Annotated in this window: 183 protein-coding genes, 12 tRNA genes, 1 other RNA gene and 5 pseudogenes (2 of these 201 only partly in view); 140 read left to right on the plus strand and 61 right to left on the minus strand. The window is 71.8% G+C overall.

Translation table 11 applies throughout. From position 1 onward, the window contains the following. Nucleotides 1-208: the 3' end of a non-canonical purine NTP pyrophosphatase gene (locus tag CEQ11_RS06380; RefSeq protein WP_088478105.1), read on the plus strand. 500 nt of this gene lie to the left of the window's left edge; the window shows 208 of its 708 coding nt (coding positions 501-708); the start codon falls outside the window, past its left edge; it ends in the stop codon at nt 206-208. Beyond that, nucleotides 205-1,341, plus strand: coding sequence for an exonuclease domain-containing protein (locus CEQ11_RS06385; RefSeq protein WP_088478106.1), 1,137 nt, complete (start codon nt 205-207; stop codon nt 1,339-1,341). The genes CEQ11_RS06380 and CEQ11_RS06385 overlap by 4 nt, the downstream gene beginning before the upstream one ends. A 90-nt stretch (nt 1,342-1,431) precedes the next feature. Here the strand turns inward: CEQ11_RS06385 and CEQ11_RS06390 are convergent, their stop codons facing one another. Next, on the minus strand, nt 1,432-2,583 hold the full coding sequence (locus CEQ11_RS06390; protein ID WP_227718769.1) for an ADP-ribosylglycohydrolase family protein: 1,152 nt from the start codon (nt 2,581-2,583) through the stop codon (nt 1,432-1,434). Nucleotides 2,584-2,659: 76 nt separating this feature from the next. Between CEQ11_RS06390 and CEQ11_RS06395 the strand changes: the two genes are divergently transcribed. Then, nucleotides 2,660-3,874, plus strand: a complete 1,215-nt coding sequence (locus CEQ11_RS06395; RefSeq protein ID WP_088478108.1) for an exonuclease SbcCD subunit D — start codon at nt 2,660-2,662, stop codon at nt 3,872-3,874. Next, nucleotides 3,871-6,954: an AAA family ATPase gene (locus CEQ11_RS13295; RefSeq protein WP_088478109.1), complete on the plus strand. Its 3,084-nt coding sequence runs from the start codon at nt 3,871-3,873 to the stop codon at nt 6,952-6,954. The genes CEQ11_RS06395 and CEQ11_RS13295 overlap by 4 nt, the downstream gene beginning before the upstream one ends. Before the next feature lie 139 nt (nt 6,955-7,093). Here the strand turns inward: CEQ11_RS13295 and CEQ11_RS06405 are convergent, their stop codons facing one another. From CEQ11_RS06405 to CEQ11_RS06435, 7 genes are all read right to left on the minus strand, one after another. After that, on the minus strand, nt 7,094-10,369 hold the full coding sequence (locus tag CEQ11_RS06405; RefSeq protein ID WP_088478110.1) for an efflux RND transporter permease subunit: 3,276 nt from the start codon (nt 10,367-10,369) through the stop codon (nt 7,094-7,096). Between the two features lie 4 nt (nt 10,370-10,373). After that, entirely contained in the window at nt 10,374-11,855 is a 1,482-nt protein-coding gene (locus CEQ11_RS06410; RefSeq protein ID WP_088478111.1) for a malate:quinone oxidoreductase, read from the minus strand. Between the two features lie 210 nt (nt 11,856-12,065). Beyond that, a complete protein-coding gene (locus tag CEQ11_RS06415; protein WP_088478112.1) occupies nt 12,066-13,751 on the minus strand; it encodes an ABC transporter substrate-binding protein in 1,686 nt (561 codons plus the stop codon). 100 nt (nt 13,752-13,851) lie between these two features. After that, nucleotides 13,852-13,933: transfer RNA gene (locus CEQ11_RS06420), tRNA-Leu, on the minus strand. 64 nt (nt 13,934-13,997) lie between these two features. Then, nucleotides 13,998-14,477 (minus strand): thioredoxin-dependent thiol peroxidase, encoded by a 480-nt coding sequence (bcp, locus tag CEQ11_RS06425; RefSeq protein WP_067188798.1) that lies wholly within the window; start codon nt 14,475-14,477, stop codon nt 13,998-14,000. A 132-nt stretch (nt 14,478-14,609) separates the two neighbouring features. Beyond that, a tRNA-Lys gene (locus tag CEQ11_RS06430) sits at nt 14,610-14,682 on the minus strand. Nucleotides 14,683-14,741: 59 nt separating this feature from the next. Then, complete coding sequence (locus tag CEQ11_RS06435; protein WP_088478113.1) at nt 14,742-15,206, minus strand: hypothetical protein; 465 nt, start codon at nt 15,204-15,206, stop codon at nt 14,742-14,744. A gap of 118 nt (nt 15,207-15,324) precedes the next feature. Between CEQ11_RS06435 and ilvD the strand changes: the two genes are divergently transcribed. From ilvD to CEQ11_RS06485, 10 genes are all read left to right on the plus strand, one after another. Then, nucleotides 15,325-17,058, plus strand: coding sequence for a dihydroxy-acid dehydratase (gene ilvD, locus CEQ11_RS06440; protein WP_088478114.1), 1,734 nt, complete (start codon nt 15,325-15,327; stop codon nt 17,056-17,058). Between the two features lie 138 nt (nt 17,059-17,196). Beyond that, nucleotides 17,197-18,390, plus strand: a complete 1,194-nt coding sequence (locus tag CEQ11_RS06445) for an N-acetylglucosamine-6-phosphate deacetylase (RefSeq protein ID WP_088478940.1) — start codon at nt 17,197-17,199, stop codon at nt 18,388-18,390. Between the two features lie 184 nt (nt 18,391-18,574). Then, nucleotides 18,575-20,443, plus strand: a complete 1,869-nt coding sequence (locus CEQ11_RS06450; RefSeq protein ID WP_087133530.1) for an acetolactate synthase large subunit — start codon at nt 18,575-18,577, stop codon at nt 20,441-20,443. A gap of 3 nt (nt 20,444-20,446) precedes the next feature. After that, on the plus strand, nt 20,447-20,977 hold the full coding sequence (gene ilvN / locus CEQ11_RS06455; RefSeq protein WP_067188791.1) for an acetolactate synthase small subunit: 531 nt from the start codon (nt 20,447-20,449) through the stop codon (nt 20,975-20,977). A gap of 137 nt (nt 20,978-21,114) precedes the next feature. Next, nucleotides 21,115-22,146, plus strand: coding sequence for a ketol-acid reductoisomerase (gene ilvC, locus CEQ11_RS06460; RefSeq protein ID WP_088478115.1), 1,032 nt, complete (start codon nt 21,115-21,117; stop codon nt 22,144-22,146). Between the two features lie 167 nt (nt 22,147-22,313). Then, nucleotides 22,314-23,912 (plus strand): phosphoglycerate dehydrogenase, encoded by a 1,599-nt coding sequence (gene serA, locus CEQ11_RS06465; RefSeq protein WP_227718770.1) that lies wholly within the window; start codon nt 22,314-22,316, stop codon nt 23,910-23,912. A 112-nt stretch (nt 23,913-24,024) separates the two neighbouring features. Next, the gene (gene metG / locus CEQ11_RS06470; RefSeq protein WP_369804917.1) at nt 24,025-25,644 is read left to right on the plus strand and encodes a methionine--tRNA ligase; all 1,620 of its coding nucleotides are present in this window, start codon (nt 24,025-24,027) and stop codon (nt 25,642-25,644) included. A 72-nt stretch (nt 25,645-25,716) separates the two neighbouring features. Then, on the plus strand, nt 25,717-26,805 hold the full coding sequence (locus CEQ11_RS06475; RefSeq protein ID WP_088478118.1) for a 3-isopropylmalate dehydrogenase: 1,089 nt from the start codon (nt 25,717-25,719) through the stop codon (nt 26,803-26,805). 216 nt (nt 26,806-27,021) lie between these two features. After that, complete coding sequence (locus tag CEQ11_RS06480) at nt 27,022-28,113, plus strand: branched-chain amino acid aminotransferase (RefSeq protein ID WP_088478119.1); 1,092 nt, start codon at nt 27,022-27,024, stop codon at nt 28,111-28,113. Nucleotides 28,114-28,311: 198 nt separating this feature from the next. Beyond that, nucleotides 28,312-29,100: a fumarylacetoacetate hydrolase family protein gene (locus CEQ11_RS06485; RefSeq protein WP_088478941.1), complete on the plus strand. Its 789-nt coding sequence runs from the start codon at nt 28,312-28,314 to the stop codon at nt 29,098-29,100. Nucleotides 29,101-29,125: 25 nt separating this feature from the next. Here CEQ11_RS06485 and CEQ11_RS06490 read toward each other — a convergent pair whose 3' ends face one another. Next, nucleotides 29,126-30,907: a polysaccharide pyruvyl transferase family protein gene (locus CEQ11_RS06490; protein WP_088478120.1), complete on the minus strand. Its 1,782-nt coding sequence runs from the start codon at nt 30,905-30,907 to the stop codon at nt 29,126-29,128. A gap of 38 nt (nt 30,908-30,945) precedes the next feature. Here CEQ11_RS06490 and gltX point away from each other — a divergent pair, with 38 nt between their 5' ends. From gltX to CEQ11_RS06515, 5 genes are all read left to right on the plus strand, one after another. After that, a complete protein-coding gene (gene gltX / locus CEQ11_RS06495) occupies nt 30,946-32,502 on the plus strand; it encodes a glutamate--tRNA ligase (RefSeq protein WP_088478121.1) in 1,557 nt (518 codons plus the stop codon). Nucleotides 32,503-32,533: 31 nt separating this feature from the next. Next, entirely contained in the window at nt 32,534-33,394 is an 861-nt protein-coding gene (locus CEQ11_RS06500; RefSeq protein WP_088478122.1) for an HAD family hydrolase, read from the plus strand. A 209-nt stretch (nt 33,395-33,603) separates the two neighbouring features. Then, nucleotides 33,604-33,675: transfer RNA gene (locus CEQ11_RS06505), tRNA-Gln, on the plus strand. Nucleotides 33,676-33,735: 60 nt separating this feature from the next. Next, a tRNA-Glu gene (locus CEQ11_RS06510) sits at nt 33,736-33,811 on the plus strand. A 237-nt stretch (nt 33,812-34,048) separates the two neighbouring features. Continuing rightward, nucleotides 34,049-34,124, plus strand: a tRNA-Glu gene (locus CEQ11_RS06515). 56 nt (nt 34,125-34,180) lie between these two features. Here CEQ11_RS06515 and CEQ11_RS06520 read toward each other — a convergent pair. Beyond that, on the minus strand, nt 34,181-36,658 hold the full coding sequence (locus CEQ11_RS06520; protein WP_088478123.1) for a glycosyltransferase: 2,478 nt from the start codon (nt 36,656-36,658) through the stop codon (nt 34,181-34,183). 122 nt (nt 36,659-36,780) lie between these two features. On the opposite strand from CEQ11_RS06520, the gene CEQ11_RS06525 reads away from it, so the two are divergent. From CEQ11_RS06525 to CEQ11_RS06535, 3 genes are read left to right on the plus strand one after another with little or no spacing between them, the layout of a single operon-like run. Next, entirely contained in the window at nt 36,781-38,649 is a 1,869-nt protein-coding gene (locus tag CEQ11_RS06525; protein ID WP_227718771.1) for a dynamin family protein, read from the plus strand. Further along, a complete protein-coding gene (locus CEQ11_RS06530) occupies nt 38,646-40,391 on the plus strand; it encodes a GTPase (protein WP_088478124.1) in 1,746 nt (581 codons plus the stop codon). The genes CEQ11_RS06525 and CEQ11_RS06530 overlap by 4 nt, the downstream gene beginning before the upstream one ends. After that, nucleotides 40,378-41,574, plus strand: coding sequence for a thiamine-monophosphate kinase (locus CEQ11_RS06535; RefSeq protein ID WP_193762999.1), 1,197 nt, complete (start codon nt 40,378-40,380; stop codon nt 41,572-41,574). The genes CEQ11_RS06530 and CEQ11_RS06535 overlap by 14 nt, the downstream gene beginning before the upstream one ends. Nucleotides 41,575-41,683: 109 nt before the next feature. On the opposite strand, the gene CEQ11_RS06540 is transcribed toward CEQ11_RS06535, so the two are convergent. After that, on the minus strand, nt 41,684-42,466 hold the full coding sequence (locus CEQ11_RS06540) for an IclR family transcriptional regulator (protein ID WP_227718772.1): 783 nt from the start codon (nt 42,464-42,466) through the stop codon (nt 41,684-41,686). 284 nt (nt 42,467-42,750) lie between these two features. On the opposite strand from CEQ11_RS06540, the gene leuC reads away from it, so the two are divergent. From leuC to CEQ11_RS06570, 6 genes are all read left to right on the plus strand, one after another. Continuing rightward, nucleotides 42,751-44,217 carry a 3-isopropylmalate dehydratase large subunit gene (gene leuC / locus CEQ11_RS06545; protein ID WP_088478126.1) on the plus strand — a complete coding sequence of 489 codons (1,467 nt, stop codon included), beginning with the start codon at nt 42,751-42,753 and terminating at the stop codon, nt 44,215-44,217. 3 nt (nt 44,218-44,220) lie between these two features. Beyond that, nucleotides 44,221-44,829 carry a 3-isopropylmalate dehydratase small subunit gene (gene leuD / locus CEQ11_RS06550; protein ID WP_088478127.1) on the plus strand — a complete coding sequence of 203 codons (609 nt, stop codon included), beginning with the start codon at nt 44,221-44,223 and terminating at the stop codon, nt 44,827-44,829. Between the two features lie 287 nt (nt 44,830-45,116). Continuing rightward, a complete protein-coding gene (gene murA, locus CEQ11_RS06555; RefSeq protein WP_088478128.1) occupies nt 45,117-46,442 on the plus strand; it encodes a UDP-N-acetylglucosamine 1-carboxyvinyltransferase in 1,326 nt (441 codons plus the stop codon). Then, nucleotides 46,442-47,185, plus strand: coding sequence for a 1-acyl-sn-glycerol-3-phosphate acyltransferase (locus CEQ11_RS06560; RefSeq protein ID WP_088478129.1), 744 nt, complete (start codon nt 46,442-46,444; stop codon nt 47,183-47,185). Before murA ends, CEQ11_RS06560 begins: the two co-directional genes overlap by 1 nt. After that, nucleotides 47,182-48,219 (plus strand): NAD(P)H-dependent glycerol-3-phosphate dehydrogenase, encoded by a 1,038-nt coding sequence (locus tag CEQ11_RS06565; protein WP_088478130.1) that lies wholly within the window; start codon nt 47,182-47,184, stop codon nt 48,217-48,219. The genes CEQ11_RS06560 and CEQ11_RS06565 overlap by 4 nt, the downstream gene beginning before the upstream one ends. Further along, nucleotides 48,216-49,340 (plus strand): D-alanine--D-alanine ligase family protein, encoded by a 1,125-nt coding sequence (locus CEQ11_RS06570; protein ID WP_088478131.1) that lies wholly within the window; start codon nt 48,216-48,218, stop codon nt 49,338-49,340. Before CEQ11_RS06565 ends, CEQ11_RS06570 begins: the two co-directional genes overlap by 4 nt. A 133-nt stretch (nt 49,341-49,473) precedes the next feature. On the opposite strand, the gene CEQ11_RS06575 is transcribed toward CEQ11_RS06570, so the two are convergent. Next, entirely contained in the window at nt 49,474-49,998 is a 525-nt protein-coding gene (locus CEQ11_RS06575) for a DUF3515 family protein (protein ID WP_088478132.1), read from the minus strand. A 71-nt stretch (nt 49,999-50,069) separates the two neighbouring features. Between CEQ11_RS06575 and CEQ11_RS06580 the strand changes: the two genes are divergently transcribed. From CEQ11_RS06580 to rsmD, 4 genes are read left to right on the plus strand one after another with little or no spacing between them, the layout of a single operon-like run. Continuing rightward, nucleotides 50,070-51,347 carry an LCP family protein gene (locus CEQ11_RS06580; RefSeq protein ID WP_227718773.1) on the plus strand — a complete coding sequence of 426 codons (1,278 nt, stop codon included), beginning with the start codon at nt 50,070-50,072 and terminating at the stop codon, nt 51,345-51,347. Then, entirely contained in the window at nt 51,344-52,345 is a 1,002-nt protein-coding gene (locus CEQ11_RS06585) for a DAK2 domain-containing protein (protein ID WP_088478133.1), read from the plus strand. Before CEQ11_RS06580 ends, CEQ11_RS06585 begins: the two co-directional genes overlap by 4 nt. Continuing rightward, nucleotides 52,332-54,545, plus strand: coding sequence for an ATP-dependent DNA helicase RecG (locus tag CEQ11_RS06590; protein WP_088478945.1), 2,214 nt, complete (start codon nt 52,332-52,334; stop codon nt 54,543-54,545). Before CEQ11_RS06585 ends, CEQ11_RS06590 begins: the two co-directional genes overlap by 14 nt. Before the next feature lie 10 nt (nt 54,546-54,555). Next, nucleotides 54,556-55,116 carry a 16S rRNA (guanine(966)-N(2))-methyltransferase RsmD gene (gene rsmD / locus CEQ11_RS06595; protein WP_088478134.1) on the plus strand — a complete coding sequence of 187 codons (561 nt, stop codon included), beginning with the start codon at nt 54,556-54,558 and terminating at the stop codon, nt 55,114-55,116. Between the two features lie 138 nt (nt 55,117-55,254). Here the strand turns inward: rsmD and CEQ11_RS06600 are convergent, their stop codons facing one another. After that, complete coding sequence (locus CEQ11_RS06600) at nt 55,255-56,499, minus strand: aminotransferase class I/II-fold pyridoxal phosphate-dependent enzyme (RefSeq protein ID WP_088478135.1); 1,245 nt, start codon at nt 56,497-56,499, stop codon at nt 55,255-55,257. A gap of 48 nt (nt 56,500-56,547) precedes the next feature. Between CEQ11_RS06600 and coaD the strand changes: the two genes are divergently transcribed. From coaD to CEQ11_RS06660, 12 genes are all read left to right on the plus strand, one after another. Continuing rightward, on the plus strand, nt 56,548-57,015 hold the full coding sequence (coaD, locus tag CEQ11_RS06605) for a pantetheine-phosphate adenylyltransferase (RefSeq protein ID WP_070639757.1): 468 nt from the start codon (nt 56,548-56,550) through the stop codon (nt 57,013-57,015). Nucleotides 57,016-57,122: 107 nt separating this feature from the next. After that, nucleotides 57,123-58,028 (plus strand): UTP--glucose-1-phosphate uridylyltransferase GalU, encoded by a 906-nt coding sequence (gene galU, locus CEQ11_RS06610; protein ID WP_088478136.1) that lies wholly within the window; start codon nt 57,123-57,125, stop codon nt 58,026-58,028. Between the two features lie 115 nt (nt 58,029-58,143). Then, complete coding sequence (locus tag CEQ11_RS06615) at nt 58,144-58,713, plus strand: DUF177 domain-containing protein (protein WP_067188745.1); 570 nt, start codon at nt 58,144-58,146, stop codon at nt 58,711-58,713. Nucleotides 58,714-58,715: 2 nt separating this feature from the next. Further along, complete coding sequence (rpmF, locus tag CEQ11_RS06620) at nt 58,716-58,919, plus strand: 50S ribosomal protein L32 (RefSeq protein WP_088478137.1); 204 nt, start codon at nt 58,716-58,718, stop codon at nt 58,917-58,919. Between the two features lie 73 nt (nt 58,920-58,992). Further along, a complete protein-coding gene (gene rnc, locus CEQ11_RS06625) occupies nt 58,993-59,655 on the plus strand; it encodes a ribonuclease III (RefSeq protein WP_227718774.1) in 663 nt (220 codons plus the stop codon). A gap of 7 nt (nt 59,656-59,662) precedes the next feature. After that, on the plus strand, nt 59,663-60,556 hold the full coding sequence (gene mutM, locus CEQ11_RS06630) for a bifunctional DNA-formamidopyrimidine glycosylase/DNA-(apurinic or apyrimidinic site) lyase (protein ID WP_088478139.1): 894 nt from the start codon (nt 59,663-59,665) through the stop codon (nt 60,554-60,556). 61 nt (nt 60,557-60,617) lie between these two features. After that, nucleotides 60,618-61,775 carry an LCP family protein gene (locus tag CEQ11_RS06635; RefSeq protein ID WP_227718775.1) on the plus strand — a complete coding sequence of 386 codons (1,158 nt, stop codon included), beginning with the start codon at nt 60,618-60,620 and terminating at the stop codon, nt 61,773-61,775. Then, a complete protein-coding gene (locus CEQ11_RS06640; RefSeq protein WP_088478140.1) occupies nt 61,768-62,982 on the plus strand; it encodes a glycosyltransferase family 4 protein in 1,215 nt (404 codons plus the stop codon). Before CEQ11_RS06635 ends, CEQ11_RS06640 begins: the two co-directional genes overlap by 8 nt. Before the next feature lie 37 nt (nt 62,983-63,019). After that, a complete protein-coding gene (locus CEQ11_RS06645; protein ID WP_193763000.1) occupies nt 63,020-64,819 on the plus strand; it encodes a glycosyltransferase family 4 protein in 1,800 nt (599 codons plus the stop codon). A gap of 76 nt (nt 64,820-64,895) precedes the next feature. Further along, nucleotides 64,896-66,137, plus strand: a complete 1,242-nt coding sequence (gene wecC / locus CEQ11_RS06650; RefSeq protein ID WP_088478141.1) for a UDP-N-acetyl-D-mannosamine dehydrogenase — start codon at nt 64,896-64,898, stop codon at nt 66,135-66,137. Between the two features lie 102 nt (nt 66,138-66,239). Beyond that, nucleotides 66,240-67,217: a UDP-glucose 4-epimerase GalE gene (gene galE / locus CEQ11_RS06655; RefSeq protein WP_088478142.1), complete on the plus strand. Its 978-nt coding sequence runs from the start codon at nt 66,240-66,242 to the stop codon at nt 67,215-67,217. A 63-nt stretch (nt 67,218-67,280) separates the two neighbouring features. After that, the gene (locus CEQ11_RS06660; RefSeq protein ID WP_088478143.1) at nt 67,281-71,729 is read left to right on the plus strand and encodes a glycosyltransferase; all 4,449 of its coding nucleotides are present in this window, start codon (nt 67,281-67,283) and stop codon (nt 71,727-71,729) included. A 122-nt stretch (nt 71,730-71,851) separates the two neighbouring features. Here the strand turns inward: CEQ11_RS06660 and CEQ11_RS06665 are convergent, their stop codons facing one another. Continuing rightward, a complete protein-coding gene (locus CEQ11_RS06665) occupies nt 71,852-72,754 on the minus strand; it encodes an ABC transporter ATP-binding protein (RefSeq protein ID WP_070639741.1) in 903 nt (300 codons plus the stop codon). Further along, on the minus strand, nt 72,738-73,658 hold the full coding sequence (locus CEQ11_RS06670; protein ID WP_088478144.1) for an ABC transporter permease: 921 nt from the start codon (nt 73,656-73,658) through the stop codon (nt 72,738-72,740). Before CEQ11_RS06670 ends, CEQ11_RS06665 begins: the two co-directional genes overlap by 17 nt. 308 nt (nt 73,659-73,966) lie before the next feature. On the opposite strand from CEQ11_RS06670, the gene wecB reads away from it, so the two are divergent. Next, nucleotides 73,967-75,133, plus strand: coding sequence for a non-hydrolyzing UDP-N-acetylglucosamine 2-epimerase (gene wecB, locus CEQ11_RS06675; RefSeq protein WP_088478145.1), 1,167 nt, complete (start codon nt 73,967-73,969; stop codon nt 75,131-75,133). A gap of 173 nt (nt 75,134-75,306) precedes the next feature. Here wecB and CEQ11_RS06680 read toward each other — a convergent pair whose 3' ends face one another. After that, nucleotides 75,307-76,611 (minus strand): MFS transporter, encoded by a 1,305-nt coding sequence (locus CEQ11_RS06680; protein WP_088478146.1) that lies wholly within the window; start codon nt 76,609-76,611, stop codon nt 75,307-75,309. A gap of 51 nt (nt 76,612-76,662) precedes the next feature. Here CEQ11_RS06680 and ftsY point away from each other — a divergent pair, with 51 nt between their 5' ends. The 18 genes from ftsY (at nt 76,663) to CEQ11_RS06770 (ending at nt 92,525) form a co-directional block, all read left to right on the plus strand. Then, nucleotides 76,663-77,877: a signal recognition particle-docking protein FtsY gene (gene ftsY / locus CEQ11_RS06685; protein ID WP_088478147.1), complete on the plus strand. Its 1,215-nt coding sequence runs from the start codon at nt 76,663-76,665 to the stop codon at nt 77,875-77,877. Between the two features lie 275 nt (nt 77,878-78,152). Next, complete coding sequence (locus tag CEQ11_RS06690; RefSeq protein WP_227718776.1) at nt 78,153-79,460, plus strand: ammonium transporter; 1,308 nt, start codon at nt 78,153-78,155, stop codon at nt 79,458-79,460. A gap of 197 nt (nt 79,461-79,657) precedes the next feature. Continuing rightward, complete coding sequence (gene ffh / locus CEQ11_RS06695) at nt 79,658-81,241, plus strand: signal recognition particle protein (protein ID WP_088478148.1); 1,584 nt, start codon at nt 79,658-79,660, stop codon at nt 81,239-81,241. A gap of 218 nt (nt 81,242-81,459) precedes the next feature. Beyond that, nucleotides 81,460-81,927 (plus strand): 30S ribosomal protein S16, encoded by a 468-nt coding sequence (rpsP, locus tag CEQ11_RS06700; protein WP_070639731.1) that lies wholly within the window; start codon nt 81,460-81,462, stop codon nt 81,925-81,927. 2 nt (nt 81,928-81,929) lie between these two features. Beyond that, entirely contained in the window at nt 81,930-82,169 is a 240-nt protein-coding gene (locus tag CEQ11_RS06705) for an RNA-binding protein (RefSeq protein ID WP_088478149.1), read from the plus strand. Between the two features lie 113 nt (nt 82,170-82,282). Continuing rightward, nucleotides 82,283-82,852 carry a ribosome maturation factor RimM gene (rimM, locus tag CEQ11_RS06710; RefSeq protein ID WP_088478150.1) on the plus strand — a complete coding sequence of 190 codons (570 nt, stop codon included), beginning with the start codon at nt 82,283-82,285 and terminating at the stop codon, nt 82,850-82,852. A 3-nt stretch (nt 82,853-82,855) separates the two neighbouring features. Continuing rightward, nucleotides 82,856-83,560: a tRNA (guanosine(37)-N1)-methyltransferase TrmD gene (gene trmD, locus CEQ11_RS06715; protein ID WP_088478151.1), complete on the plus strand. Its 705-nt coding sequence runs from the start codon at nt 82,856-82,858 to the stop codon at nt 83,558-83,560. A 205-nt stretch (nt 83,561-83,765) separates the two neighbouring features. Then, complete coding sequence (rplS, locus tag CEQ11_RS06720) at nt 83,766-84,119, plus strand: 50S ribosomal protein L19 (protein ID WP_067190281.1); 354 nt, start codon at nt 83,766-83,768, stop codon at nt 84,117-84,119. Nucleotides 84,120-84,156: 37 nt separating this feature from the next. Continuing rightward, the gene (gene lepB, locus CEQ11_RS06725; protein ID WP_088478152.1) at nt 84,157-84,891 is read left to right on the plus strand and encodes a signal peptidase I; all 735 of its coding nucleotides are present in this window, start codon (nt 84,157-84,159) and stop codon (nt 84,889-84,891) included. Continuing rightward, complete coding sequence (gene lepB, locus CEQ11_RS06730) at nt 84,888-85,565, plus strand: signal peptidase I (RefSeq protein WP_088478153.1); 678 nt, start codon at nt 84,888-84,890, stop codon at nt 85,563-85,565. Before lepB (CEQ11_RS06725) ends, lepB (CEQ11_RS06730) begins: the two co-directional genes overlap by 4 nt. Continuing rightward, nucleotides 85,562-86,338 (plus strand): ribonuclease HII, encoded by a 777-nt coding sequence (locus tag CEQ11_RS06735; protein WP_088478154.1) that lies wholly within the window; start codon nt 85,562-85,564, stop codon nt 86,336-86,338. Before lepB (CEQ11_RS06730) ends, CEQ11_RS06735 begins: the two co-directional genes overlap by 4 nt. After that, nucleotides 86,335-86,670: a DUF2469 domain-containing protein gene (locus tag CEQ11_RS06740; RefSeq protein ID WP_088478949.1), complete on the plus strand. Its 336-nt coding sequence runs from the start codon at nt 86,335-86,337 to the stop codon at nt 86,668-86,670. The genes CEQ11_RS06735 and CEQ11_RS06740 overlap by 4 nt, the downstream gene beginning before the upstream one ends. Nucleotides 86,671-86,777: 107 nt before the next feature. After that, nucleotides 86,778-87,236: a YraN family protein gene (locus CEQ11_RS06745; RefSeq protein WP_088478155.1), complete on the plus strand. Its 459-nt coding sequence runs from the start codon at nt 86,778-86,780 to the stop codon at nt 87,234-87,236. Then, nucleotides 87,233-88,828: a YifB family Mg chelatase-like AAA ATPase gene (locus tag CEQ11_RS06750; RefSeq protein WP_088478156.1), complete on the plus strand. Its 1,596-nt coding sequence runs from the start codon at nt 87,233-87,235 to the stop codon at nt 88,826-88,828. The genes CEQ11_RS06745 and CEQ11_RS06750 overlap by 4 nt, the downstream gene beginning before the upstream one ends. Then, entirely contained in the window at nt 88,825-90,192 is a 1,368-nt protein-coding gene (gene dprA / locus CEQ11_RS06755) for a DNA-processing protein DprA (RefSeq protein ID WP_088478157.1), read from the plus strand. The genes CEQ11_RS06750 and dprA overlap by 4 nt, the downstream gene beginning before the upstream one ends. Then, entirely contained in the window at nt 90,189-91,226 is a 1,038-nt protein-coding gene (locus CEQ11_RS06760; protein ID WP_088478158.1) for a tyrosine recombinase XerC, read from the plus strand. Before dprA ends, CEQ11_RS06760 begins: the two co-directional genes overlap by 4 nt. Before the next feature lie 228 nt (nt 91,227-91,454). Then, on the plus strand, nt 91,455-91,958 hold the full coding sequence (locus CEQ11_RS06765; protein WP_088478159.1) for a DUF3145 domain-containing protein: 504 nt from the start codon (nt 91,455-91,457) through the stop codon (nt 91,956-91,958). A 240-nt stretch (nt 91,959-92,198) separates the two neighbouring features. After that, nucleotides 92,199-92,525 (plus strand): RNHCP domain-containing protein, encoded by a 327-nt coding sequence (locus CEQ11_RS06770; RefSeq protein WP_088478160.1) that lies wholly within the window; start codon nt 92,199-92,201, stop codon nt 92,523-92,525. Nucleotides 92,526-92,686: 161 nt separating this feature from the next. Here the strand turns inward: CEQ11_RS06770 and CEQ11_RS06775 are convergent, their stop codons facing one another. The 6 genes from CEQ11_RS06775 to aceE form a co-directional block, all read right to left on the minus strand. Beyond that, on the minus strand, nt 92,687-93,934 hold the full coding sequence (locus CEQ11_RS06775) for a beta-ketoacyl synthase (protein ID WP_088478161.1): 1,248 nt from the start codon (nt 93,932-93,934) through the stop codon (nt 92,687-92,689). 188 nt (nt 93,935-94,122) lie between these two features. Then, nucleotides 94,123-94,368, minus strand: coding sequence for an acyl carrier protein (locus tag CEQ11_RS06780; protein ID WP_067190265.1), 246 nt, complete (start codon nt 94,366-94,368; stop codon nt 94,123-94,125). Nucleotides 94,369-94,432: 64 nt separating this feature from the next. After that, a complete protein-coding gene (locus CEQ11_RS06785; protein WP_088478162.1) occupies nt 94,433-95,485 on the minus strand; it encodes a beta-ketoacyl-ACP synthase III in 1,053 nt (350 codons plus the stop codon). A 38-nt stretch (nt 95,486-95,523) separates the two neighbouring features. Then, nucleotides 95,524-96,447, minus strand: a complete 924-nt coding sequence (locus CEQ11_RS06790; RefSeq protein WP_088478950.1) for an ACP S-malonyltransferase — start codon at nt 96,445-96,447, stop codon at nt 95,524-95,526. A gap of 104 nt (nt 96,448-96,551) precedes the next feature. Further along, on the minus strand, nt 96,552-97,778 hold the full coding sequence (locus CEQ11_RS06795; protein WP_088478163.1) for a CdaR family transcriptional regulator: 1,227 nt from the start codon (nt 97,776-97,778) through the stop codon (nt 96,552-96,554). A gap of 162 nt (nt 97,779-97,940) precedes the next feature. Next, entirely contained in the window at nt 97,941-100,691 is a 2,751-nt protein-coding gene (gene aceE / locus CEQ11_RS06800; RefSeq protein WP_088478164.1) for a pyruvate dehydrogenase (acetyl-transferring), homodimeric type, read from the minus strand. A 259-nt stretch (nt 100,692-100,950) separates the two neighbouring features. On the opposite strand from aceE, the gene CEQ11_RS06805 reads away from it, so the two are divergent. From CEQ11_RS06805 to CEQ11_RS06825, 5 genes are all read left to right on the plus strand, one after another. Further along, the gene (locus tag CEQ11_RS06805) at nt 100,951-101,382 is read left to right on the plus strand and encodes a DUF3052 domain-containing protein (RefSeq protein ID WP_067190255.1); all 432 of its coding nucleotides are present in this window, start codon (nt 100,951-100,953) and stop codon (nt 101,380-101,382) included. Then, entirely contained in the window at nt 101,375-101,905 is a 531-nt protein-coding gene (locus CEQ11_RS06810; RefSeq protein ID WP_088478165.1) for a redoxin domain-containing protein, read from the plus strand. The genes CEQ11_RS06805 and CEQ11_RS06810 overlap by 8 nt, the downstream gene beginning before the upstream one ends. Nucleotides 101,906-101,920: 15 nt before the next feature. Further along, a tRNA-Val gene (locus CEQ11_RS06815) sits at nt 101,921-101,994 on the plus strand. Nucleotides 101,995-102,167: 173 nt separating this feature from the next. Next, on the plus strand, nt 102,168-102,956 hold the full coding sequence (locus CEQ11_RS06820) for an AzlC family ABC transporter permease (protein WP_227718777.1): 789 nt from the start codon (nt 102,168-102,170) through the stop codon (nt 102,954-102,956). Further along, a complete protein-coding gene (locus tag CEQ11_RS06825; RefSeq protein ID WP_088478167.1) occupies nt 102,953-103,300 on the plus strand; it encodes a branched-chain amino acid transporter permease in 348 nt (115 codons plus the stop codon). The genes CEQ11_RS06820 and CEQ11_RS06825 overlap by 4 nt, the downstream gene beginning before the upstream one ends. 5 nt (nt 103,301-103,305) lie before the next feature. On the opposite strand, the gene CEQ11_RS06830 is transcribed toward CEQ11_RS06825, so the two are convergent. Next, entirely contained in the window at nt 103,306-103,797 is a 492-nt protein-coding gene (locus CEQ11_RS06830) for an NUDIX domain-containing protein (protein ID WP_088478168.1), read from the minus strand. A gap of 251 nt (nt 103,798-104,048) precedes the next feature. On the opposite strand from CEQ11_RS06830, the gene ppk2 reads away from it, so the two are divergent. The 3 genes from ppk2 to gndA all read left to right on the plus strand — a co-directional run bounded on the left by ppk2 (nt 104,049) and on the right by gndA (nt 107,419). After that, nucleotides 104,049-104,978, plus strand: a complete 930-nt coding sequence (ppk2, locus tag CEQ11_RS06835; protein ID WP_227718778.1) for a polyphosphate kinase 2 — start codon at nt 104,049-104,051, stop codon at nt 104,976-104,978. Further along, on the plus strand, nt 104,953-105,801 hold the full coding sequence (locus tag CEQ11_RS06840) for an SGNH/GDSL hydrolase family protein (protein ID WP_088478170.1): 849 nt from the start codon (nt 104,953-104,955) through the stop codon (nt 105,799-105,801). Before ppk2 ends, CEQ11_RS06840 begins: the two co-directional genes overlap by 26 nt. 109 nt (nt 105,802-105,910) lie before the next feature. Beyond that, a complete protein-coding gene (gene gndA / locus CEQ11_RS06845; protein ID WP_088478171.1) occupies nt 105,911-107,419 on the plus strand; it encodes an NADP-dependent phosphogluconate dehydrogenase in 1,509 nt (502 codons plus the stop codon). 157 nt (nt 107,420-107,576) lie between these two features. Here the strand turns inward: gndA and epsC are convergent, their stop codons facing one another. From epsC to msrA, 3 genes are all read right to left on the minus strand, one after another. Next, a complete protein-coding gene (gene epsC / locus CEQ11_RS06850; protein ID WP_088478172.1) occupies nt 107,577-108,164 on the minus strand; it encodes a serine O-acetyltransferase EpsC in 588 nt (195 codons plus the stop codon). A 119-nt stretch (nt 108,165-108,283) separates the two neighbouring features. After that, complete coding sequence (gene cysK / locus CEQ11_RS06855; protein ID WP_088478173.1) at nt 108,284-109,216, minus strand: cysteine synthase A; 933 nt, start codon at nt 109,214-109,216, stop codon at nt 108,284-108,286. Nucleotides 109,217-109,289: 73 nt separating this feature from the next. Next, nucleotides 109,290-109,862 (minus strand): peptide-methionine (S)-S-oxide reductase MsrA, encoded by a 573-nt coding sequence (gene msrA / locus CEQ11_RS06860; RefSeq protein WP_369804934.1) that lies wholly within the window; start codon nt 109,860-109,862, stop codon nt 109,290-109,292. 69 nt (nt 109,863-109,931) lie between these two features. Between msrA and CEQ11_RS06865 the strand changes: the two genes are divergently transcribed. The 3 genes from CEQ11_RS06865 to CEQ11_RS06875 all read left to right on the plus strand — a co-directional run bounded on the left by CEQ11_RS06865 (nt 109,932) and on the right by CEQ11_RS06875 (nt 112,613). Further along, nucleotides 109,932-110,795: a Nif3-like dinuclear metal center hexameric protein gene (locus CEQ11_RS06865; RefSeq protein WP_369804918.1), complete on the plus strand. Its 864-nt coding sequence runs from the start codon at nt 109,932-109,934 to the stop codon at nt 110,793-110,795. Next, on the plus strand, nt 110,792-111,526 hold the full coding sequence (locus tag CEQ11_RS06870) for a zinc ribbon domain-containing protein (RefSeq protein ID WP_070639704.1): 735 nt from the start codon (nt 110,792-110,794) through the stop codon (nt 111,524-111,526). The genes CEQ11_RS06865 and CEQ11_RS06870 overlap by 4 nt, the downstream gene beginning before the upstream one ends. Nucleotides 111,527-111,653: 127 nt before the next feature. Then, nucleotides 111,654-112,613 (plus strand): reverse transcriptase-like protein, encoded by a 960-nt coding sequence (locus tag CEQ11_RS06875; protein ID WP_088478175.1) that lies wholly within the window; start codon nt 111,654-111,656, stop codon nt 112,611-112,613. Nucleotides 112,614-112,616: 3 nt separating this feature from the next. Here the strand turns inward: CEQ11_RS06875 and CEQ11_RS06880 are convergent, their stop codons facing one another. Next, on the minus strand, nt 112,617-113,423 hold the full coding sequence (locus CEQ11_RS06880; RefSeq protein WP_088478951.1) for a YaaA family protein: 807 nt from the start codon (nt 113,421-113,423) through the stop codon (nt 112,617-112,619). Between the two features lie 104 nt (nt 113,424-113,527). Here CEQ11_RS06880 and CEQ11_RS06885 point away from each other — a divergent pair, with 104 nt between their 5' ends. After that, nucleotides 113,528-113,860, plus strand: coding sequence for a hypothetical protein (locus CEQ11_RS06885; RefSeq protein WP_227718780.1), 333 nt, complete (start codon nt 113,528-113,530; stop codon nt 113,858-113,860). 101 nt (nt 113,861-113,961) lie between these two features. Here CEQ11_RS06885 and rnpB read toward each other — a convergent pair. Then, nucleotides 113,962-114,348, minus strand: an RNA gene (gene rnpB / locus CEQ11_RS06890) — RNase P RNA component class A. A gap of 170 nt (nt 114,349-114,518) precedes the next feature. Here rnpB and CEQ11_RS06895 point away from each other — a divergent pair. Next, entirely contained in the window at nt 114,519-115,964 is a 1,446-nt protein-coding gene (locus CEQ11_RS06895) for a glyceraldehyde-3-phosphate dehydrogenase (RefSeq protein ID WP_070639700.1), read from the plus strand. A 146-nt stretch (nt 115,965-116,110) separates the two neighbouring features. On the opposite strand, the gene def is transcribed toward CEQ11_RS06895, so the two are convergent. Next, a complete protein-coding gene (gene def, locus CEQ11_RS06900) occupies nt 116,111-116,728 on the minus strand; it encodes a peptide deformylase (protein WP_088478176.1) in 618 nt (205 codons plus the stop codon). Nucleotides 116,729-116,818: 90 nt separating this feature from the next. Further along, complete coding sequence (locus CEQ11_RS06905) at nt 116,819-117,520, minus strand: Crp/Fnr family transcriptional regulator (RefSeq protein WP_227718781.1); 702 nt, start codon at nt 117,518-117,520, stop codon at nt 116,819-116,821. Between the two features lie 166 nt (nt 117,521-117,686). Between CEQ11_RS06905 and CEQ11_RS06910 the strand changes: the two genes are divergently transcribed. Both CEQ11_RS06910 and CEQ11_RS06915 read left to right on the plus strand, forming a co-directional pair. Next, the gene (locus CEQ11_RS06910) at nt 117,687-117,914 is read left to right on the plus strand and encodes a heavy-metal-associated domain-containing protein (RefSeq protein WP_036381311.1); all 228 of its coding nucleotides are present in this window, start codon (nt 117,687-117,689) and stop codon (nt 117,912-117,914) included. Between the two features lie 197 nt (nt 117,915-118,111). Then, nucleotides 118,112-119,830 (plus strand): annotated as a pseudogene (locus CEQ11_RS06915) (heavy metal translocating P-type ATPase); the annotation flags it as partial. A gap of 26 nt (nt 119,831-119,856) precedes the next feature. On the opposite strand, the pseudogene CEQ11_RS13480 reads toward CEQ11_RS06915, so the two are convergent. The 3 genes and pseudogenes from CEQ11_RS13480 to orn all read right to left on the minus strand — a co-directional run. Further along, nucleotides 119,857-119,952, minus strand: a pseudogene (locus CEQ11_RS13480) (antibiotic biosynthesis monooxygenase); the annotation flags it as partial. 159 nt (nt 119,953-120,111) lie between these two features. Next, a tRNA-His gene (locus CEQ11_RS06920) sits at nt 120,112-120,187 on the minus strand. A gap of 137 nt (nt 120,188-120,324) precedes the next feature. Further along, entirely contained in the window at nt 120,325-120,963 is a 639-nt protein-coding gene (gene orn, locus CEQ11_RS06925; RefSeq protein WP_102957496.1) for an oligoribonuclease, read from the minus strand. A gap of 165 nt (nt 120,964-121,128) precedes the next feature. Between orn and mptB (CEQ11_RS06930) the strand changes: the two genes are divergently transcribed. Genes mptB (CEQ11_RS06930) through CEQ11_RS06940 form a run of 3 tightly spaced genes read left to right on the plus strand, consistent with a single transcriptional unit; the run spans nt 121,129 to nt 125,956 of the window. Further along, complete coding sequence (gene mptB / locus CEQ11_RS06930; protein WP_088478177.1) at nt 121,129-122,784, plus strand: polyprenol phosphomannose-dependent alpha 1,6 mannosyltransferase MptB; 1,656 nt, start codon at nt 121,129-121,131, stop codon at nt 122,782-122,784. Then, nucleotides 122,781-124,586, plus strand: a complete 1,806-nt coding sequence (mptB, locus tag CEQ11_RS06935) for a polyprenol phosphomannose-dependent alpha 1,6 mannosyltransferase MptB (protein WP_088478178.1) — start codon at nt 122,781-122,783, stop codon at nt 124,584-124,586. Before mptB (CEQ11_RS06930) ends, mptB (CEQ11_RS06935) begins: the two co-directional genes overlap by 4 nt. Next, a complete protein-coding gene (locus CEQ11_RS06940; RefSeq protein ID WP_088478179.1) occupies nt 124,583-125,956 on the plus strand; it encodes a glycosyltransferase family 87 protein in 1,374 nt (457 codons plus the stop codon). The genes mptB (CEQ11_RS06935) and CEQ11_RS06940 overlap by 4 nt, the downstream gene beginning before the upstream one ends. Nucleotides 125,957-126,129: 173 nt before the next feature. Here the strand turns inward: CEQ11_RS06940 and CEQ11_RS06945 are convergent, their stop codons facing one another. Both CEQ11_RS06945 and CEQ11_RS06950 read right to left on the minus strand, forming a co-directional pair. Then, complete coding sequence (locus tag CEQ11_RS06945; RefSeq protein ID WP_227718782.1) at nt 126,130-127,632, minus strand: DUF2079 domain-containing protein; 1,503 nt, start codon at nt 127,630-127,632, stop codon at nt 126,130-126,132. A 33-nt stretch (nt 127,633-127,665) separates the two neighbouring features. Beyond that, nucleotides 127,666-127,739, minus strand: a tRNA-Arg gene (locus CEQ11_RS06950). Nucleotides 127,740-127,939: 200 nt separating this feature from the next. Between CEQ11_RS06950 and CEQ11_RS06955 the strand changes: the two genes are divergently transcribed. Then, nucleotides 127,940-128,545, plus strand: coding sequence for a single-stranded DNA-binding protein (locus tag CEQ11_RS06955; protein ID WP_088478180.1), 606 nt, complete (start codon nt 127,940-127,942; stop codon nt 128,543-128,545). A 69-nt stretch (nt 128,546-128,614) separates the two neighbouring features. Next, nucleotides 128,615-130,297, plus strand: coding sequence for an energy-dependent translational throttle protein EttA (gene ettA, locus CEQ11_RS06960; protein WP_087134158.1), 1,683 nt, complete (start codon nt 128,615-128,617; stop codon nt 130,295-130,297). A gap of 118 nt (nt 130,298-130,415) precedes the next feature. Here the strand turns inward: ettA and CEQ11_RS06965 are convergent, their stop codons facing one another. Further along, the gene (locus CEQ11_RS06965; RefSeq protein WP_088478181.1) at nt 130,416-131,468 is read right to left on the minus strand and encodes an acyl-CoA thioesterase II; all 1,053 of its coding nucleotides are present in this window, start codon (nt 131,466-131,468) and stop codon (nt 130,416-130,418) included. Nucleotides 131,469-131,567: 99 nt separating this feature from the next. On the opposite strand from CEQ11_RS06965, the gene CEQ11_RS06970 reads away from it, so the two are divergent. After that, entirely contained in the window at nt 131,568-132,311 is a 744-nt protein-coding gene (locus CEQ11_RS06970) for a hypothetical protein (RefSeq protein ID WP_227718783.1), read from the plus strand. 124 nt (nt 132,312-132,435) lie between these two features. On the opposite strand, the gene CEQ11_RS13135 is transcribed toward CEQ11_RS06970, so the two are convergent. From CEQ11_RS13135 to pepN, 3 genes and pseudogenes are all read right to left on the minus strand, one after another. Then, nucleotides 132,436-132,894, minus strand: coding sequence for a globin (locus CEQ11_RS13135; RefSeq protein WP_255397946.1), 459 nt, complete (start codon nt 132,892-132,894; stop codon nt 132,436-132,438). Between the two features lie 258 nt (nt 132,895-133,152). Continuing rightward, nucleotides 133,153-133,674 (minus strand): annotated as a pseudogene (locus CEQ11_RS13140) (OsmC family protein); the annotation flags it as partial. Nucleotides 133,675-133,700: 26 nt separating this feature from the next. After that, on the minus strand, nt 133,701-136,286 hold the full coding sequence (gene pepN / locus CEQ11_RS06980) for an aminopeptidase N (RefSeq protein ID WP_088478183.1): 2,586 nt from the start codon (nt 136,284-136,286) through the stop codon (nt 133,701-133,703). 265 nt (nt 136,287-136,551) lie between these two features. Here pepN and CEQ11_RS06985 point away from each other — a divergent pair, with 265 nt between their 5' ends. Beyond that, entirely contained in the window at nt 136,552-137,025 is a 474-nt protein-coding gene (locus CEQ11_RS06985) for a ribose-5-phosphate isomerase (protein ID WP_067190188.1), read from the plus strand. Beyond that, the gene (locus tag CEQ11_RS06990; protein WP_088478184.1) at nt 137,026-137,925 is read left to right on the plus strand and encodes an Fpg/Nei family DNA glycosylase; all 900 of its coding nucleotides are present in this window, start codon (nt 137,026-137,028) and stop codon (nt 137,923-137,925) included. A gap of 21 nt (nt 137,926-137,946) precedes the next feature. Here CEQ11_RS06990 and CEQ11_RS06995 read toward each other — a convergent pair whose 3' ends face one another. The 9 genes from CEQ11_RS06995 to CEQ11_RS07040 all read right to left on the minus strand — a co-directional run bounded on the left by CEQ11_RS06995 (nt 137,947) and on the right by CEQ11_RS07040 (nt 148,779). Beyond that, nucleotides 137,947-138,681: a DUF1345 domain-containing protein gene (locus CEQ11_RS06995; protein WP_227718784.1), complete on the minus strand. Its 735-nt coding sequence runs from the start codon at nt 138,679-138,681 to the stop codon at nt 137,947-137,949. A 460-nt stretch (nt 138,682-139,141) separates the two neighbouring features. Continuing rightward, entirely contained in the window at nt 139,142-140,386 is a 1,245-nt protein-coding gene (locus CEQ11_RS07000) for an IS256 family transposase (RefSeq protein ID WP_031943898.1), read from the minus strand. A 476-nt stretch (nt 140,387-140,862) separates the two neighbouring features. Then, a complete protein-coding gene (locus CEQ11_RS07005) occupies nt 140,863-142,335 on the minus strand; it encodes a tyrosine-type recombinase/integrase (RefSeq protein WP_088478186.1) in 1,473 nt (490 codons plus the stop codon). Continuing rightward, complete coding sequence (locus CEQ11_RS07010) at nt 142,332-142,868, minus strand: hypothetical protein (protein WP_088478187.1); 537 nt, start codon at nt 142,866-142,868, stop codon at nt 142,332-142,334. The genes CEQ11_RS07005 and CEQ11_RS07010 overlap by 4 nt, the downstream gene beginning before the upstream one ends. Then, on the minus strand, nt 142,865-144,475 hold the full coding sequence (locus CEQ11_RS07015) for a helix-turn-helix domain-containing protein (protein WP_102957498.1): 1,611 nt from the start codon (nt 144,473-144,475) through the stop codon (nt 142,865-142,867). The genes CEQ11_RS07010 and CEQ11_RS07015 overlap by 4 nt, the downstream gene beginning before the upstream one ends. Beyond that, nucleotides 144,472-144,918 carry a helix-turn-helix domain-containing protein gene (locus CEQ11_RS07020; RefSeq protein ID WP_088478189.1) on the minus strand — a complete coding sequence of 149 codons (447 nt, stop codon included), beginning with the start codon at nt 144,916-144,918 and terminating at the stop codon, nt 144,472-144,474. Before CEQ11_RS07020 ends, CEQ11_RS07015 begins: the two co-directional genes overlap by 4 nt. A gap of 77 nt (nt 144,919-144,995) precedes the next feature. After that, nucleotides 144,996-145,703 (minus strand): hypothetical protein, encoded by a 708-nt coding sequence (locus CEQ11_RS07025; protein WP_088478190.1) that lies wholly within the window; start codon nt 145,701-145,703, stop codon nt 144,996-144,998. A gap of 88 nt (nt 145,704-145,791) precedes the next feature. Further along, on the minus strand, nt 145,792-146,988 hold the full coding sequence (gene xerC / locus CEQ11_RS07030) for a tyrosine recombinase XerC (RefSeq protein WP_088478191.1): 1,197 nt from the start codon (nt 146,986-146,988) through the stop codon (nt 145,792-145,794). Between the two features lie 15 nt (nt 146,989-147,003). After that, nucleotides 147,004-148,779, minus strand: a complete 1,776-nt coding sequence (locus CEQ11_RS07040; RefSeq protein WP_088478192.1) for a tyrosine-type recombinase/integrase — start codon at nt 148,777-148,779, stop codon at nt 147,004-147,006. Nucleotides 148,780-149,135: 356 nt separating this feature from the next. Between CEQ11_RS07040 and CEQ11_RS07045 the strand changes: the two genes are divergently transcribed. Next, nucleotides 149,136-150,296 carry an IS481 family transposase gene (locus CEQ11_RS07045; protein ID WP_088477763.1) on the plus strand — a complete coding sequence of 387 codons (1,161 nt, stop codon included), beginning with the start codon at nt 149,136-149,138 and terminating at the stop codon, nt 150,294-150,296. 62 nt (nt 150,297-150,358) lie between these two features. Here CEQ11_RS07045 and CEQ11_RS07050 read toward each other — a convergent pair. Then, nucleotides 150,359-150,432: transfer RNA gene (locus CEQ11_RS07050), tRNA-Gly, on the minus strand. Between the two features lie 126 nt (nt 150,433-150,558). On the opposite strand from CEQ11_RS07050, the pseudogene CEQ11_RS07055 reads away from it, so the two are divergent. The 7 genes and pseudogenes from CEQ11_RS07055 (at nt 150,559) to CEQ11_RS07085 (ending at nt 156,720) form a co-directional block, all read left to right on the plus strand. Next, a pseudogene (locus CEQ11_RS07055) lies at nt 150,559-151,156 on the plus strand (SDR family NAD(P)-dependent oxidoreductase). 165 nt (nt 151,157-151,321) lie between these two features. After that, nucleotides 151,322-151,396 (plus strand) — tRNA-Pro (locus CEQ11_RS07060). Nucleotides 151,397-151,444: 48 nt separating this feature from the next. Further along, nucleotides 151,445-152,884, plus strand: a complete 1,440-nt coding sequence (tig, locus tag CEQ11_RS07065; RefSeq protein ID WP_088478193.1) for a trigger factor — start codon at nt 151,445-151,447, stop codon at nt 152,882-152,884. Nucleotides 152,885-153,164: 280 nt separating this feature from the next. After that, nucleotides 153,165-153,779 carry an ATP-dependent Clp protease proteolytic subunit gene (locus CEQ11_RS07070; protein WP_174520639.1) on the plus strand — a complete coding sequence of 205 codons (615 nt, stop codon included), beginning with the start codon at nt 153,165-153,167 and terminating at the stop codon, nt 153,777-153,779. Between the two features lie 41 nt (nt 153,780-153,820). Continuing rightward, nucleotides 153,821-154,486, plus strand: coding sequence for an ATP-dependent Clp protease proteolytic subunit (locus CEQ11_RS07075; protein WP_070638182.1), 666 nt, complete (start codon nt 153,821-153,823; stop codon nt 154,484-154,486). Between the two features lie 258 nt (nt 154,487-154,744). Then, nucleotides 154,745-156,043: an ATP-dependent Clp protease ATP-binding subunit ClpX gene (gene clpX, locus CEQ11_RS07080; RefSeq protein WP_088478194.1), complete on the plus strand. Its 1,299-nt coding sequence runs from the start codon at nt 154,745-154,747 to the stop codon at nt 156,041-156,043. Nucleotides 156,044-156,105: 62 nt separating this feature from the next. After that, nucleotides 156,106-156,720 (plus strand): DsbA family protein, encoded by a 615-nt coding sequence (locus tag CEQ11_RS07085; protein ID WP_088478195.1) that lies wholly within the window; start codon nt 156,106-156,108, stop codon nt 156,718-156,720. A gap of 99 nt (nt 156,721-156,819) precedes the next feature. Here CEQ11_RS07085 and valS read toward each other — a convergent pair whose 3' ends face one another. Continuing rightward, nucleotides 156,820-159,507 (minus strand): valine--tRNA ligase, encoded by a 2,688-nt coding sequence (valS, locus tag CEQ11_RS07090; RefSeq protein WP_088478196.1) that lies wholly within the window; start codon nt 159,505-159,507, stop codon nt 156,820-156,822. A 231-nt stretch (nt 159,508-159,738) separates the two neighbouring features. Here valS and CEQ11_RS07095 point away from each other — a divergent pair, with 231 nt between their 5' ends. Continuing rightward, nucleotides 159,739-160,443: an SDR family oxidoreductase gene (locus CEQ11_RS07095; RefSeq protein ID WP_369804936.1), complete on the plus strand. Its 705-nt coding sequence runs from the start codon at nt 159,739-159,741 to the stop codon at nt 160,441-160,443. A 240-nt stretch (nt 160,444-160,683) separates the two neighbouring features. Next, nucleotides 160,684-161,247 (plus strand): hypothetical protein, encoded by a 564-nt coding sequence (locus CEQ11_RS07100; protein ID WP_127913476.1) that lies wholly within the window; start codon nt 160,684-160,686, stop codon nt 161,245-161,247. 168 nt (nt 161,248-161,415) lie between these two features. Here the strand turns inward: CEQ11_RS07100 and CEQ11_RS07105 are convergent, their stop codons facing one another. After that, nucleotides 161,416-162,381, minus strand: coding sequence for a hypothetical protein (locus tag CEQ11_RS07105; RefSeq protein WP_153052698.1), 966 nt, complete (start codon nt 162,379-162,381; stop codon nt 161,416-161,418). Nucleotides 162,382-163,014: 633 nt separating this feature from the next. After that, nucleotides 163,015-164,301 (minus strand): IS30 family transposase, encoded by a 1,287-nt coding sequence (locus CEQ11_RS07110; protein WP_227718652.1) that lies wholly within the window; start codon nt 164,299-164,301, stop codon nt 163,015-163,017. Between the two features lie 480 nt (nt 164,302-164,781). Here CEQ11_RS07110 and ileS point away from each other — a divergent pair, with 480 nt between their 5' ends. The 4 genes from ileS to ndk are packed head-to-tail and all read left to right on the plus strand — an operon-like array spanning nt 164,782 to nt 170,678. Further along, entirely contained in the window at nt 164,782-168,150 is a 3,369-nt protein-coding gene (gene ileS / locus CEQ11_RS07115; RefSeq protein WP_088478200.1) for an isoleucine--tRNA ligase, read from the plus strand. Beyond that, nucleotides 168,147-169,694 (plus strand): folylpolyglutamate synthase/dihydrofolate synthase family protein, encoded by a 1,548-nt coding sequence (locus CEQ11_RS07120; protein ID WP_227718785.1) that lies wholly within the window; start codon nt 168,147-168,149, stop codon nt 169,692-169,694. The genes ileS and CEQ11_RS07120 overlap by 4 nt, the downstream gene beginning before the upstream one ends. 1 nt (nt 169,695) lies before the next feature. Continuing rightward, on the plus strand, nt 169,696-170,181 hold the full coding sequence (locus CEQ11_RS07125) for a DUF4233 domain-containing protein (protein ID WP_067190211.1): 486 nt from the start codon (nt 169,696-169,698) through the stop codon (nt 170,179-170,181). 47 nt (nt 170,182-170,228) lie between these two features. Continuing rightward, nucleotides 170,229-170,678, plus strand: a complete 450-nt coding sequence (gene ndk, locus CEQ11_RS07130; RefSeq protein ID WP_067190212.1) for a nucleoside-diphosphate kinase — start codon at nt 170,229-170,231, stop codon at nt 170,676-170,678. 118 nt (nt 170,679-170,796) lie between these two features. Here the strand turns inward: ndk and CEQ11_RS07135 are convergent, their stop codons facing one another. Further along, nucleotides 170,797-171,480, minus strand: coding sequence for a vitamin K epoxide reductase family protein (locus tag CEQ11_RS07135; RefSeq protein ID WP_088478202.1), 684 nt, complete (start codon nt 171,478-171,480; stop codon nt 170,797-170,799). A gap of 434 nt (nt 171,481-171,914) precedes the next feature. Between CEQ11_RS07135 and CEQ11_RS07140 the strand changes: the two genes are divergently transcribed. From CEQ11_RS07140 to CEQ11_RS07200, 13 genes are all read left to right on the plus strand, one after another. Then, on the plus strand, nt 171,915-174,893 hold the full coding sequence (locus CEQ11_RS07140; protein ID WP_088478203.1) for an Rne/Rng family ribonuclease: 2,979 nt from the start codon (nt 171,915-171,917) through the stop codon (nt 174,891-174,893). 212 nt (nt 174,894-175,105) lie between these two features. Continuing rightward, a complete protein-coding gene (gene rplU, locus CEQ11_RS07145) occupies nt 175,106-175,411 on the plus strand; it encodes a 50S ribosomal protein L21 (RefSeq protein WP_088478204.1) in 306 nt (101 codons plus the stop codon). A 58-nt stretch (nt 175,412-175,469) separates the two neighbouring features. Next, nucleotides 175,470-175,727, plus strand: coding sequence for a 50S ribosomal protein L27 (gene rpmA / locus CEQ11_RS07150; protein ID WP_067190216.1), 258 nt, complete (start codon nt 175,470-175,472; stop codon nt 175,725-175,727). A gap of 221 nt (nt 175,728-175,948) precedes the next feature. After that, nucleotides 175,949-177,502, plus strand: a complete 1,554-nt coding sequence (gene obgE / locus CEQ11_RS07155) for a GTPase ObgE (protein WP_070638996.1) — start codon at nt 175,949-175,951, stop codon at nt 177,500-177,502. A 104-nt stretch (nt 177,503-177,606) separates the two neighbouring features. Continuing rightward, entirely contained in the window at nt 177,607-178,824 is a 1,218-nt protein-coding gene (proB, locus tag CEQ11_RS07160) for a glutamate 5-kinase (RefSeq protein ID WP_088478205.1), read from the plus strand. Nucleotides 178,825-178,911: 87 nt separating this feature from the next. Beyond that, the gene (locus CEQ11_RS07165; protein WP_088478206.1) at nt 178,912-180,219 is read left to right on the plus strand and encodes a glutamate-5-semialdehyde dehydrogenase; all 1,308 of its coding nucleotides are present in this window, start codon (nt 178,912-178,914) and stop codon (nt 180,217-180,219) included. Nucleotides 180,220-180,302: 83 nt separating this feature from the next. Beyond that, nucleotides 180,303-180,542 carry a hypothetical protein gene (locus CEQ11_RS07170; protein ID WP_087134044.1) on the plus strand — a complete coding sequence of 80 codons (240 nt, stop codon included), beginning with the start codon at nt 180,303-180,305 and terminating at the stop codon, nt 180,540-180,542. A gap of 117 nt (nt 180,543-180,659) precedes the next feature. Beyond that, nucleotides 180,660-181,313: a nicotinate-nucleotide adenylyltransferase gene (nadD, locus tag CEQ11_RS07175; RefSeq protein ID WP_255397947.1), complete on the plus strand. Its 654-nt coding sequence runs from the start codon at nt 180,660-180,662 to the stop codon at nt 181,311-181,313. 121 nt (nt 181,314-181,434) lie between these two features. Then, nucleotides 181,435-181,863 carry a ribosome silencing factor gene (gene rsfS, locus CEQ11_RS07180; RefSeq protein ID WP_088478207.1) on the plus strand — a complete coding sequence of 143 codons (429 nt, stop codon included), beginning with the start codon at nt 181,435-181,437 and terminating at the stop codon, nt 181,861-181,863. A 12-nt stretch (nt 181,864-181,875) separates the two neighbouring features. After that, complete coding sequence (locus CEQ11_RS07185; protein WP_088478958.1) at nt 181,876-182,562, plus strand: histidine phosphatase family protein; 687 nt, start codon at nt 181,876-181,878, stop codon at nt 182,560-182,562. A gap of 115 nt (nt 182,563-182,677) precedes the next feature. Continuing rightward, nucleotides 182,678-182,753 (plus strand) — tRNA-Ala (locus CEQ11_RS07190). A gap of 95 nt (nt 182,754-182,848) precedes the next feature. Beyond that, nucleotides 182,849-183,763, plus strand: coding sequence for an amidohydrolase family protein (locus tag CEQ11_RS07195; protein WP_088478959.1), 915 nt, complete (start codon nt 182,849-182,851; stop codon nt 183,761-183,763). A gap of 161 nt (nt 183,764-183,924) precedes the next feature. After that, nucleotides 183,925-184,000, plus strand: a tRNA-Ala gene (locus CEQ11_RS07200). A gap of 120 nt (nt 184,001-184,120) precedes the next feature. Here the strand turns inward: CEQ11_RS07200 and CEQ11_RS07205 are convergent. After that, a complete protein-coding gene (locus CEQ11_RS07205) occupies nt 184,121-185,290 on the minus strand; it encodes an IS1249 family transposase (RefSeq protein ID WP_088477975.1) in 1,170 nt (389 codons plus the stop codon). A gap of 154 nt (nt 185,291-185,444) precedes the next feature. On the opposite strand from CEQ11_RS07205, the gene CEQ11_RS07210 reads away from it, so the two are divergent. Then, entirely contained in the window at nt 185,445-185,927 is a 483-nt protein-coding gene (locus CEQ11_RS07210; protein WP_369804937.1) for an N-acetyltransferase family protein, read from the plus strand. 288 nt (nt 185,928-186,215) lie between these two features. On the opposite strand, the pseudogene CEQ11_RS07215 reads toward CEQ11_RS07210, so the two are convergent. Next, nucleotides 186,216-187,361: pseudogene (locus tag CEQ11_RS07215) on the minus strand (aspartate aminotransferase family protein); the annotation flags it as partial. Nucleotides 187,362-187,549: 188 nt separating this feature from the next. Here CEQ11_RS07215 and CEQ11_RS07220 point away from each other — a divergent pair. Continuing rightward, nucleotides 187,550-188,935 carry an NAD-dependent succinate-semialdehyde dehydrogenase gene (locus tag CEQ11_RS07220; protein ID WP_067190121.1) on the plus strand — a complete coding sequence of 462 codons (1,386 nt, stop codon included), beginning with the start codon at nt 187,550-187,552 and terminating at the stop codon, nt 188,933-188,935. 128 nt (nt 188,936-189,063) lie between these two features. Then, entirely contained in the window at nt 189,064-190,494 is a 1,431-nt protein-coding gene (locus CEQ11_RS07225; RefSeq protein ID WP_067190123.1) for a deoxyribodipyrimidine photo-lyase, read from the plus strand. Between the two features lie 69 nt (nt 190,495-190,563). Here CEQ11_RS07225 and CEQ11_RS07230 read toward each other — a convergent pair whose 3' ends face one another. Together CEQ11_RS07230 and gabT are read right to left on the minus strand one after the other, a co-directional pair. Further along, complete coding sequence (locus CEQ11_RS07230; protein WP_067190125.1) at nt 190,564-191,727, minus strand: C40 family peptidase; 1,164 nt, start codon at nt 191,725-191,727, stop codon at nt 190,564-190,566. A gap of 275 nt (nt 191,728-192,002) precedes the next feature. Beyond that, complete coding sequence (gene gabT, locus CEQ11_RS07235) at nt 192,003-193,334, minus strand: 4-aminobutyrate--2-oxoglutarate transaminase (RefSeq protein WP_088478208.1); 1,332 nt, start codon at nt 193,332-193,334, stop codon at nt 192,003-192,005. A gap of 194 nt (nt 193,335-193,528) precedes the next feature. On the opposite strand from gabT, the gene CEQ11_RS07240 reads away from it, so the two are divergent. The 15 genes from CEQ11_RS07240 to CEQ11_RS07310 all read left to right on the plus strand — a co-directional run bounded on the left by CEQ11_RS07240 (nt 193,529) and on the right by CEQ11_RS07310 (nt 211,369). Next, nucleotides 193,529-194,437, plus strand: coding sequence for a LysR family transcriptional regulator (locus CEQ11_RS07240; protein ID WP_227718788.1), 909 nt, complete (start codon nt 193,529-193,531; stop codon nt 194,435-194,437). Between the two features lie 148 nt (nt 194,438-194,585). Continuing rightward, nucleotides 194,586-195,569, plus strand: a complete 984-nt coding sequence (locus CEQ11_RS07245; RefSeq protein WP_088478209.1) for a class F sortase — start codon at nt 194,586-194,588, stop codon at nt 195,567-195,569. 137 nt (nt 195,570-195,706) lie between these two features. Beyond that, nucleotides 195,707-196,705, plus strand: coding sequence for a DUF305 domain-containing protein (locus tag CEQ11_RS07250; protein ID WP_088478210.1), 999 nt, complete (start codon nt 195,707-195,709; stop codon nt 196,703-196,705). 117 nt (nt 196,706-196,822) lie between these two features. After that, nucleotides 196,823-198,550: an ABC transporter ATP-binding protein/permease gene (locus CEQ11_RS07255; protein ID WP_193763002.1), complete on the plus strand. Its 1,728-nt coding sequence runs from the start codon at nt 196,823-196,825 to the stop codon at nt 198,548-198,550. After that, complete coding sequence (locus CEQ11_RS07260) at nt 198,547-200,337, plus strand: amino acid ABC transporter ATP-binding/permease protein (protein ID WP_088478212.1); 1,791 nt, start codon at nt 198,547-198,549, stop codon at nt 200,335-200,337. Before CEQ11_RS07255 ends, CEQ11_RS07260 begins: the two co-directional genes overlap by 4 nt. 169 nt (nt 200,338-200,506) lie before the next feature. Further along, nucleotides 200,507-201,676 (plus strand): hypothetical protein, encoded by a 1,170-nt coding sequence (locus tag CEQ11_RS07265; RefSeq protein ID WP_088478213.1) that lies wholly within the window; start codon nt 200,507-200,509, stop codon nt 201,674-201,676. Nucleotides 201,677-202,247: 571 nt separating this feature from the next. Next, entirely contained in the window at nt 202,248-202,493 is a 246-nt protein-coding gene (gene nrdH / locus CEQ11_RS07270; RefSeq protein ID WP_067190167.1) for a glutaredoxin-like protein NrdH, read from the plus strand. Between the two features lie 17 nt (nt 202,494-202,510). Continuing rightward, nucleotides 202,511-202,975 (plus strand): class Ib ribonucleoside-diphosphate reductase assembly flavoprotein NrdI, encoded by a 465-nt coding sequence (nrdI, locus tag CEQ11_RS07275; protein ID WP_088478962.1) that lies wholly within the window; start codon nt 202,511-202,513, stop codon nt 202,973-202,975. Beyond that, nucleotides 202,975-205,143 (plus strand): class 1b ribonucleoside-diphosphate reductase subunit alpha, encoded by a 2,169-nt coding sequence (nrdE, locus tag CEQ11_RS07280; protein WP_087133465.1) that lies wholly within the window; start codon nt 202,975-202,977, stop codon nt 205,141-205,143. Before nrdI ends, nrdE begins: the two co-directional genes overlap by 1 nt. Before the next feature lie 297 nt (nt 205,144-205,440). Further along, entirely contained in the window at nt 205,441-206,409 is a 969-nt protein-coding gene (gene nrdF / locus CEQ11_RS07285) for a class 1b ribonucleoside-diphosphate reductase subunit beta (protein WP_067190140.1), read from the plus strand. 593 nt (nt 206,410-207,002) lie between these two features. Next, complete coding sequence (locus tag CEQ11_RS07290) at nt 207,003-207,911, plus strand: MetQ/NlpA family ABC transporter substrate-binding protein (protein ID WP_067190142.1); 909 nt, start codon at nt 207,003-207,005, stop codon at nt 207,909-207,911. A gap of 5 nt (nt 207,912-207,916) precedes the next feature. Continuing rightward, entirely contained in the window at nt 207,917-209,005 is a 1,089-nt protein-coding gene (locus CEQ11_RS07295) for a methionine ABC transporter ATP-binding protein (RefSeq protein WP_088478963.1), read from the plus strand. After that, nucleotides 209,002-209,679: a methionine ABC transporter permease gene (locus tag CEQ11_RS07300; protein WP_087133464.1), complete on the plus strand. Its 678-nt coding sequence runs from the start codon at nt 209,002-209,004 to the stop codon at nt 209,677-209,679. The genes CEQ11_RS07295 and CEQ11_RS07300 overlap by 4 nt, the downstream gene beginning before the upstream one ends. Nucleotides 209,680-209,765: 86 nt before the next feature. Further along, nucleotides 209,766-210,629, plus strand: a complete 864-nt coding sequence (locus CEQ11_RS07305) for a thioesterase family protein (RefSeq protein ID WP_088478214.1) — start codon at nt 209,766-209,768, stop codon at nt 210,627-210,629. Then, a complete protein-coding gene (locus tag CEQ11_RS07310) occupies nt 210,626-211,369 on the plus strand; it encodes a lipoate--protein ligase (protein WP_088478215.1) in 744 nt (247 codons plus the stop codon). The genes CEQ11_RS07305 and CEQ11_RS07310 overlap by 4 nt, the downstream gene beginning before the upstream one ends. An 80-nt stretch (nt 211,370-211,449) precedes the next feature. Here CEQ11_RS07310 and CEQ11_RS07315 read toward each other — a convergent pair whose 3' ends face one another. The 3 genes from CEQ11_RS07315 to CEQ11_RS07325 all read right to left on the minus strand — a co-directional run bounded on the left by CEQ11_RS07315 (nt 211,450) and on the right by CEQ11_RS07325 (nt 214,140). Next, nucleotides 211,450-212,226: a uridine kinase gene (locus tag CEQ11_RS07315; RefSeq protein WP_227718789.1), complete on the minus strand. Its 777-nt coding sequence runs from the start codon at nt 212,224-212,226 to the stop codon at nt 211,450-211,452. A gap of 163 nt (nt 212,227-212,389) precedes the next feature. After that, the gene (locus CEQ11_RS07320) at nt 212,390-213,046 is read right to left on the minus strand and encodes an MBL fold metallo-hydrolase (protein WP_102957503.1); all 657 of its coding nucleotides are present in this window, start codon (nt 213,044-213,046) and stop codon (nt 212,390-212,392) included. Then, nucleotides 213,046-214,140: an S-(hydroxymethyl)mycothiol dehydrogenase gene (locus tag CEQ11_RS07325; protein ID WP_067190150.1), complete on the minus strand. Its 1,095-nt coding sequence runs from the start codon at nt 214,138-214,140 to the stop codon at nt 213,046-213,048. Before CEQ11_RS07325 ends, CEQ11_RS07320 begins: the two co-directional genes overlap by 1 nt. A gap of 305 nt (nt 214,141-214,445) precedes the next feature. Here CEQ11_RS07325 and CEQ11_RS07330 point away from each other — a divergent pair, with 305 nt between their 5' ends. Together CEQ11_RS07330 and CEQ11_RS07335 are read left to right on the plus strand one after the other, a co-directional pair. Beyond that, nucleotides 214,446-215,282, plus strand: coding sequence for an SOS response-associated peptidase (locus tag CEQ11_RS07330; protein WP_088478216.1), 837 nt, complete (start codon nt 214,446-214,448; stop codon nt 215,280-215,282). Next, nucleotides 215,275-216,471, plus strand: a complete 1,197-nt coding sequence (locus tag CEQ11_RS07335; protein WP_227718790.1) for an arsenic resistance protein — start codon at nt 215,275-215,277, stop codon at nt 216,469-216,471. The genes CEQ11_RS07330 and CEQ11_RS07335 overlap by 8 nt, the downstream gene beginning before the upstream one ends. 177 nt (nt 216,472-216,648) lie before the next feature. Here CEQ11_RS07335 and CEQ11_RS07340 read toward each other — a convergent pair whose 3' ends face one another. After that, the gene (locus CEQ11_RS07340) at nt 216,649-218,625 is read right to left on the minus strand and encodes a calcineurin-like phosphoesterase family protein (RefSeq protein ID WP_227718791.1); all 1,977 of its coding nucleotides are present in this window, start codon (nt 218,623-218,625) and stop codon (nt 216,649-216,651) included. A gap of 388 nt (nt 218,626-219,013) precedes the next feature. On the opposite strand from CEQ11_RS07340, the gene CEQ11_RS07345 reads away from it, so the two are divergent. The 7 genes from CEQ11_RS07345 to CEQ11_RS07375 all read left to right on the plus strand — a co-directional run. Continuing rightward, complete coding sequence (locus CEQ11_RS07345; protein ID WP_067190157.1) at nt 219,014-219,343, plus strand: DUF6504 family protein; 330 nt, start codon at nt 219,014-219,016, stop codon at nt 219,341-219,343. Nucleotides 219,344-219,536: 193 nt separating this feature from the next. Beyond that, nucleotides 219,537-223,481: a DNA polymerase III subunit alpha gene (locus tag CEQ11_RS07350; RefSeq protein WP_102957504.1), complete on the plus strand. Its 3,945-nt coding sequence runs from the start codon at nt 219,537-219,539 to the stop codon at nt 223,479-223,481. Between the two features lie 129 nt (nt 223,482-223,610). Beyond that, a complete protein-coding gene (locus CEQ11_RS13145; protein ID WP_227718792.1) occupies nt 223,611-225,368 on the plus strand; it encodes an HNH endonuclease signature motif containing protein in 1,758 nt (585 codons plus the stop codon). A gap of 180 nt (nt 225,369-225,548) precedes the next feature. Further along, nucleotides 225,549-227,570 carry a threonine--tRNA ligase gene (gene thrS, locus CEQ11_RS07360; protein WP_070638960.1) on the plus strand — a complete coding sequence of 674 codons (2,022 nt, stop codon included), beginning with the start codon at nt 225,549-225,551 and terminating at the stop codon, nt 227,568-227,570. A 125-nt stretch (nt 227,571-227,695) separates the two neighbouring features. Further along, nucleotides 227,696-228,241, plus strand: a complete 546-nt coding sequence (locus CEQ11_RS07365) for an HIT domain-containing protein (protein ID WP_227718906.1) — start codon at nt 227,696-227,698, stop codon at nt 228,239-228,241. Beyond that, on the plus strand, nt 228,241-228,858 hold the full coding sequence (gene pgsA / locus CEQ11_RS07370) for a phosphatidylinositol phosphate synthase (RefSeq protein ID WP_088478218.1): 618 nt from the start codon (nt 228,241-228,243) through the stop codon (nt 228,856-228,858). Before CEQ11_RS07365 ends, pgsA begins: the two co-directional genes overlap by 1 nt. A gap of 489 nt (nt 228,859-229,347) precedes the next feature. Beyond that, on the plus strand, nt 229,348-230,686 hold the 5' portion of the coding sequence (locus tag CEQ11_RS07375; RefSeq protein ID WP_227718793.1) for an acyltransferase family protein. The gene runs 989 nt beyond the window's last position; the window shows 1,339 of its 2,328 coding nt (coding positions 1-1,339); its start codon is at nt 229,348-229,350; the stop codon falls past the right edge of the window.

A 230,686-nucleotide genomic window follows, 5' to 3' on the forward strand; every position in this document is an offset into this window, starting at 1 on the left:
GCACCTGCGCGGCACCCTGCTCACCGCGCCGGTGGGCGACGGCGGCTTCGGCTATGACCCGATCCTCCAGCCCGAGGGTCGGCAGGTGTCCACCGCACAGCTGTCCGCGGAGGAGAAGAACGCCATCAGCCACCGCGGCGAGGCGTTCACCGCGCTGCTGCCGGCCCTCGTCGAGGCCCTGCGCGCCCAGGAGGCGCACACCACATGAGCGCCCCGTCGTCCTCCGCGCCCGTGCCCGGGCTGGACTTCACGGCGATCGACTTCGAGACCGCCAACGGCTTCCGCGGCTCGCCCTGCTCCGTGGGAGTCGTCCGCGTGCGGGACGGGGCGATGGTGGACCGCGCCTCCTGGATGATGCGGCCGCCGCTGGGCTTCGACCGCTTCGACCCCCGCAACGTGCGGATCCATGGCATCACCGCGGAGCGGGTCGCCCGTCAGCCGCGCTTCGCCGAGGTGTTCGCGGACCTGCGGGCCTTCTGCGGCCAGGACGTCCTCGTGGCCCACAACGCGGGCTTCGACGTCGGCGTCATCGAGTCCGCCCTCGAGGTCTCGGATGCGGACGTGCCCCCGCTGGAGTACGCGTGCACGCTCATGCTGGCCCGCAAGGCCTACGACCTGCCCAGCTACGCGTTGCCCTCGGCCAGCCGCGCCGCCGGCTTCGTGCCCGGCCGCCACCATGAGGCGCTCGCGGACGCCGAGGCCTGCGCCGCGATCCTGATCGACGTCGGGCGCCGCGCCCATCACGACGCCGCCGGCCCGGTGCCGGTCGCCCACGTCCTGGGCGCCCACGGCCTCAAGGTCGGCCGCCTCGCCGGCCACCCCCACGGCCGGGGGCACGAGTCCCGTCCCACCCGTCAGGCGCGGGACATGAAGGACGTCTTCGACGCCCGGGTGCCGCTGCGCTCCGACCGCTCCATGCCGGACTTCATGCGCTGGCCGGAGGAGGGCGTGAACACGCCGGCCAACCCGGACGCGTCCCCGCAGAACCCCCTGTTCGGGCACGTCGTGGTGTTCACCGGCGGCATCGGCATGTCCCGGCAGGAGGCCAAGGACCGGGCGGCTGCGCTCGGCGCGCAGCCCTCCTCCCGCGTCAGCGCCCGCACCACCATGCTCGTCATCGGGGACGGCTTCTGCGCCGAGGATCTCGTCCTCACCGCCAGGGAGGCGGACGGCTCCGGCGCCCCGGCCCGCGGCGCGGACCGCGTCACCACCACGGCCCTGGCCCACCGCAAGACCCGCGACGCGCTGCGCCGTCGCGCGGCCGGACAGCAGATCGCCCTGGTCTCCGAGCCCGAATTCCTCCAGATGCTCGGCGGGAACTGGCCCCCGGCCGCCCGGTGATGCCGGCCGCCCCGCCACGGGCTCGACGACCATCGGCACCGGTGGCCGGCGGGAGGCGGGCGGCCTCCTGGCGGAGGACAGCCGACATCGTCAGCTGGTGGCGGCCACCCAGCGTTCGGCGGCCTCGACCACCACGTCGCGCTCGGCGATCCAGTCCGGCACCGCGTCGGCCAGCGCCGCCACCGGGACCCCGTCGGCCGACTCCACGCCGAACACCGCCATGCCGTGGGCGGCGCCGAGCAGCTGCCCGGCCAGGGAGGCGGTGGAGTCCGAGTCGCCGTCGTGGTTCGCGCCGATCCGCAGGGCCAGGGCCAGCGCGGCGGCCGGGGTGTCCGTCGTCCGCTCGGCCACGAGTGCGGCGTAGACGGCGATCGCCAGCGCCTCCTCGGCCACCCAGCCCTCGCCCAGCCCCACGGGGAGGTGCCCCGGGGCACCCAGGCGCGTGCCGTCGTCGTCCCTCTCCGCCGTGACGGCCAGCTCACGGGCGAGCTCGAGGGCGGTGAGGGACTCGGCTGCGTCCTCGCCCTGGGCGGCGAGCCAGGCACGGCCGGTCTCCACGGCCTCGGTCAGGGTGCGGCCGGCGAAGAGCGCGTCCACGATCAGGGCGAAGGCGGCCGCGGAGGTCCAGGCGGTCGGATGCCCATGGGTGAGCACGGCACCCTGGCGGGCGAAGGACGCCACATGGGTGTCCGGCAGGCCGGGGACCATGCCGTAGGGCGCCGAGCGCATGATGGTGCCGCACCCCTTGGAGTCCGGGTTCTTCGGGTCCGTGGGCACGCCCATGCCGGGCTCGGCGAGGCCGGACAGGCAGGCGTTGCCGGGGGCGCGGCGCTCGTGGAGCTCGCGGCGGGCATCCAGCCAGGTGTCCTGTGCCGGGGGAGCTCCCTGTGGCAGGGCGCCGGTCTGGGTGCGGTGCCAGCGCAGGCAGGCCAGCCAGACGCAGGCGGCGGCGTCGGCCATCTGTCCGCGGTTCTGCCATTCGATCCACTCGCGCAGGCCGTCGGACACGAAGAGGGTCATCTGCGTGTCGTCGGAGATCGGCAGGTGCTCCACGCCCAGGCGCTCGAGCAGCTCGGCCGGGGTCCCGAGGCCCACCGGGCCCCAGGCGGACACGATCGCGTCGGCGCGGTCGAACTCCACGGTGTAGCCGTAGGCGTCTCCGGCCGCCCCGGCGGCGAGGGTGGCCAGGACGCGGGCGGGATAGTCGGGCAGGCGCGGGTCAGCGAGGGGCTCGGCGGTCATGCCTCCCATGCTAGTGAGCGCCGGCTGTGCACAGCCCGCCCTTATCCTGTCCGCGGGCCTCACTAGAGTGACGACCATGATCCTGCTCCACACCTCCGACTGGCACATCGGCCGCTCCTTCCACGGCACCGGACTGCTCGAGTCGCAGCGCGCCGTGCTGGACCAGCTGGTGGCCACCGTGCGCGAGCGCGGCGTGGACGCCGTACTCCTGGCCGGGGACGTCTACGACCGTGCCCTGCCGCCGGCGGACGCCGTGCGCCTGCTGGACGAGACCCTCGCCGCGATCCGCGCCGCCGGCGCCGCCGTGGTCATGACCAGCGGCAACCACGACTCCGCCGTCCGCCTCGGCTTCGGCGGCGCCCTCATGGAGGCCTCCGGCGTGCACCTGCGCACCGACCCGGAGCGCCTGGCCGAGCCGATCCTCCTGGAGGGCCGGGACGGGGAGCGGGCCGCCGTGTACGGCATCCCCTACCTGGAACCCCGCCACCTCGGACAGGAGTGGGACGTGGACCCGCATCACACGCCGGTGATGCAGGAAGCCGTGCGCCGCATCCGCGCGGACCTCGCCGCGCGTCGGCAGGACCCCGACGGCGGCCCGCTCGCCTCGATCGTGCTCGCCCACCTCTTCGCCGCCGGCGGCCGGGGGTCCGAGGGGGAGCGGGACATCGGCGAGGGCGAGCACCTGGACTGCGGCGCCGAGGACCCCGAGGCGCTCGTCGGCACGCTCGGCCAGGTGCCCGTGAGCGTGTTCGACGGTCTGGACTACGTGGCCCTCGGCCACCTGCACGGCCGTCAGACCATGGCCGAACACGTGCGCTACTCCGGCTCCCCGCTGCCGTACTCCTTCGGCGAATGGGCGCAGGACAAGGGCGGCTGGCTCGTCCACGTCACCGGCGGTGCGGTGACCGCGGTGGAGAAGGTGGACTGGACCGGCGGGCGCCGGCTCGCCGTGCTCTCCGGACCGATCGCCGAACTGCTCGAGTCCGCCGAGTTCGACTGGGCCGAGGACCGCTGGGTTCAGGTCACCGTCACAGACGACGAGCGCCCGGAGAAGGCGCTGGAGCGCCTGCGCACGCGCTACCCGCACGTGCTCGTCTTCCGCCACGAGCCCGCCGGTGGGCGCAAGGAGCGGGAGAAGACCTACGCCCAGGCGCTGCGGGACGCCCCGTCCGACCTGGCCCTGACCACCGGCTTCGTGCACCACGTGCGCGAGCGCGCCGCCACCGAGGAGGAGACGGCCCTGCTGGACGCCGCCCTCTCCGCCGCCCGTCTGCAGGAGGCCCAGGCATGAGGATCCACCGCATCCGCCTCACCGGGATCGGCCCGTACGCCGAGACCCAGGACGTGGACTTCGAGGCGCTCAACAGCGCCGGGCTGTTCCTGCTGGACGGTCCCACCGGCGCCGGCAAGTCCACCATCCTCACCGCGCTCTGCTACGCCCTCTACGGCTCCGTGCCGGGCGGCCGCTCGCCCGATTCCCTGGTCACCACGCTCCGTCCCGCCGGTACCGTGGCCCCGGAAGTGCTCGTCGAGTTCACCGTCCAGACACGGCGCTTCGAGGTGCTCCGCTCGCCCCGCCACGCGCGTCCCAAGAAGCGGGGGAAGGGCACCACCACGACCCCGGCCTCCGTGTCCCTGCGCGAGCTGAAGGACGGCGCCTGGACGGCGCCGCTGACCCGCGCGGACGAGGTCGGCCAGCAGATCGCCTCCGTGATGCACCTGGACGCCGAGCAGTTCATGCAGGTCGTCATGCTCCCGCAGGGCCAGTTCGCGCGCTTCCTCACGGCCACATCGGACGAGCGCCGGGACCTGCTCCGCCGGCTGTTCGGCACCCAGCGGTTCGACGGCGTGGAAGAGCACCTCAAGGCCGAGGCCGACCGCCTGGACAGCCGTGCCGCCGCGGACAGGCAGATCGCGCAGAGCGCGCGCGAGCAGCTGCGTGAGGCCGCCCGCGAGGAGCTCGGCCAGGACTGGCACGACCCCGCCCCCTATCCGGAGGACGACGACGACCTCCTGACGCTGGTCGCCGAGCGGGCCGACGCCGCCCACGCCGCGGCGACGGCCCGCCAGGACGAGGCCGTGGCCGCCGAGAAGGCCGCACGCACCGCGCTCGAGCAGCTGCGCCGCACCGGCCAGGCGCTCGAGGCCGCCGCGGGTTGGGCGGTCCGGGACGAGGACCATCGCTCGAAGGCCGAGGCCACCGCCGCGGACCGGACGGCCGTGGAAGCCCACCGCCGCGCCGAGGCCGTGGTCACCGCCGCCGCCCGCGCCGAGAAGGCGGCGGGCGCCGCGGAGTCCGCCGCCGCCCAGGAAGAGGCTGCCCGCGAGCGGGCCGAAGCCGACGCCACCGCCGCCGGATGGCTGGCCGCGGCCCGCGCGGAGCAGGGGGAGGTGCAGCAGGGCGAGCAGGCAGAGGCCCGGGAGACGGTGCAGGAGGAACGTGCCCGGAAGGCCGTGCGCTCCGCCGTCCAGGCCGGCGCCTCCGCCGCCGAGGCGGTCGCCGCGGCCCTGAAGGACCGCACCCGCATCGGACGGCTGCAGGAGCAGCAGGCCGCCGCCGCGCAGCGCCGTGAGGCCATCGTGGGGGAGCGCCGGACCGCGGAGACCGAGCGCGACGCCCGGGCTGAGGAGGTCGCCGCGCTGCGGGACGAGGTCGAGGCCGGCGCCGCGAAGCTCGGCGCCCAGGACGCCGTGGACGCGGAGTTGGCCGCCGCGCGGGCCCGTCGCAAGGCGGCCGAGACGGCCGCTGCCCGCGCCGCCGAGCTCGAGACCGCCGAGGCCGCCCACACCCAGGCTCGCCAGGCCGAGGAGCAGGCCGCCCAGCGGCGCCTCGACCTGCTCCGGTCCCGCTACGAGCAGGCCGCCTCCGAGCTTGCCGCGCAGCTCGAGGACGGTCATCCCTGCCTGGTTTGCGGCTCCGTGGAGCACCCCCGGCCGGCCGACCCCGTGGACGAGGACGTCACCGAGGCCGCCGTCCAGCGGGCCGAGAAGGCCCTGGAGAAGGCGTCCGCCGCCACCGCCGCGGCCGCGGCCGACGTGACCGCCGCCCAGGCTCGCCTCCACGAGGCGCGGACCGCCGCCGGCGGACTGGGCGTGGACGAGGCCTCGGAGGCGGTCTCGGCCGCTGAGACGGCCAAGGAGGAGCTGGCCGCCGCCAAGCGTGCCCTGGCGGCGACACGCCGCCGTCTGACCACGGCTCAGACGAAGCAGGAGTCCGTCGCCGCGCTCCTGGCCGAGCTGGCCACCGAGGACGGCAAGCTCGAGGAGCAGTCCGCCCAGCGTGCCGAGCGCATCGCCGATCTCGAGGAGTCCGTCGCCGCGGCCGCCGGCGAGGGCGGGGACCTGGAGGCGCGCCGGGACGCCGTCGTCGCCGCCCGGTCGCTGCTGGAGAGCCTCGACGAGGCCCTCGGCCGCCGTGCCTCCGCCGGCGCTCTGGCCGCCCAGGCCGAGGACGCACTGCGTTCGGCGCTGGCGGAGAAGGACTTCGCGGACGTGGCTGCGGCCCGTGCCGCCCGTCTCTCGCCCGAGGACGCCGCCGTGAAGGAGGCCGCCGTGCAGGCCTACGCGCGCGAGGAGTCTGCGCTGGCAGAACTCGCCGCCACCGCCCTGGTGGCCGAGGGCCGCCGGCTCCGGGCGGAGGGGACGCAGGCGCCGGACGAGGCGCAGACCGCGGCCGCCGTCGAGCGTCTGCAGGCGGCCGAGGCCGCCTCCCGGGAGCAGGCGGCCGTCGTCGGCTCGCGGGCCGCCCTGGTGTCCGCCGTACGCCGGCAGTCCGCCGTCCTGCGCGAGGTCCTGGGCCGGGCGGCGGACCTGATCGCCGAGCACGAGCGCGTCACCGGCCTGCTCGCCCTGGTGCGCGGCTCCGGCGAGAACCGCCTGAAGATGCCGCTCACCAGCTACGTGCTGGCCGGGCGCCTCGAAGAGGTCGCCGCCGCGGCCTCCGAACGCCTGCGGAAGATGACCGACGACCGCTACTGCCTCGAGTACTCGGACGCGGTCGGCGGACGCGGCAACAAGGGCCTCGAGATCGTCGTGCGCGACCACTATGTGGACGAGGTCAGGCACCCCTCCACCCTGTCCGGAGGCGAGACCTTCACGGCCTCCCTGTCCCTCGCCCTGGGACTTGCGGACACCGTGCAGGCGGCCTCCGGCGGCATCGAGCTGGACACGCTCTTCGTGGACGAGGGGTTCGGGTCCCTGGACACGGAGACCCTGGACGAGGTGATGGGGGTCGTGGACTCCCTGCGCACCGGCGGCCGCACCGTCGGGCTCGTCAGCCACGTCGAGCGCATGAAGAACGACATCCCCACCCGCCTGGCCGTCACCAAGCACCGCCGCGGCTCCTCGCTCGCCGTCCACGACGGAGACTGAGACCGGGGGTGGGAAGGGCCTCGAGCGCGCGATCGGTGGCCCTGGTCGCGTGAGTCGGTGGCGCGGCGTCGGCAACGGCGCTCAGGCGCTGCCGCGGCCGGCAACGCTGCTCAGGCGCTGCCGACGTCGGCAGTCACGCTCAGGCGGTGCGGCGTCGCCGCGGAGTGAGTTTCCTCAGGCGCTCGCGCAGGCCGCGGCGCCGACGGCCCGGAGCGGGGGCGGGGTCCCCGGCACCGGCCTGTGCGGCCGCCGCGGCCTCGCGCAGCTGTCGTTCCTGCTCGGCCCGGGCCTGCTCGATCCGGGACTGCTCCGCCAGGCGGCGGCGCTCACCGCGGGCCTCCGCGAGCCGGTAGAGCACGGGCAGCACGACCAGCGTCAGCACCGTGGAGGACAGCAGGCCGCCCACCACCGCCACCGCCAGCGGCTGCGAGATGAAACCGCCGTGGCCGGTCACGCCCAGGGCCATCGGCATGAGCGCCAGGATGGTCGCCAGGGCCGTCATGACCACCGGGCGGACGCGGTTCAGCGCACCCAGCTCGATCGCCTCGTCCAGCCCGAGCCCCACATCCCGGCGGTACTGGTTGATCAGGTCGATCAGCACGATCGCGTTCGTCACCACCACGCCCACCAACATGAGCATGCCGATCAGGCTCGGCAGCCCCAGGGAGGTGCCCGTCACCAGCAGGGCGATGAACGCGCCGGTGGCTGCGAACGGGATGGAGACCAGCAGCACGAACGGCTGCAGCAGCGAGCGGAACGTCGCCACCATGACGACGTACACCGCCGCCACCGCCGCCAGCAGGGCCAGTCCCAGATCCCGGAACGTCTTCTCCTGCTGGGAGGCGGCGCCCCCGATCTCCGCCGCGACGCCCTCGGCGAACTCCATGCCGTCGAGGGCCTCACGGACAGCCGCGGCGGCCGCGCCGAGGTCGTCGGAGCCGGGAGTCACGGACACCATCGCGGTCCGCTCGCCGTCGGAGGAGGTCACGCTCGCCGGGACGTCCTCCTGGCGGACCTCTGCCAGCTCGGACAGGGCCACCGGCCCGGTGGGGGTCATGACCTCGACGGCCTCGAGCTCGGCGCGAGAGGTGACCGGCTCGGGATCGCCCAGGCGCACGGTGTAGTCGGTGAACCCGAAGCGCACCTGGCCAGAGGGGACCGCATCCAACGCGGCGGCCACCTGGCCGGAGACCGCCTCCTCGGTGAGCCCGGCCGCGGCCGCGGCCTGCGGGTCGACCTCGACCTGGAAGGTGGGGCGGGTGTCTGTGGCCGGCGTGGTCACCTCGCGCACACCCTCCAGGCCGCGCATCCGGTCCGCGACCTGCTCCGCTGCGGTGGACAGCTGCTCCGGGGTCGGCGCGGTGACCGTGACCTCGATGTCCGAGCCGCCGAAGCCCTCGGCGGGGGAGACCTCCACCTCGCCCACGCCCTGCAGACGGGCCAGCCTGCCGCGCACCTCGTCCTGCAGGGCGGGCTGGTCCACGGCCGGGTCGGTGACCACGGTGAAGCTGGCCTCGTCCGTGGCGCCGCCGCCGAACATCGCCATCATCCCGGCCGAGCCGACCGTGAACTGCACATCCTGCACGCCCTCGGTTCCGCGCAGCGCCTCGTCGACCTTCTCGGCCGCGGCGGTCGTGGCCTCCAGCGAGGAGCCTGGACTCTGGCGCGCGGTGACGGTGAAGGAGTTCTGGCCCGTGTCGCCCAGCAGGTTGGTGGGCAGCAGAGGGACGAGGGCCCCGGTGCCGACGAGCACGGCCAGCGCGGCGGCGATCGTGGTCTTCGGATGAGCCTGGGTGCTGCGGAGCACCGGGCGGTACGCCCGGGACAGCCAGGAGGCGTGGGCGACCGGACGAGCGGAGGGCGAGGGGTCGTCGTCGACAAGCCCTTGAGCGGCCGCCTGTCCCGCTGTCCGCCGCGACGCCGTGCCGCCGAGGAACCAGAAGGACAGCACCGGCACGATCGTCAACGCCACCAGCAGGGAGACCAGCAGGGCCAGGGACATGGTCACGGCGAACGGCCGGAACAGCTCGCCGGCCAGGCCGGAGACGAACGCGACCGGGAGGAACACCGCCACCGAGGTGAGGGTGGAGGCGGTGATCGCCAGACCGACCTCGCCGGTGCCGCGCACGATCGCCGTGCGCCGATCCTCGCCGAGGCCGAGGTGGCGGCGGATGTTCTCCACCACCACGATCGAGTCGTCCACCACACGGCCGATCGCGATGGTCAGCGCGCCCAGGGTGAGCATGTTCAGCGAGTAGCCGGACAGCCAGACGCCGATCAGCGTGGCCAGCAGCGACAGCGGGATCGAGACCGCCGTGACCAGGGTGGAGCGCAGGGAGAGCAGGAAGACGGCGATCACCAGGACCGCGAAGCCCAGGCCCAGGACGCCCTCCAGGAACAGCGTGTCGATGGACTGCTGGATGAACGGGGCCTGATCGAAGACCACCGTGAAGCGGGCGTTGTCCCCGACGACGCCCGCCAGCTCCGGCAGGATCTCCTCCACGGCCTCGGAGACGCGCACCAGATCAGCGTCCGGGGTGGCAGTGATGCTCAGGGACAGCGTGTCCACGCCGTTGGTGCGGGAGACCGATGTGGGCTCGGCCTCGGCCATCGAGACCTCCGCGACATCGCCCAGGGCCGGGGGAGCGCGGTCCGGGGAGGAGGCCTCGCCGTCCGCGGGCACCAGCACGATGTCCTTCAGATCCTCGATGTCCTCGACGGGAGACCCGGCCTGGACGGGGAGCGTCAGCGAGCCCTCCGTCACCTGGCCGATGGGGAACAGGCCGGCGTTCTCCTCGAGTGCGGTGACGATGTCCTGCGTGGACAGCCCCGCGGCGGCGAGCCCCGCCTGGTCCGGGACGATCGAGACGTACTCCTGTGTGCCGCCGGTGACCTCCGCGCCGCGCACGCCCTCCAGACGCTGGAGTCGGGGCACCGCCACGTCCTCCACCCGCTGCCGGGTGCGGTTCAGGTCCGAGTCCGAGGACACCGCGAGGAACATCACCGGGAAGTCGGAGAACGAGCCGGCGAAGGAGGTGGTCTCCGCCTCGTCCGGCAGCTGCGGGGCGAGGTTGGAGACGGCGCGGTCGACCTGACCGCGGGCACGGTTCAGATCGGTCCCGTACTCGAACTGCAGGAGCACGGCGTTGAAGCCGTTCGACGAGGTCGACCGCGTCGACTCGAGCCCCTCGACGGCTTGGAGAGCACGCTCAAGGGGTTCGCCGACGGCGTCGTCGACGACCTCGGGGCCGGCACCCGGATATACCGTGGTGACGGAGATCACCGGCAGCTCCAGCGACGGGACCAGCTCCTGCTTGAGCTGGCCCGCCGCGATCACGCCGAACACGGTGCAGAACACCGTGACCAGCGCGATCAGTGCGCGGTGTGCCAGGGAGAACCGCGCGAGAGCCCTCACGAGGTCAGTTCAGCTGCAGGGCGGAGTCGGTGGCCGAGCGCACCTCGTCCAGCAGGGCGCGGTCCTCGTTGAGCTTGCGGCCGTAGGACGGCACCAGCGCCTCGAACTGCGGCTTCCAGACGTCCATCTTGGCCGGGAAGCAGCGCTCCAGGAGGGACAGCATGATCGGCGCGGCGGTGGAGGCGCCCGGGGAGGCGCCGAGCAGGGCGCCCAGGGAACCGTCGCCGTGGGTGACGACCTCGGTGCCGAACTGCAGCACGCCGCCCTTCTTCTTGTCCTTCTTCATCACCTGGACGCGCTGGCCCGCGGTGATCAGCTCCCACTTCGAGCCGTCGGCCTCCGGGAAGAAGTCCTTGAGGGCCTCGACCTTCTTGTCCTGGGACTTCAGGACCTCGGTGACCAGGTACTTCGTCAGGTCCATGTTGTCCTTGGCCACGGCGAGCATCGGCACCAGATTGTGCGGACGGACCGACATCGGCAGGTCCAGGTAGGAGCCCGACTTCAGGAAGTTGGTGGAGAAGCCGGCGTACGGGCCGAACAGGAGTGAGCGCTTGCCGTCGACGAAGCGGGTGTCCAGGTGCGGCACGGACATCGGCGGGGCGCCGACCTGGGCCTGGCCGTAGACCTTGGCCATGTGCTGGGACACGATCGACTCGTCGGTGCAGCGCAGGAACTGGCCGGACACCGGGAAGCCGCCGAAGCCCTTGGCCTCCGGGATGCCCGAGGCCTGCAGCAGGTGCAGGGCGCCGCCGCCGGCGCCGATGAACACGAAGCGGGCGCGGTCGGTGAAGGACTCGCCGGCGGCGCGGTTCTTCACGCCGACCTCCCAGCGGCCGTCGGTGCCGCGGGTGAGGCCGGTCACCTTGTGGCCGAAGCGCACGTCCACGCCGGAGTCGGCCATGTGGGTGACGAGCTGGCGGGTCAGGGCGCCGAAGTCGACGTCGGTGCCGCCGGCCACGCGGGAGGCGGCCAGGCGCTTGCCGTCGTGGCGGCCGTTGATGAGCAGCGGGGTCCACTCGCGGATCTTCTCCGGGTCCTCGGTGTGCTCCATGGTCTCGAACAGCGGCTGCGCGGACATCGCCTCGTAGCGGGCCTGCAGGTAGTCGGCATGGTCGTCGCCCCACACGAAGGACATGTGCGGCAGCGGGTTGATGAAGGACTTCGGGTCCTTCAGAGTGCCGTCCTGCATGAGGGAGGACCAGAACTGGCGGGACACCCAGAACTGCTCGTTGATGCCGAGGGCCTTGGTCGGGTCCACGGTGCCGTCGGCCTGGCGGGGTGCGTAGTTCAGCTCGCACAGGGCGGCGTGGCCGGTGCCGGCGTTGTTCCACGGGTCCGAGGACTCCAGGCCGGCCTGGTCCAGGTTCTCGTAGAGGGCGATCGACCAGGTCGGCTCCAGCTTCTGCAGCAGGGTGCCGAGCGTGGCGGACATGATGCCGCCGCCGATGAGGACGACGTCGTGGGTGGTGGTGGTCTGCGTGGTCACGAAAAACAACTCTCCGAGGTCAAGGACGCGGATGCGGGTGCGGGTGGGACCCGGTCCCGACCACCGTGGACGGGAGGTCTGCGGGGTCCGTCCGCTCGGGCCCAAGTCTACTACCGCGGACGCCGCGCCCACGTCCTGTCACGGGCATGACGGGACTCACTCCGGCGGGCCGGGGCGGGCGGCCCCGGACGCACTGCGGGCAGGTGCCGCTCAGTCGGCGGAGAGCCGAACGGAGGAGTAGTGCTCGTCCAGCAGCGGGGAGGTCGGGTAGGCCTGGACCCGGGCGCCCACGGCGGCCGCGGAGATCGGGTAGACCAGCGGCAGCACCGGGAGGTCGAGGGCGAGGGAGGCGAGGATCTGCCCGAACACCTCGCGACGGCGATCGTCGTCCTCGGCCAGAGCCGCGCGCTGCAGCAGCCGCAGCACGTGGGGGTTCGCGTAGTTCGTCTCCGCGGCGTCCGAACGGCAGAGCGGCTCGATGAAGGCGTGGGGGTCGCGGAAGAGGCCGTCACGGCTCATCAGGTGCAGCGCTCGGCCCTCGCGCTCACGGACCGTGCGCTGGTAGTCCTCGTCCGCGGGCACGGGCACGGGCACGATGTTCAGCCCGATCTTCCCGAGGTCCTCGGCGATCCGGGCGTAGACGAGCTCCGGTGTGGGCAGGGACGGCCGGCCCGTGCCGGTCGGGTAGAGGAACTCGAGCGGCTCGCCCTCGTAGCCGGCCAGATGGAGCAGGCCGCGGGCCTCACGGGGGTTGATGTCGTAGCGCTCGGCGTCCTCGTTGGCCACGCCCAGGGTCGGCGGCACCACGTCATGGGCCATCGAGGTGCCGTCCAGGAAGAGCCTGGAGCGGGCGAGGGCCGGCCGGTCCACGCCGTGCGCCACGGCCTGCCGGACGTAGAGCGAGCCCATCACCGGGTGCGCCATGTTCATGCCCAGGTAGAGCACGGACAGCGGGTCGCGCTGCAGGACCTGGGCGCCGGACTCCACGAGCGGGCGCAGCTGCGGCGGGGAGACCACGTCGATGACGTCCGCATGGCCGCGGCGGAACTCGCGCAGGCGGGTGCCGACCCGGCCCCAGGAGGCCACGATCACCGGGGACGCCTGGGGGCGCTCGCCGCGGTAGGTGGAGCTGGCGACCAGCACGGCGCCCCGGCGCACTGCCGAGGCGGCAGAGAGGGCCGCGTGCGACTCCTGTGCCGTGGCCCAGCGATAGGGCCCCGTGCCGGCGGGGGAGAAGACGCTGCCCTCGGGGGTATGGGCGGTGCGTTCCCAGGACTGGGGCGAGGAGATGGCGAAATGCGGTGCCGTCAGGGCCATCGCCAGATGTCGCAGCGGCGTGCTGAGCGTCAGACGCAGGGTCAGCTCGTCCTCGACCTCGACGGAGTCCAGACGGCAGTCCTCCTCGCCCAGGTGGGCGCCGAAGACGGAGACGAAGGGGGAGGCGGTGACGTCCTCGCGCTCATCCTTCGCCGCCCAGCGCTCCACGTTGGCGGCCACGGCAGCCGCATCGCACGGGGTGTCGTCGGAGAACACCACCCCCTCGCGCAGGCGGAAGCGGTGGATGCGACCGTCGGCGGTCACCTCGTGACTCGCGGCCAGGGCGGGCACGGCGGTGCCGGTCTCCGGGTCCACACCCAGCAGGGTCTCGAACACCTGGCGGGAGACGCGGAAAGTCTCCGAGTCCCACTGCAGGTGAGGGTCGCGGGAGGTGAGACGCCCGGGGGAGCCGACCACCAGGGTCCGGCCGCGGGGTCCGGTCGCCGCGACTGCGCTCGAGGAGGCGCTCGGCGAGGGAGTCGGCGAAGCCGGGCGGCGCAGGTCCTCGGTGCAGCCTGCCGCGGCGAGGGCGAGCCCGGACAGGCCCAGGCCCAGGGCGGCACGGCGCGACGGCTCCATGGCAGGCCTCCCTCGGTGTCGTTCGGTCTGGGCGCCGTCCCTGCGGCGGGGCACCCTGGTGCGGTGTCCTCCGGACGGGCGCGGCCGTCGTCGTGACGAGTGCGGGCGGGGGGACTCGAACCCCCACGTCGTAGGACACTGGAACCTAAATCCAGCGCGTCTGCCAGTTCCGCCACGCCCGCGCGGACGGGCCGCGCTGGACGGCCCGGTCAGGGTGCCCAGTCTATCGGCCCGGACCGGGGCGGATCAGTCGACCCCGAGGGCCCTGCGCAGGCGCTCCACGTGGCCGGTGGCCTTCACGTTGTACTGCGCGAGGCTGACCTTGCCGGCCGGGTCCACCACGATCGTGGAGCGGATCAGGCCCTCGTAGGTCCTGCCGTAGTTCTTCTTCTCGCCCCAGGCGCCGTAGGCCTCGGCCACCGCATGGTCCTCGTCGGACAGCAGGGGGAAGGTCAGGCCCTCCTTCTGGGCGAAGCGGATGATCTTGCCGATCGGGTCCGGGGAGATGCCGAGCACCACGTAGCCGGCGGCCTTGAGGGAGGCGAGGGAGTCGCGGAAGTCGCAGGCCTGCTTGGTGCAGCCCGGAGTGGAGGCGGCCGGATAGAAGTAGACGATGACGTTCTTGCCGGCATGGTCGTGCAGGGAGACGGGGCGGCCGTCCTGGTCCTGGAGGGTGAAGTCGGGTGCGGTGTCCCCGACGGCAAGGCGGGTGTTCTCGGTGGTCATGGCTCCACTCTGACACATGCGGTCCGCGCCCGCCCCGGGAGGATGAGGCGTTTCTCACACCACCGATCGCGGTGCGGGCGCCCGGGACGACGAAGGGCCCGTCACCTCGCGGTGACGGGCCCTTCTGGTGTGTGCGCCCCCCGGGACTTGAACCCGGAACCTGCAGATTAAGAGTCTGATGCTCTGCCAATTGAGCTAGAGGCGCAGGCCATGCTACGGACCGTTCCTTTCGGACTCGCTCCGTCGCAACGAGAGAAAACTCTATCAGGGCTTCTTGCGAATGTCCACATCGGCGTAGAGACCGTCGAGCTCGTCCATGAATCCGGACATGAACTCGTGGAAGTCCGCGGCGTCGTCGGACTGGTCCAGCTCGGCCACGCCGGTCTCGGAGAGGTCACCCACGTGCACGCGGCAGCGGGGGGAGACCTCGAACCAGGTGCGGAAGCCCGTCACCGTCTCCAGCTGATAGCCGCTGCCCGTGTCCGCGACGGTGGCCACGTTCCCCAGGGAGACCGTGGAGACCTCGCTCGGGTCCGCATCGTCCTCCACCACCGGGCGTGACGGATCGACCGGGCACAGCACGAGCTCCTGCGGGGCGCGCCGGTAGCCGATCACGTACGGCGTGGCCGTGCCGGAGGTCTGGCCGTAGACGAGGTTGTAGTCGCCGTGGTTGAAGACCCGAGCGTCGAACACGCCGCGCAGCCGTCGTTGGAGGGTGAGCGAGTCCATGTCTCCAACGTACGTGAGGCCGTCGGCGGGGCAGTGCCGTGACAGGTCACGATCCGATTGCATGTCATCTGGCGGACGCGACCGTCTCACTGCCGCACGCCGTCCCTATGATGTGCGCATGGACACCACCTCGAAGGCTCAGGACAGCACTGCAGGGTCGGCGGAGGTCGACGCCAGGCCCCGCTCCCGCGACGTCACCGACGGCATGGAGCGCACCGCCGCCCGCGGCATGCTCCGTGCGGTCGGCATGGGGGACGAGGACTTCGACAAGCCGCAGATCGGCATCGCCTCGTCCTGGAACGAGATCACCCCGTGCAACCTCTCCCTGGACCGCCTCGCCCAGGCCTCGAAGGACGGTGTCCACGCCGCCGGCGGCTTCCCGCTGGAGTTCGGCACCGTGTCCGTCTCGGACGGCATCTCCATGGGCCACGAGGGCATGCACTTCTCCCTCGTCTCCCGCGAGGTGATCGCCGACTCGGTGGAGACCGTGATGATGGCCGAGCGCCTGGACGGCTCCGTCCTGCTCGCCGGCTGCGACAAGTCGCTGCCGGGCATGCTCATGGCCGCCGCCCGCCTGGACCTGGCCTCCGTGTTCGTCTACGCCGGATCGACCATGCCGGGCGTGGCCCGCCTGACCGACGGCACCGAGAAGCAGGTCACCATCATCGACGCCTTCGAGGCGGTCGGCGCCTGCGCCCGCGGCCTCATGTCCGAGGAGGACCTGCTCCGCATCGAGAAGTCCATCGTTCCGGGCGAGGGCGCCTGCGGCGGCATGTACACCGCCAACACCATGGCCTCCATCGGCGAGGCGCTCGGCATGTCCCTGCCCGGTTCCGCCGCCGCCCCGTCCGCGGACCGCCGCCGCGACGCCTTCGCGCGCCGCTCCGGAGAGGCCGTGGTGACCATGCTCCGCCAGGGCATCACGGCCCGGGACATCATGACCAAGCCCGCGTTCGAGAACGCGATCGCCGTGACCATGGCGTTCGGCGGGTCCACCAACGCCGTGCTGCACCTGCTCGCCATCGCCCGGGAGGCGGGCGTGGACCTGCAGCTGTCCGACTTCAACCGCATCGCCGACCGCACCCCGCACATCGCAGACCTCAAGCCGTTCGGCCAGTACGTCATGACGGACGTGGACCGCATCGGCGGCGTCCCGGTGGTCATGAAGGCCCTGCTGGACGAGGGCCTGCTGCACGGGGACACCCTCACCGTCACCGGCAAGACCCTCGCCGAGAACCTGGCCGCGCTCGACCCCGACCCGGTGGACGGCAAGGTCATCCGCACCATGGACGACGCGATGCACCCCAACGGCGGCATCGCGATCCTCCACGGCTCGCTCGCTCCCGAGGGCGCCGTCGTGAAGTCCGCCGGCTTCGACGCCGACGTCTTCGAGGGCACCGCCCGCGTCTTCGACCGCGAGCGCGCCGCCATGGACGCCCTCGAGGACGGCACCATCACCGCCGGCGACGTCGTGGTCATCCGCTACGAGGGGCCGAAGGGCGGCCCGGGCATGCGCGAGATGCTCGCGATCACCGGTGCGATCAAGGGCGCCGGCCTGGGCAAGGACGTCCTGCTCATCACCGACGGCCGCTTCTCCGGCGGGACCACGGGCCTGTGCATCGGCCACATCGCCCCGGAGGCCGCCGAAGGCGGTCCGATCGGCCTGGTGCAGGACGGCGACCGCATCCGCGTGGACATCGCCGGACGCTCCATGGACCTGCTCGTGGACGAGGCCGAGCTGGCCGCCCGCCGCGAGTCCTGGGAGTCGGTGCAGCCGAAGTTCACCACCGGCGTGCTCGGCAAGTACGCCAAGCTCGTCCACTCGGCCGCCGAGGGCGCCTACCTGGGCTGAGGCCCGGGTCCCCAGGTCCTCGAGGCCATGACGCCGACGCCGCCGACCGCCCCCGTGCCTGACGCCGGGGGCGGTCGGCGTGTGCCGGGCGCGGGCCCCTGCATCCTGCGCGCCGCGCACGTCCATGACGGGGACGTGATGCACGACGACGGCCGCCTCGCCCTGGACGGCGGCCGCGTCCTGGCCGTGTGGTCCGGTCCGGGTCTGCCGTCGGCACGCTCCGCGTCGACCGTCGTCGACGGCCCGGGGGAGGACTCTGCGGCCGCGGGCGAGCCGACCGCAGGCAGGGCGCTCGCCGCACGCCTGGCGGGGGCGCCGGTCCACGATCTCGGCGATGTGGTCCTCGCACCGGCGCCGGTGGACATCCACTGCCACGGCGCCGGGGGTGCGTCCTTCTCCGACGGGCCGGAGGCGGCCCGCCACGCCGCGGCGACGCTGCGGGCCCACGGCACGGCGCACGTCGTGGCCTCGCTCGTGAGCGAGCCGGTGCCCGTGGTGGAGCGCCAGGTCCGTGCCCTGGCCCCGCTCGTGGCCGAGGGGGTGCTGGCCGGGCTCCATCTCGAGGGGCCGTGGCTCGCCCCGGACCACCGCGGCGCACACGACCCCGCGGCGCTCTGCGCTCCGACACCGGCCGACGTGGACCGGCTGCTCGCCGCCGCCGACGGGGCGCCGCTGATGGTGACACTCGCGCCCGAGCTGCCCGGCGGCCTCGACGCGGTGCGGCGGCTGGCGGAGGCGGGGGCCGTCGTCGGGGTCGGACACACCGCCGCCGACTACGGGACCACGCTGGAGGCCATCGAGGCGGGGGCCACCGTGGCGACGCACCTCTACAACGGCTGCCGCCGACCGACCCACCGGGACCCCGGTCCCGTCCTCGCGCTCCTGGAGGGTGCCCGGGCCGGGCTGGTGACGATCGAGACGATCGCAGACGGCGTGCACCTGCATCCGGCCGTGCTGCGCCGCACCGCCGCCGAGGCGGGCCGGCGGTGGGCGATGGTCTCCGACGCGATGGCGGCCGCCTGCTGCGCGGACGGCGACTACCGGCTCGGGCCCCTCGCGGTGACGGTCGCCGGCGGTGTCGCCCGGATACTCGGCGAGGGCCGGGAGCCCGGGGCGATCGCCGGCTCGACGGTCACCCTGGCAGGCTCCGTCGAGCACGCCGTGGCCGCCGGGATCGGCTTGGAACAGGCGCTGCGTGCCGTCACCGCGGTGCCCGCCGACGCGCTCGGCCTCGATCTCGGCAGGCTGCGCCCGGGTGTCCCCGCACAGGTGCTCGTCACGGACCTCGTCGGCCGTGCTGTTCACGATCCGGTCATGGATCCCGCATGGTGAGACGTCCCCGCGGACACATGGCCGGGGTCGCCGCGCTGCGCGGATAGTGTGACCCAGGAGACCACCCGTCGCGTCCGTCCCCCACCACAGGGCCGGCCGCGGAGGACCCCCAGCCCCACCAGGTCGGCGGGTCCGCGGATGGACCCAGAGTTCCACCACCCTCCGTCCACCGAGGTGAGCATTCATGAGCACGCCGCAGCGCGCGGGCACGGCCACGGCACCGCCGACGCCCCGCCCGCCCCGTCCCCACCGCTCCGACAACATCGAGCCGCGCGTCCCCGGCCCGTGCCGCACGGTCGAGCCGACCCGCATGACCGGCTCCGCCGGCATCGTCCGCAGCCTCGAGGAGATCGGTGTGACCGATGTCTTCGGCCTTCCGGGCGGCGCGATCCTCCCGACCTACGACCCGCTGATGGACTCCTCGTCCATCCGTCACATCCTGGTGCGCCACGAGCAGGGCGCAGGCCACGCCGCCCAGGGCTACTACCTGGCCACCGGCCGTCCCGGAGTCGCCCTGGCCACCTCCGGGCCCGGAGCCACCAATCTCGTCACCGCCATCGCCGACGCCCACATGGACTCCCAGGCCGTCGTGTTCATCACCGGGCAGGTGAACTCCACGGCGATCGGCACGGACGCCTTCCAGGAGGCGGACATCGTCGGCGTCACCATGCCGATCGCCAAGCACTCCCGCCTCGTCACCCGGGCGGAGGACATCCCGCAGGCACTCGCCGAGGCCTTCCACATCGCCGCCACCGGCCGGCCGGGCCCGGTGCTGGTGGACATCACCAAGGACGCCCAGGTCGGCGAGTTCGAGTTCTCCTGGCCGCCGAAGCCCGAGCTGCCCGGCTACCGGCCGGTGCGCCGCGGCCACCCGCGGCAGATCCGGGCCGCCGCGCGGCTGATCCGGCAGAGCGCCCGACCGGTGCTGTACGTCGGCGGCGGCATCGCGCGCGCCGACGCCTCGGCCGAGCTGCGCGAGCTCGCCGAAGTGACCGGCATCCCCGTGGTGACCACGCTGACGGCGCGGGGCGTCTTCCCGGACTCCCATGAGCTGCATGTCGGCATGCCCGGCATGCACGGCTCCGTCTCCGCCGTGGCGGCCCTGCAGCAGTCGGACCTGCTCATCACGCTCGGTGCACGCTTCGACGACCGCGTCACCGGACTGCTCGCGAGCTTCGCCCCGGGGGCCAAGGTCATCCACGCGGACGTGGACCCCGCCGAGATCTCCAAGAACCGTCAGGCGGACATCCCGATCGTCGGCGACCTCAAGGAGATCGTCCCGGACCTCACCGAGGAACTGCGCCGCGACCCCGACGGTGTGGGCATGCCCGACCTCACCGGCTGGTGGGGCGTGCTGAACCGCCTGCGCGAGACCTACCCGCTCGGCTGGACCGAGCCGGAGGACGGCCTGCTGGCACCGCAGAAGGTCATCCAGCGCCTGTCCGAGCTCTCCGGGTCCGAGGCGACCTACGTCGCCGGCGTCGGCCAGCATCAGATGTGGGCCGCGCAGTTCGTGCAGTACGAGCGCCCGCGCCAGTGGCTGAACTCGGCCGGACTGGGAACCATGGGCTACGCCGTGCCCGCCGCCATGGGCGCCAAGGTCGGCGATCCGGACCGCGTGGTCTGGGCCATCGACGGCGACGGCTGCTTCCAGATGACCAACCAGGAGCTGGCCACCTGCGTGATCAACCGGATCCCCATCAAGGTGGCCGTCATCAACAACTCGTCCCTGGGCATGGTCCGGCAGTGGCAGACCCTGTTCTACGACTCGCGCTATTCCAACACGGACCTGAACACCGGACACGGCACCGTGCGCGTCCCGGACTTCGTGAAGCTCGCCGACGCCTACGGTGCGGTCGGCCTGCGCTGCGAGCGCGAGGAGGACCTGGACGAGACCATTCGGAAGGCCCTGGAGGTGGACGACCGCCCCGTGGTCATCGACTTCGTGGTCTCCAGGGACTCGATGGTGTGGCCGATGGTTCCGGCCGGTGTCAGCAACGACGCCATCCAGGTCGCCCGCGGCATGACGCCGGACTTCACGCAGGAGGACTGAGACATGGTCAACGAGACGGAGCCCACCCAGCGCCACACCCTGTCCGTCCTGGTCCAGGACGTGCCGGGCGTGCTGACCCGGGTGGCAGGACTGTTCGCCCGGCGCGCGTTCAACATCCACTCGCTCGCCGTGGGCGTCACCGAGGTCGAGGGCCTGTCCCGCATCACGGTGGTGGTGGACACGGACCCGCGCCTGCTCGAGCAGGTGACGAAGCAGCTCAACAAGCTGATCAACGTCATCAAGGTCATCGAGCTCGCCCCGGAGGCATCGGTGCAGCGCGACCACCTGCTCGTCAAGGTCCGCGCCGACGCCACGACCCGCGGCCAGGTCGTCCAGGCAGCGGAGCTGTTCCGCGCGCAGGTCGTGGACGTCGCCCCGGAGTCGCTGACCCTCGAGGCCACCGGCTCCAGGGACAAGCTCAACGCCCTGCTCGAGCTGCTCGCCCCCTTCGGGGTCCGCGAGCTCGTCCGCTCCGGCACCCTCGGCGTCGCCCGAGGAGGCCGGTCCATGACCGAGCGGGCCCTGGCCCGCTGACGTCCCCGGCGCCGCCCGGCCCCGGACCCCTCCGCCCCGTCGGTCCGCCTCCGAGCGGACCGGCACACCGAACCCGCCATCCGTCAGAGCCCCGGCCGCCGCACCGGTCGGGACCTGCGAACCGAAGGAGAACCGCCATGTCCGCGAAGAAGTTCTACGACGCCGACGCCGACCTCTCGATCATCCAGGGCCGCACCGTGGCCGTGATCGGCTACGGCTCCCAGGGCCACGCCCACTCCCTGTCCCTGCGTGACTCGGGCGTGGACGTCCGCGTCGGCCTCGCCGAGGGGTCCGCGTCCCGGGCCAAGGCCGAGGCCGAGGGCCTCCGCGTGGTCGACGTGGCCACCGCCGCCGCCGAGGCCGACCTGATCATGATCCTCACCCCGGATCAGGTCCAGGCGGACGTCTACAACGAGCACATCGCGCCGAACCTCCAGGACGGCGACGCCCTCTTCTTCGCCCACGGCTTCAACGTGCGCTTCGGTTACATCCAGGCCCCGGCCGGCGTGGACGTGGCCCTTGTGGCCCCGAAGGGTCCGGGGCACGTGGTGCGCCGCGAGTTCGAGGCCGGCCGCGGCGTCCCCGCCCTGATCGCCGTGGAGCAGGACGCCTCCGGCGAGGCCCACGCCCTCGCCCTGTCCTACGCGAAGGGCATCGGCGGCACCCGCGCCGGCGTCATCGAGACCACCTTCACCGAGGAGACCGAGTCCGACCTGTTCGGCGAGCAGGCCGTGCTCTGCGGCGGCGCCTCCCAGCTGATCCAGTACGGCTTCGAGACCCTCACCGAGGCCGGCTACCAGCCGGAGATCGCCTACTTCGAGGTGCTGCACGAGCTCAAGCTGATCGTGGACCTCATGGTCGAAGGCGGCCTGGCCAAGCAGCGCTGGTCCATCTCCGACACCGCCGAGTTCGGCGACTACGTCTCCGGCCCCCGCGTCATCGACGAGCGTGTCAAGGAGAACATGAAGGCCGTCCTCGCGGACATCCAGTCCGGCGCCTTCGCCCAGCGCTTCATGGACGACCAGAAGGCCGGCGCCCCAGAGTTCAAGGAGCTGCGCGCCACGGCCGAGCAGCACCCGATCGAGGAGACCGGCCGCGAGCTGCGCCAGATGTTCGCCTGGCTCAAGGACACCGACGACGACTACACCGAGGGCACCGCTGCCCGCTGACCCGGACGGTGCGCCCGCCCTCTGATCGCCCCGGCTGATCCCCGACGACGGCGCCGTCACCCCGTGAGGTGCCGGCGCCGTCGTCATATTCCATTCCTTGCATAGAAATGCGGCTAGGCTCGGCCACGACCCGCCGCATCCGATCCGCACCCCGTGAAGGAAGAACCGTGAGCGCCACGTCCGTCGTCCTGATCGCCGAGGAGCTCTCCCCGGCCACCGTCGAGGCCCTCGGCCCCGACTTCGAGATCCGTCACACCGACGGTGCCGACCGTGCCCGCCTGCTGGCGGACCTGCCCGGCGCCGACGCCGTCCTCATCCGCTCGGCCACCCAGATGGACGCCGAGGCCATCGCCGCCGCCACGAACCTCAAGGTCATCGCCCGCGCCGGCGTCGGCCTGGACAATGTGGACGTGCCCGCCGCCACCGCCGCGGGCGTCATGGTGGTCAACGCACCGACCTCCAACATCCTGTCCGCCGCCGAGCTGACCTGCGGCCACATCCTGGCCTCGGCCCGCAACATCGCACCGGCCAACGCCGCCCTCAAGCAGGGGGAGTGGAAGCGCTCCAAGTACTCCGGAGTCGAGCTGTTCGGCAAGTCCCTGGGCATCATCGGCCTCGGCCGCATCGGCGCCCTGGTGGCCGAGCGCATGAAGGCCTTCGGCATGGACATCCTGGCCTACGACCCGTACATCACCGCGGCCCGGGCGCAGCAGCTCGGCGCCGAGCTGGTCGAGCTCGACGAGCTCCTCGAGCGCGCGGACTTCGTCACCATCCACATGCCCAAGACCCCGGAGACCGTCGGCATGCTCTCGGACGACCAGTTCGAGCGCATGAAGGACTCCGCGTTCGTGGTGAACGTCGCCCGCGGCGGACTGGTGGACGAGGAGGCCCTTGACCGCGCCCTGGCCGCCGGGAAGATCGCCGGCGCCGGCATCGATGTGTTCGCCTCCGAGCCTGCCACGGACCTGCCGTTCTTCGCCCACGACCGCTCCACCGTCACCCCGCACCTGGGCGCCTCCACCGCAGAGGCGCAGGAGAAGGCCGGCGTCGCCGTCGCCCGCTCCGTGCGCCTGGCCCTGGCCGGAGAGCTGGTGCCGGACGCCGTGAACGTCGCCGGCGGCGTCATCCACGAGGACGTGCGCCCGGGCCTGCCGCTGGCCGAGAACCTCGGGCGCGTGCTCACGGCTCTGCTGGGCGAGCGCTCGCTCACCGCCGTGGAGGTGGAGGTCGCCGGAGAGATCGCCGCGCAGGACGTCTCCTCCCTGCAGCTGGCCGCCCTCAAGGGCGTCTTCACGGACGTCGTCTCGGACCAGGTCTCCTATGTCAACGCGCCGGTGCTCGCCGAGCAGCGTGGTGTGGAGACCCGCCTGACCACCACCGCCGAGTCCAGCTCCTACCGCAACGTGGTCACCGTCCGCGGCGCCACCGCGCAGGGTGACCAGGTCTCCGTCTCCGGCACCCTCGTGGGCCCGCGCCAGCGGCAGAAGCTGGTGGGCGTGGACCGCGCAGAGATCGAGGTGCCGTTGTCCGACCACCTTCTCGCCTTCCGCTACAGGGACCGGCCGGGCGTCATCGGCATCCTCGGCCAGGCGCTGGGAGAGCAGGGTGTGAACATCGCCGGCATGGACGTCTCCCGCGAGGCCGAGGGCGGCACTGCCCTGGCGGTGCTCCAGATCGACTCGGCGCTGCAGCCGGGCACCCTGGACAAGCTCGAGCAGGCCATCGAGGCAGAACGCGCCGCCGAGGTGGACCTCGCCGAGCGCTGAGCCGGTCAGCGGGCAGACCCGCCGCGGCACACCGCAGCCGCCACGGCCACGGCCCCGGCACGGAAGCGGCCCCGTCACCCGATCAGGTGACGGGGCCGTCGTCGTTAGAATCGTGCGGGTGAGCACCCAGCGCGATCCCTTCTACGTCACTTCGGCCATCCACTACCCGAACGGCGAGCCGCACATCGGCCACGCCTACGAGATGGTGGGCGCCGACGCCCTCGCCCGCTTCATGCGCCTCGACGGCCGCGAGGTCTTCTTCCTCACCGGCACGGACGAGCACGGCCAGAAGATGGCCCAGGCCGCAGAGAAGCTGGGCCTGACCCCCATGGAGCTGGCCACCCGCAACTCCGCCGCCTTCAAGGCGATGGACGACGACGTGCTGAACGTGTCCTACGACCGCTTCATCCGGACCACCGACGAGGACCACCACCGTGCGTCCCAGGAGCTGTGGCGCCGCATGGAGGCCAACGGAGACATCTACCTGGACCGCTACGCCGGCTGGTACTCCGTACGCGACGAGCGCTTCTTCACCGAAGACGAGACCGAGGTCCGCGAGGACGGACAGCGGTACGCCGTGGAGACCGGCACCGAGGTCACCTGGACCGAGGAGGAGTCCTACTTCTTCCGCCTCTCCGCCTACACGGACAGGCTGCTCGCCTTCTATGAGGCGAACCCGGACTTCGCCGGTCCCCGCTACCGCTTCAACGAGGTCATCCGCTTCGTGGAGCAGGGCCTGAACGACCTCTCCATCTCCCGGACCAGCTTCGACTGGGGCATCACCGTCCCCGCCCCGGCCGGAGGCGGGGAGCCCTCGGCCCACCACGTCATGTACGTCTGGGTGGACGCGCTGACGAACTATCTGACCGGCGTCGGCTTCCCGGACGAGTCCTCCGAGTCCTTCGCCAGGTTCTGGCCGGCCGACGTGCACGTGATCGGCAAGGACATCTCCCGCTTCCACTGCATCTTCTGGCCGGCGTTCCTCATGTCCGCCGGGATCGAGCTGCCCAGGCGCGTGATGATCCACGGCTTCCTCAACAACAACGGTGAGAAGATGTCCAAGTCCCTGGGCAACGTCGTCGCCCCGGCCGAGTGGGCGGCCCGCTACGGCCTGGACGCCGTGCGCTTCTTCCTGCTGCGCGAGTTCTCCTTCGGCGCGGACGGCTCCTACAACCACGATGCCGTGGTGGGCCGCAAGAACGCCGACCTGGCCAACAACCTGGGCAACCTCGCTCAGCGCTCGCTGTCCATGGCGTTCAAGAACTGCGAGGCCGCCGTGCCCGTTCCGGGCGAGCCCACCGACGCCGATCGCGCGATCCTCGCCCAGGTGGACGGCCTGCTCGAGCATGCCCGGGCCGCCTACGCCGTGCAGGACTTCCATGGCTCGCTCGAGGAGACCTGGCGCGTGCTCGGCGAGGTCAACGCGTACTTCGCGGACCAGGCCCCGTGGGTGCTGCGCAAGACCGACGAGGAGCGCATGCGCACCGTCCTCTACGTCACCCTGCAGGCCGTGCGCCGCGTCGCCCTACTGGTCCAGCCGGTGATGCCGGACTCGGCCACCCGCCTGCTGGACCTGCTCGGCGTCGAGCCCTCCGGCGACGCAGGCCGGACCAACGCCTCCAACGAGGGTCCGCGCTCCTTCTCCGCGTTCGCCGAGGACCTCGTGCCCGGCACCGCGTTGCCGAAGCCGGTCGGTGTGTTCCCTCGCCACGAGGAGCCCGCCGAGGCCTGAGGCGGTTCCGACATGTGAGAGCCCCTGCCCGGATCATGGAATCCCGGCGGGGGCTCTCCTAGTGTGGCGCCCATGAGCCAGATTCCCGCCGCCCCGCATGTGCCCGCCGAGGGCTCCATCGACCTCGCCGTCATCGGCGGCGACGGCATCGGTCCCGAGGTGACCGCCCAGGCGCTCGCCGTCCTCCAGGCGGCGCTGGCCGCCGAAGGCGAGGCGGAGGCCACAGTCACCGAGTACCCGCTCGGCGCCGACCACTGGAAGGCCACCGGGGAGGCCCTGAACGCAGAGACCCTCGACGCCCTGCGGCGGCACGACGCGATCCTCTTCGGTGCCGTGGGCGTCGCCCCGGGCGACACCGAGGTGCCCTCCGGCCTGCTCGAGCGCCAGGTGCTGCTCAAGCTCCGCTTCGAGCTCGACCACGCCGTGAACCTGCGCCCCACCAGGCTCTACCCGGGCGCCGTCAGTCCGCTCTCCGAGCCCGGTGAAGTGGACTTCACCGTGGTCCGCGAGGGCACCGAGGGACCCTACGCCGGCAACGGCGGACAGCTGCGCGGCGGCACGGAGCAGCAGATCGCCACCGAGGTCTCCGTGAACACCGCCTACGGCGTCGAGCGCGTGGTCCGGTACGCCTTCGCCCGCGCCCAGGCCTCGGACCGGAAGAAGCTCACCTTCGTGCACAAGCACAACGTGCTCGTCCATGCCGGCCACCTCTGGAAGCGCGTCGTGGAGCAGGTCGCCGCCGACTTCCCGGAGGTCACGCACGACTACCTGCACGTGGACGCCGCGACCATCCTCATGGTCACCGACCCGGCCCGGTTCGACGTGATCGTCACGGACAACCTCTTCGGCGACATCCTCACGGACCTGGCTGCCGCGATCGGCGGGGGCATCGGCCTGGCCGCCTCCGGCAACATCAACGTCTCCGGCACGGCGCCGTCCATGTTCGAGCCGGTCCACGGCTCGGCCCCGGACATCGCAGGCCAGGGCATCGCCGACCCGACCGCCGCGATCCTGTCCGCCGCCATGGCCCTGGAACACCTGGGCCGCGGTGCCGCCGCCGAGCGGGTGCACCGCGCCGTCTGGGCCCACCTTGCCGAGCGCACCGCGGGGGAGAAGGTCTCGACCGAGGCCGTCGCCCGGGACATCGCCGCCCGCCTCTGACGACATCGCCGCCCGCCTCTGACGACATCGCCGCCCGCCTCTGACACGGAACGGCGCCGCCGTCGCGGCCCCGGTGCGTCCGGAATGTGAGCACCGCCACCGACGGGCATATCATCGTGATAAGGGCCTGGCCTGTCGCCTGCCGCCGTCTGCGCGGCGCGGGTGTGCGCCCCGCCCGAGCCGCCGCCGAATCCGCACGTCAGGAGTGAGCACACCGTGTCCGAGACCACCTTCCGCCGCATCGAGCATCCGTCCCCGCGCACCGACGCCGAGCGCGAGCAGATCCTTGCCGCCCCGGGCTTCGGGCAGGACTTCACGGACCACATGGTCTCGATCGACTGGACCAACGACAAGCAGGGCGGCTCCTGGCACGACGCCCGCGTCGAGCCCTACGGTCCGATCCAGCTGTCTCCGGCCGCGGCGGTGCTGCACTACGCCCAGGAGATCTTCGAGGGGCTGAAGGCCTACCGGCACGCCGACGGCTCCATCTGGACGTTCCGCCCGGAGGCCAATGCCGCCCGCCTGAACCGCTCGGCCGCGCGCCTGGCCCTGCCGCAGCTGCCGGAGGAGCTCTTCCTCGAGTCCATCCGCGAGCTCGTCTCCGCCGATGCCGCCTGGGTCCCCGGCGGCGACGGCGAGGCGCTCTACCTGCGTCCCTTCATGTACGCCTCCGAGGCGTTCCTCGGCGTCCGCTCGGCCAACGAGGTGGCCTACAAGGTCATCGCCTCCCCGGCCGGCAACTACTTCGGCGGCGAGCTCAAGCCGGTGACGATCTGGGTCTCCCGCGACTACGCCCGCGCCGCCGCCGGCGGCACCGGTGCCGCCAAGTGCGGCGGCAACTACGCCGGCTCGCTGGTCGCCCAGCAGGAGGCCGCGGCCCACGGCGCGAACCAGGTCCTGTTCCTGGACCCCACCCATGAGAACTCCGTCGAGGAGCTCGGCGGCATGAACGTGTTCTTCGTGTTCGCCGACGGCCGTCTGGTCACCCCGGAGCTCACCGGCACCATCCTCGAGGGCGTGACCCGCTCCTCCATCCTGCAGCTCGGCCGGGACATGGGCCTGCAGGTCGAGGAACGCCGCATCACCGTCGACGAGTGGGCTGCCGGCGTCGCCTCCGGCGAGATCACGGAGGTCTTCGCCTGCGGCACCGCCGCGGTGGTCACCCCGATCGGTCGCCTCCTGGACGGGGACGAGGTCATCGAGTCCCCCGGCGGCACCGATGTGACCCTGAAGATCCGTGAGACCCTGCTCGGCATCCAGACCGGGACGGCCGAAGACACCCACGGGTGGATGCACCGCCTGGTCTGAACCGGGCCGGGCCCGGTCCCTCCGGGCCGGCGTCACGACGACGGCTCCGTCGCCTTCGAGGCGACGGAGCCGTTGTCATCGCCCCGCCCTCGCCGGTCGCAGGGCGAGAGGCCGCCGAGGCAGGGGAGCGGCCGCCGTCGGGAAGGGCCTGCCGGAGTGGATGCGCGGACGCGGGGGCCGGGGCATAGGGTGGGGTCCATGCGCATCGCACGTTTCGTGGACCAGGCCGAACCGCAGTACGGGCTCGTGGAGGGCCCCGCCGACGCCCCGGAGGAGGAGCTGACCGTCACGGCCCTGGCCGGCGACCCGTTCTTCCATGGGGTCCAGACCACCGGCACCACCCACCGGCTGGCCGACGTCCGCCTCGTCGCGCCGATCATCCCGCGCTCCAAGGTCATCGGCGTGGGCCGCAACTGGGCGGACCACGCCGCCGAGCTCGGCAACGAGGTGCCCGCCAGCCCTCAGTTCTTCCTCAAGCCCAACACCTCTGTGGTGGGTCCGGGCGAGCCGGTCACCCTGCCGTCCTTCTCTGACGAGGTCTCCTACGAGGCCGAGCTGGCCGTGGTCATCGGTACCATCTGCAAGGAGGTCCCGATCGAGCGGGTGAAGGACGTGGTGTTCGGCTACACGGCGGCCAACGACCTCACCGCGCGTGACGCCCAGCGCACCGACCTGCAGTGGGCCCGTGCCAAGGGCTTCGACGGTGCCTGCCCGCTGGGTCCCTGGATCGAGACGGAGCTGGACGTGGAGTCCCCCGTGCGGATCACCTCCGCCGTGGACGGAGAGCCCGCCCAGGACGGCACCACGGACGACATGGTCTTCTCCGTGGCCGAGCTCGTGGCCGCCGCCTCGGAGGCGTTCACCCTGCTGCCCGGCGACGTCATCCTCACCGGCACCCCGTCCGGCGTGGGCCTGGTGCGCGAGGGCCAGCGCGTCGAGGTGGCCGTGGAGGGCATCGGCTCGTTCAGCACGCCGTTCCGGCGCTGAGGCACACCGCGCGCCGGGGCGGCCGTCAGGGGCGTCCGCCGGGGGCGGCCGAGGTCTGCGGGGCGACCCAGAGCCCCGCGGCGTCCTCGCCGCTGAGCGTGAGGGACACCTGCGCCGCACCGTCCCACGGCGCGGCGCCCGCGGCGGGACCGTGCAGGGTGAGGCTGACGTGGACCTTCTGACCGCCCCCGGGGGTGTGCAGCAGGATCCGCCGCCGCTGCGCAGCCTCCGGCAGGGGCAGGCGGAGGGCGGCCCTGCCGCAGACCAGCTCGACCGTCGGGCCGTCGCCGTCGTGTGCCGGGACGGCGGGGAGCTCCAGGACCGCCGCGGCGCCCGTCGCGGCGGTGAGGACGCCGGAGAAACCCAGCCGACGCCCCGCCGCCAGGGTCTTCTCGGACTCGGGGAGGGCGAGCGAGAGACGGTCTGCCCGGGCTCGGGTCCGGCGGTCCACGTCCCGTGCCGTCAGCCGTCCCTTCTCGTCGGACAGGACCATCCCGGAGAACGCCGCCGGCTCCACGGCCGCCGTCTTCCCGACGGCTGCGGCCCCGAGCGCGGCAGCGGCGGCTGCGGACCCGACGGCGGGACCCCGCGGGCGGGGGCGGATGCCGGCGGCGACGATCCTCCGCGCCACGTCGTCCACGGCGGCACGGGACTGCGCCTCCAGGTCCCGGATGCGCTGCACGCACGTGCCGGGCAACGGTCCGTCCAGGGCCGCGCGCAGGGCGTGCTCCAGGGCTGCGGCGTCGGCGTCCAGCGGCAGGCAGGCGGAGGCGCGGTCGGCCTCCCGGAAGTGCCGGCCCACCTTCGGGTCGTAGTCCAGGCCGACCGTCGGCGTCCCGCAGCGGTGCGCGAGCAGACAGGCGTGCAGGCGCATCGCCACGACGGCGTCCACCTCGCGCAGCAGCGCCGTCAGTTCGGCCAGGGGCGGTGGCTCCGCCAGGTCGATGTGCTCGACGTCCTCGGGCAGCAGCGCGGTGAGCTCCGCCAGCGCCTGCGCGTCCCGGCCCGGCCCCGCCTGGAAGGGGAGCGTCACCACGGTGAGGGGCCTCGTCGTGGCGACGGCCGCCAGGGCCGCGGCCAGCCGGGTCCGCAGGCGCGCCATGTCCCCGTCGGCCCAGGAGCGCAGGTTCACCGCGACGACCGTGCGGCCCGCGGCCCTGGCCCGGGCGACGGACGCGGCAGGCGAGCGGGCCTCGTCGGACGAGGGGCCGCTGTCGGGAAGGGAGAGGGAGTACACGAGGTCCGGAGCGAGGCGGACCTCCGGCAGGTCGGCGGCGAAGGGCTCCAGGATCCGGGCGCTGTCCTCGTCCCGCACGGTCAGGGTCGCGGCCGTGCGGGCGACCGCGCGGACCGCCCGGGCGGCGTCCTCGCTGCGGATCGGCCCGGCGCCGATCCCGAGGACGTGGACCGGGACGCCCAGCATCTCGGCCAGCATCACCGGGATCCCGTAGCCGGGCATGGACACCTTCGCCGCGGTGAAGAAGCCCAGGAGCCCGCCGGCCCGTTCGAAGGAGTAGTCGTGCCACAGTCCGCCTCCGCCCAGGACGAGGGCGTCGGAGCGACGGACGTGCTCGAAGGTCGCGGCGTGGTCCAGCCGCGAGTGGGCGGACAGACCTGGCAGCGTCGCCACGTGCTGCGGATGCTCGGCGGCCACCTGGACACGGACCTGCGGGTCCGCGCGCCGCAGCCCCTCATGGATCGCAGACAGCAGGAGGTCGTCTCCCAGATTGCGGGCGCCGTAGTAGCCCACCACGGTGACCCGACGGGGCTCGGCGGCGGAGGCGGCGGTCGGCTCGGCGGAGATCACGGGTCCTCCAGGGCGTCGGGAGTAGGCTGAGGACCACTATGTCTGATGCCATCGCGACCGACCACCTTCCCGCCTCCCGTGCCGCGTCCGCCGACGTCCCCCAGGTGGATGCGGACACCCCCGTCCGCGTCCGCTTCTGCCCCTCTCCGACCGGCACCCCGCACGTGGGGCTGATCCGCACCGCCCTGTTCAACTGGGGCTGGGCACGTCACACCGGCGGCACCCTCGTGTTCCGCATCGAGGACACCGACGCCAAGCGCGACTCCGAGGAGTCCTTCCTGCAGCTCGTCGAGGCCATGACGTGGCTCGGCATCGACTGGGACGAGGGCGTCCAGGTCGGTGGCCCGCACGAGCCCTACCGTCAGTCCCAGCGCAAGGACGTCTACGCGGACGTCATCGACAAGCTCAAGGACGGCGGTTACATCTACCCGTCCTACTCCACCCCGGAGGAGACCGAAGCGCGCCACCGCGCCGCCGGCCGCGACCCCAAGCTCGGCTACGACGGCTTCGACCGCGACCTGACCGCCGAGCAGATCGCGGCCTTCGAGGCCGAGGGACGCGTCCCGGTCTGGCGTGTGCGCATGCCGGATGAGGACATCACCTTCACGGACATGGTGCGCGGCGAGATCACCTTCAAGGCCGGCTCCGTGCCGGACTTCGTGGTGGTGCGCGGTGACGGGTCCGCGCTCTACACGCTGGTGAACCCCGTGGACGACGCCCTCATGGGCATCACCCATGTGCTGCGCGGCGAGGACCTGCTCTCCTCGACCCCGCGGCAGATCGCCCTGTACCGCGCCCTCTACGCCGTGGGCGTGGCGGCGTACATGCCTGAGTTCGGCCACCTGCCCTATGTGATGGGCCAGGGCAACAAGAAGCTCTCTAAGCGCGACCCGCAGGCCAACCTGTTCCACCACCGGGACAACGGCTTCATCCGCGAGGGCCTGCTGAACTACCTCGCCCTGCTCGGATGGTCCCTGTCCGCCGACGAGGACATCTTCACCCCCGAGCAGTTCGTGGAGCACTTCGACGTGCACAAGGTGCTGGCGAACCCGGCCCGCTTCGACGAGAAGAAGGCCGTCGCCATCAACGGCACCCACATCCGCATGCTCGACGAGGACGACTTCCGTGGGCGCCTGCTGCCCTACCTGCAGGCCGCAGGCCTGATGGCCCAGGAACCGACCGACCGCGAGGAGGAGATCCTCGCCGCGGCCGCCCCGCTCGTCCAGGAGCGCGTGCAGCTGCTGGGCGAGGCCGTGGACATGCTCGCCTTCCTCTTCACCGCAGACGCGGACATCGCCACCGCCGAGGGCGCCATGAAGGGCATGCCGGCGGACCTGGGCGCCGCCGTCTCGGCGGCCCGCGAGGCCCTCGAAGCCCTGCCGGAGGACGGTTTCACCACCGAGGCGATCGAGCAGGCCCTGCGCGCCGCGCTGATCGACGGCCTCGAGCTGAAGCCGCGCCAGGCCTTCGGCCCGGTGCGCGTGGCCGTGACCGGCAAGAAGGTCTCCCCGCCGCTGTTCGAGTCCCTGGAGATCCTCGGCAAGGCGTCCGCGCTGGCCCGCCTGGACCGATTCGCCGCCGAGCAGGGCCTCTGAGCCTGGTGCCGACGCCGAGCGGAGGGACGCGATGACCGGCCACCATGACGGCCGGTCCCAGCCCGGAGCCCCGGAGGCCGACCCCTCCGGGGCTCCGGCGTGGGACGGCGTCCTGTTCGACCTCGACGACACCCTGCTGGACCTGAAGACCGCCCAGCGGGCCGCCTTCACCGCCACCGTCTGCCGACAGTGGCCCGGCGTGGACGCCCTGGGAGAGGGGCCGCTGCGGGCCGCAGCCGTCGACTTCGCCGCAGACGTGCACGGGCACTACCAGCGGTACATCGCCGGAGAGCTGACCTTCGCGGAGCAGCGTCTGGCACGGGCCGCCGACGCCCTGCAGGGGCTCGGGGCGCCTGGCGCCGAGGCGGTGCCGGATGCGCAGCTCTGGGTGACGGAGTACGAGCACCTCGTGCGCTCCCACTGGAGGTTGTTCCCCGAGGTCGCCGCGGTGCTCGAGCAGGTCCGGGCCTCGGGGCGCCCCGTCGGGATCGTCACCAACAACGTCGAGGAGTACCAGCGCGGCAAGGCCGCGGCGATCGGCCTGGGGTGGATCGACGTGGTCGTCGGATCTGACACGGCCGGTGCGCCCAAGCCGGATGCGGCCCCGTTCCTGGCCGGTTGCGCAGGGCTCCGCACCGAGACGGCGCGGACGCTCTTCGTCGGGGACAGCCTGACGCACGATGTGGCCGGCGCGAGCGGTGCCGGGCTCGTGCCGGTCTGGTCCGTGCGCGATGCCGCGGACACGGCGGACGGCTCCGGGGAGGGCGCCGGCACGGAGCCGGTGGACCGACGTGGGCATGAGATCCGTCGTGCCACGGCTGCGCCGGTGCGGGAGCCGGAGCGAGGCTGCTGGCGGATCGGCTCGCTCGAGGCGTTGCGTGCCTGGCTTTGAGGAGGACTCGGCTGGCGGCGCGCAGGCGCGAGGGGCGTGGCCGGCAGAGACGCCCTGGCGCGCTGCTGTGACGGATGGTGGAGATCACGCCGCCTCCGGTTTTGCACTCGCACGGAAGGACGTGTAGAGTTCTTACTCGTTGCCGGGGGAATCCGGGAACGCACGTTCGTGAATAACGAGCTGACGGTCAGTCAAGCATTGACCGGCAGTGGGGTATGGTGTAATTGGCAACACAACGGTTTCTGGTACCGTCATTCTAGGTTCGAGTCCTGGTACCCCAGCTCGCAGAAGCTGTGGTAGGCTTCTCGAGTTGCTCCGACGCGAGTCGGGACAACACTTTCGGCCCCATCGTATAGCGGCCTAGTACGCCGCCCTCTCACGGCGGTAACGCGGGTTCAAATCCCGCTGGGGTCACCAACCCGCGAAAGCCCCGGTCTTCGGACCGGGGCTTTCGTGCGTCCGCGGAGCCGCTGCACCGGACGCGTCGTCAGTCCAGTGGTGGCCGTCCGCCCGGACGCTCGCGGGGCCGGCAGGCGGTCCCGTTGCCGGGCACGGGCGCACCGCTGCCTCGACCTCCGATTTTGCCCGGGGTCGGGGCCCTGCTAAATTTGTGGAGTTGCCACGGACGGCGCACGTCGCCCGGAGCAACGGCTCGGCCCCATCGTATAGCGGCCTAGTACGCCGCCCTCTCACGGCGGTAACGCGGGTTCAAATCCCGCTGGGGTCACCAACCCGCGAAAGCCCCGGTCTTCGGACCGGGGTTCTCGTGCGTCTGCCGGACGCGGCTCAGCCGTCGTCGGACGGGGTCGGGGCGCCGCCGGCGGCCGGCTCAGCCGCAGGCGCCCCGGTCGGGTACAGGGCCACGATCTCGGCGAGCACGGACTCCGCCTCGGCCCGCTCCTCGGGAGACACCTGCTCGAGCAGCGGTGCGTACCAGGTGTCGAGGGAGCGCTGCAGCTGACCGGAGCAGAAAGTCTCCAGCAGGTCGTTCTCCTGCAGCCAGGCGAGACGGGCGTGCTCCACCACGAGGTGCTTGTGGAACAGACGTGCGGAGGCGTCGTTGGTGACGGAGCCGGCCCGGTCCGCCACGTAGACCAGGTGTGCACGGTCCGTGAAGACCGCGTTCTCCGCTGCGAGGAGGACCTCCCAGCCGTACAGCGTGTCCTCGCCGGAGGCCGACTCGACGAAGCGGATGCCGGCCGAGCGCAGGAACTGCGTGCGCAGCACGGCCGCCTGGGTCGACACGGTGGGGAAGTGGCGCCCGCGGAAGAACTCCCGGCGCGCGTCCGCCACCTCACGGTCCCCGAATGCGTGGCGGGCCATCACCCGGGCGTCGTCGCCGATCTTCACCTGGAAGCCCGAGACGAAGTCCGGCGTCCACTCCTCTGCTCGGCGCGCGACGTACAGGTCGAGCAGCCGGTCGTAGCCGCCGGGGCTGATCTCGTTGTCCGGGTCGAGGAAGGAGACGAGCTCCGTGCGGACGTGCTCCACGCCCCAGTTGCGCGGACGCGACGCGGAACCGGACCCGCCGTCCTCGAACAGGTGGACCGTGATCCGCGGACAGTGTTCCGCCAGCGAGCGGCACACGTCCGGGGTGCGTCCGTCCGTGGAGCCGTCGTCCACCAGCATGACGTGCATCCGGGGCCAGCACTCCTGACGGGCCAGCGAGGGCAGAGCCGTCTCCAGCAGGTGTCGTCCGTTGTTGTAGACCGGCAGGATGACGGTCAGGTCGGGACCGGAGGGATGGGCGGTGTCCTCGGCCGGAGCCGGATCTGCGAACAGCTTTCCCGGCGGGCAGTCCAGCTCGAACGGGTCCACGGCGAAGGCGCGTCCGCCGTCGGGCACGCCCCACAGCCAGGCGGAGGCCGGCGCCGCCGAGAGGGAGAGTCCGCTCGTCCAGACGTCGCCGCGGTCGTGGACGCCCACATGGCAGCCGGCCAGGATCTCGGCAAGGGGCTCTCCGTCTGCTTGGCGGCGCTCGAGGTCCGCCATCGTGATCGGCTGGACGACCCGGTCGACCTCCAGGGACAGGAAGGGCAGGACCCTGCTGTGCAGGTACCGACGTCCGTGCCGGTCGCCGGCGCGCAGCGGCACGAGCACATCGACGCCCTCGGCGCGGCAGAAGGCGTCCAGGGCCTCCGGCAGAGGGAAGTCCTCCACGGTGCGGACCAGCAGGTCTGCGCAGGCCGGCGCCTCGGGGACATCCGCCGTCGGCGCGCGGTCGTACAGCGCCAGCACCGTCAGGCGCGGTCGGGTGGGGGAGCCGGACTCCAGCCGGTCCGCGGCATCCCAGGCGGCCGCCGTCCGGGCGGCCGCCTCGTAGCGGCGCAGGGGGCGGTTCAGGCAGGCGAGGTCCTGATCCACCGGGACCGCATGGATCTGCGGGGCGGTCCGGCGCACCCACGCGCTCTGGTCCGTCACCACCGACAGGCCGTGGGCCAGGAACCCCTCCAGCCGGCGGCGAGCGGCATCGTCCCCGGCGGTCGCGATGACGTGGTGCGCGGCCGCCGCCTCGACGACGTCGTCCGAAGCGGCCGCCAGGGCCTCGCGCCGGATCCACTGTTCGCCCGAGGACTCGAGCGAACGGGCCAGCATGGCCGTGCCGCCGCCATCGTCGGTGTCCACGGGCCACAGGACGGTGCCACCTGCGGTCGGATCGAACATGCCCCAGGTGGTGGGGCCCCCTCCGGCGCGGCGCCAGGCCTCGGCCTGCGAGCGCTGGGCGAGCGGCGCGGCACGGCGCATCAGCGCGGCGACGAACGGCGCCACGCCCGCCGGTGCGTTCCAGGCGGCGCGGGAGCGGTCGGTGAAGGGAGCCACCCCGACATGCTTCAGCCGGATCCGTCCGGCGCCGCGGATCCGCAGGGCCAGACGGAACCGCTCGCAGTCTCCGCGGAGCACGTGCACCGTCGGGGTGTTGGCGGGCACGAAGGTGACCCGTGACTTCGTGCCCCGGTCGTCGAACTCCACCACCGCCACGTCGACGACGATCGCCTTCGTGCTCGGTGCCTCCGTCACGAGGTCGACCGCGAGCCCGGTCGTCTCCCCTCGAAGGGGGAGGTCCGGTCCGGGTCGGGAGAGGTCGCCCAGCGTGCCGGCGTGGACCAGGTAGTCGCTGCCTGCGCGTCGATGCTCCAGGACCTCGGGGGCGTCGTCGGCGCAGCGCAGGTACCGCACGGAGGGCCCGGTCCACGACTCGTCGGAGAGCAGGCCGCCCGACAGCGACGGAGGAGACCAGTGCTCAGGCAGGGCGATGAACGTCACACCGTCCACTATAGGGAGTGGACCGCGGCGGCACCGTCGGCGGCCGGGCACCGACGCGCGGTGCGCGGAGGGGGAGTCGGACAGGGCGCGGCCCGTGACCGCCCACGTGTCATCATGGGCGGGTGACGAACACTTCCCATCACGACGCCGTTGCGCTCGAGTCGGTCCAGGAGACCGTCCGGGCCGCGCGCTCCCACGCCGACGCCGTCGAGCTGTCCCTCGAGACCTCCGGCGTGGCCGGTCAGCGCGCCCTGCGTGAACGCACGCTGCACCAGATCGACGACTACGTCCTGCCTCGGCTGGACTCGCTCGACGCTCCTCTGCTGGCCGTCGTCGGCGGCTCCACCGGCGCCGGAAAGTCCACCCTCGTGAACGCCCTCGTGGGCCACGAGGTCTCCCGCTCCTCGGCGCTGCGCCCCACCACCCGCCAGCCCCTGCTGCTGCACCACCCGGACGACGAGCACTGGTTCTCCGGCCCACGGGTGCTGCCCGAGCTCGCCCGCGTCCGTGTGCACCGCTCCGTCTCCGCCGGCCCGGTGGAGCCGGACGGCGGTGCCATGGACACCGTGGCCCTCGTGGCGGAGCCCGCGCTGCCGGCCGGCATCGCGATGGTCGACGCCCCGGACATCGACTCCGTCTCGGACGACAACCGCGCACTGTCCCGCCAGCTGCTCGAGGCCGCAGACCTCTGGATCTTCACCACCACCGCGCACCGTTACGCGGACGCCGTGCCGTGGCAGCTGCTGGGTGAGGCCGCGGCGCGCGACATCACCGTGGCCATCGTCCTGGGACGTGTCCCGGACGGTGCCGAGCAGGACATCGTCCCGGACCTGCGCCGGATGCTCTCCGAGCGCGGACTGGCCGACTCCCCGGTCCATGTGATCCCCGAGACCCGGTTCGACGAGCGCGGCCTGCTCCCCGAGGAGCACGTCGCAGGGCTGCGCCGGTGGCTCACGGAGCTCGCCGAGGACGCCGCCACCCGCTCGGCGGTCGCCCGCCGCACGGTGGACGGCGTCCTGGCCCAGCTGGCCCAGCGCGTCGACGCCCTGGCGGACGCCGAGGCCGAGCAGCAGTCTGCGGCCGACGCCCTGGCCCGCATCGTGGCCGAGGCCACCGACCGCGCCGCCACGAAGGTCGAGGAGGCCACGTCGGACGGCACCCTGCTGCGCGGTGAGGTCCTCGCCCGCTGGCAGGACTTCGTCGGCACCGGCGAGTTCTTCCGCGGCCTGGAGTCCGGCATCGGCCGCATGCGCGACCGACTCGCGGCGTTCGTCCGCGGCCGCCCGGCCCCGCCGGAGCAGGTCGAGACCGCTCTGGAGACCGGACTGCACGCCGTGATCGTGGAGGCCGCCGCCGACGCCGCCGAGGACATCGAGCGCCGCTGGAAGGCCGAGCCGGCCGGCAGCGCCGTCCTGTCCGGCCGCAACCTCGGCGCCCTGCCGAGCGGATTCTCGGAGGAGGCGGCCGGCGTCATCCGCGCCTGGCAACAGGACGTGCTCGCCCTCATCCAGGAGGAGGGCGCCGGTCGACGCACCAAGGCTCGCCTGGCCGCGTTCGGTGTCAACGGCGCCGCGGTGGCCCTCATGGTCCTCTCCTTCGCCTCCACCGGCGGCCTCGTCGGCCTGGAGGTCGGCATCGCCGGTGGCACCGCCGTCGTCGGCCAGAAGCTGCTCGAGTCGATCTTCGGCGAGGACGCGGTGCGACGCATGGCCACGAAGGCGAACGACCTGCTGGACATGCGCGTCCGTCGACTGCTGGACGGCGCCCTGTCCGACCAGTTCCTGCCGCTGGTCGAGCGGAGGCGCACCGCCGAGGACACCGCCGCCCTGCGCCGCCTGGCCCCGTCCCTGCGCTCCGGCCTCTCCGGAACCCCGACGACCGTCGGGGCGCCCGGCACCGACACCGACGCGGCCCGATCCGGCGGGCAGCACGCCCAGGACCCGGATGACGAGGACGTGTCCGTCGTGCACCCGGAGGAGGACCACGCATGAGCCGCAGCACCGCCCCGAGCCTGCACGACCGTCTGGCCGCCCTGGGCGAGGCCGCCGAACTCGGCCGTGACCGCCTGCCGGACCCCGTGGTGGACGACGCCCACGCCGCCATGGACGCCGCCTCCATGCGGACCTCGCTCTCTGCGGACCACACGGTGGTCGGCTTCTTCGGTGCCACCGGCTCCGGCAAGTCCTCCCTGTTCAACGCCCTGACCGGCCGCGATCTGGCCCGTGTGGCGGCCACCCGTCCGACCACCTCCGAGGCGCTCGCCGCTGTCTGGGGCGTGGGCCGCGGCCAGGACCAGACGGGCGAGGGCGGCGGCGCCGCCGCGCTGCTGGACTGGCTCGGCGTGAAGCAGCGCCATCTTCTGGACGACGCCCCGCACCTGGACCAGGGCCGTCAGGGCTTGTTCGGGATCGGCCGCCGCGAGGGCGCCGACGCCACCGGCCTGATCCTGCTGGACCTGCCGGACGTGGACTCCGTGGTCCTGGAGAACCGCACGGTCACCGAACGTCTCGCCGGACACGTGGACGTGCTCGTCTTCGTGGTGGATCCGGAGAAGTATGCCGACGCCGTGCTGCACCGCGACTTCCTGGCCACCATGGGCTCCCACGCCGCTGTGACCCTGGTGGTTCTCAACCAGGTGGACCGCATCCAGGTGCGCGACCGGGACGAGGTCATCGCCTCCCTGCGTCGCATGCTCACCGGCCACGGGCTGGGAGACGTGCGGGTCATGGCCGCCTCCGCCCGCACCGGAGAGGGCCTGGACGAGGTCGGCGCGCAGATCGCCCGCATCGTCGCCGAGCGCGGCGCCGCCTCCGCACGCCTGTCCGCGGACGTCGCCGCCCACGCCGACGCCTTGGACGCCGCCTCCGGCGGGGGAGAGCCTGCCGGCGTCGGCTCCGGCAGGGCAGAGCGCCTCGGCCGTGACCTCGCCGTGGCCGGCGGCGTGCCCGCCGTGGTCCGTGCGGTCGAGGGCTCCTACCGCCTGCGCGCCACCCGCGCCACGGGCTGGCCCGTGCTGCGCTGGACCCACCGTTTCCGCACGGACCCGCTGCGTCGGCTGCACCTGCTGCCGTCCCGTCCGCTGCCGCAGCGGGACGGGGACGCCCCGGAGCACGATCCGTCGCTGCACCGCACCTCCCTGCCGGAGCGCAGCGGCACTCAGAAGGCCGCCGTGGCCGCCGCGGTCCGTTCGCTCGTCATCGATGCCTCCGCCGGCGCCCCCGAGCCGTGGGAGGCCTCGATCCGCCGGGCCGGCCGCAGCCGCCAGGAGCGGCTGCCGGACGCCGTGGACCAGGCCATCGCCGGCACCGACCTCCAGGCCGGCAAGGGTTCGTGGTGGTGGCCGGTGTTCAACGTGCTCCAGTGGCTGGCCCTGCTCACCGCAGTGGTGGGCGCCGGCTGGCTCGGTGTCTATGCGCTGGCCGCGTACCTGCAGTTCCATCTGCCCGAGGCTCCGCAGGTGGAGGGCTTCCCGCTGCCGACGCTCCTGCTGGTCGCAGGCATCGCCCTCGGCATCCTGTTGGCGCTGCTGGCGATCCCGCTCGCCCGGCTCGCGGCGCGCGGACGGGGCCGCAGGGCGCGCCGCCGCCTCGAGGAGGCCACCACCGAGGTCGGCCGCCGCGAGGTCATCCGTCCGGTGGAGGAGGAGATCGCCCGGCTTGCGGACTTCCGGGCCGCCCTCGCCCGGGCCCGGGGCGCAGAGGCCGGGCGGGGAGGCGCGCGTGCCCGCCGCTGAGCACCACGATGACGGCCTCCGCCCCTCCGCGGGCGGCGGTCGTCACCGTGCGGTCGGCGGGGAGACCGGCGCCGGGGCCGGCTCCGTCACGGCATCGCCGTGCCGGGCGGGCGGCGACGACGCCCAGACGCTCGCCGGCCTGGGCGAGGCCGGAGTGCTGCGCGTGATCGGCCGGGAGCTGGCCGTGGTCGAAGAACGCCGTCCGTGGCCGGAGGGCAGCGTGGGCATCGGAGACGACGCGGCCCTGCTGCCGGTGTCGCCCGGCGGCACCCTCGTCTCCGCGGACTCCATGGCCGAGGGCCACGACTGGCTGCCGACCTGGCCGGCCGGCGTCCGCACCCGTGGTTTCGACGTCGGCTGGAAGGCCGCGGCGCAGAACCTCTCCGACATCAACGCGATGGGCGGAGTGCCCACGGCACTCGTCATGGCTCTGACGGGACCGCGGCGCACCGAGGCGGCCTGGATCGCCGGCGTCGCCCGCGGCCTCGCCACCGCCCTGCTGCGTCTGGGCGCGGACGAGTGCCGGGTGGCCGGCGGCGACCTCGGCGGCGCCGACCGTGCGGGACTGGCCGTCACCGTGCTCGGCCGGCCTGGAGTCCACGGCGTGCTGCGCCGGACCATGGGGGAGCAGGACCTCGCGGCGGTCCGCAGCGAGGGCGGCGCCGTGGTCCACGCCGGGAGCGCGCCGGGCTGGGCGGCGGCGGGGCTCGCCCTGCTGTTCACCGACCGCGCCGAGCTTGAGGAGCGCTGGCATGGACTGGCACCTCAGGACCGTCCCGGTCCACGTGAGTTCGTCCGTGCCGTTCGCGCCCAGCTGCGCCCCCGGCCGCCGCTGGGGGCCGGGCCCGCCGGCGCCGGCGCATTCGCCTGCGGGATGGACGTCTCGGACGGGCTCGGCCGGGACGCGGACCGGCTTGCGGCGGCCAACGGCGTGCAGCTCTGGGCTGACGAGGCCTGGGTCGCCGAGGCGGCCGCACCGCTGCGCGGGCTTGGCCGGCTGCTGGACATCGCCCCGGAGGAATGGGTGCTCGGCGGGGGAGAGGACTACGGTCTGCTGGCCGTCCTGCGACCCGGTCACGGCGTCCCGCCCGGCTTCCGGGTGATCGGTGCGGTGCCGTCGTCGTCAAGCGTGCCGGCCGGCCATCGGCTGCTGGGCGAGGCCGGGTGGGACCACTTCGCCTGAACTGCATCGGCGCGCCGCGGCACCGGGGCCGGGCGGCGGCGGAGCCTGCACACCGACGCACCGGGGCCCCGACCGAGACGGTCGGGGCCCTGGCCCGCCTCTGGGGCGCTCAGGCCTCGCCCGCGCGGATGAGCTCGGTGAGCCGGGTGGCCGCGGCGACCACCGCGTCGGCGTGCACGCGGCCGGGCTGGCGGGTGAGGCGTTCGAGCGGCCCGGAGATGGACACGGCGGCGATCACGCGGCCCGAGGGCCCGCGTACCGGGGCGGACACGGAGGCGACGCCCGGTTCGCGTTCGGCCAAGGACTGTGCCCAGCCGCGACGGCGGACCGCGGCCAGGACGGTCGGCGTGAAGACGGCGCCGGCCAGCCCGTCGACGAGGCGTTCGTGGTCCTCCCAGGCCAGCAGCACCTGGGCGGCGGAGCCGGCCTTCATGGACATGCGCGTGCCGACCGGAATGGTGTCGCGCAGGCCGACGGGCCGCTCGGCGGAGGCCACGCAGACGCGGGCGTCGGCCTGGCGGCGGAAGACCTGGGAGCTCTCGCCCGTGGCGTCGCGCAGCCAGAGCAGGACGGGGCCGGAGGCGGTCGTCAGCCGGTCCTCACCTGCCGCCGAGGCCAGTTCGGTCAGACGCGAGCCCAGGACGTAACGGCCGTGGAGGTCCTTGCCCACCAGCCGGTGGTGGGTCAGGGCCGCGGCGAGACGGTGGAGGGTCGGGCGGGCGATCCCCGTGGTGGTCACGAGCTGGGCCAGGGTCGCAGGGCCGGACTCGAGGGCGTCGAGGATCGCGGAGGACTTGTCCACGACGCCCACGCCGCTGGGCTCGCGGTGGCCCAGCAGGTCCGTCTGGGCGGTCGTGGCCGGACGGGGAGGCAAGGGGGAGGCATTGCTCATGATGTGAGGGTAACCATCTCACCATGCGGAAGTCGCTGTGTGACGCGCCTCGCCCGCATCATGACGCGGAATCGGCGGCCCCGGGGCGAGGCGAGGACCTTGCTGTGGTGTCCGCATGGCGGAACCGAGGCGACCGGATGTCGACACGCCTGGGCTCGAGGATGACAGTGAAGACAGCGACGGGCCGCCACCTCCGGCCCCGCACCGGGCCGCCATCCCTGGCCTGGACGACACTCTGGGCCAGGCCTGACCGGCCCGGCCCGAAACCGACGAAGGAGCGCCGCATGACCGGCACACACGAGACCTCCCGCGGGCGCACGCTGGCGGAGAAGGTCTGGGACGAGCACGTGGTCGTCCGCGGAGAGGGCGAGGGAGCGGCCCGCGGCCGCGACCTGCTCTACATCGACCTCCACCTGCTCCACGAGGTCACGAGCCCGCAGGCCTTCGAGGGTCTGCGGCTGGCCGGACGCCCCGTGCGCAGGCCGGACCTGACGATCGCCACCGAGGACCACAACACCCCGACGCTGGACATCGACCGGCCGATCGCCGACCCGACCTCCCGCACGCAGATCGAGGCCCTGCGCTCCAACGCCGAGGAGTTCGGCATCCGCCTGCACTCCCTGGGCGACCGGGAGCAGGGCATCGTGCACGTCGTCGGACCCCAGCTGGGCCTGACACAGCCCGGTATGACGGTGGTCTGCGGCGACTCCCACACCTCCACGCACGGCGCGTTCGGCGCGCTGGCGTTCGGCATCGGCACCTCCGAGGTCGAGCACGTGCTCGCCACCCAGACGCTGCCGCTCAAGCCGTTCAAGACCATGGCGATCACCGTGGAGGGCACCCTCCGTGAGGGCGTGACCGCGAAGGACCTCATCCTCGCCGTCATCGCGAAGATCGGCACCGGCGGAGGGCAGGGGTACGTGCTCGAGTACCGCGGCGAGGCCATCCGCGCCCTGTCCATGGAGGCGCGCATGACCATCTGCAACATGTCCATCGAGGCCGGAGCCCGCGCCGGCATGGTCGCTCCGGACGACACCACGTTCGAGTACATCAAGGGCCGCCCCCACGCTCCCGAGGGCGCTGACTGGGACGCCGCCGTCGAACACTGGAGGACCCTGCGCACCGACGAGGACGCCGTCTTCGACGCCGAGGTCGTGATCGACGCGGACACGCTCGAGCCGTTCGTCACCTGGGGCACCAACCCCGGCCAGGGCGTCAGCCTGAACGACGCCGTCCCGCATCCGGAGTCCTTCTCCGACCCGGACGAGCAGGCCGCCGCCGCCAAGGCGCTGCAGTACATGGGTCTCGAGGCGGGAACCGCCATGAAGGACATCGCGGTGGACACCGTGTTCATGGGCTCGTGCACCAACTCCCGGATCGAGGATCTGCGCGCCTTCGCCTCCGTGGTGGAGGGACGGAAGAAGGCCGAGGGAGTGCGCGTGATGGTCGTGCCGGGGTCCGCGCGCGTGCGTCTGCAGGCGATGGAAGAGGGCCTCGACCGCATCTTCGAGGACTTCGGCGCCCAGTGGCGCTTCGCCGGCTGCTCCATGTGCCTCGGCATGAACCCGGACCAGCTGGAGCCGGGGGAGCGCTGCGCCTCCACCTCGAACCGCAACTTCGAGGGCCGCCAGGGCAAGGGAGGCCGCACCCACCTGGTCTCGCCGGTCGTGGCCGCGGCGACCGCCGTGCTGGGCCGTCTGGCGAGCCCGTCCGACCTGCCCGCCCTCGACCGCGTCCCCCAGGAGGCCTGAGCCATGGAGAAGTTCACCACCCACACCGGCATCGGCGTCCCGCTGCGCGCGTCCAACGTGGACACGGATCAGATCATCCCCGCCGTCTACCTGAAGCGGATCACCCGCACCGGCTTCGACGACGCCCTGTTCGCCGGCTGGCGCCAGGACCCGGAGTTCATCCTCAACACCGAGCCGTACTCCGCCGGCACCGTGCTGGTGGCCGGGCCGGACTTCGGCACCGGCTCCTCCCGCGAGCACGCCGTCTGGGCGCTCAAGGACTACGGCTTCCGCGCCGTGCTCTCGCCGCGCTTCGCGGACATCTTCCGCGGCAACGCCGCCAAGCAGGGCCTCGTGGCGGCTCAGGTGGAGGCGGTGGACATCGAGCGGATCTGGAAGGAGCTGGAGAACCAGCCCGGCGCCTCCGTCACCGTGGACCTCGTCTCCCGCACCGTGACCTGTGGCTCCTTCACCACGTCGTTCCAGCTGGACGACGAAACCCGGCACCGCCTGCTCGAGGGGCTCGACGACATCGCCGTCACCCTCGGCGAGGAGGAGGCCATCGCCGCCTACGAGTCAGGGCGACCGGACTTCAAGCCGACGACCCTGCCGGCCCGCACCGCCGCGAACTGACGTAGACCGGGTCCGAGTCGGTCCACCCGGAGGAGTCGGTCCACCCGGAGGAGCCGGTCCGGACGGACCGCCCTGCCCGGCGCGGTCCGCTGTGACGATTCGCGCACAGTGGACTGCGCGCCGGAGCGGGGCGCCACTGTGTCGGGACCGGCGGTACCGCCTATGCTGGAGGCTGATTCCCGGCCCGGGCGCCCCCGCGCGTCCCGGTCGGCCGAGACCTGGCCCGCCGCCCGTCGGTGGGCATGAACCGACGCTGCACCACCCCGCGGCGAGGGAGGACCACTGCTATGGCCAAGTTGCTCACGATCCAGGGCGGCAAGCCCCTGACCGGAGAGGTCACCGTCCGCGGCGCCAAGAACCTGGTGCCGAAGGCGATGGTCGCCGCCCTGCTGGGCAACACCCCGTCCGTGCTCCGCAGCATCCCGGAGATCAAGGACGTCGACGTCGTGAGCGCCCTGCTCGAGCTCCATGGTGTGACCGTCGACTGGGACAGCCAGGCCGGCTCCATCACCATGGACCCGGCCGGAGTCAAGCAGGCGAAGTCCGCGGAGATCGACGCGCACGCCGGCGACTCCCGCATCCCGATCCTCTTCTGCGGCCCGCTGATGCACGCGATCGGGGAGGCCTTCATCCCGGACCTCGGCGGCTGCAAGATCGGCGACCGGCCGATCGACTACCACCTCGAGGTCCTGCGCAACTTCGGCGCGGTCGTGGACAAGCGCCCCGGCGGCATCTCCATCTCCGCCCCCAAGGGCCTCCACGGCGCCAAGCTCGAGCTGCCCTACCCGTCGGTGGGCGCCACCGAGCAGGTCCTGCTCACCGCCGTGAAGGCCGAGGGCATCACCGAGCTCAAGGGCGCCGCCGTCGAGCCGGAGATCCACGACCTGATCGCCGTCCTCCAGAAGATGGGTGCGATCATCACGGTCCAGACCGACCGCACCATCCGCATCGAGGGCGTCTCCACGCTGCGCGGCTACAACCACACGGCCCTGCCGGACCGCAACGAGGCCGCCTCCTGGGCCTCGGCGTCCTTGGCCACCGGGGGAGACATCTTCGTGCGCCACGCTTCGCAGCGCGACCTCACCGCCTTCCTGAACACGTATCGCAAGATCGGCGGCGAGTTCGACGTCACCGACGAGGGCATCCGCTTCTGGCACGCCGGCGGTGAGCTGAACCCGCTCGTCCTCGAGACCGACGTGCACCCCGGCTTCATGACCGACTGGCAGCAGCCTCTCGTGGTGGCGCTCACCCAGGCGACGGGCGTGTCGATCGTGCACGAGACGGTCTACGAGAACCGCTTCGGCTTCACCGACGCCCTCGTCCGCATGGGCGCCTCCATCCAGCTGCACCGAGAGTGCCTCGGCTCCATCCCGTGCCGGTTCGGCCAGCGCAACTTCCTGCACTCCTGCGTGATCTCGGGTCCGGTCCGGCTCAAGGGCGCCACCTTCGACATCCCGGACCTGCGAGGCGGCTTCTCCCACCTCATCGCCGCCCTGGCGGCAGAGGGGACCTCGCAGGCCACCGGCCTGGAGATCATCAACCGCGGCTACGAGCACTTCATGGACAAGCTGCTCGCCCTCGGCGCGGACGTCGAGCTCTCGGACGAGTCCTGATGGCGCGCCGGGAGAAGTCCCCGCGCTCGCGGGCACCCTTCGGCGTCCGCGCAGGCTACGCCGCGGCCGCGGCCATCGTGCGCCCCGCCATGCGGCTGCTGACCCGTCAGCAGTGGCTGCACACGGAGCGGCTGCCGAAGACCGGTGCGATCGTCGTGGCCAACCACATCTCCGAGCTCGATCCGCTGGACATCGCCCACATGGTCTACAACCAGGGACTGGTGCCGACGTTCCTGGCGAAGGCCGAGTTGTGGAAGGTCGCGCCGCTGCAGCAGATCCTCACGGGTCTGCGCCAGATCCCCGTGGAGCGCGGCGGGGACGCCGCCAAGTCCCTGGACACCGCGCGGGACGTCCTCACGGAGGGCGGCGTCATCATCGTCTACCCCGAGGGCACCGTCACCCGCGACCCGGAGGGCTGGCCGATGACCGGCCGCTCCGGTGCCGTGCGCCTGGCTCTGCAGACCGGTGTTCCGCTCGTGCCCGTCGCCCAGTGGGGCACGCACGAGGTGCTGCCGTACAAGGGCAAGCGGTCGCTGTTCCCGCCCAAGCGTCTGCGCATTGCGGTCGGCGAGCCCGTCGATCTGTCCGACCTGCGTGGCCGCAGGCCCACCCAGGAGGACCTCAAGTCAGGGACCGACCGCATGATGGACGCGCTCACCGCTCTCGTGGCCGAGCTCCGCGGCGAGCATCCGCCGGCCGGCAGGTGGGACATGCGCACCGGCCGACGCGAGGGCGCCGCGTGAGCCGCCCCGGACGCGTCGCCGTCCTCGGCGCCGGCAGCTGGGGCACCGCCTTCGCCGCCGTGATCGGCTCCAGCACCTCCCCGGAAGGACGCCGTGCCGACCGGATCGTGCTCTGGTCCCGCCGCCGGGAGATCGCGGACGCCATCACCCTGGGGCATCGCAACCCGGAGTATCTGCCGGACATCGATCTGCCGGAGAACATCTCCGCGGTGACCGACATCCACGAGGCCGTGACCGACGCCGCCGTCGTGGTGGTCGCCGTGCCCGCCCAGCACGTCCGCGAGACGCTCACCACCGTCAAGGACTCCATCGCCGAGGACGCGATCGTGGTCTCCCTGGTGAAGGGCCTCGAACGCGGCACCGGCGAGCGTCCGTCCCAGGTGTGTGCCTCTGCGCTCGGCGTGCCCCCGGAGCGCTTCGCCGTCGTGTCCGGTCCGAACCTGGCCCTCGAGATCGCCCGCGGCGAGCCGACCGCCACCGTCGTCGCCTCCGAGTCCGCGGAGACCGCGGAGGCCATCGCCGCGATGACCGCGGGGCGCACCTTCCGCCCCTACACCAACACGGATGTCGTGGGCGTGGAGATCGGCGGCATCGTCAAGAACGTCATCGCCCTCGCCGTCGGCATCTGCGACGGCCAGGGCCTGGGGGACAACTCGAAGGCCTCCGTGATCACCCGCGGCCTGGCCGAGACCACGCGTCTGGCGATCGCCGTGGGCGGCCGACCGGAGACGATGGCCGGCCTGGCCGGCCTCGGCGACCTCGTCGCCACCTGCGCCTCGCCGCTGTCCCGCAACCGCAGCGCAGGACGCCTCATCGGCACCGGCATGGGCGTGGACGAGGCCGTTGCCTCGATGAAGCAGACCGCCGAGGGCATCAAGTCGGTGTCCGCCGTCGTCGACCTGGCCCGCCGCCACGACGTCGAGATGCCCATCAGCGAAGCCATCAACGCGGTCGTGTCCGGCCGTCTCGAGGTCGCGACACTGGCCGACCTGCTGCTCTCCCGCAACCTGAAGTCGGAAGGACACCGCGCATGACCACCTCCGCCGCCACCGAGCGTCCGCGCGTCCTTCTGCTGTTCGGCGGCCGCTCCAGCGAGCATCCCGTCAGCTGCGTGACCGCGGCGAACGTCCTGCGCGAGATCGACACCGAACGGTGGGAGCCGGTTCCGGTGGGTGTCGCCCGCTCGGGCCTGTGGTCCGTCGAGGACATGGACCCCACGCAGTGGAGCCTGCGCGACGGCTCCCTGCCGGAGGTCCCTGAGCCGACCCGTCCTGTCTCGCTGCGCGCGGCCTCGGACGGCACGACCGAGCTCGTGGACGCCGACGGAGCCTGTCTGGGTCGGGTGGACGTCGTCTTCCCGCTGCTGCACGGTCCCTTCGGCGAGGACGGCACCGTCCAGGGCCTGTTCGAGACGCTCAACCTGCCGGCCGTCGGCTGCGGCGTGCTCGCCTCCGCCGTCGGAATGGACAAGCACTTCATGAAGGTCGCCTTCCAGGCCGCCGGCCTGGAGGTCGGACCCTGGGAGACCATCACGGACCGCGACTGGCAGCGGGACGCCGCCTCCGCCCTGGAACGCGCGGGCTCCCTCGAATACCCGCTGTTCGTCAAGCCTGCGCGTGCCGGCTCGTCCTTCGGTATCACCCGCGTGGCCGAGCCCGCCGAGCTGCGCGCCGCCGTGGAGGAGGCGCGCCGGTTCGACCCGCGCGTCGTCGTGGAGGCCGGCATCCTCGGCCGGGAGATCGAGTGCGCCGTCCTGGACGGCCACGGCACGGACGTCCCGCGCGCGTCGTTGCCCGGCGAGATCGTGGTGGTGGAACAGACCGGCGACCACCAGTTCTACGACTTCGAGGCCAAGTACCAGGACGACGACGCCGCGCAGCTGTCCTGCCCCGCAGAACTGCCGGAGGAGGAGATCTCACGCCTGCAGGAGCTCGCCGTGCGGGCCTTCGAGGCCATCGACGGCGCCGGCCTGGCCCGCTGCGACTTCTTCTACACCCCGGACGGCCGCTGGGTGATCAACGAGATCAACACGATGCCCGGCTTCACTCCGATCAGCATGTACCCGGCGCTCTGGGAGCGCAGCGGCATCCCCTACTCGCAGCTGATCACCGAGCTCGTCGAGCTGGCCCTGGAGCGCGGCGCCGGCCTGCACTGAGGACCGGCCCGGCCGCATCCCTCCGCTGAGGGACGGGACGACGACGGCCGCGCACCTGCACCGGTCCCCGGCCGTCGGACCGGTGATCAGAGCATCAGTGCTCCGGTGCACCATGGAGCGCCTCGACGTCGGTTCAGCCGACCTCTTCGGCGTCCTGCAGGTTCACGCAGCCGCGCTCGGCCGGGATGCGGCCGACCGCCGAGGCGAGGGTGACCATGACGCTGTCGGAGCTGACCCGATCCTGGGCGAACAGCACCTCCACGGCGGGGGAGCGGCCGTAGGTGGTGATCCGCCAGTTCTCTCCCTCCTCGCTGACGACCCAGTCGACGCCCTCGGCGGAGATGCACTGATCCGTGGTGGGTGCCGGCGGCTCCACGCCGCAGCGCAGGACGACGGCGGCGGGATCGCCCCAGGCCGCGGTGGCCTGGCTGTCCGTGGGACGGAGTGAGTGGTCGCCGATCTCCTCGGGCATGGCGATCATCGCCGGGGCGCAGGCCGGGTCTGCCGCGTTCTCGGCCGCGGAGACGGAGGCGATGCGGCCGTCCGCACAGCCGGAGGCGAGCAGGACGACGCCGGCCAGGACGAGCCCGGCCCGGGCGCTGGAGGCGAGGAGGGGACGCACGACGTCCAGTCTAGTGCCGGGAACGGTCGCTAGCATGGAGCGTATTCCTGACAGGTCCGCGCCGCGGGAGCGCGGCGATGACGTCCCGAGCCCCAGGAGCGCACCACGTGAGCCATTCCAACGAGCAGACGACCGAACCGCACACCGGACGGCGTCCGCGTCGACGCCGCCGTGGCCTCATGGTGGTCGTCGGCGTGCTGCTGCTGGCGCTCATCGCGGCCGGCGCCGTGGTGGCCGTCTACGTGGGCGGGATCGCAAAGACCGTGGACAACGTCAAGAAGTTCGAGGGGAGCGTGTTCCCCGAGGAGTCCCTGCGCCCGCAGTTCGGCGGCGGTGCGGGGCAGGGTCGCGGCGACGGGGCGGAGGACGGTTCCGGCGGATCCCAGGACGGCTCCTCCGAAGGCTCCGGCGGCTCTCGGGACGGTGACGGGGCCGGCGGCGGGGAGGGCTCCGGCGGCGGCTCCTCCGAGGGCTCCGGCGGAGCCGAAGCAGGCGGGAACAACGGCTCCGTGGTGATGCCCGAGGTCACCGGCCCCGGTGATGTCCAGGGCCCGGAGGCCTCCAGCTCCGACGAGGAGATCGACGGCAAGGCCGTGAACTTCCTGCTGCTGGGCGCCGACTCCGGCGATCTCACGGACGGCGAGGACACGGACATCGCCCGCATCACCGGCATCGGCCGCTCCGACACCATGATGTGGGTCCACGTCCCCGGCGACCGGGAGAACATCCAGGTCATGTCCATCATGCGTGACACCTGGCTGCCGATCCGCGGGCACGGCGACCGCAAGCTCAACGCCGCGTACCAGCTCGGCGGCGTGCCGCTGGCGATCTCCACGATCGAGAACATGTTCCAGGCCCGCGTGGATCACGTGGTCGCCGTGGACATGGTCGGCTTCCGCGACCTGGTGAACGCCCTCGGCGGTGTCGATCTGTACAACCCGCGGGCCTTCACCAGCGGTCGCCATTCCTTCGCTGAGGGCAACATCCACCTCAGTGGCGAGGAGGCCATCGTCTATGCCCGCGAGCGCTACGCCTTCGGCGACGGCGACTACTCCCGCGTGGAGAACCAGCAGCGCCTGGTGAAGGCGATCATCACCAAGGCGATGTCCCGGACGACCCTCACGGACCCCAACTCCGTGCGGAACTCGGTCAACGCGCTCGCCCCCTACCTGACCTTCGACGAGAGCCTCGACTCGGGCAGGCTGTTCGACCTGGCCTGGTCCATGCGCAACGTCCGAAGCGACGACGTCAACGTGAGCACCGTGCCGACACTGGGCGCGGGATGGGCCGGCGATCAGGCCGTCGTGTGGCCGGACTGGGCCTCCATCCGCCGCATCGGCGAGGGCATCCGCACCGGCACTCTGGACGAGGTGCTCGATCAGTGACGCACACCCCCAGGCCCCCGCGCATCGTCCGCTGGTTGGCCTGCTCCGAACAGCTGCTCGGGCAGGCCGCCGAACGGCTGAACGCGTTCAACGTCTTCCCGGTGCCGGACGCGGACACCGGCAGCAACATGCACGCGACCATGGCTGCCGCCCACGCCGCCGTGGACTGCCAGGAGGACGGCTCCGTGGACATCGGTGCCACGCTCGCGCGCGCCGGAGCCGCGGCGCTGTCCTCCGCGCAGGGCAACTCCGGCACCCTCCTGGCCGTCATGGTGGCAGGGATGGCGGATCCGCTGCGCGGCCTGGAGGCCCTGACCGCACCGGCGCTGGCGGCGGCCCTGCACCGGGCGGACACCGCGGCGCGGACATCCCTGTCCGACCCCAGGGAAGGCACGATGCTGTCCGTCCTGGGCGTCGTTCGGGAGAGCGTCGCGCAGACCCTGCGCCGAGCGGTCGCAGAGGACCGGCCGGTCGAGACGAGGGCCGTGCTCGAGGAGACGGTGAGCGCCTGCGTGCGCGATGCCCGGGCGGCCGTGGAGGCGACCGAGTGGCAACTGGACGAGCTCAGCAGGGCCGCGGTCGTGGACGCGGGCGCCGTCGGGCTGCTCCTCGTCTTCGAGGCGCTGCGTGCTGTGATGCTGGACGAGGACCCGGACACCGAGCTCACCGAGGGCCTGCACGGCTATGCGGAGGGCACCACCGCCGAGGCCGCGGGCGCTGAGGACGGCGTCGAGGTCATGTGCACGATCGAGCTCGACCCCATGGGAGCGGCCACGCTCCGCCACCGGCTCACCGAGGTTGGAGACTCGGTCATCGTGGCGCCGACACGCCGCGGGGAGGACCCCCAGAGCCCCGTCCCTTGGCGCGTGCACGTGCATGTGCCTCAGGCGGAGGCCGTCGAGTCGCTCCTGCACGAGGCCGGCGAGCCGCAGGACCTGCTCGTCAGCGACCTGACCGGCGGCCACGACGACCACGGCCATGCCCATGGCGGGCACTGAGGCCGGCGTCGGCGCGGCCACCCACCCGTTCGACCTGCCGCTGTCCGGCGTCCTCGGCGGCAAGACGGCGGACCGGATCGCCCGAGAGCTGAAGATCACCACCGTCGGCCGGCTGCTCGACCACGTCCCGCGGCGCTGGATCGAACGCGGCGAGCTGACCCGGATCGCCCGGCTGCCGATCGACGCGGAGGTCACCGTCGTGGCCGAGGTGCGCTCCGTCACCACCCGCCGGATGCGCAGCCGCAGCGGATTCATCGTGGACGTGACCGTGGCGGACCCGGACACCCCCGCCGGCCCCGGGGCTTCCCTGTCCATGGCCTTCTTCAACGGCCACGACGCCCGACGCCGCCTCGTGCCGGGACGGCGTGCGATGTTCCAGGGCAAGACCACGGTCTACCGGGACCGGGTGACCATGAACAACCCGGACTTCACACTCCTGGCCGACGACGCCGAGGCCACCGAGGCCGACCTGCGCCCCCTCGCCCTCTACCGCGCCACCGGTAAGCTGCCCAGCTGGGTCGTCCGCACCGCGGTGATGACCGTCCTGGACGCGGTGGACTGGTCCGCCGTGCCCGAGGTCCTCACCGATGACCTGCGCGCCCGCGCCGCGGCCGAGCTGGACCTGCCCGCGCCGCTGCCGCCCATCGACCAGGCCTACCGCGACCTGCACACCCCGGCGGAGCTCGCCGACGTGGGCCCGGCCCGCCGGGCGCTGGCCCTGCGCGAGGCCTGCGTGGTCCAGGCGTCCCTGGCCGTGCGCCGCGCCGACGCCCGCACTGTTCCGGCCACCGCGCGCCCGCTGCGGACCGGCGGACTGCTCGAGGCGCTGGACGTCCGGCTGCCCTTCGCGCTCACCGAGGGCCAGGAGGAGGTCGGCGCCACGATCGCCGCGGACCTCGACTCCAGCGAACCCATGAGCCGGCTGCTCCAGGGGGATGTGGGAGCGGGCAAGACGCTCGTCGCGCTGCGCGCCATGCTGCAGGTGGTCGACGCCGGGGGACAGGCAGCCCTCGTCGCCCCCACGGAGGTCCTCGCCCAGCAGCACCACCGCAGCCTGCTGGCCCTGATGGGTGAGCTGGCCGAGGGCGGCACCCTCGCCGCCGCGGACGGACCCGCCACCGAGGTCGTGCTGCTCACCGGCTCCCAGCGCACTGCCGAGCGGCGGCAGGCCCTGCTCAAGCTGGCCTCGGGGGAGGCGGGCATCGTCGTGGGCACGCACGCCGTGCTCTCCTCCACGGTGGGCTTCTTCGACCTCGGCCTGGCCGTGGTGGACGAGCAGCACCGCTTCGGCGTGGACCAGCGCCAGTCCCTGCGCGAGGCCAATCCCGGCACCCACCTGCTCGTCATGTCCGCCACGCCGATCCCGCGGTCGGTGGCCATGACCGTCTTCGGCGACCTGGACCTCACCGTCCTGCGCGGTCTGCCGCGCGGTCGGCAGCCCGTGTCCACCCACGTGGCCCGCATGGCCCATGGTCCGCGGATCATCGCCCGCGTGTGGGAGCTGATCGCCGAGCACGTGGCCGCGGGGAACCAGGCGTTCGTGGTCTGCCCGCGCATCGACCCGGACCCAGGGGACCCCGCCCATGCCAACGTGGAGGAGATGGTCCGCCGCCTCGAGCACCTGCCGGCCCTGTCCGGCGTGCGCCTGGACATGGTCCACGGCCGCATGGACCAGGCGGAGCAGGAGGACGCCATGCGCGCGTTCGCGGAGCGACAGACCGACGTCCTCGTGGCCACCACCGTGGTGGAGGTCGGTGTGGACGTCCCCAACGCCACCGTCATGGCCGTCCTGGACGCCGAGGACTTCGGCCTCTCCACGCTCCACCAGCTCCGGGGCCGCATCGGCCGTGGCCCCGACCCCGCCGTGTGTCTGCTCGTCACCCGCCTGCCGGACGGACACCCCTCGCTCGACCGGCTCCAGGTCCTCGAGCGGACCGACGACGGCATGCTCATCGCGCAGGAGGACCTGCGCAGCCGCGGCGTCGGCGACGTGCTCGGCGCGGCCCAGTCCGGCATGCAGTCCGGCCTGGCCCACCTGGACGTCGTGGCGGACGCCGACCTCGTCTCCCTGGCCGCCGACGCGGTCTCCGCCGCGCTCACCGCGGACGCCGGCCTCGAGGGCTGGCCCGGTGCCGTCGCGGAGGCCCGGCGCTGGGAGGCGGTCCACGCCCACGCAGCCGACTACGCCGAGAAGGGATGACCGACCTGCCATGAGCCGCATCATCGCCGGCACCGCCTCCGGCATGCCCCTGGCCTCCGTCCGGGGCTCGGACACCCGTCCGACCACGGACCGGACCAAGGAGGCCCTCTTCTCCTGGCTCCAGTCCCGCGACTGGTGCGAGGACACGGTGGTGCTCGACCTCTACGCCGGCTCCGGCGCACTGGGCCTGGAGGCCCTCAGCCGCGGCGCCCGCTCCGCCACCCTCGTGGAGCGGGACCGGACGGCGCTCGAGGTCTGCCGCCGTAACACCGAGGCCGTCAACCGGGCCCTCGGCCGGCGTGCCGGCACAGCCCTCGGCCAGTCGGTGGAGCGCTTCCTCGCACGGCGGACGGAGGCCGACCTCATCCTGGCCGACCCTCCCTATCCGCTCGACGGCCCGGAACTCGACGGCGTCCTCGTTTCGGCGGCCGCCTCACTGACCCCTGGAGGGCTGCTCGTCCTCGAGCGCTCCGCACGCAGCGCGCCGCCGACCCGCCCCGAGGGTCTTGAGGAGGTCGACGTGCGCACCTACGGCGAGACCGCCCTCTACTTCTGGCAGGACGTGCGCTGAGCCGTGGCCGTCGGGAACCCCGGCCCTCCGGGCCTGCCACCACGACGACGGCCCCCGGCCCAGGCGGTCGCCGCCCGGCCACGAGACCGGGGGAGACAGAGGACCGGGCCGAGAGGCCGTCGTCGGGAAGGGGCGGGATCAGCCGCGCAGCGAGGCCGCGTGCCGGACCAGGCGCTCCATGCCCTCGCCGATGACCGAGGCGTCCTTGCAGAAGGCGAGGCGGAGCCAGGAGCGCATGGTGTCGCCGTCCGCGCGACACAGGGCCGAGACCGGGATGGAGCAGACGCCGGCCGTGCGAATCCAGTCCTCGGCGGCGGCCCGGGCATCCTCCACTCCCCACGGGGACAGGTCCACCGTGACGAAGTAGCCGGCCTGCGGCACCACCGGGTCCAGCCCGGCGGCACGGAGACCGGAGACGAGCAGGTCTCGTCCGGCGCGGTAGCGCTCACGCTGCTCGGCCAGATAGGCATCCGCGCGGGGCAGGTACTCGGCGACCGCCAGCTGGTACGCCGGCCCAGAAGAGAAGGTCAGGTACTGCTTCACGGCCCTCGCCGCGGCGACGAGGTCCGCCGGACCCGTCAGCCAGCCGACCTTCCAGCCGGTGACCGCCAGCGACTTGCCGGCCGACGACGCCGTGAGCACCACGTCCTCAGCACCCGGGACGGCGCGGCCGGTCACGTGCTCGCCGTCGAAGACCAGGTGGTCGTAGACCTCATCCGTGAGCACGAGGACGTCCCGCTCCGCGCAGAGGGCCACCAGGCGGGCGAGCAACGGCCGAGGGTAGACGGCTCCGGTGGGGTTGTGCGGCGTGTTGAGGATGAGCATGCGGGTGCGGTCCGTGAAGGCCGCAGCGACCTCGTCCGGGTCCGGGAGGAAGGACGGCGGGCCCACAGGGACGGTGACGTGGTGGCCGCCGGCCAGGGCGATCGTGGCGGCGTGGGCGTCGTAGAAGGGCTCGACCGTGACGACCTCGTCGCCCGGCGAGACGAACGCGAGGACCGCGGCGGCGATGGCCTCGGTGGCGCCGGTGGTCACGAGCACCTGCGTGTCCGGGTCCTCGTCCACACCCCAGTGGCGGCGGCGGTGCTCGGCGACGGCCTGCCGGAGGGCGGGGGAGCCGGTGCCCGGCGCGTACTGGTTGGAGCCGGTGCGGACGGCATCGGCGGCCAGGGCGAGCAGCTCGTCCGGCCCGTCCTCGTCCGGGAACCCCTGGCCCAGGTTCACGGCGTCGTGTTCGAGGGCGAGGGACGTCATGGTCTCGAAGACCGTCGGCGCGGGGACGCCGTGCCTCAGCAGGCCGGCGGCCTCCGCCGCCGCCCGCCAGCGTGGGGCAGGGGCGTCGGCGGACGGGGAGTGGACATCGTGGGACGTCTGGGGTGCCATGGGCTCGACTGTACTGAACGCTCCGGGCACGTGGGATAGGTTGGATCCATGCTCAGAGCCGTCTGTCCCGGATCCTTCGACCCGCTCCACCACGGCCACGTGGAGGTCATCGCGCGTGCCGCCAACCTCTTCGACGAGGTCGTCGTGGCCGTGTCCGTGAATCCGGCGAAGACCTACCGCTTCTCCATGGAGGAGCGCATCGAGATGGTCGAGTCCACCTTCTCGTCCCTGGCGGGCGTCGTGGTCAGACCCATGGGCGTCGGGCTGCTGGCCGAGTTCTGCCGCGAGGCCGGTGCGAACGCCATCGTCAAGGGGCTGCGCAACGGCACGGACCTGGAGTACGAGCAGCCGATGGCCACGATGAACCACCATCTGACGGGCATCGAGACGGTGTTCCTCTCCGCTGATCCCCGCTACACGCATCTGTCCTCCTCGCTCATCAAGGAGGTGCACGGCCTCGGCGGCGACGTGTCCGAGTTCGTCCCGACCGCCGTGATGCAGCGGTTCGCGGGCTGAGCCGAGTTCATCGGCCCTTCATCTTCCTCTGCCTAGACTGCCCGCGACGCAAGAGACGAACACGGATCCGTGGACCGCCACGGTCGAGGAACGAGGAAAACTGTCCCATGTCCGCACCCTCCGCTCACCGCACCTGCAAGGCCGTGATCCCCGCCGCCGGTCTGGGCACGCGGTTCCTTCCCGCGACCAAGGCCATGCCCAAGGAGATGCTCCCGGTCGTGGACCGGCCGGCCATCGAGTACGTCGTGCGCGAGGCGTTGGACGCGGGCCTGGACGACATCCTCGTCATCACGGGCCGCAACAAGCGTGCGCTGGAGGACCACTTCGACCGTCACCCGGCCCTCGAGGCGACCTTGGAGAAGAAGGGCGACACCCGTCGCGTCGAGCTGATCCGCGAGTCGGACCTCGTCGGTGACATGCACTACGTGCGCCAGGGCGAGGCCCTCGGCCTCGGCCACGCGGTCGCCTGTGCGCGCCGTCACGTCGGTCAGGAGCCCTTCGCCGTGCTGCTCGGGGACGACATCATCCACTCCGAGGACGCGCTGCTCGAGCGCATGCTCGAGGTGCAGGCCCGGTACGGTGGCTCCGTGGTGGCGCTCATGGAGGTGCCGGAGCAGTCCGTCTCCGCCTATGGGGTCGCAGCCGTCGAGGTGGTGGAGGGCGAGGAGGACGTCGTCCGCGTCTCCGGGCTGGTGGAGAAGCCGGCCCGGCAGGATGCCCCGTCCAGTCTCGCCGTCATCGGCCGCTACGTGCTGGATCCGGCGGTGTTCGATGTCCTGGACCGGACCCCTCCGGGCCGCGGCGGCGAGATCCAGCTGACCGACGCCCTGCAGACCCTCGCCGCCGGCGACGGCGAGGGCTACGGCGTGCACGCCGTGGTCTTCAGGGGCCGTCGCTACGACACCGGTGACAAGCTCGGCTACCTGCAGGCCGTCGTGGAGTTCGCCACGGCCCACCCTGAGCTCGGCGCGGACATGACCGCCTGGCTCAAGGAGTACAGTGCCGGTCTCTGAGTGCGTCGCGTTGCCGTAGGCTCGCGCGACCGGCTATGATGGACAGTCGGTTCTCCCTGGGCACCGGTATGCCCGGGGTACGGTCTGCCCCACGAGACGAGAGGAGCGTCAGCAGATGAGTGCACCGCACCGTGACGCCGCCTCCCCGTGGGTCATCTCGGTGAAGGACCTGCTGCACAGCACGGGCCTCCAGCGTGAGGTCGCTGAGCAGTGGCCCGCCCCCGAGGGGCTGTCCATCCCCGTCCTCGGCGTCCCCGCCGGGGATCCCGTGGACGTGGACATCCGCCTGGAGTCCGTGCACGAGGGCGTCCTCGTCACGGGGACGGCGGACGTCGAGCTGCGCGGCGAGTGCGCCCGTTGTCTCGACCCGCTCGAGGTCGGCTTCACCGTCGACCTGCAGGAGCTCTACCTGACCGACCCGTCCGAGACGGACGACGAGGACCAGCAGGCGGTCGTCGACGAGACGATCGACCTGGAGCCCGTGCTCCGCGATGCCGTGGTCACGGCCCTGCCGTTCCAGCCGGTCTGCCGACCGGACTGCGAAGGGTTGTGCGCCGACTGCGGCATCCGGCTCGAGGACGCGCCCGAAGGGCACGGCCACGAGCGAGTGGATCCCCGCTGGGCGGCCCTGGCCGCCCTCGCGGAGACCGAACAGACCTCCACCCCCGAGACAGAAGAGAGATAGTCGTGGCAGTCCCGAAGCGGAAGATGTCCCGTGCCAACACCCGTGCCCGCCGTTCCCAGTGGAAGGCCCAGGCCCCGTCCTTGATCAAGTCCGTCGAGAACGGTCGTGTCTCCTACCGTCTGCCGCACCAGGCCGAGCTGAAGACCGACTCCGCAGGCACCCCGCTGTTCTTCGAGTACAAGGGCCGCAAGGTCGCCGACGCCTGAGATGGCGCCCGCCTCCCCGCGGCAGGGGCGCCACGCGGCGCCTGACTCCGACCCGCTGTTCGAGCGTCTCGGCGTGACGATCACGTCCGAGACGCTCGAACTGGCGTTGACACACCGTTCCTTCGCCTACGAGCAGGGCGGCCTGCCGACCAACGAGCGCCTCGAGTTCCTCGGAGACGCCGTCCTCGGGTACGTGGTCACCGACCACCTCTTCAAGTCCTTCCCGGACCTCTCCGAAGGCGACCTGGCCCGCCGCCGGGCGTCGATCGTCTCCACCCATGCCCTCGCCCACGTGTGCCGCGGGCTCGGAGTGGGGGCCCACATCCGCCTCGGAGAGGGCGAACGCCGCACCGGCGGCGCGGACAAGGACTCCATCCTCGCGGACACCTTCGAGGCGTTGATCGGCGCCGCCTACATCGACCACGGCCCCGTCGCCGCAGCGGCCCTCGTGCACCGCCACGTGCTGCCCCTGCTGGACGACCCGCAGATCGCCCGTGCCGGCACCGACTGGAAGACGAAGGTGGCCGAGGCCGCCTCCCGACATTCCCTCGGTGACGTGCGCTACGAGATCGTCGGGCAGGGCCCGGCGCACGACCCGCGATTCCGTGCCACCCTGTGGGTCGGCGGCACCGAGTACGCCTCCGCCGTCGCCTCCTCGAAGAAGCAGGCCGAACGCGACGCCGCGGCCGAGTCCTGGGCGCGGCTCGAGGCCGACCTGCCGACCGCACAGGACTGATCAGGCGATGCCTGAGCTGCCCGAGGTGGAGGTCGTCCGCCGCGGACTCCTCCCGTTCACGGCCGGCGCGCACGCCGGCCGCCTCGATGTGCTCGACCCCCGCAGCCTCCGCCGCTCGCCCGGCGGCGAGGAGTCGCTCCGCGCGGCTCTGGACGGCCGTCTGCTGGGGGCGCCGGTGCGCCGCGGCAAGTTCCTCTGGATCCCGTTGGCCGAGGCGGGGGAGGCGGCCGTCGTCGTGCATCTGGGCATGTCCGGTCAGGTGAGGGTCGACGACGCGACACGCCCGGATCCGCCCCACCTCCGGCTGCGTCTGCCCGTCATCGCCGCCGACGGCCGGGAGGCGGAGCTGCGCTTCGTGGACCAGCGGATCTTCGGCGGCTGGTGGTTGGACCGCCTCGTCACCGACCCGGCGACCGGCGAGCGGATCCCGACGACGGCCGCCCACATCGCGCTCGACCCTCTCCACCGGCAGTTCGATCCGGACGCGGTCCACGACCGCTGGCGCCGTTCGCGCACCCGGCTCAAGCGGGCGCTGCTGGACCAGTCCCTCGTCTCCGGGATCGGCAACATCTACGCCGACGAGGCCCTCTGGGCCTCGCGTCTGCACCCCGAACGGCGCACCGCAACCCTGTCCCGGGCCCAGGGGCATGCCGTGCTCACCGCAGCCGCCACCGTCATGGAACGGGCCCTCGCCGTCGGCGGGACCAGCTTCGACGCGCTCTACGTCAACGTGGACGGCCGCTCGGGATACTTCGCCCGGTCGCTCAACGCCTACGGTCGGACAGGGGAGCCCTGCCCGCGCTGTCGGGACGAGGGGCGGGACGGGGTGATCGTCCGGGAGGCGTTCATGGGCCGGTCCTCCCATCGGTGCCGCCGCTGCCAGCCGCGTCCGCGCACCTGAGGGGCTCCTCGCCCGCCTACACTGATTCCCAGCCCCCGCCCGTACGACAGGAGAGATGCCGGTGACCTCCCGTGAGCCCGCTGAGCTCGACGAGCTCAGCGACCGGCACGCCGAGCCGGACCGCCATCGGCGGCGCCGCTGGCCCTGGGTGCTCGGGGTCCTGGCGGCCGTCGTGGTGGTCGCCCTCGTGCTGGTCGCGCTGTACGCCGGAGCCCTGGCACGCAGCTACGACGACAACCGTCGCACCGTCTCCGCGCCCAACGTCACCGACGGCGAGGGCGGAGCGGTCAACGTCCTGCTGCTCGGCTCCGACTCGCGCGGCGAGGACGGCTCGTCCGACATGGAGGGGGAGCGCTCGGACACCATGATGGTGGTCCACATCCCGGAGGACCGCAGCGGCGTCTACGTGATGTCGATCCTCCGCGACCTCTACGTCGACATCCCCGCCCATGGGAAGGGCAAGGTCAACTCGGCGCTGTCCAAGGGCGGCTATGAGCTGACCGTGGACACGGTCGAGGAGCTGCTGGACATCGAGGTCAACCACCTGGTCGAGATCGACTTCCAGGGTTTCCGCGGCGTCACCGAGGCCCTCGGCGGCGTGTCCGTCTGCAACCCCACGGCCTTCTCGTCGGGCGTCAGGAACCCCAGCTACTTCCCCCGGGGCGAGATCCTGCTCCAGGACACCGCGGCGCTGCGGTACGTGCGCGAGCGGCATGCCTTCGCCCGCGGCGACCTCACCCGGGTCGAGAACCAGCAACGCGTCGTGTTCGGCGCGCTCGACCGGTTCCTCAGCGTCGACGTGCTCGCCGACCCCCGTCGCACCATGGACGTGGTCTCCATCCTCTCCCGCCACCTGACGGTGGACGAGGGACTCGACTCGCGCCGGGTGGCCGGATACGGCTGGGACCTGCGGTCCATCGGCAGCGACGACGTCGAGATGTTCACCGTCCCCAACGCCGGCGGTGCCGTCGAGGAGTCCGGCCAGCAGGTCGTCCTCCCGGACGAGCAGCAGCTCGCCCGGCTCAAGGCCGCCTACGCGCGCGACGACCTCGGCGGCTACCTCCGTGAGGTCGAGCGCGCGGAGAAGGAGGCGGCCGAGCGCCGCAGGGCCGAGCGCCGGGCCTCCGAGTCCGCCGCGCCCTCCTCCTCGGACCGCGCGTCGAGCCCCGCGCCGTCGACCCCTGCTCCCGTGCCCGCCGTGGAGGACCCCTGTGGCTGAGCGCGAGACGGCCCCGCGGGTCCTTCTGCTGACCCATTCCTATGCCCCGGAGGCCACGCCGCCGGCCCGGCGGTGGGAGGCGATCGTGCAAGGACTCGTCGCCGAGGGCTGGTCCGTGACCGTCCTCGCCCCCGGAGTCCCGGGCCACGCCGCGCGGAGCGAACGGGGCGAACACGGCGAGACCGTCCTGCACACGCGCTCACGGCGCGCCAAGGCCGGCGGGCGCAACGCGCGGTTCGCCGACGCCGTGATCCACGCCATCCAGAGCATCCCGCTCGGGCTGGCCGCCACGCGGCCCGACGTCGTCGTGGCCACCGTGCCTGCACTGCCGACCGTCGTCGCCGGGCGGGCGCTCGCCGTGCTGCGGCGCCTGCCGCTGGTCCTGGAGATGCGCGACGCCTGGCCGGACCTCGCCCGAGACGCCGGCCTGCGCAGCGGACCGCTGGGACGGCTCATGGAGCGCATCGTCGGAGGCGCCCAGCGCCGTGCAGACCTCGTGGTGACCGTCACCGCAGGGTTCGCCGAGACCCTCCGTGCACGCGGCATCGCCTGCGTCGAGACCCTCGGCAACGGCGTGGCGCTGGACGCGATCCCCGCCCTGCCTCCCCGGGACCGCCGTCCGGGCGAGCTCCACGTCCTCTACCTGGGCAACCACGGTGAGTCGCAGGGACTGGAGCGACTGGTCGAGGCCGCCGCACGCCTGCGCTCCTGCGCACCAGGGGTGCGCGTCCGCATGGTCGGCTCGGGCACCCGACGTGAGGGACTCCTCGCGCTCAACCGCAGGCGGGGCGAACCCGTCGAGATGCTCGACGCAGTCCACGGCGAGGTCGCCCGAGAGCACTACGCCTGGGCGGACACGGTGATGGTGTGCCTGCGCCCGGACTGGGCGAGCTTCCTCCACACCGTGCCGTCGAAGACCTACGAGCTGCTCTCGATCGGCCGGCATGTCACGGCCCAGGTCCAGGGGGAGGCGGCCGCAGTCGTCGAGGCCGCCGGTGGAGGAGACGTCGTCGGTCCCACGGTGGACGACCTTGTCGCGCACCTCGAGGCGCTGTGGGCCGACCCCGCCTCGACCCGGACCACGGGCGCAGCCCGCGGCTGGGTGGCGCGCCACGCCGACCTGAGCACCATCGGCCACCGCTACGCCGAGCTGCTCTCGCGCACCGTCCTCCGGCGCCGCGCCCGGTCCTCCCGGCCGCGGATCTGAGCCTTCAGGAACCGTCTCGTCACCCCGAGGAGCCCACATGTCCCCGTCCGTGCGACGCCTCGTCTCCAACGCACTGCTGGCCGCGACGACCGCCGTGGACCATGTCCGCGACGATCCGGTCGTCCTCGCCCTGCAGATCTCGCGCCGCCTCCCGCCCGCCGTGCGGATGCGCCTGGGTGCCTGGGGATCCGGCTGCTCCGCGAGCCTGCCGGTGCCCGCCGCCGTCGCCCTCGCCGCGGGGGGTCGGACAGAAGAACTCGAAGAGCTGGCCGACCAGGTCCTGCGCAGCCCCCGGACGCACGGCGCGGACCCGGTGACCCGGGTGCGCCTGGCCGACGTCCTCCTCGCCGCCGACCGTCCCGACGGGGCCGAGCAGATCCTCGCGACGACATCCTCCACCACGCCCGGATGGGCGGCGGCCCGTGCCCGTTCGCACTGGTATCACGGCCGGATGCGGCAGGCCGTGGCCGTCCTGGGCGGTTCTGCGCGCGAGAGGGCCGTCCGCGAGCGGCTCGGCTCGGAGCTGCGGGCGATGGAGGGGTGGACCCCGACCCTGCAGACCCCGGGCGCGCCGTACCGACCGGTCGCGGACCGGGTGCTGTTCGTGCTCACCAACTCCCTGCCGCACACCGGTTCCGGCTATGCGCAGCGGTCCCACAGCCTGATGCTGGCCGTGCGTGACTGCGGGTGGGACCCCGAGGCCGTCACGAGACTCGGGTGGCCGGTCCAGACCGGCGTGCTCCAGGCGGCCGACCGGGACGAGGTCGACGGGATCCGCTACCACCGTCTGCTGGCGCCGAGGCTCCTGCCCGGCTTCGACCGACGCCTCCAGCAGAACGCTGAGGAGCTCCTGGCCCTCGTGCTGGAACGGCGTCCCGCCGTCCTGCACACCACCACCCACTGGGTCAATGCCGTCGTCGTCCGTGCCGTCGCGGAGGCCGTGGGGATCCCCTGGGTCTACGAGGTGCGCGGCCAGCTCGCCGACACCTGGGCCTCCACCCGGGGGACCGCCGCGCTGTCCTCGGAACGGTATCGGCTCTTCACCGCCCGCGAGGCCGACGCCGTCCGCTCCGCGGACGCGGTCGTGACCCTGGCGGAGACCATGCGGGCCCGGGTCGCGGCCGACGGCGTCGATCCCGACCGCATCGTGCTGAGCCCGAACGCCGTGGGCGGGGCCTTCCTCGACCCGTCCGGAGACGCCGCGCAGGCGCGACGCAGCCTGGGCCTGGACCCGGACGCGGAGTACGTGGGGACGGTCAGCTCGGTGGTCCCCTACGAGGGGCTCGACGACCTCGTGCGTGCCGTCGCCCTGCTGACCGCCTCCCGTCCCCGCCTCCGCCTGCTCGTCGCCGGAGACGGCACGGCGCTGCCGGGGCTGCGGCGCCTGGCCGATGAGCTGGGGATCGGCGACCGCGTCGACCTGCTCGGCCGCGTGGACCGCAGCCTCGCCCCGACCTGTCACCGTGCCCTGGACGTGTTCTGCGTCCCCCGAAAGGACACCACCGTGACCCGCTCGGTCACCCCGATGAAGCCTCTGGAGGCCATGGCGTCCGCGCGCGCGGTCCTCGTCTCCGACCTGCCTGCGCTCCGGGAGATCGTGCGGGACGGGGAGACCGGCGTCCTCGTCCCCGCCGAGGACCCCGAGGCCTGGGCGGAGGCCCTCGACGCGGTTCTCACGGACGGTGCCCGGCGGCGCGCACTGGGCGCAGACGCGCGCGAGTGGGTGCTGGCGGAGCGGACCTGGGCCGCGAACGCCCGCCGCTACGTCCAGATGTACGCGGAGATCACATCCGGGCGTGCCGCCGGGGACAGGGCCGAACCGTATACTGGCCGGTGACCCCTGACACGTCGTGCGCCCAGGCGCAGCGATCGGGGTCGCGTGACTCCCATAGACAGGAAGAGGAACACCACGGATGTCTGAGATCCAGAGCGTTGCCGTCATCGGGCTCGGCTACATCGGCCTGCCGACCGCCGCCATCCTCGCCGAGAACGGCGTGAAGGTGCACGGCGTCGACGTCAGCGACCGCACCGTCGACGCCGTCAACGAGGGTCGGGTGCCCTTCGTCGAGCCGGACCTGGCCGACTTCGTCAAGCGCGCCGTGGACAAGGACATGCTCTCCGCCTCCAAGGAGACTCCCAAGGCCGATGCCTACATCGTCGCCGTGCCGACCCCCTTCAAGGGCGACCACGTCCCGGACCTGAGCTACATCGAGGCCGCCGCCCGCGGTCTGGCCCCGCAGCTGACCGGGGACGAGCTGGTCATCCTCGAGTCCACCTCGCCCCCCGGCGCCACCGAGCACATGGCCGAGGTCATCTACACCGAGCGTCCGGACCTCCGTGAGGCCGGCCTCGACTTCGCCCACTGCCCGGAGCGTGTGCTCCCGGGCCGCGTGATGGTCGAGCTCGTCGCCAACGACCGCATCGTCGGCGGCTCCACCCCGGAGGCCGCGCAGCGCACCGAGGCGCTCTACCGGACCTTCTGCAAGGGTGAGATCCTGCTCACCGACTGCCGGACCGCGGAGATGGCCAAGCTCGTGGAGAACTCCTTCCGCGACGTGAACATCGCCTTCGCCAACGAGCTGTCCGTGATCTGCTCCGAGCAGGGCATCGATGTCTGGGAGCTCATCGAGCTCGCCAACCACCACCCGCGCGTGAACATCCTGCAGCCCGGCCCGGGCGTGGGCGGCCACTGCATCGCCGTGGACCCGTGGTTCATCGTGGACGCCGCTCCCCAGAGCGCTCGCATCATCCGCGCGGCCCGCGAGATCAACGACGCCAAGCCGCAGTGGGTGATCGACCAGGTCAAGGCCGCGGCCTTCGACGTGCAGCAGGAGACCGGCCGCGCTCCGGTCGTGGCCGCCCTGGGCCTGGCCTTCAAGCCGAACATCGACGACCTCCGCGAGTCCCCCGCGCTGAACATCGCCCACGACCTGGCGGACCAGTTCTCCGGGTCCGAGGTCCTCGTGGTCGAGCCGCACGTCGAGGAGCTGCCGGCCAAGCTCGAGGGCAAGCCCAACATCCGCTTCGTCTCCGCCGAGGAGGCCGTGGAGAAGGCCGACATCGTCCTGCTCCTGGTGGACCACGACGCCTTCGCCGGCCTCGGCCCCGAGGTCGAGGGCAAGCACGTCATCGACACCCGAGGCCAGTGGCGCTGACCGCTGCATGACATCGGGCGACGGGGTCCCCCGGAAGGGGCGGCCCCGTCGCCGCGCCCGTCCCGTGGACCGGGACGGGAAGACGCGAACGAGGAGGACGGCATGCGGCTGTTGGTGACCGGCGGAGCCGGATACATCGGATCCCACTTCGTCTCCGCGGCCCGTCGGCGGGGCCTGGAGGACATCACCGTCGTCGACGACATGTCGACAGGTCTGCGACGCCGGGTCCCGGCGGAGGTCCCGCTGCACGAGATCGACCTGTCCCGAGACAGCTCCGTCCCCGAGCTCACGGCGCTGCTGCGGGACCGGGGGATCGACGTCGTCGTCCACTTCGCCGCGAAGAAGGTCGTCGGTGACTCGGTGGTGCAGCCGGAGGAGTACTTCCGTGCGAACATCGGCTCCACGGTGAACCTGCTCACAGCCATGCGCGCCGCGGACGTGGACTCCATGGTGTTCTCCTCCTCCGCGGCCGTGTACGGCGAGCCGGAGGCCACCGTCGTGTACGAGGACACGCCGACGGCGCCCATCAACCCGTACGGCCAGTCCAAGCTCGTCAGCGAGCTGGCCCTCGAGAACGCCGCGCGGGCCTGGGGGCTCCGGGCCGTCGCGCTGCGGTACTTCAACGTGGCGGGCGCGGAGAGCGCGCAGCTGGCCGACACCACCACCACGAACCTCATGCCGGCGATCCGAGACGTGATCACCCGGGGCGACCGGCTCTCGGTCTTCGGCTCGGACTACGACACGGTCGACGGCACCTGCGTGCGCGACTACGTGCATGTGGTCGACCTGGCCGAGGCGCACCTCGCCGCCCTGCCGGCCGTCACCCGGGACGCCCCGGCCCGGACCCTCGCCTACAACGTCGGCACCGGACAGGGCAGCAGCGTGCTCGAGATCGTCGAGGCGTTCCGCTCCTATCCCGGCATCACGCTGGACTACGACCTGTGTCCGCGCCGCCCCGGGGACCCCGGGGCTCTCACGGCCGATGTTACGCGCATCGCGGAAGACCTCGGCTGGACCTCGCGCCACTCACGGGAGGACATCGTCGCCTCCGTGGTGGACTTCGCTCCGCCGGCCGACTGACCGCCACCCACCACCGGGCAGCACACCGACCCCCTGAACCCTGACTACCGAGGACTCGCATCAATGATCCAGCTGTTCCTTCGATTCTCACGACGACAGCAGCTCGTGATGGGGCTGTTCGTGCTTCTCGCGCTGGTCGGGACCGTCCTGGCCTTCATCGTGGACCACACCGTCCTGATCATCGGCCTGTTCTGGATGCTGTGCGCCGCGGTCTTCGTCATGATCATGTACCACCGCCGGCTGAACGCGAAGATCACGCGCTTCGCCCGCGCCCGCGGCGCCGCCGTGCCGGGGCCGCGCGCGCGCAAGCCCGCGTCCAAGGGCGCGGCGGCGCGGCTGTCCTCCCAGGAGTCGCTCGAGACCCTCCGGGCCGCGTTCGAGCGGCGGGGCACCGTGGCCGCGGGCCTGCCGCTCGCCCGCAAGCTGATCCAGGAGAAGGGCGACATCAGCGGTGCCCGTGAGGTGCTGGACCAGATCCGGGACAAGAGCGGTCTGAAGGAGGCGGAAGTCGGCTACATCCGGCGCGTCGACTCGCTGCACCGCTTCCTCTCCGAGGACGTGGAGCTGCCGCGGCGACACCGCAGCTACAACTACGTCCCCGTGCGGAACAAGGTCATGTACGCCGTGGGCATGTCCCCGGTGTCCGTCACCAACGGCTACACCTCGCGCACCAAGGGCGTCGTGGAGGGGCTGACCGGTCAGGGCCTCGACGTGTTCGTGGCCCCGATGCCGGGCAAGCCGTGGGACAAGAAGACCGTCCAAGGGGGCCGGCGCGTCCCGGCAGAGCAGCGCCGGTACGTCGAGGAGATCGACGACGTCCGCTACGTCCACAACCCGGGCATCCCCGCCTGGGAGGGCGACATCGACATCTTCTTCCAGGTGGCCGCCGACGCCTACGTGCGCGAGGCCATGATCGAGAAGCCGGAGTACATCCTGGCGGCCTCCAACTACCTGTCCGCGCTGCCGGCGCTGATCGCCGCCCGTCGCCTGGGCATTCCGTTCGTCTATGAGATGCGCGGCTTCTGGGAGGTCTCTGCCGCCTCCGTCCGCGAGGGCTGGGCCGACTCCGACCAGTACCGCCTCGATCGTCGCATGGAGGACCTCGTCGCAGGCTCCGCCGACCGCGTCGTCGTCATCACCGAGGAGATGCGCCAGGACCTGATCGCCCGCGGTGTCGACGGCGACCTCGTCTCCGTGGCGCCCAACTGCGTGGACGCGGACACGTTCGCGCCCCTGGGCAAGGACACAGCCCTGCTGCGCAGCCTCGGCTTCTCCGAGCCGGACCTGCCGGTCGTCGGCTTCGCCGGCAGCGTGACCGACTACGAGGGCCTCGACCTCGTCGCCGAGGCGCTGGCCACCCTGAAGGGCCGAGGAACCCGGTTCAATTTCCTCGTGATGGGCGGCGGCGCCTACCTGGACCGCCTCAAGGCCCTCGTCTCCGAGCTCGGCCTCGACGCGGAGACCCGCTTCGTCAGCGGTGTCCCGAACGCCAAGATGCCCGCCTACCTCTCCAGCATCGACGTCTTCCCGCTGGCCCGGAAGTCCCTGCCGGTGACCGAGCTCGTCTCCCCGCTCAAGCCGCTCGAGGCGATGGCGGTCGGCGGTGCCGTCGTCCTCTCGGACGTCTCGCCGCACACGGTGTTCTGCGGGCCGGACCAGGCGACCGCACTGAGCTTCGCCAAGGACGACGTGGCGAGCCTGGTCGACCGTCTCGCCGAGGTCCTCGAGGATCGCGAGGCAGCCCGGGCCATGGGCGTGCGCGCCCGCCGTTGGGTGAAGGAGAACCGCAGCTGGTCCGTCACGGGCGCCCGCATCGCCGAGGCACTGGGGTCGCTGTCGCGCGACGGCCGCACCGCGGGGGCCGATGCGGAAGCCGAGCGACCGCTGAAGGACTTCACGGTCGCGTTCATCGGCGATGTGTTCACCTCGGATACCTTCGTTCCGGAGCTGACCGCCCTGCGCGTGCGTCCGGACGACTGGAACGAGCAGTTCCAGACGCACAGCGTCGACGCCCTGTTCATCGAGTCCGCCTGGCAGGGCAATGACGGCGCCTGGACGGGCATCATCGGCTACTACGACGACGAGACCCATGCTCCGATCGCAGAGCTCATCGCGCACTGTCGTCAGCACGGCATCCCGGTGATGTTCTGGAACAAGGAGGACCCGGTCCACTACAACCGCTTCAAGCGGACCGCCTCCCTCTGCGACTACGTGTTCACCACGGACGCGCGGACGATCGTGGACTACAAGTCCCTGCCGGACAACCAGATCAAGACCGTGGCCTCCGCCCCGTTCGCCGCGCAGCCGCTGCTGCACAACCCTCTGCCGAGCACGCGAGAGCAGGACGAGAGCATCGCCTACGGCGGCACCTACTACGGCGACAAGTATGCGACCCGCAAGCAGGGGCTCGACTTCCTGTTCTACGAGTCCGCACCGTTCGGCCTCGCCATCTACGAGCGGGTGCACAACGACCCGAACTCGCCGTACCGCCTCCCGGACCGGTTCCGCCGGTACGCCCGGCAGAGCCTCAGCTACCCGGACATGTGCCAGGCCTACAAGGCCCACCCGATCCACCTCAACGGCAACTCCGTGGTGGACTCCCCGAGCATGTTCTCCCGCCGCGTCGTGGAGATCACCGCGTCCGGCTCGACCGTGCTCAGCTCGGCCGGCCGCGGCGTGGACGAGACCCTCGCCGGGACCGTGCCGACCGTGACCACGGCGGATCAGGCGAACGGCCACCTCGAGGCATGGAAGGACTCCGAGGCGCTGCGCCACGAGGGCCTGTGGAAGGCGTTCCGCCACGTGTACGAGGCGCACACCTGCGCCCACCGTCTGGTGTACATGATGCGCGTGGCCGGCTTCCGGGTGCAGAGCCCGGCGACGGCCCCCGTGGCGGTCGAGTGCTCGCGCGCGGACGTGCCGCTCTTCGAGGCTCAGACCGTCCGTCCGGCCCTGTACCTGCTCACCGACTCGACCGACGGTGTCCAGGCCTCCTGCCCGGTGGTCCACGCCGAGGGTGAGGCACGCGTGGCTGCGCTGCGCGAGGCCGGCATCGGCCACGTCGTGGTGCACCGCGCCGGTGCCCCCGCTCCGGAGGCCCACCTGCTCGAGGACATGTCCCTGGCCCTGCGCTTCGGCGACTGGAAGGCGGTCGGCACCCGCACGGTCGCCTGGGGCAAGGGCGAACCGCACGTGCGCATCGCTGCGCTGACCTCGGACATCGAGCCGGGCACGGTCCTGCTCGCCGAGGACGTCTACGAGGCGTGGCTGCAGGGCTCCCCGCCGGCGCTCGACGACGAACAGGTCTTCGCCTGGCAGCGTGTGGTGGACCGTGACGGCTCCGCCCAGGCCTCCGGTGGAACGGCGGCGGAGGTCGTCTCCGGCACCCCGTCGAGCCCCGTCGGTGCCGGCGCCGCAGCGGCCGGTGCATCGGGTGTGCCGGCCTCTGCCGGCCTGCCCGACGGGTCGCAGGACGTCGCCGGCGCCGTCATGGTGGGCGAGGAGACCACGCAGCCCCTGACGGTGCTGGTGGCCGGTCACGACCTGAAGTTCTTCCCGCAGATCACCGCCGTGCTGGAACGAGCCGGCCACCGCGTCATCGTCGACCAGTGGGGCGGCCACGACATCCACGATGAGCAGCAGAGCCGCCGTCTCCTCGCCGAGGCCGACGTGGTGTTCTGCGAGTGGGCGCTGGGCAACGTGAAGTGGTACAGCCGGAACAAGCGTGAGGGACAGCGCCTGATCGTCCGCCTTCACGCCCAGGAGCTGCGCACCCGCTTCCTCCGGGAGGCGGATCTGAAAGCCGTGGACACCTTCGTCTTCGTCTCGCCGGTCGGCATGCGCCGCGCGCAGATCACGTTCGGTGTCCCGGCCGAGCGCTCGGTGGTCATCGGCAACACCTTCGACGTCGACGCCTTCGCGGCGCCTCGCACGGACCCGGACCCGCACGTGCTGGGCATGGTGGGCTCGGTGCCGCAGTCCAAGCGACTGGACCTGGCGCTCGATGTGATGGAGCGTCTCACGGCCGAGGACCCGGACTACCGCCTCGTGGTCAAGGGCAAGGAGTACATGGAGTACCCGTGGCTGATGAACCGTGAGCCCGAGCGCGAGTACTTCGAGGCGCAGTATGCCCGCCTGACGGACTCTCCGGCGCTCCAGGGCGCCGTGGAGTTCGGCGGGCACAGCGCCGACATCGCCGAGTGGTACCGCACCGAGCCCGGATTCATCCTCTCCACGAGCGACCACGAGGGCACCCACCAGGCCATCGCCGAGGGCGGCGCCGCCGGCTGTGTGCCGATCATCTGGCCCTGGGCGGGTGCCGAGTTCGTGTACGGAGAGCGGTGGCTCGTGGAGGACGCCGCCGAAGCCGTGGACCGGGTCCGTCGCCTGACGGCGGACCGGGACCGGTTCCTGCAGGAGTCCGCCGAGGTGCGCGAGTTCATGCGCAGCCACTTCGCCCCGGCGACGATCGGCGCCCAGATCCTCGAGGTGGTCGAGGGACGCCGCCGCTGAAGGGTGATCGCGCACCGCGCGGATCCGAAGGACGAGGGGCCCGCCCCGCAGCCGTGCTGCGGGGCGGGCCCCGTCTCCGTCGTGACGGCCCCGTCGTGACGGCGCGGGCCGCGCGGTCAGGTTCAGGTGTCCACGGTGCCGCGGCGGATGTCCTCGATCCGCTCCTCGAAGGTCGAGGCGTAGCGCGCCTTGACCTCGAGGGCCTTCTTCTCCCCGTGCTTGCGGAGGGCGTTCATGAACATGCTGTAGTCCTTCATGACGCGCATGGTCTCCCCGTCCTCGACGATCTCGCCCTTGTCCATCCAGACCACGCGAGTGCAGAGCTCCCGGATCACGGGGGCGGAGTGGTTCACCAGGAATCCCGTGCCGGACCGTGCGATGAGGTCCTTCATGGCCTGGTTCGACCGCTCTCGGAAGGCATCGTCGCCGGTGGAGAGCGCCTCGTCGATCATGATGATGTCCGGCTTGGCGGCCACCGAGATGGAGAAGCGCAGTCGGGCCCGCATGCCGGAGGAGTAGGTGCGCATGGGCATGCGGATGGAGTCACCGATGTCCGCGAGCTCGGCAACCTGCGCGATCCGGGCCTGGACCTCGTCCGGGGTGAGCCCCATGGCGAGCAGGCCGATGCGGATGTTGTCGAGGCCCGTCAGATGCGGCATGAGGGCCGCTCCCACGCCCATGAGCTGGGGCTTCGAGGCAGCGAAGACCTCGCCTGTGGTCGGGGCCTCGACGCCGGCGAGGACGCGCAGCAGTGCGCTCTTGCCGGAGCCGTTGCGGCCCACGAGGCCGATGAACTCGCCCTGGCGCGCAGCCAGGCAGACGCCGCGGACGGCGTGCACCACGCCGCGCTCACCGGCGGACGAGAAGAGCCCGCGCGTCTTCTCCTCGCGGGCGATGCGCACCGGGTAGTCGAGCGTGATGTCGGTGGCCAGGAGGGTGAGGTCTCCGAACTGCCGTGCGTCGTCCGACGCGTCGGTGTCTGCGCGGCCGGACTCGCCGGCGTTCCTGTCATCGGTACTGGTCACGGCCGTAGGACTCCTCTCCGAGCCAGAAGACGAAGAAGCCCACCACGGACAGACCGACGGCGCACGCGCCGAGGGTGGTCCAGTGGGCGGCGGACGGCATGACGCCGTCGATGATCAGGTCGCGGTACATCGTGAGGACGACGAACACGGGATTCATCTCAATGATGTCGTGGAGCACCGGGTACCGGTCGGTGAAGCGGGTGATCGGGAAGATCACGCCGGAGCCGTACATCAGGATGCGGGTCACGAACTGCATGAGGCGGCTGACGTCCGGGAACAGGGTGCTCGCCCGCGCCAGCAGGAGCATGATGCCGAAGTTCATGAGGATGTGCAGGGCGAGCACGACCGGGACCAACAGCCAGGTCCACTCCGGCGTCTCGTGCGGGGGGATGACCATGACGAGCACGAACATCACGCCCACGGCGAGCATGCGCTGCAGAACGTCGAAGAGCAGATCCGCGATCGGCAGGGCCATGCGGGGGAACTGGAAGGCCCGTGTCAGGGACATGTTCGAGGAGATCGTCCGGGTGCCGCCGGTGAGTGCGGCACCGGTGAACTGGAACATGAACACGCCGATGATGACGAAGGCGACGTAGTTCGACATGCCGCGGTCGAACTGGAGGAGCACGCCGAAGACCAGCCAGTAGAACGTGGCATCGAGCAGCGGGCGGAGGATGAGCCAGAAGGCACCGAGCCTGCTGTCGTCGTTGCTGGTCACCACACGGCTGCGGGACTGCCACCAGATGAAGTGGCGACGCTGCCAGAGCTGACGGATGTAGCTGCCGAGCCCGGGACGTCCGGTGACCGAGGTCAGGTGGGACGCGTCGCCGTAGGCGTCGTGGACGGCGCTGCGGAACTCGTCGGTCCGGGACGCGGGTCGCCCGTCGTGGCGCTGTGTCGACATGGGTGTGTGCGCCTGCCTTTCTCACCGTGTGTCCCATGGACGTCGGGTGGCGGCCAGGGGGTCGTGTCACGGTCGCGCGCCGCCGGCAGAGCCGTGCGGGGCACGGCACGACGACGCCGTCGCCGCCGGAAGGCGGCGTCGACCGCTGTACCAGTGTAGGAGACCGCGCGGTGCCGGCGGCGATCCTGCGTGCCGACCGGTGCCGGACGGGGCCGTGGACTATGGTGGGGGCAACTCGAGGGCGGGCGACGTGTGCCCGGTGAACCAGTGGCCTCGAGACCGCCGACTCCCACACAGCGAGGAACACTGTGAAGAAGATCATGCCGATCTACGGCACCCGTCCGGAGGCCATCAAGGTCGCTCCGATCGTGAAGGCGCTGGAGGCGTCGGACCAGTTCGACTGCGTCGTGGCCGTCACCGGCCAGCACCGCGAGATGCTGGACCAGGTCAACGAGCTGTTCGGCATCGTCCCGGCCCACGACCTGAACATCATCCAGCCGCGCCAGACCCTGAACTCGATCTTCGCGAAGATCCTCGAGGGCGCGGACCGCATCCTGGTGGAGGAGAAGCCGGACGCGGTCGTCGTCCAGGGCGACACCACCACCTCCACCGCCGCGGCGATCGCCGCGTTCAACCTGCAGATCCCGGTGGTGCATGCCGAGGCCGGCCTGCGCAGCTTCGACATCATGTCCCCGTTCCCGGAGGAGGCGAACCGCAAGCTCACCTCCCAGCTCGCGTCCCTGCACCTGGCGCCGACCCGTGTGTCCAAGGCGAACCTGCTGCGCGAGGCCGTGGACGAGGCCGATGTGTACATCACCGGCAACACCGTGATCGACGCCCTCCTGGAGGTCGTGGACAAGAAGATCCCGTTCACCGACCCGCAGCTGGCGGAGGTCGAGCAGAAGGTGGCGCAGGGCACCAAGGTCGTGTTGGTCACCACCCACCGCCGCGAGAATCAGGGCGAGGCCATGCGCGGCGTCGGTCGTGCCCTGGCCCGCCTGGCGAAGCAGAACCCGGAGGTCCTGTTCGTCCTTCCGGCCCACAAGAACCCGGTGGTCCGCGAAGCCGTCCTGCCGTTCCTCGAGGGCCTGGAGAACATCGTGGTCACCGAGCCGCTGGCCTACGGCGAGTTCACCCACATGCTGTCCCTGGCGAACGTCGTGCTCACCGACTCCGGCGGCGTCCAGGAGGAGGCCCCGGGCCTCGGCAAGCCGGTGCTGGTGATGAGGGAGAACACCGAGCGCCCGGAGGCGGTGGAGGCCGGCACCGTCCGCCTCATCGGCACCGCCGAGGACGTCGTGTTCGAGCAGGTGCAGACCCTGCTGCACGACGAGGCCGCCTACAAGGGCATGGCCAACGCGGTGAACCCCTACGGCGACGGCAGGGCCGCCGGCCGCACCGTCTCCGCCATCGCTCAGATGCTGGGTGTCGGCGAACGGGACTCCGAGTTCGACGACGGCCTCGGGGAGCGCTGAGCCACCAGCCTCCGCCGGCAGGCCCACGACGACGGAGCCCGCCTTCTGCAGGGAAGGCGGGCTCCGTCGTGTCCGGGATCCCGGCACTGACGTGCCGGCGGTGCAGGCGAGGCGGACGACGGGGTGGGGGCCGTCGTCGGGAAGCAGGTCCGGCAGCGGTGCCGGCGTGCCGCTCAGCTCTCCTCGGGCGAGGTGCGTGGCTTCTCCGGCGGGACGATGACCGGCAGGGTGCCCGTGCGGGGCCCGCCGGGGCGGACCGGCAGGTTGGTCTCCGGGGCGCGGGCCCAGGCGATCGCACCGATGGCCAACACGGCGCCGGTGGCGAAGAAGGCCCAGTCCCAGCCCCACATGTCCGCCATGGCACCGGCGAGCAGCGGACCGATGATCGCGCCCATGTCTGCGGACATCTGGGCCGTGGACATGACGTGGCCGGCCTTGCGCTCCTGGCCGACCATGTCTGCGATCGCCGCCTGCTGCGGGGAGTTGAGGGTGCCGGTGCCCGCGCCGGCCAGCAGACAGGCGACGAGGAACAGCGCGGGGGAGGAGGCGAGGCCGATCAGGCCCGTCATGACCGCGGTGGTGGTCAGGCCGATCAGGATCAGGGGCTTGCGTCCGTGGACGTCGGACAGGCGTGAGCTGAACGTCACGGCGGTGACGTTCCCCGCGGCGAACAGGGACAGGGCGAGGCCGGACATCAGAGCGCCGTCCACCGCGTACCCGAACAGGGCTGCGCCGGCGAACGCGGTGGAGGCGTAGAGCGGCATCACGGAGTTGCGGACGCCGAAGGTGGCCCAGCCGTTGGAGAAGAAGGAGACGAGCGCGGCCCGGTAGGAGGGCAGTGCGAGGGCCTCCTTCAGCGGCATCGGCGGTCGGGAGTCCTGCACGCGGCGGTCGGCGCGGCGGGTGTCCTTGAGCTGGAAGAACACCAGCGCCGCGGCGCAGACCAGAGCGGTGCCGTAGATGAGGAACGGGATGCGGAAGCCGAACACGGACAGCGCCGAGCCGACGATCGGGCCGACGATGTTCCCGACGAGGAAGGCGGAGGCATAGGCGCCGGAGACGCGGCCGCGGATGGTGGGCGGGGACTTGCGGGCCAGGAACGCCATCGCGGAGACGGTGAAGAGGGTGGAGCCGATCCCGCCGAGGGCACGGAAGACGATGAGCTGGGTGAAGTCCTGGGCGAAGGCCGTGAGGAACATGGACAGGGCCACGATCAGCACGCCGGTCATGTACACGGGCGTCTCGCCGAGCCCGTTCGTCAGCCGTCCGGACACCGGGGCGAAGAGCAGACGCGTCACGCCGAACGCGGACACGACGGATGCCACGGCCATCGCAGAGGCGTTGAAGGAGTGGGCGTAGGCCGGCAGCAGGGGAGCGATGAGGCCGAAGCCGATGGCGATCGTGAATGCGGCGGCCACCATGACCTTGATCTCACGGGGGAGGGGGATGCGGGTCGCGTCAGATCGTCGGGTGGCCATAGGGCGGATTGTCTCACGGAAGGGCAACGGGGTCTGTGACAGACTGGAAGCGTGGAGTTCACTCTGATCATCGCTGTTGTCATCGCCCTCGCCGTGGGCGTGGTCCTGGTCGGCTTCCTCGACCGCCGCCCCGCGCCGCCGAAGGGCACCTACAAGGAGGTCCGGGACCCCGACGACCCGGGCCGTGGCGGCACCGCCGTCCTCGAGCGCGAGCCGGAGGTCGTCGAGCCCGAGGCCGAGCCGGAGCCGGAGGTCGTCGAACCCGAGCCAGAGGTCGTCGAGCCCGAGCCGGAGGTCGTCGAGCCCGAGGCCGAGCCGGAGCCGGAGGTCGAGCGGCCGGAGGCCGCGGGCTCGCGCCTGCAGCGCCTGCGCGCCCGGCTGCTGAAGTCCAACAACGTCTTCGGCAAGAGCCTGCTGGCCCTGCTCTCCCGTGACCGGATCGACGAGGACGTCTGGGACGAGGTGGAGGAGACCCTCCTCATGGCGGACCTCGGCACGGAGCCGACCATGGAGCTCGTGGACCGCCTCCGCGACCGGGTGAAGGTCGAGGGCACCCAGGACCCGGAGCAGGTCCGCTCGCTGCTGCGCGAGGAGCTGCTGGCCATGGTGGACCCGTCCATGGACCGCCGCCTCGAGGCCTCCCGCAAGGGCGACCGCCCGGCCATCACGATGGTCGTGGGCGTCAACGGCGTCGGCAAGACGACCACCGTGGGCAAGCTGGCACGTGTGCTCGTGGCCGAGGACCGCAAGGTCGTCCTCGGCGCCGCGGACACCTTCCGCGCCGCCGCCGCCGAGCAGCTCGCCACCTGGGGTGCCCGCGTGGGCGTGGACACCGTCCGCTCGGACAAGGACGGCGCGGACCCGGCATCGGTGGCCTATGAGGCCGTCGCCGAGGGGATCCGGCAGGAGGCGGACGTCGTGCTGGTGGACACCGCCGGACGCCTGCAGAACAAGGCCAACCTCATGGACGAGCTGGGCAAGATCAAGCGCGTCATCGAGAAGCAGGGCGAGGTGGACGAGGTCCTGCTGGTCCTGGACGCCACCACCGGCCAGAACGGGCTGACCCAGGCCAAGGTGTTCGCCGAGGTCGTGGACGTCACCGGCATCGTGCTCACCAAGCTCGACGGCACCGCCAAGGGCGGGATCGTCGTCGCCATCCAGCGCCAGCTGGGCGTTCCCGTGAAGCTCGTCGGCCTGGGCGAAGGCGCCGACGACCTGGCGCCGTTCAGCGCCGAGGGCTTCGTCGACGCGCTGCTCGCCGACTGACCCCGCCGGTCCCGCGGACAAGGGGACCCACGATGACGGCTCCGTCGCCTTGCGAGGCGACGGAGCCGTCGTCGTTCCCGCACCGGGACGACGGGGTCGGATCCGGCCGGCTGTCGGCTGTGTCACACGATGGAAACAATCCCTTACCTCCCCGCAACACGGGGGCGCGCAACGGGCAACACGGGACGGGGAGCCTGGTCACAGGTCGCGGCCCGGTCCATCCCCGCCGGCGCCGCGGCGGCCCCCCACACGACGCACGGAGAGGACGACGAGAGATGGACGTCGAGCTGACCCCCCTGAGTGCCGAGGCGGTGTGGACCATGGTCTGCGCCGGGCTCGTGCTGCTGATGACCCCCGGACTGGCCTTCTTCTACGGCGGCATGACGCGCGCCAAGGCCTCCCTGAACATGATGATGATGTCCTTCATCTCCATGGGCCTGATCGGCGTCGTGTGGGTGCTGTGGGGCTACAGCATGACCGGCGGCGACGGCTTCGCCGGGATCGTCGGCAACCCGTTCGCCGACGTCGGCCTCTACGGTGCGGTGAACACCGAGGACCTCGTGGGCATCGGCTTCGGCGCCACCTTCGCGATCATCACCGTCGCCCTGATCTCCGGGGCGGTCGCCGACCGTGCCAAGTTCAGCACCTGGTGCGTGTTCGTCCCCGTCTGGGTGACCCTCGTCTACTGCCCGATGGCCTTCATGGTCTGGGGCGGCGGCCTGCTCTCCGCCGACGGCGCCATCGGCTCCGTGGTCGGCGAGGCCGTCGACTTCGCCGGCGGCCTCGTGGTGCACACCGCGGCCGGCGTGGCCGCCCTCGTGCTGGCCCTGATGCTGGGCAAGCGCGCCGGCTTCGGCGTGGACCCGGGCCACCGCCCGCACAACATCCCCTTCGTGATGCTCGGCGCCACCCTGCTGTGGTTCGGCTGGTTCGGCTTCAACGGCGGCGCCGCCACGGACGTCCAGACCGCCGGCCTGATCTGGGTCAACACCCTGGCCGCCCCGGCCGCCGCCATGGTCGGCTGGATGATCGTCGAGGTCGTCCGCCACGGCCGCCCGACCTCCCTGGGCACCGCCTCCGGCATCGTGGCCGGCCTGGTCGCCATCACCCCGGCCTGCGCCTACGTGGACCCGGTGGGCGCCGTGGTCATCGGTGCGGTCGCCGGCGCCGCCGCCGCCCTCGCCGTGAACCTGAAGTACAAGCTCGGCTTCGACGACTCGCTCGACGTGGTGGGCGTGCACCTGGTCGCCGGCATCATCGGCACCGTGATGATCGGCCTGTTCGGCCGCCCGGAGCTGGTGTCCGAGGTGGGCATGGCCGGCCTGTTCTACGGCGGCGGGCTCCGCCTGCTGCTCGCCCAGGTGGTGGCCGTGCTGTTCACCATCGTGTTCACCGGCGTGATGACCGCGATCATCGCCTTCGTCCTCAAGGCCGCCATGGGCCTGCGCGTCTCCGCCGAGGAGGAGGAGCGCGGCGTCGACCTCGCCCTGCACGCCGAGTCCGCCTACGACTACGGCCTGGGCACCGCCTACAGGGAGGACGGCGCCGAGGCGCAGGCCGCCGAGCCCACGCCCGCGCGCTGAGCCCGACGGCGACGGCCGCCTCCCGCCGCCGCCCGAGGACACCGAGGGCCCGGACCGCCGCACGGCGGTCGGGGCCCTCGCCGCATCGTCCGCCCTTGCTTCGGTTGCTACCCTGGTGGGGCGCCGACGGCGCCATCCGACGCCGGGCCCCTCGCGCCCGTGCCGATCCCGCCCCCTTCCGAAGGACCACCACCGCCGTGTTCAACTCCCTGTCTGATCGTCTGGCCAACACCTTCCGCAACCTGAAGGGCAAGGGCCGGCTCACCGAGGCGGACATCGACGCCACCGCGCGCGAGATCCGCCGTGCGCTGCTGGACGCCGACGTGGCCGTGCCGGTGGTGCGTCAGTTCATCGCGCAGATCAAGGAGCGCGCGCTCGGGGCGGAGGTCTCCCAGGCGCTGAACCCGGGCCAGCAGGTCGTGAAGATCGTCAACGAGGAGCTCGTGGAGATCCTCGGCGGCGAGACCCGCCGCATCCAGCACGCCAAGACCGGCACCACCGTGCTGATGCTCGTGGGCCTGCAGGGCGCCGGCAAGACCACTCTCGCCGGAAAGCTGGCCCACCAGCTGAAGTCCGACGGGCACACCCCGCTGCTCGTGGCCTGTGACCTCCAGCGACCGAACGCCGTGAAGCAGCTGCAGGTGGGCGGCGAGCGTGCCGGTGTGCCGGTGTTCGCTCCGCACCCGGGCGTCTCCTCCGAGTTCGAGGTTCCCACCGGGGACCCGGTCCAGGTGGCCCTGGACGGCATCGCGGAGGCGAACTCCAAGTACCACGACGTGGTCATCATCGACACCGCCGGCCGCCTCGGCGTGGACCAGGAGCTGATGCAGCAGGCCAAGGACATCCGCGCCGCCGTGAACCCGAACGAGGTCCTCTTCGTCATCGACTCGATGATCGGCCAGGACGCCGTGGCCACCGCCCAGGCGTTCAACGAGGGCGTCGGCTTCACCGGCGTGGTGCTCACCAAGCTCGACGGCGACGCCCGCGGCGGCGCCGCCCTGTCCGTGCGGCACGTGACCGGCAAGCCGATCATGTTCGCCTCCACCGGCGAGGGCCTGAAGGACTTCGAGGTCTTCCACCCGGACCGCATGGCGTCCCGCATCCTGGACATGGGCGACGTGATGTCCCTCATCGAGCAGGCGGAGAAGAACTGGGACCGCTCCGAGGCCGAGAAGATGGCCAAGAAGTTCGCGGACCAGGAGGACTTCACCCTCGACGACTTCATGAGCCAGATGCAGCAGCTCAAGAAGATGGGCTCGATGAAGAAGATGCTCATGATGATGCCGGGTGCCCAGAGCATGCGGCAGCAGCTCGAGCAGTTCGACGAGAGCTCCATCGATCGCGTCGAGGCCATCATCAAGTCGATGACCCCGCACGAGCGCGTGGCGCCCAAGATCATCAACGGCTCCCGTCGCGCCCGCATCGCCAAGGGCTCCGGCGTCTCCGTCTCCGAGGTCAACGCCCTGCTCGAGCGCTTCGGCCAGGCCCAGAAGATGATGAAGAAGATGGCCTCCGGCGGCGGCATGCCCGGCATGCCCGGCATGGGCCCCGGCCCCGGCAGGGGCGGCACCCGGAAGAAGGGCAAGGGCAAGGGCAGGCAGAAGGTCCGCTCCGGCAATCCGGCGAAGGCCGCGGCCGAGCGTCAGGCCCTTGAGGAGCGTCGCGCCCGCAGCGCCCAGAAGCCGGGCTCCATGTTCGGCCAGGACTTCGACCCGTCCAGCTTCAACGCCCAGGACCTGAACCTCCCGGCGGGCTTCGACAAGTACCTCAAGGACCGCTGAGCCCGGCCCCCGCGCCCCTCGGGCGCGGCGCGACGGACAGGGTGGCGCGCCCGACGTGTGTTCCGGGCCGATCTCTGGCAGAATGGCAGGGCACTGAGCGCGCGGACGACCCTCTCTCCTCCGCCTGCGCTCCGTCCCGCGGTCCGGCCGACGAGGATGCGCCCCACGTCCCCGGCCGAGCACCGCACCTTAGACCAGAAACAGGAGAAACCACAAACGTGGCTGTCAAGATTCGACTGAAGCGCATGGGCAAGATCCGTGCTCCGTACTACCGCGTGGTCGTCATGGATTCCCGTACCCGCCGCGACGGCCGTGCGATCGAGGAGATCGGCAAGTACCACCCGACCGAGGAGCCGTCGTTCATCCAGATCGACTCCGAGCGCGCGCAGTACTGGCTGTCCGTCGGCGCCCAGCCGACCGAGCAGGTCGCCGCACTGCTGAAGGTCACCGGCGACTGGCAGAAGTTCAAGGGTGAGGCCGGCGCCGAGGGCACGCTGAAGACCAAGGCCGAGAAGGAGGCCTTCGTCGCCGGCGACAAGGAGTCCGTGATCCTGCCGGAGGCCCCGAAGGAGGAGGCCCCCGCAGAGGAGGCCGAGTCCGCCGAGGGCGAGGCTGAGGCCGCCGCTGAGGAGTCCGACTCCGTCGAGGGCGAGACCGCCGAGGCTGAGGCCGAGAAGGCCGAGTGACCATGCTCACCGAGGCTCTCGAGCACCTGGTGCGCGGCATCGTGGACAACTCGGACGCCGTCCGCGTGGACGCGCGGCGGCAGCGCCGGGGCGAGATGCTGGAGGTCCGTGTCGACCCGGCCGACCTCGGGCGGGTGATCGGCCGTCAGGGCCGCACCGCCTCGGCACTGCGCACCGTGCTGGACGGGCTCGCCGGCCACCCCGTCCGCGTGGACGTGGTGGACACCGACCGCCGCCGCTGAGCACGTCGGGCACACGCCTGTGACCACGGCCCGCCGCCACCGGTAGAACGGTGGCGGCGGGCCGTCGTCGTCCCCGCATCCAGAACGTCCGTCCCACCCGAGGAGACACCCGCATGAGCACCCGCACCGAGGGCCTGGTTCGCCTGGCCCGCATCGGCAAGCCCCACGGCATCCGTGGCGAGGTGACGGTCCAGCTGTTCACCGACGACCCCGAGACCCGCTTCGCCCCGGGCTCCGTGCTCACGGCCGAGGGGCCTGCCGGCACCCCGGCCGAGCTGACGGTCACCCGGGCGCGGTGGAACAAGCAGATCCTCGTCCTCGGCTTCGAGCAGTCCCCGGACCGCAACGCGGCCGAGGCGCTGCGCGGCACCCAGCTGTTCGCCTCCCCGGAGGACCGGGTCGAGGACGACGAGTGGTACGAGGACGACCTGCTGGACCTCGCCGTCGAGACCGACGGGCGCCGCATCGGCACCGTGGTCGGTCTGATCACCGGCACCGCCCAGGACCTGCTGGAGATCGCCGTGGAGGGCCGCGACGAGCCGGTCCTCGTGCCCTTCGTGGAGGAGATCGTGCCGGAGGTGGACGAGGAGCGCGGCGTCGTGCTGGTGACCCCGCCGCCCGGCCTGCTCGACCTGAACGAGCCGGGCGCCGACCAGACCCCCGAAGTGGAGCCGGAGGCCTGAGCTGTGCGCATCGACGTCGTCTCGATCTTCCCGGACTACCTGTCCGCGCTGGACATCTCCCTGATCGGCCGTGCACGTCAGGACGGTCTGCTGGACGTGCGCGTCCACGACCTGCGCGAGCACACCCACGACCGCCACCGCACGGTGGACGACACCCCGTACGGCGGCGGCGCCGGCATGGTCATGAAGCCGGAGCCGTGGGCCGAGGCGCTCGAGGCCGTGGCCGCGGACTCGCCGGTGGAGCGGCCCACCCTGCTCGTCCCGACCCCGTCCGGCACCGTCTTCTCCCAGCCGCTGGCCCGTGAGCTCGCCGAGCACGAGCACCTCGTGTTCGCCTGCGGCCGCTACGAGGGCATCGACGAGCGCGTGTTCCAGTGGGCGGCCGAGCGGTTCGACCTGCGCCTGGTCAGCCTCGGCGACTACGTGCTCAACGGGGGAGAGGTGGCCGTGCTCGCGATGGTCGAGGCGGTGGGGCGCCTGATCCCGGGCGTGATCGGCAACCCGGAGTCGCTCGTGGAGGAGTCCCATGAGGACGGGCTGCTGGAGTACCCGGTGTACACGAAGCCCTCCCGCTGGCGCGGCCACGACGTGCCGCCGGTGCTGCTCTCCGGCGACCACGGGAAGATCGCCGCATGGCGTCGCGCCCAGCAGCTGGAGCGCACCCGGCAGCGCCGTCCCGACCTGCTTGCCCAGGAGCCGTCGGCCTGAGCCCGATGTGTGGCATAATGGTGCCTTGCGTCTGCTGGGCGTCGCACCTGCCACAGGGGGTCGGCGTCGACAGCGAGACCACCGGGGCGCGGCCATCGCCGGACCCGGTCACACCGCTTCCGGTCCCCGTCCTGTCCCGCTGCGGACACGGGGCCGGCCTGTCCAGCGCGGGGGACCTGTGGCGTCCGCGTGAGGAGTATGCGACATGCACATCCTTGACTCTTTCGACAACGCCTCGCTGCGCACCGACATCCCGGAGTTCGCCCCCGGCGACACCGTGAAGGTGCACGTGAACATCGTCGAGGGCAAGACCGCCCGCGTCCAGGTGTTCCAGGGCTACGTCATGGGCCGTTCCGGCCATGGCGTGCGTGAGACCTTCCGCGTCCGCAAGGTGTCCTTCGGTGTGGGCGTGGAGCGCGTCTTCCCGGTCCACTCCCCGGTCATCGAGAAGATCGAGCTCGTCACCAAGGGCGACGTGCGCCGCGCGAAGCTGTACTACATGCGCGATCGTCACGGCAAGGCCGCCCGCATCCGCGAGAAGCGCGCCGACGCCAAGTGATCGTCCTCGGACACGGCCTGCCGTGTCCGGTCATGCGATGACGCAGCTGGAGCCCCGAGACCCCCGTCGGTCCCGGGGCTCCGCTGTGTCCGCCGAGGGAGGCGAGCCCGACCGGGGCATCCGCTGGCTGCGGAACATCGGTCTGACGGTGGCCGTGGCCGTGGTGCTGGCCGCGGTTCTGCGAGCCCTGGTGGGGCCGGTCTACCTCATCCCGTCCGGGTCGATGGAGCCTACCCTGATGCCCGGCGACCGCGTGCGCGTGAACACCTCCCACGAGCAGGGGCAGGGGCTGGACCGCGGGGACGTGGTGGTCTTCGACGGTGCCGGCAGCCTCGCCCCCTACCGCTCCCGGACGAGCCTGGACCGCGCGCTGGAGGACCTCGTCGTCTGGTGGGGCCTGGGCGCCAGATCGGACGTCTACGTCAAGCGCGTCGTCGCCCTTCCGGGAGACACCGTGCGCTGCTGCGGAGACGACGGCCGCCTCGAGGTCGACGGGGTGCCTGTCGACGAGCCCTACCTCGGCCGTGCCGTGGACGCCGGCCACCCGGCCAGCAGCACGCAGTTCGAGTTCTCGGTCCCGGAGGGCCGCATGGTGGTCCTCGGGGACAACCGCTCGGACTCGCTGGACTCGCGTGCCCTGCTCGGCGCCCCGGGCGGCGGGCTGATCGGCCTGGACACCGTGGTCGGGACCGCGGAGGACGTCGTCTGGCCCCTGGGCCGGCGGGGCGCCCTGGACGGACCCGCCGCCTCGGCCGGGGAGGGGGCGCGATGAGCGGCTCCACCACGTGCAAGCGCGTGGGGCCCACCCTCCGCCAGGTCCTCGTGATCGTTGCGGTCGTCCTGCTGCTCACCGGCCTGATGCGCCTGTTCCTGGTCCGCATCTACCACATTCCCTCCGAGTCGATGGAGGACACCCTGCAGGTCGGGGACCGTGTGGCGGTGTCCCTGCTCGTCCCGCAGGTGCTGGACCTGCGCCGTGGCGACGTCGTGGTGTTCCGGGACACCAAGGGCTGGCTGCCGGCGGTGCCCGACGACGGCCCCCTCACCTCCGTCCTGCGCATCGCCGGGCTCGTCCCCGAGCCGGCCGACGAGAACGTCGTCAAGCGAGTGGTGGGGCTTCCCGGCGACCACGTCTGCTGGGAGCCCGGCGACGCCGGCCTGACGGTGAACGGCGTCGAGGTCACCGAACCGTACCTGTTCGCGGGCGACGCCCCCTCCGTGGAACCGTTCGACGTCGTCGTCCCTGCAGGACGCCTGTGGGTCCTCGGCGACCATCGCAGCCGCTCTGCGGACTCCCGCGCCCACCAGGACGGCCCGGGCGCCGGCTTCGTCTCCGTGGACGACCTCGTCGGACGTGCCGAGGCCCGGGTTTGGCCGGTGTCCCGGTGGGGGAGCGCCGGCTCGGATCCGGACACCTTCGCCGGCGTGCCGGAGGCGTCACGATGAGCCCGCGGCGCCCGGTGATCACCGCCGGACTGCACCTGGAGTCCGCCTTGGCCCAGACCCGGGGCGCCACGGCGCAGACTCCCCTGCTCGTGGCCGGCATGGACGAGGTGGGCCGCGGCGCGATGGCCGGTCCGGCCGTCGTCGGAGCCGTGGCCGTCCGGGTGCCGACAGACGAGGCGCCGCCGCCCGTCCGGGACTCCAAGGCCCTCACGGACCGCCGCCGGAGGAGCCTCGTGCCAGAGGTCCTCGACTGGGCGGCCGCCGTCGGCATCGGGGAGGCCAGTCCCGCGGAGATCGACGAGCACGGGCTCTCGACGGCCCTGGCCCTGGCCGGGCGTCGGGCCTGGTCCGTGCTGTACCGCAACGCCGGCGCCGAACCGGTCGCCCTGATCCTGGACGGCCGTGACGACTGGCTGACCCGCGGCACAGGCCGCGAGGTCGTGGTCGAGGTGCCGGGGCCGGTGCCGCCGGTCCCGCAGATGGTGGTGAAGGCCGAGGACCAGGCCGCCACGGTCGCCGGCGCCTCCATCACCGCGAAGGTGTACCGTGACGATCTGATGATCGCGCTGCACGAGGAGTTCCCCGCCTACGGATGGGCGGGCAACAAGGGCTACGGCTCGGCCGAGCACCGCGCCGCGATCGAGCAGGACGGCGCCGTCGTCCACCACCGCCGCTCCTGGGCGCTGCCGGTGCGGCGGGTCGAGGAGCCCGCGCTGTTCGCGTGGGGTGAGGACACCGGGCCCGACGACGGGCGGGAAGGAGCATGGCCGTGAGCGCCGACGACCTGGAGGACTTCGAGTCCGAGGCCGAGCTGCTGCTGTACCGCGAGTACCGGGACGTGGTCGGCCTGTTCCGCTACGTGGTGGAGACCGAGCGCCGCTTCTACCTGGCCAACGAGGTGTCCCTGACCCCGCACCGCTCCGGTGGCGACGTGTTCTTCGAGCTCACCCTCGAGGACGCCTGGGTCTGGGACGTCTATCGTCACGCCCGGTTCATCAAGCGCGTGCGCGTCCTGACCTTCAAGGACGTGAACATCGAGGAGCTCCCGGCGAACCCGGACCTCTCCCTGCCGCCGGACGGCCCCGGCGGATCCTTCGGCCGCTGACGGGTCCGCGGTCCTGTCCTGCACAGGCCGCTGCGTCCTCCACATTCGGGGTGTGGGCCTGCACGGCCGTCTCCGGGACGCCCATCGTGGTGGCAGGAGGTGGTCCCATGCAGACCCCGAAGACGTCCACGGCACCCGACCCCGCCGTCCACTCGGCCTCGGAGCCGCCCACCGGCTCGCGCCTGGACCGGCCCCGCTCGAGCACCGCCCGCACCGCTCTCGGTCGCTTCGGCGAGGACGCTGCCGCAGCCTGGCTGGCCGGCCACGGCTACAGCGTCGTGGAGCGGAACTGGCGCGGCGCCGGCGGTGAGCTGGACCTGGTCGCCCTGCACGACGGCTGGTGGGTCGCCGTCGAGGTGAAGACCCGCTCGGGCCTGGGCTTCGGCGACCCGTTCGAGGCGATCGGCCCGCGCAAGCTCGCCCGCCTGCACCGGCTCATGCGGCAGTGGCACGCCCAGTCCGGGATCGCCCGGCGCGAGGAGCCGTGGCGGGTGGACGCCGTCGCGGTGCTCGTGGTGCCGGGGGAGGCGCCCCGCTTCGACCTGCTGACGGACGTGCGCCCATGAGCCGCATCGGACGCACCCGCTCGATCACGCTCGCCGGTCTGCGCGGCACGGTGGTGGAGGTCGAGGCGGACATCGCCCAGTCCCTGCCCGGCTTCACTCTGCTCGGTCTTCCGGACCAGTCGCTGCAGGAGAGCCGCGACCGCATCCGCTCCGCCGCCCGCAACGCCGGGCTGCCGCTCACCCGGCGTCATCTCACGGTGAACCTGCTGCCGGCCGGTGTGCAGAAGCGGGGTGCGGGACACGATCTGGCGATCGTCCTTGCGGCGTACGCCGCGGAGGGGAAGGTCTCCGGCGTCCATGGCCCGGTGTTCCTCGCCGAGCTCGGCCTGGACGGCTCCCTGCACGGGCCGTCGGACATGGTCGCCATGGCGATGGCCGCGGTGGACGCCGGGCTGCCGGACATGGTCGTCGCCGCCGACGCCGTGGACCAGGCGGCACTGGTCCCCGGCGCCCGGGTGCGCGGCTTCGCACACCTGCACCACGTGGTCCATGCGTTCGGCGGCAAGCCGGACCCGGTGCCGGGGGTGCGCCCCGAGGCCCTCATGGTCCGCCCCGGGGAGGCGGCAGGAACCTCCTGCCGTCCCGACGGCGGCCGCCGCACCTCCGGCGCTCCCCTCGCCGCGCCCGAGGGCGTCCCCGACCTGTCGGAGGTCGTCGGACAGTGGGAGGCCCGCTACGCGCTCGAGGTCGCCGCCGCCGGCGGCCACCACCTGCTGCTGTCCGGCCGACCGGGTGCGGGGAAGACGATGCTCGCCGAGCGCCTGCCCGGCATCCTGCCAGAGCTGGACGACCGCACCGCGCTCGAGGCCGCGGCCCTGGCATCGCTGCGCTCGGACGGCCCCGCGCCCACCAGGCTGGACACCCGGCCGTCCTTCCAGGCACCGCACCACTCGGCCTCCATGCCCGCGCTCGTGGGAGGCGGCAGCGGGCTTGCGCGTCCCGGAGCAGCATCGCTGGCCCACGGCGGAGTGCTCTTCCTGGACGAAGCACCCGAGTTCGACCGGCGCAGCCTGGAGGCGCTGCGTCAGCCGCTGGAGTCCGGCGAGGTTGTCCTCCACCGCGCCCACGGCACCGTCCGCTACCCGGCGCGCTTCCAGCTGGTCCTGGCCGCGAACCCCTGCCCGTGCGGCTACGGCGAGGGATCCGGGGCGCAGTGTCGGTGCACCGTGCTGCAACGACGGCGCTATGCCGACAGACTCTCCGGTCCGCTGCTGGACCGAGTGGACGTGCAGGTCACCGTCGCCCCGGTCACAGGGGCGGAGCTGGGATCCCCGGCCGGGGCGGAGGCCTCCGCCGCGGTCGCGGCCAGGGTGCGAGCAGCGGTCGGCGCCCAGCGCGAACGATGGGGAGAGGCCAACGGGCGAATCTCCGGGGCGCTGCTGCGTCGGGGTCGATTCGCCGTCCCGCCCGCGGCCAGGGCCGCCGCCGACGCCGCGGTCGACGCCGGCTGGCTCAGCGCCCGCGGCCACGCCCGTGTGCTGAGGCTGGCCTGGACCGTCGCAGACCTCCGCGGGGCCACCGTGCCGGCCGCCGACGACGTGGACGTCGCCCTGCACCTGCGCCGCCGTCACGACGAGGAGGCCGCCGCATGACTCCGAACCCCACCACCCGCCCCTTCGCGGGGCTCGACGCCCCCACGGCTGCGACCGGTCAGCCACGGCACCGGGACTCCGTGCGCCTGGCGCGCGCCGCACTGACGCGACTCATCGAGCCCGGCGACGAGACCGCACTGACTGTGATCGATGTCCTCGGCGCCGAGCACGCGCTGGTCGTCCTCACCGGCCGGTGCCGACCGACCGGCGAGGAGGAGGACGCGCTCGCCGAGGCCTGTGGAGCAGGCGGCGACTCCTGGCGGCGACGGTTCGCGGCGGGGCTGCGCCGTTGGGGCACCCGCGCCACCACACTCGCACCGGAGCGGGACCTGGTGGCCATGCACCGGCTCGGCGGCGGACTGCTGGTCCCGGAGGACGCCGCCTGGCCCTCCTGCCTGGACGACCTGGGCCACCGCAGACCCATCGCCCTCTGGACGCGGGGAACAGGTGTCCTTCCGGACCAGGCGCGCACCCTGGCCGTGGTCGGCAGCCGTGAGGCCACCTCCTACGGACGGGCGGTCACCGGGCAGGTGGTGGCACCGCTCGCCGCCGAGGGCGTCACCGTCCTGTCCGGGGGCGCGTACGGCATCGACGGGCACGCCCACCGCGTCGCCCTCGAGGCCGGACACGGGCGGCCTCCCACCGTCGCCGTGCTCGCCGGGGGACTGGACCGCTTCTACCCGGCCGGGCACGAGGACCTGCTGCGCGCCGTCATGGGCCAGGGCCTGCTGCTCTCCGAGATGCCGCCCGGGGCCAGCCCGACGCGCCACCGCTTCCTGCACCGCAACAGGCTGATCGCAGGGCTGGCCGCCGGGGTGCTCGTCGTCGAGGCGCGGTGGCGGTCCGGGGCCCAGAACACCGCGTCCCACGCCCTGGGCCTCGGCCGGGAGCTCGGTGTGGTCCCGGGACCGATCACCTCACCCAGCTCTGCCGGCTGCCACCGCCTCCTCAGGGACACCCCCGCCCGGCTCGTCACCGACGTGGACGGGGTCCGCGAGCTGCTCGGTGCGGGCGGGTCCTGCGGGTCGCTGCCCGCCGCCCACGGCCCTGCGGCCACGCCGTCGAGACCCTCGGCGCATGCCGCCGCGCCCGTCGGCGGACGGCAGGCCAGGCCCGAGGACGCGCTGTCCGAACAGGAGCTGCTCGTCTTCGACGCCCTCCCGGTGCGCGCCCACGCGACCCTCGACCGCCTCGCCGTGGCAGCGGGGATGCCGGTGCCGATGCTGGTGCCTGTCCTCCAGCGCCTCGCCCGGGCCGGGCTGGCCGAGGAGAGGGATCGTCGCTGGCGGCGCGGACCGCGGGCCGCGGCTCGGCGGGCAGGCTCCGTCGGCACCGGCACCGAGGAGAGCACAATGAAGGGATGACCCCGTACCAGGACCGTCGCGCCGAGGCATCCCGCCGGGGCTCCGGTGCAGAGATCTGCGACCACTGCTCCACCGCCGACCTCGCGCGGCTCGAGGCGTTCGCGGATCACCAACGCCACGAGCTGCACCGCAGTGAGAACACCGTCCGCGCCTATGAGACCGACCTGCGGGACCTGCTCGGGCATCTGCGCATCGAGCATCCGGAGACCACGGGGCCGGCGGCCCCGACCGGGGTGAGCGCCCTGGACGCCGTCGACCTCACCGACCTGCGGCGCTGGCTGGCCGGGATGGCCCGCGGCGGGCTGGCCCGCGCCACGCTCGCCCGTCGTGTCAGCAGCGTGCGGACCTACATGGCCTGGGCGGTGCGCGAGGGCCTGCGCGAGGACGACCCCACCGTCCGTCTGGCCTCTCCCACGGCCGACTCCACGCTGCCGCCGGTGCTCCAACGGCAGCAGGTGGGCCGTCTCCTGTCCGGTCTGTCCGAGGCGGTCGCCGCCGCGGATGAAGCCGAGGATCCCCTTGCGGCCGGCGTGGCGCGCCGCGACCTCGCCGTGCTGGAGCTGCTCTACGCCACCGGCATCCGTGTGGCCGAGCTTGCGGGACTGGACGTGGACGACCTGGACCGGGCTCGGCGCACGCTCACCGTGGTCGGCAAGGGGGACCGTCAGCGCACGGTCCCCTACGGAGGTCCCGCCGCGCAGGCACTCGAGGACTGGCTGGAGCACGGACGCCCCCGGCTGGCCCGCGCCGGCTCCGGACCGGCGCTGTTCCTCGGCACGCGTGGAGGGCGGATCGGCGTCCGCCAGGTGCGTGCCGTCGTCGACCGAGCCTTGGAGGGGCTGGGCGACACCTCGGCCCGCGGGCCGCACGCCCTCCGACACACCGCCGCCACGCACCTGTTGGACGGCGGCGCGGACCTGCGCAGCGTCCAGGAGGTCCTCGGACACTCCTCCCTCCAGACCACCCAGGTCTACACACACGTGTCGATCGACCGCCTGCGCGAGGGATACCGGCAGGCGCACCCGCGCGCCTGAGCCGGTCACGACACGGCGACGGAATCGGCCGCCGTCGTTGCCCGCACCCGTCGGAGGGTGCACAATGGACCCGACGTGTCAGCGTCGTCGTCGCCGTCCCAGGACGGAGGCGGCAGGGGTGACACGTCCTCACAACCGAACAGCGTGGAACACCGCCGGGCCCTCACCCAGGGCGTCAGAGCAGCGTGGTCGTAGGGGAAGACGTACCGCACTGCATCCGGAGGAACCATGTCCCACGTCGAGACCCGCGGAGTGGTCCACATCCACTCCGCCCCTGCAGCGCTCTGCCCGCATGTCGAGTGGGCACTGGGCTCTGCTCTGGGCACCCACGTCAGCGTCGACTGGTCGGCGCAGCCGGCCGCGCCCGGACACTACCGCGCCGAACTGCACTGGACCGCCGCGCAGGGCACCGGCGCGGTGTTGGCCTCTGCCCTCCGCGGCTGGGCCCATCTGCGCTACGAGGTCACCGAGGAGGCCTCCGCCGGCTGCGACGGCTCGCGCTGGTCCCATACCCCCGAGCTGGGCATCTTCCACGCCACCACCGACGTCACCGGCAACATCATGGTGTCCGAGGACCGCATCCGCTACGCCTACGAGCAGGGCGCCGGAGACCCCACCGCGGTGTTCCACGAGCTCTCCCTCGCTCTCGGCGAGGCCTGGGACGAGGAGCTCGAGCCGTTCCGCCAGGCCGTGGAGGGCGCGCCCGTCCGCTGGCTCCGCGAGGTCGGCTGACCGCCTGAGCCGTCCGCATTGCGCTCCCGCGCGTCCCCGACACTGTGCGGCGGGCAGCGGGCGGAGGCGGCCACACTCCCACGGTCCCCGGCCGGCACAGACCGACGGCCCCCGCACCGGATGGCGGGGGCCGTCGTCGTGTCTCGGCTTCAGACCCGGCCGCTCCCCGCGCAGGCCCGTGTTGCCCAGCCGTCCCGGCTACGCTGTCAGCAGTCCCCACGCCGAAGGAGCCCCTCACCCATGTCCCGGTCCACCGAGAACACGGAGTTCGACTGTGCCGCCTGCGGGAAGCACGTGCTGCCGCTGAACAACGGCTCCTACCGGAACCACTGCCCGTTCTGCCTGGCCTCCGTCCACGTGGACGTCATGCCGGGGGACCGGTCCTCCGACTGCCGGGGCGTCATGACGGCCGAGCAGATCGACTACCACCCGAAGAAGGGCTTCCAGATCGTCCACGTGTGCTCCCGCTGCGGGCACCGGCAGCGGAACAAGGTGGCCGAGAACTGCCGCCAGCCGGACGACCGCGAGGCGATCATGAGGATCCAGTCCCGCAACACCCCGTGGTGAGCCGCCCGGCAGGACATCCGCAGGCAGGCAGGACATCCCCGAGCAGCGCGAGGGCGGCCGCATCGCATCGTCGCCGGGACGTCAGGAAGGGCCGGATCCGGAGAGTAACCTCCGGGCCCGGCCCTTCTGGCGTCCAGCCGCCGCTCGTCGGCGCGGCCGGCTCAGTACGAGGTGAACACGGCGACGGCGTTGTGTCCGCCGAAGCCGAAGGAGTTCTTCACCACGGCGCGGTCGCCCTCAGGCAGCTCGGCCGGGGTGCCGGTGACCACGTTGAGCGGGATCTGGGGGTCCTGGTTGTCCAGGTTGATGGTGACCGGGGCCTTGCCGTGGTGGACGGCCAGCACCGAGAGCACCGACTCGATCGCGCCGGAGGCGCCGAGCAGGTGGCCCGTCTGGGACTTGGTGGCGGAGACCTTCACCTGCTCGACGTGGTCGCCGAAGACGGCACGCATGGCCAGGTACTCCGGCTTGTCGCCGACCGGGGTGGAGGTGGCGTGGGCGTTCACGTGGCACACCTGCTCCGGGGAGAGGCCGGCGTCCTCCAGGGCGGCGCGCATGGCGCGGGTGGCGCCCAGGCCCTCCGGCTCCGGCGCTGTGATGTGGTGGGAGTCGGAGGTGACGCCGGTGCCGGCCAGGCGGGCGTAGACGCGGGCGCCGCGTGCCTTGGCGTGCTCCTCGGACTCGATGATCATCGCGCCTGCGCCCTCGCCGAGCACGAAGCCGTCACGGTCCACGTCGTAGGGGCGGGAGGCGGCCTGGGGGTCGTCGTTGCGCTTGGACAGCGCCTGCATCGCGGCGAACGCGGCCATCGGCAGCGGATGGATGGCGGCCTCGGTGGACCCGGTCATGACGATGTCCGCCTTGCCGGAGCGGATGAGCTGCAGGGCGAGGTCGAGGGACTCGGTGCCGGAGGCGCAGGCGGAGACCACGGTGCGGGCGCCGCCGCGGGCGCCGAACTCGAGGGACAGCGCACCGGCGGCGCCGTTCGGCATGAGCATCGGCACGGTCATGGGCATCACGCGGCGCGGGCCGCGCTCGCGCAGGGTGTCCCAGCCCTCCAGGAGGGTCCACACGCCGCCGATGCCGGTGCCGAAGGCGATCGCGAAGCGGTCGTGGTCGATGTCCGCGTCCTCACCGAAGCCCGCGTCCGCCCAGGCTTCACGGGCGGCCACGGTGGCCATCTGCATGGACGGGTCCTGGCGCTTCAGCTCGACCTTCTTCAGCACCTCGGAGGTCGGGACGGCGAGCTCCGCAGCGAAAGTCACGGGAAGGTCGTGCTTGTCCACCCACTCGTGCTCGAGAGTGCGGGCACCCGGGGTGCCGGCCAGCGCGTTCGCCCAGAAGGTGGGCACGTCGCCGCCGATCGGCGTGGTGGCGCCCAGGCCGGTGATGACTGCGGTGCGGGTCATGGTGTCTGCTGTCCCCTCGATTCGGCCGTCCTCGGACGGATTCATAAGTGTCTGTGGTGCCGGCGGATGCGGCGCCGATGCTGCGCGGGCCTGCCGTGGGCCCCAGCGGCTGAGGGGCCGGGGACGCGGAGTGCGTCCCCGGCCGATGCCGACGGTGTCGCCGCGCTGGCAGGCGTCGGGCGTCAGGCTCAGGCCTGGGCGCCCTCGATGTAGTCCACGGCGTCCTGGACGGTCTTGAGGTTCTTGACCTCCTCGTCCGGGATCTTCACGTCGAACTTCTCCTCGGCGTTGACCACGATGGTCATCATCGAAATCGAGTCGATGTCCAGGTCATCGGTGAAGGACTTCTCCGGCTGGACCTCCTCGGTCTCCAGACCGGTCTCCTCGTTCACGATCTCGGCCAGGCCGGCGAGGATCTCTTCCTTGGAAGCCATGGTGGCGTCTCCTTTGTTGGTTGCGGAATGGGTACGTTGGTCAGTGAATCATGTGTCTGGCGTCTCAGGGGAGACGCACGACCTGGGCGCCGTAGACCAGCCCGGCGCCGAAGCCGATCTGCAGGGCGAGGCCGCCGCTGAGCTGCGGCTGCTCCTGCAGGAGTCTGTGCATGGCCAGGGGGATGGACGCGGCCGACGTGTTGCCGGCATCTGCGATGTCCCGGGCGACCACCACGGAGTCCGGCAGCTTCAGCTGCTTGGCGAACTCGTCGATGATGCGCATGTTGGCCTGGTGGGGGATGAACGCGGCCAGGTCCTCCGGCTGCACGCCCGCGGCGTCGACGGCCTGTTGGGCGACCTTCGCCATGGACCACACTGCCCAGCGGAAGACGGACGGGCCGTCCTGGCGCAGGGTCGGCCAGGCCGTGTGCTCTCCGCCCGTGAGGCAGGAGGCGTCAGCGGCCTCGATGGCCTGATCCACGGTCTGCTTCATGTCCAGCAGGGAGTGGGTCATGCGAATCGTCTCCCAGCGGGCGCCCTCGGAGCCCCACACGGAGCGGGAGATGCCCGGCTCGTCTGTGGCAGAGACGACCACGGCGCCGGCACCGTCGCCGAGCAGGAAGGAGATGGAGCGGTCGGTGGGGTCCACGAGGTCGGACAGGCGTTCGACGCCGACCACCAGCACGTGCTCGGCCATGCCGGAGCGCACCAGGGCATCGGCCTGGGCCACGCCGTAGCAGTAGCCGGCGCACGCGGCGGAGACGTCGAAGGCCGGTGCCGGGGTGGCGCCCAGGGCCTCGGCGAGCATCGCGGCGGCGGACGGGGTCTGGTAGGGGAAGGAGACGGTGGCGACGATGACGGCACCCAGGTCCGCCCCGGTCAGCCCCGCGGCGTCGAGGGCCTCCCGTGCGGCACCCTCGGCCATCATGGGCACGGTCTCCTCCGGGGTGGCGCGCTGGCGGGTCACGATGCCCGTGCGTTGACGGATCCACTCGTCAGAGGAGTCGATCGGTCCGACGAGCTCCTCGTTCGGGACGAGGTTCTTCGGGCGGTATGCGCCGACCGCGCTGATGCGGCTGCCGGCGACGGGGGTGGTCTGATTCAGGGTGACGGTCACGAGGTGCTTCCCTCCGTAGGTCGAGCGGTCCGGCCGTGTCAGGCGGTGTGCTCGGCGATGAACTCGGCGGCCGTGGAGAGGTCGTCGGGGGTCTTGAGCGCGCACACCCGGGTGCCGCGCAGGCCTCGCTTGGCGAGGCCGGTCAGGGTGCCGCCGGGCAGCACCTCGAGGATGCCGGTGACGCCGCGGGCGGCCATCGCCTCCATGCAGAGGTCCCAGCGCACCGGGCGGGTCACCTGTCCGACGATCCGGTCGAGGGCGTCGGCGCCGGAGGCGACGGCCTCGCCGTCCCGGTTGGACAGCAGCTCTACCCGCGGATCCTCGGGGGAGAGGCCTGCGACGTGCTCGCTGAGCGCAGGCACCGCCGAGGCCATGTACTCGGTGTGGAAGGCTCCGGCGACCTTCAGCGGGATGACGCGGGCCTTGGCGGGGGCGTCCCCGCCGAGAGCCGCGAGTTTCTCGACGGCGCCGGCGGCGACGGTCTGGCCGGCTCCGTTCACGTTGGCGGGGGTGAGGCCGTGGTCGGCGATCGCGGCGAGGACCTCGTCCTGGTCGCCGCCCACGACGGCCGCCATGCCGGTCGGGGCCGAGGCCGCGGCCTCGGCCATGCCGTCCGCGCGGACCCTCACCAGGGCGGCGGCCTCCTCGGCGGTCAGCACGCCGGCCAGGGCCGCCGCGGTGATCTCGCCGACCGAGTGCCCGGCCAGGAGGACCTTCTCGCCGCCGACGGCGTCCAGGTCCAGTGCGTGTGCCGAGACGAGACCCGCGGCGACGATCAGGCGCTGGGCCACCGCTGTGTCCTTGATGGTCTCCTCATCCGAGACCGTGCCGTGCTCCGCCAGGTCCATGCCGGACGTCTCGGAGAGCCGACCGAGCAGCTCGGCGGCGCCGTCGAGCTCGAGCCAGGGGGCGAGGAAGACGGGCGTCTGGGATCCCTGTCCGGGGCACACGATCGCAAGCATGGCCTCCACTCTTCCAGGTGGACGCCCTCAGCGGGCGGCACGGCGGTCACCAACCCTTCCGAACAGCTTTGGAGGATTCCTACAAACAGTCTCAGATGGCGGACTCAGCGATCGCGTTCGCCGTGGGGTCGCTCGCCGCCGAGGGGCGCGTCGTGCTCGGCGAGTCGACCGACCGTGATCGCCGTGTGCAGGACGTAGGCGTCGCGCGGCACCAGAGGGTCCCATCCGGTCAGCTCGCTGACCCGGCGCAGGCGGTAGCGGACGGTGTTCGTGTGGATGTAGAGCTCGCGGGCGGTCGCCTCGAGCGAGTGTCCCAGCAGGCCGTAGGTGTCCACCGTCTCCAACAGGGACGGGCCGGCCTGCAGCAGGGGCCGGTACACGCCGTGGATCAGCGCCTCCCGCGCGGTCGGGTCGCCCATCAGCACACGTTCGGGCAGCAGCTCGTGCGTCGGTGTCGGCCGCGGTGCCCGCGGGTGGGCCCCCGCCGCGGACAGCGAGGCGAACACATGCCGAGCGGACACGTGGGCCTCGGTCAGCGAGTCCACGGTCGGCCCCACGATCACCGGTCCTTCCGCGAACCACGGGGCCAGGGCGGCGGCCACCACCGTGGAGTCCTCCACGGACCCCACCACCACCACGAGGCGCTCGGACTGCACGCCGATCAGCACGTCGCACTTGTGCCGGGCCGCAGCCCGGCGCAGCTCACCGACGTAGGCGGGCTTGTCCGGCCCCGGAGCGCCGCCGGCCATGACCAGCACCTGGCGTTCACCGCGCCAGCCGATCGCGGTGGCACGGTGGCGGATCTCATCCGCGTCCTGACCGCGCAGCACCGCATCTAGCAGGACGGCCTCGAGGCGGGAGTCCATGGCCCCCCGGGTCTCGGCGGCGCGGGCGTAGACATCGGCCAGGGCGAAGGCGACCTCGCGGGAGTACCGCAGCATCGACTCGCGCACCGCGGCCTGGTCACGATCCTGCAGGATCTCCGGGACCACGGCCTCGACGGCCTCGACGATGGTGCGGATCAGCTGGAGCGCCCGCTGCAGCGAGATCGAGCGGGTCAGGTCGGTGGGCGCCTCGCCGAACACGTCCGCCAGCACATGCCCACTGGTCACCCCGGGCTTCTGGAACCACTGCACGAAGCCGTTGAGGCCGCGCTGTGCCACCAGCCCCAGGTGGCTGCGCTCGTCCGGCGTCAGCCGGCGGTACCAGGGGAGGGCCGCGTCCACGCGCTGCAGGATGGCGGTGTTCAGCTCGCCCAGGTGCGAACGGAGCCGCGCGAGCGATTCCGCCGAGATCGGCCGTGTGCCGGCAGGGGGACGCGAATCGGGCATGGGGTGATCCTAGCGGGGGTCTTTGTACGTTCCCTACAGGCCGCGCATCCCACCGCGGACACCGGGGAACCCCACGGGACGCGACGACGGCCCCTCGCCTTTCGGTGGAAAAGGCGAGGGGCCGTCGTCGGGAAGCGGGGCGTCAGCCCGGTGCGGAACGGATCAGGCGTCGCCGCCGGCGTTGCCGGTGGTGCCGGCGTTCACGTCGTCGAGCCGATACTTCTCATGCGCCTTCTTGGCGGTGCCGGCCTCCACGGAGCCGTCCTTCTCCAGCATCTGGAGGGCACGGACGACCATGGAGTGGGCGTCGATGAGGAAGTAGCGGCGGGCGGCCGAGCGGGTGTCCGCGAAGCCGAACTCGTCGGCGCCGAGCACCGCCATGTCCTGCTTGACGAACGGGCGCACCTGGTTCGGCAGGGAGGTCGTGTAGTCCGTGGACGCCACGATCGGGCCCTGCACGTCGGCCAGCTTCTGCGTGATGTACGGGATCCGCTCCTGCCCGTCCGCGTCGCGAAGGGCCTCCTTCTCGGCGGCGGCCGCGTCGCGGTACAGCTCGCTCCAGCTGGTCACGGACCACACGTCCGCGGACACGCCCCAGTCCTCGGCGAGGAGCCGCTGCGCCTCCACGGCCCACGGCACGGACACGCCCGAGCCCATGAGCTGGACCTTCGGGCCGTCGGCCTCGCCCGCGGAGAGCAGGTACATGCCCTTCAGCAGGCCCTCGACGTCCAGGTCCTCCGGCTCGGCCGGATGCACGATCGGCTCGTTGTAGACCGTCAGGTAGTAGATGACGTTGCGGACGTCCTCGCCACGGTCGTGGTCGCCGTACATGTCCTCCAGGCCCTGGCGGACGATGTGGGCGATCTCGTAGCCGTAGGCCGGGTCGTAGGTCTTCACGGCCGGGTTGGTGCCGGCGAGCACCGGGGAGTGGCCGTCCATGTGCTGGGTGCCCTCGCCGGTGAGCGTGGTGCGTCCGGCGGTGGCGCCGATCATGAAGCCGCGCGCCAGCTGGTCGGCGCCGGCCCAGATGTTGTCCGCGGTCCGCTGGAAGCCGAACATCGAGTAGAAGATGTACACCGGCACCATGGGCTCGCCGTGGGTGGAGTAGGAGGTGCCGATCGCGTTGAACGCGGCGGTGGCGCCGTCCTCGTTGATGCCCACGTGGAAGAGCTTGCCCTGCTGAGACTCCTTGTAGGACAGGAACAGGTCGCGGTCCACGGCGAGGTAGTTCTGGCCCTTGGTGTTGTAGATCTTCGCCGTCGGGAAGAACGAGTCCATGCCGAAGGTGCGGGCCTCGTCCGGGATGATCGGCACCAGGCGCGAGCCCAGGTTCTTGTCCCGCATGAGGTCCTTGAGCAGGCGGACGAACGCCATGGTGGTGGCCGCCTCCTGCTTGCCGGAGCCCTTGCGCGCCTGCTTGTAGGCGGCCTCGCCGGGGACCGGGATGGCGGGGTACGTGCTGCGGCGCTCCGGGACGGCACCGCCGAGGGCCTTGCGGCGCTCGAGCATGTACTGGATCTCCGGGGCGTCCTCGCCCGGGTGGTAGTACGGGATGTTGTACGGGTCGCCCTCGATGACCTCGTCTGAGACCGGGATGCGGTGGCGGTCGCGGAAGGTCTTGAAGTCGTCCACGGTCAGCTTCTTCATCTGGTGCGTGGCGTTGCGTCCCTCGAAGGACTTGCCGAGGCCGTAGCCCTTGATGGTGTGCGCCAGGATGACGGTCGGCTGGCCCTTGTGCTCCATCGCGGCCTTGTAGGCGGCGTACACCTTGCGGTAGTCGTGGCCGCCGCGCTTGAGGCCCCAGATCTCGTCGTCGGACATGTCCGCGACGAGCTCCTTGGTGACGGAGGACCGGCCGAAGAAGTGCTCGCGCACGAAGGCACCGTCCTCGGCCTTGTAGGTCTGGTAGTCGCCGTCGACGGTCTCGTTCATGACACGAACGAGCTCGCCGGTGTCGTCCTTCTCGAGCAGCGGGTCCCACTCGCGGCCCCACAGGACCTTGATGACGTTCCAGCCGGCGCCGCGGAAGTAGGACTCCAGCTCCTGCACGATCTTGCCGTTGCCGCGGACGGGCCCGTCGAGGCGCTGCAGGTTGCAGTTCACCACGAAGGTCAGGTTGTCCAGGTTGTTGTTCGCGGCGATGTGCAGCTGGCCGCGCGACTCCGGCTCGTCCATCTCGCCGTCGCCGAGGAAGGCCCAGACGTGCTGGTCCGAGGTGTCCTTGATGCCGTGGTCCTGCAGGTAGCGGTTGTACTGCGCCTGGAAGATCGCGTTCATCGGGCCCAGGCCCATGGAGACAGTCGGGAACTGCCAGAAGTCCGGCATCATGCGCGGGTGGGGGTAGGAGGACAGCGCGTGGCCCTTCTTCGACTTCTCCTGACGGAAGCCGTCGAGGTCCTCCTCGGTCAGCCGGCCCTCGAGGAAGGCGCGCGCGTAGTTGCCGGGCGAGGAGTGGCCCTGGAAGAAGACCTGGTCGCCGCCGCCCGGGTGGTCCTGGCCGCGGAAGAAGTGGTTGTAGCCCACCTCGTAGAGGGTCGCCTGACCGGCGTAGGAGGAGATGTGGCCGCCCACGCCGATGCCCTCGCGCTGGGCACGCTGCACCATGACGGCGGCGTTCCAGCGCAGGTAGTTGCGGTAGCGGCGCTCGAGCTCCTCGTCACCGGGGAACTCGGGCTCCTGGTCGGCGGGGATGGTGTTGACGTAGTCGGTGGTGGTCACCATCGGCACGCCCACGGACTTCATGCCGGCCCGCTGCAGCAGGGAGCGCATGATGTACTGCGCGCGCTCCGTGCCGCGCTCCTCCACGAGGCCGTCGAAGGACTCGATCCACTCCGCGGTCTCCTGGGGATCCTTGTCCGGGAAGTTGTTCGTCAGTCCGCTCAGGATGCGGGAGCTCTCTTCGGCTGCGCTCAAGCTGCCTCCTCTGGCTGGGCGGAGGGGTGTCTCCGCGGGGTCTGTGGTGGGGGAGCGGGCCGCGGCGCGGCGGCATCCTCGGCCGGCGGTGTGCGCGGCCGCCCCCGTCGTTGAGGTGGTCTGCACGACAGCCTACCCGGGCCCGCCCCGCACCCGGTAAGGCCCAGGGGTGCCATTGCGCGTATGGTGGGGAGAGTCACCCGATCGGGCGGTGGCCGGGACACCGGCGCCGCCGTCAACCGAGGAGGTCTGTACGACTATGGACGCCGGGTCCGCCGCGACCGACGCACCCCGTGCCCTGCTGGACGAACTGAGCCTGACCGCCGGACAGTACGTCCACGAGTTCGGCTATGACGAGGACGTCGACCACGGTCTGCGCGAGCGGCTCGAGGGCGCGCTCGGCACCGAGCTGCAGCCCGAGGAGGACCAGGAGCCGGTGGACGCCGTGCTCGTGTGGTGGCGTGCCGAGGACGGCGACGCCACCGACCTCGCGGACACGCTCGTCGACGCGCAGTTGTCGCTCGAGGAAGGGCCCGTGTGGGTGCTGACGCCGCGCAAGGGCCGCGAGGGGCACGTGGATCCCGCCGACGTGCAGGAGGCCGCCACGACCGCCGGCCTGCACGCGACGACCGGCGCCGGCGCCTCCGAGGACTGGGCGGCCGTCAAGCTCGTGCAGAAGCGCGGTGGCTGACAGTCCCGCGCTCCGGGACTGCCACGGGCAGTCCTGGCCCTTCCCGCCCGTGACGGATCCGGGCAGGTCGTCCACCGCCGGTCCCGACGACGGCGCACGCCCCCGCGGGGTGTGGCTCGCCTTCCTGCCGGGGGCCTTCACCCCGGTGTGCACCGGTGAGCTGGCCTGGCTGGGCGAGCTCGCCGAGCGGTGGGCCGCGCAGGGGGTGGCCGTGAGGGTGGTCTCCTGCGACTCGGCTCCCGTCCTGCGCCGCGCGGCCGAGGACCTCGGACTTCCCGAGGAACTGACGCTGCTGTCCGACTTCTGGCCCCACGGGGCCGGCGCCCGCCGCTTCGGTGCCTTCGACGCGGACACGGGCAGGCCCCGGCGGATCTCGGTGCTGCTGGACGCACAGGGCATGGAGCTCGGCCGGGTGGAGGCCGAGCCGGGGCGGGCGCGCAGCCCCGTCGAGCATGAGGAGCTCACGGATCGGCTGCTGGGCGGCGCGAGCGCGGCGCCACCCGTGACGACGGCCGGCCGGTAGGATGAGGCCGTCCCAGGACCCATAGCTCAGTTGGTCAGAGCACCACGTTTACACCGTGGGTGTCGGCGGTTCGAGTCCGTCTGGGTCCACCGCCGTTGGCCGGCAGCACGACCATGAACACGGCCGCCACGGCCGCGTCGCCGCATCGAGGAGCGCGCCCCGCACCCTCCCACAGGCACCGGTCGCCGTGGCGCCCGCCATGTGCCCTTTTCCGGCGTCGTCTGCCTGTGCCGCCTGCCGCCTGTGGCACCCTGGTCCGGTCATGAACACGGATCCCGCTCTCACCGCTGCCACGGCGTCGACCTCTGCGGAGGTCCGCCGGGGCCTGCGGCTGTCCTCGGCGGCCGGGCTGGGTCTGGTCCCGCTCGGCGTCGCCTTCGGACTGCTCGTGGCGCAGGCACCGTTGCCGTGGTGGACCGCCCCGCTGCTGTCCACCGTGGTCTTCGCCGGCTCGGTCGAACTGCTGCTGGTGTCCCTCATCGTGGCGGGCACCCCTCTGGTCTCGGTGGCGGTCACGGTGTTCCTGCTGAACTTCCGGCACGTCTTCTACGCCTTCAGCTTCCCGCTCCGGGTCGTCCGCTCGCGTCCGGCGAGGCTCTACTCCATGGGCGCGCTGATCGACGAGGCCTATGCCATCGCCACCACGCACCGCACCGGCTGGACCGGGCCGCGTCTGCTGGCCATGCAGGCCGCGCTGCAGGTGTACTGGGTGCTCGGCGGCGTGGTGGGCGTCGCGGCAGGATCCCTGCTGCCCGCGCCGATCGAAGGCCTCGAGTTCGCCCTGACGGCGCTGTTCATCGTGCTCGCTCTGGACGCGGCGCGGACCCGCCGCCAGGTGCCGCTGGTCGTCATGGCCGCGGCCGCCGTGGTCGTGGGCATCGCCCTCGCCCCGGGAGAGCTCCTCGTGACGGCGTTCGCCGTCTACGTGCTGTTCCTCATCGTCGCGCACCTCGTGGCCCGCCGTGGCCGGGACCTGGGGTTGCCGGCGGAGGACCCGTTGGAGGCGGCCGCCGTCCCGGTGACGGACGACCCCGAGGAGGGGAGGCGATGACCGCGTCCGCCGGATACATCGTCGCCGTCGCGTTCGTCGCCGGAGCGGTGACCTTCGGCCTGCGTGCGCTGCCGTTCGCGCTGCTGCGTCCGCTTCGCGAGTCCCTGCTGGTCCGCCGCCTGGCCGTCTGGATGCCCGCCGGGATCCTCACGGTCCTGGCGCTCGTGATGCTCCTGGACTCCGCGGCCCTGGCTCCCGGAGAGCCGGTGGACGTCCGCCGCCTGTCGTACGCGCTCCTCGCGGCCGCCGTGACGGTCGTGGTCCACCTGGCCGCAGGTCGGCGCACCGTGCTGTCCATCGCCGCCGGCACCGCCTGCTACGTCGTCCTGGTCAACCTGCTCTGAGGTCCTCAGGACCCGCGCACCTGACCGTCGGCCACGAACCGCCCGCCCCCGCCGGCCCGAGCCCACTCGATCGCCCGCCTGTGCAGCGGCGGCAGCTCCGGGGTGTCTGCGATCGGGAACCAGCCGACGTCGAGGTTCTCGTCGTCGTTGACCCGCGCCTCGCCGCCGACGGCGTCCAGGACCATGACCACGTCCAGGTACTGCGCCCGGTCGCCGTTGGGGTAGACGGCCTCAGCCGTGGTCCCCACACCGGCGAGACGTCGCGGCACGGCCTGCACGGCCGTCTCCTCGTGCACTTCGCGCACGGCGGTGTCCGCGGGCTCCTCGCCGGGATCGGGGATGCCGGCCGGCACGGTCCACCGGCCGTTGTCGGCCCGTCGCACCAGCAGCACCTCGGAGTCCTCGGCGCGCAGGACCACCGCCTTGACGCCGGGCAGCCACAGCGGGTCGTGGCCGATCTTCTCTCGCAGGGACAGGATGAATTCTGGAGTGGACATTGCTCCACCCCATCACATCCGCCGCGGGACCGCGCTGCGGCCGGAGCCGGCGGGCCGTCATCCGGGTCCTGCTGGCGACCGGCGAGGCGAACCACACTCGTTCACCTTCTGTTCACGTCACCACGCGCCCTGGGCCGGGCCGTGGCGGGGGTCTCGGACCATAATGGGAAACACGATCCGCCTTTCGGGCCCGTTGCGTCCCGCCTCCTGTGGGCCGCCGGGCACCGGAGGGCGTGCCGCGCGAGAAGGAAATGAGGACGATGCACGTGCAGCTGCTCACCCCCGACGCCCCCCGCGAGAACCTCCGTTCGTTCATCGACAAGCTCCGCGAGGGCGGCTACACCGTCACCGACGGCCACACCAACGACCCGGACCTCATCGATCCGCAGGGCAAGGCCGTGGAGACGTGGAAGGAGGACTACCCGTACGAGGAGCGGATGTCCCGTGAGCACTACGAGCTGGAGAAGTACCGCCTTCAGATCGAGCTGCTGAAGCTGCAGTACTGGGGCGAGGACACCGGCCAGCGCTTCATCGTGGTGTTCGAGGGCCGCGACGCCGCCGGCAAGGGCGGCACCATCAAGCGCTTCACCGAGCACCTGAACCCGCGCACCGCCCGCGTCGTCGCACTGAACAAGCCCTCGGACCGTGAGCAGGGCCAGTGGTACTTCCAGCGCTACATCCAGCACTTCCCGACCGAGGGCGAGATCGTGCTGTTCGACCGCTCGTGGTACAACCGGGCCGGCGTGGAGCGCGTCATGGGCTTCTCCACGGACGAGCAGTACGAGACGTTCATGCGCCAGACTCCGACGTTCGAGAAGATGCTCGTCGACGACGGCATCCACCTGACCAAGTTCTGGTTCTCCGTGACGCAGACCGAGCAGCGCACCCGCTTCGCGATCCGACAGATCGACCCGGTCCGCCAGTGGAAGCTGTCCCCGATGGACCTGGAATCCCTGGACCGCTGGGAGGCGTACACGGCCGCGAAGGAGGCCATGTTCCTCCACACGGACACGGACCACGCCCCGTGGATCTCCATCCGCTCCAATGACAAGAAGCGCGCCCGCCTGAACGCCATGCGCTACTTCCTCTCCCAGTACGAGTACGAGGGCAAGGACCACGCCGTGGTCGGCGAGCCGGACCCGAACATCGTCCGCCGTGGCCGCGACGCCGTGGGGGACTGACCTGCACGGGGCCGTCCTCCGCGCCGCCGGCGGCCGCGCACCCCACCGTGGGGTCGCGGCCGTCGCCGCGCTCGCCCTCCTGCTGGCCGGCTGTTCCCTGTCCGACGACGGCCCCGGCACCTCTGCCGGCAACGGCCCCTCCGCGGACGCAACCAGTGCCCCCGGCGCCGGTCCGGGAGGGCCAGCAGGCCAGGACCGCTCGCCGCTGTTCGACGCACCGGCCGACTCCGCGGCCGTCTACGAGGTCTACGGAGACTCCCTCACCGTGGCCGACTCCCCGGACTTCGCGGGCGGTCGTCTCGGCCCGGAGTCCTGGCTCGCGCACATGGATCCGGAGCGCTTCGCGGTGACCGCGGCCGGCGGCCGGTGGGGCGCCACCGTGTCGGACGTGCTCGCCGGACACCTGGCCGACGGCCCCATGGAGGCTGACGCGCTGCTGGTCTTCCTCGGCACCAACGACCTGTTCCGCGCCGCCGGCGACACCGCGTCCGACCACGCGGCCTTCGTCGGCGAGATCGAGGACCTGGCGGGCCGACGAGGCAGAGGTGAGGCGGCCGTCGTCGTGGTGGCGGTGGGCCCGTCCGGGACGGAGCCGGCCCGCGGCGTCCCCGGCCCCGTGGCGGACTGGAACGACCGCACCCGTGCCGCGGCCGCCGAACGCGGCTGGACGTTCGTGGACCCGTGGGGGCCGGTCCGAGACGAGGCGTCCAACACGTTCGCGGATCCGCAGGACACCACGGACGGGCTGCACCTGTCCGTGTCCGGTGCGCAGAAGCTCGCCGAGGGCATGGAGCGGGCGCTCGCCGACGGGTCCGACGCGTAGGCTGGAGACAGCACGTCGCCGCCCGGCCGGACGGCGACACGTCCCCGCAGGGACATCCGACCAGACCCACCCACCGCAGAGGGCGTCAGACGCCCGGGAGAGGCAGAGCATGAGCGAGGCGACCACCAGCATCCCCACCGGCACCGCGGACATCGGCGTGACCGGCCTGGCCGTCATGGGCGCCAACCTGGCCCGCAACTTCGCCCGCAACGGCTACACCGTGGCCCTGCACAACCGCTCCCGCGCCCGCACCGACGCGCTGGTGGCCGAGCACGGCCACGAAGGCGAGTTCGTGGCCACCGAGACCCTCGAGGAGCTCGTGCAGTCGCTGGCCGCCCCGCGCCGCGTGCTCATCATGGTCAAGGCCGGCAAGCCGGTGGACGACGTGATCGAGCAGCTCGTGCCGCTGCTGGAGACCGGGGACATCGTGATCGACGCCGGCAACTCCCACTACGAGGACACCCGGCGCCGCGAGGCCGCGCTGGCCGAGAAGGGCCTGCACTTCGTGGGCGTCGGCGTCTCCGGCGGCGAGGAGGGCGCCCTCAACGGCCCGGCGATCATGCCCGGAGGACCGAAGGAGTCCTACACGGCCCTCGGCCCGATGCTCGAGAAGATCGCCGCGGACTTCGACGGAGAGCCCTGCTGCGCCTGGGTCGGCACCGACGGCGCCGGCCACTACGTGAAGATGGTCCACAACGGCATCGAGTACGCGGACATGCAGGTCATCGGCGAGGCCTACGACCTGCTTCGCCAGGTCGCCGGTATGGAGCCGGAGGAGCAGGCCCAGGTGTTCACCGCCTGGAACCAGACCGATCTGGCCTCCTACCTGATCGAGATCACCGCCGAGGTGCTCTCCCAGGTCGACGCCGAGACCGGGCGGCCGCTCGTGGACGTGACCGTGGACGAGGCGGGCCAGAAGGGCACCGGCCGCTGGACCGCGATCTCCGGCCTGGACGTGGGTTCCCCGGTGGCCGCCATCGCCGAGTCCGTGTTCGCCCGATCCCTGTCCTCCCAGCCGCAGGTGCGCGCCCAGGCCCGCGAGCTGCTCGCCGCCGGCACCGAAGGGTCCGGCACCCCGGCCCCGTCCGACCGGGAGGCCTTCGTGGAGGACGTGCGTCAGGCGCTGTTCGCCTCCAAGCTCGTCGTCTACGCGCAGGGTCTGGACATGCTCTCGGCCGCCGCCGCGGAGTACGGCTGGTCCCTGGACCTGGGCACCATCGCCTCCCTGTGGCGCGACGGCTGCATCATCCGCGCCGACCTGCTCGACGTGATCATGCGGGCCTTCGGCGGCCGGGACACCGACCGCCACCCTGAGCCGGGCACCCGCGCCGAGGGCCAGCCGGCGAACCTGCTGTTCGCCCCGGAGTTCACCCAGGCGATCGCCGAGGCCCTGCCGTCCTGGCGCCGGGTGGTGGCCACCGCCGTGGCCGCCGGCGTCCCGGTGCCGGTGTTCTCCTCGGCCCTGGCCTACTACGACGGCCTGCGCGCCGAGCGCCTGCCCGCCGCCCTCATCCAGGGCCAGCGCGACTTCTTCGGCGCCCACACCTACCGCCGCACGGACAGGGACGGCTCCTTCCACACCCAGTGGTCCGGCGACCGCACCGAGGTGCAGTCCTGAGCCGGGCACCCCGGCGTGCGGTCCTGAGCCGGACACCTCGGCCCCGCGAGGACGGCCGGGTCCTGGGAGAGTGAGGGCACGACACGGTGCCGAGACGCGATCTCATCACCGTGTCGAGCCCTCACTCTGCGGGCCGGCCGCCGTCGTCGGCTCCGGATCAGATCCACATGGCCGGGTCCACGTACTCCGCGGGGTCCACGGCCGGGGCCTTTTCGGTCCTCTCGTCTCGGTGGCGGACCCGGGCCGGGATGCCGGTCGCGATGGAGTCGGCCGGGGTGTCCTTGACCACCACGGCGTTGGCGCCCACCGCACTGCCGGCGCCGATCTCCACCGGCCCGAGGATCTTCGCTCCGGCGCCCACGACGACGCCGTCGCCGAGGGTGGGGTGGCGCTTGACCTTCTCCAGGGAGCGGCCGCCGAGGGTGACACCGTGGTAGATCATCACGTCATCGCCGATCTCCGCGGTCTCGCCGATCACCACGCCCATGCCGTGGTCGATGACGAGGCGACGGCCGATCGTCGCGCCCGGATGGATCTCGACACCGGTGAGGGAACGCGCCACCTGGGAGAGCACGCGGGCAGGCGTCTTGAGCCGCTCGTGCTGCCACATCCGGTGGGCGACCCGGTGTGCCCACACCGCATGCAGGCCTGAATACACCACGGCGATCTCCAGGTCCCCGCGCGCGGCCGGGTCATGGCTTCGGACGGCCGCGATGTCCTCCTTGAGACGGGAGAGAAGTCCCACGGTGCTCGCCTTTCGCGTCGTGCGGCCGGCTCGGTGCGGGGCACGGCCGGAGTCAAGGGAGACGACGTCGGCACCCGCCGCGGGTGCCGACGTCGTCCTCTGGAAGGAGCGGCTGCGGGTCAGCCGCGGATGTCCTCGAACAGGACGGTGGAGATGTAGCGCTCACCGAAGTCGGCCACCACGGCCACGATCAGCTTGCCCTCGTTCTCCGGCTTCGCGGCCTCCTTCAGGGCGGCCGAGACGATCGCGCCGGAGGAGATGCCGCCGAGGATGCCCTCCTTGGTGCCCAGGTCTCGGGCGGTGGCCACGGACTCCTCGAGGGTGGCGGCGTAGACCTCGTCGTAGAGGTCCTGGTCCAGCACGTCCGGCACGAAGTTCGCGCCGAGGCCCTGGATCTTGTGCGGTCCGGGCTGGCCGCCGGAGAGGATCGGGGAGTCGGACGGCTCCACGGCCACCAGGCGCACATCCTTCTTCTGCTCGCGCAGGTACCGGCCGGCGCCGGTGATGGTGCCGCCGGTGCCCACGCCGGCCACGAACACGTCGATCTCTCCCTCGGTGGCCTCCCAGACCTCCGGGCCGGTGGTGGTGTAGTGCGCCTGGACATTGGCCGGGTTGGCGAACTGGCGGGCCCAGATGGAGTTCTCCGTCTCCGCCACGATCTGCTGGGCGCGCTCGACGGCGCCGCGCATGCCCTCGGAGCCCGGGGTCAGCACGATCTCCGCGCCGTAGGCGCGCAGCATGACGCGACGCTCGGTGGACATGGTCTCCGGCATGGTCAGGATGACGCGGTAGCCGCGGGCCGCGCCGACCATGGCCAGGGCGATGCCGGTGTTGCCGGAGGTGCCCTCGACGATGGTGCCGCCGGGCTTCAGCTCGCCGGAGGCCTCGGCGGCGTCCACGATGGCGCGGCCGATGCGGTCCTTCACCGAGTTGGCCGGGTTGTAGAACTCGAGCTTGACGGCCACGGTGCCGGGCAGGCCCTCGGACAGGCGGTTCAGGCGGACCAGCGGGGTGCCGCCGACGGCCTCGGTGATGTTGTTCAGGATGGTCACGGTGTGCTCCTCCGTGGAAGTGGGGGGTCGGGGGATGTCTGTGGGCCAGGCTAGTCAGCGCGGTCGTGACACGTCAGCGCTCGAGCCACACGGCGTAGTGTTCGCGGGCCTTCGCGATCTTCGGGTCGATCACCACTCGGCAGTAACCGTTGAACGGCCGCGCGTCGTAGAAGCCCTGGTGGACGTCCTCGGCGTCGAACCACGCGGCGGCCGGCTCGAGGGTGGTGACGATGGGCCGGCGGTAGAGGCGCTGCGCATCCGCGATCGCGGAGGCGAACAGCTGCCTCTCGGCCTCGTCCCGGTAGAACATCGCAGAGCGGTACTGCGTGCCGACGTCGTGTCCCTGGCGGTTCAGCGAGGTCGGGTCGTGGGAGGTGAAGAACATCTGCAGGATCACGTCCGTGGGCACCACGGAGGCGTCATAGCGCACACGCACGGCCTCGGCATGGCCGGTGGCTCCGGAGCAGACGGCCTCGTAATCCGGGTCCGGGTGCGCCCCGCCGGTGTAGCCGGAGACCACGTCCAGCACACCGCGCACGCGGCGGTAGACGGCGTCCAGACACCAGAAGCAGCCGCCTGCGAGCGTCAGCTCGCGCACGTCCGGCTCCTGGCGCTCACGGCCGGGGGTCTGCGGGGTCTGATTCACAGTCACATCCGGCACAGCACCGCGCGGCACGGATTCATTCCGGACGTGCTCTTCGGCACAATGGCCTCCATGAGCGAGACCAGCCGCCCCACCGTCGCAGACGTCCTCCGTCTCATGGAGGAACTCTGGCCGAGCGCGCTCGCCGAGTCCTGGGACGCGTGCGGACTGGTCGTCGGCCGGCCGGATGCGACCGTCTCCCGCATCCACTGGGCCGTGGACCCCGTCTCGGCAGTGGTGGCCGAGGCCGTGGAACACGAGGCGGACATGCTGGTCACCCACCACCCGCTCCTGCTCCGCGGCGTCACCTCCGTGGCCGGCACCGGCTTCAAGGGCGATGTGGTCCACACCCTGATCGAGAACGGCTGTGCGCTGGTGGCCGCCCACACGAACGCCGACTCGGCCGTGGGCGGCGTCTCCGACGTCATCGCCGAGGTCCTGGGCCTGACCCGCCTCCGCCTGCTCGCGCCGTCGGACGGCGGCACCGAGGAGGAGGGCATCGGCCGTGTCGGCGAGCTCGAGACGCCCATCACCCTGCAGGCCTTCGCCGAGCGTGTGCACCTGAACCTGCCGTCCGTGGCCTCCGGCGTCCGCGTGGCAGGCGACCGGCAGGCGATCGTCCGCACCGTGGCCGTCTGCGGAGGAGCGGGCGACAGCCTCTTCGACGCTGTCCGCGCCTCCGACGCGGACGTGTACGTCACCGCAGACCTGCGGCACCACCCGGCCTCGGAGGCCCGTGAGGCCGCCCTCCTCGACGACGGCCGCCCCTACCTGGTGGACGTGTCCCACTTCGCCAGCGAGTGGCTGTGGCTGCCCGCCGGCGCCCAGGCCCTGGAACGCCGTCTCGCCGAGGACGGCCACGAGGTGGAGATGGCCGTCTCCTCGATCGTCACGGACCCCTGGGACTTCATCCTCGTCGGAAGGAATCCGTCATGAGCACGCTGACCGCCACCGCCGCCCAGCGCCAGGCGCTGCTGGACCTGCAGGATCTGGACACGGAGATCGACCGCGCCAAGGCCGCCCTCAACCGGCTCCGCACGGACGAGGAGTTCGCGCAGGCCAAGAAGGACGCCGCCGACCTCGCCGAGCAGCTCGCGGCGGCCGAGGGGGCCCGCCGCGAGGCGGACCGGGATGCCGCCGAGGCCTCCGAGAAGGCCGCGGCCACCCGCGCCCACCGCGACCGCACCCGCAACCGACTCCACGCCGGTGGCGGATCCCACAAGGAGCTCGAGGCGATGATGCACGAGGCACAGACCCTCGAGGGTCTGCTCGCCGAGCACGACCAGGCCGCCCTCGAGGCCATGCAGGCCGCCGACGCCGCGGCCGGGAAGGTCACCGCCGTCCAGGAGCGGAAGGCCGCCGTCGAGGCCTCTGGCCGCGCGCGTGCGGCCCACCTCAAGCAGGAGGGCCAGCGCATCACCGAGCACGGTCGCTCCCTCGCCGCGCGGCGTGCCGAGGCCGCCGCCGGGCTGCCGGCCGAGATCGTGGCACGCTATGAGAAGGTGCGGTCCCGGAACGGCGGGATCGGTGCCGGGCGCCTCGAGGGCAACCGCTCCAGCGCCTCCGGCACCCCGCTCAGCCCCGCCGAGCTCGAACGCCTCCGGGCCCTGCCGGAGGACGCGCTCGCCGAGTGCCCCGAGACCGGCGCCCTGCTGGTCCGCGTCTGAGCATCCGCGCCTGGCGTCCGGCCGGCGCCCTGCGCCCGTTACCTTGTGAGCACCCCCTGACACAGCGTCCCCGCTGAGCCGGCGGCCCCACCGCCGGCCCCGCCGATCCTCAAGGAGGAACCACCCCGTGTCCGAACGCGTCCTGCAGGTCGAAGCCGACGGCGGCTCCCGCGGCAACCCCGGCATCGCCGGCTACGGAGCCCTGGTCAGGGACCCCGTCACGGGCGATGTCCTGATGACCGAGGCCGGGCCGCTGGGCCGGGCGTCCAACAACGTGGCCGAGTACTCCGGCCTGATCGCCGGACTGAAGATGGCGCGCCTGGTGGACCCCTCGGCGCGGGTGCACGTGCTGATGGACTCGAAGCTCGTGGTCGAGCAGATGTCCGGCCGCTGGAGGATCAAGCACGAGGACATGCGCCGTCTCGCCGCCGAGGCCCGGAGTCTCTACCCGGCCGGACGCGTGGACTACGAGTGGATCCCGCGTGCCGAGAACAAGGATGCCGACCGGCTGTCCAACGAGGCCATGGACGCCGGGGCGAAGGGCGTGGACTGGGATGCCGGCGCGTCGGAGGTCACGGTCGCGGCCCTGGACGCCTCAGGACCGGAGCCGACCGACGCCCGGGCCGTTGTGGCCGACGACGAAGAGCCTGCGGCCCCGGCCGCGTCGGGCGCCGCGGAAACCGCGCTCCAGGGACTGCCCGGTCGGCTGCACCACGTTGAGGTCTGGGTCGCGGACCTCGAGGCGGCCGAGCGCAGCCTCGGCTGGATGCTCGAGCAGCTGGGCTACGAGTGCAACGGGCGCTGGAAGCAGGGCCGCTCCTACCAGGGGGCGGGGGAGTACATCGTGCTCGAGTCCGGTGCCGACGTCGCCGACGGCGCCCATGAGCGCCGTCGGCCGGGTCTGAACCACCTGGCGTTCATGGCGGGCACCCGTGCGCAGGTGGATGCGCTGACCGAGCTCGCCCAGGAGCACGGCTTCTCCCTGATGTTCGAGGACACCCACCCGTTCGCCGGCGGGCGCGGACACTACGCGGCCTATCTCGAGACCGAGGACGGCTTCGAGGTGGAGCTGGTGGCCACCGCCTGAGCCTCAGCGCTCGGGCAGGACCACCTGCAGCGAGCCGGCCTTGGTCACGGTCGGCTCCACGAGCTCCACGCTCCAGTCGTGGGGGCCCTCGGGGGACCCGGCCCTCTCGACGACGGCCACCGCCTCCTCCAGGGTTCGCACCTGGGAGGCCGGGGCCGCCAGCAGTTCGCGGGCCACGAGCCCGCGGGTGTGCTTGGCGAAGTGGGACACGACGGTCCGCCTCCCGGCCTTCATCTGGAACACGTCCACGGTCACGGTGCGCCCGGACGGGGCCTTCCACTGGGACGCGTAGCCGCCGGAGCGGCAGTCCACGACAGGGCCTGCGTCCTGCTCCGCGAAGGCGTCGAGCGCGGGGGTGAGGCGCTTCTTCCACCAGGTGCCGAGTCCCGGCATGTCCGGCAGCCTCGCACCGACCGACAGCCGGTAGGCCGGGATCGCGTCGCCGAGCGCGGTGACGCCGAGCAGGGCGGAGAACACCAGGGCGCGGCGGCGGGCCCGGGTACGGGCCGCCGTCGGGAGCGAGGCGTAGTCGAGGGCGTCGAAGAGGACGCCGGTGTACACCCGGTGGGCGGCTGCGGCGGGGTTCTGCGTGATCGTCCGGTTCGCCTCGACCTCGGCGGCGAGGCTCGCGCCGACGCCGAGCACCTCGAGCGCGTCCTCGCGTCCGGAGACGCGGGCGAGCCGGTCGAGCAGCTCGGTCCGGGCGGCGGTCACCTCGGGGTCGTCGGCCAGGACCAGGCCGGACAGGTCCAGCGGTCGGCCGGAGGCGGGCGCGGTCTTGCCCTCGGAGGGCGGCAGGAGGATCAGCACGTCGTCCACCCTATCCAGGCAGGAGGGCGGCTACGGTGGAGGCGGCCCGGAACTGGGCCCGGGCCCATCGCACCGGCGACCGTGCAGCGGAAGAGGAGACGGACATGCAGGGACTCAGCGTGCTGGCCATCGACGCCATGGACGTGTTCGGTGTTCTCGCCCCTGCGGCCTTCCTCGTGCTGATCGCCGCCTTCGTGATCGGAGTGCGCTCCTCCGGGACCCGCCGGACGAAGGAGCGCGTCGGCGAGGCCGAGCTGCGCGAGGGCACCTTCACCGGCGCCGAACGGGCCACCCTCGAGTGGCCGCGCAGCCGCCGGAAGCCCACCCTGGCGGAGGTGCTGCGCATCGCAGAGATGTACGGATACCGCCTGACGGACCAGGAGGATGCAGACGACGTCGTGGTCCTGCGCTTCGAAAGGGTCCACGAGGATGACTGAGCCCACCCGGCCCCGCACCGACCGCCGCGCACAGGCACAGGGGCGGGCCGGTCGTCGGGACGACGCGGACGGCGGCGGTGCCTCCGGCAGATCAGGGGCGGGGGGACGGACCGGCTGTACGCCGGGTTCTGTTCTGCGCGTCGGTTGCCCTGGAGCGCAGCGACGGCCATCTGTCTAGGCCCGCCGTCGCCGACGGGCTCGAGCGGCCAACCCGGACGCTGGGGCGGGCAGCCCTCGTGACGCGTCCTGTTCGGCCTTGCACCGGATGGGGTTTACCGAGCCGGCCCCGTCACCGGGGCCGCTGGTGGTCTCTTACACCACCCTTTCACCCTTACCCCCGCTGCGAGCAGCGGAGGCGGTCTTCTCTCTGTGGCACTGGCCTGCGGGTCGCCCCGAGTGGGTGTTGCCCACCATCCAGCCCTGTGGTGCCCGGACGTTCCTCACCCCGCACCGTGGACGGTGCGGGCCGCGGCCGTCCACCGGTCCGTCCCGAGCCGAGAGTCTACCCGCGTGCGGAGCATCACCCCCGCCCACGCGGCCGTCCCCTGCCCGAGGGCGTCCGCACCCCCTAGAATGAGGCCCGTCCGCAGTCAACGACGACGTGGATCGGGTCCAAGCGCCCGCGCTTGCCCGCACCGGCATCCAAGGAAGGACCACCGTGGCAGACAACGCCTCGACCCAGACTCCCGAGTGGAACACCCAGGAGCAGCTCGCCGAGAAGATGGTGCCGCTGCTCGGCACCCTGTACCGCGACAACAACGTGGTGACCAGCATCTACGGCCGCTCCCTCGTCCACCGCGGCGTCATCGACATCATCAAGGCCCACCGCTACGCCCGCCGCGTGGAGAACGAGCCGCTGTCCGTCGAGGCCACCTACCCGCTGGTCGAGGCCATGGCCGCCATGGACCTGGGCGCGGCCACCGTGGACCTCGCCAAGCTGGCCCGCAAGCAGAAGGAGTCCGGCCAGGACGTCCAGTCCTTCCTCGACGCCGAGTTCGCCGACGTCAAGGGCAAGGGCGGCGAGGGCCTCGGCGAGACCCAGGACGTGGTGCTCTACGGCTTCGGCCGCATCGGACGACTGCTGGCCCGCATCCTCCTGTCCCATGCCGGCGGCGGCTCCAAGCTGCGCCTGCGCGCCATCGTGGTCCGCAAGAACTCGGACGACGACCTGATCAAGCGCGCCTCCCTGCTGCGCCGCGACTCCATCCACGGCCCGTTCGACGGCACCATCGTGGTGGATGAGGACCGCAACGTCATCACCGCCAACGGCACCGAGATCCAGGTCATCTACTCGTCCGACCCGACCACGGTCGACTACACCGTGTACGGCATCAAGGACGCCCTGGTCGTCGACAACACCGGTCGCTGGCGCGACGTCGAGGGGCTGTCCCAGCACCTGCAGGCCACCGGCACCAAGAAGGTCCTGCTCACCGCCCCGGGCAAGGGCGACATGAAGAACATCGTGTTCGGCGTGAACTCGGACACCATCGAGGACGCCGACACCATCGTGTCCGCCGCCTCCTGCACCACCAACGGGATCACCCCGGTGCTCAAGGTCGTCAACGACGAGTACGGCATCGACCACGGCCACGTGGAGACCGTGCACGCCTACACCAACGACCAGAACCTCGTGGACAACTTCCACAAGGGTGCCCGCCGCGGCCGGGCAGCCGGCATGAACATGGTGATCACCGAGACCGGAGCGGCCAAGGCCGTGGCCAAGGCCCTGCCGGAGCTGGCCGGCAAGCTCTCCGGCAACGCCATCCGCGTCCCCACTCCGGACGTGTCCATGGCCATCATCAACCTGGCCCTGGACAGGCCGACCTCGGTGGAGGAGCTGAACTCCCGCCTGCAGCGGGAGTCCCTCACCGGTGAGCTGCGCGGCCAGATCGGCTACGTGGACTCCCCGGAGGTCGTGTCCACCGACTTCGTCGGCTCGGACCGCGCCGGTGTGGTGGACGGCCTCGCCACCCTCGTGAACAACGAGGGCAAGAACGCCATCCTCTACGTCTGGTACGACAACGAGTACGGCTACTCGCACCAGGTGGTCCGCGTCGTCGAGAAGATGGCCGGCCAGGACGTGCCGTCCTTCCCGAAGGCCTGACGCCTGAGCGCCTGAACGGCTGACGCGAAGGCCCCGCCCGTCGTCCCGGGCGGGGCCTTCGTCTGTCTGCGGTGAGTCGTCACCGGCGGAGGACGGCCTGGAGGAGGCCGGCGCCGTCGTCGGGGGAGGGGCCGACGACGGTCGGCTCAGTCCGCCTGTCCGGTCACCTCGTCTGCGTCCACGTCGTCGTGGCCGAAGGGGTCGCGGTCCTCGCCGGGCAGCCAGGTCACGCCCGGGACGTTCATCTTCTCGGCGCGCTGGGTGCGCTTCCACTTCCGGGCCCACCGGTCCCCGAGTCGGTTGACGTAGAGCGTGCCGTTGAGGTGGTCGTACTCGTGCTGCATGATGCGCGCGAACCAGCCGCGGGCCTCGAAGTCGATCGGCTCGCCGTCCACCGTCTGACCGGTCAGGCGCACGTGGTCAGAGCGCTTCAGCGGGTAGGACAGGCCCGGCACGGAGAGGCAGCCCTCGGAGTCCTCGTGGCGGTCAGGCTCCTCCTGCGAGGCCTTGGACAGATAGGTGAGCACCGGGTTGATCACGTGCCCGACGTTCGGGGCGTCGCCGGTGTCGTGGAAGGTCCAGGTGAAGATGCGCAGCCCCACGCCGACCTGCGGGGCGGCCAGGCCGACGCCGCGGGCCGCCTCCTGGGTGACGTACATGTCCTCGATCAGCGTGCGGATCTCGTCGTCGATGACCTCGACCTCGGCGGCGCGCTCGTGCAGGACGGGCTCGCCGTAGACGGTGATGGGACGGATGGAGGGCATGGTGCTGCGCTTCCCGGCCCGGGGTGCGGGCCTGCGTGGGTCGGAGAGGGGGGAGTCCCCAGCCTACCGCCGGGGACACCACCACGGCGGTCATTCCGCGGCGAGGGCCTCCAGCGCATCCGGATCCAGCAGCGTCACCCGCGGGCCCTCGAGGGCGATCAGGCCGTCGTCGGCGAGTCGGCGCAGCCCGCGGCTGAACGCCTCTGGGGTAATGCCCAGCAGCGAGGCGACGTCCTTCTTCGGCGCGGCCAGCACCACGACGAGCTCGGCCTTGTTCCGGGAGGCGGGCAGGCCGAGCAGATGCCCGGCGATCCGCGCGGTGACCGGCTGACGCTCCCGGGCCAGACGTTGTTCGGCCTCGGCCAGGCGAACGGCCAGCGTCCGCATCACCCGTGCGCCGATGCTCGGATGCTCGGCCAGAAGTCGGGTGACCTCGGCATGGGAGAAGGTGCACAGGCGCGTTGCGACCACGGCGCGTGCCCCGTGTCGGGCCGGCTCGCCCGTGAGGAACTCGTGCTCGCCCACGGAGTCGCCGGGCTCGACCATCCGCACCACGCGTTCCCGGCCGGTCGCTGAGCCGAGGGTCAGCGCCAGGCGGCCGCTGTGCACGACGCACAGGCGGTCGGTGCGGTCGCCGGCGAGGTGCAGGGCTTCGCCGGCCTCGAGCACGACCGGCCGCGCCAGGTCCGAGACCCGGCGCAGCTGTTCCAGGTCCAGCCCGGCGAACAGCCGGACCCGTGCCGCGCACGGCTCCGGTTCACCCACGGGGGCGAGGGGAAGGTCGATACGCACGCCATCAGCCTCCCACACGGTGCCTTGACCGTGGTCAAGGCAAGCCCGCCGTCCCCTTCGTAGCGTCAGTGACATCCCCGGAAGGAACGGGGACCCGGACCCGGCACCCGCCCGGTCCGTTCAACCTCACCGACGGCCGCGCCGGTGACGACCGACTGGAGTGACCATGACCCCCACCACGCACACCCTGCTCCGCGCCGAGGGCTTCAGCTGCCCCTCGTGCGTCCGGAAGATCGAGAAGGCCCTCGACGCCCTGCCCGGCGTGACCGGCGCGCAGGTCCACTTCGAGACCCAGCGCATCGAGGTCGACCACGACCCGCAGACCACCACTGCCCAGGACCTCGTCGAGGCCGTCGCCAAGGTCGGCTACACCGCCCGGCCGTCGGCCTTCTGACACCGCCCCGCCCCCGACGAACGGAGTCCGCCATGTCCATCCCCGCCGTCACACGTCCGGGCCGCCCTCGTGCCCGGTTCACGTTGTCCCGCCGCTGGCGGCGCCCCGTGGTGGCCGGCCTGCTGATCGCCGTCTCGCTCGTGCTGGCGCCCGAGCAGCTGGCCCACGGGACCGGACAGCTCGTGGCGGCGGGCCTGATGCTCGCCGCCGCCGTCGTGGCCGGCCTGCCGATCGCGCGCGACGCGATCGCCGCCCTGCGGGTGAAGACCGTCGGCATCGACCTGCTCGTCGCCACCGCCGCGATCGGCGCGTCTCTGCTCGGCAATTTCTGGGAGGCCGCCGCCGTGACCTTCCTCTTCGCCCTCGGCCACGGCCTCGAGGACGCGACCCTGTCTCAGACTCGCTCGGCGCTCGCGGACCTCGTGTCCACGGCGCCCGAGAACGCCGTCGTCGTGGACGCAGACGGGACGCAGCGCACCGTGCCCGCCCACGAGGTGGCCCCCGGCGCGACCGTCCTCGTCAAGGCCGGCGCCCGGGTGCCCGTGGACGGCGTGGTGCTCACCGGGGCCGGCGCCGTGGACGAGGCATCCATCACGGGCGAGTCCATCCCGGCGGAGAAGACCGACGGCGACACCGTGTACGCGGGCACCGTGGCCACGGCAGGCCTGCTGCAGGTGGAGGCGCGGGGCGTGGGCGCCGACACCACGCTGGCGCGCATCATCCACCGCGTCGAGGCGGCCCAGGAGGCCCGCGCTCGGACCCAGCGGTTCATGGACCGCTTCTCCCGCTGGTACACCCCGGCGATCATGGTGCTGGCCTTCGCGACCGGTCTGATCACGCGGGACGTCCCCCTGGCCCTGACCCTGCTGGTCATCGGCTGCCCGGGCGCCCTCGTGATCTCCATCCCGGTCGCGATCGTGGCGGGGATCGGCCGCGGCGCCAAGGACGGCGTGCTCATCAAGGGAGGGGAGTTCCTCGAGCGCTCCGCGAAGGTCGACGCCGTCGCCGTCGACAAGACCGGCACCCTCACCTCGGGCAGCCCCGAGCTGACAGACCTCGTCGCCTTCGAGCCCGGGACCGAGGACGAGGTGCTGCGCTGGGCCGCCCGGCTCGAAGCGACCTCGGACCACCCGCTGGCCGCGCCCGTCGTCGCGGCGGGCCGGGACCGCGGCCTGCTGGGCGGCCCGCTGGCGACCGATGTGGACGTCGTCCTCGGCCGCGGGCTCACCGGAAAGGTGGACGGCCATGTCGTCGCCGTGGGCAACGTGGCGCTGCTGCGCGAGCGCGGCGTGGACCCGGCCGCGGTTGACCGGGTCGAGACCGTCGTGGCCGAGCTGGCGGAGGCAGGCCAGACCCCGGCGGCGGTCGTCGTCGACGGTGTCCCGCTCGGCGTCCTCGCTGTCGCAGACACCGTCCGGCCCGAAGCCGCGGGCATGATCCGGGCGCTGCACGGCATCGGCGTCCGCGAGGTCGTGATGCTCACCGGCGACCAGCCCGGCGTCGCGCAGGCCGTGGCTCGGCAGGTGGGGGTCGACGACGTGCGGGCGGGCCTGCTGCCCCAGGACAAGCTCGAGGCGATCGAGGCCCTGCAGGCCGAGGGCCGCGTCGTCGCGATGGTCGGTGACGGCGTCAACGACGCCCCGGCCCTGGCGACGGCGGACATCGGCGTGGCCATGGGCGCGGCCGGCTCCGGTGTGGCCATTGAGACCGCGGACATCGCCCTGATGGGCGACCGGCTCGAGCGGCTGCCGCAGGCGCTCAGTCTGGCGCGGCGCACGGTGCGGGTGATGAGACAGAACATGGCGATCTCCCTCGTGACCGTCGTGGCCCTGCTGGCCGGCGTCTTCGCCGGCGGCGTCACGATGGCCCTCGGCATGCTCGTGCACGAGGCATCGGTCCTGCTGGTCATCGTGAACGCGATGCGCCTGCTGCGACGCCGGGATCAGCCCAGGTCCACGACCTCGAACTCGAGCAGGTCGGCGCCCGTGGCGACCGGCGCCGGGCGGCCGCCCCGCTCGGCGGCGTGAGCGGCGGGCAAGCGCCCGTCCCGCCAGCGCTCCGTCACCGGCCGCCTCGATGCCCGGCCACGCGGGACCGGGCCGGCCCCACGATCACCCGACGGCGCGCAGGGGCACCGCAGCCCGCTCGGGCAGACGAGGAAGGCCCCGGAATCCGCAGGATTCCGGGGCCTTCCGCATGGGGTGAGCGACGGGGATTGAACCCGCGACCTTCTGGACCACAACCAGACGCTCTGCCGACTGAGCTACGCCCACCATGCGCCCCCGAGCGGTGGAGCGCTCGGAGCAGCGCGTTCAACTATACACACACTCGGCAGCCGGTCATGACCATTGCGGCGGTGACACCGCTCACGCATCGAGGCGTGAGCGAGGTGCGGGGCCGCCGTCTCCGGTCAGGTGCCGGCCTGGCCTTCCCGGGTGACCTCGCGGGAGATCCGGTGGGCCTCGTCGGTGCTCGGCCCGGGCGGGGCGGCCATCACGGCGCGGCGGTAGTAGCGCAGCTCCTGGATGGAGTCGCGGATGTCCCCGAGGGCACGGTGGCCGCCGGTCTTCGCCGGAGCCTGGTAGTAGGCGCGGGGGTACCAGCGGCGGGCCAGCTCCTTGACGGTGGAGACGTCCACGATCCGGTAGTGCAGGTGCTCCACGACCTTCGGCATGGAGGCGGAGAGGAACAGCTTGTCCTGGCCCACCGAGTTGCCGGCGAGCAGGGCCTTGCGCGGCTCCGGCACGCGGGCGGTGATGTACTCCAGCACCTGCGCCGCGGCGTCCTCGAGGGCGAGGCCGGAGTCGAACTCGCGGATGAGCCCCGAGGTGGTGTGCATGTCTCGCACGAACGGGTCCATCTGCGCCAGGGCCTCGGCCGAGGGCCGGATCACGAGGTCGATCCCCTCGTCCAGGATGTTCAGCTCGGAGTCCGTGATCAGCACCGCGACCTCCACGAGGTCGTCGACCACCGGATCCAGGCCGGTCATCTCGCAGTCGATCCAGACCAGCGGAGCGTGGGCGTGGGCGTTCTTCGTCGTCTCGGTCACGGCTCACACCCTACTCTTGCCGCCACCGTCTCCGTGGCAGTCCAGCGTGCTCGAGGGGGCCTCGATGGTAGATTCGTGCCCCGTAGACGCCCGACCCGGACTGCCGGTGGGAACGGGACCCACGTGAGCCCCGCCGCAGGGGTGCCCCGGAGGAGGAGCCGCCACATGAACGTGCCGACGCCGCCCGCGCGCGACGCGAACGCGCCGGAGTATGTGGGCATCGGCGGGTTCCGCGTCGATCCGAAGGTGGGCGGCTGGACCGCGACCCCGCTCGTCGCGGGCACGCTCGGCTCCCTGCTGCTGGTGCTGGGGTCGTTCTCCGTCGGCTGGCTCGCCTCCACCTCCCCGATCAACCGCTGGCAGTGGCTCATCCCGTACCGCACGCAGGAGAGCGGGGTCATGCTCGGCACCGTCCTGCTCACCCTCGGCTGCTGGGTGATGTTCTGGGCCTGGCTGCGGCTGGGCCAGGTGACCCGGCCGTTCGGCCACGGAGCGCTCAGGATGGTGAACGTCGCCACGGTCCTGTGGTGTCTGCCGCAGCTGCTAGCGCTGCCGATCTTCAGCCGTGACATCTTCGCCTATGTGGGGCAGGGGCGGCTCATGGTCGCCGGCCAGGACCCCTACACCGACGGCATCTCCTCCCTCTCCAACTGGTTCCAGCTGGGCACGGACGCCACCTGGGCCAACGACGGCACCCCCTACGGTCCCGTGTTCCTCTGGATCGAGGAGGCGGTCGTGGCCGCGACCGGCCCGGACAACCCGGACCTGGCGATCTTCCTCTTCCGCCTCGCCGCCGTCGCCGGTGTGGTGCTGATCCTCGTCTTCGTCCCCCTGCTGTGCCGAGAGCGTCAGGTCAACGGGGCCTGGGCCGTATGGATCACGGCGGCCAATCCGCTGTTCACGATCTCCTTCGTCGCCTCCGGCCACAACGACGCCCTGATGGTGGGCCTGGCCCTGGCCGGAACCTACTGTGCGCTGCGCGCCGGTAGGCCGCGGCCCGCCGAGGGGCCGGTCATCTCGGCCGCCTGGGGAGTCGGGGCCGTCGTGCTGACCACACTGTCGATCGGCATCAAGCCGATCACCATGGTGCTCCTGCCGTTCATCGCCCTGCTCTGGGCCGGTCCGGCGGCCGGCTGGATACGGCGCTTCGTGATGTGGGGCATCACCGCGGCCCTGGCCTTCGGCATCATGGTCGTCGTCGGCCGGCTGAACGGCTTCGGCTTCGGGTGGCTCGAGGTCATGCTCGGCACCGGCACGGGCACCGTCCCGTGGTCGCCGATCGGCATCCTCAACGACATCACCCAGGGCGTGTTCGGCCTGATGGACTGGGACACCTCCGGTGTGGAGGACACCTACAAGCGGGTGGGCCGCATCATCTCGGTGATCGTCGTTGTGATCCTCATGTTCGTCGGCCGGCAGGACCGGGCCATGGAGCGCATGACGTGGGCCTTCACCGCCCTGGTGGTGTTCTCGCCCATCATCCAGCCCTGGTACCTGCTCTGGCTGCTCCCGTTCTTCGCCGTGATCGGCCTGAGGGACAACTGGCAGATCAAGTGGGTCGTCTTCACCGTGGGCTACTTCCTGGCCTTCGGCGCCTCGGACCAGCTGTTCACCTGGCAGTTCCTGGACATCGCCCAGGACGTCGAGCACCTCTCCCTGCTGGTCTCGGTGATCTGCCTGGGGTGGATCCTCGTGGTCGACCGCAAGACGTCACGCTTCGTGAAGGACGACTGGCACGTGCGCCCGGCGCTGGCGGCCCTGTTCGGCAGCCGATCCGCCGAGCCGCACGAGGTGCAGGGTCGTTCGGGCGACGAACGATGACCTCTGCGCAGCACCCCGGCCCGGTCGGCACGTCCCCGCGGGCCGGCGGCCGGCAGGCACCCGCGCACGAGCCCCCGGCCGGAGGGCTCGGCAGGACGTTGCACCGGCTGCGTCGCCGCCTCTGCCGGCTGGCGGTGGTGGGCTGGTTCCTGCCGTCCCACGACCGTGACCCCTACGCCGCGCTGCGTCAGGGCGTGCTCGCCTCGGTGCTCGTGGTGATCGGCTCCCTCGGCGTGGGATGGATGCCCTCCGTGCCCGAGTCGTTCCTCGCCCGGGTGCGCTCCTTCCAGCTCGTCCGGCTGGACCTGTCCACGGCGCTGCCGTTCGCCCTGGTCCTCGCCGTGGGCTGTCTGCTGCTCGTGCGGTCCTGGCTGCGGCTGGGCCAGCAGGTGTCAGGGTGCTGGGCCACCCACGGGATCGCCGTCCGCCGGGCGGTCTGGTGGTGGACGGTCCCGCTGCTGGTCTGCGTGCCGATCTTCTCGCGGGACGTGTTCTCCTACATCCAGCAGGGTCGGATGGTCTCCGCGGGGCTGGACCCGTACACCGAGGGCGTCTCCCAGCTGCCCGGCTGGTTCATGTACGGCGCGGACTCCATCTGGGCGGAGTCGCCGAGCCCCTACGGGCCGCTGTTCCTCGGCATGGCCGAGGCCATCTGGCGCCTCAGCGCCGGCATCCCGGAGGTCGCGGTCCTCCTGTACCGCACCATCGCCGTGGCCGGGCTGGCACTGTGCCTCTGGGCCGTGCCGCGCCTGGCCGAGGCGGCCGGACGGAACCCGGACTGGGCGGTGTGGCTCGTGGTGGCCAACCCCCTCTTCCTGCTGTACATGGTCGCCGGCGTCCACAACGACGCCCTGATGATCGGCCTCATGCTCGCCGGATTCGTGCTGCTGGTGCGCGAGCCCCGCCGCCGTCTCCCCGCCCTCGCAGGGATCCTGCTCATCGTGCTGTCCGTCGCCATCAAGCCGCTCACGGCGCTCGTGCTGCCCTTCGCGGCCCTGCTGCTGCCAGCCGGCTGGAGGCCTTTCCGGGACGGAACCGGCCTGAGCCTGCGCCGCCGCATCGGCCCCTGGCTCACCACCGGTGCCGCCGCCCTGGCCGTCCTCGCGACGATCGGCGCGGCCACCGGCCTGGGCTTCGGGTGGGTCCAGGCGATGCTCACCAGCGGCGACGCCGCCTTCCCGTATGCGCCCTTCGGACTGCTCGGCCTCGGCTTCGGCGCGCTCGTGGACGTGGTCACCGCCGTGCCCGCCCGGCAGGCCGCCGGCTGGTTCTACACCGCAGGAACGGCGGCGACGCTGGCCTACACGGCCTGGTGTGCCCTGCGTCCCCGCGCCGCCGACCCCATCGCCACCTCCGCCTCGGTGCTGCTCGTGGCCATCGTGCTGGCCCCGATCGTCCAGCCCTGGTACCTGCTCTGGGTGCTGCCCCTGGCGGCCTGCGCGCTGCCGGGACGCAACAACCACCCGCGCTGGCTCGGCTGGGTGAACATCGCCCTGGTCCTCGCCCTCACCGCCGTGGGGGCGGTGGACCAGCTCGCTGTGGCGAACTGGGTGCCGCTGACCGTGGTGCGCCTCTGTACGGCGGTGCTCTGCCTGGCCATGATCGTGTGGCTGGTCTGGCTCGACCCGCACACGCGACGGCTCTTCCCGGGCCGCCGCCGGCAGGCCGAGCTGATCGAGCCTGAGGCAGAGCCCACCCCGGCACACCGCGCCGCCGACGTCGTCCGCCTCGCCCCCGCGATAGCCTCGAACCGGACCGACTCCGGTCCCGCTTCCCGTCCCCTTCCCAGGAGTCCCCAGTGAGCCATTCCGTCGCCGGACAGACCGCTCCACGGTCGAAGTGGATCGCCGTGCTGGTCGGTCTCACGCTGCTGGCCGCCGTCGCGGCGTTCCTGTCCAAACAGTGGTGCCGCCTGAACGGCTGGGGCGTGCCGGATGTGCACCTGCACATGTGCTACTCGGACTTCGCTCAGCTGTACCCCACGCGCGGCCTCGCCGACGGCTACTTCCCGTTCTACACGCCGCTGCCTGAGGACCAGTGGATGGAGTACCCGGCGCTGCTGGCGGTCGTCGCGGGGGTGACGAGCTGGCTCGTGCCGGCAGACGGCTCCGTGGCCGAGCGCACGGTCACCTACTTCGACGTCAACGCGCTCGGGGTGGTGCTGTGCTGGATCGTCGTCGTGGTCGCCACGGCCTTCACCGCAGGCCACCGCTCCAAGGACGCCCTCCTGGTGGCCCTCGCCCCGGGCATCGTGCTGACCTCGATGCTCAACTGGGACCTCTGGGCGGTCATGCTCGCCGCCCTGGCCCTGTGGACCTGGTCGAACGGCCGCACCGTGCTCTCCGGCGTGCTGCTGGGCCTCGGCGCAGCGATGAAGCTCTACCCGCTGTTCTTCCTCGGCGCGATCCTCGTCCTGGCGATCCGCACCCTGAAGCTCGGGAGGTTCTTCACCACCCTCGCCGTGGGCGTGCTCACCTGGCTGGCCGTGAACGTCCCGTTCATGCTCACCGCCTTCGACCAGTGGTCCCGCTTCTACACGTTCTCCGGCGACCGGCCCGTCTCGTTCTCCTCCCTGTGGCTCGCCTTCACCTGGACCGGCTGGTCCGGCGAGACCTTCTCCCTGATCTCCAACGGCCTGTTCGCCCTCTGCTGCGCCGGCGTGGCCTACCTGGGCCTGTCCAGCCGCCACCGCCCGCGGATGGCCCAGCTGTGCCTGCTGATCGTGGCCTCGTTCATCCTGCTCGGCAAGGTGTACTCGCCGCAGTTCGTGATGTGGCTGATCCCGCTCGTCGTGCTCGCCAGCCCGCGCTGGAAGACCTTCTGGGTCTGGCAGGCGATCGAGGTCTACCACTGGGGCGGCGTCTGGATGGAGTCGGCCCGCATCACCTCCTCCGGCGCCTTCGGCCAGGACGCGCTGTGGATCCCGCTCTGGTACGGCTCCGGCATCGTCCTGCACATGGCCGCGGTCATCTGGATCTGCGTGACCGTGGTCAAGGACATCCTCGACCCCGAGCGAGACCCGGTGCGTGCCGGGCTCGCCCCGGACGCCGGGGACGGCCGCTACGCGGACCCGGGCGACGGCGTCTTCGCCGACCACCCGGACCGCTTCCTTCTCCCGCCTGCCGGTCGCGGCCCCGTCCGCACGGAACGCCGGGAGTCCGCGGTGCGCTGACGGGCGGAGGCGCCCACGGGGCCACGCCCACACGCTTCACGACGACGGTGGCCCACCTCCTGGAGGAGGTGGGCCACCGTCGTCGTGGTCCAGGAGGGGCACCGCGGGGCGGGGCTGCGCCACGGACGGTCACCCGGCCGCCGGGCCTGCGGCGCACGGCGGGCGCCGCAGGCTCAGCGCTCCAGGTAGTCCGAGCAGACCGGGCTGACAGGGGCGCCCTTCTTCTCGAGGACGACCACGTCCCGCTCGTGCCAGACCTCGGTGAAGCCCAGGCGCTCGGCGCGCTCGAGGGCCTGGTCCGGGGTGAGCGGGTCCCAGCCGCCGAGCTCGTCGACCTTGGTGTCCACGATCATCCAGGTGGACAGCTCGTCGCCGATGTCCCCGTGCAGGCCCACATAGGTGCGGGTGGTCAGGTGGGGGACGGCGTTGTCGGCCGCCTCCACGCAGACGCCGTCCGGGATGAGGGAGACGGCGTGGGCGAGGTCCTGGCCGTGCTGGCGCAGGTGCAGCTCGCCGGTGAGCGTGCGGTGGAACGGGAACACCTGGGGGAAGAAGGCGGTGCCGACCAGTCCGGAGGCCAGCAGGACCGAGGCCACTGCCGTGGGGAGCCTCGAGACCTTGGGCCAGCGCAGGCCGAGGCGGGCTGCGACCTCGATCGCGGCCATCAGCAGGATCGGCGCGAGGATCGCGTCGTACTGGTAGACGGGGGACCAGACGTTGAGGCGGTCGTTGAACAGGCGGGAGCAGATGATCGGCAACGCCATGAGCGTCACCGGGCTGAGCAGCGGCAGCAGGAGCAGCGGCACGAAGTGCAGCAGCCACAGGGCGACCTTCAGCGGGTGGTCGAACAGCACGGCGACGGCGTTCCAGGGCTGGGTGAGCAGGAACGTCACCGAGCTGCCCATGTCCGGGCCGAGGGCCGTGAACTGCCAGTATCCGAACGCGCCGGTGGGGGAGAAGTGCGGGATCACCACCGAGGTGGCGAACCAGTAGCCGACCAGGCCGGACACGAAGGTGACGAGCGCCGGCCACCAGTGGCGGCGGATCGCCATCACCAGGGCGATCGCCACCAGGGTGATGCCCATGTCCTCGCGGACGGACAGGAGGCCGACGGCCAGCGCCGTGGCGAGCCAGGCCCGGTGACCGTCCAGGGCCCAGATGAGCCAGGCCATGATCGGCACGCCGAGGGTGATCTCGTGGAAGTCCCAGTTCACCATCGCCTGGAACGGCCACCACAGCAGCAGGGCCGCGGAGGCGATCATCGCGGTGACGTGACCGGTGCGGCGGCGGGTGAACAGGTAGACCGGGATCGCGGTGACGGCCAGGCACAGGGCCATCACGATGCCGAGCATCCGCGGGTCGTCCCAGATCCAGTAGAACGGCGCGAGCAGCGCGAGGATCGGGTGGAAGTGGTCACCGAGCAGGTTGAAGTCCACGCCCTTGACCGGGACGATCGGCGCCTTGAACATCGCGTACTGGCGGACGGCCTGGTCGAAGATGCCGAGGTCGTAGCCCTTCGCCTCGTAGGCGGCGAAGCGCAGGAACGAGTGCGTGACGTACAGTGCCGCGAAGGCCGCCATGAGCAGGCCGAGCTGGATCCACTGGCCGCGGGACACCGTCACCGCGGGAACGGGGGAGTGCGGGGCCGTCAGCGCGGCTCTCAGGCGGGAACGCAAGGGACTCCTCAGGGGTCGGCCGTGCACGGGAAGCGCCCCAGGAGGGATTCGAACCCCCGACCGGCGGATTAGAAGGCCGCTGCTCTGTCCGGCTGAGCTACTGGGGCTGGGCATCGGCCAGTCTACTGCTCCGCCGGGGCACGCCGCGGCGGCGTCCGCGGGTCCCTCCTGTCCTGCACAGCCGACCGGACCGGCTCAGCCGTCCACAGAAGCGGGGTGAGCCCTGGCGCCACGGCAGACGTGCCGCGTGGACTGGTCCCAGCGGCCGGCCATCCGGGCCGGTCCACCACCGGAAAGGGATCCGCACATGCAGGACACCATCACCCTCCGCGGCCGCATCGCCACCGACCCGGCCGAGCGCACCACACCGAACGGCGTCACCGTCGTCAACTTCCGCATGGCCACCACCGAGCGGCGCTTCGACCGCGCGGCCGGCCACTGGGCGGACGCCCACACCAACTGGTACAACGTGGCCGTCTTCGGGCGGCAGGCCACCAACGTGCTGCAGTCCACGAAGAAGGGCAACCCGCTCGTGGTGGTCGGACGCCAGCGCATCCGGGACTGGTCCACCGAGGAACGCTCCGGCACCTCGGTGGACATCGTGGCGGACGCCGTCGGGCTGGACCTGAACTTCGGCACCTGCGCCTACAACAAGACGGTCTCCGCACACCAGGCCGACCAGGACTTCCAGGCCCGCACCGGGCAGCCGGGGGAACCGCAGGAGGTCGACGAGGCCGATGTGCCCGAGGGGCATCGTGTGGACCCGGACACCGGCGAGCTGGCCCGTGTGGGCGAGTCGCTGGCGGACCCGTGGTCCGCAGAGGTGCCCGGCGACGCCGGGGGTGAGGAGGCCGAGGAGGAGTTCGAGGAGGCCGCCACCGAGGCGTCTGAGCGCACCCCGAGCTGGGCGTGAGTCTCGTCTCTCGGGCGAAGGTGGCCGTCGAGGCGAGGTTTTCGGCGGCCACCGACTAGCCTGGTGAGCATGGCGGAATTCATCTACACCATGGTCAAGGCCCGCAAGAAGGTGGGCGACAAGCTGATCCTGGACGACGTGACGATGTCGTTCTTCCCCGGCGCCAAGATCGGCATGGTCGGTCCCAACGGCGCGGGCAAGTCCACGATCCTGAAGATCATGGCCGGCCTGGACGAGCCCTCGAACGGCGACGCCCGGCTGAGCGAGGGCTACAGCGTCGGCATCCTCATGCAGGAGCCCGAGCTGGACGAGGACAAGACGGTGCTCGAGAACGTCCAGGAGGGCGTGGGGGAGATCTACCGCAAGATCCAGCGCTACAACGAGATCTCCGACGAGATGGCGAACCCGGACGCGGACTTCGACGCCCTCATGGAGGAGATGGGCTCGCTTCAGACCGAGATCGACGCCGCCGACGCCTGGGACCTGGACTCCCAGCTCGAGCAGGCCATGGACGCGCTGCGCTGCCCGCCGGGCGACTTCCCGGTGACCCACCTCTCCGGCGGCGAGAAGCGCCGCGTGGCGCTGTGCAAGCTGCTGCTGGAGAAGCCGGACCTCCTGCTGCTCGACGAGCCCACCAACCACCTGGACGCCGAGTCCGTGCTCTGGCTGGAGCAGCACCTGGCCTCCTACCCGGGCGCCGTCGTGGCCGTGACCCACGACCGCTACTTCCTGGACCACGTGGCAGGGTGGATCTGCGAGGTCGACCGCGGCCGCCTCTACCCGTACGAGGGCAACTACTCCACCTACCTCGAGACCAAGCAGAAGCGCCTGGAGATCCAGGGCAAGAAGGACGCGAAGCTCGCCAAGCGCCTCGCCGAGGAGCTGGACTGGGTCCGCTCCAACACCAAGGGCCGCCAGGCCAAGTCGAAGGCCCGCCTGGCCCGCTACGAGGAGATGGCCGCCGAGGCGGAGAAGACCCGCAAGCTGGACTTCGAGGAGATCCAGATCCCGCCAGGCCCGCGCCTGGGCAACGTCGTCATCGAGGCCACCGACCTGAAGAAGGGCTTCGACGACCGCGTGCTCATCGACGGCCTGTCCTTCTCGCTGCCCCGCAACGGCATCGTCGGCGTGATCGGCCCGAACGGCGTCGGCAAGACCACCCTGTTCAAGACCATCGTCGGCCTCGAGCCGCTCGACGGCGGCGAGCTGAAGATCGGCGAGTCCGTGAAGATCTCGTACGTGGACCAGACCCGCGCCAACATCGACCCGGAGAAGTCGCTGTGGGAGGTCGTCTCGGACGGCCTGGACTACATCAAGGTCGGCAACGTCGAGATGCCCTCGCGCGCCTACGTGTCCGCGTTCGGCTTCAAGGGCCCGGACCAGCAGAAGAAGGCCGGCGTGCTCTCCGGCGGTGAGCGCAACCGCCTGAACCTGGCCCTGACCCTCAAGGAGGGCGGCAACCTGCTGCTCCTCGACGAGCCCACCAACGACCTCGACGTGGAGACCCTGACCTCCCTCGAGAACGCGCTGCTCGAGTTCCCGGGCTGTGCCGTGGTCGTCTCCCACGACCGCTGGTTCCTGGACCGCGTGGCCACCCACATGCTGGCCTACGAGGGCACCGAGGAGAACCCGGCCAACTGGTACTGGTACGAGGGCAACTTCGAGTCCTACGAGAAGAACAAGGTGGAGCGCCTCGGCCCCGAGGCCGCCCGCCCGCACCGCGTCACCCACCGCAAGCTCACCCGCGACTGACCGCGTCCGAGCCTGCCCCGCGGCCCGCCGTGCGAGCACTCCTCGACGGCGGGCCGCGGTCGGTGCCGGCCGAGCCGGCGGACACCCGTGCTGCCGATCAGGCTTTTCGTGCCGCCGATCAGCCCTTTCGACGCGGGCGCCGCATCACCGTCTTCATCGCCAGGGTCTGCAGCGCACCCTGGACCTTGGCGGTCACCGCATCGGACCCCTGCGGCAGGCGAAGCATGCCCTCCTGCGCGACCGTGGCCACCAGCTCCCCGTCTCGGGTGAAGACGTGCCCCTGGCCGAGGCCGCGCGAGCCCTGGGCGGACGGGCTGGACTGGACGTAGAGCAGCCACTCGTCGACGCGGGCCGGACGATGGAACCACATGGAGTGGTCCAGGGAGGCCACGGACATCTTCGGCTGGGTCCAGGCGAGGCCGTGCTGGCGCAGGACGGGCTCCAGGAGTGTGTAGTCGGAGGCGTAGGCGAGCGCCGCGCGGTGCAGGTTCGGGTCGTCGGCCAGCCGGGTGAAGGTCCGCATCCAGACCATGTTCGTGTTCGTCCGTTCGGCGGCGGGAGACACGTAGACGGCCGGGGCCACGTGGCGGATGTCGAAGGGCCGGGCCCAGGCCCACTCCTGGGCGATGGGGTGGCGGATGTCGCCGAGCAGGTCCGCAGTGGTGGGCAGATCCTCCGGGGCGGGCACGCCCTCCGGCATGGTCGCCTGGTGGTCGACGCCGTCTGCCGGCGCCTGGAAGGAGCAGGTGAGGGTGAGGATGGCCTTCTCGTCCTGGCTGGCGAGCACGCGGCGGACCGAGAAGGAGCGGCCGTCGCGGACCCGCTCCACGGTGAAGGTGATGGGCTTCAAGGCGTCGCCCGGGCGCACGAAGTAGCCGTGCAGCGAATGCGCGTCCCGGCCGGGTTCCACCGTCCGCGCGGCGGCGGCGAGGCACTGGCTGAGCACCTGGCCGCCGAACACGCGACCATGGGCCTGTTCTGGAGTGATGCCGGTGAAGCGAGCGTCGCCGGTGAGCGGATGGGCAGCGGCCTCCTCCAGCTCCAGCAGGCCCCGGAGCCTGGCGGTGGGATCGGCCGGGGCGGTGTCCGGACGCACCAGGCCGTGGCGCAGGGGGCGCCGGGCCGGCGAGCCCTGGTTGCCCTCGTGCTCGGGCTCCGGTCCTTGTCTCATGCGTCTTCCTCCTCGGCGCGGTACGGTACCAGCGGTACTGCTCGGCTGCGGCGCGTGGCGGGCCCCGGAAGCCGGAGCCGCCCTGCGACAATGACCAGTATGACTGAGCAGCGCCGCCCCGGAGCCGGATCCGAGACCCATGCAGACCCGTCCCGCCTGACCCTCACTTCGGATGCGGCGGTCGCGGACCTGGAGCAGTTCGCCACACGTGCGAAGAAGGTCTCGGACACCGGCATGCGCCTGCAGCTGATCGGCCCGGCCACGGAGGGGAAGGACGCCGTCCTCGCCCAGTGGGTGAACGTCATGGCACCGCGTGGACTCGGCGACGAGGTGCCCACGATCCTCGGCCTGCGCACCGTCCCGGTCGCCTCCTCCGAGCACGCCGATGACCTGGACGCGACCGTGCCGTTGGCCGCGGTCCTCGAGCGCACCGCGCGGATGAAGGACTCGGGGCCGGCCGGCGGCGTGGACCGCACCTTCAGCGTCCCGCCGTCCCGGGAGAACCAGCCGTGGACCGCCCTGACGCCGCCGCGCGGCGGCTGGACCCAGGTCGCCGAGGTCGCCCACAAGGACCTCATCATGGTGGCCAAGGACGGCATCACGGCCATCCGACAGGCCCTGCCGACCAACCCCGGGGACGCCGTGGTCCAACGTCTGCGCGCAGCCGTCTGGGGCCAGATGCTGGGCGAACCGGCCGTGGTCCCCTCCGGATGCGCCTTCGCAGCCTTCGCCCTCGGCTTCCTCCCGCCGGAAGGCCGCGCCCGCGTCCTGCAGTCGGGGCCGTGGACACGCATCGACACCACCGGCGGCTTCGTCCTCCACAGGCCCGCGGTCGCCCTCTGACCCGTCGGCCGTGAGCCTCACCGCCGCCTCCGCGGACGCCTTCCGGCCCTTCCCGACGACGGACCCCGCACCGCCCACCTCGGGTGGCGGGCCGGTGCCGCTCAGGCGGGGGGAGTCAGGCCGCTCAGGCGGAGTTGACCATGGAGTGCGCGGCGCGCTCGAGGTAGTCCCAGAGCTCGGCCTCCTGCAGCGGGGCCAGGTCCAGGGAGTCCACGGCGGTGCGCATGTGGCGCAGCCAGGCGTCTCGGGCCGCGAAGTCCACCTTGTAGGGCATGTGGCGCATGCGCAGCCGCGGGTGGCCGCGTTGCTCCGAGTAGGTGCGCGGGCCGCCCCAGTACTGCTCGAGGAACAGGCGCAGGCGCTCCTCGGCACCCTCCCAGTCGTCGTGCGGGTACATCGGCGCCAGCAGCGGGTCTTGGCGGACGTTCTCGTAGAACACCTTCGTCAGCTGCGCGAAGGTCTCGTGGCCGCCCACGGCCTCGAAGAAGCTGGTGGCCCGTCCGGGGGCCGCCGGCGCCGAGGCCGCCGCGGACGGGGTGGCGGCGCGGTCGGCGGTGGTCGGGGCGCCGGCAGCGGGGCGCATCGACGGCGGGAGCAGCTGCGGCGTGTCCCCGGAGCGCGCGGCGGGGCCCGCGTCCCGCGCGGCGACCTGCTCGGCGCCGGTGGGCAGGTCTTCCCGCATGACCGGCTCGACTTCGGTGGGCCGGTCCTTCATGCCGGTCACCTGGGACGGGCGGTTCGCCGGACGCGGACGGGCGACGGCGATCGGCGCGCCCAGGCGGGAGGAGAACTCCGGCAGGTGCGGCATCTGGCGTGGTGCCTGCGGGGCCAGCTCCACCGGGAAGTTCAGGGAGTTGGCGATGAAGCAGTCGCGGTGGGCCGGGGCGTGGAGGCCGTCGGCCTGCTCGCGCTGGGCCTCGTCCGCCAGCCACACCTCGGGGCGCAGCGTGGCAGCGGTCATCCGGCCTGCACCGGAGGAATCCACCTCCAGGGTGCCCTCCACCGCCACCGTCATGCCGGTGACGACCACACCGGCGGCGGTGGCGTGGTGCAGGTAGGACAGCGTGTGACACTGGGCCAGCGCGCCGAGCAGCAGCTGCTCCGGGTTCCATCGGGACTCGTCACCGTGGAACGCCCGGGCGGAGGAACCGGAGATCTCGCCCGGGCCGGCGGCCTGCAGCGTCACGTCACGTCGGTAGTCCCTGTACCCGGACGTGCCGGAGCCCTGGTTGCCGGTCCACTCTGCACGGAGGCTGAACTGATGCTTCATGGCGTCCAGCCTAGTGGCGGTGAACCGGCAGCAGAGCCGGTGCACGGACACAGAGGCCAGCGGCCCGGCACGATCGCTTCTGCCGGGCCGCATCGTCCTTCAGACGACGGCCATCCGCCTCAGGCCTGGCGCGCCTTCAGCGCACGGGCCATGTCGTCGCGGCACTCGGCCACCACACGGGCCAGGCCCGCGTTGGACCCCTTGACCGCATCCACCAGGGCGGTGGCGCGGTCACAGGTCTGCTGGGAGACCTGCGAGGACGGGAAGCCCAGGGTCGCGGCGGTCTCAGCCATCTCGTGCGAGCGGGAGTTCCACACGCCCTCGATGCCCTCGAAGTACCGGTCCGCGTACTCGGCGATCAGGGCCGGGTCGTTGACGCGCTGGAAGCCCAGCAGCACCTGGCGCTGGGTGGTGTTGGACAGTGAGCCGTCCACGACCTGCTTCCACGCCTCGGCCTTGGCCACGGCGGTCGGGACGGCGGCGCGGGCCTGGGCGGCGGCCAACGCGCCGGTCGCCGTCGGGTCCTCGGCCTCGGCGGCGGCGATCTCCGCCTCGCCGGCGCGGCCGCCGGCCACCAGCGATGTGAGCAGCTCCCACTTCAGGTCGGTGGACAGATCCAGGCCCGGCACCTCCACAGAGCCGTCGTGGATGCCGGCCACGGTGTCCAGCTGGGCATCGGTGCGGGCGTGCAGGGCCAGGGCCTTCACGAACTGCAGCTGGCTGTCCGAGCCGGCCTCGGCGGCCTGCACCAGCTCCCAGAGACGGTCCGCGGCGGCGGCGCGGACCTCGGCGGCCTCGTCCTCAGGCACATACTGGCACAGCGCGGTGGCCAGCTGACGCAGCAGGGTCTGCACCACGGAGGAGTCCTTCTCGTGGCCGATGTTCGCCAGCACCAGGTCGGCGAACCAGCGACCCGAGGCCTCGCCGTCGCGGGTGGTGTCCCAGGCGCAGGACCACAGCAGGGTGCGCGGCAGGGACTCGGCCACGTCCTTCAGGCCGGTGGCGGCGACGGCCCAGGATTCGGTGTCCAGGCGGATCTTGGCGTAGGCCAGGTCGTCGTCGTTCGGCAGGATCACGGCCGGACGCCGGGAGCCGATGGCGTCCGCCACGCTGGTGCGCTCCCCGGCGACGTCCAGCTCATGGCGGGCCACGCGGGTGAGCTTGCCCTCGGCGTCCACGTCGTAGAAGCCGACGGCCATGCGGTGCGGGCGCAGGACCTGGTCGCCCGGGGCCAGAGCAGAGCCGTCCGGGGCGGTCTGCACCAACTCCAGCGACGTGATGGTGCCGGACCCGTCGGTCTCCACCTCGACGGCGATGGTGTTCACCCCGGAGGTCTCCAGCCACTGGGCGGTCCACTCGGACAGGTCGCGGCCGGAGGCCTTCTCCAGCTCGACCATGAGGTCCGGCAGCTCGGTGTTGGTCCAGGCGTGCTTGGCGATGTACGCGCGGACGCCGGCCATGAAGTTCTCCTGGCCGACCCAGGCGACCAGCTGGCGCAGCACGGAGGCGCCCTTGGCGTAGGTGATGCCGTCGAAGTTCACCAGCACGTCGTCCAGGTCCCGGATCGGAGCCTTGATCGGGTGGGTGGAGGACAGCTGGTCCTGGCGGTAGGCCCAGGACTTCTCCATGGAGTTGAAGGTGGTCCAGGCGCCGGTGTACTTCGTGTTCTCGGCGGCGGCCAGGGTGGACATGAACTCGGCGAAGGACTCGTTCAGCCACAGGTCGTTCCACCACCTCATGGTCACCAGGTCGCCGAACCACATGTGGGCCAGCTCGTGGAGGACGGTGATGGCGCGGCGCTCGACCATGGCCTCGGGCACGGTGGAGCGGAACACGTAGTTCTCCAGGAAGGTCACGCAGCCGGCGTTCTCCATGGCACCGGCGTTGAACTCCGGCACGAACAGCTGGTCGTACTTCTCGAACGGGTAGGGGTGGCCGTACTGGGCCTCGAAGAACTCGAAGCCCTGGCGGGTCAGCTCGAAGATGTTGTCCGCGTCCAGGTGCTCGAACAGGGAGGCGCGGCAGAACACGCCCAGCGGGATGGTGCGGCCGTCGGCGCTGGTCAGCTCGGAGTGGGTGGACTTGTACGGGCCGGCCACGAGCGCGGTGATGTAGGAGGAGATCCGCGGGGTGGGGGAGAAGGCCCAGGTGGCGGTCTCACGGCCGTCCGCGTCGGTGCCGGCGGCGGTCGGCTCCGGGGTCGGCTGGTTGGAGACCACGGCCCAGTCGGCGCGGGCGGTGACGGTGAAGGCGAAGGTCGCCTTGAGGTCGGGCTGCTCGAACACGGCGAACATGCGGCGGGAGTCCGGCACCTCGAACTGGGTGTACAGGTACACCTCGTCGTCCACCGGGTCGATGAAGCGGTGCAGCCCCTCGCCGGTGGTCATGTAGTCGGCCTCGCCGGCCACCACGAGCTCGTTCTCGGCGGCCAGGGGACCGACCTTCACACGGGCGCCGTCGTAGTCGGCGGAGTCCAGCTCCTGCCCGTTGAGGGTGACCGTCGGGGTCTGGGTGGAGACGAAGTCGATCCACGTGTGGGTGCCGACGGCGGCGTCGGCGGCGGTGAAGCGGACGGTGCTCACGGAGCCGAAGCGATCGCCCGGCAGGGTCAGGTCCAGTGCCACGTCATAGGACTGCACCTCCACGGCGGCGGCGCGCTCGGCGGCCTCCTCGCGGGTGATGTTCAGGCGTGCGGCAGTCGACACAGGTGTCCTCCAGTAGGGGTGGTGAATGGTGCGACGGGTGAGGCGCGGGGCGGGTGTGCCCGCGGTCACGATCCCTGCCATTGTGCCACCTGTGCGCCGCGGCGGCCGAGACGCCCGGAGGCGTCCGCCCGCGCACCGCCGCCCGCCGGAGCCGACTACCCTGGAGGGTGGGCCACGACGCCCGGTGCGTTCTCCCAGGCGGAGACGAGCGCCCGTCGTCGTCTTCCGGCCCGCCCGCCGCCCCGCCCTCCAGGAGGACCCGACCATGCGCGTCCACATCGCCACCGACCACGCCGGGATGGAGCTGTCCGCCCACCTGGTGAAGCACCTGACCGCCGCCGGCTACGAGATGGTGGACCACGGTCCTGCCGAGTACGACGCCCTGGACGACTACCCGGGGTTCTGCATCAACGCCGCGAAGGCCGTCGCCGCCGAGCGCGCCGAGGGCCAGGATTCCCTGGGCATCGTGCTGGGAGGCTCCGGCAACGGCGAGCAGATCGCCGCCAACAAGGTCGAGGGCATCCGTGCCGCCCTCGCCTGGAACTTGGACACCGCCCGGCTCGCCCGGCAGCACAACGACGCCAACGTCGTCGCCGTCGGCGGCCGGCAGCACTCCCTCGAGGAGGCCACCGCGCTGATCGAGGCGTTCCTCGCCGAGCCGTTCTCCGAGGACGAGCGTCACGTGCGCCGCATCGGCAAGATCGCCCACTACGAGACCACCGGAGAGGTGCTGATGTGAGTGCCTGAGGGGCACTCGCTGCACCGACTCGCCCGCCAGGTCCAGGACGTCTTCGGCGGTCAAGCCCTGCGTGCCAGTTCCCCGCAGGGCCGCTTCGCTGACGGCGCCGCCCTGCTGGACGGTCAGGTCCTCGAGCGCGCCTGGGCGCACGGCAAGCACTTCTTCGCCGACTTCTCCGGCGGGCTGACGCTCAACGTGCACCTCGGCCTGTACGGTGCCTTCTCCTTCGGCGGAGACGAGAGTTTCGCGGCCGCCTCGTCGATCGGGGCGCCGCGGAGGATCGGGGAACGGGAGCTGCCCTCCGCCGTTGACGACGACGGCCCCTCGCCGTCCGCCGCCGTCCCGCCACCGCCTGCGGCCACCGTGCGGCTGCGGCTGGTCTCCGCCCACGGGTGGGCGGATCTGATCGGGGCGTCGACGTGCCGCGTGCTCACGCCTGCGGAGGTCCTTCAGGTCACCGCGAAGCTGGGTCCGGACCCGCTCAACGACGACGACCCGGCACCGTTCCTGCTGCGGGCGGGGAAGACGCGCCGGCCGATCGGCGTGGTGCTGATGGACCAGGCGATGGTCGGCGGCATCGGCAACATCTACCGGGCCGAGTCCCTGTTCCGGGCCGGAGTCGACCCGTGGCGGCCGGCGAAGGACCTGGGGGAGGAGGGCCTGCGCGCCCTGTATGAGGACAACCGCCGGCTGCTGCGGGCCGGCGTGCGGCTCGGGCGGATCGTCACCACCCGCCAGGAGCACAGGCCGGGCGTGACTGCCGAGCAGGCCTGGCCGGAGCACGCGAACTACGTGTACCAGCGGCAGGGGCAGCCATGCCTTGTCTGCGGCCAGGACGAGATCGTCGCCGAGGACATGGCGAGCCGACGGCTCTACCGGTGCATGGCCTGCCAGACCTGAGCGTCCGGCGGCAGGACTCGTTCAGGTGACGGTGAGCAGCAGCGAGGCCAGCGCTGCGATGATCATCGAGTTGAAGAGGAACCCGACGATCGCATGCTCCCGGACGGCCGTACGGGCGGCGCGTCCGGAGAACACGACGTCCTGGGCACCCATCATGGTGGACAGCGTCAGGGACAGGGACACATAGTCCGAGAACACCGGGGCGTCGGAGCCGCGGAAGCGGATCGGAGCCGCGCAGGACTCGCCCGCGGCCCGTGGCCGCTCCGGATCGTGCTGGGCGGCCAGCCGGGCATAGCGCAGCGCCTGGGCCAGCACGATGCTCGTCCAGGACGCCAGGACCGTGACCACCGCCAGGACACGCATGGTCGGCACGGACCGTGCCTCGGGCATCCACATCGAGACGACCACCACGAGCATCGCCATCATCGAGAACGTGGCGGTGTTGCCCAGCGTGCTGGACTCGCCCAGCACCAGGGCGCGCCAGCCGAGAGGGTTGAGGGACTCCTTCGGTCCGCGGGAGTGCGTGCGCAGCAGCGTGTGCAGGTCCTCGGAGTCCCGGCGGCCGAGCCACCAGTGCAGCACCAGCACGTTCAGCGCGCAGTAGATCGACCACATCAGGCACAGCGTCATCAGCCCGGTCATCCAGGTGTGGGGGCGGGCGTCGCCGAGGCCCAGCGCATCGCCGAGGGGCGGGAGGATCACCAGGGTGCTCAGCCCGGCCGCGACGGCACCTGCCAGCAGGGCCAGGAGGACCATACGCTGCGTGTCGTCCTCTACGACCCGGCGATGCCAGGGCCGGCGGCCGGATCTGCCCGATGCGTTCCGACGCGTCTGCTCGGTGCTCCCCATGGGACCCATCCTGCACAGGGGCGGCCTCGTCGGCAACGGAGCCGCAGCGCAGTCGGCTCGTGATTTCTGGAGGGGATGACGGGAATCGAACCCGCGTAACCAGTTTGGAAGACTTGCCGTTTCCGCCTCATCGTCCCAAGTCAGGCCGGGCATGGTCACCATTTCCTGGGCTAACTTGGGCTAGTAGTCCTCATGGTACACGCGGAGTCCGCACGCACTTAGCCCAACTTAGCCCAACGGGTTCAGGCGGTCCGGGGCGAACGGTCAGCAGTCCGCACCAGGGCCGCCGGCAGCCCTCGGGCCGGCACGACGAGGGCGACGGGGTCAAGTCCCTGGAAGTGGTGTAACCGTCTTCGAGGCATGAGAATCAGGCCAGGGCCGGCATCACCTCCGTGCCCATCACGGTGCCCGGTTCTTGCGTGAGGGGCTCGCGGCAGCGGGCCAGCAGCTCGAGACCGAGGTACCGGCGGCCCTCGGCCCACTCATCCGTCTGCTCAGCCAACACGGCCCCCACGAGCCGCACCACGGCATCCCGGTTCGGGAAGATGCCCACCGCGTCCGTGCGGCGCCGGATCTCCCGATTCAGGCGCTCGGCAGGGTTGTTCGACCAGATCTGGGACCACACGTCCTTCGGGAACGAGATGAACGCGAGGATGTCCTCCCGAGCAGCATCGAGGTGCCCAGCCACGGCGGGCAACCGCTCGGCCACGTAGTCCAAGAGCCGGTCGAACTGGGCGTGCACCGCCGGCCCGTCAGGCTGGTCGTAGACGCTGTGGAGCATGGCCTTCACCGCCGGCCACATGGCCTTCGGGGTCACCGCCATCAGGTTCGCGGCATAGTGCGTGCGGCACCGCTGCCACACGGCCCCGGGCAGGTTCGCCGCGATGGCTTCGACCAGGCCACGGTGGGAGTCCGAAGTCACCAGTCTCACCCCGTGAAGGCCGCGGGCGACCAGATCAGCGAAGAACTCGTTCCACGCCGCGCCTGACTCCGTGGTGGCCACCCGCAGCCCGAGTACCTCACGTCGCCCGTCAGCGTTGACGCCGGTGGCGACCATGGCCACCGCGTTGATCACCCGACCACCCTCGCGAACCTTCATGGTCAGGGCGTCCGCGGCGAGGAACACGAACGGGCCGGCATCCCCCAGCGGGCGGTGCCGGAACGCGTCGATGTGCTCGTCCAGCTCGGCGGCCATCCGGCTGACCTGGGACTTCGAGAGCGAGTCGATGCCCAGCTGGCGCACGAGCTTGTCCATGCGTCGGGTGGAGACCCCAGCGAGGTAGCAGTCGGCGACGACCGTGATCAACGCGGACTCGGCCCGCTTGCGTCGCTCGAGCAGCCACTCTGGGAAGTACGTGCCGGCGCGCAGTTTCGGGATGGCCACGTCGATCGTGCCGGCGCGGGTGTCGAGGGGCCGGTGGCGGTACCCGTTGCGCTGTGCGGTGCGGGTATCAGAAGCGGTGCCGTACTCGGCGCCGCAGACCGCGTCTGCGTCAGCGCTGAGCAGGGCGTTGATCACGGTCTGCAGCAGGTGGCGCAACAAGTCCGGCGAGGCTTCGCCGATCGCTTCGCGTAGCAGGCGTTCAGGGTCGACAATGTGAGGAGCGGTCATCGTGGTGATGTCCCTTTCGAGAGTGCTGTGGAAGGTTCACTCGAAGGCTCCCACGGTGACTGCGTCCATGCTGGGGACGGTGTTGGCGACCGGGGAGGGTTACACCACTATCAGGGACTCAACTGGCGACACGGCGGGCACTTCGTGGACGGGGTGGCGGCCGGGCGCACGAGGGCGGACGCGCCACGGCCCTGCACGCGCGATCACGTGCAGGGCCGGGTGAAGGGCCAGGCGGCGCCGGCAGGGGGCCACGGACCGGGGCGGGCGCCTGGCATGCACGCCGCCGGACGCGAAACGTCCCCGCAGGATGACGGCTTCCCGCGGGGACGCTCCGCATGCACGCCGGGCGGCGGCGCTCGGAAACGGCAGAGAGCGCCGGCGCCCGTCGTGTGCCGCAGCGCTGGACGAGCACAACGCCCACCACCACGGACACGGCAGACACTACGCACGGCGGCGGACACGGTAGGCGCCGGGCGTCAGGCCTGTGCCAGCGCGCCGGCGGGCGCCTGGTCCCGTCCGCCTCGGATCAGCCGCAGACGAGGCCGGGCCGGACCGTCGTGCTCGGGCGCAGGATCCGCGACCGGAGCCGGGACGGGAGCGTGAGGCTCCGGCGGGGACGGGGGCACCGGGGCCGGGGCCGTGAGCGCGTCCAGGCGGTCGGCAAGCCACTGGTCCCGTTCGGCCGAGGCGTGCTGATACAGGGCCGCAGCGCGAGGCGAGGCGTGACCGATCCGGCGCTGCAACTCGGCCTGTGTCGCCCCGGCCTGGGCGGCCAGCGTCGCGCCGGTGTGCCTCATGTGGTGCCAGGTCACGTCCGGCCGCCCGATCCGTGCACGAGGCTCGGCCAGGATCCGGCAGCGGCGCGTGTTCGTCAGGGCCAGCCCGTGCGTCGTCGTGAACACCAGGGCGTCAGCGGCCTCGTCTGTGTAGGCGTCCAGGTGCTCGGCCAGTGCGTCAGCGATCCGACGGGGCAGGGCGACGGTGCGGCGGCCGGCGGCAGTCTTGGGCGGGCCGAACTGTGCCGGGCCGTTGCGGTTGAGCAGCGTGCGCGCCACGGTCAGCGTGCCGGCGTTGGTGTCCACGTCGGCCCGTTGCAGGGCGAACACCTCGCCGGGGCGCAGTCCCGACCAGACGGCCACGAGCACGGCAGCGCGGAAACGGGCCGGCACGGCCTCGGCCAGCGCGGCGGCCTCGGACGGATCCAGCGGCCGGCGCTCGGGGTGCGGGGCCGTGGCGGCGCCCTTGACCTGTACCGGATTGGTCGGGATCAGCCCATCTCGGACGGCCTGGGCGCAGACGGTGCGCAACAGGCGGTAGGCCTGGGCGGCGGCGGTGCGCCCGGCGTGCGGGTCTGTCTCGTCGGCCTCGTCGTCAGCGGGCGGTGCCGGACAGCCGGCGGCGGTCCAGGCATCCACGACGGCCGCCGGCAGCGCGCCGGAGTCGGCCACCATGTAGCCGTTGGCCCGCGCCCAGAGCCGGGCAGGGTGCGCCCGTCGTCCGCCGGTCCTCGTGGCGGTGGCGGCCGCGTGCGTGGCGGCCACCAGGTCCGTGTGCCACTCGCGCACGAGCGTGACCGTCAGGGCGGACAGCGGCAGCGCGCCCAGGTCGATCCGCCCGACCTCGCGCAGGATCCACCGATCCGCCGAACGGCGGTACAGGTCCACGGTCGAGGGCCGGAGCCTGGTCGAGGACGTGCGCAGCCAGGCCCGCAGGTACTCGCCCAGCGTCGTCATGGTCGGGGCGACGGCCAGCGTGTTGCCACGCAGCATGTCCGCGCGGACCTGGACCAGGTAGGCGGACGCCTGGGCGTGCGTGGCGAACGTGTGCGGGCCGGAGCGGCGCTTGCCGTCCGGTCCGGTGTACCGGGCGCGGTAGCGGGTGCCGCCGGCGGTGGTGACGGCTTCGATGTGGCCGAACTCGGCGCGGTGGCGGGTGCGGCGTCGGGTCATCTCGGGTCCTCCCACAGGGGCAACGTCTCGGCGACGGTCGGGGCGGCTTCGGTCCAGCGGACGAGGCGGCGGGCCAGCGTCGGGGCCACGACGGGGACGGGGCCGCCGGGGGTGTCCACGTACAGGGCGCCGGCATGCGCCTGGTATTGCTGGTCGAGGGCGCGCCTGGCGTTGTTGCACGCCTTGCACTGCGGCGTGTATCCCTCGGGGTCCGGCGACAGCCACATACCGGCCTTGGCGTCGAATCGCGTTGCCCACTGCGGCCGCAGGGACCAGTCCGACGCCCTTTCCGGGCACGTCGTGCACTGGTAGAGCCGGGCGGTCCCATGCAACCTGACCACGCGATCATGGGCGCCGACGTAGCCGACGGCCTCGCCCTTCCATGCGCCGTGGTCAGCGCCGGACGGCCCGACCGTCGGCAGGATCAGCCCGACATGCGGTGCATGCAGGTAGCACGGGCGGCAGAGACCGGGCACCGGATAGACGACGGGCCGGCCACACGCGGGCGTCGCGCAGATACGGGCGGTGCTCATGCGTCCGCCCCCTCGTCCTCGTCGGCCGGGGCGCCCTCGTCCAGGGGAGCGGCCTCGGGGCCGGCGTCGGCGGCCACGACGGCACGGTGAGCGCCGTCGGGCGAGCCAGCGACAGCGCTATCCGCGTCGTCCTCGGCCTGGTGGGCAGAGTCAGGGCCGGGAGCGCCCTCGTCCACGGGACCGCGCAGGGAATCGCGGCCGGAATCGGCCTCGTCCTCGTCAGCCGGGGCGCCCTCGTCCAGGCCAGCGGCCTCGGGGCCGGCGTCGGCAGCCACGAGGGCAGCGTGAGCGCCCTCGTCCAGCCCGGGGGCGTGCTCGTCGGACAGGATCTGCGAGGATCCGGCCCGATCCGTCAGGATCGGAGCCGATCCGACCTGAAAACCCTGCATGCAGGATTTTTGTGGGGGATCCGGGGGGAAACGCCCGGGGGGCGCGGGGTGTCCGGCGGGTTTGCCACCAGAAAAACGGGTCACCTCGTCCGGCGAGTCGCCGGCGGCGTCGTCCACGTCCTCGGCCTCGGCGTCGGACGGACAACGCGAGGCGAACACCGCCATGACTCGTGTGACGGGGACCCGTCGTCCCGAGACAGGATCCACGAGGTCAGCGCGCAGCGCCTCGGCAGCGTCCGACCAGTCGCGCCCTTCCCCATGCAACACGCACAGTTGCTCGGCCAGCCGATCCGTCGTCACGAACCCGCCCCCGTAGTCCTCGGCCAGCGCGCGCAGCGCGTCGTGTGCCTCGTCAGGCACGGCGGCCAGGCCGGCACTGGTGCCCGCCTCACGGGTACTAGGGGAAGGGGGAGTGCAGGGAGTGCCTAGCAAACCCTGCATGCTGGTCGGGTGAAACCCTGCATGCTGACCTGCATGCAGACCTGGACGCTGACCTGCATGCAGACCTGCACGCTGTTCACCTGCAAACCCTGGACGCTGACCTGCATGCAGGGTTTTCACGTCCACAGGCTCGGGCAGGTGCAGGGAGTGCGCGGCAGGGCGTCCGCCTCGGGCCGGGGCGGTACGTTCCAGCAGCGGCCGGTCCAGTCCGGCGGGCGTCTCGTACAGTCGCGCGCGCACGCTGGTCTGGAAGTAGCCGGGATTCATGCCCAAGCACTGCGCCCACTGGTCGGCCGGCAGGTAGAAGTCCTTGCCGTCGGGCGACCAGATCGCGGCCACGTAGAGGGCCAGCCGGCGAGAGGCGCCGCCGGTGGTGGTCCTGTCGAGTGCGGAGACGGCGGAGACGAGGGGACGGGCGCCGTCCATCGTCACCGCCCACGGCGGGGGCGCGTCGCGTCCAGGCAGGGGCGTAATGCGGTGCGTGGTGCCCTGTCTGGTGCCCAGTCGGATCAGATCCGCCGTTGCCAGTTCGCGCAGCGCCTTGGTCACCGCGTCCGGGTGCATTCCCGACCAGTCGGCCAGCAGCCGCCGTCCGGGCCTGACGTACTCGCGCTTCGCCTTGTGGTACTTGTCCAGGGCGATCAGCAGCAGCACGAGTCGGGCGTTCATGTTCAGCCGTGGCCGGCTCAATGCCCACGGGACGAGGGGCCGGGGACCGTCGGCGGCCAGCAGCCGGCGCGGCTCGGCCTCGTCCGGGGAGTCGTGTGCGCCGCTCATGCCGGGTGCACCGCCAGCGGGCCGCAGGTGGCCGGCGTGGTGTGAGCGTCGATGTATTCGGCCAGGGCCTCGGCCGGGATCTTCCAGCGTCCGCCCACGCGGTACATGCGCAGCGAGCCGTCCGCCTGTAGGCGATCCATCGTCGTGCGGCTCACGCGCAGCGCGGCGGCGGCCTCGTCGTAGGTCAGCAGCGCCGACAGGTCCGCCGGGGCGGCGGCCTCGGCAGGGTCCGGCGTGCGCGTCGTGTCGTGCGCGGCCAGGTAGGCGTGCAGGTGCGCCCGGCGGATGAGGATTCGACGGGCGCCGACGCGCAGGGCCGGCAGGGCGCCGTCCGCGATCCAGCGATCCACGGTCGAGACGGTGGCGCGGGCGGCCTGGGCGGCCTCGGGACGGGTGTAGAGGGCGTAGTCAGCCGGCAGCAGGGCCGGAGAGGGGGCGTGCATGCGTTTCGTGCTCCAACGGCCGCCGTGGTCGTCGGGGGAACGTATGCCGGGGAATGGTGCGGGCGGTGCCTAGTCAGTCAGGCGGCCATGAGGACAGCGCGGCGTGCGCCCGTTTCCGGCGACGCCGGAGCGGGCGGGGCGGCGGTCAGCACGCAGGTCGTCAGGGCCTGGTGTTCAGCAGGTGGGGACCAGGCCGGCGGCGGGCCGTCGTCGCCGGGGTAGGCGGCGGCCTCGGGTGCCTCGGGCAGTCGGGCGGGGCGGCGGGCCTCGTCGGCGTTGCGCAGGGCGGCCAGGACAGCCAGGCCGGCGCGGTGCGCCTGTGCCTGGGGTCGGGTGCGGTCCAGGGTGCGGCGCCAACGGTTGCGCAGCGTGTTCGCGGCGATCAGTGCCCGCTGGTATTCGGCCCGGTCCTCGTCGCGCAGACGGTCCAGGTCGCGTCCGCCGGCGACGGCGTGCCAGGCGGCGTCCCACAGCCGATCACGGCGGGCGGGGTCCTCGGGTCCGGTCAGCAGCGCGGTCCAGTCATCGGCGTGGCCGTGGGACGAGGCCGGGGCGGTCAGGGCCGCCGGTGCCTCGTCCTCGGCAGGGGCGGGGCCGGTCCCGTTCACGTAGTCCACGACGGCGGACAGTCGGGCGCGGGCCTCGGCCTTGCGCCGGCGGGCGGCGGCGGTGCCGGCCCGACGGGCGGCGCGGTTGGCCTCGTCGGCGGTGCGGATCCGCAGCACGCGGCCGGGCGCCGGGGCGGTGCTCGCCCCGGCGTCCGTGGTGCGCCGCGTGGTGGTCATGCACATAGGGTACGCAGGTGCCCGACAACGTAGGCTTTTGCCCCCTCTGCCTGTGGATAACTCGGCGGGGACGGGGCCGGCGTGACGGTCAGCCGGTCAGGCTCACGGAGTCCACCACGTCGCGCAGCGTGGTCGTCTCTAGGCTCACGTATCGCTCGGTCACGTGCGGGTTCGCGTGTCCCAGCAGCCGTTGCACCGCGTAGAGGTCACGGCACCGGCTGTAGGCCGTCGTGGCGAATCGGTGCCGCAGCGTGTGCAGGGAGTACGGGGCCGGCAGGACTCGGCCGGCCAGTTTCGACACGTGCTGTTCGGACAGGTGCCCGCCGGCGCCGTTGGGAAACGCCCAGCCGTCCCCGTCGGCGGCGGCCGCGCGGATCAGCCGGGCCAGGTCCTCGGCCAGCGGCAGCATGCGCTGTTTCTGCCCCTTTCCGTGCACGAGCAGTCCGAACCCGTCGGGAAGGTGCTGCACGTCGCCGGCGTGGACGCGGCCGATCTCGGCCCGGCGTAGTCCCATCTCGGCGGCCAGCCGCAGCACGAGGCGCGTGCGCGGGTCGGCCACGGTCAGGGCCTGGGAGAGCAGATCGTCGGGGATCGGCTTGGGCAGACCGGGCCGCCCCTTGATGACGGGCAGACCGTCGGCGGGGTTCGTCGTGGTGCGTCCGGCGGCCACGGCCCAGGCGTAGAACCCGCGCAGCGTGTGGCGCAGTCCGCGGCGGTGCTCGCGCCCGATGGTCAGCGGGGCCAGCCAGGCCACCAGGTCCGCCGTGGTCAGCGTGAACGGGTCACGGGCCGGGAAGGCGTCGGCGGCCTGGTAGAGACGACTGCGGTAGGTCGTCAGCGTCGTGGCCGGCATGGCGCCCGTGGTCAGGTGTTGCAGGTAGGCGGTCAGCGGCTCGGCCCACGGTCCCGACGGGGCGGGCCGGCGGGACGGGCCGGGGCGGGTGCCGGGACGGGCACGATGGTGGGGGCAGTCCACCACGCTTATCTCGGCCACGGGATTAGCGCCGGTGCGTCCGGTGTCCAGCGCCCAGCCGTAGAAGCGGCGCAGTGTCGTCAGGCGGTTCTGCCAGGTCGAGCGGGCGGCGGCGGCGTTCAGCCAGCCCAGGGCCTGGGCGGCGGTCACCTCGTAGGCGCCGACGCCGGGCAGGGCGGCGGCGAGGTTCGTCAGGTGTTGGCGGTGCAGGGCCACGGTGGCGGGGGAGACCCGTTCGATCTTGTCCAGGTGCCGCAGATAGGGGACGGCCTCGGCGCTGATGGAGACGGGGGAGAGAGTGTCTGTGCTCATGGGGGATCGGTCCTGTCAGGCGGTGGCGGAAATCAGGGTCAGGTGTCCGACGCGGCGCGTGGCGTAGTCCTCGCTCGCGGCCGGCTCGCGTCGGGTCAGGCTCGCCGGCGGCAGACTCGGCAGCGTCTCGGACGGGTCGGCGGCCATGCCGGCGGCGCGGTGGACGCGGCGGCAGAGGGCCTCGAGACCGGAGCGCAGACGGTGCCACTGGTCGGCGTCCTCGGCGGTGTCCAGCACGGCGGCCAGCGTGGCGCAGTCCGTGTCGGCCGGCGTGGTGCCGTCCAGCCCGGCGGCGTAGACGAGGGCGCGCAGTGCCTCGCGCGCGTGTCCGGCCAGCGCCGGCGTCATGGGCACATCGGCAATGGACTCGGCCAGGTAGTCGCGCACCTGTGCCCAGGTCGTCAGCGTCGGCGCCGGGTGCCCGGCGGTCGGCAGCGGCGTCGGCGGCAGCACGGTCGGGGACGGGGCCGGGGCCGGATCCGTCAGCGCGTCCAGGCGGTCGGCAAGCCAGAGGTCCCGTTCGGACGAGGCGTGCTGATACAGGGCGGCGGCGCGGGTCGAGGCGTGGCCGATCCGCCGCTGCAACTCGGCCTGTGTCGCCCCGGCCTGGGCGGCCAGCGTGGCGCCGGTGTGGCGCAGGTGGTGCCAGGTGATGTCCGGGCGTCCGATCTGCGCACGGGCGCCGGCGAGCACGCGGGAGCGGCGCGTGTTCGTCAGCGGCCGTCCCCGTTCGGTGGTGAACACCAGGGCGTCGGGGTCCGGGTCCGTGTAGGCGTCCAGGTGCTCGGCCAGCGCGTCGGCGATCCGGCGCGGCAGGGCGACGGTGCGCAGTCCGGCGGCCGTCTTGGGCGGGCCGAACTCGGCCGGGCCGTTGCGGTTGAGCAGCGTGCGGGCGACGGTGACCGTGCCGGCGGCGGCGTCCACGTCTTTGCGGCGCAGGGCGAACACCTCGCCGGGGCGCAGTCCCGACCAGGCGGCCACGAGCACGGCGGCGGCGTACCGGGCGCCCACGGCCTGGGAGAGGGTGCGGACCTCGCCGGCGGTCAGCGGCCGGCACTCGGGGTGCGGGGCGGTGGCGGCGCCCTTGACCTGCACGGGGTTCGTGGCGATCAGCCCATCTCGCACGGCCTGGGCGCAGACGGTGCGCAACAGGCGGTAGGCCTGGGCGGCGGCGGTGCGGCCGGCGTCGGGGTTCGGCGCGTGCGTCTCGGGCGGGGCCGGCACGGGGGAGCCGGCGGCGGTCCAGGCGTCCACGACGGCCGCCGGCAGCGCGCCGGAGTCGGCCACGGTGTATCCGTTGGCCCGCGCCCAGGCCCTTGCCGGGTGCACGCGGCGTCCGCACGTGGGCGCGGCCAGCGCGGCCGCGTGCGTGGCGGCCACCAGGTCCGTGTGCCACTCGCGCACCAGGGAGACCGTCAGCGACGACAGCGGCAGTGCGCCCAGTTCGATCCGCCCGACCTCGGGCAGGATCCAGCGTTCAGCCGAACGTCGGTACAGGTCCAGGGTCGAGGGGCGCAGACTCGTGGCGGCGGTGCGCAGCCAGGCCCGCAGATACTCGCCCAGCGTCGTCGTGGTCGGGGCGACGGCCAGAGTGTTGCCGCGCAGGATCTCGGCGCGGACCTGGACCAGGTAGCGGGCGGCGTCCTCGCGTGTGGGGAAGGTGTGCGGGCCGGAGCGGCGCTTTCCGTCCGGGCCGGTGTACCGGGCGCGGTAGCGGGTGCCGCCGGCGGTGGTGACGGCTTCGATGTGTCCGAACTCGGCGCGGTGCTCACGGGTGTGGCGGCGGCTCATGCGCGCACCGCCTCGGAGTCGGCGGCGGGGCGGATCGGACGGCCGCAGATCCGGCCGGTCAGGGAAGTGAAGGTGGTGTCCACGGGGCACCCTTTCGGGGCACTTAGCCCAACTTAGCCCAGGATTTTCGGTCCTAGCCCAAGTCCCCCAGTCAGAGGCGGGAATCAAACCCGCCCCTGACTAGGGCTTTTCACGTGGAGGGGATGACGGTGTCCGAAGCGGGAGCATCGTTGACACTGTCCCGGCTCAGTAACCGGCACTGATCGTTGACACCTCAGTCGCGACATCGTTGACACACCAGCCCTGGTGATCGTTGACACCTCAGTCGCGACATCGTTGACAGGCGATCCTGGACGATGGGCTTCCAACGCAACAAGGTGATCGTCAAAGCCGTGCTGGACCAACACCAGTCCGTGGCCGAGGTCGCACGCCGTCACAACCTCTCCCGTCAATGGATCTACACCCTGCTGCGCCGGTACGAGGAACACGGCACCGACGGGCTGCACCCAAGATCCCGAACACCCCACCGACTCCCGCACACCACTGACCCGGCCATCCGACAGAAAGTGATCGTGCTACGACAAGAACTCGTGGACTCCGGTGCTGACGCCGGAGCCGCCACGATCGCCTGGCACCTGCAGGCCCAGGGCATCCCCGCCCCGGCCGAGTCCACGATCCGCCGGATCCTGACCCAGGCAGGAATGATCACCCCGGAACCACGCAAACGCCCGCGCTCGTCCTACCGGCGCTTTCAAGCCGAACTGCCGAACCAATGCTGGCAAGCCGACATCACCTACTGGCCCCTGCTGGACGGGACCCGAGTGGAGATCCTGGACTTCCTCGATGACCACTCCCGCTACCTGCTGCACGCCCACGCGCAGAACTTCTTCACCGGCGCTGAAGTCACCGCCACGATGCAGCACCTGATGGACACCTACGGCACCCCAGCCGAGACCCTCACCGACAACGGGCTGGTCTTCACCTCACGCCTGACCGGTCACCCCGGAGCGAAGAACGGGTTCGAGAAGCTGTTAGCCGCGCACTCGATCCGGCAGAAGAACGGCAAGCCGGCCCACCCACAGACCCAGGGCAAGATCGAACGATTCCACCAGACCCTGAAGAAATGGCTCAAGGCCCGGCCCCGGGCCCGAGACCTGCACGAGTTGAACAGCCAGCTCGAGCAGTTCCGGCTCTGGTACAACACCGCCCGCCCGCACCGGGCCTGCGGACGGCGCACTCCAGAGCAGACCTACACCGCTCAACCCAAAGCGACCCCAGCAACGAACACAGAGCCGGAATACCGCACCCGCACCGACCGAGTCGATGCCCACGGCAAGGTCACCCTGCGCTACGCCGGACGGCTGCGACACCTGGGCATCGGACGAGCCCACGCCGGGACCGCGGTCCTGATGCTCATCCAGGACGACTACGTACGTACTTCGAACGCGAGCACCGGAGAGACTATCGCTGAACACACGATCGACCCGACCAAGGACTACCAGCCCAGAACACGATGAACCCACGAAAAAAAGTCATGAGCCGGGCCATCGTGTGTCAACGATGACCCGACTCATGACAGTGGAGGGGATGACGGGAATCGAACCCGCGTAGCCAGTTTGGAAGACTGGGGCTCTACCATTGAGCTACATCCCCACGGCGCCGCCCTCTCAAGCGGAACGGCGTCCACACTAGCACGTGCCGCCGGTGCCCCGAGGCACCGCGGCCCAGGTGATCGTCTGGGACGTGGCCGCCGAATCCGCGGAGGCCGTCGCCGCTGAGGTGCGTGTGCGCGGAGCCGAGGCGCTCGCCGTCGCCGTGGACGTCACCTCCACTGACGCCGTGACCCAGGCGAGCCGGCAGAGCCCGGAGGTGGACGTCGTCGTGAACAACGCAGGCGTGGTCACCGGTGCCCCGCTGACCGAGGCGACCGAGGCAGGCATCCGCCGCACCTTCGAGGTCAACGCGCTCGCCCCGTACTGGGGCACCCGCGCGTTCCTGCCGGGCATGGGGGCGCAACGCCGGTGTGGTCGTCACCGTCGCCAGCGCCGCAGGCCTGGTGGGGGTGGCGCGCCAGACCGACTACTCCGCCTCCAAGCACGCCGCCGTGGGCTTCGCCGAGTCCCTGCGCGCTGAGCTGCGCAAGGCCGGCAGCGCGGTCCGGTCCCTGGTGGTGTGCCCGTTCTACATCGACACCGGCATGTTCGCAGGAGCACCGACCACGGTGCCGTGGCTGCTGCCGATGCGTGCGTTCGACGCCGTCATGGACATGCTCGGCGTCAATGCCACCATGGACGGCTTCACCGGCCGCGCCGGTGCCGCCGAGCCCGTCGCCGCAGACCGGGCTGCTGACGAGCAGACGTCCCGTACCGGCCGCTGACGGCTCCCGAGCGCCGTGGGGCCGCTGCCGGGCGCGCATCGCGGACATTTTCCCTGTGACGGCGCGGCGCGGTAGTCTGGCTCAGTCTGCCGAACGGCAGGCTGCGTCAAGGACGTCATGCCTCTGGCGGGACGGACCGGGTCCACCCGTGTCCCGCAGGCGATCCGGGGTGTAGCTCAGCTTGGCTAGAGCGCGCGCTTTGGGAGCGTGAGGCCGCAGGTTCAAATCCTGTCACCCCGACTCTTCCCTGACATTCCGTACAGACACCGACCCCTACAGGAGCCATCCGTGGTCAAGACCACCGCAGAGAACCTCAGCCCCACCCGCGTGAAGCTGGCCGTCGAGGTCCCCTTCGAGGAGCTGAAGCCGGCTCTGGACAAGGCGTACAAGGACATCGCCGATCAGGTCCAGATCCCGGGCTTCCGCAAGGGCAAGGTGCCGGCGCGGCTGATCGACCAGCGCTTCGGCCGCGAGGTCGTCGTGGACACCGCCGTGAACGAGGGCCTGAACACCTGGTTCCAGCAGGCCGCCGCGGAGGCCGAGGTCACCCCGATCTCCCGTCCCGAGGTCGACGTCACCGGCACCCCGGGCGCCCAGGGCGAGGACCCGGTGACCTTCACCGCCGAGTTCGACGTCCGCCCGGAGATCGAGCTGCCGGACTACAAGGGCCTGAAGGTCACGGTCGAGCCGTCCGCTGCCACCGAGGAGGACGAGAAGGAGGCGCTGGGCCAGCTCCGCGCCCGCTTCGGCACCCTGAAGGACGTGGACCGTCCGGCCGCCAAGGACGACTTCGTCACCATGGACCTGACCGCCACCGTCGACGGCGAGCAGGTCGACGCCGCCGAGGGCCTGTCCTACCAGGTCGGCGCCGGCACCATGCTCGAGGGCATCGACGAGGCCCTCGACGGCTTGTCCGCGGAGGAGGACGCCACCTTCGAGACCACCCTCAACGGCGGCGAGCACGACGGTGAGAAGGCCACCGTGAAGCTGGTCCTCAAGGCCGTCAAGGAGCGCGAGCTGCCCGAGGTCGACGACGAGTTCGCCCAGCTGGCCTCCGAGTTCGACACCGTGGCCGAGCTCAAGGAGGACCTGAAGAAGCAGGCCGCCGAGGCCGCGCAGAACCGCCAGGGCGTCGAGGCCCGTGACAAGGTCCTCGAGGAGCTCGTCAAGCTCGTCGAGGTGCCGGTCCCGGACGCGGTGATCGCCGAGCAGCTGGAACAGCACTTCAACTCCCAGGGGCACACCGCCGGTGACGACCACGACACCGAGGAGCACCGCGCCGAGCTCGAGCAGAACACCCGTGACGCGTTCAAGAACGAGGTCATCCTCGACGCGGTGGCGGACGCCGAGGAGGTCTCGGTCGACCAGGGCGAGCTGATCGAGTACATCATCGCCACCGCCTCCGAGTACGGCATGGACCCGAACCAGTTCGCCATGATGCTGGACCAGGCCGGTCAGGTTCCGATGATCATGGGCGAGGTCCGCCGTCGCAAGGCGCTGGCCAAGGTGCTCGAGTACGCGAAGGTCGAGGACACCGACGGCAAGGCCGTGGACCTCACCGCCTTCGTGACCCCGGGCGGCCAGGAGGCCGTGGACGCCGCCGAGGCCGAGAAGGCCGAGGAGGAGAAGCCCGCCACGAAGGACGAGGGCGAGAAGAAGGCCCCGGCCAAGAAGCCGGCCGCCAAGAAGGCCCCGGCCAAGAAGAAGGCCGACGAGAAGGACGCCTGATCCGCGTGGTCCCCTCGGCGTGAGGGGACGAGGCCGAGACGCACGGCGCCGCACCACCCGTACGGAAGGTGCGGCGCCGTCGTCGTGCGGTGTCCGCCCCGGCGGGCGCGTCGCCGCGGCGGCCCGGGCGCCCACCATGCGCCAACAGCGAAATGGTCCGCCGTGCCCCCACGGGCGCGGCACGGATGAGTAGGCTCGAGCCAGATACCGGGCCTGCGCCCGCCCCTGAGGGAGCGGTCGGCAGAGCCCCACCCGGCAGGCCAACAGGAAGGCACCCCTGATGACGGACATCACCCCCCGGATGCAGTCGGTGGACCCGGCGCAGCGCGAGGACTACATCTACAACCGTCTGCTCAAGGAGCGCATCATCTGGCTCGGCTCGGATGTGCGCGACGACAACGCGAACGCCATCTGCTCGCAGATGCTCCTGCTCTCCGCGGAGGACCCGGAGAAGGACATCTACCTCTACATCAACTCCCCGGGCGGCTCCGTGACCGCCGGCATGGCCATCTACGACACGATGCAGTTCATCCCGAACGACGTCGTCACCGTGGCCACCGGCCTCGCCGCCTCCATGGGCCAGTTCCTGCTCTCCTCGGGCACCAAGGGCAAGCGCTACGCGACCCCGCACGCCCGCGTGCTGATGCACCAGCCCTCCGGCGGCATCGGCGGCACCGAGTCGGACATCCGCATCCAGGCGCAGCTGATCCTGCACATGAAGAAGGTCATGTCCGAGCTCACCGCGGAGCAGACCGGCCAGTCGGTCGAGACCATCCTCGAGGACAACGCGCGTGACAAGTGGTTCACCGCGCAGGAGGCCCTCGACTACGGCTTCATCGACCACATCGCCGAGCGCTCCACCGCCGTCTCCGGCGGCGGAGGCATGCAGGCCTGAGGCCACGCCCGCGGACCCACGACCTTCCAGGAGACACAGTCATGAACCACTTCACCGCCGGGCTCCCTACCGCGAAGCCCTCCCAGCCCACTCCGGACGCCCGCTACATCCTCCCGCAGTTCGAGGAGCGCACCCCGTACGGCTTCAAGCGCCAGGACCCCTACGCCAAGCTGTTCGAGGACCGCATCGTCTTCCTCGGCTCGCAGGTGGACGACGCCTCGGCCGACGACGTGATGGCGCAGCTGCTCGTGCTCGAGGCCATGGACTCCGAGCGCGACATCACCCTGTACATCAACTCCCCGGGCGGTTCCTTCACCGCGATGACCGCCATCTTCGACACGATGCAGTTCATCCGTCCCGAGGTGCAGACCGTGTGCCTGGGCCAGGCCGCCTCCGCCGCCGCCGTGCTGCTGGCCGCCGGTGCGCCGGGCAAGCGCCTCGCGCTGCCGAACGCCCGCGTGATGATCCACCAGCCGGCCATGCAGGGCGACCGCGGCACCGCGACCGACCTCGAGATCCACGCGCAGGAGATCAACCGCATGCGCGTCTGGATGGAGGAGACCCTCGCCTCGCTGACCGACAAGTCGGCCGAGGAGGTCTCCCGGGACATCGACCGTGACAAGTTCCTCTCCGCGCAGGCCGCGCTCGAGTACGGCCTGGTGGACGAGGTGCTGTCCTCCCGCAAGATCACCCGCCCGTCCGCCTGACCGGCGTCCGGACGGAACCGGCCGGTCCCGCCCGGCGCAGCAGACCACGACGACGGCCCCGGGCCGTGCGCCGCCGGTGCACGGCCCGGGGCCGTTGCGATTCGCTGTCGTGTCCGGACCGGGTCGTATCCTGGTTCGTACGCGTGGAGCCCGGCGGCTCCGTTGCCGGACCGGTGAGGTCCGCGCCGCACACGTCCGGCCCCGGCCCGATGGGCCCGGACCCGCACACTGCAGTCAGACCCGGAGGAGTCCCGTTCCATGGCACGCATCGGAGAGAGCGCCGATCTGCTCAAGTGCTCGTTCTGCGGCAAGAGCCAGAAGCAGGTCCGCAAGCTCATCGCGGGGCCCGGTGTGTACATCTGCGAGGAGTGCATCGAGCTCTGCAACGAGATCATCGAAGAGGAGCTCGGGGAGGTCAGCGAGTCGGACGAGATGATCCTGCCGACTCCGCAGGAGATCTTCGACCACCTCGGCCGCTTCGTGATCGGCCAGGAGAACGCCAAGCGCTCCCTCGCCGTGGCCGTGTACAACCACTACAAGCGCGTCCGGAGCCCGCAGTCCAAGGGCGCGGAGTCCGCGGACCGCTTCTCGGAGCGGACGGACCTCGCGGACGTGGAGGTCGGCAAGTCCAACATCCTCATCGTGGGCCCCACCGGCTCCGGCAAGACCTACCTGGCCCAGACCCTGGCCCGCCAGCTGAACGTCCCGTTCGCCGTGGCGGACGCGACCAGCCTCACCGAGGCCGGCTACGTGGGCGAGGACGTGGAGAACATCCTCCTCAAGCTCATCCAGGCCGCGGACTTCGACGTGAAGAAGGCCGAGCAGGGCATCATCTACATCGACGAGATCGACAAGATCTCCCGCAAGTCCGAGAACCCGTCGATCACCCGTGACGTCTCCGGCGAGGGTGTGCAGCAGGCACTGCTGAAGATCCTCGAGGGGACCGTGGCCTCCGTGCCGCCGCAGGGCGGGCGGAAGCACCCGCGCCAGGAGTTCCTGCAGATCGACACCACCAACGTGCTGTTCATCGTGGCCGGCGCCTTCGCGGGACTGGAGGAGATCATCGGTTCCCGTGCCGGGCGCAAGGGCATCGGCTTCGGTGCGCCGCTCAGCCATCTCGGGGACGGCGAGACCTCCTACGCGGACGTCCGCCCCGAGGATCTGCTCAAGTTCGGCCTCATCCCGGAGTTCATCGGCCGCCTGCCCGTGATCACCGCGGTGGAGGATCTCACCCACGACCAGCTCGTCAAGGTGCTCACCGAGCCGAAGAACGCGCTGGTGAAGCAGTACCAGAAGATGTTCCTCATGGACGGTGTGGAGCTCGAGTTCGATGACGACGCGCTGGACGCCGTGGTGGAGCTGGCCGTGGCCCGAGGCACCGGCGCCCGCGGCCTGCGCTCGATCATGGAGGACGTGCTCAAGCCCGTCATGTTCGACCTGCCCTCCCGGACGGACATCGGTGCCGTGGTGATCACCGGGGACGTCGTCCGCGACGGCGCTGAGCCCACGCTGATCCCGGCGGACGTCGAGCGTTCCCGCCGGGACGAGTCCGCCTGACCAGACCGAAAGACGCCCGCCCAGGGGCCGGTCCGTCGGCCCCACGAAGGAAGGACCCCCGCATGACCGAGAACACTCCTACCGTCGGCTTCTACTTCGACCCGACCTGCCCGTTCGCCTGGATCACCTCCCGGTGGATCCTGGAGGTGGAGAAGGTACGTGACGTGAAGGTCGAGTTCAAGCAGATGTCCCTGTACATGCTGAACGAGGGCCGCGACCTGGACCCGGACTACCGCAAGCACACCGACGCCGGCCTCGTCCCGGGCCGCGCCACCATGTACGTGCGCGAGACCTACGGCCCCGAGGCCCTGGCCGACTGGTACACCGCCCTGGGCACCCGCATCCACAACGAGGGGGACAAGGACTACCCGGCCGTGCTGCGCGCCGCCGCCGATCAGCTCGGCCACGACGCGGACGCGATCCTCGCCGCCACCGAGTCCGACGCCCTGGACGCGAAGCTCCGTCAGGCCCAGAAGGAGGCCGAGGATCTCGTGGGCAACGACGTCGGCACCCCGGTGGTGGCCTTCGACGGCGTCGCCTTCTTCGGCCCGGTCCTCACCCGCATCCCGCGCGGCGAGACCGCCGGCGAGATCTTCGACGCCTCGCTGGCCCTGGCCCGCTACCCGTACTTCTACGAGATCAAGCGCGCCCGGGACACGACGCCGCAGTTCGACTGATCCTGGCGCCAGGACGACGGCCCCGTCACCTCGAGGTGACGGGGCCGTCGTCGTGGTTCCACGTCCTGAGGGAAGGGCACCGGAGGCGGGGCAGGAGGATCAGGCGTCCTCGGCCGGGGCCAGGTCCACGTCGGAGACGGTCAGCGGTGCGGACTCGCCGGGCTCGCCCTCGGTGAGGGTGAGGTCGGCGATGTTGCCGGCCGCCTTGAGGTCCGCCAGGCCGCCGCGCAGCTTCTCGAGCCACTGGGCCGGTCCGGTCACCACGGCCGAGCGCACCTGAGTGCGCTGCTTGACCTTGGCCTCGGACTTGGACTTGCGCACGCCGCCGAGGACCTGCGCCACGGTGGGCAGGACCTCGGCGTCGCCGGCGGAGGCGGCGGAGGACAGGGCGGCGGCCTCGTCCGCGGCACCCGGCCACGCGGCGGTGTGCACGGAGCCGGCCCGCCACCAGCTCCACACCTCCTCGGTGGCGAACGGCTGGAATGGTGCCAGCAGACGCAGCAGGGCGTCCAGGGTGGTGGCCAGCGCAGCCACCACGGACGCCTGCTCGGCCTCGCCCTGGCCGCCGTAGGCGCGGTCCTTCACCAGTTCCACGTAGTCGTCCGTGAAGGCCCAGAAGAACTGTTCGGTGACATTCAGGGCACGGGCGTAGTCGTAGGCCTCGAACGCCCGGGTCGCCTGCTCGGCGGTGGCCGCGAGGCGGGCCAGCAGCGAGGCATCCAGCGGGTTGGTCACGGCCGCGGCGTCCTCGGCAGAGCGGATCACCGAGGACTCGGTGGCGCCCAGGTTGAGGACGAACTTGGAGGCGTTGAGCAGCTTGATGGCCAGGCGGCGGCCGATCTTCATCTGCGCCACCTCATAGGCGGTGTCCGCGCCGAGGCGTGCAGAGGCGGCCCAGTAGCGCACGGCGTCCGAACCGAACTGGTCCAGGATGTCGGTCGGGACCACCACGTTGCCCTTGGACTTGGACATCTTCTTGCGGTCCGGGTCCAGGATCCAGCCGGAGAGTGCGGTGTCCGTCCACGGCACGGAGCCGTTGAGGGCGTGGGCGCGCACCACGGTGGAGAACAGCCAGGTGCGGATGATGTCGTGGCCCTGCGGGCGCAGATCGAACGGGAAGACGTTGGTGAAGAACTCCTCGTCCCGGGACCAGCGGCCCACGATCTGCGGGGTCAGCGAGGAGGTGGCCCAGGTGTCCAGGACGTCCGGGTCGCCGGTGAAGCCGCCGGGGACGTTGCGCTGGTCCTCGGAGAAGCCCGGGGCGGCCTCGGCGGCCGGATCCACGGGGAGCTGGTCGTCGGCCGGGAGGATCGGGTTCTCGTAGTCCGGCTCGCCCTCGGCGTCCAGCGGATACCAGACCGGGATCGGCACCCCGAAGAAGCGCTGGCGGGAGACGAGCCAGTCGCCGTTGAGGCCGTCGACCCAGTTCTCGTAACGGTGCCGCATGTGCTCCGGGTGCCAGGCCAGCTCGCGGCCGCGTTCGATGAGCTCGGCGCGGCGGTCGGCGTCGCGGCCGCCGTTGCGGATGTACCACTGGCGGGAGGTGACGACCTCGAGCGGCTTGTCGCCCTTCTCGTAGAAGTTCACGGCGTGCATGATCTTCTTCGGCTCGCCGTCCAGCAGGCCGGCCGCGGTGAGCGCGTCCACCACGCCCTGCTTGGCGGAGAACACGGTCTTGCCGGCCACGGTGTCCGCGTAGGCCTGCCGGCCGGCGTCCGTGGTGATCCACTCGGGGGTGTCGGCGGCGAAGCGGCCGTCGCGGCCGATCAGGGTGCGGGTCGGCAGCTGCAGCTCGCGCCACCAGGTGACGTCGTTGAGGTCGCCGAAGGTACAGACCATGGCGATGCCGGACCCCTTGTCCTGCTTGGCCAGCGGGTGCGGGAAGACCTCCACCTGAACGCCGTACAGCGGGGAGGTGACGGTCGTGCCGAACAGGTGCTGGTAGCGCTCGTCGTCCGGGTGGGCGACCAGGGCGGAGCAGGAGGCCAGCAGCTCTGGGCGGGTGGTCTCGATGAACACCTGCTCACCGTCGGTGGCCGTGAAGGCGTAGCGGTGGTAGGCACCGGGGACCTCACGGTCCTCGAGCTCGGCCTGCGCCACGGCGGTGCGGAAGGTGACGTCCCACATGGTCGGGGCCTCCGCCATGTAGGCGTCACCCGAGGCGATGCCGGCCAGGAAGGCGCGCTGGGAGACGGCGCGGGAGACGTCGTCGATGGTCCGGTAGGTCATGTCCCAGTCGACGGACAGGCCGAGGCGGGTGAAGAGGTCCTCGAAGACCTTCTCGTCCTCCACGGCGAGCTCCTCGCAGAGCTCGATGAAGTTCTTCCGGGAGACCACGTCCCAGTCGCGCTGGTTCTTCGCCGGCTTCTCCGGCGGGCGGTAGCCCTGAACGTAGGGCTTGGCGGGGTCGCAGCGGACGCCGTAGTAGTTCTGCACGCGGCGCTCGGTGGGCAGGCCGTTGTCGTCCCAGCCCATCGGGTAGAAGACGTTCTTGCCGTTCATGCGCTGGTAACGGGCGAGCACATCGGTCTGCGTGTAGGAGAACACATGGCCCACGTGCAGGGAGCCGGAGGCGGTCGGCGGCGGAGTGTCGATGGAGTAGACCTGTTCGCGCGTGGTCTCCGGGTCGAACGCGTAGGTGCGCTCGGCGGCCCAGCGGGCGGTCAGCTTCTCCTCGAGGCCCTCCAGGGCGGGGCGGTCCGGGACCGAGACGGTGCGTGCCTCGGTGGTCGCGGCGGTGGTGGACTCGGTGACGGGCGTGTCTGTGCCCGGGGTCTTGTCAGCCATGCGGTCCATCCTGTCACGTGAGCGCCCGTCCCGACGGCGGCGCCTCGCCCTGGCAGGCAGGCTCCCCCCGCGTAGGCTGTGGCCATGACCACAGTCCGCGAGTCCCAGGAGTCCGCCGTGCAGCAGCCCTCGGTGCAGAAGTCGCCCGTGCAGCAGTCCTCATCCTCCACCGCCCGGGGCGCCGTCGTCTCCGGCGCCACCACCGGCATCGGCCGGGCCACCGCCCTCGAGATGGCCCGCCGCGGCTGGCGCGTCTACGCCGTGGGCCGCCGCGCCGAGCGGCTGGAACAACTCCAGGCGCAGGGCGTGGAGGAGGACGTGCCGGGCATGCTGATCCCGTGCGCGCTGGACGTGACCGATGCGGACGCGGTGGCCCGCCTGGCGGAGCGCGTGACCGAGGACGGCGGCGCGGACACCCTGGTGAACATCGCCGGCGGCGCCCGCGGCACGGACGCGGTGGCCGACGGCGACCTGGAGCAGTGGGAGTGGATGTACCGCGTCAACGTGCTGGGCACCCTGACCATGTGCAAGGCGTTCCTGCCGATGCTGCGCGCCCACGGTGAGGGCACCGTGCTCAACCTGACCTCCACCGCTGCTGTGACCGCGTATGAGGGCGGCGGAGGATACAACGCCGCGAAGATGGGCCAGCACGGTTTGACGGGGGCGCTGCGCCTGGAGGAGGCCGAGCACAACGTGCGCGTGATCGAGGTGCTGCCCGGCATGGTGCACACCGAGGAGTTCTCCCTCATGCGCCTCGGTGGCGACCAGGCCGCCGCGGACAAGGTCTACGCCGGCGTCGAGAAGCCGCTCACCGCCGAGGACGTCGCCGAGGTGTGCGTCCACGCTGTCGAGCTGCCGCACCACGTGAACCTGGACCAGATCGTTCTGCGTCCCGTGGCGCAGGCGGCCCAGCACAAGGTGATCCGCAAGGGCTGAAGCGGACGCTCGGAGGTCCGGAGACTCTGAGGCCCGAGCACGGTGACCCGCACCCCGCTCTGTCACGGTGCTCGCCCATGCTGTGCCTTCGATCCGATTCAGAGCATGCACCGCGTGCTCCGCATCGGAACGAAGGCTTGGTTTCGGACAGCCATTCAATTCTTGAGCCCTCGATCCGATTCGGAACATGAGAGACGTGTTCCAGATCGTGTCGAGGCAGAACGATGAGGAGGAGACGACATGACCGAACAGCACGGAACTGCAGCAGACACTCAGGAACGGAAGATGTCGGTCGGCCAGGTGCCGGCGCCGGGACTGCCGACGCCGGCCCGCGCCGTTGTTAAGGGCGTGGCCGCCGGCGCGCTGACACTGATCCCCGTGGGGCGGTTGCCCCTGGGGCGGGCCGCACTCGGCGGAGCAGCTCTCGGAGCGGTCGGGCTCTGTTCCCTGGGCCTCATCACCGACGCACGGCGAGCTCAGCAGGACCCTGTCGAGGCGCCCGGTGAGGAACCGGGTGAGGGTTCCTCCGACCAGGCGCCTCAGCGTGGTCTCGCTGCGACGTGCATCCGTGCAGCGGGCGTGGGCGCCCTGATCGGAGGCGTCGTGACGACCGCGATCGTCCTGCCGGACCGGCTGATGGAGAAGGCCGTGACCCGAGCGGGAGTCCGCAGGCCTCGTCTCGTGATGGCCGGTGCCGCAGCCGTGCTCTCTGCAGTCGAAGAGATCATGGATTCCGAGGACGCCTCCTCGGATTCCACGGCTACTTCCTCGGTCCCCGAGGACGCCTCCTCGGTACAGCCCTGACGGTCTTCCTCACGCCCGACACTCAAGCCCCGTTCCGAAGCTGAGCATGCAGCGCGTGCTCGGCTTCGGAACGAGGGCTTCGAATTCGTCGCCGCGTTGCTTCCCGAAGGCTTCGATCCGATCTGAAGCATGCGAGGCGCGCTCTGCATCGGAATGAGGGAACAGGGCTCAGCGTCGGACGGCGCGGGGGACACCTGCGTCGTCGAGCAGTCGGCGCAGCCGAGTCGGATCCTGAAGATCGCCCCAGGTCCAGTGGACGACGCGGGAACACACCCGCTGCAGCCGCAGTTCCCGTTCCTGCTCGCGGCGCAGATAGCGCCGTCGTTCCTCGGCGCTCGCGTGCGCATCCACGTCGTACTTGCCGATGCCGTCGAATTCGCCGACGACGCCCCGCTCACGCCAGAGGCAGTCCACCCGGGCGATGAAGCCGTCGGCGTCGGACACGGCGATCTGCAGCTCCGGCACCTCGAATCCGAGCTCGATCATCCGGCCGCGGCTGACGGACTCTCCGGCCGACTCTGCCAAGGGAGAGGCCCGCTTCCAATCCTGTGTCAGTCGTCGCCCGGCAGCGCGTGTCGGCGCCAGCCCCACCGCGGCCTTCACGACCGCGTCGGCCGTGATCGACGCCGGGACCGAACCGTTCGGGACTCGCCTGTCCTCAGGAGCCGGCGGAGCCTGCCCGACGCGGAGTCCTGCGTCGTCCACCCCACGAAAGGCAAGGGCATCCAGGACGGGAAGGGACTCACTGGCCGTGGTCTCCTTCAGACCGACCGCGAGGGCCGGCGCCAGTGACTCCGCCGTGGCCTCGCCGATGACCGTGCCGTCAGAGAGCGAGACCGGCAGCCGCACGGTGGGGTGAGCCTGTTCGTCGTCGCCTCGGAGACGGTGCCGGTGGCGCACCGGCGACCACAGCGAAGGGCCCGTGCCAGGACGCTCCGTCGGATCGCCGTCGGAGCCGCCGGTCTGTCTGTCCAGGTCGGCCATGAGCCGCAGGCTGCGTTCCGGGGCCGCGAAGGGTTCGATGCGGGGCGCGGGTCTTGCACGCCCGTGTCCGCGGGCGAGCAGTTCGACGTGGGGCAGGCGTCTGCCCAGCGGCAGTCCATGGAGCAGCAACGCCGTGGAGCCGGTGAGCACGGCCGGAACGGTGCGACGTGTTCGCACGACCGCCATGATGCACAGCTTCTCCCGGTCCCACCGGGGCGCGTGCTGCCACACGTCAAGGGGAACGTAGGCGCCGTGGGCGAGCCTGACGAGTTCCCCGCGCATGAATCCTCCACGCAGCTGGTCCTTCCACCCGCGAGCCGAGGAACAGCCCGCGGTCAGGACCGGCGACCCCCACTGGGAGCTCGCCTCCTCCCATCTCTGGCGCCACACACGGTGTCGCGTGCCGTCGTTGATCAGCAGTGTCACGGCGGTCCTCCTCGACGTCGGCCTGCAGCGCAGGCATCGTCGACCCAGTCTTGCCAGAGCCTCGAGGCCGCGGCCCGCCGGACAAGCCGATCTGTGGACACCTGACGGTGACAGGCGGGGTTCAGGGGCCGTCGTCGTACCTGTGGAGGAGAAGACGGCGGACGCAACGAGGAAAAACGACCTTCGTCATGGGGCGACCACGGAGGCGCGAGCGCTCTGTCTGGGGCGACGGCCTGAGGCAGTGCAAGTGGACGGCTGCGGGGCTTGCCGCCAGACACTTCTGCCTTCGTTCCGAAGCGAAGACCGCGAGGCATGCGCTGAATCGGAACGAGGGTTTCGGTCTCGGAGCGGGCCGGCTCAGGTGGTCAGTGCAACACCGTCCTGGGCTTGAGCGATGAGCTCGTCTAGCTTCTCAGCCGGTGTCATTCCTGCCAAGATCACTCGCCCACGATGGTTCAACCGGTCCTGTGTGTCCTGGATGTCCTGATCGGTGAGTGTGTTGAAGTTCGTGCCCTTGGGGTACTCGTAGCGCAGCTGACCATTGAGGTTCTCGTTCGTGCCCCGCTGCCAGGGCGAGTGCGGGTCTGCGAAGAACACCGGGCAGCCGGTGGCCACGGTGAAACGAGCATGCTTGGCCATCTCCGAGCCCTGGTCCCAGGTCAACGAGCGCAGCACCGCCTCGGGCAAGGACTCGACCATCTGTGTGAGCTTGTCGATGACCGTCTCGGAGTCCCTGGCCCCGGGCAGTCGCCCCAGCAGCGTGAAGCGTGAGACTCGCTCGACCAGGGTGATCAACGCGGAGTTGCCCGGCCCCACGACCAGATCCCCTTCCCAGTGCCCGGGGATCTTGCGTTCGCAGATCTCGGCGGCGAACATCTGCTCCCGGTCGGCCAACAGACACCCCTGCAGCCAGGTCCGCTTGGAAGCAGGCGGCAGCTTGGAGGCCGGGATACGTCCAGTGCGTCCCGAGCGCAGCGCGACTTCGACCTTCAGCTCCTGCAGCAGCACCGAACGGGCCTGCAGGTACAGCTCTTGGTAGATGCTCTCGTGGCTGATGCGCATGCGCTCATCATCCGGGAACAGATGCCTCAGGCGCACGCTGACCTGTGGCGGTGAGTGCCCGTGCGTCAACAGGCGCAGCACCTGGTGACGTAGCGCCGGGTGAGCGTGCAGCTTCCTGGTCTTCGGCCGTGCCCGCCGGTAATCGGTGTGGTGCTGGGCGGTGGCGGCGTTGTAGGCCGAGTCCGCCGGGCCACCGGTCTTGCAGGAACGACCCCAGCGCAACGTGTTCCTGGCCAGCTCGCGGCTGATCGTGGAGCGGTGCACGCCGAGGTCATCGGCGATACGGGACTGGGACCAGCCATCGTTCAGGCGTAACTCGATCTTCGTGCGTTCTGCCAGGCTCAGACGACGGGCGTGGCCGGTACGGGCCGGCAGGGGTGCAACATTCGCAGGGATCACGGAGACATCCTTGCCTGCCCATCCCTGGGCTCTGTGCAGGCCTGCTTGCTGGCACCAGCGGCGCACGGAAGTACCGGAGACTCCGACCTGCTCGGCTACGGACTTCGAGGTGCCCCCGGCGAGCATCAGATCAAGCACTTGCAGACGCAGCCGCTTCGAAGCAGCACGAGAGATAGCGGCCATGGTGAGTACGACAGACCTTCCTGGTAGGCCCTGGAAGATCTGTTGCACTCACCGATGGAATCCGCCGCGCTTCGAACTCCAAGCCCTCGATCCGAAAGGGAGCATGCGCGGCGTGTTCCGGATCGGAACGAGGCCCCGTACGCCGCATCCCCTACACTGGAGCGCACAGGCGTCGACCCGGCCATCACCGGCGAGCCTCCGGAAGAACAGGACCGCCACGCACGGTCCCCAGTAGAACCGGACGGGTAAGCCCGTCACAGCAGTCACGAGCGGTCGCCCGCGCCCGGCACTCACCCCCGGAGCGGACGGCAAGCAGGGTGGTACCGCGCCCGCCGCACGGAGCACGAGCCTCGGGGAGACCCGGCACGTGCACCACGGAGAGCGTCCTTGCAGCAGCGGCACCGCCGGACCCACCCGTACCGGCAGCCGGCTCCCACCGGGAGCAGACCCCACGCAGCCAAGGACCGCAAAGGACGCCTCGTGTACCCTCTCGCCTCCACCGACCCCGCCTCCGGCACCGCCGCCTCCCCGCGCTTCCCGGAGATCGAGGAGCGCATCCTCAAGTACTGGGATGAGGACGGCACCTTCCAGGCCTCGATCGACGCCCGCGCCGCCCAGAACGAGGACGGCACCCCGAACGAGTTCGTCTTCTACGACGGCCCGCCCTTCGCCAACGGCCTGCCGCACTACGGCCACCTGCTCACCGGCTACGTCAAGGACCTCGTGGCCCGCTACCAGACCCAGCAGGGCCGCCGCGTCGAGCGCCGCTTCGGCTGGGACACCCACGGGCTGCCCGCCGAACTCGAGGCCATGAAGCAGCTGGGAATGACGGACAAGGCCCAGATCGAACAGATGGGCATCGACAAGTTCAACGACGCCTGCCGCGAGTCCGTGCTCAAGTACACCCGCGAGTGGCAGGACTACGTCACCCGCCAGGCCCGCTGGGTGGACTTCGACAATGACTACAAGACCCTCACCCCGGACTACATGGAGTCCGTGCTCTGGGCCTTCAAGTCCCTCCACTCCCAGGGCCTGACCTACCAGGGCTTCCGCGTCCTCCCGTACTGCTGGAAGGACGAGACTCCGCTGTCGAACCACGAGCTGCGCATGGACGACGACGTCTACAAGATGCGCCAGGACCCCTCGGTCACCGTGTCCTTCCCGCTGACCGGCGAGGTCGTCGACGGCGGCTCCGCCTCTGCCGAGACCGCCGCCGCGCTCGCCGGCGTGCACGTGGTCGCCTGGACCACCACCCCGTGGACCCTGCCGACCAACGCGGCGCTCGCCGTCGGCCCGGAGGTCTCCTACGCCGTGGTGCCGGCCGGCCCGAAGGGCTCGGCGATCGACGCCGAGCGCTTCCTGCTCGCCGAGGACCTCGTGGGGGCCCACGCCAAGGAGCTCGGCTACGAGGATGCCGACGCGGCCCGCGATGCCATCGCCGGGACTCATGCCGGCGCCACCCTGGGCGGCCTTCGCTATGAGCCGCTGTTCACCTACTTCGCGGACACCGAGGAGTACGGCACCGAGAAGGCCTGGCAGCTGCTGGTGGACGACTACGTCTCCACCGAGGACGGCACCGGCGTGGTCCACCAGGCGCCGGCCTACGGTGAGGACGACCAGCGCGTCTGCGAGGCCGCTGGCATCCCGGTGGTCCTCTCCGTGGACGAGGGCGCCAGGTTCCTGCCGCTGTTCGGCAAGGAGGAGAACGGCGGGGGAGTCCTGAAGGAGATCGCCGGCGTTCAGGTGTTCGAGGCCAACATGACCATCGTCCGGGCCCTGCGCGCGGCCGACCGTGTCTTCCGCGAGGCCTCCTACGAGCACTCCTACCCGCACTGCTGGCGCTGCCGCACCCCGCTGATCTACCGCGCCATCACCTCCTGGTACGTCCGCGTGACGGAGTTCAAGGACCGGATGCTGGCCCACAACGAGGACATCAACTGGATCCCGGGCAACGTGAAGCACGGCCAGTTCGGCACGTGGCTGGAGAACGCCCGCGACTGGTCGATCTCCCGCAACCGCTACTGGGGCTCCCCGATCCCGGTGTGGGTCTCGGACCACCCGGACTACCCGCACACCGAGGTCTACGGCTCCCTGGCCGAGCTGGAGGAGGCCTTCGGCCGCCTGCCGGTGAACGCCGACGGCGAGGTGGACCTGCACCGCCCGTGGATCGACGACCTCACCCGCCCGCACCCGGATCCCCAGGCCGCGGCCGCCGGTGCCACCATGCGCCGCGTGGAGGACGTGCTGGACGTGTGGTTCGACTCCGGCTCCATGCCGTACTCGCAGGTGCACTACCCCTTCGAGAACAAGGAGTGGTTCGACTCCCACCATCCGGCGGACTTCATCGTCGAGTACATCGGCCAGACCCGGGGCTGGTTCTACACGCTGCACATCCTGGCGACCGCGCTCTTCGACCGCCCGGCGTTCTCCAACGTGATCTCGCACGGCATCGTGCTGGGTTCGGACGGGCAGAAGATGTCCAAGTCCCTGCGCAACTACCCGGACGTCAACGAGGTCCTGGACCGCGACGGCTCGGATGCCATGCGCTGGTTCCTGATGGCCTCGCCGATCCTGCGCGGCGGCAACCTGATCGTCACCGAGGAGGGCATCCGCGAGGGTGTGCGCCAGGTGCAGCTGCCGCTGTGGAACGCATGGCACTTCTTCAGCCTGTACGCGAACACGGCCACCGCCGGGGGCACCCGCCCGGAGGGCTACCGTGCCCGGCTGAAGCACTCCGCCTCGGACCCGCTGGACCAGTACATCCTGGCCACCACCGGCACCATGCTGCGCGAGGTGAGGACCGCTCTGGACGCCTACGAGGTCTCGGATGCCTGCGACGCCCTGCGCACCTACATGGACACCCTGACCAACTGGTACATCCGCCGCTCCCGGCAGCGCTTCTTCGCCGAGGACACGGAGGCGATGGACGTGCTGTACACGGTGCTGGAGGCCTTCACCCGCGCCGCCGCCCCGCTGCTGCCGCTGGTGACGGAGGAGATCTGGCGCGGCCTGACCGGCGGCCGCTCGGTGCACCTGACCGATTACCCGGACGCGGACCTGTTCCCCCACGGTGACGAGGCCGACGCCCTGATCGCCCGCATGGACGCCGTGCGTGCCATCACCTCGGCCGGCTCGGCGTTGCGCAAGGGCGCCAACCGCCGTGTGCGCCTGCCGCTGGCGAACCTGTCCGTGGTGGTCCCGGACGCCGCCGGCCTGGAGGGCACGTTCGCGCGCATCATCGCGGACGAGCTGAACCTCAAGGACGTGACGCTCTCCGAGCTCACCGCCGAGGCCGTGGCCGAGTACGGCATCGGCACCGAGCTGAAGCTGAACTTCCGCGAGCTGGGCAAGGCGTTCGGCCGGCAGGTCCCGCTGATCAAGAAGGCCGTGGACGCCGGCTCCTACGAGGAGACCGCCTCCGGCCTCCAGGTGCCCCTCGACGACGGCCCCGTCACCCTGGCGCCGGAGCTCTACGAGCTGCGCACCGTCACCTCCGGCGCCCCGGAGGGCACCGCGGTCGGCGTGCTGTCCGGCACCTCCGGCTTCCTCGTGCTCACCACAGAGGTGTCCGAGGAGCTCGCCGCCGAGGGCACCGCCCGCGACGTCGTCCGCGCCGTCCAGTCGGCGCGCAAGAACGCCGGCCTGGACGTCGCGGACCGGGTGCGCACCGTCATCTCGGCACCATCGGCCGTGGCCGCCGCCCTACAGGTGCACCGCGAGCTGATCTGCCGCGAGACCCTCACCACGGACCTCGTGGTGGAGGACTCCGGTGCCGCGGACCCGCGCAGCAACGTCGCGGACGATGCCACCAGGACCGTGGCCGTCACCGTGGAGAAGGCGGACGCATGATGGACCCCGCACAGGGCCACGTGGACGCCCCGCGCGATGTCGAAGGGGTCTATCGCGACCTGCTCGCGCGTGCTCCGGAGAACAGGATGCAGCCGCGCATGGAACCGATGCGCCGGGTGCTGGCGCTGCTGGGCGACCCCCAGCACGCCGCCCCGGTCATCCACCTGACCGGCACCAACGGCAAGACCTCCACGGCACGGATGATCGAGGCGGTGCTGCGCTCCTACGGGCTGCGCACCGGCCGGTACACGTCGCCGCACCTGGAGCGGGTCACCGAGCGCATCAGCATCGACGGCGAGCCGGTGCAGGACGAGGCCTTCGTCCGCATCTGGGCGGAGATCCTGCCGATGGTGGAGCTCGTGGACGCCGAGCTCGAGGCCGCGGGTCAGCCGCCCCTGACCTACTTCGAAGCCGTCACCACGCTCGCCTTCGCGGTGTTCGCGGACGAGCCGGTGGAGGTCGTCGTCCTGGAGGTCGGCCTCGGAGGCATCACGGACGCCACCAACGTGGCGGATGCGAAGGTCGCCGTGGTCACCCCCATCAGCCTGGACCACACGGACCTGCTCGGGGAGACGGAGGCGGAGATCGCCGAGGAGAAGGCCGGGATCATCAAGCCCGGCGGGTTCCTCGTCTCGTCCGCCCAGGACCGGGACGCGGCCCAGGTGCTGCTCGAGGCAGCGCAGGCCGCGGGCGTGCCCTACCGTTTCGAGGGCGTCGAGTTCGGTGTGACCTCCCGTGCCCTGGCCGTCGGGGGTCAGCAGGTGTCGGTGCGTGGCATCGCCGGCGAGTACGAGGACCTCACCCTCCCGCTCTACGGCGAGCACCAGGCGGAGAACCTGGCGGTCGCCGTGGCCGCGCTCGAGGCCTTCCTCGGCGGCGGCGAGAAGCCGCTCGAGGCGGAGCTGCTCCGTGAGGGCATCGCCCAGGTGACCAGTCCGGGTCGCCTCGAGGTGCTGAGGGCGGCGCCGACGATCATCGTGGACGCCGCCCACAACCCGGACGGCGTGCGCGTCTCGGCCCGCGCCGTGAAGGAGTCCTTCGGGCTGACCCGTCTGTCCCTGGTGGTCGGCGTGCTGGAGGACAAGGACGCCCGTTCCATGCTCGAGACGCTGTACCGGGAGTTCGGCGACCTCGTGGAGGATGTGGCCGTCACCCAGTCCTCGTCGCCGCGCGCCGTCCCGGCCGTCGACCTGGCCCAGACGGCGCTGGACGTCGGCTGGCCGGAGGAGGACCTGTTCGTCACCGAGTCCGTGCCGGACGCCCTCGAATGGGCCGTCGGCCGCGCGGAGGCCGTGGACACCTCCGCGGACGCGCTGGCCCACGGCACCGGCGGCGGCGTGCTGGCGATCGGCTCGATCACCCTCGCCGCGGACGTCCGCCACCTGCTCGGCGCCCCCGCGGCGCCCGGCCCGGTGACCGTGGCGGCCCGCGGCATCGACCCCGCCGACCTGCTCGGCGCGGTCGGCCTGGACGACGAGGACGAGGACGCCGTGGACCCCGAGGTCCTCGACGTCCTGGACGACGACACGGACGGAGGCCGCTGACATGGCGCACACCCCCGACTCCTCCGACGCCGGCTTCGGCTCCGAGGACTGGCGCCCTGCTCGCGAGACGAGGTCCCAGCAGGCCTGGCGCCCCGGCATGAAGAAGAAGCGCCGGTCCATCCAGGCGCTGTTCGCCTCCTCGGTGCTGTGCCTGGAGGCGATCGTCCTGTTCTTCCTGGGCATGACGATCTTCGGCCTGAACCGGGCCGAGGACCACGCCGTGTGGTTCATCGTCGGCTACTCGCTGCTGGCCGTCGTCGCGGTCCTCACCTGCGCGATCATCCGGAAGCCTGCCGGAATCGCCGTCGGCTGGCTCCTGCAGCTCGTGCTGGTCCTCTCGGGCTTCTGGGAGTACTCGATGTTCGTCATCGGCCCGCTGTTCGCCCTGGCGTGGTGGTATGCGGTGGTGAAGGGCCGACGGATGGACGTGGAGAACCGGGAGCGCGACCGCCTTCAGGCCGAATGGGAGGCCGAGCACGGCGCCTGAGCCGTCGGCCCTGCCGCTGTGGACCACTACGCTGGTCCGAGGAACCGATGTCCCCCTCGTCGAAGGAGACCCCTGTGACCCACAACCACGAAGAGACCCTGGTCCTGGTGAAGCCGGACGGCGTCGAGCGCGGCCTGACCGGCCAGATCCTCGCCCGCATCGAGGCGAAGGGCTACGTGATCACCGAGCTGCGGATGCTCACCCCCACCCGCGAGATGCTGGTGAAGCACTACGAGGAGCACGAGGGCAAGCCGTTCTTCGAGCCGCTCGTGGAGTTCATGGGCTCCGGCCCGGTGGTGGCCGCCCGTGTGACCGGCAACCGCGTCATCGAGGGCTTCCGCTCCCTTGCCGGCGCCACCGAGCCGACCACCGCCGCCCCGGGCACCATCCGCGGCGACCTCGGCCGCGACTGGGGCGAGCAGGTCCAGAAGAACCTCGTGCACGGTTCCGACTCGACCCTCTCGGCCGAGCGCGAGCTGGGCATCTGGTTCGGCTGATCCGCCGCCGACGACCGGGCCGAGGAGGGGACTGCCGTCCCCCGCTTCACGACGACGGGCCGTCGCCTTCCGTACGGAAGGCGACGGCCCGTCGTCGTACAGGTCCGCCGCGGGCGGCTCAGAGGCCGAGGACGCCCAGCCCGAAGCGGAGGACGATCGAGGCCGCGACCGCGAGGTACAGGAGGACGACCACAGGCCAGGCGAACTCGCGCGCCCTGGACCGCAGGCCCTCGGAGGCGGGGATCAGACCGTTCTGGATGGTGGCGGAGGTCACCATGACGGCCTGGATGATGACCATGGCCCAGACGATCATGCAGTACAGGCAGAGGGTGTTGATCTGGTAGACGGCCGCGTACCACAGCCACACGGCGAAGCCGAGGCCGGCGAGGATGCCGAGGTTCATCAGCAGCCAGTACCAGCGGGCGAAGCGGGCGCCGGCGAACAGGGACACGGCCACGGTGATCAGCACGGAGAAGCCCACGATGCCGACGTAGGTGTTCGGGAAGCCGAAGGTGCCGGCCTGCCAGGACTGCATCACCTTGCCACAGGACATCCAGGGGTTGAGGTCGCAGCTGGTGCGGTGGTTCGGGTCCACCGCCAGGAGCGCGCGCTCGACGATGATGATGATCGTCGCCGCGAGCGCGACCAGCGAGGTGATCAGCAGCATCGCGGCGATGCCGCGCGGGCGGGCGAGAGTGCCACGCTCGTCCGGGGACGGGGCGGTGCCGCGCGGCGTGAGCGCGGTGGCGTCGTGGGCGACCGGTGCAGCGGCGGTGGCTGCGGCAGAACTGGTGCGGTCCATGGCAGGCAGTCTAGACCCGGGGCGCACGAGCTCTGGCTCACGTGTCGGCGTGTGAGAGAATCATTCGCGGACGCACCGTGGCCACACCGCGGACGCGTTCCTCTGGGCGACCGGCCAGGTCGCCGCCGACGCACCGGGGTCGGCAGAGTCCGACCCGGTCCACGCAGCGCGTGGGGCATCGACTCGCCCCGCAGCGCGCGGACCTGGAACGGACACCGGCGGAACCGGCCAGGACGACCCAGTGGTTCCGGACGGGGCAGCCGAGGAGTCTTGAGACGAGCGGCCCGCCGGTTCACCACAGGACTTTGGCGTCTGCTCCGCGACGCACCCCGTGGCCCTTCGGGGCCGGCACCGGGGGCAACGCGTCGGGGCGGCAGACCTGGACGCCTCCGGCACGGTGGGTGTGGCACCGTCCGGCGGCAGGAGGAGCTGCAATGGCAGCCGAGAACACCCCCGAGACCACCACGGCGGAACCCGCCGAGACCACCGCGGAGACGGCGATCGCGCCGAAGGCAGCGGAGACCACGGCCGAGCAGGCCGCCGCCGCCCAGACCATCACCTTCGACCCGTCGGACCCGTTCGCCGTGCCGGAGGACCTGATCCCGACCCTCACCGCCTCGGAGCCTCGCCGCGGGGACCGCGACGAGGAGAAGGACGAAGCGGGTCGTGACGACCACGACGACCAGGACGACGACGAGTCGCCGGAGTCCGGACGCGGCCGCCGCCGTCGCCGGGGCCGGGGCCGTGGCTCCCGCACGGACCACGGCGGGCCCGGCGCCGACGCCGACGGCGAGGACGTCGAGTCCGAGGACTCCGGCGAGGAGAACCGGGACGAGGAGCGTGAGACGGGCACCACCTCGCGCCGTCGTCGCAAGCGTCGCCGCGGATCGGTGGACATGGAGCTGGACGGAGGAGAGGAGGGAGACCCGGAGAACACGGTGACCCGTGTCCGCGCCCCGCGCCAGGCCTCCGTGAAGGCCACGGACGCCGTGCAGAGCGTCAAGGGCTCCACCCGCCTGGAGGCCAAGCGCCAGCGCCGCCGCGACTCCCGCGCCGGGGGCCGCCGCCGTCAGGTCATCACCGAGGCCGAGTTCCTTGCCCGTCGCGAGTCCGTGGACCGCAAGATGCTGGTCCGTCAGCGGGACAAGCGCATCCAGATCGCCGTGCTGGAGGACGGTGTGCTCGCCGAGCACTTCGTCTCCCACACCACGCAGGACTCGATGATCGGCAACGTGTACCTGGGCAAGGTCCAGAACGTGCTGCCGTCCATGGAGGCCGCCTTCGTGGACATCGGCCGCGGCCGCAACGCCGTGCTCTATGCCGGCGAGGTCGACTGGTCCGCCGCCGACCTGGACGGCAAGCCGAAGAAGATCGAGAACGCCCTGAAGTCCGGCGACTCGGTGCTCGTGCAGGTCACCAAGGACCCGGTGGGCCACAAGGGCGCCCGTCTGACCAGCCAGGTCTCCCTGCCCGGCCGCTACCTCGTGTACGTGCCCGGCGGCTCGATGACCGGCATCTCCCGCAAGCTCCCGGACGTGGAGCGTTCCCGCCTGAAGAAGATCCTCAAGGACCACCTGCCGCAGGACGCCGGCGTGATCGTCCGCACCGCGGCCGAGGGCACCTCGGAGCAGGAGCTGCAGAACGACATCAACCGCCTGCGCGCCCAGTGGGAGGGCATCCAGGAGAAGGCCAAGGGCACCAAGGTGCTGGCCCCGGAGCTGCTGTACGCGGAACCGGACCTGACCATCAAGACCGTCCGCGACGTCTTCAACGAGGACTTCTCCGCGATGCTCGTGCAGGGTCAGGAGACCTGGGACAACATCGAGGCCTACGTGATGTACGTGGCCCCGCACCTGCTGGACCGTCTGCACCACTGGGTGCCGGAGGACCACGAGGGCGAGGACCTCTACACCACCCACCGCATCGACGAGCAGCTCCACAAGGCGCTCGAGCGCAAGGTGTACCTGCCCTCCGGCGGATCGCTCGTGTTCGACCGCACCGAGGCCATGACCGTGGTGGATGTGAACACCGGCAAGTTCACCGGCTCCGGCGGCAACCTCGAGGAGACCGTCACCAAGAACAACCTGGAGGCCGCTGAGGAGATCGTCCGCCAGCTGCGCCTGCGGGACATCGGCGGCATCATCGTCATCGACTTCATCGACATGGTGCTCGAGTCCAACCGGGACCTGGTGCTGCGTCGTCTGGTCGAGTGCCTCGGCCGGGACCGCACCAAGCACCAGGTGGCCGAGGTGACCTCGCTGGGCCTGGTGCAGATGACGCGCAAGCGCATGGGCACCGGCCTCGTCGAGGTGTTCTCGGAGACCTGTGAGCAGTGCGCCGGACGCGGCATCCTGATCCAGGACGAGCCTGTGGACCGCCACCGCTCCCACAACTCCCACGGCGAGCCGCGGGGCGAGGGCGACGGCCGTCGTCGCCGGAAGAGGCGAGGCGGCAGCGGCGGACAGCAGCACGACGGCGACGCCGCTCAGAAGGACACCGCAGGTTCCGCCGATGCCGAGGTCTCCGAGGAGGAGAAGCAGCGTCAGGAGCGGGCCGCGGCCGCGCGGGCCGCGCTCCAGTCCATCGCCAAGGCCTCCGGCAAGTCCGTCGACGACGGCACCGCCTCCGCAGCGGAGGACACCGCCGCCTCGACCGAGCCCGCCACCGCGTCGGCCGGTTCTGACGGACCGGATGCTTCCGACGGACAGGACGGTTCCGGACAGGAGCAGTCCTCCGGCCGTTCGCGCCGCAAGCGGCGCGGCAAACGCCGCCGCGGCCGCGGCGGCGAGGGCCGTGGCGGTGAGGGCCGCAGCGAGGGCCGGGACCAGGAGCAGGACGACTCCGAGTCCGACGGCCGCGATCGCGCGGACACCGGCCGCCAGGACGCGGAGCGCAAGGACGCCGAACCGAAGGCCGAGGGCCGCGACGATGCCGTGCAGCAGCGCGCCGGGCAGGGCGAGGCCGCCCAGGCCGGTCCGACGGACGACGCCGTGATCACCTTCGACGGCGAGCCGGTCTCCGTGCCGCGCCGTCGCGGCGGGCGCCGTGCCGCGACGGAGGAGGGCGCCAAGGACCTCTCCGCCCTCGAGGACGCCCTCGAGCAGAAGTCGGCCTCGCGCCGCCGTTCCGAGCCGAATGAGACGAAGTCCACATCCGCCGACGCCCGGGATGCGGCCGACGACCGGTCCGCGGCGGACGGCCGGGAGCAGCCGGCGCCGCGTCGTCGTTCCCGCCGGGCCGTCTCGTCCGGCTCTGCCGGCTCCGCGGTGAGCACCGTCGAGGACCAGAAGGCCTCCGGCGGCGCCACCTTCACCGCCACCGCCGGCGCCCCGGCGAAGAAGGAGGAGGCCACCTCCGCCCCGGTGATGCTGGGCGTGGGCGTCAAGGCGGAGGACATCGTCCGCCACCGCTGAGCCGGTGTCCGCTCCGGTCGCCACGCCGCCGGAGCGGACATTTGTCCGGTGAACCGTGACCGCGTATGATGGTCACTCGGTGTTCACCGCCAGCTGGCTCCCGCATGCCCGTCGCACACGGCGGCGAGGTTCGGAATTTCGGAGCCGCACGTGCGGTCGAGAAGCAGGCGTGGACACAGTCAATCCGAAACGTCGAGAGAAGTGAGTCCCAAGTGGTGTACGCGATTGTCCGCGCTGGCGGCCGCCAGGAGAAGGTTGCCGTCGGCGACCTCGTTACCCTTGACCGCGTTGCCGCTGAGACCGGTGGCTCCGTCGAGCTGCCCGCTCTGATGCTGGTGGACGGGGACAAGGTCAAGGCGGGCGCCGACGCCGCTGGAGTGAAGGTGACCGCCGAGGTCGTCTCCCACTCCCGTGGCAAGAAGGTCGTCATCCAGAAGTACAAGAACAAGACCGGCTACAAGAAGCGCCAGGGCCACCGCTCTGAGCTGTCCACGGTCAAGATCACCGAGATCGCCTGAGGCCTGCCCCGCGCAGGATCGGCATCCTCGATAGCATCCGAGAGAATAGGTAACAGCAATGGCACAGAAGAAGGCCGGCAGTTCCTCGAAGAACGGCCGTGACTCCAACCCGCAGTACCTGGGCGTGAAGCGCTTCGGCGGCCAGGTCGTCTCGGCCGGCGAGATCCTCGTCCGCCAGCGGGGCACGAAGTTCCACCCGGGCCACAACGTGGGCCGCGGCAAGGACGACACCCTGTTCGCCCTGTCCGCCGGCTCGGTGGCCTACGGCCAGCGCCGCGGCCGCAAGGTCGTGGACATCGTCCCGGCCGCCGAGTGACCCTCGGCTGAACAGACTCCGTCGGCCCGCAGATCGGTGAGATGACACCGGCCCGCGGCCGCACAGAAGCCCCGGCGGGGGCGGGTCGCTGACACCACTCACGACCCGCCTCCGCCGTCGGCGTACCCGGGCCCTTCGGGCCCCACGGACGGCCACGGCCGACTCCGTACCCGCAGCGCGGTCTCCGCGCACCGCCCCTGACCCGAGGAGGGACGTCCGACATGGCAGCCTTCGTGGACCGCGTGGTCCTGCACCTCACGGCCGGCAACGGCGGCCACGGCTGCGTCTCCGTGCGGCGCGAGAAGTTCAAGCCCCTCGGCGGCCCAGACGGCGGCGACGGCGGCAACGGCGGCGACATTACGCTCGTCGTGGACTCGCAGACCACCACGCTGCTCGGATACCACCAGGCGCCGCACCGCTCCGCCGAGAACGGCGGCCCCGGCATGGGCGACAACCGCTCCGGCAAGCATGGACAGGACCTCATCCTGCCGGTGCCGGACGGCACCGTGGTGAAGGACACAGACGGCAACATCCTCGCGGATCTGGTGGGGGAGGGCGCCACCTTCACGGCCGCCGCCGGCGGCCAGGGCGGCCTCGGCAACGCCGCGCTGGCCTCCAGGAAGCGCAAGGCACCGGGCTTCGCGCTGCTCGGCCTGCCCGGCGAGCAGCGGGACGTGGTCCTGGAGATCAAGACCGTTGCGGACATCGCCCTGGTGGGCTACCCGTCCGCCGGGAAGTCCTCGCTCATCGCTGCCCTCTCCGCGGCCCGCCCGAAGATCGCCGACTACCCGTTCACCACCCTGGTCCCGAACCTCGGCGTGGTGCAGGCCGGCGACGTCCGCTACACCGTGGCCGACGTGCCGGGCCTGATCCCCGGCGCCTCCGAGGGCAAGGGCCTCGGCCTCGAGTTCCTCCGCCACGTCGAGCGCTGCGCCGCACTGGTGCACGTGCTGGACTGCGGCACCTTCGAGTCCGACCGTGACCCCGTCAGCGACTTCGAGGCCCTCGAAGCCGAGCTCGAGGCCTACGCGGTGGAGCCCGTCTTCGCCCAGGGTGGCGCCGGTGTGGTCCCGCTCAACGAGCGCCCCCGCCTCGTGGCCCTGAACAAGACGGACCTTCCCGACGGCGCGGACATGGCGGACCTGGTCCGTGCGCAGCTCGAGGAGCGCGGCCTGCGCGTCTTCGACATCTCCGCGCTCGCCCACCAGGGCCTGGACGCCCTCAAGTACGCGATGGCCGAACTCGTCGAGGCCGCCCGCGCCCAGGAGCCCGAGCCGGAGCACGCCGCGCCGGTCGAGGTGCCGCGCCGCCGCGCCAGGAAGGGCCAGAACCATGAGTTCGACATCCGCCGCGAGGAGCGCAACCTGCTGCCGCTGTTCCGCGTGCGCGGCCCGAAGCCCGAGCGCTGGGTCGCCCAGACCGACTTCACCAACGACGAGGCCGTCGGCTACCTCGCCGACCGGCTGCACCGTCTGGGCGTGGAGGACGGCCTGTTCAAGGCCGGCGCCAAGCCCGGCGACGCCGTCGTGATCGGCGACGACTCCACCGGTGTCCTCTTCGACTGGGAGCCCACCATCTCCACCGGTGCCGAGCTGCTCGCCGGCCCCCGCGGTTCCGACATCCGTCTGGAGGAGCGCACGCGCGCCACCCGTCAGGAGAAGCGCGAGGACCAGGACCGCCGCAAGGCCGCCCGCGCGGCCACGCGTGCCGAGATGGAGGCCGAGCGCCGCGCGGGCATCTGGACCGAGACCTACGACCGCGACGACGAGGACTGACCCCCTCCACCGCTTCCGGGCGGCCGGCGCGGGGGTGCTCCCGGTCGGCGACCCGGCCGCCGAACGACCACCGCCCCCGAGACATCGAGGAGAGTCCACCGCCCATGGCCGACCGCAAGACCGTCGTGTACCGCTACGCCACCCCCGCCACCGGAGGTGCGCCCGGAGAACCGAAGACGAACCCGGTCACCACCAGGGACACGCTCCAGGACGCACGCCGGGTGGTCATCAAGATCGGCTCCTCCTCCCTGACGACGGACCAGGGGCTGAACACCGAGGCCATCGACGCGCTCGTCGACTTGATCGCGTCCCTCCGCGAGCGCGGCACCCAGGTCGTGCTGGTCTCCTCCGGCGCGGTCGCCGCCGGCTTCCCGCAGCTCGGCCTGGCCCGCCGCCCGAAGGACACCGCGACCCAGCAGGCCGCCGCCGCGGTCGGCCAGGGCGGCCTGATGGCCTACTACTCGCAGTCCTTCGGCCGCTACGACACCACCGTGGCCCAGGTTCTGCTGACCGCGGAGGAGCTCATGCGCCGCGGCCAGTACATCAACGCCCACCGTGCGCTGGCCCGCCTACTCACCCTGGACGTCATGCCGATCGTCAACGAGAACGACGCCGTGGCCACCCGCGAGATCCGCTTCGGCGACAACGACCGCCTGGCCGCCCTCACCGCCAACCTCGTCAAGGCCGACCTGCTCGTCCTGCTATCCGATGTGGACGCCCTCTACACCGGCCACCCGTCGAAGCCCGACTCGCGCCGCATCGACTCGGTCGGTTCGGACGAGGACCTTGCCGGCGTCGATGTCGCCACCCCGGGTTCGGCCGGCGTCGGCACCGGAGGCATGGTCACCAAGGTGGACGCCGCCGGCATCGCCGCGACCACCGGCATCCCGACCCTTCTGACCTCCGCCCCGAAGGCGGCGGCCGCGTTCGCCGGCGAGGACGTCGGCACCTGGTTCGAGGTCGCCGGCCGGCGCCGCTCCGCGCGCGCCGCCTGGCTCGGGCTGACCGCCGAGGTCCGCGGGCGGCTGGTGCTGGACGACGGCGCCGTCCGCGCCGTCATCGAAAACGGACGATCCCTCCTGGCCGCCGGCATCACGGAGTTCAGCGGCCAGTTCGCCTCCGGCGACGTCGTGGAGATCGCGGACTCCCACGGGAAGGTGCTGGCCCGCGGCATGGTCCAGTACTCCTCCTCGCAGCTGCCGCGCATGCTCGGCCGCTCCACCGAGACCCTCAAGGAGGAGCTCGGAGCCGGCTACGACGGCGTCGTCGTCCACGCCGACGACCGGGTGAAGCTCGCTCCCTCGCACTCCGCCTACCGCTGATCCGGCGGGCGGGCACGCCCGCCGGCCGGCACCGATCAAGACCGAACGCACATCCTCATCCGCAGCCATCGACGAAGGGTGACAGACATGACCGAGAACCAGAACGCAGAGAACAAGACCGTCGACGCCATCCTCGAGATCTCCCGCCGCGCCCGCGCGGCCACCCCGGAGCTCGCCACCGCCGGCCGCGCCCGCAAGGACGAGACCCTGCAGGCCATCGCGGACGCCCTGCGCGCCTCCTCGACCGTGATCCTCGAGGCCAACGGGAAGGACGTGGAGCGGGGGCGCGAGAACGGCACCTCCGAGGCCCTGCTGGACCGTCTTCGCCTGGACAAGGACCGCCTGGAGGGCCTGGCCACCGCCGTCGAGGCCCTCGCGGCCCTGCCGGACCCGGTGGGCGTCGTCGTCCGCGGTCGCATGCTCCCCAACGGCGTGCGCATGCAGCAGACCCGCGTCCCGATGGGCGTGGTCGGCGCCGTCTACGAGGCCCGTCCGAACGTCACCGTGGACATCGCCGGCATCGCGCTGAAGTCGGGCAACGCCGTGGTGCTGCGTGGCGGCTCGGCGGCAAAGGACACCAACACCACCCTCATCGCGGTGCTGCGCCAGGCGATCGAGAACCAGGGCTTCGACCCGAACCTCGTCCAGGGCATCGACGACCTCGGGCGTGAGGGCGTCACGGCCCTGATGACCACCCACGGGGCCGTGGACGTGCTCGTCCCGCGCGGCGGCCGCGACCTCATCCAGAGGGTCGTCCGCGAGTCCCGCGTTCCGGTCATCGAGACCGGCGAGGGCAACGTGCACCTGTTCATCGACGAGTCCGCCCCGGTGCAGATGGCCGTGGACATCGCCGTGAACGCGAAGACCCATCGCACCTCCGTCTGCAACGCCGCCGAGACCCTGATCCTGCACCGCGGCGCCGAGGAGGCCTCCCGTGAGGTCCTGCGGGCCCTCACCCGTCTCGGCGTCCGCCTGCACGCCGACGCCGAGGCGATGAGGCTCATGCCGCAGGGATCGGACCGCGGCGACAACGCCGTGGACCCGGTCGAGGCCACGGACGAGGACTGGGCCACCGAGTACCTGGACATGGAGATGGCCGTGAAGACCGTGGGCTCCCTGGAGGAGGCGGTGGAGCACATCACGCAGTACTCCACCGGCCACACCGAGGCAATCGTGACCAACGACCTGGCCAACGCGGACCGGTTCGTGCAGGACATCGACTCCGCCGCGGTGATCGTCAATGCGTCCACCCGCTTCACGGACGGCGGCGAGCTCGGCCTCGGCGCCGAGGTGGGCATCTCGACCCAGAAGATGCATGCCCGCGGCCCCATGGGGTTGGAGGAGCTGACCACCACGAAGTGGATCCTGCGCGGCGACGGCCAGATCCGGCGCTGATTCCGGGCTAGACTGGTTCCGACGCCCCTGCGCCGCCGTCAGCACGGTCCGGCGCGCTCATCCGATCGCACCGAGGAGCGAGAATGCTGAACTCCGCCATCGTCCTGGCCGCCGGCGAGGGCCACCACGTCGTCAACGAGCTGCCGATCCCGGCGCCGTGGTACGGCATCATCGTGTTCGTCAGCCTGATGTTCATGCTGCTGTGCATCATGGGCATGCGCTCCGTGGGCATCCGCCCGTCCGAGCCGGGCGACGAGGTCGTCCCGCACGGCCGCGAGGCCCAGGGCCACGGTTCCCACCAGGCCCAGGGTCACGGCCGCTGACACCGCTGCCGCAGCGGCCCCGGGCGTTCCCCTCGAGCCCCGGGGGCCGCGGCGGCGTTGTCTTCCGACGTGAACGACACGCACCCGAACACGCCGTCCGCCGACGCCTCCGCGTCCGTGGGCGGCGCTGTCGCACCCGGGCCGGGGGAGCGGCGCTTCCGCCTGGGGATCATGGGCGGCACCTTCGATCCGATCCACCACGGTCACCTGGTGGCCGCGTCCGAGGTGGCGGCCCGCTACGAGCTCGACGAGGTCGTGTTCGTGCCCACCGGCCAGCCGTGGCAGAAGGCCGGACGGGACGTCTCCCCGGCCGAGCACCGCTACCTGATGACCGTGGTCGCCACCGCGTCGAACCCGCGCTTCACGGTCTCCCGCGTGGACATCGACCGTCCGGGCGCCACCTATACGGTGGACACGCTGCGGGACATCCGGCGCCAGCGCCCCCAGGCCGAGTTGTTCTTCATCACCGGCGCGGACGCGCTGAGTCAGATCCTCACCTGGAAGGACATCGACGAGGTCTGGGACCTCGCCCACTTCGTCGGCGTGACCCGGCCGGGCCACAGCCTGACGGACTACGGCCTGGAGGGTGACATCTCACTGCTGGAGATCCCGGCCATGGCGATCTCCTCCACGGACTGCCGTGAGCGCGTCGCTGCCGGCCGCCCCGTCTGGTACCTCGTGCCGGACGGTGTGGTGCAGTACATCAACAAGCACCGGCTCTACCTCAAGGCCGCTCCGAGCGGCACCGGGCACCGGGGAGACGGTTCTTAGGGCGAAGCAGACCGAGTCCACGACGACGGCACCCGCCGTCGCTGACCGGCTCGCCTCGTCGTCCGCGACGGCCTCCGCCGTCTGCCCGACGTACCCCACCGACCACTTCCGAAGGAGATCCATGACCGTTCCGGAGATCACCCGCACCGCCCTGCTCGTGGCCGCCCGTGCCGCCGAGGAGAAGCTCGCCGAGGACATCGTCGCCTTCGACGTCGCCGAGCGACTCGGCCTGACCGACGCCTTCCTCGTGGCCTCCGGCGCCACCGAGCGTCAGGTCAACGCCATCGTGGACGGCGTGGAGGAGGAGCTCCTCAAGCAGGAGCAGCTGAAGCCGATCCGCCGCGAGGGACGTTCTGACGGCCACTGGGTGCTGCTCGACTACGGCCACTTCGTGGTGCATGTGCAGCACGCCGAAGACCGTGAGTTCTACGCCCTCGACCGTCTCTGGAAGGACTCGCCGTCCATCGACCTGCAGCTGGAGGGCCACGCCTCCCCGGCGTCGGCGGGCGATCCCGAGCCCGAGTACCCGGCCGAGCCCACCAGGGACTGATCGGCTGTGCCCGTGCGTCTGATCCTGCTGCGACACGGTGAGACGGACTGGAATGCGGAGGACCGCTACCAGGGCCGCACGGACGTCGACCTCAACGCGACGGGGAAGCGCCAGTCCCGCGCCGCCGTCGCTCGGTTCCTCGCCGGTGCGCTCGAGGCCGCCGACGAGCTGGTGGCCGTGGCCTCTCCGCTGACGCGCGCCCGTCGCACCGCGGAGATCGTCCTCGAGGCCGCCGTCGGAGACGTCGAGCTCACGCTCGACCCGGACCTCATGGAGCTGTACGGCGGGGACTGGGAGGGGCTGCGTCTGGCCGAGATCGCCGAGCGCTGGCCCGCTGAGCACGAGGCCTGGCGCGGCACCCCGGACCTGGACGCCGGTCCCGTGGGCGGGGAGACCCTCCGCGCCGGCGGTCAGCGCGTGTTGGCCGCCCTCGGTGAGCACGTGCCACCGGCATGGACCCCGGCGCGTGGAGCCGGGGAGCGTGCCCCGCAGGCCCCGGTCCTGCTGGTCGTCGCCCATGGCGGGGTCCTGCGCTCGGCCGTCGGGCTGCTGCTCGGCGTCGAAGGCGAGGACTTCGCCGCGCTCGAGCGGATCGAGAACGCCCGCGCTGTGGTGTTCGAGGGGGACTGTGCCGCCGGCGGGCCCGCGTCACGGCGCATCGTGGACGGGTGCTGGCAGCTGCGTGGCTACAACGTCTGAGTCGTGCACGGCGCCGATTTGGCGGCGCTGTCGGGCCCGGTGTACAGTAGTCGAGTTGCCAGCGCGACGAACGGACGGGAAACCTTCCGCGAACGCGGTGGAAACACCCTTTTTCGGGGGTATGGCGCAGTTGGTAGCGCGTCTGCATGGCATGCAGAAGGTCAGGGGTTCGAATCCCCTTACCTCCACCACAGCGAAGGGCCCGGATCGAAGGATCCGGGCCCTTTGCCGTCATCTGGTTCCTCGTGAGGTCGAGGCCCAGAGGCCGGGCACGTAGGGTGTGACCATGAGCACGTCACCTGCCTCGCCGCTTGCCGGCCTCGCCCCAGCACGGGATGCCGATGTCCCCGCCTTCCTGAAGGACCTGGGCCTGCCCGGTCTGGTGGACCTGCACGTGCACTTCATGCCGGAGAGCGTCCAGCGCAAGGTGTGGGGAGTGTTCGACGCGCTCCCGGAGCAGGGTCTGCCGGCCTGGCCCGTCTCCTATCGGTTCGACGACGAGCAGCGCGTCCGCATCCTGCGCGAGCTGGGCGTGACCGCCTACGGCACCCTGAACTACGCGCACCGTCCGGGCATGGCCGCCTGGCTGAACGAGTATTCCTGCGCCTTCGCGGCGGAGCATCCGGACGCGATCCACTCGGCCACCTTCTACCCGGAGCCCGAGGCTGACGCCTACGTGGCCGAGGCGCTCGCGGCAGGGGCGCGCCTGTTCAAGGTGCACGTGCAGGTCGGCGCGTTCTCCCCTGTGGACCCGTTGCTCGAGCCGGTGTGGCGCAGGATCGCCGCTGCGGGCACGCCCGTGGTCATCCACTGCGGCTCCGGTCCGCACCCGGGGGAGTTCACCGGTCCGGAGCGCATCGCCCGGCTCGTGGAACGTCACCCGGACCTCGTGCTGGTCATCGCCCACGCCGGCATGCCGGAGTATCGCGAGTTCGCCGCCCTCGCCTGTGAGCACCCGAACGTGTACCTGGACACCACCATGGTCGGCACCGACTACATGGAGGAGCTGGTCCCCACGCCCGAGGACTTCCCTGAGCTGATGCGCCGGGCCGCCGGCAAGGTCGTCTTGGGCAGCGACTTCCCCACCATCCCCTACGGCTACCACCACCAGCTCCAGGCACTGTCCTCCTGGGGACTGGGGGAGGACTGGCTGCGGGACGTCCTCTGGCACACGCCGTCCCGCCTCGTCGGGCGGACCTGACGGGCACGCCGCCACCGGGGAACACCGACCCGCGGGGCACTGACGGGCATCGCCCGTTCCCGGGCCTGTGGTGGGCTCCGCCGATTTGCATCGGCTCTCGAGTCCTGGTTATAGTTCTCGAGTCGTTCGGACGAGAGATCGGCCGGAGGACACCTCGATCTGGGGGTATGGCGCAGTTGGTAGCGCGTCTGCATGGCATGCAGAAGGTCAGGGGTTCGAATCCCCTTACCTCCACCAGACGAAGGGCTCGGAGCACACGCTCCGGGCCCTTTCTCGTGCGCCGACCACACGGCGGACCGGGGTTATAGGCAGAAAAGTGTGGGTTATAGGCAGAAAAGTGTGTATGGCCCGGGCGTGTCAGGGCCTGTGCCTGCCGCCCCAACCGTGCTGGATCCCGTTGCCGTCTTCCCAGCTGAACCCGGTGTCGTAGAGCGCTGGCCCCAGTGGCTCCTCGATGGGTGCCTGTCGTGGGCCAGTGGTGGTCTTGTACTCATCGGTGACCAGGCTCCACGGGTCGATCGGGTGGGCAGTGAGCGAGTTCAGCAGCCAGTCCACCGCGATCACTGCGTGGGCCGTGCGCATGCCTCGGTGGGCGCGCAGCAGGGCCTTGATCGCCGCGTTCGGGCCTCCTTCCAGTGGTGAGGTCGTCCTCGGCAGCGTTGCGTTCTGCAGCTCTTGCAGTGCCGGTTCGAGCCAGGTGAACAGCTCGTTGCGGTTGATCAGTCTGCGCAGCATCGCCCGTGCTCGGCGCAGCCTGCGGTGGGTGTACCACCAGCGGGCACCGGCATGGATTCCTGTTGGTCGGGCTGCGCCGGTGCCGGCGTGGGTGCGTTCTTTCAGGAACTGTTCCCAGCGGGCGTCCCAGGAGGCGTACTCGCCCAGCCAGGCCGCGGCCGCGTCGAGGTCCTGCACCTTCATCAGAGCCTTGGTCAGGGCCAGCAGTTCCCGGCCGGGTTGAAGGCGTGGGGTCAGTGTCAGGTGCCGGCGGATGACCTGGAAGATGTGGAAGTAGCAGCGCTGCACTCGGGTGTCTGGCCAGGAGGCGGCAATCGCTGCGGCGGCCCCGGTGCCGCCGTCGATCACGACCATGCCCGGGGCGGGGATGCGGTCCAGCAGAGCGCTCCAGGCTGCTTTGGACTCCTTGTCGCACCACTGCCAGTCGATCACGTGTGTCCCGTCGTAGGTGATCAGCACGCACCAGCCCTGGAAGTAGGTGCCATCGAGCATCAGCACCGGGTGGACCACTCCGTCAGGGGTCGGGCGAGGAGGCGGCACGCGCCAGCACCAGGCGGTGCGGGCTCGGAAGGTGCGTGCTGGCATCGGCAGTCGGTGTTGTCCTGCCGGGCTCAGCAGCCAGGTGATGAACAGTCTCAGCTGCGCGGCTGCGGTGATCTCGCCGCGGGCTCTGGTGGCAGAGGCCCCGCAACAGCGGCATCGGTAGCGGGTCGTTCCGGCGCTGGTCTTGCCGTTCTTGACCAGGGGTTGGGCGCATACACCACAGTGCGGTCGGTTGCGTGGAAGAAGCACTGAACATGCTCTCAGAGCATGTTCAGCCCCCTGTTGCTCGCATGATCACTGGGCTAGAGGCCGATCGTGTACACACTTTTCTGCCTATAACCCGCACCTGCGCCACGCCCGCCCCGAGGACGCCGCGGCGATCGCCGCCATCTACAACCACGCCGTGGAGAACTCCACGGCCATCTGGAACGACGCCACGGTGGACGCGGACAACCGCGTCGCCTGGATGGCCGACCGGCAACGGGCCGGGTTCCCTGTCCGCGTGGCTGTGGACGCGCCCGAGGGGGAGGACGGAGAGGTCGTCGGCTACGCCACCTACGGGCCCTGTCGTGCCTTCGACGGCTACCGGCACACCGTGGAGCACTCCGTGTACGTGCGCGAGGACCAGCGTGGCCGCGGCCTGGGCCGGTGCCTCCTGGAGGACCTCGTGGAGTCCGCACGGGATGCCGGCGTGCACGTGATGGTCGCCGGCGTCGAGGCCGGCAACGCGGGCTCGATCCGCCTGCACGAACACCTCGGGTTCATCGAGACCGGCCGGTTGCCGCAGGTCGGCTGCAAGTTCGGCCGGTGGCTGGACCTCGTCTTGCTCCAGAAGACGCTGGACTCTCGGCCCGTCCCCGACGACGGTCCTGGCGCCTCCGCCTGAGCCGTCACCGGGCGACGGCCTCGCCGAGGACCTTCCAGAGCCGCTCGACGTGCTCGCGCTCGGTGCCGAGCGCGCCGACGGACAGGCGCACCATCCACCGCCCCTCGAGCGTGGCCAGGGAGACGGCCGCCTTCCCGGAGGCGTTGACGGCCTGCGCCCAGGCACGGGTGTGCGCGTCGATCGCCTCGGCGTCGGCCGGGTCAGCGGGTCGAGTCCGGCGGGCACGTGCCGCACGCAGACGGTCTGCAGCGGCGTGGGGGCCACCCGCTCCCAGCCCTCAGCGGCGTCGACCTGGGCGGCCAGCCAGGCGGCGTTGTCCAGGTCCCGGCGCAGGCGCGCCCGCAGGGCCTCGGCGCCCTCCATGCGGAGCATGAACCAGAGCTTGAGGGCCCGGAAGCGGCGGCCGAGCGGCACGCCCCAGTCGCGGAGGTTGACCACGTCCTCGTCATGGGAGGACTGCAGGTAGGAGGGGTGGGTGGCCATGACCTTCTCCAGGAACACGGGGTCCTTGACGAAGAACAGGGAGCAGTCGAAGGCCACGCCGAGCCACTTGTGGGCGTTGACCACCAGGGAGTCGGCGAGCTCCACGCCCTCCCACATCCACCGGCACTCCGGCAGGAGCATGGCGGAGCCGGCCATGGCGGCGTCCACGTGGAACCAGAGGTCCTCGTCCTGGGCGATCCGCCCGATCTCGGCCAGCGGGTCCAGCGCGGTGGTGGCCGTGGTGCCGCAGGTGGCCACCACGGCCGCCGGCCTCAGGCCTGCGGCCCGGTCCTCGGCGACGATGGCGCGCAGCGCCTGCGCGTCCATCGCGTAGTCCGCGTCCACGGGCACCTCGCGGACGTTCTGGCGGCCGAAGCCGGCCAGCAGCATCGCCTTGGGCACGGAGGAGTGGGCCTGGGCGGTGCAGTAGACCACCATGCGGTCCCGGCCCTGGTCCGTGCCGCCGGCGTGCATGGCGAACCCGCTGGCGCGCTCGCGGGCCTCCAGCATGGCGGTGAGGGCGCAGCCGGAGGCGGAGTCCTGCACCACGCCGCGCCAACCCTCGGACAGCCCGAGCAGCTCGCGCATCCAGTCCATGGTGCGGATCTCCACCTCGGACAGGGCGGGGGAGGACTCCCAGGACAGCCCGAGCACGCCCAGGCCGGTGGAGGCGATGTCCCCGAGCACGGAGGACAGCTCCGCGTTCGCGGGGAAGAAGTGGAAGAACTCCGGGTGCTGCCACAGGGACAGCCCGGGCAGGACGACCCGGTCCAGGTCGGCCAGGACGGCGGCGGGGTCCTCGCCGGCCTCGGGGGCGGCGGCGGACAGCTGCGCGGCCACCACGCCGGGGCGCAGCGGGGACATCACCGGCCGCTCGTGCAGGGTGGAGCGGTAGTCGGCGATCCAGTCGATCAGCGCGTGGCCGTGGGTGCGGAACTCCTCCGGGGTCATGCGCCCATTGTGCTCCGTTTACCGACGACGGCCCCTCGCCTCAGAGCTGTGCGTCCAGTTCCCGGACGGCCGCCCGCACCGAGGCGGTGCCGGCCTTCGCGGACCGTATAGCGGCCGCCGCCGCGCCGGTGTGACGCACAGCGCAGGACAGGACAGAATGAGGGGCAACCGAGGAGAGGAGACACCCCATGAGCACCGCCACCGGATACCGCGTGCACAACCCGGCCACCGACGAGGTCGTCGAGACCTTCGACTCCCTGCAGGACTCCGAGATTGACGGCATTCTCGCCACCGCCGTGGCCGGCCAGCGCGAGTGGGCCGCCCTGTCCGTGGACGAGCGTGGAACGATCGTGCAGAAGGTCGCCGACCTGTTCGACGAGCGCAAGCACGAGCTCGCGCAGATCATCGCCGAGGAGATGGGCAAGCGCGTCTCCGAGGGCGTCGAGGAGGCCGAGTTCAGCGCGGAGATCTTCGGCTACTTCGTGAAGAACGCCGCCGAGCTGTCCAAGGACCGACCGATCGAGTCCTTCGCCGGCGGCCGCGCCATGGTCCGAAGCCTGCCGATCGGCGTGCTGCTGGGCATCATGCCGTGGAACTTCCCGTACTACCAGATCGCCCGTTTCGCCGCCCCGAACCTGATGCTCGGCAACGCTATCGTGCTCAAGCACGCGGAGATCTGCCCCCGCTCGGCGCTGGCCGTGCAGAAGATCATGGACGACGCCGGCGTGCCGGCCGGCGTGTACACCAACGTGTTCGCCACCCATGAGCAGATCTCCGAGTTCATCGCGGACCCGCGCATCCAGGGCGTCTCCCTCACCGGCTCCGAGCGCGCCGGCGCCATCATCGGCGCCCAGGCCGGCCAGCACCTGAAGAAGGCCGTGCTCGAGCTCGGCGGCTCCGATCCCTACGTCATCCTGGACACGGAGGACGTGGCCGAGGCCGCCGCCACCGCCTGGGGCACCCGCATGTACAACCAGGGCCAGGCGTGCAACTCGAACAAGCGCATGATCGTGGCCGAGGACATCTACGACGAGTTCGTGGCCGAGCTGGTGAAGCTCGCCTCCGCCATGAAGCCCGGCGAGCCGGCCTCCGAGGACGAGACCGTCTACCTGCCGCTGTCCTCGCGCGGCGCCGCGGAGACCCTGGCGGAGCAGGTGGCGAAGGCCAGGGAGCAGGGCGCCACCGTGCATGTGGGCGGCGAGCTCGCCGACGGCGCCGGAGCCCTGTTCTCCCCGGCCGTCATCACCGATGTCACCAAGGACATGGACGCCTACAGCGAGGAGCTCTTCGGCCCGGTGGCCGTCGTCTACAAGGTGTCCTCCCCGGAGGAGGCCCTCGAACTGGCCAACGACACCCCGTTCGGCCTCGGCGGCGCGGTGTTCTCGCAGGACGAGGCGCTGGCGGAGCGGATCGCCTCGCAGCTCGAGGTGGGCATGGCCAATGTGAACACCCCCGCCGGCGAGGGCGCCGAGATCCCGTTCGGCGGCGTGAAGCGTTCGGGCTTCGGCCGCGAGCTGGGACCGCTCGGCATGGACGAGTTCGTCAACAAGCAGATGTACTACGTGCAGCCTTGAACGACCCCTCGGGTCGTGGAGACCCGACGGCCCTTCCCGAGGGCGGCCGGTCGCTGTGCGCGGACGTCCCCGGCCGTCGTCGTGCCTCGGCCGAGGACGCTGCGCACGGTGTGCGGCAGACTGGGCCGATGACCACCCTGCTCTGGCTCCGCGACGACCTGCGCACCCTCGACCACGAGGCGCTCACCGCCGCCGTGGAGGACGGCGCCGATGTGGTGGCGCTGTGGATCCGAGAGGAGCCCGGGGAGGCCGACGACGGTGGACGCCTGGGCCCGCGTCCCCTCGGCGCCGCCGTGCGCTGGTGGTACCACCGCAGCCTCGAGCAGCTGTCGGTGCGGCTGGAGGCGCTCGGCATCCCGCTGGTTTTCGCCTCCGGAGACCCCCGGTCCGTGGTGCCGGAGCTCGCCGGCTCCCTCGGCGCGGGCACCGTCCGCTGGTCCCGCCGCTACGCGCCGCGCTCGCGTTCCCTCGACGCCGAGGTGAAGACCCTGCTGGGTGCGGCGGGGGTCGAGGCGCACAGCCACGCCGGGGCCCTGCTCACCGAGCCGTGGACCGTCACCACGGCCGCCGGGGGGAACTATCGGGTCTTCACCCCGTTCCACCGGGCCGCCGCACAGATCCCCGTGGGGACGCCGCTGCCGGCTCCGGAGCCGCTCGGCGGCCCGCCGCACGACCTGCTCGCCAGGCTCGCGCGGCTCCACGACGACGGCTCCCTCACCTCCCTGACAGACCTCGCTCTGGCGGACACCTCGCCTGCCTGGTGGGAGGACACCGTCGCCGAGCACTGGGCGCCGGGAGAGTCTGCGGCGGTGGAGGAGCTGGAGGCGATCGAGGCGGGCGTCGGCGGCTACGCCGAGACCAGGGACATGCCGGGGGACCGGGAGTCCACGTCCCGCCTGTCCCCGCGGCTGCGCTCCGGCGAGCTCTCCCCACGCCAGGTGCTCACCGCCGCGCACGCCGCAGACGTCCCGGACCAGGACCGGGCCGCGTTCGTGCGCCAGCTGTACTGGCGGGACTTCGCGTGGTCCCTGACGTACCACCACCCCGACCTGGACCGGATGCCGCTGCGTCCGGAGTTCCGCGCGTTCCCCTACGCACCGGATGATCACGCCCTGCGCGCGTGGGCGCGGGGGCGCACCGGCATCCGCCTCGTGGACGCGGGCATGCGGCAACTCTGGCAGACCGGGTGGATGCACAACCGCGTGCGTATGACCGCGGCCTCCCTGCTGGTGAAGAACCTGCTGCAGCCCTGGCAGGACGGCGAGGCATGGTTCTGGGACACTCTCGTGGACGCGGACGAGGCCAACAACCCCGTCTCCTGGCAGTGGGTGGCCGGCTGCGGCGCCGACGCCTCCCCGTACTTCCGGATCTTCAACCCGGACACCCAGGCCAAGCGGTTCGACCCCGAGGGGGTGTACGTGGCCCGCTGGGTGCCCGAGGCCGACTCGCCGCTGTCCGGGTACCCGGAGCCTGTCGTCGACCTCAGGCAGTCGCGGGCCGAGGCGCTCGCCGCCCTTGACGTCATGAAGGAGCGCGCGTCCACACAGGGCCTGGCCTGACCGCTCCTCAGGTCCGTCGTCGTTCCCGCCCGGAGACGGAAGGGGAGGCGTATCGCTCGGCGGGGCCGGTCAGGCCGTCGCCAGGGGCGGACGCACGGCGCCGGCGTAGGTGTTGCCGGTGTCGTAGGAGGCCACCGTGACGATCTCGATGGTCTTGCCGGACTCGGGGGAGTGCAGGATCTTGCCGTCGCCGACGTACACCGCCACGTGGCGGATGCGGTCGGGATCGGCCTGGAAGGAGAAGAACAGCAGGTCGCCGGGCTGCCAGTCCTCACGTTCCACGGATGGGAAGCCGGACTCGCGCAGCTGCGGGCCGGAGTCGCGCGGCATGTCGATGCCGTGGTGGCGGAAGATCGAGTAGGTGAAGCCCGAGCAGTCGAAGCCGTACGAGGAGACACCGGCCCACAGGTAGGGCAGGCCCAGGAAGCGCTTGCCGGTCTCGATGACCTGCTCGGCGGTGGGAGTGGGGAGCTTCTCGCCCCGCTTCAGCACCTTCACGGAGTCCTCGGACAGCCAGCCGTCCTCGGAGTCCGGCAGGGCCACGCGCACGTGCCCGTCCTTCTCCTCGAGCAGCGGCAGGCGGGTCTCGAAGGAGACGGCAAGCAGGTCCTCGCCGCCGCCGGCGGCAGAGGTCACCGTGGCCTTGTCCGCGGTGACCACCACGGTGTCGTGCTCCTCGCGCAGCTGGGCGAAGCGCTCGTCGTGCACGAGCTGGACCGCCGGCACCCAGCCGGTCATGAAGCCCTCGTCGCGGTGCGGTGCGGGCTGCTCGGAGAAGGAGACCTTCGCCCAGCCGTTCGCGATCTCCAGGACGTCGGCCGGGGAGCCGACCAGGGCCTGCGAGTCGAGCTTGCCGAGCAGCCAGTAGCGGGACTGGTAGTCGGGCATGCGGTCGTTCCAGGCGGCCAGGTCCACGGGGCGGCCCATCGAGGGCTCGTCCACGCCCTGGCGGTTCAGGCCCGGCTCGGTCCACATGGACGCGGCGGTCACGGCCACGAAGGCCTCGTCGCCGGCCTCGATGGGGCGGGCCGGCGCGAAGGTCGGGGCGGCGGAGGTCGAGGGGGCGGGGGAGCTCGAGGACTCGGGGGAACTCGGGGAGGCCACGGCTGCACCGGTGGTGGAACCTCGTCCGCCCTGGGCGCAGCCGGACAGGACGAGGCCCGAGGCGGCGGCGAGGGAGGTCAGCAGGGTGCGGCGGCCGATCAGGCCGTGCGGCGGACGGTGTGCGGACACGCAGGAGCTCCAGTGGGTCGGGGAAAGCCGGTGCGCAGGTGCAGGACGGCGGGCATCGGCCGTGGCCCCCAGCGCAACAGGGGGAAGTCTAGCCTCCGGGCGTCGGCGACGGCCATGGCACCGCTCACATCGTCCCGGCCCGCCGGTGGCGCTCGGTGTCCGCCGGGGCCGGGCGCCGAGCGCTGCCGTGACGACGACGGACTGTCGCCGTCGTCGGAGGGCGACAGTCCGTCGTCGGGGAGCCTCCATCAGGGGAGGCGGCGGTCAGGGGCGGCTCAGACGGCCTTGAGGGCGTCGGTGACCTCCTGCAGGCCCTCGCGCAGCAGCTCTTCGGAGATGGTGAGCGGAGGCAGGAAGCGGACCACGTTGCCGTAGGTGCCGCAGGTGAGCAGGATGACGCCGGTCTCACGGACGGCCTTGGCCACCGCGCCGCAGAGCTCGGCGTCGGGAGCGCCGGTGGCCGGGTCCACGAACTCGATCGCCATCATGGCGCCGCGGCCGCGGACCTCGCCGATGCGGTCGTCCGCGTTCTGCTCGAAGTGGCCGCGGATGACCTGCTCGATCCTCTGGGCCGCCTCGATCAGACCCTGCGACTCGATGGTCTCGAAGACCCCGAGCGCAGCGGCGCAGGCCACCGGGTTGCCGCCATAGGTGCCGCCGAGGCCGCCGGCGTGGACGCTGTCCATGATCTCGGCGCGGCCGGTGAGGGCGGACAGCGGCATGCCGCCGGCGATGCCCTTGGCGGTGGTGATCAGGTCCGGCTCGATGCCCTCGTGCTCGCAGGCGAACCAGGCGCCGGTGCGGGCGAACCCGGACTGCACCTCGTCCGCGATGAACAGGACGCCGTTCTCACGGCACCAGTCGACGACGGTCGGGAGGAAGCCCTCGGCCGGGACGATGAAGCCGCCTTCGCCCTGGACGGGCTCCATGATCACGGCGGCCAGGGAGTCCGCGCCGATCTGCTTCTCCAGGGCGGAGATGGTGGCCTGGGCGGCGGCGACGCCGTCGAGGCCGCCGTCGCGCAGCGGGTAGGAGCCCGGCACCCGGTAGACCTCGGGGGCGAAGGGGCCGAAGGAGTGCTTGTACGGCATCTGCTTCGCCGTCAGTGCCATGGTGAGGGTGGTGCGGCCGTGGTAGGCGTGGTCGAACGCGGCGACGGCCTGGCGGCCGGTGTAGGCGCGGGCCACCTTGACGGCGTTCTCCACGGCCTCGGCGCCGGAGTTGAACAGGGCGGTGCGGGTCTCGCCCGGGGCCGGGGACTTCTCACCGAGGCGCTCGGCCACCTCCACGTAGCCCTCGTACGGGGTGACCATGAAACAGGTGTGGGTGAACTCGGCCACCTGGGACTGCACGTTCTCCACCACGGCCGGGGCGGCGGCCCCCACGGAGGTCACGGCGATGCCGGAGCCGAGGTCGATGAGGCGGTTGCCGTCCACGTCCTCGAGGATGCCGTCGTACGCGCGGGCCGCGTACACCGGCATGGTCGGGGCGAGGGCGCCCGGGACGGATGCGGCCTGACGGGCGGCAAGCTCGCGCGAGCGCGGGCCGGGGATCTCGGTGGCCAGGTGACGGGACTGCTCCAGGGCAGGGCGCTCGGCGGTGCTCACGGGCGGTTCCTCCAGACGGGGGTCGGTGCGGATGTGCTGATCGAGGAGGCGGAGCTGCGTGGCGGTGTCATGCCGTGCAGTGTGCCGACGGCCGGTCGCCGCAGGCTCGCCGCCGTCCTCTCCTGCGGCGATTCTCCGCCCGCCCGTCCATGCTGTCCAATGATGATCCGTCATAGCGCCTATGCTCTGCAGGCATGAAGCATGCAGACCTGGGGCGCCTGCCCGAGCTGGATCCGTCCTTGGTGTCCGCATTCCTGCGCACCGTGGAGGCCGGGACGGTCTCGGAGGCCGCCCGCCAGCTGGGCGTGGTGCAGCCGGCGCTGAGCCGCCAGCTGCAGCGCCTCGAGCGGCAGACGGGGCTGTCCCTGTTCGCCCGGGGCGGGCCGCGGCTGCGCCTGACGCACACCGGCGAGGCCTTCGTCCCGGTGGCCCGCCGGCTGCTCGCGGAGCACCGGGCGGCGGGCCAGGCTGTCCAGATGCTGGCGGCCGGGCGACTCGAGTCCGTCCGCTTCGCCGCGCCGGGCACCACGCTCGTGGACGTCGTCATCCCGTTCGTGGCGACGCTGTCCGAGGACGCGCCGCGCGCGGAGGTGGTGGAGACGGACCTGGACGACTCGCTGGCGCAGGCCGTGGCGCACCACGACCTGGTGGTGATGCCGTCCACCCCGCCGGACACCGTGGCCTCCCTGGCGTTGGTGGACGCCCCGGTCTGGGCCTATGTGGCCCCGCACCACCGCTGGGCCGGGCGGAGACGGATCAGCGTGGACGACCTCACGGGCGAACGGCTCGTGGTCCCGTCCCGCTCCTTCAAGTCCCGCCGTGTGTTGGACGGGGCGCTCGAGGTGGCCGGGCTGACGGTGCCGGAGGTGACGGAGGTGAACTCCGGTCGCGTGGCGCAAGCGCTCGTGGCCACCGGCGCGGGCGTGGCCGTGGTGACCGAGGACCCCGCCTTCGACCTGGTGCCGCTGCACCTGGCGGCCCGCGGTGCCGACCTCGCCGTGGGGCTGCACGCGGCCTGGGCGCCGGACCACTACGGCGAGGCGACGCTGCGGGCGCTCGCGCAGCAGCTGCAGGGGTGGCTGCGGGACCGGTACCACGGCTGAGACCGCCGTGGCCGTGCCCTCGGCGGCGGCCACACTTCTGTATCGTCTGGAATCGTGGCGGGCGGCCCGCCGCGGCGGCGACCGTGCCCGCCGTGACCACCGCCGGCCCTGACCGGGCGAGCCCACAGAGCGCAGAAGGGGATCCGAGATGCACAGGAACGTCAAGCGGGCGATCTGGGTGGTCGCACTGCTCGCCTGCCTCGCCGTGGTCTGGTTCTCGGTCCGTGGCCTCTTCGCCTTCGGAGAGGTGCCCATCAGCCAGGCCCCGACGGCGGCGCCGTCGCCGTCCGTCTCCAGTCCCGCCTCGGACACGGCGTCGCGGTCCGTGTCCTCCTCCGGCGTGCCGTCGTCCTCCAACGCACCGTCGTCCTCCGGCGCACCGTCCTCCTCCGGCGTGCCGTCGTCGGCCACCCCGACGCGGGAGGCCGGCGCCCCGTCTGCGACGCAGTCCCCGGCGTCGTCGGAGGCCGCGTCACAGGAGGCCTCCGGTCCTGCGTCCTCGGAGGCCTCCACCCCTGCCGCCCCGACCTCCTCGGAGGCCGCGTCACCGGGGTCCTCAGCCCCGGCATCGACCTCGGCCGAGCCGGAGCCCAGCCCGTCGCCGACGCCGACCCCCACCGGTCCGCCGGCCGCGCCGATGGACGAGATCACCGCGGCGCCGGTGCATGTGGACGTCTACCACGAAGGGGAGCAGTACATCGGGGCGCCGATCGTTCCGGAGCATCGGGACGAGGACGGGGAGCTGAACCCGGAGCCGCGGAACGTCGGCTGGTACGCGCCGCCCCAGTGGAGCACGACGCCGGGCGAACTGTCCTCCCATCCGGGCATCCTCACCGGCCATGTCATCCACTCTGGGCTGAAGGACGTGTTCTACCGCCTGGAGGAGACCCGCAAGGGGGACCTCGTGGTGGTGACCTATGAGGACGGGACACAGGCGAAGTTCACCCTGGACACGGACCCGGTCCAGATGGGCAAGCGGGACCTGATCGACTCCCCGGAGTTCGCCTGGGCGTGGGAGCTGGAGGAGCCGGGACGGAAGGTCACGCTCATCACATGCGAGCTCGTCCCGGGCTCCGGCATGACCGGACATTCCGTGGACAACTGGGTGGTCCAAGCGACCCGGATCGCCTGAACCGGACGGTCGCGGACCGGGCGCGCCGTTTTCCCCGGGCGGGTGTCACAACGTACCGTTTCCAGTGAACGGCGGCGTATCCGCCGTCGGGGCCGCACGTCGATGCGTCGGCCCCGCCAGCCGAGAGGAACCCCGCCATGCAGCAGCCGAGCATCCGCCCCGCCTTCCGCCGTCCCCTCCGGACGTTCGCGGTCGGCCTCGGCTCCGTGGCGCTGGCGTTCGGTCTGACCGGCTGCCTGGACAGCGCCCAGTCCGCCCGCGAGCGGGCCGCCGCGGCCACCGCCACGGCGTCCGAGGGCGGCCTGCCCTCGCCGAGCCCGACCCAGGATGCCCAGCGGCGGCAGGACATCGTCTTCGCGTCCACCATGCTGAGGAACCAGCGTCAGGCCGTGGAGTACTCGCAGCTGCTGCTGGACAAGGGCGACGGCGTGGACGAGGAGGCGCGCCGGTTCGCCCGCGCCGTCACCGACCGCCGTCCCGAGCTGATCGACCGCCTGGACGGTCTGCTCCAGGACTGGGGCGTGGAGACCGAGGAGGACGCCGAGGCCGTCGCCGAGGCCAACCCGACACCGACCCCCAGCGGCTTCGCCACAGGTCCCTCCGAGGAGGAGCTGATGGAGGCCAACCAGCAGGCCGCCGCGGACCGCCGTGCGGGCCTGCTGACCTCGGAGGAGAAGCGCGCCCTCGAGTCCGCCACGGACGAGGACGCCGGCCGTCTGTACCTGATGCAGATGCACCGTCTTCACTTCGGCTCCGTGATGATCGCGAACACCCAGGTGGAGGAGGGCGAGGACGAGGACGCCAAGGACCTCGCCGAGGAGATCTCCGAGGACCAGACCCGCGTCATCGACGACGTCCAGCAGCTGCTGGGTGAGATGGGCGTGATCATCGGCGGCAGCCGTGACCACGAGCCGAACCCGAAGAGTGCCCCCGCCTCCATCAACAACGACGACGGCCCGGTCACCTTCAAGCCGGACCCGCCCAGCCCGTCTCCGTCGGAGAGCGACGAGAGCGAGGACGGCGACGACCGCGACCGACGCAGCGCGGACAGGTCCGCGGATCCCTCGCCGTCTCCGAGCCCGGCCGACTCCGACTCCCCGTCGAACGACGACGACGACGAGGACAACGACGACTGAGCCTCGGCGGCGACGGCGTTGCACACGCCGCGGGCCCGTGCCGACCCGGCGCGGGCCCGCGGCGTCTTTGCTGAGGCCCGCGCGGACCGGGTGTGCAGTCGACCTACGATGGACCCCATGCCCGCTCACCCGCTCTTCGCCCCCGGTGCGCCGGCCGTCCGTGTCCAGGTCGCCTGCGAGGCGCTGCGCACGGTGGCGGTCGGCGCCGTGATGCTCTGTGTGGGCCGGCTGCTCGCCGACGCCCTCGACCGTTCCGCCCAGGTGTCCGTCCCGGTGGTGGCCGCCGCCGTCGTGGCCGCGCTCGTGGCGGCGGCAACAGAGGCCGGCTCGCATGCCGTCCAGGGGCGCAGCATCGCCGCCGAGTCCCGCCGCCTGCGCGGGGCGCTGCTGCGCCGTGCCTTCGCCCTCGGCCCGGCGCGCTTCACCGGTGCGCAGACCGGCCGGCTCGTGGCGATGATGACCGACTCCGTGGAGCGCGTGACCGAGTATCGCCAGGGCTACGTCGGCCGCCTGGTGGGCGCGGTGCTGGCGCCGCTGCTGACCATCCTGCTGGCAGCGGTCTTCGTGGACTGGCTCTCCGCCCTGGTGCTGCTCCTGCTGGTCCCGGTGATCCCCCTGGCGATCATGGGGTTCCGCCGCCTCGTGGCGGGCGTGTCCGCCGCGTCCCGCGAGATGCGCATGCGGCTGGCCGGCCAGTTCCTGGAGGCGATCCAGGGCCTGCCGACGCTCGTGGGCCTGCGTGCGGCCGGCCGTGTGGGCGACCGCCTTCAGGCCGCCGGCGAGCAGAACCGACGGGCCACCATGTCCCTGCTGGCGCGGAACCAGCTCATCCTGTTCGTCACCGAGTCCGTGTTCTCCCTGTTCATGGTCTCCGCCGCCGTGCTGCTCGCCTGGGTCAGGCACGACGACGGCGCCGTCACTGTGGCAGGGGCCCTCGCCCTGGTGCTCCTGTCGACTCAGCTGACCGCGCCGATGAAGCAGATCGGCGGGTTCTTCTACATCGGCATGGCCGGTCGGGCCGGGCAACGGATGATGACCGCCTTCGTGGACCGCGGCGTGGTGCCTGCCGGGCACGCTCACCCCGGTGGCAGACCGGATGCCAGACGGCCCGGCACCCCGGCCGAGACGGCTCCTGCCGCGGCGTCCCCGGCCGAGCCTGCGCCGAGGCGAGGCGATCCTGCGCAGGAGGGGGCCGTCGTCGTGCAGGGCGTGGACTTCTGCTACGAGCCGGACAGGCCGGTGCTCACGGACGTGGACCTGACCGTGGCCGAACGGGAGACCACGGCGCTGCTGGGCACCTCGGGCTCGGGCAAGTCCACGCTGCTGGGCCTGCTCGCCGGGGACCTGCTGCCGGCCTCGGGCACCGTGCACGTGAACGGCGTCCCGCTGACCGCGGCGACCCAGGACGAGGTGCGTGCGGCCTCCGCCGTGGTGCAGCAGCACACGTGGCTGTTCCGGGCGTCGTTGGCGCAGAACCTGCGCATCGCCGCACCGGGGGCCACGGACGAACAGCTCTGGGACGCCCTCGAGCAGGTGGACCTGGCGCGCTGGGCGCGCACGCTGCCGCAGGGACTGGACACACCCGTGGGCGAGCGCGGATTGGGCGTCTCCGGCGGTCAGGGCCAGCGGATCGCCCTGGCCCGCGCGTTCCTGGCCGGCCGACCCCTGGTGATCCTCGACGAGCCGACGAGCCAGGTCGACCTGGAGTCCGAGGCTGTGATCGAGCAGGCGATCGAGCGGTTGGGGGAGCGGGCCACCGTGGTGCTCGCGACGCACCGCCCCGCCCTGGTGACGGGCCGTGCCGTGCGCGTGCGCGGCGGACGGGTGGAGCAGGAGCGGCGATGACGACGACGGCGCAGTCGCGGACGGCCCCGCTGGTAGAGGTGGGCCGCTGGCTGATCCGCGCCACGGCCCCGGTGCTGTGGCCGCTGGCCGGCTCGGTGCTGTTCCGGCAGGTCTACTTCGCCGCGGCGGCGGCGCTGTTGGGCGTGGGCGCCGGGGCGATCGCGTCCCTGGCGGTCGACGGGCCGACGCCGGCATGGCTGCCCGGGACGGTGTGGACGCTGATCGGCGTGCTGGCCGGGCTGACCCTGGTGAAGGCCGTGGCCGGCTACCTCGAGCACTTCCTGGGCCACTGGGTGGCGTTCAAGGCGCTCGAGCTGCTGCGCGTGCGCCTGTACCGCGCGCTGGTGCCCCTGGCGCACCAGGCCGCGCGGAACGCCTCCTCGGGTGACCTGCTGACGCGGGCGACCAAGGACGTCGACCGGATCGAGGTGTTCTTCGCGCACACCCTGGCACCGGCGGTGACCGCGGTGACGATGCCCGCGCTGGTCCTGGCCGTGATGGGACCGCAGGTCGGCGGGCCGGCGGCGCTGGCGGCGGGGGTCGGGCTGGGCCTGTCCGTGGTCGTGGTCCCGGCGCTGGGCGTGCGGGCGAGCCAGCGCGGAGCCGACGCGGCCAACGCGCGGCGTGGCGAGATCGCTCAGCACATCACCGACTCGGTGCAGGGCATGTCCGAGGTGACCGGCTACGGCCATGTGGATCGTCGGCTGGAGGAGACGGCGGCGCTGGACGAGGCGCTGCAGTCCGACGGCGCCGTCCGCGGCCGGTGGGCCGTGGCACGGGAGGGCGCTGCCCAGGCGGTGTCCCTGGCCACGCTGCCGGCCGTAGTGGCAGCCGGTGCGGCGTCCGGGGCGGACCTGGTGCCGCTGGCCGCCTTCACCGCGATGGTGTGGGCGCTGTTCGACGCGACCGCCGGCGTGCGTGGGTTCGCCGGGACGCTGGACGCCTCGATGGCCGCGGCGCGCCGTGTGCACCAGATCGCCGTGAGGGCCCCCGACGTGGCGGACCCGCCGACGCCGGTGCCGGTGCCCGCGGGGTCTCTGGGCGTGCGCGTGGAGGACGTGGACTACGCGTATCCGTCCGAGGCCGAGGCGCGTCCGACGGCACTCGCGGGCATCACGCTCGAGGTCCCGGCCGGCAGTCACACGGCGCTGATGGGCGCCTCGGGCTCCGGCAAGTCCTCGATCCTGCGCCTGCTTGCCCGGCACGACGACGCCACGGCCGGCACGGTCGCGCTGACCGGGGCCGAGGGGGCCGCGGTTCCGGTGTCGGCCGTGGCGTTGGAGGACCTGAGGACGGCCACGCACTACGTGACCCAGCAGACCACGCTGTTCCGCGGCAGCATCGCCGAGAACCTCCGGCTGTCTGCGCCCCGGGCCGACGACGATCGGCTGTGGGAGGCGCTCGAGGCCGCACAGCTGGCCGAGGCCGTGCGGAAGCGCGGGGGACTGGACACCCAGGTCGGGGAGCAGGGGCGGCGGCTGTCCGGCGGGCAGCGTCAACGGCTCGGCGTGGCCCGGGCCGTGCTGGCCCGCCCGCGGGTTCTCCTGCTGGACGAGTACACCTCCCACCTGGACCCCGAGACCGCCGCGGCGGTGCGCGCCGGCCTGCGCGCGGCGCTGCCGGAGGCGACGATCGTGGAGGCCACGCACACCTCGGCCGGGCTGGACGCCGCGGACCAGGTGGTGGTGTTGGACGCCGGCCGGATCGTGGCCTGTGGGCGGCCCGAGGACCTGAAGCGCGGCGGACCGCTGGCGAGGCTCATCGCGCGGGAGACGGACCGGGCGTGACCATTCTGTGTCGTGGGTGACAGGGCTGTTGCGATGTCGGTGTTCCCCTGGCATCTGCTCACCGAATTCGTAGGCTGTGACGCGGAGGGGAGATGTGACATGGGGCACGTTCCTTTCGGCCGCGCCAGACCGGCCGCGGTCACACGCACATCCATGGGAGTGAAGCACCATGACCCGCGCGACGACCATCGGCCACCGCACCGCCCTCGGCATGGGGGCGCTGGCCCTGACCGCAGCAATGCTGGCACCGGGAGCCGGTGCTGAGACCGCCGGCACCCAGGGCGGCAACCCGGAACCCGGCCCGGTGGGTGGGATCGGAGACCCCGCCGTCTGGGGCTGCTTCGTGGGCTCCACCACGGGCAAGGGCGTCGGCGAGCCCGACTCCACCGGGCGACTGCGCAGCGCCCACCAGATCGTGTTCGCACTGCAGCGCGGTCCCGGTCAGGAGGGCGCCGTCGCCGCGGACCAGGTGACGGTCACCGCGGTGCCCCGCGGCGCCGACACCGAGCCGGTGGAGGTCCCGTTCAGCTTCGAGGGCCCGGTCGGCACCGTGTGGACCAGTGACCTCGGCGACGCGCTCGGGCTCGAGGAGGGCACGGACACCAGCCACGTCGGCGAGGTGGACGTCACCGTCACGGTCGACGGCACCGCCGAGGTGGTGGCGACCCTGGACATGGCGAAGGGCGGCACGCCCGTGGACCACCGGTGCGAGAACACCAACACCGAGTCCGGGCCGCTCTGGATCGACGTCCACTGGACCGCGGTCCCCATGAACATGAACGACCGCGGCTTCCTCGACGGCGGCGGCTGGGCCTTCACCAGCGACGTCCGCGAGTGGATGCCGTTCCGCTGGCAGAGCGACGACGCCACCGCCACCGGGACGCACTATGTGCCCGCCGACGAGGTCGAGTGGACCGAGCACACGCCGAGCGTGTTCCCGCTGCACGGGTTCGAATCCGGCAGACACTACGGGACCAACGTCAGCACCCTGTCCGGAGAGTCGGACCTGAGCTGGATCGAGGCCGAGGGCGTCGGCCCGGACGGCAAGACCTACAGGAGGCTCAGCCTGATCGACCCGATGACCCAGAAGACCTACGACGCGACGCTGGACGGCGCCGTCCCGGTGGCCGGCATGAGCGCCGAGGACAAGAAGGACATGACGCCGCAGCTTCTCCTGAGGGACACGCAGCCCGAGGACCCGAACGAGCCGGCGGACGACGGTCACACCGTCCCGGACAAGGTGGAGACCGGTGGCTCCGCTGCCGGCGGCCTCGCGCTGGCAGGTCTGGGCGGGGCGACCGGCCTGGTGGCGCTGCGCCGTAGGTTCGGCATGGCCTGAGGGCCACGCCGTCACGAATCCGGCGGGAGAGGCGATTCCCCTCGCCGCCCGTCGAAGGCGGAAGGGCCGTCGTCGTGAGCTGATGGGAGCCACGGTGGCGGCCCTCGGCCGTCCCTGTCCGGCCCCGCCGACGATCGGGAGGGGCAGAGCATGGTCAGTCCTCGGCCGAGGGCGGCGGGTCGACAGGCGCCGCGGGGGAGTCCTTGTCCTGTCCGGGCCTACATCTAGTGTCCGGACCATGCAGACACGCCGACGTTTTGAGTGGTGGACATCGCTGAAAGGCGTGTGCAGATGTGCACTGTGCCCGTCCACCGGCTGTGGACAGCGTGGGGTCGAAGCGGCCCGATCCGCGTGTTCGCGCGGATCGTGGTCGGCCGGGAGTGTGGATGGGGTGTGGAGAGAGTGTGAACGATGAATGACATCCGTGTAAGCACTACATCTAGGGATGGTCGCGCCCGCCGATCACCACATGTAGTATCGACGGGAACGAAAGCACGAATCCCCGGATTCCGCTCCGGGACCGATGTGAGCCCCAGTCGGGGCCCGTCGGATGAGAAGCAAAGGGATGCAGATGACCGTCACCGTCTACACCAAGCCGGCCTGCGTGCAGTGCAACGCCACCTACCGTGCGCTGGACAAGAAGGGCATCGCCTACAAGACCGTCGACATGTCCCAGGACCCGGAGGCCCTGGAGCAGGTTCGGGCCCTCGGCTTCATGCAGGCACCGGTCGTCATGACCGAGTCCGACTCCTGGTCCGGCTTCCGCCCGGACAAGATCGAGGAGCTGGCCCAGGCCGCCGCCACCTCAGTCGCTTGAGTGGCAACGCGGTGCAGATGACCCGAGGCGCGGACCTCAACCACATCCGATCTGCCGCAGCGCAGGGACTCGTCCCCACGGACGCCCGGCTCATCTACTTCTCGTCGGCGTCCGGGTACACGCACCGCTTCGTCCAGAAGCTCGCCCTGCCCGAGGGGCAGACGGCGCGGCTGCCCGTGATCACGAAGGAGCCGACGCTGGAGGCCACCGCCCCGTTCGTCCTGCTCACCCCCACCTACGGCGGGGGAGACGGGAAGGGGGCGGTCCCCAAGCAGGTGATCAAGTTCCTCAACGTCGAGGGGAACCGGAGACTGCTGCAGGGCGTGATCGCCAGCGGCAACACCAACTTCAACGAGGGGTACTGCCTCGCGGGATACATCATCGCCCGCAAGTGCCAGGTGCCCCTGATGTACAAGTTCGAACTCATGGGCACGTCGGACGACGTGACCCGCGTCCGCGAAGGATTGGAAGGGATCTTCTGATGACCGTCACCGAGCAGGACCTCATCCAGCAGGCCAAGCACCTGCCGCCGGAGTGGCAGGGCCTGGGCTACCACGAGCTCAACGCCATGCTGAACCTGTATGGCCCCGACGGCAAGATCCAGTTCGAGGCCGACCACGCCGCCGCCCGGCAGTACTTCCTGCAGCACGTCAACAACAACACGGTCTTCTTCCACGACCTCGAGGAGAAGCTGACCTACCTGCAGGAGAACGACTACTACGAGTCCGAGACCTTCGAGCAGTACCCGTTCGAGTTCGTCAAGGGCCTGTTCGACCGTGCCTACAAGGCGAAGTTCCGCTTCCCGACCTTCCTCGGCGCCTTCAAGTTCTACACCTCCTACGCGCTGAAGACCTTCGACGGCAAGCGCTATCTCGAGCGCTACGAGGACCGGGTCTCCGTGGTGGCCCTCCACCTCGCCCAGGGCGACCAGGCCCTGGCCGAGCACCTCGTGGACGAGATGGTCGCCGGCCGCTTCCAGCCCGCCACCCCGACCTTCCTCAACGCAGGCAAGAAGCAGCGCGGCGAACTCGTCTCCTGCTTCCTGCTGCGCATCGAGGACAACATGGAGTCCATCGCCCGCGGCATCAACTCCGCCCTGCAGCTGTCCAAGCGCGGCGGCGGCGTGGCCCTGTCGCTCACCAACATCCGTGAGCACGGTGCCCCCATCAAGCAGATCGAGAACCAGTCCTCCGGCGTCATCCCCGTGATGAAGCTGCTCGAGGACTCCTTCTCCTACGCGAACCAGCTCGGCGCCCGCCAGGGAGCCGGCGCCGTGTACCTGCACGCGCACCACCCGGACATCCACCGCTTCCTGGACACGAAGCGTGAGAACGCGGACGAGAAGATCCGCATCAAGACCCTGTCCCTCGGCGTGGTCATCCCGGACATCACCTTCGAGCTGGCCAAGCGCAACGAGGACATGTACCTCTTCTCCCCGTACGACGTGGAGCGTGTCTACGGCAAGCCGTTCTCCGAGATCTCCGTCACGGAGAAGTACCACGAGATGGTGGACGACGCCCGGATCAAGAAGACCAAGATCAACGCGCGCGAGTTCTTCCAGACCCTCGCGGAGATCCAGTTCGAGTCCGGCTACCCGTACATCGTCTTCGAGGACACCGTGAACCGTGCGAACCCGATCGCCGGCCGCATCACCATGTCCAACCTCTGCTCCGAGATCCTGCAGGTCTCCTCCGCCTCGCAGTACAACGAGGACCTGACCTACGCCGAGGTCGGCGAGGACATCTCCTGCAACCTCGGCTCCATGAACATCGCGAAGACCATGGACTCGCCGGACTTCGGCCTGTCCATCGAGACGGCGATCCGCGCGCTGACCGCCGTGTCCACCATGTCCGACATCCAGTCGGTCCCCTCGGTGGCCAAGGGCAACGAGCGCTCCCACGCCATCGGCCTGGGGCAGATGAACCTCCACGGCTACCTCGCCCGCGAGCGGGTGCACTACGGCTCCGAGGAGGGCATCGACTTCACGAACATGTACTTCTACGCGGTGCTGTTCCACGCGCTGCGCGCCTCGAACAAGATCGCCATCGAGCGCGGTCAGAGGTTCGGCGGGTTCGAGGACTCGACGTACGCCTCCGGCGAGTTCTTCGACAAGTACACCGAGCAGGAATGGAAGCCCGCCACCGAGCGAGTCGCAGCCCTGTTCGCGGACGCGGACATCCACCTGCCGACCCGCGAGGACTGGCTCGAGCTCAAGGCCTCCGTCATGGAGCACGGCATCTTCAACCGCAACCTGCAGGCCGTCCCGCCGACCGGCTCGATCTCCTACATCAACAACTCGACCTCCTCGATCCACCCGGTGGCCTCGAAGATCGAGATCCGCAAGGAGGGCAAGCTCGGCCGTGTCTACTACCCGGCCCCGTACCTGACCAACGAGAACCTCGAGTACTACGAGGACGCGTACGAGATCGGCTACGAGAAGATCATCGACACCTACGCCGCTGCCACCCAGCATGTGGACCAGGGGCTGTCCCTGACGCTGTTCTTCAAGGACACGGCCACCACCCGTGACCTGAACCGTGCGCAGATCTACGCCTGGAAGAAGGGCATCAAGACGATCTACTACATCCGCCTGCGCCAGCTCGCCCTGGAAGGCACCGAGGTCGAGGGCTGCGTGTCCTGCATGCTCTGAGCCGGCCACGCGCCGTCCGCCGCCGCACCGGAAGGCGGCGGGCGGCCGTCGTCGTGATGCACGGAAGGGGCCGGGCGAGAACCCGCCCGGCCCCTCCGTCACACCCCTGGGGGACACCCCGGGGACACCCCGTTCCGCCCACGGCGAGGCACGCCCGACGTGTCCGGCCGTCGGCCTAGACTGACCACTCGAACAGCCGGGCTTCCGTGCGTGCCGATCACCCTGGAAGCCGCAAGAACACGCCGATTCTCCTGTGTGAGAAGCCGGCCCCACGTACCGCCGAAGGATGAGCACTCCGTGACTGACCAGCAGCACCACCTCGTCGAAGCGATCAACTGGAACCGCATCCAGGACGAGAAGGACGTCGAGGTGTGGAACCGCCTCGTGAACAACTTCTGGCTGCCGGAGAAGGTTCCGCTGTCCAACGACGCGCAGTCCTGGTCCAACCTGACCGACGACGAGCGCCTGCTCTCCATGCGGGTGTTCACCGGCCTGACCCTGCTGGACACCATCCAGGGCACCGTCGGCGCCGTGTCCCTCATCCCGGACGCCATCACCCCGCACGAGGAGGCCGTCTACACGAACATCGCGTTCATGGAGTCGGTGCACGCGAAGTCCTACTCCTCGATCTTCTCCACCCTCGCCTCCACCAAGGAGATCGACGAGGCCTTCCGCTGGTCCCGGGAGAACACGAACCTGCAGCGCAAGGCCGCGCTGATCGTCGAGCGCTACGACGGCGAGGACCCGTACAAGAAGAAGATCGCCTCCACCCTGCTGGAGTCCTTCCTCTTCTACTCCGGCTTCTACTGGCCGATGTACCTGTCCTCCCACGCGCGCCTGACCAACACCGCGGACCTGATCCGCCTGATCATCCGCGACGAGGCCGTGCACGGCTACTACATCGGCTACAAGTACCAGCGGAACCTCGAGACCCTGCCCGAGGAGAAGCGCGAGGAGCTCAAGGCCTTCACCTACGAGCTGCTCTTCGAGCTGTACGAGAACGAGGTCGAGTACACCCACGCCCTCTACGACTCCGTCGGGCTGGCCGAGGACGTCAAGAAGTTCCTGCACTACAACGCCAACAAGGCCCTGATGAACCTGGGCTACGAGGCGATGTTCCCGGCCGAGACCACCAACGTGAACCCGGCGATCCTCTCCGCCCTGTCCCCGAACTCGGACGAGAACCACGACTTCTTCTCCGGCTCCGGCTCCTCCTACGTGATCGGCAAGGCCGAGAACACCGAAGACGACGACTGGGACTTCTGAGCCCGCCCGCCTGACCTGCTCTGCACGCCCTCCCCGGCACCGAGCGGTCGACGACGGCCCGCATCCTCTGCGCGAGGGTGCGGGCCGCCGTCGTCTCCGACCGCCCTGCGGAAGGTCACGCGGCGTCATGCAGCCCGGTGCCGGGCGTGGAATCCCTCACATGCGCCCCCAGAAGCCGCCCGGAATGCCGTGTGCGGCGCGTGGACACGTTACGATCATGCCCAGCTTCAGGAGAAGCGGCTTACGGCCCCGCCGGCGAAGCGGGGCCACGTGGTCCCAGGACGAGCCGCTCACCAACCCCATGTTCACGGGTGGTATCGGACCGAGAAGCGGCCCACTTCCGCCGCGCGGAGGACCCCGACGACGGGGACGCGCGCGGTGGCTGGAGGCGGGCAAGAGCAGACCCTCGAAAGGAAGTACACCGGCGCGGCACGGGCGTCTCCGCCCTGGCCGCGCAGGCGTGGCCCCACCGGCGTCGGCACTCTCCGTCCCCGCCCCGGCCGGGCACGCCGTTCAGCACCGCACCCGACCCCGTCCCGGACGAGCCGAGGACGGGCAGGCGTCGTTTCCCCCTGTCCCAGAGGAGTTCCCCCATGTCCCAGCACCCCGCACTGTCCCGCCGTTCGTTCGGCGCCCTCTCCCTCGCCGCCGTCGGCTCCCTGGCCCTCTCGGCCTGCAACTCGCAGGCGCAGGACGACTCCGCCAACGGCGGCAAGGGCAAGATCGTCATCGGCATCGTGGGCGAGAACGAGACCAACAAGCTGTTCGTGGAGCTTGCCAAGAAGGAGCTGGACCTCGACGTGGAGATCCGCAACTTCACGGAGTACACCCAGCCGAACCCGGCGCTGGAGAACGGTGACATCCAGATGAACTGGTTCCAGCACATCGCCTACCTGGCCGACTACAACGAGGCCTCGGGCAGCGACCTGGTGATGATCGGCTCCACCGAGATCATCCCCCTGCCGCTGTACTCGAAGAAGTACAAGGACGTGGAGGACTTCCAGAAGGGGGACACCGTCGCGATCCCGAACGACACCGTCAACCAGGGCCGTGCCATCGGCGTGCTCGTGCAGGCCGGCCTGGTCACGCTCAAGAACGACACGATCCGCCCGGAGCCGAAGGACATCGACGAGTCCGCCTCCACCGTGAAGGTGCAGCCGGTGGCCGCGCAGCAGACCGTGAACGCGCTGGAGTCCGTGCAGGGCGCGGTGATCAACAACGACTTCTCCGCAGACGCCGGGATCGACACGAACACCGCCCTGTTCCAGGACGACCCGTCCGCAGACGCCGCCAAGCCGTTCGTCAACGGGTTCGTGGTCCGCCAGGAGGACAAGGACGACGAGACGTACAAGAAGCTCGCCGAGCTCTACCACAACCAGCAGATCCTGGACTCGGACGCCGAGCTCTCCTCCGGCACCTCCGTGCCGGTGCAGCTGGAGCAGGACGAGATCGATCGGGTCACCGAGGACTACCAGGCCGCGATCGCCGAGCAGGGCTCCTGATGCCCATGGCAGCGCACACCCCTGACCGAAAGCAGCTCGCCCCCGGGCGCACCGCAGAGGGCGCCGCGGGGGAGCCCGTCATCGTCTTCGACCACGTCAGCCGCGTCTTCGGCGGGCGCAGCGGCGAGGTCACGGCGGTGGACGACGTCTCCCTGACCGTCCACCGCGGCGAGGTCTTCGGAGTCATCGGCTTCTCCGGCGCCGGCAAGTCCACCCTGATCCGCATGATCAACGGACTGGAGAAGCCCACCTCCGGCACCGTCACGGTGCTCGGCGAGGAGGTCTCCGCGCTCTCCGAGGCGAAGCTGCGGCCGGTGCGTCGACGCATCGGCATGGTGTTCCAGCAGTTCAACCTCATGCACTCGCGGACCGTCGCCGGCAACGTGAACTACGCCCTGGCCACCGCCGGCTGGCCGAAGGCCAGGCGCCGGGAGCGTGTGGCCGAGCTGCTGGAGTTCGTGGGCCTGGAGTCCAAGGCGAAGCACTACCCGGAGCAGCTCTCCGGCGGGCAGAAGCAGCGCGTGGGCATCGCCCGTGCCCTGGCCGCCGAGCCGGAGATCCTGCTCGCGGACGAGGCCACCTCCGCGCTGGACCCGTCCACGACCTCCGAGGTCCTGTCCGTGCTGCGGCGCGTCAACGAGGAGCTCGGTGTGACGATCGTGGCCATCACCCACGAGATGGAGGTCATCCGCTCCATCGCGGACCGGGTGGCCGTGATGGACGCGGGCCGCGTCGTGGAATCCGGTCGAGTGTTCGACCTGTTCTCCCGCACGAACCACTCCGCGGATGCCGCGTCCTTCGTCACCACGGCGCTCAAGGACCGGCCCAATGCGGAGGAGGTGGCCCGCATCCGCCGGCGCACCGACGGGCGGTTGGTCATGGTGTCCCTGCGGGACGCCGCCGCGGTGTCCGCGGTACTCGGCACGGCCGGTCAGCGGGGCGTCGGATTCGAGATCGTCCACGGCGGCGTGTCCGCCACCAAGGACTCCGCGTACGGGCTGCTCACCGTGTCACTGACCGGGGAGGAGGCGGCGGTGGAGGACTTCCTCGCGGACCTGGGCCGCGCCGGAGACGTGCAGGAGGTGCAGCAGTGATCCAGGACTTCCTCAACCTCGACTGGGACTACTACGGCCCGGAGCTGTGGACCGCCATGGGGGACACCATCTACATGGTGATGTGGTCCTTCCTGCTCGGCGGCGCGATCGGCCTGGTCCTCGGATTCGTCCTCTACACCACGCGTCCCGGCGGCATCTTCGCGAACCGGGTGGTCAACCTGGCCATCAACGTCGTGGTGAACCTGATCCGGCCCATCCCGTTCGTCATCCTCATCGCGGCCCTGCAGCCGTTGACCATCGCGGTGGTCGGCAGCGGCATCGGCAACACCGCGGTGGTGTTCTGCATGATCTGGGCCTCCACGTTCGCCATCGCCCGCATCGTGGAGCAGAACCTGGTCTCCCTGGACCCCGGGGTGATCGAGGCGGCCCGGGCGATGGGCGCCTCACGGTGGCGGATCGTCACCACCGTGATGCTTCCCGAGGCGCTCGGTCCGCTGATCCTCGGATACACGTTCGTGATCATCTCGCTGGTGGACATGTCTGCACTGGCCGGCATCATCGGCGGCGGCGGCATCGGCAACTTCGCCATCGTGGAGGGCTACAACCGGTTCCGTCCTGCGGTCACCTGGACCGCGGTCATCGTCGTCGTCGTGTTCGTCCAGGCCCTGCAGCTGGTCGGCAACTGGGCGGCCCGCAAGGTCATGCGCCGCTGAGCGCCGGCTCGGCCCCGCGCCACGACGGCCGGTGACGTCCCTGCGGGGACGTCACCGGCCGTCGTCGTTCTGGCAGACTGAGGCCCATGACCGACAACGCGCCCACCCCCGAGTCCTCCGCCGGCGACCCGGCGGCCTTCTACGTCCGCCTCGGCGAGCCCACCGTGGATGCCGACGGCGTCCGCACCTCCCGCGTGCGCTCCACCGTGCACGCCCAGGGCGCGTGGCGGGCCGAGGAGATGCACATGGCCGCGGTCTCGGGCCTGCTGCTGCATGAGGTGAGCGCGCATGAGACCACGCCCGGGCTGCGGGTGGGACGGCTCTCCTACGACATCCTGGGCACGCTCTGGTCGGGCGAGCTCGAGGTGGTCACGCGCACCCTGCGTCCGGGCCGCACCATCGAACTGGTCGAGTCCGTGCTCCACGCCCGGGGCCGCACCGTGCTGACCCTGCGGGCCTGGCTGCTGTCCACCTCGGACACCTCCGCGGTCGCCCAGCTGCCGGACGAGCCCCTCCTGCCGCGCTCGCAGGCGGAGGCGCACAACGCGCTCCAGGGGTGGGCCGGCGGGTACATCGCCTCCCTCGAGGGCGTCACCGTTCCCGGTCACGCGCCGGGCCACGGCCGGGTGTGGATCACCACGGACCGTGAGATGGTGGCGGGGGAGCCCACGAGCGATCTGGTGCGCCTGATCGGACTCACCGATGCGGCCAACGGGATCGCCCCGGCCCTGCCGCCGAAGCCCGGCGGCTGGTTCTTCCCCAACGTAGACCTGCAGATCCATCTGTACCGCGAGCCCAGCGGCCACTGGCTCGGCCTCGCAGGCCAGGTCACCGTGGGCCCGGACGGCGTGGGCCTGACGAGCACCGTCCTCCATGACGACGACGGCCCCTTCGCCCACGTCGAACAGACCCTCACCCTGCGCTCCTGGCCGGCCGAGGGCGGCCTGTGAGCGCAGTCCGCCGGCTGCGCTGGGCGGTGCAGGAGCGGACCCTGGGGGCCGCCGAGGATCTCGACTGGGCCATGGGCGAGCTGTCCGTCTTCCGCACTGCCGCGGCGGAGGGGAAGGACCTGGACGATCTGATCCGTGTCTACGTGCCCGAGCCGACGGTCGCGTTCGGCCAGCGCGATACGCGGCTGCCCGGCTTCGAGGCGGCGGCAGCGGCGGCCCGGGCCCACGGCTTCGCACCCCTGACCCGCCGGGCCGGCGGACGGGCGGCGGCCTACCACCACGGCTGTGTGGTGGTGGACCACCTGTGCCTGCAGGAGGACGCGGCCGTGACGCAGCGGGCACGCTTCTCCGCGTTCGCCGACCTGTTCGTGCGCGCATTCGCCCGCATGGACGTGCCGGCCTCGGTGGGAGAGATCCCCGGGGAGTACTGCCCCGGCGAGTTCTCCGTGCAGAGCCCGGCCCCCGAGCACCCGGTGAAGCTGGCCGGCTCCGCCCAGCGTGTGGTCAAGGGCGCCTGGCTGTTCTCCACCCACGTGGTGGTCGCGGACGCCGCGCCGCTGCGTGCGGTGCTCACGGACGTCTACCGGGAGCTCGGCATGCCGATGGACCCGCGCACCGTGGGCGGGGCCGAGGACGTGCACCCCGGCGCGAGCGTGGAGCAGTTCGTGGCGGCGCTGCGCGCCGAGTACGCGGACTGGGCGGCCGAGCGCGGCATGTCCCTGGGTGACCTGGCGGTCTGACCCGGCTGCGGGCACGTCCGGACGGCCGGCGGCGGCAGGGCCCGGGCCGGTCGCACACGCCCGTGACCTGCGGCGCGGGCTCAGGCGTCCTCGGCGGGCGCACCGGCCATGGCGAACAGGTCGTGCTGCATGTCCGCCGTGGAGCGGGCCACGAATCCGGCGTCCACCGCGGCCTGCTTCCGGGCGCCGTCCGTGCGGAACAGGGCCCAGCCGCGCTGGAGCAGGAAGGGGATCGGCTTGCGGCGCTCGGCCACGTCCCGGGCGAAGCGGCGCACGGCGGTGGTCACCGGCGACTGGTCGATGTACCAGGCGTCGAAGGGCACCCCTGCCGCCTCGAGCAGGGCCGGCATCTGCGTGGCGAAGATGCCCTCGGCCACGATCGGCCCGCCCACGCCGCCGGCACCCGAGGCGCCGGCACCCGAGGCGCCGGCACCCGAGGCGTCGGCCTCGGAGCCATTCCCGTACTCCAGGTGCAACGGCACCGTGCCCACGATCGAGGACGTGGAGATGTCGTAGTCCGGGATCTGCGCGGTCCCGGTCTGACGCAGCTGCACGATCGCCTCGACGGCGGCCGGGCCGTTCCAGGTGCCCGGGTCGTCCCAGTCGATCTCCCCGTAGGGGGTGCGCGGGAAGGCCGGGCCGTCCCCGCCCTCGGCGGCATCCTCGGACTGCGGCCGGTAGAAGGAGTCCAGCGGCAGGTGCGGACGGCCGTAGCGGCGGGCGAGGAACGACTTGCCGGAGCCGGATGCCCCGCCGATCAGCACCACGCGTGGCCGGGGGGTCGCCTCGGCGGAGCCGGTGGTCCCGGACGCGGCGGGCTCGGTCTGGACGGGCTCGGGCTGGGCGGTGTCGTTCACGGTCACCCATTCTGACAGACCCTCCTCAGATGCTGTGCGCCTGCGGAAGGGCCACCGCGTCAGGGCTCCGAGGGCAGACGACGACGGACCCGGCGCCTTCCGCGGAAGGCACCGGGTCCGTCGCCGGGACGGGGCCGAAGGCCCGCACCGTGGTGCAGGGCGGTCAGTGGCCGCGGGCGATCCACTCGTCCAGGTGCGGTGCCTCCGCGCCGATGGTGGTGGAGTCGCCGTGGCCGGTGTGGACCACCGTGCGGTCGGACATCGGCAGCAGGCGCGTGGAGATGGACTCGATGATCGTGTCGAAGTCCGAGTAGCTGCGGCCGGTGGCGCCGGGGCCGCCGGCGAACAGGGTGTCGCCGGAGAACACGACGCCGGTGGGGGTGCCGTCCTCGTCCTTCTCGCCCAGGGCCGGGACGTGGAAGCACACCGAGCCGGGGGAGTGGCCCGGGGTGTGGCGGACCTCGAGCTCCACACCGGCCACGCGGAAGGTGTCGCCGTCCTGCAGGGCGCCGTCGGGGGCCTCGTCCGGGAACACGGCGTCCCAGAGCATGCGGTCGTCCGGGTGGATCAGCACGGGCGCGTCCACCATCCGGCGGAACTCCATGACCTGGCGGATGTGGTCGTCGTGGCCGTGGGTGAGCAGGATCGCCAGGACCTGACGGCCGTTGACGGCCTTCCACACGGCGTGCGCGTCATGGGCCGGGTCGATGACCACGCACTCCTCGGCGCCGCCGACGATCCAGACGTTGTTGTCCACCTCATGGGTCCCCCCGTCCAGGGAGAAGGTGCCGGAGGTGACGATGTGGTCGATGCGTGCCATCAGAGCACCACCACCGAACGCAGGACGTCGCCGGACTTCATGGTGTCGAAGGCCTCGTTCACCTCGTCGATGCCGATCTTCTCGGTGACGAACGCCTCCAGCGGCAGACGGCCCAGGCGGTACTGGTCCACGAGCATCGGGAAGTCGCGCTCGGGCAGGCAGTCGCCGTACCAGGACGACTTCAGGGCGCCGCCGCGGCCGAAGACCTCGAGCAGGGGCAGCTCGATCTTCATCTCCGGGGTCGGCACGCCCACAAGCACCACGCGGCCGGCGAGGTCGCGGGCGTAGAAGGCCTGCTCGTAGGTCTCCGGGCGGCCCACGGCCTCGATGACCACGTCTGCGCCGACGCCGCCGGTGGCCTCACGGATCGCCTCGACGGCGTCCTGCTCCTTCGAGTTCACGGTGACGGTGGCCCCGAGCTCCTCGGCCTTCGCCAGCTTCTTCGGGTCGATGTCCACGGCCACGATCGTGGTGGCGCCGGCCAGCTTCGCGCCGGCCACCGCGGCCACGCCGACGCCGCCGCAGCCGATGACGGCCACGGACTCGCCGCGCTTGACCTCGCCGGTGTTCACGGCGGCGCCGATGCCGGCCATGACGCCGCAGCCCAGCAGGCCGACGGCGGCCTGCTCGTCCACCGAGTCCACGCCGTCCACCCTGGTGCACTGGCCGGAGTGGACCAGGGTCTTCTCGGCGAAGGCGCCGATGCCCAGGGCAGGCTCCAGCTCGGTGCCGTCCTCCAGGGTCATCTTCTGCTCGGCGTTGAAGGTGGAGAAGCAGTACTTCAGGTCCCCCTTCTTGCAGGCGCGGCACTCGCCGCAGACGGCACGCCAGTTCAGGATGACGGTGTCCCCGACCTCGACGTTCGTCACGCCTTCGCCGACGGCGGAGACCACGCCGGTGGCCTCGTGGCCGAGCAGGTAGGGGTAGTCGTCTCCGATGCCGCCCTCGACGTAGTGCAGGTCCGTGTGGCAGACGCCGCAGGTCTTGATGTCCACGACGGCCTCGCCCGGACCCGGGTCCGGGACCACGATGGTGGTCAGCTCGACGGGGGCGTCCTTCGACCGTGCGATGACGGCCTTCACCTTCTGGGGCACGTGGGCTCCTCTCCTGTGGGGTGCACGGGCGGACGGTTGCGGCGCGTGTGTGCCGGTCCGGGGCCAGCGGGCCTTCGGGGGCCGCAGGCTGGTCGGAGCGGTGCCACGCCGGTGGGGCGTCCTCCCGCGTCGGTCCCTCCATCCCATCACAGGGTCGGCGGCGGATGCACGGGTCACAGGTCCGGTGGGGCCGGCGCGCAGCACGCGTGGCGTGTGGCGCCGTCGCCCGGGACGGGGAAGACTTGATGCGGCAGACGAGTGCGCTGTGACCGGAGGCCGAGCAGACGAGGGGAAGGACCGTTGAGATGTGTGGCCGCTACGTGATGGCCCGTGCGACCGGGGACCTGGTGGCCCGGGGCGGTGCCGAGCCGGATGAGGAGCTGGTGCTCCGCGAGAACTGGAACGTCGCCCCGACGGCCGAGGTGCCGATCCTGGTGGCGCATGCGGGGAACGCCGGGGCGGGTGACGGCGACGCCGCGGTGACGCGGCGGATCCATGTGGCCCGCTGGGGCCTGGTGCCGCCGTGGGCGAAGGAGCTGTCCGTGGGCTCGCGTGCGTTCAACGCCCGCTCCGAGACGGTGGCGCAGAAGCCGACGTTCCGGGCGGCCGTGCGTGCCCGCCGCTGCGCCGTGCCCGTGGAAGGCTACTACGAGTGGAAGGCCCCCGACCCGGGGCAGAAGGGCGCCGACGGGAAGGCGGCGAAGAAGCAGCCGTACTACGTGCACCCCGCCGGAGCCGGTGACGGCGAGGGGCCCGTCATCTGGTTCGCCGGCCTCTACGAGTGGTGGAAGGACCCGGAGGCTCAGGCCCGCGGCGAGGACCCGTGGGTGCTCTCCTGCTCCATCCTCACCTGCGCCTCCCCGGACCCGGAGGACGACGACGGCACCCTCGCCTCCCTGGGGCGTCTGCACGACCGTCTGCCCGTCCCCCTGGACGAGTCCCTGATGGCTGACTGGCTCGAGCCGGTGAAGCTCGCCTCCGCCGAGGAGGCGGAGGACCTCGTCGGGCGCGTGGTGGAGCGCGCCGAGTCCGTGGCGCGCGGCTGGCGGCTGCGCCCCGTCGGCACCGCCGTGGGCAACGTGCGGAACAACGGGCCGGAGCTGATCCGGCCGCAGGGAGGGGTGCAGGAACGCCTTGTCTGAGCGGCACGCGCAGGAGCCGGCCCGCGGGCAGGCAGGGCACGAGGAGACGGGGCCCGCGGACGATGTCGCCGTGCCCCGGCCTGCCGGGGCGAGGCCGTCCGGGGACGTGACGGCGCAGGCCGAGGCGACGGCGCCGCCGTCGGGCCTGGAGCAGCACCAGGTGTGGCTGTACCTGGGTGCGGCCGTGCTCGGCGGGGCCCTGGGCCTGGCGGTGCCGGGTGTGTCAGCGGTGACCGGTGTGCTGCTGTGGCCGCTGCTGGCGGCGCTGCTGTTCGCGACCTTCGTCCAGACCCCGCTGCAGCGGCTGCGTGAGGCCGGCCGGGACGGCCCCTGGCTCGGCACCGTGCTGGTGGCCAACGGGCTGGTGATGCCGGTGTTCGCCCTGTGCCTGGTGGCCGGGGTGGAGGTGTTCGGCAGAGTGCTCGTGGGCTCCGAGGCCCAGGTGACGGCCCTGGCGCTGGGACTGCTGCTGGTGCTCGCGGTGCCGTGCACGGACTGGTTCCTGACCTTCTCCTACCTGTCCTGGGGAGACCGGGCCGCGGCTGTGGTCATCACCCCCGTGAACCTGGTGCTGCAGCTGGTGAGCCTGCCCGTGTGGGTGTGGCTGTTCACGGTGCTGTGGGGAGGCATCGGTGCGGGCGTCGGAGGCGCCGGAGGGGGACTGCCGGGCCTCGGGGCGGCGCTGCTGAGCCCGGGCGTGATCACCGGGGCCGTGCTGGTGGTGCTGGTGCCGCTCGGAGCCGCCGCGTTCTTCGAGCGGTCGCTGCAGCGCTCGGCGGTGGGCGAGGCGCGGCGTGCGCGGCTGGCCCGCTGGCCGATCCCGCTGCTGACCGCCGTGGTCTTCCTCGTGGCCGCCGGCAGTGCGCCGGCGGTGGCCGAGGCGTCCGGCGTGCTCTGGGTCGGCGCGCTGGTGTGCGTGGTCTACCTCGGCGGCGCGGTGCTGGCCGGGACCGTGGCCGGGGACATCGCCGGACTGCCGCGCCCACAGCGCCGCACCCTCGTGTGCACGCTCGGCACGAGGAACTCGTTCGTGGTGCTGCCGATCGCCCTGGCACTGCCGGCCGGCTGGGAACTGGCCGGTGCGGCGATCGTGACGCAGTCGCTCGTCGAGCTGCTCGGCATGGGTCTGGTCAGCCGCTGGATGGCGGCCCGCGCGGTGCGGGGAGAGGAGGCGGCGCCGGCGCTGTGAGCAACGGCCCGGTCCCGGTCGGCAGGGCACGGCCCGGTCCCGGTCGGCTGGGCGCGGCTCGGTCCCGGTCGGCTGGGCGCGGCTCGGTCCCGGTCGGCTGGGCGCGGCCCCCGTCCCCTCGAAGGAGGGGACGGGGGCCGTCGTCGTGGCGGGACGCGCGTCAGCGCGCGGCGAGGATCAGCGCACGGTGAAGTCGATCGACTCGGTGTGGCGCTCGCCGTTGAGGTCCGTCACGGTGACCTCGGCGGTGTGCTCGCCGGCGGCCAGGTCCGACGGCAGCGGCAGGCGCCACAGGTGCATGGTGCGGTCGGCGAGGGAGCCGCCGTGCACCAGCTGCTCCTGGGCCGCAGTCGGGTCCGAGTACTCGGCGCCCACGCGGACCTCCTCGCCGTCCATCTCCTGGGTGCGGGTCGCGGGGACCGGTTCAGCTCCGTCCACGCTGACCTCGACCCGGGTGCCGGTGGCGCCCATGAACACGTTGGCGGTCAGCCAGGTTCCGGCCAGGTCCTCGGCGGCCACGGTGTGCGGGTCCGCCAGCGGCTTGGCGCCGCCCTTCTTGGCGTGGTCCTGGTTGGCCTCGAACCACTCGCGGTAGGCCGGGGTGTTCAGGCCGAGGCTCATCTGGTCGGAGCCGTCGTCGCCGCGGACGGTGAAGCGGGAGGCGATGCCCTCGGCGGTCAGGTCCAGGGTGACCACGCCGGGCAGGGCGCCGTCGCGCTGGGCGGCCAGCGGGTACCGGTCCCCGTCCACGAGGCGCCCGGAGTACCAGTCGCCGGAGATCGCGCCGGCCACCAGGTGGTCGAACGGCAGCCCGTCGATGCCGAACAGGTCCTTCCACCCGGCCACGAGGTCGCCGGCGCGCAGGTTCTCGGTGGAGTGGGTGTGGCCGCCGACCGTGATGACCTCACGGCCCTCGAGCAGCTCGTAGATCTCGGGCACCTGGTCGATCGAGTGGGTGGCCGAGGTGCTGTCCGCGAAGGACATCAGCGGCACGTGGGTGCCCAGCACGATCTTCTTGTCCTTCGGGGTCGCGGCGATGTCCTGGCGCAGCCACTCCATCTGGCGCTCGTCGATCGAGCCGTTGTAGCCGCTGGAGTCTGCGAGCGGGTACTCCACGGATGACAGGGCGATCACGTGGGCGTCACCGACGTCGTAGGAGTAGTACTCGGGCCCGAGGGCGGCGCGGAAGCTGTCGAAGGCGTGCTCGGAGTCCGGGGTGTCGAAGTCCAGGTCGTGGTTGCCGGGCAGGAACCAGGCCGGGCCGTTGAGCATGGAGGACAGCTCACGTGACTGCGGGTACAGGTCCGGGCGGTCTCCCACGATGTCGCCGATGAACAGGATGCCGCAGTCCGTGTAGTCGGTGCGCTCGGCCAGGTCCGCGAACGCGCCGGAGCGTGCGTACTCCACCTCCTGCTCGGTGTAGGTCTGGACGTCGCCGCCGATCAGGCAGCGCTGGTCCTCCTCGGCCATGCGCTCGTCCGCCACCACCGGGAAGTTCACGGCGGCCGGGAGCTCGCCGGTCGGGGCGATGCCGCCGTGCTCCAGCTCCGGGGAGCCGTCCGGCAGGTGGTGGTAGTGGAACTGCGGGACGTTGTCCGCGTCCACCGGGACGCGGTAGCCGGTGGGCTGGGTGACGAAGACCGTCATGTTGTCCCGGACGGGCAGCTCGTAGCGGCCGTGCTTGTCCGTGAGGACGACGTCCTCGCCGTTGGAGACGCGCACACCGGCCAGGCCCTTCTCCGAGGGGTGGCGGCGGGAGTCGCGGTCCGCGTCCACGAAGACGCGGCCGGTGAGCACGTTCGGGTCCTTCGGGCGGGAGTCGTGCGGGGTGCGGCGCACGTCCACCTGACCGCGGTAGGCGTCACGGTCCCAGTCGAACTCCTCCGGGGTGCCGGGGTGGTGCGGGTGCTTCGGCCCCTTGCCCGGGTGCTCCGGGTGGACCGGGTGCGGGTTCTTCGGCCCCTTGCCCGGGTGCTCCGGGTGGACCGGGTGCGGGCGGTGCTGCGGGGAGGAGGCCGGAGCGGCCGCAGCGCCGGCGGACTCGCTCTCGGCGACGGCGGACGGGGCGATGACGGCTGCGGAGAGCAGTCCGCCGGTCAGGGTCAGGGCGAGGGCTCCGGCGCCGAGGCGGGGGACGCAGGCGGTGGTCTTCACGATGTACCTCTGTTCTGCGGTTCTGTCGTCGGGGACAGCCCCGGGGCACGCGCCGTGAAGCGCGCCGTTCCCTCCGGCGTGCCCCCCCGCACGCCCCGGCGCGGCATCGAGCCTGACAGCACGGTGTGACGTGCCGGTGACGGCCGGATGAAGGGCACCGCACCGGCCCCCGACGCCCCAGTGACGCTTATCGTGTCCGGCCGCCTCCGTAGCTTCGGGAAAGCGATTCGAACACATGTTCGAGTAGCATGGTGGGTGCGGCCTTCCCAGCGCTTCCCGTCCAGGGCCCCTCGGGGCCTGCCGCTCCCACCGCCCGACGGCATCCCGCCGTCGGGTCCGCACACGCCGGTCCGCCGGCAGAACCGAGCAGGGAATCAGGGAGAAGACCATGGGAATCTTCACGCAGTCCGTCGCCGTGGAGTGCGCGCAGGACGGCACGCCGCACCGACTCCGCTGGAACGGTCGGGACTACGCGCTCGCCGAGCGTCCGGTGCGCTGGTACGAGCGCCGCCGCTGGTGGGCCGAGGAGCACCGGGCCGAGAAGGGCCGTGGCGCCGGCCTCGTGGACCACGAGATCTGGCGCCTCCAGGTCCGGCTCGCCCGTGCCGGCAACGCTCCGCTGCAGACCGTGGACGTCGCCCATCACCTGGACTCCGGCCGCTGGCGTCTGATCCGCATCCACGGCGGGGTCTGCCTGCCCCTCGTGGCCACCGCCTAGCCCGCACCTGTCCGCCGCCCCGTGAGGTGCGGGCCTTCGTCCGCCCGTCCTTCCCGACGCCGGCCCCTTCCCTCCGTCGTCCGCCTCACCCACGCCTGTCCGCGCTTCCCGTCGCGCTCTGTCCGCGCTTCCCGCCGTCCGGTCCGTCCGCCGTCATCGGGCGGTGCCGGTTCCGTCGAACAGGAGTGTCAGCATGACCGAGACCGCCGAGCCCTTCGCCCACCTGCAGGTCGCCAGCGCCTTCAGCGCGCACTACGGAGCGTCCTGGCCCGCCGAACTCGTCGCCGCCGCGGCTGCCGACGGGCAGCGCCTGCTCGCCTGCACCGACCGCGACGGCCTCTACGGCATGGCCAAGCACGTCTCCGCGTGCAGGGAGCACGGGATCGCCCCGATCGTCGGCGTGGACCTCGCCGTCACCTGGGCCGACCTCGCCCCCGGGGAACGGGCTGAGGAACAGGAGCCGGGGGCAGACGCCGGCCGCGTGGTCATCCTCGCCCGCGGCGGCTGCCAGGGCTCCGGGTACGCGGCGCTGTGCCGGGTGGTCTCGGCGGCGCACGCCCGCACCACGGGCGGCGCCGGCGGCGGGGTCCCGGTGCTCACGGTCGCCGAGCTGGCCGCGGCCGCCGCCGGCCCCGTGCCCACCGCCGCGGACCCGAAGAACCCGCCGACGCCCGAGCTGTTCGTCCTGCTCGGCCCGGACTCGGACGTCGGCCGGCACCTGGCCCGCCGCCGCTGGAACGCCGGCCTGCAGGGGCTGCGCCGTTGGAAGGCCGCTCTGCCCGCCCGCAGCCTGCACGTCAACGCGGTCAGCCACCTCTCCGCACCCGGGCGGCGGTGCGACACCGGGCACGCCGTGAAGATGGTCCGCGCCGCCGCGCAGGTCCGCGTCCCCGCCGTGCTCACCAACGCCGTCCGCTACGCCGCCCCGGACGGGGCCGCCACCGCCGACGTCCTGGACGCCGTCCGGGCCCTCAGCACCCTGGACGGGGCGCACGACCTGCAGCCCAACGGCCAGGGCTGGCTCAAGCCCACCGCGGCCATGCGGCGGATCGCCGCCGAGGTCGCGGACGCCGCGGACATCCGCCCTGCGGCCCTGCTCGCGGCCACCCAGGCCCTGGCCGAGGCCTGCGCCGTGGACCCCGGTGAGGACCTCGGATGGGGACGGCCGCGCGTGCCGGAGGCGGCCGTCGTCGGGATCGAGGGGGACCCGGCACGGGTGCTGCGGGAGCGGACCCTGGCGGGGGTGGCCGACCGCTACCCGGACCTGTTCACGGGCACGGCCTTCGCCGCCACGGCGGCCGGCCGGGAGCTCGAGGAGCGTGTGGAGCACGAGCTCGGGATCATCACCCGGCTCGGGTTCTCCGGGTACTTCCTCACGGTGGCCGAGGTGGTGCGGATGATCGAGGGCCGCGGCGTGCGCGTGGCGGCTCGGGGCTCGGGAGCGTCCTCGCTGGTCAACCACGCCCTGCGGATCTCGCACGTGGACCCCATGGCGCAGGGGCTGCTCATGGAGCGGTTCCTCTCGGACGACCGCTCGACCCTGCCGGACATCGACATCGACGTGGAGTCCGCCCGCCGCCACGAGGTCTACCGGGCGCTGTTCGAACGGTTCGGACAGCAGCGCACCACCCTGATGAGCATGCAGAACGCCTACCGGGCCCGCGGCGCCGTGCGGGACGCCGGGCTCGCCCTGGGCATGCCGGACACGGAGGTGGACGCGGTGGCCAAGCAGCTGTGGCGGTTCTCCGCCGCCCACTTCCGCGACGCCCTCGAGCGCATGCCGGAGCTGCGCGGCTTCGCCGAGCGCCTCGAGTCCGGGCGCCGCGAGGGCAGCCGGCAGCTGGACCTGCTCGTGGACCTCACCGAGCGCCTGGACCGGCTGCCGCGGCACATCTCCATGCACCCGTGCGGCGTGATCCTCGGGGACGCCTCCCTGCTGAAGCGCACCCCCGTGCAGCCCTCCGGCCTCGGCCTGCCCATGAGCCAGTTCGACAAGCACGACATGGACCCCATGGGCATGCTCAAGCTCGACGTCCTCGGCGTCCGCATGCAGTCCGCCATCGCCTACGCCCTCCAGGAGGTCGCCCGCACCACCGGCGAGCAGGTGGACCTCGAGCAGGTTCCCTTGGACGACCCCGCCACCTACGAGATGATCCGCACCACCCACACGCTCGGCTGCTTCCAGATCGAGTCCCCGGGCCAGCGGGAGCTGATCGGCAAGCTCGCCCCGGAGCGGTTCGAGGATCTCATCGTGGACATCTCCCTGTTCCGCCCCGGCCCCATGCAGTCGGACATGGTGCGCCCCTTCCTGGAACAGCGGCACGGGTGGGCGCCGGCCCACTACCCGCACCCGGACCTCGTTCCCGTGCTCGCCGAGACCCACGGGGTCACCGTGTTCCACGAGCAGGTGCTGCGCACCTTCGACGTCATGACCGGCTGCGGCCTTGCCAAGGCCGACGAGCTCCGCCGTCTCATCGGCTCCGACGCCGAGACCCGTGTGGAGGAGTTCTTCCGCTCCCGGGCCCTGTCCCGCGGCTACAGCCTCGACGTCATCGACGAGGTCTGGGCCACCCTCCACGCCTTCGGCTCCTTCGGGTTCTGCAAGGCGCACGGGGCGGCGTTCGCGGTGCCCACCTACCACTCGGCCTGGCTGAAGACGCACCACCCGGAGGCGTTCATGGCCGCGATCCTCGAGCACGACCCCGGGATGTACCCCGCCCGTCTCATGATCGCCGAGGCCCGCCGCATGGGCATCCCCGTGCTCCCCGTGGACGTGAACCGCTCCTCCGACCACGTCCGCGTCGAATGGGTGCCGGACCATCCCGAGCTCGGACTGCCGCCCCGCGGCGGAGGCCACGGGGGAACGCCCGAGACCCTCTTCCCGACGACGGCACCCGCCTCCGCCGGTGGGCCGGCAGGAGGAGGCGAGGCGGCCGTCGTCGGGGAACCGCCTGTGCCGGGGCCGTCTGCGCAGGAGGCGTCTGCACAGGGGGCATCTGCGCAGGGGGCGTCTGCGCAGGGGGCGTCCCGCGGGCCGGGACGCTGGGGGATCCGTCTGCCGATGAGCGCGCTGTCCGGGCTGAGCGAGGCCGAGGTGCGGCGGCTCGTGGACGGGAGGCCCTACACGAGCCTGGCCGACGTGCGCGACCGTGCCCGGCCGACCGCCCGCAACCTCGAACGGCTCGCGCAGCTCGGGGCGCTGGACTTCCTGCTGCCGCCGGGCGGGGCCTCGCGCACGGACCTCGTGCACCACCTGGAGATGCAGCACTCCGCCGGCTATGGCTCGGGTCCGGGGCGGCTCGCCACGACGTCCCGGAAGGCACGGCCGCGGCAGGTGGACGGGCAGCTGTCCCTGGACCTGCCGGATGTGGAGCTGCAGTCGCTGACGCCGATGTTCCCGTCCCCGCGGAACGCGGACCGGGTGCGCACCGAGCTCGACCTCACCGCCCTCGACGTCACCGCACACCTCATGGACTCCCACGCCCCCTACCTGGAGGCGCTCGGGGTGACGAAGGCGGAGCGGCTGCTCTCGCTGCGGTCCCGGTCGCGGGTGCTGGTCGCAGGGGTGCGCGTGGCCACCCAGACACCGCCGATGCGCAGTGGCCGGCGCGTCGTGTTCGTCTCCGTGGACGACGGCACCGGCTGTGTGGACACCTCCTTCTTCACCGAGGCCCAGCACGCCTCGGGGGAGATGCTGTTCTCCTCCCGGCTGCTGCTGATCGAGGGGACCGTGCGCCGCACCGGAGCGAAGGCCGTGTCCGTGCAGGCCGTGCGCGCCTGGGACCTCCACCGGCCCGAGACCCTGCCCGACCCCGACTACCTCGACTCCACCCGCGATGCCTGGGCCCGCTGGCTCCGGGCAGACCGGGAGGCTGCTCGACGGCGGGCGGCGGAGAGGGACGGTGTGCTGGTCGGCGCACGAGCCCACCCCGACCGCCTGCCGGAGGTGCCCCACCATGCGACGGGCCACTGGCCCGTCAAGGCCGACGTCGGCCGGGTCGCCCGCGACCTCGACGTCGCTCTCGCCGGCGCACAGGCCGGCGGCGAGCTGCCCTGGCCGGTCCGCAGGTCCGATGACCGTGCCGTCCCGGTGCCCCACCCGGACACCTGGGAGCTGCTTCCGACGCCGGACGGCTGACCGGGGTGCGTGCCGGGCCGCAGGGTCTTGTCCGCAGGACACGTGAGGACAGTGCGGGCCCGGTCGCCGGTGGCGCTTATCGTGTCCGGCCCGGATGTTCGAATGTATGGACGAAAGGAGGTGGGGTGCATGGCACTCGCAACAGAGACGATGAACAAGGCCGGGGACGAGCGGCCACCCGGCACCGTGCGCCCCGGAAGTCTCCGGGACCGGCGTGATCCCCGCGCCCGCCACTTCCCGAACATGCCCATGGCCCACGAGGTCGCCGTCGCACAGCGACTGGCCGACCACGTGGTGCGCCGGCTCGAAGGGCCGGACTGGTGGGCCACCGGAGAGCAGGAGGACCTGCCCGAGCTGATCTCAGACGTCGAACGGCTGGCTCGGACCGTGGCGGCGGCCCAGGCGATGCTGGCCGGACACGTCGCGAAGGCGCACGAGAACGAGGCCGACCGCGAGGAGATCCTCGGCGTGCCCCGGGGCAAGAGCGCCCACCGGGATGCCGCCGACTACCTCCGCAGCACCCTGCGCGTGGATCGCCGCGAGGCGAAGCGGCGCATCGCGCGGGCGGCCGCGACCCGTGAGCAGCAGGCCTTCGTTACCGCGCCGGTGACCCCGCCCCAGCTGCCGGCCGTCGCCGCGACGATGAGCCGCGGGCACGTGGACCCCGCCGCCGGCGACGTGGTGGTCAAGACCCTCACCGAGGCGCGCACAGACGCCCGTCTCGCCGGAGTGCCGGACACCGAGGCCGACGCCATGATCGCCAGCGCCGACCGGCTCCTGTCCGAGCAGCTCACCTGCCTGGACGCCGACTCGATTCGCCGCCTCTGCCAGCGCTGGCGCCAGAACGTGGACGCCGTCGTGATGTCGGACCACGGCGCGCCCACAGAGGCCGAGCTCAACGCTGCGCAGGGCATGTTCTACCGGGGCCGACGTCGAGGGCTCCACCGGTGGGAGCTGCTCGTCACCGACGCACAGAACGAGGTGCTGCAGACCCTCGCGTCAGCGGCCACCAACCCCCGGGCTGACCGGGAGGCCGGCGGTGGCCGGTCCGGCAGCCGAACGGCCGCCACACCGCACACCGATCCGCACACCGATCCGCGGACCCGCGGCCAGAAGCAGGCCGACACCGTGATCAGCGCCCTGCAGTCGGCCCTCGCGCACGCCGGCTCCGACGTGCTTCCGAGCAGCGGCGGCCACCGTCCGCAGCTGCTCGTCACCATCGACTACGAGACGCTGCTGCGTCAGGTCAGCGATGCCGTCCTGGGTGCCGACGGCACCGGCACCGACCCCGCGTGGACGAACGGCACCGTCGCTGGGTGGACGAACGGCACCGTCCCTGGGCGGACGAACGGCACCGCCCCCGGGAGGACGGGCGGAATGGGGGCCGCCGGCGTGGCGTTCGGAGCGGGGGCCGCCGGCGTGGCGTTCGGAGCCGCACACGGCCGGGCCCTGTCCTGCATGGACTTCACCGGTCCGGTCGATCCGCGGCAGATCCGTCGCATCGCCTGCGACGCAGACATCATCCCCGCCGTGCTCGGCGGTGAAGGCGAGATCCTCGACCTCGGCCGGGCCCGCCGACTCTTCACCCGTGCCCAGCGCAAGGCCATCACCGCCCGCGACGGCGGATGCGCCGCCCCCGGCTGCACCATCCCGGCGGCCTGGTGCGAGGTCCACCACATCGACCACTGGGAGCACGGGGGTCCGACCGACGTGGACAACGGGGTGCTCCTCTGCTCACACCATCACCACGCGGTCCACTCCGGGTGGTGGGAGATCGACGTCGAGGACGGTGTTCCCTGGTTCACCCCGGCCCGGCACCTCGACACGGATCGGACGCCGAGACGGAACCAGTACCACCGGACGCGGGGACATCCGCGGCACGAGTAGCGCAGGAGGCAGGGACCGCGGGCGGGTCGTGGGGTCGTGGGCCTTCCTGTGCCTGCCTGCCCGAACTCCTGCCCGTCTGCCCGTACGCATGCCCGCCTGCCCGGGTCTAGACTTGTCCCGGCTGGCGGTGGCCCCCGTATGCCACCAGCCCTGAAGCCTGATGTGAACAAGGAGCACCCATTGTCCGACCCGAAGAAGATCCTCATCACCCTCGACGGAGAGATGCGGGAGGTGGCTGAGGGCACCACCGGTCTGGAGCTCTACAAGGACCAGAAGACCACCGTCGTCATGCGCGTCGACGGCCATCTCTGGGACCTGTCGCGTGAGGTCCCGGTGGGCGCCTCCGTCGAGGCCGTGGATATCTCGGAGCCGGACGGGCTCAACGTCCTGCGTCACTCGACCGCCCACGTCATGGCCCAGGCCGTGCAGCAGCTGCGCCCGGACGCCAAGCTCGGCATCGGTCCGTACATCACGGACGGCTTCTACTTCGACTTCGACGTCGCCGAGCCCTTCACCCCGGAGGACCTGAAGGCGATCGAGAAGCTCATGCTGAAGATCGTCAACCAGAACCAGATGTTCGCCCGCCGCGTCGTCACCGAGGACGAGGCCCGTGAGGCCATGGCGGCCGAGCCGTACAAGCTCGAGCTGCTCGGCAAGAAGGACAATGCCGAGAACGCCGGCGAGGGCGCCTCCGTCGAGGTCGGCGTCGGCGAGATCACCATCTACGACAACGTGGACCGCAGGTCCGGCGACGCCGTCTGGTGCGACCTCTGCCGCGGCCCGCACCTGCCGAACACGAAGCTGATCTCCAACGCCTTCGCGCTCACCCGCTCGGCCGCCGCCTACTGGCTCGGCAACGAGAACAACAGGCAGCTGCAGCGCATCTACGGCACCGCCTGGCCCACCAAGGCGGACCTCAAGGCCTACCAGGAGCGCCTGGCCGAGGCCGAGCGCCGCGACCACCGTAAGCTCGGCGCCGAGCTGGACCTGTTCTCCTTCCCGGACGAGCTGGGCTCCGGCCTGCCGGTCTTCCATCCGCGCGGCGGCGTCATCAAGCGCGAGATGGAGGACTACGTCCGTCAGCGGCACATCGAGGAGGGCTTCCAGTACGTCGGGACCCCGCACATCTCGAAGGACGGCCTGTTCCACACCTCGGGTCACCTGCCGTACTACGCGGACACCATGTTCCCGCCGCTGAAGGTGGACGAGGAGCGCGACGAGGACGGCAACATCACCCGTCAGGGGCAGGAGTACCGCCTCAAGGCGATGAACTGCCCCATGCACAACCTCATCTTCCGCTCCCGGGGCCGCTCCTACCGCGAGCTGCCGCTGCGCCTCTTCGAGTTCGGCCATGTGTACCGCCACGAGAAGTCCGGTGTGGTCCACGGGCTGACCCGTGTGCGGGGCTTCGCGCAGGACGACTCGCACTCGTACGTGACCCGCGAGCAGGCGCCGGCCGAGGTCAAGCACCTGCTGGACTTCATCCTCGGGCTGCTCAAGGACTTCGGCCTGGACGACTTCTACCTGGAGCTGTCCACCCGCGACCCGGAGTCGGACAAGTTCATCGGCACCGACGAGCAGTGGGCCGAGGCGACCTCCGTGCTCGAGACCGTGGCCCGCGAGACCGGCCTGGAGCTCGTCCCGGATCCGGGTGGAGCCGCCTACTACGGACCGAAGATCTCGGTGCAGGCCCGCGACGCCATCGGCCGCACCTGGCAGATGTCGACCGTCCAGTACGACTTCAACCAGCCGGCCCGCTTCGGCCTCGAGTACCAGGCCGCGGACGGCTCCCGCCAGGAGCCGGTCATGATCCATGCCGCGAAGTTCGGGTCGATCGAGCGCTTCTTGGGCGTGCTCACCGAGCACTACGCCGGCGCCTTCCCGGCCTGGCTCGCCCCGGAGCAGGTCGTCGCCGTCCCGGTGGCCGAGGCGTTCAACGACTACCTCGCCGAGGTCGTGGACAAGCTCAGGGCCGAGGGCATCCGCGCCCGCCTGGACGACTCCTCCGACCGCTTCCCCAAGAAGATCCGCACCGCCTCGAAGGAGAAGGTGCCGTTCGTGCTCATCGCCGGCGGCGAGGACGCCGAGGCCGGCGCCGTGTCCTTCCGCTTCCGTGACGGCTCGCAGGACAACGGCGTGCCGGTGGACGAGGCCGTCGCCCGCATCGTGAAGGCGGTGCGCGACCGCGAGGTGACCCCGTGATCCAGCCCCCCCACGACGCCCCCGACGCCGGACGGCAGTCGCCGACCGGCGCCACGGACGCGCCCGCGGCGGGCCACGGCCTTCCCGACGACGGCCGGGCCACCGACCAGCACACCCTCGCCGGGGTGCCCGACGCCTTCTCGCGACTCTGGAACGCCCATCGGATGGCATACGTATCCAAGGGGCAGGAGCAGGTCAAGGACGAGCACACCTGCCCGTTCTGCGCCGGCCCGTCCCGCTCGGACGAGGACAGCTTGATCCTGCACCGAGGCGAGACCTGCTTCGTGCTGCTCAACCTCTACCCGTACAACCCGGGCCACCTGCTGATCTGCCCCTACCGCCACGTGCCCCTGTACACGGACATCACGGCAGAGGAGACCGCGGAGATGGCGCGCCTGACCCAGACGGCCATGGTCGCCCTGGAGAAGGTCGCGAACCCCGCCGGCTACAATCTCGGCATGAACCAGGGCGCGGTCGGCGGCGCCGGCATCGCGGCCCACCTGCACCAGCACGTCGTGCCGCGCTGGTCCGGGGACGGCAACTTCCTGCCGATCATCGCCCAGACCAAGAACATGGCACAGACTCTCGGCCAGACCTGGGAGCTGCTCCACACCGCCTGGGACGAGGCCGCCGCGGAGTTCGCCGCGCGGCAGGACGGGGACGCCTCCTGATGCTGGACCGCCGTGCCCGCGGGGCCACGAACCGCATCTTCACGCCTCCGGCGCGGCTGCTGCTGCGCTGGGGTGTGACCCCGGACGCGGTCACGGTGGCCGGAACGCTGGGCGTGGTCGTCGGTGCACTGGCGCTCTTCCCCGTCGGACACCTCTTCTGGGGCGTCATGGTGATCACTCTCTTCGTGTTCTCCGACGTCCTCGACGGCGTCATGGCCCGGCTTTCCGGCACCACCGGCCGCTGGGGGTCCTTCCTGGACTCGACCCTGGACAGGGTGCAGGACGCGGCGGTCTTCCTGGGGCTGATGTGGTGGGCCTTCGGGGTGGGGGAGCAGACCGTCCTCGGCGTCGCCGCCTCCCTCTGCCTGGCGTCGGGCATGCTCGTCTCCTATGTCCGTGCCAAGGCTGAGGCACTCGGGTTCACCGCAGACACCGGCATCGCAGAACGGGCCGAGCGTCTCATCGTCACCCTCGTGGCCGCGGGGCTCGTGGGCATCGGCGTGCCGGCGGTCGTTCTGACCGTCGTTCTCTGCCTTCTGGCCGCCGCCTCGTTCGTGACTGTGGTCCAACGCATGGTCACCGTGCGTCGTCAGTGGCTGACGGCACACGAGACGTGAGCCCCCTGCGTGGGACGCCACGCGCCTGGCCGGCCCCGTAGAGCGCCTCGCCGGCCGCGGTTGTTGGGCCAGGACAGCCTGCAGAGCATCTCCGTCGGGCCAGGCCGGCACCGTAGAGCGCCTCGCCGGCCGCCGGCGTCGGGCCAGGCCGGCCCCGTCTCACGGGAGTCGAGCCAATCGCCGCGCTCTGAGCGCACAGGGATATGACAGGTCTACACAGCGTGTTCTGCTGACCGCTGAGTAGTCTCGGCAAGCCGTCTCCTGGCCGAGCTGTCTGGACGCGCAGACCGTGGCCTCGTGTGGCCCACCGGTGCGCGGGGCATCGTCGTCAGGCCGCTGGGGCCACGCTGACGCCGCCGCCCCGACGCGGTCACACCATCCCTCTGTGCCGGGCCGGCTGCCCTTCCGTCCCCGACCCCGTCTGCGTGCTTCATGCCTCACATCAGTTCCGCCCCCGTCGATGCCCCCGGGCGGCGGGCGAAGACCGCGGTGCCTCCCACCGGCCTCGCCGCCCATCGCTTCCGCGCCGACATCCAGGGCATCCGCGCCCTCGCCGTGCTCAGCGTCCTGCTGTTCCACGCCGGCCTTCCCTGGCTGTCCGGAGGCTACGTCGGCGTCGACGTCTTCTTCGTCATCTCCGGCTTTCTCATCACAGGGCTGCTGATCAAGGAGATCAGCCGCACCGGCGGTGTCAGCCTGACCGACTTCTACGTGCGGCGTGTCCGGCGCATCCTGCCGGCAGCCCTCGTCGTGATCGCCCTGACCCTGGCCGCCGGGTGGGCGCTCCTGCCGCTGTCCCGGTGGGAGTCGCTCGGCTGGACGGGCCTCTGGGCGGCACTGAGCGTCGCCAACTGGTCCCTGGCTGCCGACAGCACCGACTACTTCAACGCCGACGCCGCTCCCAGCCCGCTCCAGCACTACTGGTCCTTGGGCGTGGAGGAGCAGTACTACCTCGTCTGGCCGCTCCTGCTGGTCGTCTTCGTCGCGTTTGCGTTGCGTCGCCGCGCCGGTGCCCCCACCGGCACCGACGTCCGGCCCCGCCGACGCGCCGCTCGACAGGCCGCCCCCGCTGCCGGCGAACCGGCCCTCGATCCCCGCGCCGTCGCCATCCGGGTCCTCCTGGTCGCCGCCGTCGTGAGCGTCGTGTCCTTCGTGCACTCGGTGCTCTACACCCCGCAGAACCCGGGGGCGGCCTACTTCATCACCACCACGCGCGCCTGGGAGCTCGGCGTCGGCGCGGCACTGGCCGCGCTCGTCGTGCTCCTGCCCGCACTGCCCGCCCGGCTCCGCGTCGTGCTCGGCTGGACGGGTCTGGCCATGGTCCTGGCCGCCGTCGTCGTCTTCACGGAAGAGACCGTGTTCCCGGGCTACAAGGCCGCGGTCCCGGTCGTCGGCTCGGCCCTGATGATCCTGGCCGGCACCCATGCGGAGGGCGATCGCCACGGCGCCGGCGTCGGCACCCTGCTGTCCTTGCGGCCGGCACGGTGGGTCGGCGACCTCTCCTACTCGCTGTATCTCGTCCACTGGCCGGTGATCGCGATCGCCTCCTGGCGGTTCGCCGAGGGCCTTCCCCTGTGGCTGGGCCTGGTGCTGGCGGCTGCGTCGGTGCCTATGGCCTGGCTGCTGCGCATCGCCGTCGAGAAGCCCTTCATGGGGTCGCATTCGGCCGCAGCGTCGCCCACCGCCGCCCAGACCCGGGCCGAGGCACGCCGTCGTCGACGCCGAGGCACCCTCCGCCCGCTGCTGGCCGGTGGCCTCGCCACCGCCGGCGTCTGCGCGCTCGCCCTGGCGCTCGCGTTCACCGCCTCCCAGCGCACCGCCCTGCCGG

The sequence above is a fragment of the Micrococcus sp. FDAARGOS_333 genome, assembly GCF_002206575.2.
GTDB lineage: Bacteria > Actinomycetota > Actinomycetes > Actinomycetales > Micrococcaceae > Micrococcus > Micrococcus lylae.

Bases quoted from the DNA above. Each gene is read 5' to 3' on its own strand.
- CEQ11_RS06385 (WP_088478106.1), top strand. From the start codon at position 205: ATGAGCGCCCCGTCGTCCTCCGCGCCCGTGCCCGGGCTGGACTTCACG.
- CEQ11_RS06390 (WP_227718769.1), bottom strand. From the start codon at position 2,583: ATGACCGCCGAGCCCCTCGCTGACCCGCGCCTGCCCGACTATCCCGCC.
- CEQ11_RS06395 (WP_088478108.1), top strand. From the start codon at position 2,660: ATGATCCTGCTCCACACCTCCGACTGGCACATCGGCCGCTCCTTCCAC.
- CEQ11_RS13295 (WP_088478109.1), top strand. From the start codon at position 3,871: ATGAGGATCCACCGCATCCGCCTCACCGGGATCGGCCCGTACGCCGAG.
- CEQ11_RS06415 (WP_088478112.1), bottom strand. From the start codon at position 13,751: ATGGAGCCGTCGCGCCGTGCCGCCCTGGGCCTGGGCCTGTCCGGGCTC.
- bcp (WP_067188798.1), bottom strand. From the start codon at position 14,477: ATGACCACCGAGAACACCCGCCTTGCCGTCGGGGACACCGCACCCGAC.
- CEQ11_RS06435 (WP_088478113.1), bottom strand. From the start codon at position 15,206: ATGGACTCGCTCACCCTCCAACGACGGCTGCGCGGCGTGTTCGACGCT.
- ilvD (WP_088478114.1), top strand. From the start codon at position 15,325: ATGGACACCACCTCGAAGGCTCAGGACAGCACTGCAGGGTCGGCGGAG.
- CEQ11_RS06445 (WP_088478940.1), top strand. From the start codon at position 17,197: ATGCACGACGACGGCCGCCTCGCCCTGGACGGCGGCCGCGTCCTGGCC.
- CEQ11_RS06450 (WP_087133530.1), top strand. From the start codon at position 18,575: ATGAGCACGCCGCAGCGCGCGGGCACGGCCACGGCACCGCCGACGCCC.
- ilvN (WP_067188791.1), top strand. From the start codon at position 20,447: ATGGTCAACGAGACGGAGCCCACCCAGCGCCACACCCTGTCCGTCCTG.
- ilvC (WP_088478115.1), top strand. From the start codon at position 21,115: ATGTCCGCGAAGAAGTTCTACGACGCCGACGCCGACCTCTCGATCATC.
- CEQ11_RS06475 (WP_088478118.1), top strand. From the start codon at position 25,717: ATGAGCCAGATTCCCGCCGCCCCGCATGTGCCCGCCGAGGGCTCCATC.
- CEQ11_RS06485 (WP_088478941.1), top strand. From the start codon at position 28,312: ATGCGCATCGCACGTTTCGTGGACCAGGCCGAACCGCAGTACGGGCTC.
- gltX (WP_088478121.1), top strand. From the start codon at position 30,946: ATGTCTGATGCCATCGCGACCGACCACCTTCCCGCCTCCCGTGCCGCG.
- CEQ11_RS06500 (WP_088478122.1), top strand. From the start codon at position 32,534: ATGACCGGCCACCATGACGGCCGGTCCCAGCCCGGAGCCCCGGAGGCC.
- CEQ11_RS06530 (WP_088478124.1), top strand. From the start codon at position 38,646: ATGAGCCGCAGCACCGCCCCGAGCCTGCACGACCGTCTGGCCGCCCTG.
- CEQ11_RS06540 (WP_227718772.1), bottom strand. From the start codon at position 42,466: ATGAGCAATGCCTCCCCCTTGCCTCCCCGTCCGGCCACGACCGCCCAG.
- leuC (WP_088478126.1), top strand. From the start codon at position 42,751: ATGACCGGCACACACGAGACCTCCCGCGGGCGCACGCTGGCGGAGAAG.
- leuD (WP_088478127.1), top strand. From the start codon at position 44,221: ATGGAGAAGTTCACCACCCACACCGGCATCGGCGTCCCGCTGCGCGCG.
- murA (WP_088478128.1), top strand. From the start codon at position 45,117: ATGGCCAAGTTGCTCACGATCCAGGGCGGCAAGCCCCTGACCGGAGAG.
- CEQ11_RS06560 (WP_088478129.1), top strand. From the start codon at position 46,442: ATGGCGCGCCGGGAGAAGTCCCCGCGCTCGCGGGCACCCTTCGGCGTC.
- CEQ11_RS06570 (WP_088478131.1), top strand. From the start codon at position 48,216: ATGACCACCTCCGCCGCCACCGAGCGTCCGCGCGTCCTTCTGCTGTTC.
- CEQ11_RS06575 (WP_088478132.1), bottom strand. From the start codon at position 49,998: ATGCTAGCGACCGTTCCCGGCACTAGACTGGACGTCGTGCGTCCCCTC.
- CEQ11_RS06590 (WP_088478945.1), top strand. From the start codon at position 52,332: ATGGCGGGCACTGAGGCCGGCGTCGGCGCGGCCACCCACCCGTTCGAC.
- rsmD (WP_088478134.1), top strand. From the start codon at position 54,556: ATGAGCCGCATCATCGCCGGCACCGCCTCCGGCATGCCCCTGGCCTCC.
- CEQ11_RS06600 (WP_088478135.1), bottom strand. From the start codon at position 56,499: ATGGCACCCCAGACGTCCCACGATGTCCACTCCCCGTCCGCCGACGCC.
- coaD (WP_070639757.1), top strand. From the start codon at position 56,548: ATGCTCAGAGCCGTCTGTCCCGGATCCTTCGACCCGCTCCACCACGGC.
- galU (WP_088478136.1), top strand. From the start codon at position 57,123: ATGTCCGCACCCTCCGCTCACCGCACCTGCAAGGCCGTGATCCCCGCC.
- CEQ11_RS06615 (WP_067188745.1), top strand. From the start codon at position 58,144: ATGAGTGCACCGCACCGTGACGCCGCCTCCCCGTGGGTCATCTCGGTG.
- mutM (WP_088478139.1), top strand. From the start codon at position 59,663: ATGCCTGAGCTGCCCGAGGTGGAGGTCGTCCGCCGCGGACTCCTCCCG.
- CEQ11_RS06645 (WP_193763000.1), top strand. From the start codon at position 63,020: ATGTCCCCGTCCGTGCGACGCCTCGTCTCCAACGCACTGCTGGCCGCG.
- wecC (WP_088478141.1), top strand. From the start codon at position 64,896: ATGTCTGAGATCCAGAGCGTTGCCGTCATCGGGCTCGGCTACATCGGC.
- galE (WP_088478142.1), top strand. From the start codon at position 66,240: ATGCGGCTGTTGGTGACCGGCGGAGCCGGATACATCGGATCCCACTTC.
- CEQ11_RS06660 (WP_088478143.1), top strand. From the start codon at position 67,281: ATGATCCAGCTGTTCCTTCGATTCTCACGACGACAGCAGCTCGTGATG.
- CEQ11_RS06670 (WP_088478144.1), bottom strand. From the start codon at position 73,658: ATGTCGACACAGCGCCACGACGGGCGACCCGCGTCCCGGACCGACGAG.
- CEQ11_RS06680 (WP_088478146.1), bottom strand. From the start codon at position 76,611: ATGGCCACCCGACGATCTGACGCGACCCGCATCCCCCTCCCCCGTGAG.
- CEQ11_RS06690 (WP_227718776.1), top strand. From the start codon at position 78,153: ATGGACGTCGAGCTGACCCCCCTGAGTGCCGAGGCGGTGTGGACCATG.
- CEQ11_RS06705 (WP_088478149.1), top strand. From the start codon at position 81,930: ATGCTCACCGAGGCTCTCGAGCACCTGGTGCGCGGCATCGTGGACAAC.
- rimM (WP_088478150.1), top strand. From the start codon at position 82,283: ATGAGCACCCGCACCGAGGGCCTGGTTCGCCTGGCCCGCATCGGCAAG.
- rplS (WP_067190281.1), top strand. From the start codon at position 83,766: ATGCACATCCTTGACTCTTTCGACAACGCCTCGCTGCGCACCGACATC.
- lepB (WP_088478152.1), top strand. From the start codon at position 84,157: ATGACGCAGCTGGAGCCCCGAGACCCCCGTCGGTCCCGGGGCTCCGCT.
- lepB (WP_088478153.1), top strand. From the start codon at position 84,888: ATGAGCGGCTCCACCACGTGCAAGCGCGTGGGGCCCACCCTCCGCCAG.
- CEQ11_RS06735 (WP_088478154.1), top strand. From the start codon at position 85,562: ATGAGCCCGCGGCGCCCGGTGATCACCGCCGGACTGCACCTGGAGTCC.
- CEQ11_RS06745 (WP_088478155.1), top strand. From the start codon at position 86,778: ATGCAGACCCCGAAGACGTCCACGGCACCCGACCCCGCCGTCCACTCG.
- CEQ11_RS06750 (WP_088478156.1), top strand. From the start codon at position 87,233: ATGAGCCGCATCGGACGCACCCGCTCGATCACGCTCGCCGGTCTGCGC.
- dprA (WP_088478157.1), top strand. From the start codon at position 88,825: ATGACTCCGAACCCCACCACCCGCCCCTTCGCGGGGCTCGACGCCCCC.
- CEQ11_RS06760 (WP_088478158.1), top strand. From the start codon at position 90,189: ATGACCCCGTACCAGGACCGTCGCGCCGAGGCATCCCGCCGGGGCTCC.
- CEQ11_RS06765 (WP_088478159.1), top strand. From the start codon at position 91,455: ATGTCCCACGTCGAGACCCGCGGAGTGGTCCACATCCACTCCGCCCCT.
- CEQ11_RS06770 (WP_088478160.1), top strand. From the start codon at position 92,199: ATGTCCCGGTCCACCGAGAACACGGAGTTCGACTGTGCCGCCTGCGGG.
- CEQ11_RS06775 (WP_088478161.1), bottom strand. From the start codon at position 93,934: ATGACCCGCACCGCAGTCATCACCGGCCTGGGCGCCACCACGCCGATC.
- CEQ11_RS06780 (WP_067190265.1), bottom strand. From the start codon at position 94,368: ATGGCTTCCAAGGAAGAGATCCTCGCCGGCCTGGCCGAGATCGTGAAC.
- CEQ11_RS06790 (WP_088478950.1), bottom strand. From the start codon at position 96,447: ATGCTTGCGATCGTGTGCCCCGGACAGGGATCCCAGACGCCCGTCTTC.
- CEQ11_RS06795 (WP_088478163.1), bottom strand. From the start codon at position 97,778: ATGCCCGATTCGCGTCCCCCTGCCGGCACACGGCCGATCTCGGCGGAA.
- CEQ11_RS06805 (WP_067190255.1), top strand. From the start codon at position 100,951: ATGGACGCCGGGTCCGCCGCGACCGACGCACCCCGTGCCCTGCTGGAC.
- CEQ11_RS06820 (WP_227718777.1), top strand. From the start codon at position 102,168: ATGAACACGGATCCCGCTCTCACCGCTGCCACGGCGTCGACCTCTGCG.
- CEQ11_RS06825 (WP_088478167.1), top strand. From the start codon at position 102,953: ATGACCGCGTCCGCCGGATACATCGTCGCCGTCGCGTTCGTCGCCGGA.
- CEQ11_RS06830 (WP_088478168.1), bottom strand. From the start codon at position 103,797: ATGTCCACTCCAGAATTCATCCTGTCCCTGCGAGAGAAGATCGGCCAC.
- ppk2 (WP_227718778.1), top strand. From the start codon at position 104,049: ATGAGGACGATGCACGTGCAGCTGCTCACCCCCGACGCCCCCCGCGAG.
- gndA (WP_088478171.1), top strand. From the start codon at position 105,911: ATGAGCGAGGCGACCACCAGCATCCCCACCGGCACCGCGGACATCGGC.
- CEQ11_RS06865 (WP_369804918.1), top strand. From the start codon at position 109,932: ATGAGCGAGACCAGCCGCCCCACCGTCGCAGACGTCCTCCGTCTCATG.
- CEQ11_RS06870 (WP_070639704.1), top strand. From the start codon at position 110,792: ATGAGCACGCTGACCGCCACCGCCGCCCAGCGCCAGGCGCTGCTGGAC.
- CEQ11_RS06885 (WP_227718780.1), top strand. From the start codon at position 113,528: ATGCAGGGACTCAGCGTGCTGGCCATCGACGCCATGGACGTGTTCGGT.
- def (WP_088478176.1), bottom strand. From the start codon at position 116,728: ATGCCCTCCATCCGTCCCATCACCGTCTACGGCGAGCCCGTCCTGCAC.
- CEQ11_RS06910 (WP_036381311.1), top strand. From the start codon at position 117,687: ATGACCCCCACCACGCACACCCTGCTCCGCGCCGAGGGCTTCAGCTGC.
- mptB (WP_088478177.1), top strand. From the start codon at position 121,129: ATGAACGTGCCGACGCCGCCCGCGCGCGACGCGAACGCGCCGGAGTAT.
- mptB (WP_088478178.1), top strand. From the start codon at position 122,781: ATGACCTCTGCGCAGCACCCCGGCCCGGTCGGCACGTCCCCGCGGGCC.
- CEQ11_RS06955 (WP_088478180.1), top strand. From the start codon at position 127,940: ATGCAGGACACCATCACCCTCCGCGGCCGCATCGCCACCGACCCGGCC.
- ettA (WP_087134158.1), top strand. From the start codon at position 128,615: ATGGCGGAATTCATCTACACCATGGTCAAGGCCCGCAAGAAGGTGGGC.
- CEQ11_RS06965 (WP_088478181.1), bottom strand. From the start codon at position 131,468: ATGAGACAAGGACCGGAGCCCGAGCACGAGGGCAACCAGGGCTCGCCG.
- CEQ11_RS06970 (WP_227718783.1), top strand. From the start codon at position 131,568: ATGACTGAGCAGCGCCGCCCCGGAGCCGGATCCGAGACCCATGCAGAC.
- CEQ11_RS13135 (WP_255397946.1), bottom strand. From the start codon at position 132,894: ATGCGCCCCGCTGCCGGCGCCCCGACCACCGCCGACCGCGCCGCCACC.
- CEQ11_RS06985 (WP_067190188.1), top strand. From the start codon at position 136,552: ATGCGCGTCCACATCGCCACCGACCACGCCGGGATGGAGCTGTCCGCC.
- CEQ11_RS06995 (WP_227718784.1), bottom strand. From the start codon at position 138,681: ATGGTCCTCCTGGCCCTGCTGGCAGGTGCCGTCGCGGCCGGGCTGAGC.
- CEQ11_RS07000 (WP_031943898.1), bottom strand. From the start codon at position 140,386: ATGACCGCTCCTCACATTGTCGACCCTGAACGCCTGCTACGCGAAGCG.
- CEQ11_RS07005 (WP_088478186.1), bottom strand. From the start codon at position 142,335: ATGACCCGACGCCGCACCCGCCACCGCGCCGAGTTCGGCCACATCGAA.
- CEQ11_RS07010 (WP_088478187.1), bottom strand. From the start codon at position 142,868: ATGAGCACCGCCCGTATCTGCGCGACGCCCGCGTGTGGCCGGCCCGTC.
- CEQ11_RS07015 (WP_102957498.1), bottom strand. From the start codon at position 144,475: ATGAGCGGCGCACACGACTCCCCGGACGAGGCCGAGCCGCGCCGGCTG.
- CEQ11_RS07020 (WP_088478189.1), bottom strand. From the start codon at position 144,918: ATGCACGCCCCCTCTCCGGCCCTGCTGCCGGCTGACTACGCCCTCTAC.
- CEQ11_RS07025 (WP_088478190.1), bottom strand. From the start codon at position 145,703: ATGACCACCACGCGGCGCACCACGGACGCCGGGGCGAGCACCGCCCCG.
- xerC (WP_088478191.1), bottom strand. From the start codon at position 146,988: ATGAGCACAGACACTCTCTCCCCCGTCTCCATCAGCGCCGAGGCCGTC.
- CEQ11_RS07040 (WP_088478192.1), bottom strand. From the start codon at position 148,779: ATGAGCCGCCGCCACACCCGTGAGCACCGCGCCGAGTTCGGACACATC.
- CEQ11_RS07045 (WP_088477763.1), top strand. From the start codon at position 149,136: ATGGGCTTCCAACGCAACAAGGTGATCGTCAAAGCCGTGCTGGACCAA.
- CEQ11_RS07070 (WP_174520639.1), top strand. From the start codon at position 153,165: ATGACGGACATCACCCCCCGGATGCAGTCGGTGGACCCGGCGCAGCGC.
- CEQ11_RS07075 (WP_070638182.1), top strand. From the start codon at position 153,821: ATGAACCACTTCACCGCCGGGCTCCCTACCGCGAAGCCCTCCCAGCCC.
- clpX (WP_088478194.1), top strand. From the start codon at position 154,745: ATGGCACGCATCGGAGAGAGCGCCGATCTGCTCAAGTGCTCGTTCTGC.
- CEQ11_RS07085 (WP_088478195.1), top strand. From the start codon at position 156,106: ATGACCGAGAACACTCCTACCGTCGGCTTCTACTTCGACCCGACCTGC.
- valS (WP_088478196.1), bottom strand. From the start codon at position 159,507: ATGGCTGACAAGACCCCGGGCACAGACACGCCCGTCACCGAGTCCACC.
- CEQ11_RS07095 (WP_369804936.1), top strand. From the start codon at position 159,739: ATGGCCCGCCGCGGCTGGCGCGTCTACGCCGTGGGCCGCCGCGCCGAG.
- CEQ11_RS07100 (WP_127913476.1), top strand. From the start codon at position 160,684: ATGACCGAACAGCACGGAACTGCAGCAGACACTCAGGAACGGAAGATG.
- CEQ11_RS07110 (WP_227718652.1), bottom strand. From the start codon at position 164,301: ATGGCCGCTATCTCTCGTGCTGCTTCGAAGCGGCTGCGTCTGCAAGTG.
- CEQ11_RS07120 (WP_227718785.1), top strand. From the start codon at position 168,147: ATGATGGACCCCGCACAGGGCCACGTGGACGCCCCGCGCGATGTCGAA.
- CEQ11_RS07125 (WP_067190211.1), top strand. From the start codon at position 169,696: ATGGCGCACACCCCCGACTCCTCCGACGCCGGCTTCGGCTCCGAGGAC.
- ndk (WP_067190212.1), top strand. From the start codon at position 170,229: ATGTCCCCCTCGTCGAAGGAGACCCCTGTGACCCACAACCACGAAGAG.
- CEQ11_RS07135 (WP_088478202.1), bottom strand. From the start codon at position 171,480: ATGGACCGCACCAGTTCTGCCGCAGCCACCGCCGCTGCACCGGTCGCC.
- CEQ11_RS07140 (WP_088478203.1), top strand. From the start codon at position 171,915: ATGGCAGCCGAGAACACCCCCGAGACCACCACGGCGGAACCCGCCGAG.
- rpmA (WP_067190216.1), top strand. From the start codon at position 175,470: ATGGCACAGAAGAAGGCCGGCAGTTCCTCGAAGAACGGCCGTGACTCC.
- obgE (WP_070638996.1), top strand. From the start codon at position 175,949: ATGGCAGCCTTCGTGGACCGCGTGGTCCTGCACCTCACGGCCGGCAAC.
- proB (WP_088478205.1), top strand. From the start codon at position 177,607: ATGGCCGACCGCAAGACCGTCGTGTACCGCTACGCCACCCCCGCCACC.
- CEQ11_RS07165 (WP_088478206.1), top strand. From the start codon at position 178,912: ATGACCGAGAACCAGAACGCAGAGAACAAGACCGTCGACGCCATCCTC.
- CEQ11_RS07170 (WP_087134044.1), top strand. From the start codon at position 180,303: ATGCTGAACTCCGCCATCGTCCTGGCCGCCGGCGAGGGCCACCACGTC.
- rsfS (WP_088478207.1), top strand. From the start codon at position 181,435: ATGACCGTTCCGGAGATCACCCGCACCGCCCTGCTCGTGGCCGCCCGT.
- CEQ11_RS07195 (WP_088478959.1), top strand. From the start codon at position 182,849: ATGAGCACGTCACCTGCCTCGCCGCTTGCCGGCCTCGCCCCAGCACGG.
- CEQ11_RS07220 (WP_067190121.1), top strand. From the start codon at position 187,550: ATGAGCACCGCCACCGGATACCGCGTGCACAACCCGGCCACCGACGAG.
- CEQ11_RS07225 (WP_067190123.1), top strand. From the start codon at position 189,064: ATGACCACCCTGCTCTGGCTCCGCGACGACCTGCGCACCCTCGACCAC.
- CEQ11_RS07240 (WP_227718788.1), top strand. From the start codon at position 193,529: ATGAAGCATGCAGACCTGGGGCGCCTGCCCGAGCTGGATCCGTCCTTG.
- CEQ11_RS07245 (WP_088478209.1), top strand. From the start codon at position 194,586: ATGCACAGGAACGTCAAGCGGGCGATCTGGGTGGTCGCACTGCTCGCC.
- CEQ11_RS07250 (WP_088478210.1), top strand. From the start codon at position 195,707: ATGCAGCAGCCGAGCATCCGCCCCGCCTTCCGCCGTCCCCTCCGGACG.
- CEQ11_RS07255 (WP_193763002.1), top strand. From the start codon at position 196,823: ATGCCCGCTCACCCGCTCTTCGCCCCCGGTGCGCCGGCCGTCCGTGTC.
- CEQ11_RS07260 (WP_088478212.1), top strand. From the start codon at position 198,547: ATGACGACGACGGCGCAGTCGCGGACGGCCCCGCTGGTAGAGGTGGGC.
- CEQ11_RS07265 (WP_088478213.1), top strand. From the start codon at position 200,507: ATGACCCGCGCGACGACCATCGGCCACCGCACCGCCCTCGGCATGGGG.
- nrdH (WP_067190167.1), top strand. From the start codon at position 202,248: ATGACCGTCACCGTCTACACCAAGCCGGCCTGCGTGCAGTGCAACGCC.
- nrdI (WP_088478962.1), top strand. From the start codon at position 202,511: ATGACCCGAGGCGCGGACCTCAACCACATCCGATCTGCCGCAGCGCAG.
- nrdE (WP_087133465.1), top strand. From the start codon at position 202,975: ATGACCGTCACCGAGCAGGACCTCATCCAGCAGGCCAAGCACCTGCCG.
- CEQ11_RS07290 (WP_067190142.1), top strand. From the start codon at position 207,003: ATGTCCCAGCACCCCGCACTGTCCCGCCGTTCGTTCGGCGCCCTCTCC.
- CEQ11_RS07295 (WP_088478963.1), top strand. From the start codon at position 207,917: ATGGCAGCGCACACCCCTGACCGAAAGCAGCTCGCCCCCGGGCGCACC.
- CEQ11_RS07305 (WP_088478214.1), top strand. From the start codon at position 209,766: ATGACCGACAACGCGCCCACCCCCGAGTCCTCCGCCGGCGACCCGGCG.
- CEQ11_RS07320 (WP_102957503.1), bottom strand. From the start codon at position 213,046: ATGGCACGCATCGACCACATCGTCACCTCCGGCACCTTCTCCCTGGAC.
- CEQ11_RS07330 (WP_088478216.1), top strand. From the start codon at position 214,446: ATGTGTGGCCGCTACGTGATGGCCCGTGCGACCGGGGACCTGGTGGCC.
- CEQ11_RS07345 (WP_067190157.1), top strand. From the start codon at position 219,014: ATGGGAATCTTCACGCAGTCCGTCGCCGTGGAGTGCGCGCAGGACGGC.
- CEQ11_RS07350 (WP_102957504.1), top strand. From the start codon at position 219,537: ATGACCGAGACCGCCGAGCCCTTCGCCCACCTGCAGGTCGCCAGCGCC.
- CEQ11_RS13145 (WP_227718792.1), top strand. From the start codon at position 223,611: ATGGCACTCGCAACAGAGACGATGAACAAGGCCGGGGACGAGCGGCCA.
- pgsA (WP_088478218.1), top strand. From the start codon at position 228,241: ATGCTGGACCGCCGTGCCCGCGGGGCCACGAACCGCATCTTCACGCCT.